The 230,686-nt window shown below is 64.3% G+C and carries 194 protein-coding genes and 3 pseudogenes (1 of these 197 running past the window's edge); 98 read left to right on the top strand and 99 right to left on the bottom strand.

Going from position 1 to position 230,686, the window contains the following annotated elements; all coding sequences use genetic code 11:
* Positions 1–96: 96 nt before the first annotated feature.
* The 5 genes and pseudogenes from AC05QJ_RS17120 (at position 97) to AC05QJ_RS17100 (ending at position 7,923) form a co-directional block, all read left to right on the top strand.
* Positions 97–1,359 (top strand): TolC family protein, encoded by a 1,263-nt coding sequence (locus AC05QJ_RS17120; protein WP_004374627.1) that lies wholly within the window; start codon positions 97–99, stop codon positions 1,357–1,359.
* A complete protein-coding gene (locus AC05QJ_RS17115; protein WP_004374629.1) occupies positions 1,356–2,816 on the top strand; it encodes an efflux RND transporter periplasmic adaptor subunit in 1,461 nt (486 codons plus the stop codon). The genes AC05QJ_RS17120 and AC05QJ_RS17115 overlap by 4 nt, the downstream gene beginning before the upstream one ends.
* Positions 2,813–5,962 (top strand): efflux RND transporter permease subunit, encoded by a 3,150-nt coding sequence (locus AC05QJ_RS17110; RefSeq protein WP_004374632.1) that lies wholly within the window; start codon positions 2,813–2,815, stop codon positions 5,960–5,962. Before AC05QJ_RS17115 ends, AC05QJ_RS17110 begins: the two co-directional genes overlap by 4 nt.
* A gap of 145 nt (positions 5,963–6,107) precedes the next feature.
* Positions 6,108–6,440 carry a DUF2790 domain-containing protein gene (locus AC05QJ_RS17105; protein WP_004574339.1) on the top strand — a complete coding sequence of 111 codons (333 nt, stop codon included), beginning with the start codon at positions 6,108–6,110 and terminating at the stop codon, positions 6,438–6,440.
* Positions 6,441–6,597: 157 nt separating this feature from the next.
* Positions 6,598–7,923, top strand: a pseudogene (locus AC05QJ_RS17100) (OprD family porin).
* Between the two features lie 177 nt (positions 7,924–8,100).
* Here the strand turns inward: AC05QJ_RS17100 and AC05QJ_RS17095 are convergent.
* The 6 genes from AC05QJ_RS17095 to AC05QJ_RS17070 all read right to left on the bottom strand — a co-directional run bounded on the left by AC05QJ_RS17095 (position 8,101) and on the right by AC05QJ_RS17070 (position 13,019).
* Complete coding sequence (locus AC05QJ_RS17095; RefSeq protein ID WP_004574337.1) at positions 8,101–8,544, bottom strand: DUF411 domain-containing protein; 444 nt, start codon at positions 8,542–8,544, stop codon at positions 8,101–8,103.
* Positions 8,534–9,376: a c-type cytochrome gene (locus tag AC05QJ_RS17090; RefSeq protein WP_330074752.1), complete on the bottom strand. Its 843-nt coding sequence runs from the start codon at positions 9,374–9,376 to the stop codon at positions 8,534–8,536. Before AC05QJ_RS17090 ends, AC05QJ_RS17095 begins: the two co-directional genes overlap by 11 nt.
* A gap of 9 nt (positions 9,377–9,385) precedes the next feature.
* Positions 9,386–10,477, bottom strand: coding sequence for a copper resistance protein B (locus AC05QJ_RS17085; RefSeq protein WP_004374649.1), 1,092 nt, complete (start codon positions 10,475–10,477; stop codon positions 9,386–9,388).
* Positions 10,467–10,778, bottom strand: a complete 312-nt coding sequence (locus AC05QJ_RS17080; RefSeq protein ID WP_004374653.1) for a hypothetical protein — start codon at positions 10,776–10,778, stop codon at positions 10,467–10,469. Before AC05QJ_RS17080 ends, AC05QJ_RS17085 begins: the two co-directional genes overlap by 11 nt.
* A 12-nt stretch (positions 10,779–10,790) precedes the next feature.
* Complete coding sequence (locus tag AC05QJ_RS17075; RefSeq protein ID WP_476742482.1) at positions 10,791–12,623, bottom strand: copper resistance system multicopper oxidase; 1,833 nt, start codon at positions 12,621–12,623, stop codon at positions 10,791–10,793.
* A 189-nt stretch (positions 12,624–12,812) separates the two neighbouring features.
* Positions 12,813–13,019, bottom strand: coding sequence for a co-regulatory protein PtrA N-terminal domain-containing protein (locus AC05QJ_RS17070; RefSeq protein ID WP_004374659.1), 207 nt, complete (start codon positions 13,017–13,019; stop codon positions 12,813–12,815).
* A 283-nt stretch (positions 13,020–13,302) separates the two neighbouring features.
* Here AC05QJ_RS17070 and bufA2 point away from each other — a divergent pair, with 283 nt between their 5' ends.
* The 4 genes from bufA2 to AC05QJ_RS17050 are packed head-to-tail and all read left to right on the top strand — an operon-like array spanning position 13,303 to position 15,586.
* On the top strand, positions 13,303–13,563 hold the full coding sequence (gene bufA2, locus AC05QJ_RS17065) for a BufA2 family periplasmic bufferin-type metallophore (protein ID WP_003460126.1): 261 nt from the start codon (positions 13,303–13,305) through the stop codon (positions 13,561–13,563).
* A 44-nt stretch (positions 13,564–13,607) separates the two neighbouring features.
* Entirely contained in the window at positions 13,608–14,444 is an 837-nt protein-coding gene (gene bufB / locus AC05QJ_RS17060) for an MNIO family bufferin maturase (RefSeq protein ID WP_004374664.1), read from the top strand.
* Positions 14,441–15,235, top strand: coding sequence for an HvfC/BufC N-terminal domain-containing protein (locus AC05QJ_RS17055; protein WP_004374666.1), 795 nt, complete (start codon positions 14,441–14,443; stop codon positions 15,233–15,235). Before bufB ends, AC05QJ_RS17055 begins: the two co-directional genes overlap by 4 nt.
* Before the next feature lie 36 nt (positions 15,236–15,271).
* Positions 15,272–15,586, top strand: coding sequence for a hypothetical protein (locus AC05QJ_RS17050; protein ID WP_004374672.1), 315 nt, complete (start codon positions 15,272–15,274; stop codon positions 15,584–15,586).
* Positions 15,587–15,605: 19 nt separating this feature from the next.
* Here AC05QJ_RS17050 and AC05QJ_RS17045 read toward each other — a convergent pair whose 3' ends face one another.
* From AC05QJ_RS17045 to AC05QJ_RS17010, 8 genes are all read right to left on the bottom strand, one after another.
* Entirely contained in the window at positions 15,606–15,806 is a 201-nt protein-coding gene (locus AC05QJ_RS17045; RefSeq protein ID WP_003246756.1) for a heavy-metal-associated domain-containing protein, read from the bottom strand.
* A 97-nt stretch (positions 15,807–15,903) separates the two neighbouring features.
* Positions 15,904–17,331, bottom strand: a complete 1,428-nt coding sequence (locus AC05QJ_RS17040; RefSeq protein ID WP_033725463.1) for a UvrD-helicase domain-containing protein — start codon at positions 17,329–17,331, stop codon at positions 15,904–15,906.
* Complete coding sequence (locus tag AC05QJ_RS17035; protein ID WP_004374677.1) at positions 17,321–19,048, bottom strand: ATP-dependent nuclease; 1,728 nt, start codon at positions 19,046–19,048, stop codon at positions 17,321–17,323. Before AC05QJ_RS17035 ends, AC05QJ_RS17040 begins: the two co-directional genes overlap by 11 nt.
* 173 nt (positions 19,049–19,221) lie before the next feature.
* The gene (locus tag AC05QJ_RS17030) at positions 19,222–21,585 is read right to left on the bottom strand and encodes a heavy metal translocating P-type ATPase (RefSeq protein ID WP_476742481.1); all 2,364 of its coding nucleotides are present in this window, start codon (positions 21,583–21,585) and stop codon (positions 19,222–19,224) included.
* 5 nt (positions 21,586–21,590) lie between these two features.
* Positions 21,591–21,839 (bottom strand): DUF2933 domain-containing protein, encoded by a 249-nt coding sequence (locus AC05QJ_RS17025; protein ID WP_003246761.1) that lies wholly within the window; start codon positions 21,837–21,839, stop codon positions 21,591–21,593.
* 79 nt (positions 21,840–21,918) lie between these two features.
* Positions 21,919–22,452 carry a cupredoxin domain-containing protein gene (locus AC05QJ_RS17020; RefSeq protein WP_003246762.1) on the bottom strand — a complete coding sequence of 178 codons (534 nt, stop codon included), beginning with the start codon at positions 22,450–22,452 and terminating at the stop codon, positions 21,919–21,921.
* A gap of 147 nt (positions 22,453–22,599) precedes the next feature.
* Positions 22,600–23,157, bottom strand: a complete 558-nt coding sequence (locus AC05QJ_RS17015; RefSeq protein WP_043242880.1) for a cupredoxin domain-containing protein — start codon at positions 23,155–23,157, stop codon at positions 22,600–22,602.
* 166 nt (positions 23,158–23,323) lie between these two features.
* Positions 23,324–23,683 (bottom strand): co-regulatory protein PtrA N-terminal domain-containing protein, encoded by a 360-nt coding sequence (locus tag AC05QJ_RS17010; RefSeq protein ID WP_004374686.1) that lies wholly within the window; start codon positions 23,681–23,683, stop codon positions 23,324–23,326.
* 206 nt (positions 23,684–23,889) lie between these two features.
* Here AC05QJ_RS17010 and AC05QJ_RS17005 point away from each other — a divergent pair, with 206 nt between their 5' ends.
* Together AC05QJ_RS17005 and AC05QJ_RS17000 are read left to right on the top strand one after the other, a co-directional pair.
* Positions 23,890–24,567, top strand: coding sequence for a heavy metal response regulator transcription factor (locus AC05QJ_RS17005; RefSeq protein ID WP_004374688.1), 678 nt, complete (start codon positions 23,890–23,892; stop codon positions 24,565–24,567).
* A gap of 2 nt (positions 24,568–24,569) precedes the next feature.
* Positions 24,570–25,946, top strand: coding sequence for a heavy metal sensor histidine kinase (locus AC05QJ_RS17000; RefSeq protein ID WP_004374690.1), 1,377 nt, complete (start codon positions 24,570–24,572; stop codon positions 25,944–25,946).
* A gap of 36 nt (positions 25,947–25,982) precedes the next feature.
* Here AC05QJ_RS17000 and AC05QJ_RS16995 read toward each other — a convergent pair whose 3' ends face one another.
* Positions 25,983–26,597: a DUF6088 family protein gene (locus tag AC05QJ_RS16995; RefSeq protein ID WP_004374692.1), complete on the bottom strand. Its 615-nt coding sequence runs from the start codon at positions 26,595–26,597 to the stop codon at positions 25,983–25,985.
* A 315-nt stretch (positions 26,598–26,912) separates the two neighbouring features.
* On the opposite strand from AC05QJ_RS16995, the gene AC05QJ_RS16990 reads away from it, so the two are divergent.
* The gene (locus tag AC05QJ_RS16990) at positions 26,913–27,200 is read left to right on the top strand and encodes a hypothetical protein (protein ID WP_016487034.1); all 288 of its coding nucleotides are present in this window, start codon (positions 26,913–26,915) and stop codon (positions 27,198–27,200) included.
* Positions 27,201–27,228: 28 nt separating this feature from the next.
* Here the strand turns inward: AC05QJ_RS16990 and AC05QJ_RS16985 are convergent, their stop codons facing one another.
* Positions 27,229–28,188 (bottom strand): site-specific integrase, encoded by a 960-nt coding sequence (locus tag AC05QJ_RS16985; protein ID WP_476742480.1) that lies wholly within the window; start codon positions 28,186–28,188, stop codon positions 27,229–27,231.
* A 182-nt stretch (positions 28,189–28,370) separates the two neighbouring features.
* Between AC05QJ_RS16985 and AC05QJ_RS16980 the strand changes: the two genes are divergently transcribed.
* The 6 genes and pseudogenes from AC05QJ_RS16980 (at position 28,371) to AC05QJ_RS16955 (ending at position 34,237) form a co-directional block, all read left to right on the top strand.
* Positions 28,371–29,369 (top strand): DNA-binding protein, encoded by a 999-nt coding sequence (locus AC05QJ_RS16980; RefSeq protein ID WP_004374698.1) that lies wholly within the window; start codon positions 28,371–28,373, stop codon positions 29,367–29,369.
* 38 nt (positions 29,370–29,407) lie between these two features.
* Positions 29,408–30,052: a DUF6036 family nucleotidyltransferase gene (locus AC05QJ_RS16975; RefSeq protein ID WP_003117289.1), complete on the top strand. Its 645-nt coding sequence runs from the start codon at positions 29,408–29,410 to the stop codon at positions 30,050–30,052.
* Positions 30,033–30,512: a hypothetical protein gene (locus AC05QJ_RS16970; RefSeq protein ID WP_330074754.1), complete on the top strand. Its 480-nt coding sequence runs from the start codon at positions 30,033–30,035 to the stop codon at positions 30,510–30,512. Before AC05QJ_RS16975 ends, AC05QJ_RS16970 begins: the two co-directional genes overlap by 20 nt.
* A gap of 523 nt (positions 30,513–31,035) precedes the next feature.
* Positions 31,036–31,500, top strand: a pseudogene (locus AC05QJ_RS16965) (IS3 family transposase); the annotation flags it as partial.
* Positions 31,501–31,886: 386 nt separating this feature from the next.
* Complete coding sequence (locus tag AC05QJ_RS16960; RefSeq protein ID WP_476742479.1) at positions 31,887–33,053, top strand: acyl-CoA dehydrogenase family protein; 1,167 nt, start codon at positions 31,887–31,889, stop codon at positions 33,051–33,053.
* On the top strand, positions 33,050–34,237 hold the full coding sequence (locus tag AC05QJ_RS16955) for an acyl-CoA dehydrogenase family protein (RefSeq protein ID WP_476742478.1): 1,188 nt from the start codon (positions 33,050–33,052) through the stop codon (positions 34,235–34,237). The genes AC05QJ_RS16960 and AC05QJ_RS16955 overlap by 4 nt, the downstream gene beginning before the upstream one ends.
* A 353-nt stretch (positions 34,238–34,590) precedes the next feature.
* Here the strand turns inward: AC05QJ_RS16955 and AC05QJ_RS16950 are convergent, their stop codons facing one another.
* The 3 genes from AC05QJ_RS16950 to AC05QJ_RS16940 are packed head-to-tail and all read right to left on the bottom strand — an operon-like array spanning position 34,591 to position 36,740.
* Positions 34,591–35,220, bottom strand: a complete 630-nt coding sequence (locus tag AC05QJ_RS16950; RefSeq protein WP_476742477.1) for a nuclear transport factor 2 family protein — start codon at positions 35,218–35,220, stop codon at positions 34,591–34,593.
* 2 nt (positions 35,221–35,222) lie between these two features.
* Complete coding sequence (locus AC05QJ_RS16945; RefSeq protein WP_476742476.1) at positions 35,223–35,996, bottom strand: SDR family NAD(P)-dependent oxidoreductase; 774 nt, start codon at positions 35,994–35,996, stop codon at positions 35,223–35,225.
* A gap of 9 nt (positions 35,997–36,005) precedes the next feature.
* On the bottom strand, positions 36,006–36,740 hold the full coding sequence (locus AC05QJ_RS16940; RefSeq protein WP_476742475.1) for an SDR family NAD(P)-dependent oxidoreductase: 735 nt from the start codon (positions 36,738–36,740) through the stop codon (positions 36,006–36,008).
* A 256-nt stretch (positions 36,741–36,996) separates the two neighbouring features.
* On the opposite strand from AC05QJ_RS16940, the gene AC05QJ_RS16935 reads away from it, so the two are divergent.
* Both AC05QJ_RS16935 and AC05QJ_RS16930 read left to right on the top strand, forming a co-directional pair.
* A complete protein-coding gene (locus AC05QJ_RS16935) occupies positions 36,997–37,830 on the top strand; it encodes an alpha/beta fold hydrolase (protein WP_476742474.1) in 834 nt (277 codons plus the stop codon).
* 100 nt (positions 37,831–37,930) lie between these two features.
* Positions 37,931–38,821 (top strand): glycoside hydrolase family 19 protein, encoded by an 891-nt coding sequence (locus tag AC05QJ_RS16930; protein ID WP_476742473.1) that lies wholly within the window; start codon positions 37,931–37,933, stop codon positions 38,819–38,821.
* Between the two features lie 27 nt (positions 38,822–38,848).
* Here AC05QJ_RS16930 and AC05QJ_RS16925 read toward each other — a convergent pair whose 3' ends face one another.
* The 10 genes from AC05QJ_RS16925 to AC05QJ_RS16880 all read right to left on the bottom strand — a co-directional run bounded on the left by AC05QJ_RS16925 (position 38,849) and on the right by AC05QJ_RS16880 (position 51,863).
* Positions 38,849–40,078, bottom strand: a complete 1,230-nt coding sequence (locus tag AC05QJ_RS16925) for an NADH:flavin oxidoreductase (RefSeq protein WP_476742472.1) — start codon at positions 40,076–40,078, stop codon at positions 38,849–38,851.
* A gap of 60 nt (positions 40,079–40,138) precedes the next feature.
* Positions 40,139–41,788 carry a DUF1302 domain-containing protein gene (locus AC05QJ_RS16920; protein WP_476742471.1) on the bottom strand — a complete coding sequence of 550 codons (1,650 nt, stop codon included), beginning with the start codon at positions 41,786–41,788 and terminating at the stop codon, positions 40,139–40,141.
* An 88-nt stretch (positions 41,789–41,876) separates the two neighbouring features.
* On the bottom strand, positions 41,877–43,487 hold the full coding sequence (locus AC05QJ_RS16915) for a FadD3 family acyl-CoA ligase (protein ID WP_476742470.1): 1,611 nt from the start codon (positions 43,485–43,487) through the stop codon (positions 41,877–41,879).
* Between the two features lie 11 nt (positions 43,488–43,498).
* Positions 43,499–44,521, bottom strand: a complete 1,023-nt coding sequence (locus AC05QJ_RS16910; protein ID WP_476742469.1) for a 2Fe-2S iron-sulfur cluster-binding protein — start codon at positions 44,519–44,521, stop codon at positions 43,499–43,501.
* 64 nt (positions 44,522–44,585) lie between these two features.
* The gene (locus AC05QJ_RS16905) at positions 44,586–45,773 is read right to left on the bottom strand and encodes an acyl-CoA dehydrogenase family protein (RefSeq protein ID WP_476742468.1); all 1,188 of its coding nucleotides are present in this window, start codon (positions 45,771–45,773) and stop codon (positions 44,586–44,588) included.
* A 137-nt stretch (positions 45,774–45,910) separates the two neighbouring features.
* Positions 45,911–46,672 (bottom strand): ABC transporter ATP-binding protein, encoded by a 762-nt coding sequence (locus AC05QJ_RS16900; RefSeq protein ID WP_476742467.1) that lies wholly within the window; start codon positions 46,670–46,672, stop codon positions 45,911–45,913.
* On the bottom strand, positions 46,669–47,721 hold the full coding sequence (locus tag AC05QJ_RS16895; RefSeq protein WP_476747955.1) for a FecCD family ABC transporter permease: 1,053 nt from the start codon (positions 47,719–47,721) through the stop codon (positions 46,669–46,671). Before AC05QJ_RS16895 ends, AC05QJ_RS16900 begins: the two co-directional genes overlap by 4 nt.
* 5 nt (positions 47,722–47,726) lie before the next feature.
* Positions 47,727–48,839, bottom strand: coding sequence for an ABC transporter substrate-binding protein (locus AC05QJ_RS16890; protein ID WP_476742466.1), 1,113 nt, complete (start codon positions 48,837–48,839; stop codon positions 47,727–47,729).
* Positions 48,840–48,855: 16 nt separating this feature from the next.
* Positions 48,856–49,536, bottom strand: a complete 681-nt coding sequence (locus AC05QJ_RS16885; protein WP_476742465.1) for a Fe2+-dependent dioxygenase — start codon at positions 49,534–49,536, stop codon at positions 48,856–48,858.
* The gene (locus AC05QJ_RS16880; protein ID WP_476742464.1) at positions 49,536–51,863 is read right to left on the bottom strand and encodes a TonB-dependent receptor; all 2,328 of its coding nucleotides are present in this window, start codon (positions 51,861–51,863) and stop codon (positions 49,536–49,538) included. Before AC05QJ_RS16880 ends, AC05QJ_RS16885 begins: the two co-directional genes overlap by 1 nt.
* A gap of 178 nt (positions 51,864–52,041) precedes the next feature.
* Between AC05QJ_RS16880 and AC05QJ_RS16875 the strand changes: the two genes are divergently transcribed.
* Positions 52,042–52,764: a response regulator gene (locus tag AC05QJ_RS16875; RefSeq protein ID WP_476742463.1), complete on the top strand. Its 723-nt coding sequence runs from the start codon at positions 52,042–52,044 to the stop codon at positions 52,762–52,764.
* The gene (locus tag AC05QJ_RS16870; protein WP_476742462.1) at positions 52,761–54,125 is read left to right on the top strand and encodes a sensor histidine kinase; all 1,365 of its coding nucleotides are present in this window, start codon (positions 52,761–52,763) and stop codon (positions 54,123–54,125) included. The genes AC05QJ_RS16875 and AC05QJ_RS16870 overlap by 4 nt, the downstream gene beginning before the upstream one ends.
* Positions 54,126–54,541: 416 nt before the next feature.
* Here the strand turns inward: AC05QJ_RS16870 and AC05QJ_RS16865 are convergent, their stop codons facing one another.
* The 7 genes from AC05QJ_RS16865 to AC05QJ_RS16835 form a co-directional block, all read right to left on the bottom strand.
* Complete coding sequence (locus tag AC05QJ_RS16865) at positions 54,542–55,492, bottom strand: IS110 family transposase (protein ID WP_476742461.1); 951 nt, start codon at positions 55,490–55,492, stop codon at positions 54,542–54,544.
* A gap of 383 nt (positions 55,493–55,875) precedes the next feature.
* The gene (locus AC05QJ_RS16860; RefSeq protein ID WP_476742460.1) at positions 55,876–56,715 is read right to left on the bottom strand and encodes an alpha/beta fold hydrolase; all 840 of its coding nucleotides are present in this window, start codon (positions 56,713–56,715) and stop codon (positions 55,876–55,878) included.
* Positions 56,708–57,931 (bottom strand): LLM class flavin-dependent oxidoreductase, encoded by a 1,224-nt coding sequence (locus AC05QJ_RS16855; protein ID WP_476742459.1) that lies wholly within the window; start codon positions 57,929–57,931, stop codon positions 56,708–56,710. The genes AC05QJ_RS16860 and AC05QJ_RS16855 overlap by 8 nt, the downstream gene beginning before the upstream one ends.
* Positions 57,928–59,556 carry a dipeptide ABC transporter ATP-binding protein gene (locus AC05QJ_RS16850; protein WP_476742458.1) on the bottom strand — a complete coding sequence of 543 codons (1,629 nt, stop codon included), beginning with the start codon at positions 59,554–59,556 and terminating at the stop codon, positions 57,928–57,930. Before AC05QJ_RS16850 ends, AC05QJ_RS16855 begins: the two co-directional genes overlap by 4 nt.
* A complete protein-coding gene (locus AC05QJ_RS16845) occupies positions 59,553–60,401 on the bottom strand; it encodes an ABC transporter permease (RefSeq protein ID WP_476742457.1) in 849 nt (282 codons plus the stop codon). Before AC05QJ_RS16845 ends, AC05QJ_RS16850 begins: the two co-directional genes overlap by 4 nt.
* On the bottom strand, positions 60,398–61,390 hold the full coding sequence (locus AC05QJ_RS16840) for an ABC transporter permease (RefSeq protein WP_476742456.1): 993 nt from the start codon (positions 61,388–61,390) through the stop codon (positions 60,398–60,400). The genes AC05QJ_RS16845 and AC05QJ_RS16840 overlap by 4 nt, the downstream gene beginning before the upstream one ends.
* Positions 61,387–63,006, bottom strand: a complete 1,620-nt coding sequence (locus AC05QJ_RS16835) for an ABC transporter substrate-binding protein (RefSeq protein WP_476742455.1) — start codon at positions 63,004–63,006, stop codon at positions 61,387–61,389. The genes AC05QJ_RS16840 and AC05QJ_RS16835 overlap by 4 nt, the downstream gene beginning before the upstream one ends.
* Before the next feature lie 265 nt (positions 63,007–63,271).
* Between AC05QJ_RS16835 and AC05QJ_RS16830 the strand changes: the two genes are divergently transcribed.
* A complete protein-coding gene (locus AC05QJ_RS16830; RefSeq protein ID WP_476742454.1) occupies positions 63,272–64,639 on the top strand; it encodes a tetratricopeptide repeat protein in 1,368 nt (455 codons plus the stop codon).
* On the opposite strand, the gene AC05QJ_RS16825 is transcribed toward AC05QJ_RS16830, so the two are convergent.
* Positions 64,626–65,630, bottom strand: a complete 1,005-nt coding sequence (locus AC05QJ_RS16825) for a P1 family peptidase (protein WP_476742453.1) — start codon at positions 65,628–65,630, stop codon at positions 64,626–64,628. The genes AC05QJ_RS16830 and AC05QJ_RS16825 overlap by 14 nt on opposite strands.
* 310 nt (positions 65,631–65,940) lie before the next feature.
* Between AC05QJ_RS16825 and AC05QJ_RS16820 the strand changes: the two genes are divergently transcribed.
* Genes AC05QJ_RS16820 through AC05QJ_RS16790 form a run of 7 tightly spaced genes read left to right on the top strand, consistent with a single transcriptional unit; the run spans position 65,941 to position 74,882 of the window.
* On the top strand, positions 65,941–68,361 hold the full coding sequence (locus tag AC05QJ_RS16820; protein WP_476742452.1) for a TonB-dependent receptor plug domain-containing protein: 2,421 nt from the start codon (positions 65,941–65,943) through the stop codon (positions 68,359–68,361).
* Between the two features lie 59 nt (positions 68,362–68,420).
* Positions 68,421–69,740: an LLM class flavin-dependent oxidoreductase gene (locus AC05QJ_RS16815; protein ID WP_476742451.1), complete on the top strand. Its 1,320-nt coding sequence runs from the start codon at positions 68,421–68,423 to the stop codon at positions 69,738–69,740.
* A complete protein-coding gene (locus tag AC05QJ_RS16810) occupies positions 69,737–70,675 on the top strand; it encodes a 5'/3'-nucleotidase SurE (RefSeq protein WP_476742450.1) in 939 nt (312 codons plus the stop codon). The genes AC05QJ_RS16815 and AC05QJ_RS16810 overlap by 4 nt, the downstream gene beginning before the upstream one ends.
* A complete protein-coding gene (locus tag AC05QJ_RS16805; protein WP_476742449.1) occupies positions 70,672–71,736 on the top strand; it encodes an LLM class flavin-dependent oxidoreductase in 1,065 nt (354 codons plus the stop codon). The genes AC05QJ_RS16810 and AC05QJ_RS16805 overlap by 4 nt, the downstream gene beginning before the upstream one ends.
* Positions 71,678–72,706 (top strand): LLM class flavin-dependent oxidoreductase, encoded by a 1,029-nt coding sequence (locus AC05QJ_RS16800; RefSeq protein WP_476742448.1) that lies wholly within the window; start codon positions 71,678–71,680, stop codon positions 72,704–72,706. Before AC05QJ_RS16805 ends, AC05QJ_RS16800 begins: the two co-directional genes overlap by 59 nt.
* Before the next feature lie 39 nt (positions 72,707–72,745).
* Complete coding sequence (locus tag AC05QJ_RS16795; RefSeq protein WP_476742447.1) at positions 72,746–73,759, top strand: LLM class flavin-dependent oxidoreductase; 1,014 nt, start codon at positions 72,746–72,748, stop codon at positions 73,757–73,759.
* Positions 73,749–74,882 (top strand): LLM class flavin-dependent oxidoreductase, encoded by a 1,134-nt coding sequence (locus tag AC05QJ_RS16790; RefSeq protein WP_476742446.1) that lies wholly within the window; start codon positions 73,749–73,751, stop codon positions 74,880–74,882. The genes AC05QJ_RS16795 and AC05QJ_RS16790 overlap by 11 nt, the downstream gene beginning before the upstream one ends.
* A gap of 6 nt (positions 74,883–74,888) precedes the next feature.
* Here the strand turns inward: AC05QJ_RS16790 and AC05QJ_RS16785 are convergent, their stop codons facing one another.
* Positions 74,889–75,962, bottom strand: a complete 1,074-nt coding sequence (locus tag AC05QJ_RS16785) for a sigma-54 interaction domain-containing protein (protein ID WP_476742445.1) — start codon at positions 75,960–75,962, stop codon at positions 74,889–74,891.
* 328 nt (positions 75,963–76,290) lie between these two features.
* Between AC05QJ_RS16785 and AC05QJ_RS16780 the strand changes: the two genes are divergently transcribed.
* The 3 genes from AC05QJ_RS16780 to AC05QJ_RS16770 all read left to right on the top strand — a co-directional run bounded on the left by AC05QJ_RS16780 (position 76,291) and on the right by AC05QJ_RS16770 (position 81,078).
* Entirely contained in the window at positions 76,291–78,573 is a 2,283-nt protein-coding gene (locus tag AC05QJ_RS16780) for a TonB-dependent receptor (protein ID WP_476742444.1), read from the top strand.
* A 9-nt stretch (positions 78,574–78,582) separates the two neighbouring features.
* The gene (locus tag AC05QJ_RS16775) at positions 78,583–80,157 is read left to right on the top strand and encodes an alkaline phosphatase D family protein (protein WP_476742443.1); all 1,575 of its coding nucleotides are present in this window, start codon (positions 78,583–78,585) and stop codon (positions 80,155–80,157) included.
* A gap of 159 nt (positions 80,158–80,316) precedes the next feature.
* Positions 80,317–81,078, top strand: coding sequence for a hypothetical protein (locus AC05QJ_RS16770; RefSeq protein ID WP_476742442.1), 762 nt, complete (start codon positions 80,317–80,319; stop codon positions 81,076–81,078).
* Between the two features lie 216 nt (positions 81,079–81,294).
* Here AC05QJ_RS16770 and AC05QJ_RS16765 read toward each other — a convergent pair whose 3' ends face one another.
* The 11 genes from AC05QJ_RS16765 to AC05QJ_RS16715 all read right to left on the bottom strand — a co-directional run bounded on the left by AC05QJ_RS16765 (position 81,295) and on the right by AC05QJ_RS16715 (position 91,036).
* Positions 81,295–82,182 carry a SphA family protein gene (locus AC05QJ_RS16765; RefSeq protein ID WP_476742441.1) on the bottom strand — a complete coding sequence of 296 codons (888 nt, stop codon included), beginning with the start codon at positions 82,180–82,182 and terminating at the stop codon, positions 81,295–81,297.
* Positions 82,183–82,275: 93 nt separating this feature from the next.
* Complete coding sequence (locus AC05QJ_RS16760; RefSeq protein ID WP_476742440.1) at positions 82,276–83,367, bottom strand: hypothetical protein; 1,092 nt, start codon at positions 83,365–83,367, stop codon at positions 82,276–82,278.
* Between the two features lie 20 nt (positions 83,368–83,387).
* Positions 83,388–84,404: a 4-hydroxy-2-oxovalerate aldolase gene (gene dmpG, locus AC05QJ_RS16755; protein WP_476742439.1), complete on the bottom strand. Its 1,017-nt coding sequence runs from the start codon at positions 84,402–84,404 to the stop codon at positions 83,388–83,390.
* A 7-nt stretch (positions 84,405–84,411) separates the two neighbouring features.
* Complete coding sequence (locus AC05QJ_RS16750) at positions 84,412–85,872, bottom strand: 2-hydroxymuconic semialdehyde dehydrogenase (RefSeq protein ID WP_476742438.1); 1,461 nt, start codon at positions 85,870–85,872, stop codon at positions 84,412–84,414.
* A 10-nt stretch (positions 85,873–85,882) separates the two neighbouring features.
* Complete coding sequence (locus AC05QJ_RS16745) at positions 85,883–86,806, bottom strand: catechol 2,3-dioxygenase (RefSeq protein WP_476742437.1); 924 nt, start codon at positions 86,804–86,806, stop codon at positions 85,883–85,885.
* Positions 86,807–86,835: 29 nt separating this feature from the next.
* The gene (locus AC05QJ_RS16740; protein WP_476742436.1) at positions 86,836–87,141 is read right to left on the bottom strand and encodes a 2Fe-2S iron-sulfur cluster-binding protein; all 306 of its coding nucleotides are present in this window, start codon (positions 87,139–87,141) and stop codon (positions 86,836–86,838) included.
* A 16-nt stretch (positions 87,142–87,157) separates the two neighbouring features.
* A complete protein-coding gene (locus AC05QJ_RS16735) occupies positions 87,158–88,081 on the bottom strand; it encodes a catechol 2,3-dioxygenase (protein WP_476742435.1) in 924 nt (307 codons plus the stop codon).
* A 186-nt stretch (positions 88,082–88,267) separates the two neighbouring features.
* Positions 88,268–89,194: an acetaldehyde dehydrogenase (acetylating) gene (locus AC05QJ_RS16730; protein WP_476742434.1), complete on the bottom strand. Its 927-nt coding sequence runs from the start codon at positions 89,192–89,194 to the stop codon at positions 88,268–88,270.
* Positions 89,195–89,234: 40 nt separating this feature from the next.
* Entirely contained in the window at positions 89,235–89,426 is a 192-nt protein-coding gene (locus tag AC05QJ_RS16725; RefSeq protein WP_476742433.1) for a tautomerase family protein, read from the bottom strand.
* Between the two features lie 20 nt (positions 89,427–89,446).
* A complete protein-coding gene (dmpH, locus tag AC05QJ_RS16720) occupies positions 89,447–90,235 on the bottom strand; it encodes a 2-oxo-3-hexenedioate decarboxylase (RefSeq protein WP_476742432.1) in 789 nt (262 codons plus the stop codon).
* A gap of 15 nt (positions 90,236–90,250) precedes the next feature.
* A complete protein-coding gene (locus AC05QJ_RS16715; RefSeq protein WP_476742431.1) occupies positions 90,251–91,036 on the bottom strand; it encodes a fumarylacetoacetate hydrolase family protein in 786 nt (261 codons plus the stop codon).
* Positions 91,037–91,347: 311 nt separating this feature from the next.
* Between AC05QJ_RS16715 and AC05QJ_RS16710 the strand changes: the two genes are divergently transcribed.
* Complete coding sequence (locus tag AC05QJ_RS16710; protein ID WP_476742430.1) at positions 91,348–92,241, top strand: LysR family transcriptional regulator; 894 nt, start codon at positions 91,348–91,350, stop codon at positions 92,239–92,241.
* Positions 92,238–93,191, top strand: coding sequence for a site-specific integrase (locus tag AC05QJ_RS16705; RefSeq protein WP_476742429.1), 954 nt, complete (start codon positions 92,238–92,240; stop codon positions 93,189–93,191). Before AC05QJ_RS16710 ends, AC05QJ_RS16705 begins: the two co-directional genes overlap by 4 nt.
* A gap of 1 nt (position 93,192) precedes the next feature.
* Here AC05QJ_RS16705 and AC05QJ_RS16700 read toward each other — a convergent pair whose 3' ends face one another.
* The gene (locus AC05QJ_RS16700; protein WP_476742428.1) at positions 93,193–94,329 is read right to left on the bottom strand and encodes a glycerate kinase; all 1,137 of its coding nucleotides are present in this window, start codon (positions 94,327–94,329) and stop codon (positions 93,193–93,195) included.
* 240 nt (positions 94,330–94,569) lie between these two features.
* Complete coding sequence (locus AC05QJ_RS16695; RefSeq protein ID WP_476742427.1) at positions 94,570–95,664, bottom strand: sugar diacid recognition domain-containing protein; 1,095 nt, start codon at positions 95,662–95,664, stop codon at positions 94,570–94,572.
* Between the two features lie 187 nt (positions 95,665–95,851).
* On the opposite strand from AC05QJ_RS16695, the gene AC05QJ_RS16690 reads away from it, so the two are divergent.
* From AC05QJ_RS16690 to AC05QJ_RS16680, 3 genes are all read left to right on the top strand, one after another.
* Complete coding sequence (locus AC05QJ_RS16690; protein WP_476742426.1) at positions 95,852–97,180, top strand: MFS transporter; 1,329 nt, start codon at positions 95,852–95,854, stop codon at positions 97,178–97,180.
* A 232-nt stretch (positions 97,181–97,412) separates the two neighbouring features.
* Entirely contained in the window at positions 97,413–98,360 is a 948-nt protein-coding gene (locus AC05QJ_RS16685) for an IS110 family transposase (RefSeq protein WP_476742354.1), read from the top strand.
* 146 nt (positions 98,361–98,506) lie between these two features.
* Positions 98,507–99,514, top strand: coding sequence for an aldo/keto reductase (locus tag AC05QJ_RS16680; RefSeq protein ID WP_476742425.1), 1,008 nt, complete (start codon positions 98,507–98,509; stop codon positions 99,512–99,514).
* Here AC05QJ_RS16680 and nahK read toward each other — a convergent pair.
* From nahK to AC05QJ_RS16665, 3 genes are all read right to left on the bottom strand, one after another.
* Positions 99,492–102,116, bottom strand: coding sequence for a hybrid sensor histidine kinase/response regulator NahK/ErcS' (nahK, locus tag AC05QJ_RS16675; RefSeq protein WP_476742424.1), 2,625 nt, complete (start codon positions 102,114–102,116; stop codon positions 99,492–99,494). The two genes, AC05QJ_RS16680 and nahK, sit on opposite strands and share 23 nt — an antisense overlap.
* Positions 102,046–103,209: a nitric oxide-sensing protein NosP gene (gene nosP / locus AC05QJ_RS16670; protein WP_476742423.1), complete on the bottom strand. Its 1,164-nt coding sequence runs from the start codon at positions 103,207–103,209 to the stop codon at positions 102,046–102,048. Before nosP ends, nahK begins: the two co-directional genes overlap by 71 nt.
* 104 nt (positions 103,210–103,313) lie before the next feature.
* Complete coding sequence (locus tag AC05QJ_RS16665; protein WP_476742422.1) at positions 103,314–104,276, bottom strand: bile acid:sodium symporter family protein; 963 nt, start codon at positions 104,274–104,276, stop codon at positions 103,314–103,316.
* An 82-nt stretch (positions 104,277–104,358) separates the two neighbouring features.
* On the opposite strand from AC05QJ_RS16665, the gene AC05QJ_RS16660 reads away from it, so the two are divergent.
* Both AC05QJ_RS16660 and AC05QJ_RS16655 read left to right on the top strand, forming a co-directional pair.
* Positions 104,359–105,150, top strand: a complete 792-nt coding sequence (locus AC05QJ_RS16660) for an AraC family transcriptional regulator (RefSeq protein WP_476742421.1) — start codon at positions 104,359–104,361, stop codon at positions 105,148–105,150.
* 90 nt (positions 105,151–105,240) lie between these two features.
* Complete coding sequence (locus tag AC05QJ_RS16655; protein ID WP_476742420.1) at positions 105,241–105,711, top strand: FAD/FMN-containing dehydrogenase; 471 nt, start codon at positions 105,241–105,243, stop codon at positions 105,709–105,711.
* A gap of 1 nt (position 105,712) precedes the next feature.
* On the opposite strand, the gene AC05QJ_RS16650 is transcribed toward AC05QJ_RS16655, so the two are convergent.
* The 4 genes from AC05QJ_RS16650 to AC05QJ_RS16635 all read right to left on the bottom strand — a co-directional run bounded on the left by AC05QJ_RS16650 (position 105,713) and on the right by AC05QJ_RS16635 (position 108,313).
* Positions 105,713–106,921, bottom strand: coding sequence for an MFS transporter (locus AC05QJ_RS16650; protein WP_476742419.1), 1,209 nt, complete (start codon positions 106,919–106,921; stop codon positions 105,713–105,715).
* 80 nt (positions 106,922–107,001) lie between these two features.
* Positions 107,002–107,448, bottom strand: a complete 447-nt coding sequence (locus AC05QJ_RS16645; protein WP_476742418.1) for an SRPBCC family protein — start codon at positions 107,446–107,448, stop codon at positions 107,002–107,004.
* 85 nt (positions 107,449–107,533) lie between these two features.
* Positions 107,534–107,851, bottom strand: a complete 318-nt coding sequence (locus AC05QJ_RS16640) for a DUF2388 domain-containing protein (RefSeq protein ID WP_476742417.1) — start codon at positions 107,849–107,851, stop codon at positions 107,534–107,536.
* A gap of 111 nt (positions 107,852–107,962) precedes the next feature.
* Positions 107,963–108,313, bottom strand: coding sequence for a hypothetical protein (locus tag AC05QJ_RS16635; protein WP_476748046.1), 351 nt, complete (start codon positions 108,311–108,313; stop codon positions 107,963–107,965).
* On the opposite strand from AC05QJ_RS16635, the pseudogene AC05QJ_RS16630 reads away from it, so the two are divergent.
* The 3 genes and pseudogenes from AC05QJ_RS16630 to ampC all read left to right on the top strand — a co-directional run.
* A pseudogene (locus tag AC05QJ_RS16630) lies at positions 108,272–109,201 on the top strand (cache domain-containing protein); the annotation flags it as partial. The gene AC05QJ_RS16635 and the pseudogene AC05QJ_RS16630 sit on opposite strands and share 42 nt — an antisense overlap.
* Positions 109,202–109,276: 75 nt before the next feature.
* Entirely contained in the window at positions 109,277–110,056 is a 780-nt protein-coding gene (locus tag AC05QJ_RS16625; RefSeq protein WP_476747954.1) for a methyl-accepting chemotaxis protein, read from the top strand.
* A gap of 80 nt (positions 110,057–110,136) precedes the next feature.
* Positions 110,137–111,285, top strand: coding sequence for a class C beta-lactamase (gene ampC, locus AC05QJ_RS16620; RefSeq protein ID WP_476742416.1), 1,149 nt, complete (start codon positions 110,137–110,139; stop codon positions 111,283–111,285).
* A 150-nt stretch (positions 111,286–111,435) separates the two neighbouring features.
* On the opposite strand, the gene AC05QJ_RS16615 is transcribed toward ampC, so the two are convergent.
* Both AC05QJ_RS16615 and AC05QJ_RS16610 read right to left on the bottom strand, forming a co-directional pair.
* Positions 111,436–112,023 carry a 2-hydroxychromene-2-carboxylate isomerase gene (locus AC05QJ_RS16615; protein ID WP_476742415.1) on the bottom strand — a complete coding sequence of 196 codons (588 nt, stop codon included), beginning with the start codon at positions 112,021–112,023 and terminating at the stop codon, positions 111,436–111,438.
* A 54-nt stretch (positions 112,024–112,077) separates the two neighbouring features.
* A complete protein-coding gene (locus AC05QJ_RS16610) occupies positions 112,078–112,809 on the bottom strand; it encodes an SDR family oxidoreductase (protein WP_476742414.1) in 732 nt (243 codons plus the stop codon).
* Between the two features lie 92 nt (positions 112,810–112,901).
* On the opposite strand from AC05QJ_RS16610, the gene AC05QJ_RS16605 reads away from it, so the two are divergent.
* Positions 112,902–113,468: a TetR/AcrR family transcriptional regulator gene (locus AC05QJ_RS16605; protein ID WP_476742413.1), complete on the top strand. Its 567-nt coding sequence runs from the start codon at positions 112,902–112,904 to the stop codon at positions 113,466–113,468.
* 4 nt (positions 113,469–113,472) lie between these two features.
* On the opposite strand, the gene AC05QJ_RS16600 is transcribed toward AC05QJ_RS16605, so the two are convergent.
* Complete coding sequence (locus AC05QJ_RS16600) at positions 113,473–114,102, bottom strand: LysE family translocator (protein WP_476742412.1); 630 nt, start codon at positions 114,100–114,102, stop codon at positions 113,473–113,475.
* Positions 114,103–114,256: 154 nt separating this feature from the next.
* On the opposite strand from AC05QJ_RS16600, the gene AC05QJ_RS16595 reads away from it, so the two are divergent.
* The 6 genes from AC05QJ_RS16595 to AC05QJ_RS16570 all read left to right on the top strand — a co-directional run bounded on the left by AC05QJ_RS16595 (position 114,257) and on the right by AC05QJ_RS16570 (position 121,908).
* Positions 114,257–114,850 carry an eCIS core domain-containing protein gene (locus AC05QJ_RS16595; protein WP_476742411.1) on the top strand — a complete coding sequence of 198 codons (594 nt, stop codon included), beginning with the start codon at positions 114,257–114,259 and terminating at the stop codon, positions 114,848–114,850.
* Positions 114,851–115,120: 270 nt separating this feature from the next.
* Complete coding sequence (locus AC05QJ_RS16590) at positions 115,121–115,735, top strand: response regulator (RefSeq protein ID WP_476742410.1); 615 nt, start codon at positions 115,121–115,123, stop codon at positions 115,733–115,735.
* Positions 115,736–115,741: 6 nt separating this feature from the next.
* Positions 115,742–119,035 carry a transporter substrate-binding domain-containing protein gene (locus AC05QJ_RS16585; RefSeq protein ID WP_476742409.1) on the top strand — a complete coding sequence of 1,098 codons (3,294 nt, stop codon included), beginning with the start codon at positions 115,742–115,744 and terminating at the stop codon, positions 119,033–119,035.
* Positions 119,036–119,079: 44 nt separating this feature from the next.
* The gene (locus tag AC05QJ_RS16580) at positions 119,080–119,295 is read left to right on the top strand and encodes a DUF2970 domain-containing protein (RefSeq protein ID WP_476742408.1); all 216 of its coding nucleotides are present in this window, start codon (positions 119,080–119,082) and stop codon (positions 119,293–119,295) included.
* A 476-nt stretch (positions 119,296–119,771) separates the two neighbouring features.
* Positions 119,772–121,430, top strand: coding sequence for a nitrite/sulfite reductase (locus AC05QJ_RS16575; RefSeq protein WP_476742407.1), 1,659 nt, complete (start codon positions 119,772–119,774; stop codon positions 121,428–121,430).
* Positions 121,414–121,908: a DUF934 domain-containing protein gene (locus tag AC05QJ_RS16570; RefSeq protein WP_476742406.1), complete on the top strand. Its 495-nt coding sequence runs from the start codon at positions 121,414–121,416 to the stop codon at positions 121,906–121,908. The genes AC05QJ_RS16575 and AC05QJ_RS16570 overlap by 17 nt, the downstream gene beginning before the upstream one ends.
* 157 nt (positions 121,909–122,065) lie before the next feature.
* Here the strand turns inward: AC05QJ_RS16570 and sohB are convergent, their stop codons facing one another.
* On the bottom strand, positions 122,066–123,085 hold the full coding sequence (sohB, locus tag AC05QJ_RS16565; protein WP_476742405.1) for a protease SohB: 1,020 nt from the start codon (positions 123,083–123,085) through the stop codon (positions 122,066–122,068).
* Positions 123,086–123,282: 197 nt separating this feature from the next.
* Between sohB and AC05QJ_RS16560 the strand changes: the two genes are divergently transcribed.
* The 5 genes from AC05QJ_RS16560 (at position 123,283) to AC05QJ_RS16540 (ending at position 127,406) form a co-directional block, all read left to right on the top strand.
* Entirely contained in the window at positions 123,283–123,993 is a 711-nt protein-coding gene (locus AC05QJ_RS16560) for a histidine phosphatase family protein (RefSeq protein WP_476742404.1), read from the top strand.
* 53 nt (positions 123,994–124,046) lie between these two features.
* On the top strand, positions 124,047–124,364 hold the full coding sequence (locus tag AC05QJ_RS16555; RefSeq protein ID WP_330077932.1) for an SCP2 sterol-binding domain-containing protein: 318 nt from the start codon (positions 124,047–124,049) through the stop codon (positions 124,362–124,364).
* Positions 124,365–124,556: 192 nt separating this feature from the next.
* On the top strand, positions 124,557–125,624 hold the full coding sequence (locus tag AC05QJ_RS16550) for a phosphotransferase family protein (RefSeq protein WP_476742403.1): 1,068 nt from the start codon (positions 124,557–124,559) through the stop codon (positions 125,622–125,624).
* A 22-nt stretch (positions 125,625–125,646) separates the two neighbouring features.
* Positions 125,647–126,414, top strand: a complete 768-nt coding sequence (locus AC05QJ_RS16545; RefSeq protein WP_476742402.1) for an SDR family oxidoreductase — start codon at positions 125,647–125,649, stop codon at positions 126,412–126,414.
* A 212-nt stretch (positions 126,415–126,626) separates the two neighbouring features.
* Complete coding sequence (locus AC05QJ_RS16540; RefSeq protein WP_476742401.1) at positions 126,627–127,406, top strand: TSUP family transporter; 780 nt, start codon at positions 126,627–126,629, stop codon at positions 127,404–127,406.
* Here the strand turns inward: AC05QJ_RS16540 and nudC are convergent.
* Positions 127,374–128,204 (bottom strand): NAD(+) diphosphatase, encoded by an 831-nt coding sequence (gene nudC / locus AC05QJ_RS16535; RefSeq protein WP_476742400.1) that lies wholly within the window; start codon positions 128,202–128,204, stop codon positions 127,374–127,376. The two genes, AC05QJ_RS16540 and nudC, sit on opposite strands and share 33 nt — an antisense overlap.
* Before the next feature lie 31 nt (positions 128,205–128,235).
* Positions 128,236–129,048, bottom strand: a complete 813-nt coding sequence (locus AC05QJ_RS16530; protein WP_476742399.1) for a crotonase/enoyl-CoA hydratase family protein — start codon at positions 129,046–129,048, stop codon at positions 128,236–128,238.
* Between the two features lie 152 nt (positions 129,049–129,200).
* On the opposite strand from AC05QJ_RS16530, the gene nhaB reads away from it, so the two are divergent.
* Positions 129,201–130,703, top strand: a complete 1,503-nt coding sequence (gene nhaB, locus AC05QJ_RS16525; protein WP_476742398.1) for a sodium/proton antiporter NhaB — start codon at positions 129,201–129,203, stop codon at positions 130,701–130,703.
* A 45-nt stretch (positions 130,704–130,748) separates the two neighbouring features.
* Here nhaB and AC05QJ_RS16520 read toward each other — a convergent pair whose 3' ends face one another.
* The 6 genes from AC05QJ_RS16520 to AC05QJ_RS16495 all read right to left on the bottom strand — a co-directional run bounded on the left by AC05QJ_RS16520 (position 130,749) and on the right by AC05QJ_RS16495 (position 142,073).
* The gene (locus tag AC05QJ_RS16520) at positions 130,749–133,217 is read right to left on the bottom strand and encodes a UvrD-helicase domain-containing protein (RefSeq protein WP_476742397.1); all 2,469 of its coding nucleotides are present in this window, start codon (positions 133,215–133,217) and stop codon (positions 130,749–130,751) included.
* Positions 133,218–133,409: 192 nt separating this feature from the next.
* The gene (gene pgm, locus AC05QJ_RS16515; protein WP_476742396.1) at positions 133,410–135,050 is read right to left on the bottom strand and encodes a phosphoglucomutase (alpha-D-glucose-1,6-bisphosphate-dependent); all 1,641 of its coding nucleotides are present in this window, start codon (positions 135,048–135,050) and stop codon (positions 133,410–133,412) included.
* Between the two features lie 94 nt (positions 135,051–135,144).
* Positions 135,145–137,406: an ATP-dependent DNA helicase gene (locus AC05QJ_RS16510; protein WP_476742395.1), complete on the bottom strand. Its 2,262-nt coding sequence runs from the start codon at positions 137,404–137,406 to the stop codon at positions 135,145–135,147.
* Positions 137,403–139,052, bottom strand: coding sequence for a VRR-NUC domain-containing protein (locus AC05QJ_RS16505; RefSeq protein WP_476742394.1), 1,650 nt, complete (start codon positions 139,050–139,052; stop codon positions 137,403–137,405). The genes AC05QJ_RS16510 and AC05QJ_RS16505 overlap by 4 nt, the downstream gene beginning before the upstream one ends.
* Positions 139,053–139,123: 71 nt before the next feature.
* On the bottom strand, positions 139,124–140,518 hold the full coding sequence (locus AC05QJ_RS16500; RefSeq protein WP_476742393.1) for a hypothetical protein: 1,395 nt from the start codon (positions 140,516–140,518) through the stop codon (positions 139,124–139,126).
* Between the two features lie 532 nt (positions 140,519–141,050).
* Positions 141,051–142,073: a zinc-dependent alcohol dehydrogenase family protein gene (locus tag AC05QJ_RS16495; RefSeq protein ID WP_476742392.1), complete on the bottom strand. Its 1,023-nt coding sequence runs from the start codon at positions 142,071–142,073 to the stop codon at positions 141,051–141,053.
* A gap of 220 nt (positions 142,074–142,293) precedes the next feature.
* Here AC05QJ_RS16495 and AC05QJ_RS16490 point away from each other — a divergent pair, with 220 nt between their 5' ends.
* A complete protein-coding gene (locus tag AC05QJ_RS16490) occupies positions 142,294–143,208 on the top strand; it encodes a LysR family transcriptional regulator (RefSeq protein ID WP_476742391.1) in 915 nt (304 codons plus the stop codon).
* Positions 143,209–143,224: 16 nt separating this feature from the next.
* Here the strand turns inward: AC05QJ_RS16490 and AC05QJ_RS16485 are convergent, their stop codons facing one another.
* Positions 143,225–143,749: a hypothetical protein gene (locus AC05QJ_RS16485; RefSeq protein ID WP_476742390.1), complete on the bottom strand. Its 525-nt coding sequence runs from the start codon at positions 143,747–143,749 to the stop codon at positions 143,225–143,227.
* A 199-nt stretch (positions 143,750–143,948) separates the two neighbouring features.
* Between AC05QJ_RS16485 and AC05QJ_RS16480 the strand changes: the two genes are divergently transcribed.
* The gene (locus tag AC05QJ_RS16480; RefSeq protein WP_476742389.1) at positions 143,949–144,806 is read left to right on the top strand and encodes a glucose 1-dehydrogenase; all 858 of its coding nucleotides are present in this window, start codon (positions 143,949–143,951) and stop codon (positions 144,804–144,806) included.
* A 39-nt stretch (positions 144,807–144,845) separates the two neighbouring features.
* Here AC05QJ_RS16480 and AC05QJ_RS16475 read toward each other — a convergent pair whose 3' ends face one another.
* The 5 genes from AC05QJ_RS16475 to AC05QJ_RS16455 form a co-directional block, all read right to left on the bottom strand.
* Positions 144,846–145,079, bottom strand: coding sequence for a PLDc N-terminal domain-containing protein (locus AC05QJ_RS16475; protein WP_476742388.1), 234 nt, complete (start codon positions 145,077–145,079; stop codon positions 144,846–144,848).
* A 198-nt stretch (positions 145,080–145,277) separates the two neighbouring features.
* Positions 145,278–145,511, bottom strand: coding sequence for a hypothetical protein (locus tag AC05QJ_RS16470; protein WP_476742387.1), 234 nt, complete (start codon positions 145,509–145,511; stop codon positions 145,278–145,280).
* Between the two features lie 170 nt (positions 145,512–145,681).
* Positions 145,682–146,803, bottom strand: a complete 1,122-nt coding sequence (locus AC05QJ_RS16465; RefSeq protein WP_476742386.1) for a sensor histidine kinase — start codon at positions 146,801–146,803, stop codon at positions 145,682–145,684.
* 143 nt (positions 146,804–146,946) lie between these two features.
* Entirely contained in the window at positions 146,947–148,179 is a 1,233-nt protein-coding gene (gene tyrS, locus AC05QJ_RS16460) for a tyrosine--tRNA ligase (protein WP_476742385.1), read from the bottom strand.
* Positions 148,180–148,330: 151 nt separating this feature from the next.
* Positions 148,331–149,542 (bottom strand): multidrug effflux MFS transporter, encoded by a 1,212-nt coding sequence (locus tag AC05QJ_RS16455; protein ID WP_476742384.1) that lies wholly within the window; start codon positions 149,540–149,542, stop codon positions 148,331–148,333.
* 206 nt (positions 149,543–149,748) lie between these two features.
* Here AC05QJ_RS16455 and AC05QJ_RS16450 point away from each other — a divergent pair, with 206 nt between their 5' ends.
* A complete protein-coding gene (locus AC05QJ_RS16450) occupies positions 149,749–150,447 on the top strand; it encodes a pentapeptide repeat-containing protein (RefSeq protein ID WP_476742383.1) in 699 nt (232 codons plus the stop codon).
* Positions 150,448–150,547: 100 nt separating this feature from the next.
* Entirely contained in the window at positions 150,548–152,470 is a 1,923-nt protein-coding gene (locus AC05QJ_RS16445; protein ID WP_476742382.1) for a sigma-54-dependent Fis family transcriptional regulator, read from the top strand.
* A gap of 60 nt (positions 152,471–152,530) precedes the next feature.
* Here the strand turns inward: AC05QJ_RS16445 and aldA are convergent, their stop codons facing one another.
* Both aldA and AC05QJ_RS16435 read right to left on the bottom strand, forming a co-directional pair.
* On the bottom strand, positions 152,531–153,964 hold the full coding sequence (gene aldA, locus AC05QJ_RS16440) for an aldehyde dehydrogenase (RefSeq protein WP_476742381.1): 1,434 nt from the start codon (positions 153,962–153,964) through the stop codon (positions 152,531–152,533).
* A gap of 63 nt (positions 153,965–154,027) precedes the next feature.
* Positions 154,028–156,208: a PQQ-dependent dehydrogenase, methanol/ethanol family gene (locus AC05QJ_RS16435; protein WP_476742380.1), complete on the bottom strand. Its 2,181-nt coding sequence runs from the start codon at positions 156,206–156,208 to the stop codon at positions 154,028–154,030.
* Between the two features lie 397 nt (positions 156,209–156,605).
* On the opposite strand from AC05QJ_RS16435, the gene mrdA reads away from it, so the two are divergent.
* Positions 156,606–158,498 (top strand): penicillin-binding protein 2, encoded by a 1,893-nt coding sequence (gene mrdA / locus AC05QJ_RS16430; protein WP_476742379.1) that lies wholly within the window; start codon positions 156,606–156,608, stop codon positions 158,496–158,498.
* Between the two features lie 74 nt (positions 158,499–158,572).
* Here mrdA and AC05QJ_RS16425 read toward each other — a convergent pair whose 3' ends face one another.
* From AC05QJ_RS16425 to AC05QJ_RS16390, 8 genes are all read right to left on the bottom strand, one after another.
* On the bottom strand, positions 158,573–160,216 hold the full coding sequence (locus tag AC05QJ_RS16425; RefSeq protein ID WP_476742378.1) for an acetolactate synthase large subunit: 1,644 nt from the start codon (positions 160,214–160,216) through the stop codon (positions 158,573–158,575).
* A 48-nt stretch (positions 160,217–160,264) separates the two neighbouring features.
* Positions 160,265–160,990 carry a transporter substrate-binding domain-containing protein gene (locus AC05QJ_RS16420; protein WP_476742377.1) on the bottom strand — a complete coding sequence of 242 codons (726 nt, stop codon included), beginning with the start codon at positions 160,988–160,990 and terminating at the stop codon, positions 160,265–160,267.
* Between the two features lie 126 nt (positions 160,991–161,116).
* A complete protein-coding gene (locus AC05QJ_RS16415; protein WP_476742376.1) occupies positions 161,117–162,370 on the bottom strand; it encodes an OprD family porin in 1,254 nt (417 codons plus the stop codon).
* Between the two features lie 159 nt (positions 162,371–162,529).
* Positions 162,530–163,846 carry an MFS transporter gene (locus AC05QJ_RS16410; protein ID WP_476742375.1) on the bottom strand — a complete coding sequence of 439 codons (1,317 nt, stop codon included), beginning with the start codon at positions 163,844–163,846 and terminating at the stop codon, positions 162,530–162,532.
* Positions 163,847–163,919: 73 nt separating this feature from the next.
* Positions 163,920–164,972: a lactonase family protein gene (locus AC05QJ_RS16405; RefSeq protein ID WP_476742374.1), complete on the bottom strand. Its 1,053-nt coding sequence runs from the start codon at positions 164,970–164,972 to the stop codon at positions 163,920–163,922.
* A 122-nt stretch (positions 164,973–165,094) separates the two neighbouring features.
* The gene (gene acnA / locus AC05QJ_RS16400; protein ID WP_476742373.1) at positions 165,095–167,767 is read right to left on the bottom strand and encodes an aconitate hydratase AcnA; all 2,673 of its coding nucleotides are present in this window, start codon (positions 167,765–167,767) and stop codon (positions 165,095–165,097) included.
* A gap of 147 nt (positions 167,768–167,914) precedes the next feature.
* Complete coding sequence (locus AC05QJ_RS16395) at positions 167,915–168,805, bottom strand: LysR family transcriptional regulator (RefSeq protein ID WP_476742372.1); 891 nt, start codon at positions 168,803–168,805, stop codon at positions 167,915–167,917.
* 152 nt (positions 168,806–168,957) lie between these two features.
* Positions 168,958–169,662: a FadR/GntR family transcriptional regulator gene (locus tag AC05QJ_RS16390; protein ID WP_476742371.1), complete on the bottom strand. Its 705-nt coding sequence runs from the start codon at positions 169,660–169,662 to the stop codon at positions 168,958–168,960.
* Between the two features lie 279 nt (positions 169,663–169,941).
* Between AC05QJ_RS16390 and AC05QJ_RS16385 the strand changes: the two genes are divergently transcribed.
* From AC05QJ_RS16385 to AC05QJ_RS16370, 4 genes are read left to right on the top strand one after another with little or no spacing between them, the layout of a single operon-like run.
* Entirely contained in the window at positions 169,942–170,721 is a 780-nt protein-coding gene (locus AC05QJ_RS16385; protein ID WP_476742370.1) for a transporter substrate-binding domain-containing protein, read from the top strand.
* Positions 170,722–170,731: 10 nt separating this feature from the next.
* Positions 170,732–171,397 carry an amino acid ABC transporter permease gene (locus tag AC05QJ_RS16380; RefSeq protein WP_476742369.1) on the top strand — a complete coding sequence of 222 codons (666 nt, stop codon included), beginning with the start codon at positions 170,732–170,734 and terminating at the stop codon, positions 171,395–171,397.
* Complete coding sequence (locus AC05QJ_RS16375; protein WP_476747953.1) at positions 171,394–172,044, top strand: amino acid ABC transporter permease; 651 nt, start codon at positions 171,394–171,396, stop codon at positions 172,042–172,044. The genes AC05QJ_RS16380 and AC05QJ_RS16375 overlap by 4 nt, the downstream gene beginning before the upstream one ends.
* Positions 172,031–172,759: an amino acid ABC transporter ATP-binding protein gene (locus tag AC05QJ_RS16370; RefSeq protein ID WP_476742368.1), complete on the top strand. Its 729-nt coding sequence runs from the start codon at positions 172,031–172,033 to the stop codon at positions 172,757–172,759. Before AC05QJ_RS16375 ends, AC05QJ_RS16370 begins: the two co-directional genes overlap by 14 nt.
* Positions 172,760–172,761: 2 nt before the next feature.
* On the opposite strand, the gene AC05QJ_RS16365 is transcribed toward AC05QJ_RS16370, so the two are convergent.
* Positions 172,762–173,676 (bottom strand): LysR substrate-binding domain-containing protein, encoded by a 915-nt coding sequence (locus AC05QJ_RS16365; protein WP_476742367.1) that lies wholly within the window; start codon positions 173,674–173,676, stop codon positions 172,762–172,764.
* A gap of 168 nt (positions 173,677–173,844) precedes the next feature.
* Here AC05QJ_RS16365 and AC05QJ_RS16360 point away from each other — a divergent pair, with 168 nt between their 5' ends.
* Entirely contained in the window at positions 173,845–175,125 is a 1,281-nt protein-coding gene (locus AC05QJ_RS16360) for a dicarboxylate/amino acid:cation symporter (protein ID WP_476742366.1), read from the top strand.
* 10 nt (positions 175,126–175,135) lie between these two features.
* A complete protein-coding gene (cuyB, locus tag AC05QJ_RS16355; RefSeq protein ID WP_476742365.1) occupies positions 175,136–176,605 on the top strand; it encodes a cysteate racemase in 1,470 nt (489 codons plus the stop codon).
* On the opposite strand, the gene map is transcribed toward cuyB, so the two are convergent.
* Both map and AC05QJ_RS16345 read right to left on the bottom strand, forming a co-directional pair.
* The gene (map, locus tag AC05QJ_RS16350; RefSeq protein WP_476742364.1) at positions 176,580–177,347 is read right to left on the bottom strand and encodes a type I methionyl aminopeptidase; all 768 of its coding nucleotides are present in this window, start codon (positions 177,345–177,347) and stop codon (positions 176,580–176,582) included. The genes cuyB and map overlap by 26 nt on opposite strands.
* A complete protein-coding gene (locus AC05QJ_RS16345; protein ID WP_476742363.1) occupies positions 177,344–177,598 on the bottom strand; it encodes a ParD-like family protein in 255 nt (84 codons plus the stop codon). The genes map and AC05QJ_RS16345 overlap by 4 nt, the downstream gene beginning before the upstream one ends.
* 186 nt (positions 177,599–177,784) lie before the next feature.
* Between AC05QJ_RS16345 and AC05QJ_RS16340 the strand changes: the two genes are divergently transcribed.
* From AC05QJ_RS16340 to AC05QJ_RS16305, 8 genes are all read left to right on the top strand, one after another.
* Positions 177,785–178,387: a CDP-alcohol phosphatidyltransferase family protein gene (locus AC05QJ_RS16340; RefSeq protein ID WP_476742362.1), complete on the top strand. Its 603-nt coding sequence runs from the start codon at positions 177,785–177,787 to the stop codon at positions 178,385–178,387.
* 27 nt (positions 178,388–178,414) lie between these two features.
* Positions 178,415–180,172, top strand: a complete 1,758-nt coding sequence (locus tag AC05QJ_RS16335) for a bifunctional alpha/beta hydrolase/class I SAM-dependent methyltransferase (RefSeq protein ID WP_476742361.1) — start codon at positions 178,415–178,417, stop codon at positions 180,170–180,172.
* A complete protein-coding gene (locus tag AC05QJ_RS16330) occupies positions 180,169–181,488 on the top strand; it encodes a phosphatase PAP2/dual specificity phosphatase family protein (RefSeq protein ID WP_476742360.1) in 1,320 nt (439 codons plus the stop codon). The genes AC05QJ_RS16335 and AC05QJ_RS16330 overlap by 4 nt, the downstream gene beginning before the upstream one ends.
* On the top strand, positions 181,485–181,940 hold the full coding sequence (locus tag AC05QJ_RS16325) for a hypothetical protein (RefSeq protein ID WP_476742359.1): 456 nt from the start codon (positions 181,485–181,487) through the stop codon (positions 181,938–181,940). The genes AC05QJ_RS16330 and AC05QJ_RS16325 overlap by 4 nt, the downstream gene beginning before the upstream one ends.
* 9 nt (positions 181,941–181,949) lie before the next feature.
* Positions 181,950–182,573 (top strand): lysophospholipid acyltransferase family protein, encoded by a 624-nt coding sequence (locus tag AC05QJ_RS16320; RefSeq protein WP_476742358.1) that lies wholly within the window; start codon positions 181,950–181,952, stop codon positions 182,571–182,573.
* Between the two features lies 1 nt (position 182,574).
* Complete coding sequence (locus tag AC05QJ_RS16315) at positions 182,575–183,507, top strand: phosphatidate cytidylyltransferase (RefSeq protein WP_476742357.1); 933 nt, start codon at positions 182,575–182,577, stop codon at positions 183,505–183,507.
* Between the two features lie 213 nt (positions 183,508–183,720).
* Positions 183,721–184,641 (top strand): 3,4-dihydroxyphenylacetate 2,3-dioxygenase, encoded by a 921-nt coding sequence (gene hpaD, locus AC05QJ_RS16310; protein WP_476742356.1) that lies wholly within the window; start codon positions 183,721–183,723, stop codon positions 184,639–184,641.
* A gap of 223 nt (positions 184,642–184,864) precedes the next feature.
* A complete protein-coding gene (locus tag AC05QJ_RS16305; RefSeq protein WP_476742355.1) occupies positions 184,865–186,163 on the top strand; it encodes an NAD(P)/FAD-dependent oxidoreductase in 1,299 nt (432 codons plus the stop codon).
* Positions 186,164–186,290: 127 nt separating this feature from the next.
* Here the strand turns inward: AC05QJ_RS16305 and AC05QJ_RS16300 are convergent, their stop codons facing one another.
* Positions 186,291–187,238, bottom strand: coding sequence for an IS110 family transposase (locus AC05QJ_RS16300; RefSeq protein WP_476742354.1), 948 nt, complete (start codon positions 187,236–187,238; stop codon positions 186,291–186,293).
* Between the two features lie 381 nt (positions 187,239–187,619).
* Here AC05QJ_RS16300 and mexE point away from each other — a divergent pair, with 381 nt between their 5' ends.
* The 4 genes from mexE to AC05QJ_RS16280 all read left to right on the top strand — a co-directional run bounded on the left by mexE (position 187,620) and on the right by AC05QJ_RS16280 (position 196,049).
* Complete coding sequence (mexE, locus tag AC05QJ_RS16295) at positions 187,620–188,864, top strand: multidrug efflux RND transporter periplasmic adaptor subunit MexE (RefSeq protein WP_476742353.1); 1,245 nt, start codon at positions 187,620–187,622, stop codon at positions 188,862–188,864.
* A 12-nt stretch (positions 188,865–188,876) separates the two neighbouring features.
* A complete protein-coding gene (locus tag AC05QJ_RS16290; protein ID WP_476742352.1) occupies positions 188,877–192,056 on the top strand; it encodes an efflux RND transporter permease subunit in 3,180 nt (1,059 codons plus the stop codon).
* Entirely contained in the window at positions 192,053–193,480 is a 1,428-nt protein-coding gene (locus tag AC05QJ_RS16285; RefSeq protein WP_476742351.1) for an efflux transporter outer membrane subunit, read from the top strand. Before AC05QJ_RS16290 ends, AC05QJ_RS16285 begins: the two co-directional genes overlap by 4 nt.
* Before the next feature lie 988 nt (positions 193,481–194,468).
* A complete protein-coding gene (locus tag AC05QJ_RS16280; protein WP_476742350.1) occupies positions 194,469–196,049 on the top strand; it encodes an ABC transporter substrate-binding protein in 1,581 nt (526 codons plus the stop codon).
* A gap of 88 nt (positions 196,050–196,137) precedes the next feature.
* On the opposite strand, the gene AC05QJ_RS16275 is transcribed toward AC05QJ_RS16280, so the two are convergent.
* The 3 genes from AC05QJ_RS16275 to AC05QJ_RS16265 form a co-directional block, all read right to left on the bottom strand.
* Positions 196,138–198,381 (bottom strand): TonB-dependent receptor, encoded by a 2,244-nt coding sequence (locus tag AC05QJ_RS16275; protein ID WP_476742349.1) that lies wholly within the window; start codon positions 198,379–198,381, stop codon positions 196,138–196,140.
* Positions 198,382–198,538: 157 nt separating this feature from the next.
* Entirely contained in the window at positions 198,539–199,435 is an 897-nt protein-coding gene (locus AC05QJ_RS16270) for a universal stress protein (protein ID WP_476742348.1), read from the bottom strand.
* Positions 199,436–199,547: 112 nt separating this feature from the next.
* Positions 199,548–199,895 (bottom strand): hypothetical protein, encoded by a 348-nt coding sequence (locus AC05QJ_RS16265; RefSeq protein ID WP_476742347.1) that lies wholly within the window; start codon positions 199,893–199,895, stop codon positions 199,548–199,550.
* 302 nt (positions 199,896–200,197) lie between these two features.
* Between AC05QJ_RS16265 and fdnG the strand changes: the two genes are divergently transcribed.
* The 9 genes from fdnG (at position 200,198) to AC05QJ_RS16220 (ending at position 213,582) form a co-directional block, all read left to right on the top strand.
* Positions 200,198–203,248, top strand: a complete 3,051-nt coding sequence (fdnG, locus tag AC05QJ_RS16260; protein WP_476742346.1) for a formate dehydrogenase-N subunit alpha — start codon at positions 200,198–200,200, stop codon at positions 203,246–203,248.
* A 10-nt stretch (positions 203,249–203,258) separates the two neighbouring features.
* Positions 203,259–204,152 carry a formate dehydrogenase subunit beta gene (gene fdxH, locus AC05QJ_RS16255; protein ID WP_476742345.1) on the top strand — a complete coding sequence of 298 codons (894 nt, stop codon included), beginning with the start codon at positions 203,259–203,261 and terminating at the stop codon, positions 204,150–204,152.
* Complete coding sequence (locus AC05QJ_RS16250; RefSeq protein ID WP_476742344.1) at positions 204,149–204,790, top strand: formate dehydrogenase subunit gamma; 642 nt, start codon at positions 204,149–204,151, stop codon at positions 204,788–204,790. Before fdxH ends, AC05QJ_RS16250 begins: the two co-directional genes overlap by 4 nt.
* Entirely contained in the window at positions 204,787–205,674 is an 888-nt protein-coding gene (fdhE, locus tag AC05QJ_RS16245; protein ID WP_476742343.1) for a formate dehydrogenase accessory protein FdhE, read from the top strand. The genes AC05QJ_RS16250 and fdhE overlap by 4 nt, the downstream gene beginning before the upstream one ends.
* 257 nt (positions 205,675–205,931) lie before the next feature.
* Positions 205,932–208,343: a TonB-dependent receptor plug domain-containing protein gene (locus AC05QJ_RS16240; RefSeq protein WP_476747840.1), complete on the top strand. Its 2,412-nt coding sequence runs from the start codon at positions 205,932–205,934 to the stop codon at positions 208,341–208,343.
* A gap of 170 nt (positions 208,344–208,513) precedes the next feature.
* Positions 208,514–210,142, top strand: coding sequence for an ABC transporter substrate-binding protein (locus AC05QJ_RS16235; protein ID WP_476747839.1), 1,629 nt, complete (start codon positions 208,514–208,516; stop codon positions 210,140–210,142).
* The gene (locus AC05QJ_RS16230; RefSeq protein WP_476747838.1) at positions 210,139–211,089 is read left to right on the top strand and encodes an ABC transporter permease; all 951 of its coding nucleotides are present in this window, start codon (positions 210,139–210,141) and stop codon (positions 211,087–211,089) included. Before AC05QJ_RS16235 ends, AC05QJ_RS16230 begins: the two co-directional genes overlap by 4 nt.
* Before the next feature lies 1 nt (position 211,090).
* On the top strand, positions 211,091–211,981 hold the full coding sequence (locus AC05QJ_RS16225) for an ABC transporter permease (protein WP_476747837.1): 891 nt from the start codon (positions 211,091–211,093) through the stop codon (positions 211,979–211,981).
* Positions 211,978–213,582 (top strand): dipeptide ABC transporter ATP-binding protein, encoded by a 1,605-nt coding sequence (locus AC05QJ_RS16220; RefSeq protein ID WP_476747836.1) that lies wholly within the window; start codon positions 211,978–211,980, stop codon positions 213,580–213,582. The genes AC05QJ_RS16225 and AC05QJ_RS16220 overlap by 4 nt, the downstream gene beginning before the upstream one ends.
* Positions 213,583–213,912: 330 nt before the next feature.
* On the opposite strand, the gene sodC is transcribed toward AC05QJ_RS16220, so the two are convergent.
* Positions 213,913–214,440, bottom strand: a complete 528-nt coding sequence (gene sodC, locus AC05QJ_RS16215; protein ID WP_476747835.1) for a superoxide dismutase [Cu-Zn] SodC — start codon at positions 214,438–214,440, stop codon at positions 213,913–213,915.
* 218 nt (positions 214,441–214,658) lie between these two features.
* Here sodC and AC05QJ_RS16210 point away from each other — a divergent pair, with 218 nt between their 5' ends.
* Positions 214,659–215,900 carry a hypothetical protein gene (locus AC05QJ_RS16210; protein WP_476747834.1) on the top strand — a complete coding sequence of 414 codons (1,242 nt, stop codon included), beginning with the start codon at positions 214,659–214,661 and terminating at the stop codon, positions 215,898–215,900.
* Positions 215,901–216,023: 123 nt separating this feature from the next.
* Positions 216,024–217,241 carry a DUF3422 domain-containing protein gene (locus tag AC05QJ_RS16205; protein ID WP_476747833.1) on the top strand — a complete coding sequence of 406 codons (1,218 nt, stop codon included), beginning with the start codon at positions 216,024–216,026 and terminating at the stop codon, positions 217,239–217,241.
* Positions 217,242–217,317: 76 nt separating this feature from the next.
* Here AC05QJ_RS16205 and AC05QJ_RS16200 read toward each other — a convergent pair whose 3' ends face one another.
* The 4 genes from AC05QJ_RS16200 to AC05QJ_RS16185 all read right to left on the bottom strand — a co-directional run bounded on the left by AC05QJ_RS16200 (position 217,318) and on the right by AC05QJ_RS16185 (position 221,498).
* Complete coding sequence (locus AC05QJ_RS16200; protein WP_476747832.1) at positions 217,318–218,292, bottom strand: Bug family tripartite tricarboxylate transporter substrate binding protein; 975 nt, start codon at positions 218,290–218,292, stop codon at positions 217,318–217,320.
* Positions 218,293–218,327: 35 nt separating this feature from the next.
* Positions 218,328–219,830, bottom strand: coding sequence for a tripartite tricarboxylate transporter permease (locus AC05QJ_RS16195; RefSeq protein ID WP_476747831.1), 1,503 nt, complete (start codon positions 219,828–219,830; stop codon positions 218,328–218,330).
* A gap of 9 nt (positions 219,831–219,839) precedes the next feature.
* Positions 219,840–220,328, bottom strand: coding sequence for a tripartite tricarboxylate transporter TctB family protein (locus tag AC05QJ_RS16190; RefSeq protein ID WP_476747830.1), 489 nt, complete (start codon positions 220,326–220,328; stop codon positions 219,840–219,842).
* A gap of 87 nt (positions 220,329–220,415) precedes the next feature.
* A complete protein-coding gene (locus AC05QJ_RS16185) occupies positions 220,416–221,498 on the bottom strand; it encodes an LLM class flavin-dependent oxidoreductase (RefSeq protein ID WP_476747829.1) in 1,083 nt (360 codons plus the stop codon).
* Positions 221,499–221,753: 255 nt separating this feature from the next.
* Here AC05QJ_RS16185 and AC05QJ_RS16180 point away from each other — a divergent pair, with 255 nt between their 5' ends.
* Together AC05QJ_RS16180 and AC05QJ_RS16175 are read left to right on the top strand one after the other, a co-directional pair.
* Entirely contained in the window at positions 221,754–222,362 is a 609-nt protein-coding gene (locus tag AC05QJ_RS16180; protein ID WP_476747828.1) for a cysteine dioxygenase family protein, read from the top strand.
* Positions 222,359–223,942 (top strand): rhodanese-related sulfurtransferase, encoded by a 1,584-nt coding sequence (locus AC05QJ_RS16175; protein WP_476747827.1) that lies wholly within the window; start codon positions 222,359–222,361, stop codon positions 223,940–223,942. Before AC05QJ_RS16180 ends, AC05QJ_RS16175 begins: the two co-directional genes overlap by 4 nt.
* Positions 223,943–224,136: 194 nt before the next feature.
* Here AC05QJ_RS16175 and AC05QJ_RS16170 read toward each other — a convergent pair whose 3' ends face one another.
* On the bottom strand, positions 224,137–225,537 hold the full coding sequence (locus AC05QJ_RS16170) for a purine-cytosine permease family protein (RefSeq protein WP_476747826.1): 1,401 nt from the start codon (positions 225,535–225,537) through the stop codon (positions 224,137–224,139).
* Between the two features lie 327 nt (positions 225,538–225,864).
* On the opposite strand from AC05QJ_RS16170, the gene AC05QJ_RS16165 reads away from it, so the two are divergent.
* The 6 genes from AC05QJ_RS16165 to AC05QJ_RS16140 form a co-directional block, all read left to right on the top strand.
* Positions 225,865–226,350, top strand: coding sequence for a flavin reductase family protein (locus tag AC05QJ_RS16165; RefSeq protein WP_476747825.1), 486 nt, complete (start codon positions 225,865–225,867; stop codon positions 226,348–226,350).
* Positions 226,351–226,425: 75 nt separating this feature from the next.
* The gene (locus tag AC05QJ_RS16160; protein ID WP_476747824.1) at positions 226,426–227,469 is read left to right on the top strand and encodes an LLM class flavin-dependent oxidoreductase; all 1,044 of its coding nucleotides are present in this window, start codon (positions 226,426–226,428) and stop codon (positions 227,467–227,469) included.
* 92 nt (positions 227,470–227,561) lie between these two features.
* A complete protein-coding gene (locus AC05QJ_RS16155; RefSeq protein WP_476747822.1) occupies positions 227,562–227,798 on the top strand; it encodes a hypothetical protein in 237 nt (78 codons plus the stop codon).
* Positions 227,799–228,043: 245 nt separating this feature from the next.
* Entirely contained in the window at positions 228,044–228,634 is a 591-nt protein-coding gene (locus AC05QJ_RS16150) for an amino acid synthesis family protein (protein WP_476747821.1), read from the top strand.
* Positions 228,635–228,693: 59 nt separating this feature from the next.
* Positions 228,694–229,527 carry an alpha/beta fold hydrolase gene (locus AC05QJ_RS16145; RefSeq protein ID WP_476747820.1) on the top strand — a complete coding sequence of 278 codons (834 nt, stop codon included), beginning with the start codon at positions 228,694–228,696 and terminating at the stop codon, positions 229,525–229,527.
* Positions 229,524–230,686: the 5' portion of an aldehyde dehydrogenase gene (locus tag AC05QJ_RS16140; protein WP_476747819.1), read on the top strand. It continues 319 nt past the right edge of the window; the window shows 1,163 of its 1,482 coding nt (coding positions 1–1,163); it begins with the start codon at positions 229,524–229,526; its stop codon lies off the right edge, out of view. Before AC05QJ_RS16145 ends, AC05QJ_RS16140 begins: the two co-directional genes overlap by 4 nt.

Genomic DNA, 230,686 nt, shown 5'->3' with positions numbered 1-230,686 from the left:
CTAATGCCGTGATCATCCCGCGCCTTACAGTCAGGCGCATCGTCGCGACCACGTTTCGTAGCTGCGACCTCGATCAATCGCATTGGAGGCGAAAGCATGTCCGCTTTCCTTTTTCCACGCCGTGGCTATCTCGGCGTGTTGGCTGCCGCATTCTGGGCAGCTCCCTGGCTTGCCGCGCAGGCACAGCCCCTAACCTTCGAACGAGCCCAAGCTCTGGCCGAACAGAGTGCCCCTGAGAACCTCGCGCGCCAGGCGCAGGTGGCATCGGCACAGCAGGCTGTAGGGCCCGCAGACGCCTTGCCCGATCCCAAGCTGATTATAGGCATCGACAACCTGCCGATCGAAGGCCCTGACCGTTACACACTTAATCGTGACTCCATGACCATGCGCCGCATTGGACTCATGCAGGAGGTACCAAACGGCGACAAGCGTCTGGCCCGTCGCCAACTGGCCGAAGCCTCCATGACGCGGGCCGAGGCCGAACAGCGTGCCATGCAGTTGGAAATCAAGCGCCAGACGGCAGTGAGCTGGCTGGATGTGTACTACGCCGAACGCAGTGTTGGCCTCTTCGATCAACTGGACCGTCAGATCGAGATGCTCCGCTCGACCGTGCAATCGCTGATTGCCGGCGGTAGTGCTCAGCCTGGCGAGCTGTTGCAGGCCGACCAGGAAGCTTTGGCGTTACAAGATCGGCGAGATGAACTGAATCGCGATGTGGCAGTAGCTCGTGCCAAGCTGCGCCGCTGGATAGGCAACGAGGCTGACCAGCCTTTGCAAGGAGGTGTTCCCAGTCTGAACCTGGTGGCACCGCACCTGCAGCAACGCATTGCCTCACACCCTGAGTTGCGCGCTGCCTCCGCCCGAGTCGGCGAGGCTAGCGCCGAGCTGAACGAGGCCATCGCCGAGAAGACCCCCGACTGGGGTGTTGAGTTTGCCTACAACAATCGCGACAACCAGTTCGGCGATATGGTGATGGTGCAATTTACCTTCGACCTGCCGTTGTTCGTAGGCACACGTCAGGGGCCCAAGATCAACGCCAGACAACAAAGCGTGTCGCAGATGGAAGCCGAGCAGGAAGCATTACTGCGCGCCCATCAGGCTGAGCTGGAAGGCGGTATTGCCGAGCTTGAGCAACTGCGCAGGACCTTGTCACGCACCGAAAAAACCTTGATCCCGCTTGCAAGCAAACGTGCCGATCTCGAACTTGCCGCTTACCAGGCCGGCAACAGCCAGCTGACATCCGTCCTCACCGCCCAGCGCGACCTGATCGAGGCTCAGCTACGGCAGATTGAACAGCAGCGCAAGCTGAGCCAGCTCTCCGCAAGCCTGTACTACGCCTATGTGGAGGGACTGAAATGAAGATATCGGCATTTGGTTTTGCGGTCGCCTTGCTGGCCGTGGGCATTGGCGCGGCGGGCGGTGGCTACTGGCTGGCCCAGCGGCAAGCCAAACACGAGATCCTGCCTAGCTCCGCACCGACGGACGAGCGCAAGGTGCTCTATTGGTACGACCCGATGCAGCCTGAGCAGCGCTTCGATAAGCCGGGCAAGTCACCTTTCATGGATATGGAACTTGTCCCTAAATACGCAGGATCCGAGCAGGATCCGTCTGTCCTGAGCATCCCCGCTCAAGCCGTGCAGAACCTCGGAATGCGAACCTCGATGGTGATCCGAGGTGTACTGCCCTCGGATATCGAGGCGGTGGGTTCCCTGGCCTATAACCAGCGAGAAGTGGCGAACCTCCAGGCCCGCGCCGGCGGATTCGTCGAGCGGGTTTACGGTCGCGCCCCGGGCGATGTGCTGCCTGCCGGAGCCCCCCTGGTCGACCTGCTGATTCCCGAATGGTCCGCCGCGCAGTTGGAGTTCCTGGCGGTACTGCGTACCGCTGACACTCGCTTGATAAGTGCGGCCCAAGAGCGCCTGCGCCTGCTTGGCATGCCTCAAACGTTGATCGAGCAGGTCCGCCGCAGCGGCAGACCACGGGCGGTGCAAACCCTCACCACACCTATCAGCGGCGAGCTCCAAGCCTTGCAGGTACGCGCCGGGATGACCGTCGAAGCCGGGCAGGATCTGGCGTTGATTAACGGGCTATCCAGTGTCTGGCTCGATGCGGCGATACCCGAGGCCATGGCCGGAAGTATCCAGGTCGGGGACGAGATCCGCGCCAACCTGACGGCCTTTCCTGATCGACCGCTGCTGGGCCGCGTCATAGCCTTGCTGCCGAGTGCCGATCCGCAAACACGCACGCTCACGGTACGCAGCGAGCTACCCAACCCTGCCGGTAAGTTGCGCCCCGGCATGTTCGCCGCCGTACGCCTGAACAGTGCCGTCGAACAATCCACGCTTCTTGTGCCGAGTGAAGCCGTGATTCGCACCGGGAAGCGTGCGTTGGTGATGCTGGTAGAAGGCGATGGGCGCTACCGCCCCCTGGAAATAACCTTGGGCCGCGAGGCTGATGGGCGTCTGGAGGTGTTGTCCGGTCTTGAGGAGGGTCAGGCGGTCGTTACCTCCGGCCAGTTCCTCATCGATTCGGAGGCCAGCCTACAGGGTGTCATGGCCAGCCATGCCGAGCAGGACAATAAGAAGGAACTACATGAGGCCCATGGTGTGATTCGTGCTCTGGACGCGGAGTCAGTCACCCTGGAGCACGGGCCCTTCGAGAGCCTGAATATGCCAGGTATGACCATGGCTTTTCCATTGGTCAGCTCAGAAGTAGCTGTGGGACTTAAGCCAGGAGATCACGTACGTATCGGCGCCCGCCAGAAAAACTCCGGCCTGATGATCGAGCAGCTCAGCAAGGAAGGAGACCAGCCATGATCGCACGCCTGATCCACTGGTCTATCGGCAATCGCTTTCTGGTGCTGCTGGCGACCCTGTTCATCACCGCCCTGGGCATCTGGTCGCTGCGCAACACGCCGTTGGATGCACTGCCGGATCTGTCCGACACCCAGGTCATCATCCGCACAAGCTTCCCCGGGCAGGCACCGCAGATTGTCGAGAACCAGGTGACCTACCCGCTGGCCACCACCATGCTCTCGGTGCCGGGGGCGAAGACAGTGCGCGGCTACTCGTTCTTCGGCGACTCCTTCGTTTATGTGCTGTTCGAGGACGATACCGACCTCTACTGGGCACGCTCGCGGGTGCTGGAGTACCTCAACCAGGCGCAGGAACGCCTGCCCGAGGGTGTTACCACCACCCTTGGGCCGGATGCCACCGGCGTGGGCTGGATCTACCAGTACGCCTTGGTCGACCGCAGCGGCCAGCATGATCTTGCCCAGCTGCGGGCACTGCAGGACTGGTTCCTTAAGTACGAACTCAAGGGCCTGCCCAACGTAGCCGAAGTGGCCACCCTCGGCGGCATGGTCAAGCAATACCAAGTGCTGCTCGATCCCCAGAAGCTGGTGGCTTATGGGGTAACTCAGCAGGAGGTCGAAGCGGCGCTGAAGAGCGCCAATCAGGAAACCGGCGGCGCCATCCTGGAGCTGGCAGAGCGCGAGTACATGGTCCGGGCTTCAGGCTATCTAGAGAGCCTGGCGGATTTCCGCAATGTGCCGCTGCGGGCTTCGGCCAGCGGAGTTCCGGTGCTGCTGGGTCAGGTGGCCACCATTCAGTTGGGGCCAGAGATGCGTCGTGGCATTGCCGAGCTGGATGGCCAGGGTGAAGTTGTAGGTGGCGTGGTCATCTTGCGCTCCGGAAAGAATGCCCGCGATACCATCGCCGCGGTGAAGACCAAGCTGGACAGCCTGAAGGGCAGCTTGCCGGCCGGCGTCGAGGTGGTCACCACCTATGACCGTTCGCAATTGATCGACCGCGCCATCGATAACCTCAGCTACAAGCTGCTGGAAGAGTTCGCGGTGGTTGCCCTGGTTTGCCTGATCTTCCTCTGGCACCTGCGCTCGTCGCTGGTCGCGATCATCACCCTGCCCCTGGGCATCCTGATGGCCTTCATCGTCATGCGCTACCAGGGCGTCAATGCCAACATCATGTCGCTCGGCGGGATCGCAATCGCCATCGGCGCCATGGTCGATGCCGCCGTGGTGATGATCGAGAACGCGCACAAGCACATCGAGGCCTGGAAGGCTCGACACCCCGGTGAACCGCTTCAGGGCGAGGCGCACTGGCGGGTGATCGGCGAAGCTGCGGCCGAGGTCGGGCCGGCGCTGTTCTTCAGCCTTTTGATCATCACCCTGTCTTTCCTCCCGGTCTTCACCCTGGAGGCCCAGGAGGGTCGCCTGTTTGGCCCGCTGGCATTCACCAAGACCTATGCCATGGCTGCCGCTGCTGGCCTCTCGATCACCTTGGTACCGGTGCTGATGGGCTATTGGATTCGTGGGCATATCCCCAGCGAACAACAGAACCCCTTGAATCGTTGGCTGATCGGTGCATACCGGCCGGTGCTGGAGTGGGTGCTGGCTTGGCCTAAGGTGACCCTAGCGCTGGCCTTGCTAGTGTTTTTGTCCAGTCTCTGGCCCCTCAGCAGACTCGGAGGAGAGTTTCTACCGCCGATGGACGAGGGCGACCTGTTGTACATGCCATCAGCCCTGCCCGGCTTGCCGGCCAGCAAGGCCACCCAGCTGCTGCAGCAAACCAACCGGATGATCCTCACGGTGCCCGAAGTGGCACGGGTATTCGGCAAGGCCGGGCGAGCAGAGACCGCCACCGATCCAGCACCGCTGGAAATGTTCGAGACCACGGTGCAGTTCAAACCACGCGATCAATGGCGCGCGGGGATGACACCCGAAAAGCTGATCGAGGAACTGGATCGCGCGGTAAAAGTTCCGGGGCTGTCCAATATCTGGGTGCCGCCCATCCGCAACCGCATCGACATGCTGGCGACGGGGATCAAGAGCCCCATTGGGGTGAAAGTGTCCGGAACCTCCTTGGTCGACATCGAGCGCATAACGCGCGATATCGAGGCCGTGGCCAAAGAGGTGCCTGGGGTGAGTTCGGCCTTGGCAGAACGCCTTACTGGCGGCCGTTACGTGGACATCCAGATCGATCGACTGGCCGCGGCGCGCTATGGCCTGAGCATCGCCGATGTGCAGGCGGTGGTATCGGGCGCCATCGGCGGCAGCAATATTGGTGAGACGGTTGAAGGACTGGCCCGCTTCCCGATCAACCTGCGCTATCCCAAGGAGTGGCGAGACAGTCCGCAGGCACTACGGCGTATGCCGATCCTCACGCAAGCCGGCCAGCAGATCACCTTGGGCACCGTCGCCCAGGTTAGTCTGACCGAAGGGCCGCCAATGCTGCGCAGCGAGAACGGGCGTCTGTCCGGTTGGGTCTATGTCGATGTCCGTGGGCGCGACCTGGCATCGACCGTGCGCGAGTTGCAGCAACGCGTAGCTGAGCAGGTACAACTCGATGCTGGCATGACCGTCTCCTACTCCGGTCAGTTCGAGTTCCTGGAGCGCGCCAATGCACGGCTGGCCTGGGTGGTACCGGCGACCTTGTTGATCATCTTCGTGCTGCTTTACCTGACCTTCAGCCGCTTCGGTGAGGCCCTACTGATCATGGCAACCCTGCCCTTCGCCCTATCGGGCGGCATCTGGCTGCTCTACTGGTTCGGCTTCAACCTGTCGGTTGCCACTGGGGTCGGCTTTATCGCCTTGGCCGGCGTCTCGGCGGAATTTGGGGTGATCATGCTGCTGTACCTGAAGAATGCCTGGCATGCACGTATGGATGCCGGGCGCAGCGGTGACCCGGCACTACTGGAGGCAATTCGTGAAGGCGCAGTGCTGCGCGTGCGGCCCAAGGTGATGACGGTGGCCGTGATCATCGCCGGCCTGTTGCCAATCCTCTGGGGCGGAGGTGCCGGATCTGAAGTGATGAAGCGCATCGCCGCGCCCATGGTCGGCGGCATGATTACCGCGCCGCTGATGTCCATGTTGGTTTTGCCGGCCGCGTACTGGCTGATGCGAAGGCAGCGTACACAGAAGGTTCGCGCACCGCAGGAGCTATAGCTTTACAAACCCGGGCAAGCCACGCGCCAAGCTGACTCGCCCGGGTAACGCGGCAGGAAGCATTACGGCGATGTAACTTTGACTTCATTTTTATGACAGGTTGAGCGGATATATTTTAATCACCACTTTGAAGGAGTGATTAAACATGAAAAGCCTCAAAGTTATTGCAGCCCTTGCCGCTATGGTTGTTTCCTCTGCCACTCTGGCAGAAGGCGGCGCTGATCGTGTTTATGGTCGGATGATTCAGGCCAATGAGCAGGCCATGCAAGAGTATGCTGCCGCTAACGGAAAGAATCCGCCTGAAGTTATTCATTACCGCTACGGCATGAAACTCGATATCGCCAGGGTCGTGGCCACTACCCCGACGGACTCTAGCTGCGGTGTGATGCCGGCCCAGATGACCTACGAGGACTCCAATGGCGATCTGAATATTCTTGAATACCGGGCAGCCGGGACAGGTTGCCGTAATCAAAACTAGATAAATGACATCGCGCTGACTGAAATGTAATTTCCAAGTCACCCTGACGTTATTTGGCATGTGGAAATATGACCAAGGCGTGCCTGGCTATGCCCGGCGCGCTTGGCACATATATGCGACCACACAATGACAACTGCCAATAACATCAGGAGCATTTATGAATAACAGAACCCTGTTAGGACTTTCTCTGCTCACTCTGAGCGTCAGTACCGGGCAAGCTGCGATGGCCGCCGGCGAGAAAGGCTAGGGATTTATCGAAGGCAGCAGCCTGACCATTCTCAATCGAAATCTCTACTTCAACCGCGATTTCCGTAAAGGCCAGTCCAGCAGCTCGGGTAATGGCTATTCGGAAGAGTGGGCGCATGGCGTGATAGGCAGATTCGAGTCTGGTTTCACCGAGGGCACCATAGGCTTTGGTGTCGATGCCTTTGCCATGCTAGGGCTCAAGCTTGACACCGGCGACGGCCGTTCTGGAGCAGGCGGCTCAGTCGACGTGATGCCTTACAACAGCCTCGGGCAGGCTGAGGACAACTACTCAAAACTGGGGGGCGCGGTGAAAACTCGGTTCATGGATACCGAGATCAAGGTAGGCGACGTCTTTCCTGTCAGCCCTGTCGTCCAATACGGTGATGCGCGGCTTTTACCGGAGAGTTTCCGAGGTATCACCGTGCTCAACAGCAGCGTGGAAGGACTGTCGCTTCAAGGCGGTCGCCTCCACTCGATGAGCCAACCCAATACCAGCAGCATGCGCGACGGCTTCGCTACCTTCTACGCAGGCGAAGTGGACTCGCCATGGATCGCCTATTTCGGTGGTGATTACACGCTTAATGACAACGTCGGCTTTAGTCTCTACACCAGCCGCCTCAAGGATGCCTGGAATCAATATTACGCGGGCACCACGCTGAGCTACCCGCTTGCGGACGATGTCGCCTTGATCGGCGGGCTGAACTACTACAAGGCGGTCGATGAAGGGAAGCAGCTCCTCGGGAGCTTCGATAACAACATCTGGAGCGGCAAGGTCGGCATCCAATTCGGCGCTCACACAGTACTGGTGGGTCTCCAGCGCAACAATGGCGATGATGACTTCGATTACTTGCGCCAATCGGACTCCATCTACCTCGACAACTCCATCCAGTACAGCGACTTCAACTCGCCGAAGGAGAAGTCATGGCAAGTGCGCTACGACCTGGATATGGAGTCTTTCGGTGTGCCTGGGTTGAGCTTCATGACTCGATATGCCCAGGGCTGGGATGCCGACTACAGCAAGGCCAACGAAGTCTATATGCGCCGTGATGACAACGGCGATCCGTTGACCAACCAGAAGCGCTGGGAGCGGGACATCGAGGCCAAGTACGTTGTGCAGACTGGATCACTGAAGGATATGTCTTTCCGTGTTCGCCAAATGACCACTCGCGCGACCGATTACGAGTCGGATCTGGATGAAGTCCGCCTGATTGTCGAGTACCCGCTGGAAGTTCTCTAACCCTGGCAAGCGGGCGGGTTGATTGCCCGCTCGCGCCTTGGTCCTGCTGTCCCCTCGTAGTGCTCCTTTGGTTTGGAGACAGCCCTTGGCGCCCTCGGGCGCCTTTTTTACTTAGGTTAAAGGGCGTATGAAAAAGAGTCGGCCACTACACACAAGCGGCCGTGCTGGCAGGCAGTACTACTGAGCGGGATATTCTGCAACGACCTGATCAGACCCCGCCTTGGTCAAGCCAATGACCTGGTAGGCATGCTGTACGCCATCGACTTCCATACCGGGGGAGCCCGCCGGCATCCCGGGAACAGCGATGCCCACGAGATCATCGCGCTTGGTGAGCTCGATGACCTGAGCCGCCGGCACATGACCTTCGACGAACTTGCCGTCAATCACCGCGGTGTGACAAGACGCCAACCGCGGCGCAACGCCCAGACTTTGCTTCACTGCCGACATGTTGCTTTCGACATGGTCGACGACTTTGAAGCCATTCGCTTCGAGGTGTGAGATCCACTTCTTGCAACATCCGCAATTAGCATCACGATGGACATCAATCGTCAGGGCATCAGCGGCTTGAACTCCAGTTGTGACGGAGAGAGCGGCCAGCAAGGCCAGATATTTAGCTTTCATGCACGTGCTCTTTGCCATCGGCGTGGGTGTGGGTCTTGGGCGAGGCATTCGGAGTTTGCTCGGAATGATGGTCTCCGCCGCTTGGGGCGGCCTCATCCCCGGCATGGTGATCATCGCCACTCATGTCCGAATGGTGACCTGCCTCAGGTGCGGAGCCACCCTCGCTATCAGTAGCCGCGGCATCGTGATGGCCAGGCTCTCCGGCATCACCTGTTCCATGATGGTCTTCGCCACCGCCGCTATTGCCATGATGGCCAGGCTTGTTGTCGCCGTGCTGACCTTCATGATTGTGCATTTGCGTTTCCCCACCACCATGCTGATGGCCGCCACTGGATGCGACGAGTGCTTGGTATTGCTTGGCATCCATCGTCGGCAATTGGTCAATGAAGGCAACCATGCCCCAGATGTACTCATCGCCCATGCTCTTGCCCCACGCAGGCATACCCGTTGCCTTGATGCCATGCTTGATCACCCAGAACGCTGCTGACGGATTGCCATCGACACCGATCTTGGCGAGGTTGGGAGGCGCAGGGTAAAGCGATTGGCTTAGCTCGGTCTCCGCCACACCTGGCGCCAAATGACAGCCGATACACATGGAGTTGTAGTTGCCCGCACCGGCGCGAATAAGAGCTTGATCATCCAGGTTGGGAACCTCGATGTCCCGCGAACGGACTTCGATAGAGCGGTCACGGGCCATCGTGAGAAACGCATGCACTGCAGGAAAATGGGGATCGTCGGCCCCCACGTTGACCACGCCAAAGTAGGCGCCGGCCAGGACAGCTGTGCTACCGACCACGCCGGCCGCCACCAAAGTTTTAATTGTTCTTTTCATGTCAGGTTCTCAAAACCACATCCGGATACCGGCGACAAAACGCGCCTCGTCTACATCACCGCCCTCGTCGCGCACCATGTCTGCCGTGTTGCCATAGGAGCGGCTCCAGGAAACCCCGATATAGGGGGCAAACTGCCTGACAATCTCGTAACGCAGACGCAAGCCGAGCTCGGTATTTGCCAACCCAGACCCCACACCTCGCTCAGGATCGTTCTTGCCGTAGAAGTTCATTTCGGCAGTTGGCTGGAGAATCAGCCGGTTGGTCAGCAGAATGTCGTACTCGCCCTCCAGTCGGGCAGCAGTTTGGCCATTCTCGCCGACGAAGGCCGTGGCTTCGGCCTCAAAGGCGTAAAGCGCCATGCCCTGGATACCGAAGGCGGCCCAAGTCTGCGGCGACTCCGGTTTGAAGTCCTGGCGAACGCCCGCGACGACATCCCACCAAGGGCCGATCGAGCGGCCGTACAGCAGCTGTAATTCAGCATCCTCGGTCACGCCGTTGGTACGCTCGCCTTCGGAGCGGAACCAGACCCGGTTGATATCACCGCCTACCCAGCCCGACGCATCCCAGGCCAGGGTGCTGCCCTCATCTGCGTCCTGGTATTCGAGCTGATCGAGCAGGAAAAAACTGTTGATGGCGCTGTCGTGAACCTTGTGGCCAGGTAATGGCGGGAAAGCCGCTTGGCGATCAGCATCCGTCAGAACGGGAATCGGCGTACGGCTGGTGGTTCTCGGGGCTTCAGCGGAGCCATGGTTCATCTTTGAATGATCCATGCCCTCCATCTGTCCTTGCATGGCGCCATGCCCCATCTTGCTGTGATCCATAGCCTGGGCCTTCTCTTGGCTCTGGCCGTGGCCCATCTGGCTATGATCCATGCTGCCCGAAGCACCCTGCATGGCACCATGGTCCATCTTGCTGTGATCCATGCCCTCCATCGGCGCTTTGGTAGCGCCGTGGCTCATCTGGCTATGGTCCATCGACATGGTGCCGTGCCCCATTGCCGAATGATCCATTTCTTCCGCAGCCAAAGTAACGCCGCCGCTGAACGCACTCAGCGACACAGCCAGCGCCAAGAGAGATGGACGTGAAAACCTAGTGGTCATGGTTCGAACCTGCTTCGGCTTCGGTGCCGCCATGCTTATCCATCATGTTTTCGTGATTCATGCCGTCATGCTTCATGTCTCCGTGATCCATGGCGCCATGATCCATCTGCTGGCCAGCGGCCTTGTCTTTCGATTGATCTGCAGGCTTGTCACTGGCGTCGGGCGCAGCCGACTCGGCAGCATGTTGTTCGTGCTCGCTGTGCCCCTCACCTGCCAATGACGTCGGCGCGTGCAGAACAGCCAAAAGACTGAACATCGCTGCGCTGCCAAACAGGGCATTACGCTTCATAAAAGTACTCATCAGAAATCTCCTTTACTCATCCACACGGACTTCACGGAACATGCCCATTTCCATGTGGAGCAACAGGTGGCAGTGATAGGCCCAACGTCCCAACGCATCGGCGGTCACCCGATAGCTGCGCTTGGAACCTGGCGGCATGTCGATGGTGTGTTTACGCACCAGGAAATTGCCGTTCGCATCCTCCAGATCACTCCACATGCCATGAAGATGGATCGGGTGAGTCATCATGGTGTCGTTGACCAGCGTGATGCGAACACGCTCGCCGTACTTGAGGCGCAGAGGCTCGGCGTCAGAGAACTTGATTCCATCGAAGGACCAGGAGAATTTCTCCATATGCCCGGTGAGGTGCAGCTCGATGGTGCGACTTGGCTCACGCCCGTCCGGATCAGGGAAGGTGCTGCGCAGGTCAGAGTAAGTCAGGACGCGCCGGCCGTTATCACGCAGGCCGATACCTGGGTCGTCCAGCTTGTGCGTCGGCGTCATGGTCTGCATGTCGACCAAAGGATTGTTGGTCTCTGAGGCCGGGTGTGCCTGCATGTTGCCAGCCATGCCAGCCATGCCAGCCATGCCAGCCATGCCAGCCATGCCCGAATGATCCATTCCAGCCATCTGGCTGTGATCCATGCCGGCCATGCCACCCTGCATGCTCCCATGATCCATGCCCGCCATACTGCCGTGGTCCATTCCGGCCATGTTCCCGTGATCCATACCGCCCATGCTGCCGTGATCCATACCCATGTCGCCCATGGCAATCAGCGGACGCGGGTCGGGGCTGGGTACTGGTGCACTCAACCCCTCCTGTACAGCAAGGGTGCCGCGCGCATAGCCAGTGCGGTCCATGGATTGGGCAAACACGGTATAGGCCTGTTCGCTGTCTGGTTCGATGATCACGTCGTAGGTCTCGGCCACGGCGATACGGAACTCTTCGACGCTGACCGGTTTGACGTGCAGACCATCGGCCGCAACCACAGTCATCTTCAGGCCTGGGATGCGCACATCGAAATAGGTCATAGCCGAGGCATTAATGAACCGCAGGCGGATCTTTTCGCCTGGTTTGAATATGCCGGTCCAGTTGCCATCAGGTGCCTGGCCATTCATCAGGTAGGTGTAGGTGTAGCCACTGACGTCAGCGAGATCCGTCGGGCTCATCTTCATCTCGGCCCACATCTTGCGATCGGCTACGGCGGCGGACCAACCCATCTCGCTTACGTCATCGATGAAGTCACCAACGGTGCGTTTGTGCTGGTTGTAGTAGTCCGACTGTTTCTTGAGCTTGGCCAGTACCCGCGTTGGATTTTCATCCGTCCAGTCGCTCAGCAACACGACGTAATCACGGTCGTAACTGAAGGGCTCGGGCTCCTTGGCATCGATGACCAGCGCGCCGTATACGCCGACCTGCTCCTGCAGCCCCGAGTGACTGTGATACCAGTAGGTACCGTTCTGGTTGACCTTGAACTTGTACTCATACATGCCGTCAGGGGCGATGCCATGGAAGCTCAGGCCAGGAACACCATCCATGTTCGCCGGCAGGATGATGCCGTGCCAATGGATGGAGGTGTCCTCCTTGAGGCGGTTGCGCACGCGCAATGTGACGGTATCGCCTTCGCGCCAACGAAGAATCGGCCCAGGGAGCGAGCCGTTGATGGTCATGGCCGTGCGCGCTGCGCCGGTGATGTTCACCGGGGTTTCACCGATGAATAGGTCGAATTCGTTACCAGTCAGTACGTTGGGCTGGCCGGGGCTGTTCACCGCCCAGACCGGCGTGCGCCACATGCCCATGCCGCCGAGAATACCGGCGGCGGCGAGGCCTTTGACGAAAGTACGTCTTGTGGTTTTGCTTTGCATGCCGTTATGTCCAATCCGTCAGATGAGCCGGTGATATGCATCCGGTCTCGGGTTCATTGACTGCTCCAGTGTCGGGAGATTTGATCTTCAAGCCTTGCGTGCTGCGCAAGTTCCCCCTGACACCAAGCAGTATGAAACTGCCATATCTCAACCATCCGGGTGATTACATTTCTGTAAGGTTGAGGGGGCTCAGCAGCTGGCGTGTTCCGCCTGTTTGGCTTGGCTGCCGGCGACAGGAGCTTCATCGTTCTGCTGCTTGGCCAACTGATAGGCTTCCAGCGAGACCTGGCGGGCTTGTTCCATGCGTGCAAACGTGCGATCAGCACCGCCTTCGGCCATCGCCAGGCTGGAAACACTCAGGGCAGCAACTACAAACAGGGTTTTGATCGATTTCATTTCGTTAATCCTCAGAAGTTTAGAAGCCCCTGTAACTAGTGGGGACGAGCGTTAAGCTCGCTGCTACGTTAACCACGACGCCCTGTCAGCAACCTGATCCGAACATTACAGTTCTGTCAGTTTGCTATTTCTTTCTTGTAGGCCCTCCTGAAGGCTCGGTACTGTCTTCCTGCCCGCGCAGCCTTGCGGATTCCATGGGCCTGATCGGTAGCAATGCCTGAGCTAACTCGTTCATTCGCACCGACGGATCGCGACCATCAAACAATCAAGAGAGATAGCCACTATGTCGAACAAATCCAACGTAGCTACCGGTGCCGCCTTGGCTCTGGTGGCCGCCAGCCTGTTCTCCACCCTGCCCGTCCAGGCTGCTCAGGAAACCAAAGCAGCAGAAGTGAAGTGCTTCGGGATCAATGGTTGCAAAGGGCAGAACGACTGCATGACCGCGAAAAACGACTGCAAAGGCCAAGGCGAATGCAAAGGCCAAGGGTTCAAGTTGATGACCCAGACCAAATGTGACGAAGCCGGTGGCAAAACCAGCGAATAAGGCGGTTCAGGGGAGTGCATGCCACTCCCCTGCTGGAGTCTCGAATGAGTAAGCGCAAAACTCTGGGTTTCGGTCTTGGCCTTCGTAACGAGTATTACCGGCAGATCCTGGAGGAACGGCCTGCGGTCGACTGGTTCGAGATCATTTCCGAGAATTACCTGGTGGAGGGCGGCAAGGCTCTCTACTTCCTTGATGCGATCGGCGAGCACTACCCCCTGGTGATGCACGGAGTATCTCTTTCGATTGGCGGCTCACATGCCTTGGACATAGACTACCTACGACAGCTCAAGCAGCTGGCGGATCGGGTGCAGCCTCAGTGGGTGTCTGATCACCTGTGCTGGAGTCGAGGCAACGCCCATCAACTTCACGATCTGCTACCGCTGCCGTTTACCCAGGAGAGCCTGCTGCATGTCGCGGCCCGGGTGCGCTTGGTGCAGGATGTTTTGGAACGTCCCATCGTGCTGGAGAACGTTTCCTCCTACGTGCAGTGGACAACATCCAGCATGAGCGAGTCTCAGTTCCTCTCGGAGCTCAGTTACCTGACCGGGTGCGAGCTGCTTCTCGACGTGAACAACGTCTACGTCAGTTCGCGCAACCAGGGTTTCGACCCTTGGCAGTTCATCATGGAATTGCCGCACGAGCGGATTCGGCAAATTCACCTGGCCGGGCACAGCGATTACGGGCAGTACCTCATCGACACCCATGACCAGCCCATCGCTGATCCGGTTTGGTCTCTCTACAGCAAGACTTTGAGCTACTTGGGCCCGACATCGACCTTGATCGAGCGGGATGACCAGTTTCCGCCGCTGGAAGAGCTGTTGTCCGAATTAGCACATGCCCGTGCTATCGCCAAATCTGTGATATCGGGGGCCACCCCTTGAGCCTGATCGCCCTACAGACTGCATTTGAAACTTACCTGACAGGTGACAGTGCCCTGCCCTCCAACGAGCTTTTGGAGCAGATCCGAGGTAGCACAGCGCTGAGTGCTCTCGAAGGCCTGCAGATCTACCACAACGCTTACCGTTCGCGCCTGCTTGCGGTCTTGCGAGAAGACTTCCCTGCCCTGCTTCACTGGATCGGCAACGAATCATTCGAGCAGCTCGCACTGGCCTACTTGGCCGCCTGGCCACCACGACATTTCAGCATTCGCTGGCTGGGCGAGAAGCTGCCCGAGTTCATTAGCAGCTACGTCGAAGAACCCCAACTATCGCCGATGCGCGAACTCGCGGAACTGGAATGGGCCTTTACACTGGCCTTCGACGCTCAGGATGTCGAAGCGCTTTCGCTGGAGACCATGAGTGATTTTTCGGCTGAAGACTGGATTTCACTCAGGGTTTCCCTGACTGCATCTGCCCGGTGGTTGCAGCTGCAGTACAACACGCTGGAGTTGTGGAAAGCCGCCAAGTCCGGCAGCTTGCTGCCTGATATTACCCGCCTGCCAACGAACCTAGCCTGTCTTGTTTGGCGTCATGAACTCGTCTGCCAGTACCGGAGCCTGGAGCCAGCGGAGGCTTCGGCATTGCAGTTTCTCATCGAGGGCGGATCGTTCGCTGAACTCTGCGAGTCGTTGAGCGCCACGCATGGCGAGCAAGCTCCCTTGCAAGCCGCGACCTGGTTGAAGTTGTGGGTCAACGACGGTTTGCTAAAGCGCGGCCAGCTATTGAACCTTTAGGCTAGCGCTCTCTCTTTGGCCACTCCGAGCGCTTCTATGACTCACCGCATCATTCATTTCAAACAGCAAGCCTTGCTTGACCCGGAGACCTATCAGGCAATGCTGGCCGACGGCGTTGGTCACTGGGAGCGGCTTGCAGGAGAAGTCGTCGGCATAGAAGACGAAAAAAGCCACGAGTTCGCTGCATTGAAAAGCCTGTTCAAGCGCAAGCGGTACTCCTATGACACGCTGGAAATGCGCGAGCCAGGCGATCACTCAAACTGGCTTCGCGGCCGAGATGGTTCAGAAGGTATGACCAACGAGGTCACCAGTATCCCAGGGCTAAAAGAGCTCTCAGAACTGGAGATTTAGTGGGATAGCAGGTCAGCGCTCAAGCGCTGACCTGGGCCGAATAGCCAAGCTCCTGGATGAGTTCGCGGATCGATTCGGCACTTTCTGTGCTCTCAACGGTGACCTTGCCGGCCGCTCGATCCACTTCTACTCGTGCATCCTGATCCAGAGCTTGAATGGCCTTCGTGATTTTGCTCACGCAACTGCCACAGCCCATCCCCGCAACACTCAGACTAAACATGTCTTTCACCTCATTTCGTCCGCGGCTCAAGTTACCGCACGGACAGCATCGACCTTGACACGATGGCAAGGTCAAGCCCGTAAGCGCTACAAAAGGATCAGCCGTTTACCACGGGCGTAAGGATGGGGGTTGGTGAACACACCACGACATGCCTTGCGCCCCTCGTCAGTGCGACGTATAGATTCTGGGGGGTCATAAGCTCAGGATGCAGGACAACCGAGACATCCGCCTCCAGCCCCTTGAGAAGTAATGTGCTGCCTACAGAGCGTCTTGCGATCGGTCGGGCAAGGTGTCTATTGCGCTCTCGCGCTTGAATGGCTGCACTCAGAAAGTCGGCAGCACCTCCCACCACCGCTTGCATTGCAGACCGGCAGCAGTACAGAACCTCCGGTCGGTATACACGTGCCCCGTGCTGCTCAGCGAGCGTATCGATCACACGGAGCGCTTGCCCCAATGTTGGCGCTGCTACGAAATCGATCGCCGCAGCCTCGGCCGCGGTCGGAGGCGTTCGGGCCCTTCCTGCACGCAGCGACTCCACGCGCGTTCGCAGGTTTGCTGCACCTACCCCCGTCATTACGCTGGAAGCAAACTCCACAAGTTGTGCCAGAGCATTGGCACCCTGCAAGTCAAAGTTCCTGGCGAAGTTGACGAGATCTCTCAGGTCGACGGCTTCTACGGCCATGGCACCGGGTGTCTGGCTCGTGAGCTGATGGCGACCTTGCACGTTGATGGAGTCCCCGATGATGAGGACGCTACCCTGAGCGTTGGGAGCTTCGGTTCTCGCGGCCACCAGTCGCTGCTGAACTTCGGTTCCGGCGTTTAGCTGCACCCAACGCACTTCTGCTGGAGCCGTGCGCAGATCCACCGGCTGACCAGCTTGAAGTTGTTGCCTTATGGCGAGCAGCCACTGCCCGAGGTTCTCAGCTCCAGCCAGCCGCCAGCGCCACGGTATCCTCAACTCTCCCGCTGCGGGAAACAGGGGTTGCACCTCATTCGCCCAATGCACCAGTCGATTGCCACGGAAGCTGAATATGGCTTGCATCGGGTCACCGAGCACGCAGGTCGGAAGCACCTGGGCCAAACCAGACACGATGGCGTGCTGGACGACGTTGCAGTCTTGGTACTCGTCGACAAGCAACCGTGCATAGGTGGCGCGAAGGGGCTGAGCGAGGTGACCGGCCTGCAACAACTGCATGGCGGCCTCCCGAATTGCCGGGTAGTCAGTATTGGGTTGATGCAGCTGTAGGATCTGCGGGTTATGGCCGCTTCGCGCTGGGAACTTAGCGATCAGGCGCATCGAGAATCCGTCAATGGTGGAGACTCGATATGCGGAGTTAGGAACACCGGCTCGTCTCAGGCGCGCCCGTAAGGCCGCAACGCCGGCGTTCGTATGTGTCAAGACGAGGATGGGTTTGCTCTGCGTATGCGCGATGAGCGTCTCGGCAATCAATTGCGTTTTTCCACAACCTGCGGGGGCCGTTATGGAGCCACGCTCGATAGCGAAAAGATCAATCTCAGGGGGCACTTGTAAACGTCCAGAGCTGATTCGTGACTGCCATGAAGCCCGGTTCGGCGTTCTGTAAAGACGGACCGACGATGTCCCTTGCAACCTCCTGATAGGTTGTCAGCGACTTGAACCAGCCGCTGTTGCGGATACGGGATGCGGTTCCCAGCAGCTCTCGTCTCTCAGGTGAGTACCCATCCACGAGTCGCTTGGCTCGGATATCGTTCAGCGTCACGCGGCCTTGGGACTTCGTCTGAATGTGTGCGTTCATCAGCTCTGCACCCACTATTGTTTCGGCTTTCGCCAGAAGTGCATCGAGTGCTTGCTCACTGAGATGGCGGAAGATCTCGTCCTCCAACGTGAGGCCTGGTCGCCATGTAAGAATTTGCCCGCCGGCGGCCAAGAATGCTTCAGCGAGCCCCGCGGTCGAAGGCTTGTCGGCATCTACAAAAACCATCACGCGGTAACCCAAGTTCAGAAGTGCTGTTCCCCGGATAAGACTGTTATCGGGGCTTCCCCCGCCGGCGTCCACATACGCGCCGCCATGGGCCAGGAATGAGGTAGCGCCAAGACTGACCCACCATTGGTCAAGGCCACGCGCGAAGCCAACCTCGCTGGCCCCCTCGCAAACGATGATGGATTTGGCGAGGAATGCTTCGGGGTCCTTCCGAAGGGTACTTTGTACCTCGTTGGCTTCCCCAGCTGGCATAACACTGTGGCGCTGAGGTGCTGACCGAACAACGAATAACTGGCTGCCGGACAGCTCGCGCAGCGCGACCGGCGAGTGCGTCGTCATGAACACTTGCAACGGAGCGGCAGCGTCCTTTGCACCCAGCGAGTCCAGGAATCGCATGAGCCGATGAGGTTCAAGCCCGTATTCCACCTCATCAACCAGGGCAATTGGCGCGGCGCTGGCCGCAGCCCTTTGAAGCCCTGCCACTAGCAAGCGTGACGAGCCCGTGCCAAGGGAGCGCAGCGGAATACCTGTTTCACTGTGCAGCGCGATCGCCCCCTCGCCAATCGACACAGAATGTGCGTCAAGGAGCGCCTGAGGCATAGCCCCGACCGAAACGCCAAGATGCTGTGCTGTGCGTTGCACGACCTCAAGCGTCTGGGTCAGATGTTCGGCTGCTTGATTGCCAAAGTTCGCTCTTGCTTGCCTAGCGGCGCGCGCCAGTTCAGCACCAAGCTCGGCGCGCTCATCGGTAAGTCGATTGAGCACTGAGCCACGACTCCACGACAGGTTCGAGCTCGCAAAGCTGCCGATACGGGCGGGCGCTAGTGCCGCTCGTTCTTTCCAGGGAAGAGTGCGTTCAAGTTGCTGCTGCTCCGCGCGCTCGGAGAAAAGTGTCCAAACAGGCTCCAAATCGGCACCAACTTGCAGACGCAAGGTGATGACGGTCTCCAGCCCCGCTCGCGGTTCGTCTTCGACTTCCCCCGTACCGGGATGGAATCCACGCAAGAACTCGCCGTAGACATCAATATCCATCAGCGATAACGGCAGATCGCCAAGCGCCACGCTGATGGTGATGGGTACATCGACGTTTAATGCGAAGAAGTCCATGTCGCCGAACGTGCCGCCTCGGCGGGCGCCGACGCAAAGGTCAATCGCATCTAGAATGCTGGACTTTCCACTATCGCCAGGACCTATGAGGCAGTTAATTCCTGGGGCCGGCACCCAGTCGAGCGCCTGGATAGATCGGAAGTTGCTGATAATCAGTCTGCGAATGCGGGCCACGGAGAGTCCTCATGGGTTAACGACGACCAGTCTCCTACCCGCAGCGGCAACAGTCCATCGAACGTCACCTCGTCACTATGTGTTGCGACAGATAGGTCGGACCGGAAACTACCGTACGGCATTTTCCGGTCAGATGCGCTTCTGAATAATCACCTGGTCGGTGGTATGGAAGCCTATCCGATGTCCGTTGATTTCAACCTCAGAGCATTGAAGACCACCGACGCCGAGCTGACACTCATCGCCAGCGCAGCAATCAAGGGCGACAGAAGATGCCCCGTCAGCGGGTACAGCAGCCCCGCTGCTAGCGGGATTCCCATCGCGTTGTAGAGGAACGCAAAGGCGAGGTTCTGCCTCATGTTTTTCACGGTTGCCACTGACAGGGTGCGCGCTCGCAGGATGCCCATCAGATCTCCCTTGACCAGCGTCACTTGGGCGCTGTTCATCGCCACATCGGTACCGGTGCCCATGGCGATACCTACGTCAGACCTGGCCAGGGCGGGCGCATCGTTGATGCCGTCACCCGCCATGGCGACACGACGGCCATAGCCCTGCAAATCGGCGACCAGTTTCTCCTTATCCTGCGGTTTGACCTCACCATGCACTTCCTCGATTCCGAGCTGCTTCGCCACGGCTCTTGCTGTGGTGAGGCCATCACCAGTGGCCATGATGACCTTTACGTCTTCGCTTTGAAGCTTGGAGACAGCCTGTTGAGAAGTAGGCTTGATCGGATCGGAAACGGCCAGGAGTCCCGCCAGGCGACCATCAACGGCCAAATAGATGATGCTGATGCCTTCCAGACGCAGTTGCTCGGCGCGATTGCGCAGCGGGGTAATATCGACGCCCGCCTCGTCCATCAGTGCGGTGTTGCCGAGCTGCAGCTGATGGTCATCGACCTGGCCGCGCACACCAATACCCGAGCCAGATTCGAAAGTGTCCGGTTTGTCCAGTGCAATGCACTGACCGCGCGCATGATCGACGATGGCATGAGCCAGCGGGTGCTCACTACCCTGGTCGAGACTAGCAGCCAGGCGCAGCACTTCATTGGAGTCGTAACCGCCTGTCCCTTCCGCACTATGAAATACGGGACGCCCCTCAGTCAGGGTTCCAGTCTTGTCGACGATGAGCGTGTCGATCTTGCATAGATTTTCGATGGCGCTGGCATCGCGGAACAACACACCGCTGCTAGCGGCCTTGCCAGTCGCAACCATGACGGACATCGGGGTTGCCAGACCCAGAGCGCAGGGACACGCAATGATTAGCACCGCCACCGCATTGATCAGGCCAAATACCCAGCCTGATTCCGGCCCTAATAGCCCCCAGCCGAAGAAGGTCAGAATCGCGATCAGGATCACCCCGACCACGAAATACCCTGCCACCGCATCAGCCATACGCTGCATGGGGGCCTTGGAACGTTGGGCTCTGGCCACCATCTGAACGATCTGCGACAGCATGGTCTCGGCACCGACCTTCTGCGCCTCCATCACCAGGCTGCCGTGGGTGTTCAGGGTGGCACCGATAAGGGCATCCCCTACCCGCTTGGTCACGGGTAACGGTTCTCCGGTAAGCATCGACTCGTCGACGGCGCTCTCCCCCTCTAGAACCGTACCGTCCACCGGGACTTTCTCTCCCGGCCGGACACGTAGGTGGTCGCCCTGATGGACATGTGTCAGCGGAATATCTTCTTCCTGGCCATCGGGCTTGATGCGACGCGCAGTCTTTGGTGCCAGCCTCAGCAGTGACTTGATGGCTGCCGAAGTCTGCGAGCGGGCCTTGAGTTCGAGCATTTGGCCCAACAGCGTGAGTGAGATAATCACCGCGGCTGCTTCAAAATAGACGCCGATACGTCCGTCCTGGGCAAAAGCCGCCGGAAACCACTGCGGAACCAAGGTAGCGGCCACGCTGTAGAGGTAGGCAGCGGCCGTTCCCAAACCGATCAGGGTCCACATGTTGGGGCTGCGGTGGCGGATGGAGTCAATGCCGCGGGTGAAGAATACCCAGCCACCCCATAGCGTCACGGGCGTCGCCAGAGCCAGCTCGACCCAGTTCTGGGTCGTGCCATGAAACAGTTGCAAGGAATGGCCGGCCATCGCCAATACGGTCACGATGACGGTCAACGGTAGGGTCCACCAGAACCGCAGCGAGAAGTCCTTCAGCTCTGGATTTTCCTCCTCTTCCAGCTCCGGGATGACAGGTTCCAGCGTCATCCCGCAGATCGGGCAGTTTCCGGGAGCCGGTTGACGGATTTCTGGATGCATCGGGCAGGTGTATTCAGCACCTACAGGTGTCGATGTGGGTGCTGGAGTCGCGTGCTGGTGATGCTCCCCATGAGACTGATGGCTCATGTACTGATGAGGATCTGCTTGGAATTTCTCTAGGCACTTCGCACTGCAGAAATGATAGGCCTTCCCTTCAAAGCTCTCGCGATAAGGGCCATCAGGTTTGACCTCCATGCCACACACCGGGTCGCGCTGGCTCTCGGAGTGGGCGTGCGAGTTATGTGAATGATCCTGGTCATGATGGCAGGAGGTCTTTTGCATGCGATCTATGTCCTTTCTTCGTCCTTGGAAACAGCGGTGCTGCTGGAGTGGGAGTGCCCGCCGTGATTGTGGCCAAACAGATGCATCAGCGGGCATAGCAGCAGGATGAGGTACGGCAGGGCCTGCGAAAGATGACCGTAATGCTCACGCGCTACATAGAAGATGCCGATTACGGCCAGCATGATCAGCGCAATGCCAATCTTGCTCTTCCAAAAAGGCGGCTCAGTGGTACTGGTGTGATGGGTATGGTCCACGACAATAGCCTCGTTTCAATGGCGGCCGGATCAGTATAGGTGTCTCAGACTGGACGGAGTTGGCGAGTATCAATAAACGTCAGCGTACGGTCACCTTACCGACCATTCCCGACTGATAATGTCCTGGAATATTGCAGGCGAACTCCAGTTCGGTGGCGGCGGAGAAGGTCCAGATCAACTCTTCGCGTGCTCCAGGTTCGACAAGAACACTGTTGGGGTCATCGTGTTCCATACCGACCATCTTCATGCCGCCCATGGCATGGCCCATATTGCTCATGTCATGTGCACCTGTAGGGGACAGCGTGCCGTTCTGAAACATCGCGGCCATCTCTTTCTGGTGCGCGGCATGGGATGCCGCTTTGCCAAGATTGAATTCGTGTAGCAGTGCACCGTCATTTTTCAGGACGAAGCGAACTGTCTCGCCTGCTTTGATCTCCATTGCTTTGGGTTCGAAGAAGATGTCCCCCATCCGGACTTCGATGGTGCGATCTACTGCCTGACCGTCTCCCGGTTGCCCAATACTGTCTTTCTTGTGGCCCGGGCTGGCCAGCGCATTGGCAGCACTGAGCAGCAAGCCAAGGGTGGTGATTATGAAAGCGGGTCTGAGTTTCATGGTGTGCCTCTGAGGTGTTGAGGAGGGATGAGTCCCGATGCTAATGAGGTGCAGCTGGCGGTACGCTGACGTGAAAACTACATCGCAGTAAGGTTCGTCAGATCGGTGCTACCCAGCTCGCGGCCAACGGGTAGCACCGATGCCGGACTAACGCAGAGCAAACTCACCGACCATCCCCGCCTGGTAATGCCCAGGCAATGTACAGGCGAAGCTCAAACTGCCCGCCTTAGGGAAGGTCCACACGAACTCTTTGGTTGTGCCGGGCTCGACGAGAACCGCGTTCGGGTCGTCATGCTTGGCTTTGATGACTTCCGGATAGCCTGGAGGGTTGGAGTCTCCCGTGCCATAACGCTCATGCCAGACAATGCGCTCGGCCATGCCGGTCGGGGTCAGTGTGCCGTCCTTGAACAAGGACGCCATCTTGCGCTGGTGCTCCAGCTGGGACGCTGCCTGCCCGATGTTGAACTCGTGCATCAACGCGCCCTCGTTCTTCAGAACGAAGCGCACGGTTTCACCTGGCTTCACATCGATCGTTTTCTGGCTGTAGTTGATGTCGTCCATCTTTACCAAGATGGTACGAGTCGCTGGCGTCGCCTGGGCCTGCTGCCCAATGCCATTGCTACTGCCGCCGACCTCGGCAAATGCCGGAAAGGTGGTGCTGATGAACAGAGTGCTGATCAGCAGTTTAAGGGGTAAGCGTTTCATGGTGAGACCTCGAGATGGGTGCTGGAAATCTCATGCTATTCCCCGCTTGCTGCCAGGCCGCTGACCCCAAAACTACAATTGCGTCAGCTGGGAAAAAGCACGGCGCCATAAAGGCGCCGCTAGGCCAAAGGAGCAATCACGGAAGGCCTGGAAGATGGGAAAATCCTTATCGATGGCACTCTTTGTCGGCCATCATTAGCTTGTGCTCGCGGATCATTTGAGCCAGCACGTCGTCTACCAGCTTGTCATGCTTTTCCATCCAGGCCAGATGCTCTTCGGCAGACATGTTTGGCGCGGGATGTTCGTTGTGCAGCTGGCTCATGATGTCTTCGAGCATGTTCATATGCTCCTTCATGTGCACATGCCGCTCGCCGACCGGGGCCTTCTCCGCCTGGATCAGCACGGCTTCTGCTTTGTCGCGCATCTGCTGGATGCGCTCGACTACACGGTCGCTGCCCCCTTCGGCCCAAGCCATGGAAGACAGCAGTAGCGAACCAACCAGAAGCAAAGGTTTCAGCGATTTCATGGGCAGTCTCCATCAGTGCAAACTATGGCCGGCACCTCTGCTTTTGGTCTGTCGAGGGCCGAGAGCACAACCTAGTACTCATGCTTGCACCCTAGACAAGCCACCCTGTCAGTGAGCTGAAGTCAGAATTACATTTTCGTAAGCTTCTGGTTGGGGCCGCGGTTTGCCTGCAAACTCAGGCCACCCGACTTTTGGAGTCTGCACACATGAAACTACTGGTAGCTGAAGACGAACCCAAAACCGGTACGTACCTCCAGCAAGGTCTCACCGAGGCTGGGTTCAATGTCGACCGGGTTATGACCGGTACAGATGCCCTTCAGCATGCACTTAGCGAAGCCTATGACCTGCTAATTCTGGATGTAATGATGCCTGGGCTGGACGGTTGGGAAGTGCTGCGCATGTTGCGCGCAGCAGGAAAAGACGTCCCCGTACTGTTCTTGACGGCACGCGATGGTGTGGAAGACCGCGTTAAAGGGTTGGAGCTGGGTGCGGACGACTACCTGATCAAGCCATTTGCTTTCTCAGAGCTTCTGGCCAGGGTCAGAACGCTGTTGCGCAGAGGTAATGGTTCGCCGACGCAGACCACCATGAAAATTGCCGATCTGGAAGTCGATCTGATGAAGCGGCGTGCGATCCGTGGCGGGAAAAGAATTGACCTGACCGCGAAGGAGTTTTCACTGCTGGAACTGCTACTGCGCCGGCGCGGCGAGGTGCTCCCGAAGTCGCTGATTGCCTCTCAGGTTTGGGACATGAATTTCGACAGCGACACCAATGTCATTGAGGTTGCGGTACGCCGGCTACGCGCAAAAATCGATGACGATTTCGATCTCAAGCTGATTCATACCGCCCGCGGCATGGGATACATGATGGATGCTCCGGAGTGAATATGAAGCACCTTTCGCTGACCGCACGCATGAGCCTGATGTTCATGTCCGCGGTAATTGCAGTCCTGACGGTAGCAGGGCTGAGTTTCAATATGCTCAGCCAGCACCACTTCAAGATGCTGGATCGGCAGGCCCTGGTGGAGAAACTCGAATCCGCCAAACATATCCTCAACAATGCTCGCGGTGAAGCGAGCCTTTCGGAAGAATTACCGCAGTTGCGAGCTTTGCTGGGAGCCCATCAGGATCTGGCCGCCACTATCCTGGCCAGTGACGGTTCTGTACTGTTTTCCGACCCCAGAGCAGTCGAAGTACCTGAGCGTTTCAGACGTGCAAATGAGCAGAGCATGTGGGAGTGGCAGAACGGCCAACACATGTACCGTGGCATGACGGAGCAAATCTCGGTAGCCGATCAGGCTGAGCCGCTCACTGCGTTGCTGATTCTTGACGTCACCAATCACACACACTTTTTCGACACGCTGCAACGATGGTTTTGGATTGGATTGGTCATCAGCGCCCTGTTCAGTGCCGCACTCGGCTGGGTGGTTGCTCGCAGCGGCCTTAGGCCTCTGCGGCAAGTCACTCATGTGGCCTCCGGGATGTCCGCTCGCTCGTTACAGGAGCGAATCCCTCTCGAACCAGTGCCGCGGGAACTTCAGCAACTGGTTCTCTCCTTCAATGCGATGTTGGCTCGGCTAGAGGATGCCTTCGTTAGGCTCTCCAATTTTTCGGCCGACATTGCCCACGAGCTACGCACGCCCGTTAGCAACCTGATGACCCACACCGAGGTGGTGCTGAGCAAGAAACGCGATATCAATGCCTATGAAGAGAATCTCTACTCCAACCTGGAGGACTTGAAGCGCATGTCTCGGATGATTGATGACATGCTTTTCTTGGCCAAGGCTGATAATGGCCTGATCATCCCCGAGCAGGCCAGGATCGAACTGGCTGACGTAGTCTTCAAGCTGTTTGACTACTACCACCTTCTGGCCGAAGAACATGGCATTGAACTATCGCTCACAGGCACAGGCCAAGTGCTGGGAGATCGGCTGATGCTTGATCGTGCACTTTCCAACTTGCTGTCCAATGCACTGCGCTACACGCCGGTGGGACATACAATTTCGGTTTTGATCCGCGAGACAGCGGACTCCACAACCTTCAGCATCGAGAACCCAGGGGACACAATTAGCTCAGAGCATTTAGAGAAGCTCTTCGACCGCTTTTACCGGGTCGACCCCGCTCGGCGGGAGGGAAGCCCGAGCAACGCCGGGCTCGGACTTGCCATCACCCGATCCATCATTGAGGCTCACAAAGGCCGCATCTGGTGCACCTCAGCCGCCGGCCTCACGGGCTTTCACATCGAATTGCCCCATTCCAGATGATGCCGATCTGGCGGTAAGTAGGCTACAGCTAAACCGCTAGCCCAACTTGACAGGGTGGGTGCAACTCGACTGAGCGCAGATTGCATTCGCCATCCAGATAGGTAACGAGCGGTGAGCTGACACCAGATCACCCCATTCGCTCTCGGGTAGTAGTTTATGAAGTTTGAAAACGGCATACCCCACGCTTGCCTCGCCAATCCAATCCAATGCTCGAATGGCTTCCCCCGCTCCAGTAGCGCCTAGAGCCATCAACCATCGAGGCGCATACCGAATCGACACGGTGGTCTTGCCTACCTGAAGCTCCCTAGAGCGTCCGTCGGTTAGAAAGACATAGCGAACTGGAACCTGTGTGCTCAGCCCTAATTTATTCGCGGCACGAGCCCCGTGGTCGACCAGCACTTCACCCAGCGCATTAGCCAGCGAGTGGACAACCTTCTCCGGTGCCGGCGGGCGCACGCCGAACCGAGTTTCGACTGCGGCAACATAAATGCCCCGAGCAACGCGAAACAGCTTTCCACCTTCGACCAGGCGAGAGAGTCCTCGCTGCACAGCATGGCGAGAACCATGATGCAGGAATCTGCTAGGTGTCAGAACCTCACCTTCTGGAAGCTGTTGAATGATGTCCAGGATTTTCTCGGGAAGAGCCTTCATTGTCCTGTCAAACCTCGTGAGTGGCCCTGCCAAGAACCACCAGAGGTGGCGACCATCTCATGCGGGACACATCATCGAACAATAGACCTGGTGCTTGGCTCCGTCCTGTGAGTACAGGCAATCTCTGTGCGAGTAGGTCTGGCCTGATGCCGTTTGGAAGTCGTAGCCCAAGACTCGTTCGTCCCGGTCATAGACCCTTATCAGCTCGGTCAGCTTCTCCATCGTCCAGTCATTGGATCCATTCAGCCTCGCAGGCAGTACAACCTGGACTGCCTCGACCAGCGTTCCCTCAGCGCGTCTTTGTAGCATGAACACTTGACCATTTCACTCAACGCGGGCGAATGGGAAGAGAAAAAACTAACGCCTTACCAGGTGGTCGTCCTTTGGAGCGAGTGGTCAGCAGCTGCCCGCGGGCGACTGAAAAATGAGCTGGAAATAGCCCGGCAAGAGAACATAAAAGCCAAAAAAGACAAGCAGGCATCCCGCAGTTACCTCTTCTTTGTGGGTGCCCAGGATGCCAAGAACCCTGCAATTTTCCATGTGCTGGATCATCGACTCATTTGCACCGCACATGACGAGCTGGTGTTCCCAGTGCGCAGCTAGGTGCAGATCGGGGCCGCGGAAGGCGGTCTTATGGCAGTCCCTCGGGCCAGTTTGAGATGTGTTGTAGCGCACTCAGTTGCCCAGGGAACACTCCTGTGCTCTCGACATAGCGCAATGCGGATTGCCCATCGCTCCAGCCTACGTACTGCATCAGCGCTTTGATATCCCAGCCGCTGCGGGTGGCCCAGGTGGCAAACCCGCGGCGCAGCGAGTGGCTACTGTACAGCTCCGAAGGCAGCCCTGCTGCCTGCAGTACGGCGCGCATGAGTGGGACAACGCTATTTGGGTGCAAGCCCTGCTCACCTAAGTGCCCCCAGCGATCAATTCCACGGAATACCGGCCCGCGTGCGATACCCGCAAGACTGATCCAGTCGACGTAGGCTTGTACTGGGCACAGCCTGGCCAGCGCCGGCGCGTTGAAGGTCTGGCCTTGGTTGTCCCGATCACCTTTGCTCCAGGGCAGGAACAGTTGCATGCCCTTCCCGGTCCGCACCTGGATGTGCTCGACCTGTAGGCGACATAGCTCATCACTGCGAAAGGCCCGCCAGAAGCCGATCAGTATCAGAGCGCGATCGCGGCAACAGCGCAGTAGCCGTGGCAAGTCGTCTTCCGCGCGGGCCTGCTCCAAAGCTTGTTCCAGCCACAACACGCACTGTTCGAGCTGGCGCAGCTGCAAAGGTTCGGCCTGCTTCTCTTGGCGTGGGTGCAAAGTACGAATGCCCTTGAGGATCTGGCGGACCAGCGGAGTCTTGGTCGGATCCGGGAAGCCTTGGCTGACATGCCACTGCGCCAACGCCGCGAGGCGCAACTTCAAGGTATTGCTGGACAGGGTGGCGGCGTGATCGACCAGATAGCGCACGACTGTATCGCTAGTCGCCGGCAGAAAGCCACCCCACGTCACCTCGAAGTGCTCAAGCGCCTGCTGATAGCTCCGCCGGGTGTAGGCACGAGTGCCGGCCTGCAGGTACCGCTCGATCTCCTGGCTCATCTGAGCGCATCCCCTTGGTGTACCGGTGAGCGACTGCCAAACGACAAAAACACCGCATCACCTTGGATAATTCATGATTACCCAATTCTAGATTATTGGTAGAAAATAAGGGAAATTCTTGATAAAGTGCTATGTATCTACATGGTATGTACCACAGAACGAAATCGTTAGGAGGCTCCGTCATGGCCCGTGGTGGAATCAACAAAGCTGTCGTGCAGAAAGCCAGGCATGCCCTCCTCGCCCGCGGCGCCCACCCCAGTATTGATGCGGTGCGCATCGAGCTGGGCAACACCGGTTCAAAGACCACCATTCACCGCTACCTGAAAGAGCTCGAAGACGCCGAGCGCGGCCGGGATGCGGCTTCGATCCCGCTCAGCGAACAGCTGGCCAATCTGGTCAGCCAACTGGCAGATCAGCTAGAGGAGGAGGCGCAGGCCGCGGTGGCCCTGGAGCGCGAACAACTGGCCCGCGAACGGCTCGATTACCAGCATCGGTTTCGACAGGCCGAAAGCCGCATCCAACAACTGGAAGGCCAGACCGCGCTCGACGCGGAACGGCTTCAGACCACTCATCACGAGTTGCAGCAGGCACGCGAGCAACGGCAACAGGCCGAGATCGAGAACGCCCGCCTACAGCAGGCTAATCGTGACCTCGAGGAGCGGCACAAGGATCGCGACGCACAGATCCACTCGCTGGAGGAAAAACACCGACATGCGCGCGACACCCTGGAGCACTACCGACAGGCCAGCAAGGAACAGCGTGAGCAGGAACAACGCCGACACGAGTCGCAGGTACAACAACTGCAACTAGAACTGCGGCAACTGCAGCAGACCTTGATAATCAAGCAGGACGAGCTGACGCAACTGAACCGCGACAATGCACGCTTGCTCACCGAGGCGCGGCAGTTGCAAAAAGAGCGACATGCACAGCAACAGCTAGTGGCGCAGAAAACTCAGGCCCTGGAGGCTCTGCAGAGCACGCTGGCCGGCTCCGAACGCACGAATGAAGCCCTTGATCAGCGTTGTCGCACATTGCAGGAGGAGGTGTCCCGGCTGAGCGAAGCCTCCGCGCTTCAGGCGCAGCAGACGCAGGGCCTGCAGAAGCGCTTGGTCGAAGCCACTACACAGCTGAAGCTACTCGGGGCACCGCTTGCGAACAGCGATGGCGCATGTAGCACATGAACCGGCACACTGAGCCTATGCGCTGAGCGGAGGTGAAGATGACACTACTTGAGACTACCAATGAGGGGGCTGCGGAACCTGTCCGTTTGACTACGCCACTGGGCCAGGCCATTGGTAATCTGTTCGCCCGGGCCTTGCCGCTACTGGATGGCAATCCGCCAGGCTCGCTCAAAGTCTTCGTCTTCGGCGGCTGCGCGGTGCACCTGCTCACCCATGCGCGTGGTAGCGCGGACATCGATGCGGAGATCGAGGCGGCCCGCGTGCTGCGTAAGGACGAGATCATGGCCGTCTACACACCGCCAGAGGGTTATGAGGACGGCGACGGCCGCGACTTGCAGGTGTACCTGGACCAGAACTACACCAATGCCCTCGGGCCACTGCACGAGGACTACCGCGAGCGCGCCATCCCGATGGAGGGTTTCGAGGGTGAGCAGCCGCTGCATATCTTCGTTGCCGCCGGCGTGGATCTGGCCATCTCCAAGCTCGGCCGCTTTACGGAAAACGATCAATATGATATCGAACAGCTCATCGAATGTGGCCGTGTCGATGTCGGCCAGTTTGTTACACTGGCAACAGAGGCAATCGATTATGCCGTGGGCAACCGAAGCGCAATGCTAGGCTGCCTGAAACTGGTCATAGCGAAGTACCTGGAGGATGGGCGAGATGCCACGTCTGGATCGTAAACAAAGCTTTGGCACGCTCCTGGAGACTGTCACCCAGCAGCGTCTTAGCCAAGTTGCGTCCGATGCTCTTGTGGAGCTTGCCAAGCAGTTGTGGTACGAAGAGCGCGACCTCGTGCCAGTACTGCAGCGTGAAGTGGCAGGCAAGCTGCGCGAGCCTGAACAGAAGCTGCGTGCCCTCTATCTCGTCGACCTGCTGCGTCGCTTTCCCTGTGTATCAACGGACAAAGCCGCGCACCTAAAAGGCTTTGTCAGCAGTTGGTCGAACCTGAAACCAGCAGAACGCTCACCTCGTGCGACCCAGCTTGTCTCTCGCTACCAACTCGACAAGCTGGCCTATGAATGGGGGCTTGAAGAGGACGTCAGCAAGCAGATGCAGGATGTCCTGGCTTTCCAAACCCGCCATTACGCCGCCACCCAGGGCGTGAAGACGGGCTATTCAGAGCCAACGCCCGTAAGCTAGCAGCAGGGCACGGCAAAATGGACGCGGAATGGCCAACTCAACAAATGACGACCAACGACTCGCTGATCTAACACGCGAGGCATTAGCCGACGTGAGCGAGGGTTTGGTGATCGATCACGCATTGGTCGAGACCTGGGCTCAGAGCCTTGATACCGACACCCCGGTGCCTTTGCCAACTCCAGATCGGCCTACTTAATTCGCAGCAGGCCGAACTGATCCTCAGCGGTATCAGGCTGAAGCCATTGCGCTAAGCGCGCCTTCGCTTGAGCAGGACTTCCATTCTGTTCGTTTAAATACAGCAAGTTACAGAACGAATGCACTAATTTTTGCCTCATCTCGGCATACCCCTGATTCCCCCCTTACCTCGGCATAACTTCAATCAGGCGTTCAGAGCCGATTCTATAATTGACTATAAAATCCTATAAAGCCCATCCTGAGTAACTTAGCGACGCTAGAAAGATATTTAAATACAATCAGTTGCAGCGCGTATGTCCTAATTTTCCTTTATCTCGGCATGACCCCGGTGACAGATGTTACGGAGTTCAAGGTCGCTGGCGAGAAGCTCTACCTTTCGCCGATTCTGGACTTGTACAACGGGGAAATCGTCGCCTACCAGACTGACACGCGACCGCGCTATGCCCTGGTGGGAACAATGCTTGAGCGTGCACTGAAGAAACTCCCGACTGACAGCAAACCGATGTTGCACTCGGACCAAGGTTGGCACTACCGATACCCTGACTACCGCCAGCGCTTGAAGGATACGGGCCTGGAGCAAAGCATGTCGCGCAAGGGCAATTGCCTGGACAACGCCGCGATGGAGAGCTTTTTTGGCACGTTGAAAGCGGAGTATTTCTACCGGGAACACGTCAAGACAATCGACCAGCTCCGTGCTGGGATTGATGAGTACATTCGTTATTACAACCATGAACGTATCAAAATGAAGCTTGGCGGCCTGAGTCCTGTGGCTTACAGAAACCAGGCCGCGTAGCTTTACGCACCTAATGTCCAACTTTTGGGGCGCAGCTCAGTTGCAACGTGCCATGGCCTGTGAGCGTTGCGTTGCCCGCCTTTGGTGCCTGGCGATCCATCGTGGGGAAGCTGTCGGGCTGGACTCGATATCGTGTCGTACCAACAAAGTGGTCAACCTTGCCCTTACAGACATAGGCACGTTGCAACAAATGTGGGAGCCGGCCTTGCCGGCGATGCGCCGCGCGGGCGGCGCTCGATCTCGAAAACACATCAATACTCTCGCCCTGCACCTCGCTCCCGTTACCCGTTGTCCCGACTAACAGGGACTAGTCCATTCCAATGATTCGCCCCCCAGACCGCCACTCCTAGACTGCGGCATCTTTCCGTCCCGCAGAGACTCGCCCTATGGAGTTCGCCTTTACCGAAGAACAATTGATGATCCGCGACAGCGCCGAGCGTTTCCTGGCTCAGGCCAGCGATTCGGCGGCAGTGCGTGTGGCGATGGAGCGGACCGGGGGCTACGACCCGGCGCTGTGGCGACAGATCGGCCAGAAGCTCTACTGGCCGGCGTTGATGGTGCCCGAGCACTACGGCGGCATGGGCCTGGGCTTCGTCGAGCTGGCGCTGCTGCAGGAGCAATGCGGGCGCTTTCTGCTCGGCTCGCCGCTGTTCGCCACCGCCTGCCTCGCCACCCCGGCCTTGATGCTGGCCGACAACCCGCCGCTGCAGGACACCTGGCTGACCTCCATCGCCGCCGGGCAAACCCGCGCCACCCTGGCCTGGGGCAGCGGCATGGAGGCCTCGGCCATCGAGGTGACCGCGCTGCCCGAAGGCGGTGGTTACCGGCTTGACGGCCGCTACGCCCAGGTACTCGACGGCGCCGAGGCCGATCTGTTGATCGTCGCCGCCCGTGACCTTGGCAGTCAGGGCGAAGAGCGCATCAGCCTGTTCGCCCTGCCCGCCGACACGCCTGGTGTCCAGCGCACCGCCCTGCCCACCCTCGACCAGACCCGGCGTCTGGCTCGCATCGAACTGCAAGCCGTGCACGTCGATAGCACGGCGTTGCTGTGGACCGCTGGCGAAGCCTGGCCGCTATTGCGTGATGTGCTGGACATCGCCGCCATCGCCCTGGCCGCCGAACAGACTGGCGGCGCCCAGCAGGTGCTGGACCTGACCCTGGCCTATATCGGCGAACGCAAGCAGTTCAACCGCCCCATCGCCAGCTTCCAGGCCATCAAGCACCGCTGCGCCGACATGATGCTCAAAGTGGAGTGTGCCCGCTCAGCCTTCTGGTACGCGGCATGCGTTGCCGATGGGCGGCTGGCTGCATCTGCGGAAGCCGCGCCGGCCGCGGAACTGGCCACGGCAGCGGCCACCGCCAAGATCCACGCCAGCGAAAGCTTTTTCCACTGCGCTGCGGAGTCGATCCAGTTGCACGGCGGCGTCGGCTTCACCTGGGAATACGACCCGCACCTGTATTTCAAACGCGCCCGCGCCGGCGAGCAGTGGCTCGGTACACCGGCCTGGCACAGCGAGCGCCTGGCCTCGCTGCTTCTGGGAGAACCTGCATGAAAATCGGATTCAACAGCGCGGACGAGACGTTCCGCGACGAAATCGCCGGCTGGATGGCTGAACACTTGCGTGGCGAGTTCGAGGCGCTGCGTTTTCGCGGTGGGCCCGGCGACGAGCACAGCTTTCCCGACGTACGCAAAGCCTGGGAGCGGGAACTGGCCGCTGGCGGCTGGACCGGTGTCGGTTGGAGCCGGGAACACGGCGGACGCGGCCTGAGCATCAGCCAGCAGGTGATCTTCCATGAGGAGTACGCCCGCGCCGGCGGCCCGGGACGCATGGGGCATATCGGCGAAGGCCTGGTGGGCCCGACCCTCGCGGCCTTCGGCAATGCCGACCAGAAGCGCCGCCTGCTGCCGGGCATCCTCAGCGGTCGCGAGTTCTGGTGCCAGGGTTATTCCGAGCCTGGCGCAGGTTCAGACCTGGCCAACGTGCAGACCCGCGCTCGCCTCGATGACAGCGGTGAGTACTGGCTGATCAGCGGCCAGAAAGTCTGGACCTCGCTGGCCCATGAAGCCGACTGGTGCTTCGTGCTGGCCCGCACCGAAGCCGGCAGCAGCGGCCACCGGGGGTTGTCGTTCCTGCTGGTGCCGATGCACCAGGAACAGATCCGCGTGCAGCCGATCCGGCAACTGACCGGCACCAGCGAGTTCAACGAAGTGTTTTTCGACCAGGCGCGCACCTCGGTGGCGAACATGATCGGCGAGCCCGGTGACGGCTGGAAGATTGCCATGGCCCTGCTCGGTTTCGAGCGCGGGGTCTCTACCCTGGGCCAGCAGATGCTGTTCCAGAACGAACTGGACGAGGTAATTCGCATCGCCCGCTGCAACGGCGCTGGCCGCGACCCCTTGCTGCGCCAGCGTATCGCCCGCACCTGGGCCGGGCTCAGGGTGCTGCGCTACAACTCCTTGCGCATGCTCTCCGGCCCGCAGGACGGCCGCCTGGCCCGCGAGGCGATGATCTACAAGCTGGCCTGGTCCAGCTGGCATGTCGAACTGGGCAAGCTGGCGATGGATGTACTGGGGCCGGACGCGGAGATCCTGGAGGGCGCGCCCTATGAACTGAGCCGGCTGCAGTCACTGTTCCTGTTTACGCGTTCGGACACGATCTATGGCGGCAGCAACGAGATCCAGCGCAACGTGATCGCGGAGCGGGCGCTGGGGATGCCGCGGGAGGTACGTCAGTAACATCCGGTTGGGTGTTGGCCGGGATTCATCGCTGCGGTTCGCCGCCCCGGCCAGGCCAGCTCCCACAGCGGGTGCGTCAGGCTGATCGGGGACTCAGGGTTTACGACGGTTCGGCGCCCCGACAAGCTCGCTCATACAGTTCGTTGCCTGTCACTCATCTCGTGGGAGCGGCTTTAGCCGCGATTGGGCGCGCAGCGGCCATAAAGCCTGTATCCCGGGTGTATCAGGCTGACCAGGGACTCAGGCTCTACGACGGCTGCGCCGCCGTTCGCGACGGTTCGGCGCCCCGACAAGCTCCCCACAGGGTACGCGCCGCGTTGACACCAAGCGCCGTACCTGTGGGGCCGAACCGGTCAACGTACCCTGATCTTCGGATCCCCCGCCCCACGCCTCAGGGTTTGCAGGAAGCCTTCCAGCGGCGCCGGTTCGGCGATCTGCGGCAGTTCATCCTTGCCCGGCCGGTTGGCCCAGAACGCATCCCATGACGGGAACAGCTCATGGAAGGTGCCGGCATAGGGCTCACGCCCCGGCCAGCGCATTTTCAGGCCGCCGATCGGCGGCTTGTTGAGGTCGGTGGCGTACCAGTAGCACGGCAGGCGCCGGCGGAAACACCAACGGCCGTCGATGCGCTCGTAGTCATCCCAGTACAGCATCTGCATGATCACCCACTCGGGCCCGGTCTCATGCTCGTTCTTCGAATAGACCACGCCGGTGGCGTGGTCCGGGTCGCTGAACTCGATGATGTGCTGGCCCAGATGGTGCGAGGTGCCGTGGAACTGCTTGCGCATGGTTTCATCCAGCCACGCCTTGAGGTGGGCGCGCCCGCTCTTGTCACGCCCGACCCGCACGTCGGCAGCAAAGCAGTTGGCCATGGCGTCCATGTCGCGCATGTCCAGGGCCAGGGCGTACTTGCCGGCGAGCTGGCGAATGGCATCCAGCGACTCCAGGCGGTCGATGCGTTGCAGCAGCGAAGCGTCGTTCATGCTCACTCCAGCACCGTGTACAGGTCGGAACTGCGACCGCCGTCCACGCTGAGACTCGCGCCGGTCACGTAGGAGGCTTCATCGCTGGCGAGGAACAGGATGGCATTGGCCAGTTCTACAGGCAGGCCGACCCGTTTCATCGGGATGACTTTCTCGGTATTGGCCCTGGCCCTGGCGTCGCTGAGCATGCCGGCAGTAGCCGGGGTATCCACCACGCCAGGGATCACCACGTTGCAGCGTACCTTGTGCGGGGCGCCTTCGCTGGCGGCGGCACGGCTGAAGTTGATCACCGCGGCCTTGGCCGCCGAATAGCCAGCCATCCAGGCCGTGCCGAACAGGCCGCAGATCGAGGCGATGTTGACGATGGCGCCGCCACCGTTGTCACGCATCAGGCGCATGGCGGTGCGGGTGCCCCAGAACGTCCCATCCACGGTGGTGCTGAAGTTGGCGTGCCAGTCGGCGGTGGTCATGCTGTCAATCCCGCCCCAGGTGTAGGCCATGGCGTTGTTGACCAGGATGTCGAGGCGGCCGTGACGGCTGGCCGTAGCTTCCAGCGCAGCGACATAAGCCTGCTCGTCGCTGACATCGGCGACGGCGATCTCCGCCTGGCCACCGGCGACCTGAATACGCTCGCGCACCTCCTCCAGCGGCTCCGGCCGGCGGCCGCAGAGCACCACGGTGGCGCCCTCTTCGGCGAAACGCAGGGCGGTGGCTTCACCAATGCCAGACCCGGCACCGGTGACGAAGGCGATTTTTCCTTGCAGACGCTTGCTCATGAAAGTTCCTCAGATAAAGGCCATGCCGCCGTTGACGGCGATGTTCTGTCCGGTCATGAAACTGGCGTCCTTGCTGGCGAGGAACACCGCCACCCGGGCGATCTCGTCGGTCTCGCACATGCGCCCCAGCGGTACATTCTTCAGCAGCGCCTGCATGTGTTCGTCGGGGATGCCGGCCATCATCGGCGTGTTGGTCGGACCGGGCACCAGGGTGTTGACGCGGATGCCGCTGGGCGCCAGCTCACGGGCGATGGCACGGGTCAGCCCCATCACCGCAGCCTTGGACGCGCAGTAATGGCTGGGGCCTTCGCCGGTGAGCGCGGCGGTGCTGGAGAGGTTGATGATGGTGCCCGCGCGCTGGCCCTTGACCATCAGCCGGGCGCCTTCGCGGGCACACAGGAAGGTACCGCCGAGGTTGACGCCGATCACTCGGGCCCAGCTTTCGTCGGGGGTGTCGAGAAAACTGTCGAGAGCACCGACACCGGCATTGTTGACCACGATATCCAGGCCGCCGAAACGCGCCTCTACTTGCCCCATGGCATCGGCCACCGACGCGCTGTCGGCCACGTTGCAGGACAGCGCCACGACGCTGTCGCCCAGATCGGCCAGGCTGCTGGCCAGGGCCTGTTGGTCGAGGTCCACGGCCACCACCTTCGCCCCTTCGGCGACGAACCGGCGCACGATGGCCTGGCCCATGCCCTGTGCGGCGCCGGTGACGAAGGCCACCTTGTTCTGCAGTTTCATGACGTTCTCCTTGGATTGTTCGACGCGGCCCGCAGACGGCGGGCTTCCCCGGCATGATTGGGCCGGCGCGGGGCGTGAACATCGTCCAACAGGACTAGCGGGCCGCAAGCACCATGTGGTCTGAATGGACGATGCCGTGCCCCCGCGCAACGCCGAGCATCCAGTAGCGCATGCCAGGCCGGACGGGGCTTACCCCTTCGCTCATCCACCTCGTCCGGCCTGGCCTGCGCATCCATCAGCTGACCTGGAGAGCCTCATGAACCAACCCGTCGACCTGCCCCTGCCCGTCGGGCACTACCAGACCCTGCCCAACGGCCTGCGCCTGCACTACCTGGACCAAGGGGAAGGCCCTGTGGTGCTGTGGCTGCACGGCAGCGGCCCGGGCGCCAGCGGGCACAGCAACTTCAAGGGCAATGCCCCGGACTTCGTCGCCGCCGGCTACCGCAACATCCTCCTCGACCTGCCGGGTTTCGGCCGCTCCGACAAGCCGGATGACGTGCAGTACAACCTGGCGTTCTTCGTCGAGTGCGTGGGCAGCTTCCTGGAGCAGATCGGCGTCGAGCGCTGCACCCTGCTCGGCAACTCCCTGGGCGGCGCCATCGCCCTGGGGCTGGCGCTGCGTCACCCGCAACTGGCGGAAAAACTGATCCTGCTGGCGCCAGGCGGCGTCGAAGAGCGCGAGACCTACTTCCAGATGCCGGGCATCCTGCGCATGGTCAGCCTGTTCAATGCCGGCCCCATCGGCCTGGAAGAAATGCGCAGCATGATGAGCCTGCAGTTGTTCGACCCGTCGATCCTGCCGGAAGACCTGCTGCTCGAGCGCGTCGCCGTGGCCGTGCTGCAACCGAAGAACCTGTTCAGCACGATGATGGTGCCGAACATGGAAAGCCGCCTTGGCGAAATCCAGTGCCCGATCCTCGGCTTCTGGGGCAGTAACGACAACTTCAATCCGGTCAGCGGCGCCCAGCGCATCATCGACGGCGCGGTGAAAGCGCGGTTTATCGTGCTCAACCAGTGCGGGCACTGGGTGCAGGTAGAGCATCGGGAGCTGTTCAACCGCAGTTGCCTGGAGTTTTTGCGTTACGGTTGACCGTTTTTCAGGGCCGCCCGGCGGCCCTTCGATCAAGGCACTTGCCACCGCCCGGCCAATGCGGCACCGTCTGCGAATTCCCGCATGGAGGCGAAGTGCCATGAGCCGGTTCTTTCCGTTGTTTTCCAGCAAGGCCAAAGGCAAGGACGCGAAACCCCAAGGCCTGGCACCCCTGGCACCGCCCAAGCCAGCCACTGCGCCCGCACCGCCAGTCGCCGCAGAGCCCGTGTCTGCGCCTGTCGCCGCACCTACTCCCGGCTTCCAGTTCAGCCTCTGCCTGATGAAGCAACTGTTCCCCGGCGTACCGCCGGCTCGCCATTGCGATCTGGAGGCAATCGCCGACGAGCTCAATGCCCATCTCGACTTCTACAAACTGGATACGTCCCTGCGCCGGGCACACTTCTTTGCCCAGATCCGCCAGGAAACGGGTGAAAAGCTGGTGGTCGAAGAAAACTTCATCTACAAGGCCAGCGTGCTGACCCAGTATTTCAGCTATTTCAAATGCCATCCGGACAAGGCCTGCGAGCACGGTTACGAGAACAGGACGGGCTGGTTGAAAGCCAACGGCAAACCCATGGCGCGCAGCGATTTCGAGGCCATCGCCAATTTCGCCTATGGCGGGCGCAAGGACCTGGGCAACGGCGAGCACACCAGCGGCGACGGCTGGAACTTCCGCGGTCGCGGGCTCAAGCAATTGACCGGGCGCTACAACTACAGCCGCTTCCAGGCCTGGCACGACCAGCACAGTGCCCACTGGCCGCAGGACCGACCGGACTTCCTCGCCGACCCCGACCTGCTGCTGTCGATGAAATACGCCACCCGTTCAGCCGTCAGCTTCTGGTTGAACAACCACCTGTACAACATTGCCGATCAGGGCAGCGATGCGCAGGTGGTCAACCGGATCACGGCGGTGGTGAACAAGGCGACTGCCAGCTACCCGCAGCGGCGGGAGCATTTCGAGCGGTTCTGGAAGGCGAAGCTGCTGGGTTAGAAACTCAGGCGAGAACGCCAGGCGCTCTCACCCCGCCGCCGGCACCCGATTCAACGCCGCATCCCCCGGCTTGCCCAGCACACACGAAGTCCCGCCCGGCGTGTACATCATCGCTACGCAACGGTTGCACGCCGTGCACCGGTTGTTACGGCCCTCGCCGTTGGCCAGTTTGTTCACGTAGCCTGGCTCGGCGATCAGCGCCCGGCCCATGGCGACCATGTCGAAGCCTTCGCTCATCACCTGCTCGATGCTGCTCAGGCTTTTGGCGCCGCCCAGGTACGCCAGGGGCATCTTCACCGCAGCGCGAACCTTGCGGGCATGCTCCAGCAGGTACAGTTCGTGAAACTCCACCACCGGATCGGTCATGCGCTGGATCGCCATGGCCAGGGCAATCACCGGGTTTTTCTGCTGCACGCGGTTTTCCTTGGGGAAGGACGAGCCGAACATGGTGGTGATGGATTCGGCGTTCATCCCGGCGCTGAGCACCAGCAGGTGAGCGCCCTCTTCTTCCAGCATGCGGGCGATCCGCGCGCCGTCGTCGGCGCTGTTGCCGGCGCGGGTGCCCTCGGTGACGCTGTACTTGCAGATCACGGCCATCTCCTGGCCCACGGCATCGAGCACCGCCCGCAGTACCCGGCGCGGGAAGCGCAGGCGGTTTTCCAGGCTGCCGCCGTACTGGTCACGGCGCTTGTTGTAGAGCGGCGAGATGAACTGGCTGAGCAAATAACCGTGGCCCATGTGGATTTCCACCGCATCGAAGCCGGCCTCGCGGGCCAGGCGCGCGCCCTGGGCGAAGTCCTTGACCACTTGCTGCATGTCGCTCTCGTTCATGGCCTGCTTGAGGAACATGCCGCTCATCATGCCGATCTTGTTGAAGCCGCCACTGGACGACAACGGCCGCTGGGTGGAGCGCTCGCGGATGAAGGTGAAGCAGCCGCCATGGGTGATCTGCGCGCTGGCCATGCCGCCCCGGGCATGCACGGCATCGGTCAGGGCCTTGAAGTGCGGCAGGCTGGCGGGTTCGAGGATCAACTGGTTGGGCAAGGTGCGGCCATCGCGGCTCACCGCGCAGTAGGCCACGGTGGTCAGCGCCACGCCACCGCCGGCGAGATCGCCGTGCAACAGGGCCAGTTGCCTGGACGGCACGCCACCGGCGCTCATGCCTTCGTTGGTGGCGGCTTTGAGGAAGCGGTTTTTCAGGGTCAGCGGGCCGATGGTGACCGGGCTGAAGGGGGACGCGGCGGTTTGGCTATTCATGGCGGCTCTCACGGAAGAACGGAAAGAAACCGGCCACGCCGCAGGGCGTGGCCGAGGGCCTCAGAAGGTGTATTTGGCGTTGAACGACAGGTAGTCACGGTCGGCCATCAGGCGGCCCTGGGCGACATCCGGCGAACTGAGGTAAGCCACGTAGGTCAGGCCCACCTGGAAGTTGCCCAGGTACTTGAAGTCGCCGCCGACGGTCAGGCGCTTCTCGTCGCGTCCCAGGCCCTGGTAGGCACTGCCGTCGACGTTCTGGGTCCACACCACTTTGGTGGTCAGGTCGACGCCGTTGGCGATGGACGGGTAATCCATGTAGGCACCGATGCCCAGCAGGGTCGAACCGCGGGTCTGGGTCTCGGACTCGAAGGTGTCGTAGACGCCATCGACGCCCGGCCCGCCGCCAGTGACGGTGAGCTTGTCGACGCCCTGGATGCGCTGGTGCACCACTTCGCCCATGAAGGTGGTCTGCTGGGCCAGGAAGCTCGGGCCGAGGATGTACGAGGCGTTGAGGTTGCCCTGCCAGATCTGCCCGGTGGTCGGAGCGCCGTTGTCCAGGTACACCGAGGCGCCATCGCGGTAGCTGAGGTCGCCGGCGTACTGCACCGAGTCGCCGATCTTCGAGCTGAAACTGATACCGGTCAGTTCCACATCCTCGAAGTAGCCCAGTCGGTAGGCCGGTGCCGAGCCGGTGCTGCTGTGCCGCGCCAGGCGCTTGAGCGACGAATACTCGGTGGTGCCGCTGAAGTCGAAGAACAGCGAGCCGACCCGTTCGTGGTAGCGGTAGTGGAACAGGCCGATCTCGGTGTTCTCGGTAATCCGGTAGCGCACCCCCAGGCCCCACTGGCCGCTGTCACGGGGCTTGAGCTCGCCGACGTAGTTGACGCCGGTGAAGGTGGTGTCCGGCAGGCTGTCGATCACCCCCGGTGCCAGGCGATAGAACTCGGCGCCGGGGCCGAAGGTATCGCTGCCGAAGTAGTCGCCCACCGGGTTGAGCTGGGTCTTTTCCCACTCGTACTGGTAGAAGCCCACCAGCGCCAGGTCCTCGTTAAGCGACCAGGACGCCGAGACCTGCCCCACCGGCAGGTACGAATCCTTGGCCTCGGTGCCTGGCACGTTGAATTTGGTGGCATCCACCGGCGCCTGCCCCTGGCTGATGTTGGCCCAGAACAGGCTCTCGCCCCAGGCCACCAGATGGCGACCGGCCTTGACCGACAGGTACTGGGTGTCGCCGATATCGAAGTTGCCGTAGATATAGGCGTCCAGCAGCCGCGCCTTGCTGCCGCTGAGGCGTCGGGTGTCGTCGCTGAAGCCATCGGCGCGACCGATCTTGTTCACCGTGTCCGGCGAGTCGTTGTCGTTGCGCTGGTGGTAGACGTCGTCGTAGAAGTGGCTGCCACGCAGCACCGCGCCGAGGTTGTCGTGCCTGAGCTGCATCTCGCCGAACAGACTGACACGGTTGTTGATCAGCGCGCCGCGCTTGAAGTTGCGTGTGCCGTCGTCGTTGTTGAGGTCGTTGAGATAAGCGTGGGCCGGCTTGGCGGTACGCATCGAGGCGGTGTAGTTGACCGTCACCGAGGTATCGAGGGTGGTGTTCTCCCCCAGCTCGAAGCTCGGCCCAGCGCTGGCGGCGCTGCTGGCGAGCCCCACGGCCAGGGCCAGCAGACTGCGGTGGCGCAGGTCATGGGTGGCGATCCGGTTCGAAGACATGCTCCATTTCTCCTTTCTTGTTGTTGTGCGGACTGCCAGCGCAGCCTGGAACACCCTCCGCGCCAGCACATCGTCCATTTGGTGAAACTCAGCCCGCCGCCACCAGCGCACGCAGTTCGTTCTTCGCCACCTTGGCCGAGGCGTTGAGCGGCAACGCCGGGAACAGCCGCACCTGGCGCGGCACCTTGTAATTGGCCATGCGCTCGCGGCTCCAGGCGATCAGTTCGTCTTCGCCCAGTTGCCGGCCGTCGCGCAGCACCACGCAGGCGCAACCGACTTCGCCCATGCGCGCATCGGGAATGCCGATCACCGCCACCTGGGCGATAGCCGGATGAGCGATCAGCGCCGCCTCGATTTCCGCCGGATAGCAGTTGAAGCCACCGACGATGTACATGTCCTTGAGCCGGTCGGTGATGACCAGGTTGCCCTGCCCGTCGAGCCGGCCAACGTCGCCGGTGTGCAGCCAGCCCTGCGCGTCGATGGCCTCGCGGGTGGCCTCGGGGTTGTGGAAATAGCCCTGCATCACATGGAAACCGCGCAGGCAGATTTCGCCGGTTTCGCCCTGGGCCAACGGCTGGTTGTGCGGGTCGCGGATGCTCACCTCGGTACCCGACAGCGGCCGCCCGCTGGTGCCAGCGATGGTCTCGGCGCTGTCAGTCGGGTCGCAAAGGGTCGCCAGGCCGCCGCATTCGGTCAGGCCGTAGGCGGTGGTCACCACGCTGAAGCCCAGTTCGTTGCGCATGCGCTCGATCAGGCTTGGCGGAATACTGGCCGAGCCGGTGACGGCGATGCGCAGGCTGGACAGGTCGGTCTCGCCCAGACGCGGATGTGCCAGCAACGACAGGTACAGGGTCGGCGCCCCCGGCAACACGCTGATGCGCTCGTTGGCGATACGCTGGAATACCGCATCGGCATCGAACACGGCGTGAGGCAGGATGGTCGCGCCGGCGATCAGGCAGGTCAGCCAGCCGGCCTTGTAGCCGAAGGCATGGAAAAACGGATTGACGATCAGGTAGCGGTCTCCCGGCCCCAGCCCCAGCACCCGTACGTACTCGCCGAAGGCCCGCAGGTTCTGGCCGTGGGCGCTCATCACGCCCTTGGGCTTGCCGGTGGTGCCGGAGGTGAACAGCAGGTCGCACATGGCCTCCGGCCCGATGGACAGCGCGCGGCGTTCGGCGGTGAGTTTTTCGATGGTCAGGGCGCCGGTGAGGAACTGCCGCCAGCCGAGGTCACGGCTATCCGCCGCACTGTCGGCATCCAGGACGATCTGGTGCTCCAGGCTGGCCGGGCGATGGGGCTGCAGCAGCGCGGTGTAGTCGACCTCGAGAAAGTGACGCTGGACGAACAGCGCCCGGCAGCCACTGCGTTCGAGAATGTCGGCGGCCTCGGCGCCCTTCATCCGCGTATTGACCGGCACCAGCACGGCGCCGGCGCAGTGAATGCCCAGCGCGGCGAGGATCCACTGGCGGCAGTTGGGCGCCCACAGGCCGACCCGGTCGCCGGCCTGGATGCCCAGCGCCATCAGGCCACGGCTGATGGTCAGGACCTGTTCCGGCAGATCGGCATAGTCCAGGCACTGGCCGTCTTCTTCGATGGCGGTGAGCCCGGCGAAGCGCTGCGCGCTGTCGAACAGCAGGCGGGCAATGCTGGTGGGTGCCGCTGGAACGGCGACGATGGGGTTCTGGCTGGAGTGGGTCATGGTCGGGCTCATCATTCGGGGAAGCGGATACGCAGTTGTGCGCTGGTGGGCACGGCCTGGCAGGCGAGAATCCAGCCCTCGGCCAGTTCGTCGGCGTCCAGCGCGTCGTTGATCAGCAACTCGACCTCGCCGCTTTCCAGGGTGCACATGCACGAGGCGCAGCCGCCGACGCGGCAGGCACTGGGCGGATTGAGGCCGGCGCGCTGCAGGGCATCGAGTACGGTTTCGCCGCTGTCGCAGGGCACCTGGTAGTCCTCGCCATCCAGACGCACCACCAGGTGGGCGGCCACCGCCGCGTCGCTGGCCAGCACCGTCGGCGCCTCGCCTTCGCCCGGCAGCGAGACGAAACGCTCCACATGCACCCGGCCATGGGGCATGCCGAGGCTTTTCAGGGCGGCGACGGTGGCGTCCATGAACGGTGCCGGGCCACAGATAAAGGCCTCGGCGTCGATAAAGGGCCGCGCCAGTTCCGCCAGTTGCTCGCTGGACGGCACGCCCTGCAGCGCATCCAGCCAGTGCACGATCTGCAGGCGCCGGGGGTGGGCGCTGGCCAGCTGGCGCAGTTCTTCGCGGAAAATCACCGAGCGTTCGTCGCGGTTGGCGTAGACCAGCAGGATCCGGCCCTGCCCGGCCAGCAACGCCGAGCGCAGGATCGACAGCACCGGCGTCACCCCGCTGCCGCCACCGAACAGCAGCAGGTCGGCATCCAGCGAACGCGGCACGAACACCCCGGCCGGCGGCAGCACGTCGAGGTGCTGGCCTTCCTGCAACTGGCCACACAACCAGTTGGAGGCACGGCCATCGCGCACGCGCTTGACCGTCACACGCAGCGGTTCATCCAGCAAGGGGGTGCTGGACAGCGAATAACAGCGCGGCAGCCAGCCGCCGTCGAACGGCACCCGCAGGGTGAGGAACTGTCCGGGTTGATAACGGAAGCGCTCGCGCAGCGCTTCGGGCACGTCGAACACCAGCGAGCAGGCGTCGGCGGTTTCCTCGATCACCCGCGCCACGCGCAGGCTCAGATAGTCATTCATGGTTCAGCTACTCCGGACCACCGGCCTGTACGACACAGGCCGGCGAACGTTCGAGGGGATGGCGTCAGACGAACGGGTCCGGGTTGGGCAGGCCCAGTTGCACCGCGCCGAAGCTGCGCCCGTAGGCCATGAAGTTGTTGGCGATATGGCCGCGGGCCTGGTGCAGGTCGCGGAACAGCCGCGCCACCGGGTTGCTGTTGTACAGCCCTGAGGCCGCCATGCTGCGCAGCAGGTCGTTGACCCGGTCGGCGCAGACGTTGGTCACGTAGGACGACTGGTAGCGGTACAGCAGACGGGTTTCGGTGTCCGGGTATTCGCCGGCCTCGGCCAGGCTCATCAGGTGCGCGTAGTTGCGCTCCAGCACCAGTTTCAGGGCATCGACGGTGATGGCCGCCTCGGCCACGGCAATCTGCGCCACCGGGTCGTCGGCAGTGCGGGCGCCGTGCTTGCCGATATGGGCGGCGGCGTTGGCGCGGAATTCGTTGATCGCCCCTTGCAGTGCACCAATGGCCGAGGTGGAGACGGCGCGGGAGAACACCTGGGCGAACGGAATGGCGTAGATCGGGTTGGTGTTGACCAGGCGGCCCGGGGTCGCCTCGATACGCCAGTTGTTGGTGCGTTGCACGCGATGGGCCGGGACGAAAACGTCCTCGACGACGATATCGTGGCTACCGGTGCCGCGCAGGCCGAGCACGTCCCAGTTGTGTTCGATGCGGTAGTCGGCGCGGGGCAACAGGAAAGTGCCGTGCTCGCTGGCGAAATCGCCGTCCGCCGGCAGAATGCCGCCGAGGAACACCCACTGGCAGTGCTCGCTGCCGCTGGAGAAGCCCCAGCGCCCGCTGATGCGGTAGCCGCCCTCCACCACCGTGACCTTGGCCGCTGGCATGTACGTGGACGCGATCAGGGCGCCATGGTCGCTGGCCCATACCTCGCGCTGCGCCTCCACCGGGTAGCGCGCCAGTTGCCAGGGGTGAACGCCCATCACGCCGTAGATCCAGGCGGTGGACATGCAGCCTTCGGCGAGGATCATCTGGATCTCGAAGAAGGTCCGCGGGTCCACTTCGTAGCCGCCGAAAGCGCGAGGTTGCAAGGCGCGCAGCAGGCCCGCGGCCTGCAACTCGATGATCGACTCGTCCGGCACCCGCTGCTCGCGCTCCGCCTGGGCGGCGCGCTCCTTGAGTTGCGGCACCAGGCGCCGCGCCCGCTCTACCAGCTCGATTTCTTCCTGGCTTTTTTCACGCATGCTGTACATCACTCGACTCTCCCGATCGGGTTGCGCCCTTGCGCAAGCTGAGGGGGATGATCGGATTCACGAGCAGGGCGTTCATCGTCAAAGCGGACTAGGGGACGCCTCCAGGGTCGGGCTCGAACAGCGCGTCGGGCGATCCCTCAGGCCAGCGCTCGGTCCACAAGAACCTGCAAGCGCCGCCGCGAGCACCGCTCGACCCGGGCCTCGACGCCATACACGGCGGCCAGCAGTTGTGGTGTCAGCACCTGTTCCGGCGCACCGCTGGCCACCACCCGGCCCTTGTGCAACACCACCAGCCAGTCGGCGTGGCTGGCCGCCAGGTTGATGTCGTGCAGCACCGCCACCGCCAGCAACCGATGCGCCGTGACCCGCTCACGCACGGCATCCATCACGCGCAACTGGTAATGCAGGTCCAGGGCGCTGGTCGGCTCGTCCAGCAGCAATACCTGCGGGTTGCGCGCCAGCAACTGGGCCAGCGCCACCAGTTGCCGCTGGCCGCCGGACAGGCTGTCCAGCCCCTGCTCCGCCAGATGCTCGATGCCCAGCCGGCGCAGGGCGTCGAAGGCATTGCCCAGTAAATCATCGCCACCGCCGACCCGCAGCGCCGCGACGATGCTTTCCAGTACGCCGAGGGCAATCCCCGGCGGCAGTTGCTGGGGCATGTAGGCCAGGCGTCGCGAGCGCTCGGCGAAGCTCAGGCGGGCGACGTCCTCGCCCCCCAGGCTGAGTTCGCCCTTCATCCGTTCCAGCCCGGCAATGGCCCGCAGCAAGGTGGATTTGCCCGCCCCATTGGGCCCGACCAGCGCCACCAGGCTGCCGGCCGGCAACGGCGGCAGGCTCAGGCGCTGAATGATGGTGCGCGCCCCGTAGGCCACCGAGAGGTTTTCGATCGACAGACTCATGGTTTTCTTCCCCGGCGAAACACCAGCAACACGAAGACCGGCACGCCCACCAACGCGGTGACGATGCCCACCGGCACGATCACCCCCGGCAAGATCAACTTGCTGGCGATGGACGACAACGACAGCAGCAACGCCCCGACCAGCGCACTGGCCGGCAGCAGGAAGCGCTGGTCTTCCCCCACCAGCAGCCGGGCGATATGCGGCCCCACCAGGCCGATAAAACCGATGGTGCCAACGAAGGCCACGGCCGTCGCCGACAGCAGGCTGATGCGCAGCAGCGAGGCGAAACGCAGCCGGCGGGTATCGACACCGAAGCTGCGGGCGCGATCCTCGCCCATGCGCAGCAAGGTCATGGCCGGTGCTGCGCGCAGGGAGAACGGCACGATCAGCGCCAGCACCAGGGCGAGGATGCCGAGCTTGTTCCAGTCGGCGCGGGCCAGACTGCCGAGGGTCCAGAACACCAGTTGCTGCAACACGTCCTCGGTGGCCAGCAACTGCAGCAGCGACACCAGCGCGTTGCAACTGAACACCAGGGCAATGCCGAACAACACCAGGCTTTCCACCCCGGCACCGCGCAGGCGGGACATGCTCTGCAGCAACAGCACGCTGAGGCAGGCGAAAGCAAAGGCCATCAGCGTCACCTGCACACTCGGTTCCAGCCAGACGATGCTCAGCGGATAGGCGATGGCCAGCGACGCCCCCAGTGCCGCCGCCGACGACACCCCCAGGGTGAAAGGACTGGCCAGCGGATTGTCGAGGATCGCCTGCATCTCGGCGCCGGCCAGGGCCAGCGCCGCGCCCACCAGCACCGCCATCAGCGAATACGGCAGGCGCACGTTCCAGATGATCACCCGCTCGGTGGCGCTCAGGGTCGTCGGGTCGAACACGCCCTGCAACAGATGCCCCAGGCCCATGCCCGAGGCGCCGCTGGCCAGGTCGGCGAGCACCGACAGCACCAGCAGCGCCGCCAGGCCGAGCACCAGGGCGGCCCGCCGCCACAGCAGCCGGCGGTAGCGTGCCGCCGCCACGGCGGCACCGGTTTCAAGCATCGCGGTCACTGGGCGTCGATCCAGTAGTGACCGTCCAGCCCGACCTTGAGCAGGCGGTTGATATCGGCCATGGTCGCGGCCGGATCGATGTCGGCGAAGCGCTCGGGATGAATCCAGCGGGCCATGGCTTCGATGGCCAGGATGTTGAACGGCGAGTTGTAGAAGTCATGCCACAGGCCGTGGGCCTGCCCGGCCTGGATAGGCCGCAGCGGCGCGAACTCCGGGCGTGCGGTGACCTTCAGCAGGCTCTGGCGCGCCGTATCGGCACTGACGCCGGCCCCCAGCAACACGCCAGGCGCGCGATTGCCGGTGGCGATATAGACGTCCGGGTCGGCCTGCAGCACATACTCGACGCTCACATCACCCAGCGCTCCCGGCAGCACGTCGGCACCGATATTGTGCCCGCCCACGGCCTCGACCACCCCGCCCAGGCCGCTCTTGCCGGTGGTATGTCCCGGCGCCTGCCAGACGCCCGGCAGCAGTTCGAGGAAGACCTTGGGCCGTTCGCTGTCCTTGAGCCCGGCGACCCGCTCGGTGATTCGCGACAGGTGCTGGTCATAGAAGCTCAGGTACTCCCGCGCCTCGTCCTGGCGGCCGAGCAACTGGCCGAGGGCTTCGAGGCTGACCCGGGTATTGCGGATCGGATGCACGCGAAAGTCGATGAACAACACCGGCACCCCGGCCTTGGCCAGCAGATCGGCCACCGGGCTGTGCTGGGTCGGGCCTTCACCGGCGATGCTGAACACCGCCAGGTCCGGTTTCAGCGCCAGGATCTGCTCGGCGCTGACGCTCTGCTCCGAGGCCTGGCCGATCAGCGGCAGTTTGCTGATGGCCGGGTATTTCTCGGCGTAGACCTCGTAGGTGTGCGGATCGAGCAGGCGCATATCGTTCTGCCAGCCGACCACCCGCTGGAACGGATTGTCGCGGTCCAGCAGCGCCAGGGCGAAGAACAGCCGACCCTCGCCCAGGACAATGCGCTGCGGTGCATGGTCGATGCTGACGGTGCGGCCCAGCACATCGGTGACCTGCACGGCGCTGGCCGGCTGGGCCAGGCCGAGCCAGGCGCCGAGCAGCATCAGGAGCGGCAGCAGGCGCCGCCAGGAAGTTGCGATGGTCATGGGTTGACCTCCCGTATCAGGTATCGCTCCAGCGACGGAGCAGGTTGTGGTAGACGCCGGTGAGTTCCAGCAATGAGCCCTGGTCGGCGCCCTGTGTGGTCAGGCGCTGGATTGCCACATCCATGTCCAGCAGCAGACTGCGCTGGCTGTCCTCGCGCACCAGGCTCTCGATCCAGAAGAACGCCGCCAGCCGCTCGCCACGGGTCACAGGCTCCACCCGGTGCAGGCTGCTGCCCGGATACAGCACCAGATGCCCGGCGGGCAGCTTGACGCTGCGCTCGCCGAAGGTGTCGCGGATCACCAGTTCACCGCCGTCGTAGCTGTCCGGATCGGCCAGGAACAAGGTGGCGGACAGGTCGGTACGGACCCGTTCGCGCACGCCCTTGATGCCGCGGATGGCGTTGTCGACGTGAAAGCCGAAGCCCTCGCCTGCGCCATAGCGATTGAACAGCGGCGGATAGATGCGCTTGGGCAAGGCCGCCGACATGAACAGCGGGTTGTCCGACAGCCTGCGCAGGATCAGCTCGCCCAGTTGCCGGGCCACCGGGTTGTCTTCGTCCAGTTGGCGGTTGCGCTTGGCCTGGGCCGACTGCACGCCGGCCGTGGCCTTGCCGTCGATCCAGGGTTGCGCCAGCAGTTGCCGGCGCAGGTCGTCCAGCTCAGGGGCGCTGAACAGCCGGTCGATTTCGATCAACATCAGAAGCTGTAGTCCACACTGGCGGTCAGGGTACGACCGGCACCGGGCACGCCGTACAACTGGAAGCCGTCGAGGGAGGCGCCGACGCGGCTGTAATAGAACTTGTTGAACAGGTTGCTGACGTTCAGGTTGACCGTGGTCTGGCTGTCGACCCTGTAGCGGGCGGCCAGGCTGTGCAGCCAGTAGGACGGCGCCTTCTCGTGGTCGCGGGTGTAGATCGTGTAGACCCCGGACGGGCCGTTGGCATAGCTGCTGTTGTTGTTCAGGCCACCGACGTACTTGTTGTCGCTGTAGCGGCGACGGCCCACATAGTCGGCGCCGTAGCTGAGGCTGAGGTCGTCGGTGAGCTCGTAGGTGGTCCACAGGTTGGCGGTCAGGTCGGGAACGTTCTTGGCTTCCTCGCCCTTGTTGGCACCCTTGGTCTGGCGGCTCTTCATCGCCGCGAAGCCGGCGTAGGCCGACCAGCGATCGCTGAGCTTGCCCTGCAGGCCCAGTTCGACGCCGTCGACGCGCTTGGCCGGCAGTGCCCGCACCGGCGCGCTCTCGCCTTCGCTGTACTCCCAGCTGTCGTCCAGCTCGGTGCGGAACAGCGCGGCGGTCAGGCCCAGGCGGTCGTCCAGCAGTTCCCACTTGGTGCCCAGCTCCCAGGTCCGCGATTCGGCCGGCTTGTAGTCTTCGGTGCTGGCGGCGCCATAGATCTGGTTGTTGGTGGTGGCACCGATGGCCGACGGCTGCGCCGCCTGGCTGTAGGACAGGTAGATACTGCCGTTGGGCAACGGCTTGTAGACAATACCGGCACGACCGCCGATGGCGTCGTCGCTGCTCTTGCTGTTGCCGGTGGAGCGCTCGCTCTCGGCTTCCCAGCGGTCATAACGCAGGGCCAGCAGCAGTTGCCATTGCGGGTCCAGGGTCAGGGTGTCGGAGGCATACAGGGCGGCGTTCTTCACCACGCTGCGCGGGTCACCGTAGCCCTTGGACACCGAGGTCGAGGCAAAGTGATGGGCCGGATCGGACAGGTCGAAGAACATCGCGCCGTCCGGTACGTCCATGGTCTTGTGCAGGCCGCCGTAGCTCTCGCGGTACAGCTCCACGCCGGTCACCGCTTCGTGGTGAATGCCGCCGGTGTCGAGGTTGAAGCGCAGGTCGGTCTGGTTGTCGATGATCTCGTAGCGCTTGGACAGGCCGAAGTCGCTGCCGCGCAGGTAGGCGTAGTCGCTGCTGCTGTTGGCGTACTGGGTGTAGGCATTGATGCCGTTGATCGAGGTCAGCGGACCGACGCCGACATACCCCAGGCTGGCACAGCGGGTGCCAGTGCAGGTGCGGCTGCCATCGGCATTGGCCGCGACGAAACGGGCCGGCGACAGCACCGCCCAGTTGTCGGTCTGTTGCCAGCGCAACAGGTTGCGCAGGGTCAGGTCGTCGTTGAAGTCATGCTCGAACAGGCCGGTCAGCGAGCGGGTTTCGCTGCGCTGGGTGTACAGGTCGGAGTCGCCGTACCAGGCATCCCGCGACACGCCCGGCATGCGCTTGCCGTCGGTGCCACGCTGGATCGGCACACCGCCATCGGGGGTGTTCCTGTCCTTCTGGTAGAAGGCATCCAGCCACAAACGGGTGTCGGTGCCCAGGCCAAAGCCGACGGAGGTGGCGATACCCCAACGGTCGTAATCCACTTCATCGCGCTCGGACACGGCGTTGTAGTGCTTCATCAGGTTGACCCGCACCGCCGTGGTCTCGTTGAGCTGGCGGTTGATGTCGGCGGTCAGGCGCTTGTAGTTGTCGGTGCCGATGCCGGCGGACAGCTTGCCATCATCGCCCAGGTGCGCGCGCTTGCTCACCAGGTTGACGCTGCCGCCCACCGCCGACACACCCGACTCCACGGAGCCGGTGCCCTTGAACACCTCGGCCTGCTCCAGGTTGAAGGCGTCGTTGCGGCTGGACATGCCAGCATCGCGCACGCCGTCCACAGTCAGGCTCTGCTCGGCGGCGAAACCGCGAATGGAGAACAGGTCGCCCCAGCCCAGGTTGCCCTCGCCGGACATGAAGGTAATGCCCGGTACATTGCGCAGCACCTCTTGCAGGCTCTGGGCGTTCTGTTCCTCCAGTACGGCCTTGGGGACCACGGTGATGCTTTGCGGTGCGTCCAGCAGCGGCGTGGTGATCTTGCTCGAGGTGACTTCGTCGACCTTGTAGGCCGACTGCTTGCCGGTCACCGAGGTGGACGGCAGGTCGACGGTGTCGGCGTTGGCGGGAGAAACGCAGGCGCCGAACACCAGGCCGAAGGCCGGTGCCAGCGTTGCCGGAAGGCGTTGTGGGGAAGCGAAAGACATGGGTTTTCCTTAAAGTGAATCAGTCGCATTTGTATCCCCGAATGATAACGAGCCGTCTGATGGGACTTTTCGCGCAAATGTAATGGTCGGGCCGTCCATCGCCCGCCAACACATTCCATTACATTTGCCCCGCCCGTGGCGGTGTAAAGTGCGCCGATTCCACTTGAGAAGCATTCCGATGTCGAAACCCGAGCACCTCCTGATCGTCGACGACGACCCCGAAATCCGCCAGTTGCTCTCAACGTATCTGGACGCCGCCGGGTTCCGTACTTCGGTGGCCGCCGACGGCCGGGAGATGCGCCGGCGCCTGGAAGACCAGGTGATCGACCTGGTGGTGCTCGACCTGATGCTGCCCGGCGAAGATGGCCTGAGCCTGTGCCGCGACCTGCGGGTGCGCAGCAACATCCCGGTGATCATGCTCACCGCCCGCGGCACCCTGGTGGACCGCATCGTCGGCCTGGAAATGGGTGCCGACGACTACCTCGGCAAGCCCTTCGACCCGCGCGAGCTGCTGGCCCGGATCAAGGTGGTGCTGCGCCGCACCAATGCCTTCCCCGAACGGGCGCGGATGGACGAAGCCCGCACCTTGCGCTTTGCCGGCTGGCAACTGGACACCGCCAGCCGCCAGTTGCGCGCTGCCGACGGCCTGGTGATCAGCCTCGGCAACTCCGACTACCGCCTGCTGCGCCTGCTGTTGCAGCACCCCAACCGCCCACTGAGCCGCGACTTCCTGCTCAACCATGTGTTCGACCGCGAGCGCACGCCCTACGACCGCAGCATCGACGTGTGCATCAGCCGTCTGCGCCAGCATCTCAACGACGCGCCCAAGGCCGCCGCGCTGATCCGCACCGTGCGCAACGAGGGCTACATGCTCACCGTCGATGAGGTGCGCAGCGAATGAAACGCTGGTGGCCACGGTCCCTGCAGGGACGCCTGCTGGTGATCCTGGTGGGCGGCATGCTCGCCGCGCAGCTGCTCACCAGCAGCATCTGGCACGAGGTGCGCCAGACCCAGGTGCTGGAAATTCCTCTGCGCCTGACCGCCGGGCGTATCGCCGACCTGCTGCATGTCGCGCACCGCCACCCGGAGCAGCTCGATGCCTTGCTCGATGGGCTCGAATCGCCACGCTGGCATCGCCTGCCGGTCGCCCCGGATGTCGCCGACAACGACCCGATGTACCAGATCCTGCTGCGCCAACTGGTCAGCGAGCGCATCGGCGAAGCCGCGCCGGTGCGCCTGCTCGGTCTCGAACTGCTGGCCGCCGACGCGCAGCCGGCCGGTCCCGGCGTGCTGTTCGGCGAAGGCCAGGCCAGTGTCCGCCTGCGGGTGGCGCTGGACCTGCCGGACGGCCGCACCCTGTACCTGCAAGCCACCGAAGACCAGGGCTGGAGCAGCGGCTCCACCAGCAGCCTGGTGCTGGACTACATCCTGCGCATCTACCTGTTGCGCATTCTGGCCGTGGTGCTGGTGGCGATGCTTGCGGTGCGCCTGGCGTTGCGCCCGCTGAAACAGATGGCCGCGGCGGCCGAAGCGCTGGGCCGCGATATCCATCGCCCACCGCTGAGCCTGGACGGCCCGCAGGAAGTGAGCCAGGCGGCACAGGCGTTCAACGCCATGCAGCGGCGACTGATCGACGGCATCGCCGAACGCACGCGCTTCTTTGCCGCGGTATCCCACGACCTGCGCACGCCCATTACCCGCATGCGCCTGCGCGCCGAGCTTCTGGCCGATGAACAGCAGCGCCAGCGCTTTCGCGACGACCTGGGGCATATGGAAGAGATGGTCTCGGCCAGCCTGGACTTCCTGCGCAGCGGAGAACTCGAACATGCCCGCGAGCCGGTGGCCATCGATGCCCTGCTGCAGGCTTTGCAGGCGGATTTCCAGGACCTCGGTGGCGAACTGCACATCCATGGCCGCGCCCTGCCCCTGCCCGCTCATCCGGGCGGCCTGCGCCGCTGCCTGCAGAACCTGCTGGACAACGCCCGCCGGCATGCGCCGGGGCCGGTGGACATTGAAGTCGAGGACAGCGCCACATGCCTGCGCATCAGTGTTGCCGACCGCGGGCCGGGGATTGCTCCGGAGGAACTGGAGCGGGTGTTCGAGCATTTCTATCAGGTGGACAGCTCGCGCAGTGGTGGCGGGCATGGCTTGGGATTGAGTATCGCGGCGAGCATTGCCGGGGCCCATGGTGGCAGCCTGACGCTGAAGGCGCGGGACGGTGGTGGCCTGGTGGCGGTGCTGGAACTGCCTCGCGAGCAATAGAGCAGGTGGTGATCGCTATCAAGGTGCTTGCCGACAGACCTCGTTGGAGCTGCCGGGCGCATGCCTTGGGATCTTCAGCGCTCTTGAGATCGAGCGCCGTCCGCACGGCGCATCGCCGGCAACGCCGGCTCCCACATCTGTTGCAACGCGCCATGGCCTGTGGGATTTGAGTTGCCTGCCTTTGGTGCTGGGCGATCCATTGCGGGGAGGCTGTTGGGCTTGACTCGATATCGCGTCGTACAAACAAGGCGATCAACCATGGCCTGACAGACATAGGTACGTTGCAACAAATGTGGGAGCAACTGTCTTTAAGGATTTTTTTCAAACGCCCCCTTCAGGCATGGCTTCGCCAGCGATACCGCATTGCGGTTTCGCTGGCGAAGCCCGCTTTTCAGTAAATCAGCCCTCGCTTGCTGTCAGGTTGCGGGTATCTGAGATTTCGGTTCTTTCCACTTCGTGCCGTCTCGCAGCATCGCGTTAAGACGTACCAGGATCTTGCGCATGCAGGCCACAATAACGACCTTGGCAAGTTTGCCTCGCGCTCGCAGAGCCTCATATTCGGCTTTGACTTCCGGATCGTGGCGAACCATTGACCAGGTCGACATATAGAGCACACGGCGCACTGCATAGCGCCCGCCTTCGATCGATCTGGGGCCGCTCTTCTTGCCGCTGTCGTTGTTGTAAGGGGCTAACCCTACCAGGGCCGCGATCTTGCGCCCTGTCACGGCTCCGAGCTCAGGCAGCGATGCCATGAGCGTGCCGCACGCAATGACTCCAATCCCTTTCACCGATCTCAACTGACTGGCTTTCTCCTGATTCAGGGCGTTCGAGGCCTTCTCAATCGCCTCATCCAGTGCTTTGATTTTCTGGTTCAGATAAGCGATGAGATCGGTGTAGGTGGATATAGCTATGGCCTGAGTGGTTTGTTGTATCCGGCGCTTGTTGCTGTCTCGATCCTTGACCAGATTGCCTCGCAGCTTGATCAACTCCCCCAGCTCATCCCGAGCCTGGTTAGGCTCAACCGGCGGCAAGTCCTCGATATCTCGGGCAAACTTCGCCAGCATCCGAGCGTCGATTTTGTCGGTCTTGGCAAGCTTGTTCATGGATCTGGCATAGTCACGAGCGCGCTTGGGATTGACGCGAACCACATTAAGACCGCTTAGCTGCAGGGCCTTGAGCAAAGCCCTCTCATAACCACCGGTGGCCTCAAGCAGTACTCGCTCGACTTCAAGCCCGTTCAGGCATGCAATCAGCTGAGCGAAGCCATCAGAGTCGTTACTGATCTGGAACTGCGGGTAATTCGCAGGAAGAAACCCCACATCCACAGTCGCTTTCGAAACATCGAGACCAACAAAGTAGGAAATCATCGCCAAGCCCTCTTACACTCAAGAAGTGAGAGCGCTCTGACCTATCCCTAGCTTGTGATTTCGAGTTTTGCCGCTCATCCAACTGTTCGGGCTTCTGGTCAGAGTGAGAGGTGGATGGCGACTTGGCTCCCACTCGTGCTTTAAGCACCGCTGGCATTCAGTCTGCCATCCACCGCTCTCACCCTTCTGAGTTTAAGAGGCCTTGAAGACACAAGCTGGCGTTGCCAGCGATGCGCCGCGCGGGCGGCGCTCGATTTCATGAACGCCGCAAGAATCAAGGCATGCACCTGTCAGCCTTTGCACCTGTCAGCCTTTGCACCTGTCAGCCTTGATGCGGTCTCCCGACGAGCATTCTGTGGCTATGGCCAATGCAGCGATGGGCCTCAAACCGTTGCCACCAACCCCCGAAACGCCGCCAACACCTCCTCAGGTTTCTCCAGCATCAACTGGTGCCCACACTGCTCCAGCACCTCGAAAGTCCCCTGCGGCAACTGCCGCGCCAGGGCCTCGCCGCCGCTGGCCGGGGTCAACCCGTCGCGGTCGCCGGACAACACCCGCACCGGCAGGTCCAGCCCGGCCAGTGCCTGCGCCGCTGGCCACCGGGCATTGGCCACCAGCGACTTGAATACGTACAGGCGATTGCGTCGGGTCAGGCCCTCTTCGTACTCCACCACCCGCTGATCCGCCTTGGGATGCCAGGCCTTGTCGCGAAACCCCTTGGACAACACCGGCCGGATCAGCTCCAGCACCCACGCCGGCAGGCTGAGCAAACCGCCACGGGCCAGCGGCCGGTGGAGTTGCGAGCCCAGCAGCAAGGCTCCGTCGATCCGGGTAGGCGCAGGCTCCAGCAGGGCGCTCAGGGTCACGCCCGTGCCGAAGGAATGGGCCACCGCCAGGTTGCGCGCGCCGCCGTAGCGCCGAACGATCTCCAGTTGGTCGGCCACCAGCTCCGACCAGGCATACGCCGTCGGATCCCGTGGCTTGTCGCTGTCGCCATGGCCGAGCATGTCCCAGGCCACCAGGCTGTAGCCCTGGTCGCCAAGGCTGCGCCAGAGGTCACGCCACTGGTCCTTGTGGCCGCCACCGCCATGGGCGAAGAACACCACGGTGTCGGCATGGTCGGCACCGGCCTGACGGGCCACGCTCAGGCGCCGGCCGGGACGGATCTCCAGCAGTTCACCCCGCACCAGGGGCAGTCGGGAAAATGCAGTTGCTTCAGCCATGGGCAGTCAGGGCCTCTCCGGATTCAAGGTAAGCGGGCCGTGACAGGCCCAGGTGATCGCGCAGGGTGCGGCCGCTGTAGGCGCGGCGGAACACGCCACGCCGCTGCAGTTCCGGCACCACGCCCTCAACGAAACGTTGCAGCCCGCCGGGCAGGTACGGCGGCATGATGTTGAAGCCATCGGCGGCGCCTTCGTCGAACCACTGCTGCATGCGATCGGCAATGGTCTGCGGTGTACCCACCAGCACCAGATGGCCACGGGCGGCCGCCATGCGCAGGTACAACTGGCGAATGCTCAGGTTTTCCCGGCGGGCCACGGCGATCAGCAGGTCGCGGCGGCTGACGCCCGACTGGGTGCTCGGCAATTCCGGCAGCGGCCCGTCCAGCGGGAACGCAGACAGGTCAGTGCCACCGGCGATATCCGCCAGCAGCGACAGCCCCACCTGCGGCTGCACCAGCGCCTGCAATTGCTGGTACAAGGCCTCGGCTTCGCGTTCGCTATCAGCGACGATGGGCAGCAGGCCCGGCATGATTTTCAGTTGCCCGGCGTGGCGCCCGTAGCGTGGCAGCAGCGCTTTCAGTTCGCGGTAGAAACGCCGCGCACCGTCCAGTTCCGGCTGGGCGGTGAAGACCATTTCGGCATGGGCCGCCGCCAGCTCGCAACCCGCCTTCGAGGCCCCCGCCAGCACCTGTACCGGCGCCACCTGGCGCGCGCGCCAGTGCCCCTGCACCTTGCCGAGGAACTCCCGCGCCAGGCCATAGCGCCGGGCATGTTCGAAATGAGCCTGGCGACCGAAGTTGAAGGCTTCCTCGGCATTGCTCGAGGTCACCAGGTTCCAGCCGCTGCGCCCGCCGCTCAGGGCCTCCAGCGAGGCGAAACTGTCGGCGACGGTGTCCACGCGGTTGTACGAGGTGGTCACCGTAGCCACCAGGCCGATGCGCTCGGTCACGGCGGCGAGCGAAGCCAGCAAGGTCAGCGGCTCGAAATGCTCGGTGCGCGACATGCGGCTCAAGGCGTCGAGGTCGCCGGGCAGCATGGCCAGGGTGTCGGACAGGAACAGCGCATCGAAGCAGCCCTGCTCGGCAGTCTGTGCCAGCTGCCGGTAATGCTGGAAGTCCAGCCCGCCATCGGCACTGGCCTCGGGGTGCCGCCAGCCGGCGACATGGTGCCCGGTGGCCATGAGAAAGGCATTCAGGCTCATCATCCCGCGGCTCATGGGCTCACCTGCGCGGTCACGGCGTGAGGCTGTGGCAGCGCTACAGCGCCGAGCAGCGCCCGGGTGTACGGATGTTTCGGCCGGGTCAGCACCTGGCTGGCCGCGCCCTGCTCCACCACCTGCCCGCCCTGCATCACCGCAATGCGGTCGCACAGCCGCGCCGCCACCCGCAGGTCGTGGGTGATGAAGACAATGCTCAGTTTCAGCCGCCGCTGCAGCGACTCCAGCAACTCGAGGATCTGCACCTGGATCAGCGCATCCAGCGCCGACACGCACTCGTCGGCGATCAGCACCTTCGGCTGCACCGCCAGCGCCCGGGCAATGCCGATGCGCTGGCGCTGGCCGCCGGAAAACTCGTGGGGAAAACGCTCCAGCGCGGTGGCCGGCAAGCCCACCAGTTCCAGCACTTCGCGGGCCCGGCGCGCCGCTTCGGCAGCGTCCACGCCCTGGGCCAGCGGGCCGGTCATGAGGATATCGGCGATGCGCTGGCGCGGGTTCAGCGACGCGAACGGGTCCTGGAAAATCATCTGCACCTCGCCACGCAGCGGCCGCAGGCGCCGCTGCGACAGCCCGGCCACCTCGTGGCCGAGCCACTGGATACTGCCGGACTCCACTGGCAACAGCCGCACCAGCGCCCGGCCCAGGGTAGATTTGCCAGAACCGGATTCGCCGACGATGCCCAGGGTCTCGCCTTCGGCCAGTTGCACATCGACGCCATCGAGGGCCCGGGTAATGCGCCGTTTCCACCAGCCGCCACGGCTGTTGAAGCGTTTCTCCAGTTGCTGCGCTCGCAGCACCGGCGACGCCGCGGCCAGTTGCGGACGGGGTTGCAGTGGCTGGGCCGTCACCGCCGCAATCAGTTGCCGGGTGTAGGCCTGGCGCGGCGCGTCCAGCACCTCGCGGGCACTGCCTTGTTCCACCAGATGGCCCTTCTCAAGCACCAACACGCGGTCGGCGATGGCCTGGACCACGGCGAAATCGTGGGTGATGAACAACATCGCCATGCCCTTGTCGCGCTGGATGCGCCGCAGCAGCGCGAGAATCTGCGCCTGGGTGGTGACATCCAGCGCCGAGGTGGGCTCGTCGGCAATCAACAGTGCCGGTTCGAAGGCCAGCGCCATGGCAATCACCACCCGCTGGCGCTGCCCGCCGGACAATTCGAAGGGATAGGCATGGCACAGTCGCTCGGGATCGGGCAGGCCGACATAACCGAGCAGCTCGACCACTCGCTGGCGTCGCACTCGAGCGCTCTTCACACCGTGGTCCTGCAAGGTCTCGTCGATCTGCCGGCCGACGCTGAGCAACGGGTTGAGGGCGCTCATCGGCTCCTGGAACACCATGCTCACCGTGCGCCCGCGCAACTGGCGCATCTGTTCTTCGTCGTGCTCCGCCAAATCGGCGCCACGCAGCAGGATCCGGCCGCCATCGACCTTCAGCGGCGCCGGCAACAGGCGCAGCAAGGCCTTGGCCAGCATGGACTTGCCCGAGCCCGACTCGCCCACCACACACAGGCATTCGCCGGCGCGCAATTGCAGTGACAGGTCGTACAGGGCGTGGCTACGGTCGGCGCCGGCGGGCAACGCGATGCGCAGGTGTTCGATGTTCAACAGGCTGGCCGAGGTCATTGGGCGGCTCCTGGTCGGCGGGCGGGCTCGAAGGCGATACGCAGGCCCTCGCCCACGCGGTTGACGGCCAGTACGCAGAAGACGATGGCCAGGCCCGGCAGCAGGCTCATCCACCAGGCTTCGCGCAGCAACCCGCGGGAGGCGTTGATCATGTAGCCCCAGCTCATGGCTTCCGGATCGCCGAGGCCGAGGAAGGCCAGCGCCGCTTCGGTGAGAATCGCTGTGGCCATGACGAAGGTCAGGGTCACCAGCAGCGGCGCCAGGGCGTTGGGCAGGATCTGCCGGAACACGATGGCCAGCGGCGACTGGCCCAGCACCCGGGCGGCCTGTACGAACTCGCGCTGGCGCAGGCTGAGGAATTCGGCGCGCACCAGGCGCGCCACCGCCGGCCAGGCCACCAGCGAGATGGCGAGGACGATGGAGCCCAGGGACGGTTCGAGAGTCGCCACCAGGATCACCGCCAGCACCAGTTGCGGAATGATCTGGAAGAACTCGGCAATGCGCATCAGCACGCCGTCCAGCCAGCCGCCGAAATAACCGGCCAGCGCCCCTACCAGCAGACCGGTGAGCAAGGTGGCGAGGCTTGCCAGCGCGCCCACTGCCAGGGACACCCGGGCGCCATACAGCAGGCCGCTGCCCAGGTCACGCCCGAGCAGGTCGCTGCCCAGCCAATGGCTCGCGTCCTGGAACGGGGGCAGCATCGGCTCGGCGTTCATTTCCCATGGCGAGCCCTGGGCCAGCCAGGGCGCAGCCAGCGCCAGCAGGGCCAACAGCAACAGCCAGGCGGCGCCGATCAGGGCCGAGGGCTGGGCGACGAAGCGCCGCCAGACAGTGGAATGGCTCATGCGCCCTGCCCTCCGGCGCCAATGCGCGGGTCGAGCAGGCGGCAGGCCAGATCGGTCAGCAGGTTGAAGCCGACCACCAGCAGTGAAATCACCAGGAAACCTCCCATCAGCACGCCGTAGTCGCGTTGCGACAGGGCGTCGTACATCAGCCGGCCGATGCCCGGCCAGGAATAGACCACCTCCACCAGCAGCGCGCCGCTGGCCAGTTGGCCCAGTTGCAGCCCGGCGAAGGTCACCACCGGCAGCAAGGCGTTGCGCAGCACGTGGCCAAGCAAGATCCGTCGCGGCCGCAGGCCCTTGGCCCGGGCGGTATAGACGTACTCCTGGCTCATCGCCTCCAGGGTCGCGGCACGGGTCAGGTGAACGTACAGCGCCAGGAACAGAAAACTCAGGGACAGGCACGGCAGCAGCAGATGACGCAGGCGGTCAGCCAGCCAGGCACCGCCGTGCAGCTCGCGGGCCACGGTCTCCAGGCCGAAGGCCGGCAGCCAGTCCAGACTCACCGAAAACAGCAGGATCAGCAGCATCGCCAGCCAGAACGTGGGGATCGAGTACAGCAGCAGCGCGCCATGGGAAATCACCCCGTCCAGCCAATGCCGGCGCTGCCGGGCATGGGCCGCCAGCACGCCAAGGCTCACCCCCAGCAGCGACGACAGCAGGAAGGCCGAGCCCATAAGGCTCAGGGTCGCCGGCAGGCGCTCGGCCAGCAGCGTCCAGACCGGCGTCTGATTGCGGTAGGAATAACCGAGGTCGAGGTGCGCGACCTGGCCCAGGTACACCAGCAATTGCTGGCCCAGGGGCAGGTCGAGGCCCATGTCCTGGCGCAGCTTGGCGATGAACGCCGCATCATCGACACCGGCCTCCCCCGCCATCAGCAGTGCCGGATCGCCCGGTGCCAGGCGAATCAGCAGGAACGCCAGCACCAGCACGCCCAGCACCATCAGCCCGGCACGACCGACCCGCGCGCCGAAGAACAGCAGCGCGCTCATGGCGCCGGGGCGTCGAGGTAGACGCTCTCGTAGTCTTCGTTGAGGCTGGTGGCGGTGCGCAGCAGGTTGTGCACCTGCTTGTGGTACAGGGTCGGGTAGCGCATCTCGAAGATCGGCGCGATGGGCAGCTCGGTGTTCAGCAGGTTTTCCAGTTGGCTGTAGAGCTTCTGCCTTTCGGGGCCTTCGGCCGTATCGGCCACCTGGTTCCACAGGCGGTCCACTTCGGGATTGCTATAGCCACCGACGTTGGCGAAAGGCGAGGTCTTGAGGATGTAGTCGGAGCGATACAGATAGGCGTTGGTCAGGTAGGGATCACCGATCTGGAAGATGAAGTTGTAGGTCAGGTCGAAGTCCCAGTCGCTGACCCGCTGGAACCAGGTGGCGGCGTCCGAGGTGACCACCTGGACCTTGAAGCCCAGCGGTTGCAGGGCCTGCTTGGTGTATTCGGCGAGCCGCTCCCAGGCGCCGCCTTTCTCGCCATTGAGCAGGCGGATGCGTACCGCGCCGACATCCACGCCGGACTCGGCGATCAGTGCCTTGGCCTTCTTCAGGTCGTAGTCGTACTGCGGCAGTTGCCCGTCGTGGTACGGCGAGTGTGCGGCGAAAGGCCCCTTCGCCACTTCACCGGCACCGAAGAAGATGTTCTTGACGATGAAATCGCGGTTCAGCGCGTGGAGGATCGCCTGGCGCACCTTGGGATTGTCCAGCGGCGGCTTGCGCGTGTTGATCTGCAGGAACGCCAGGCCGGCGTACAGCTCCCAGCCCTTGTCCGACGCCGTCACATCGGGCAACGCGCCCAGGCGCTTGAGGTCGGAATAGTCGGCGTCGCCGCCGCGCAGCACCTGCACGTCGTTGCGTTCGAACGCCGCGGCGCGGGACGAGCCATCGGGAATCACATGAAAGACCACGCCGTCCAGATGCGGCAGCCCCGGTTTCCAGTAATGGGCGTTCTTCGCCAGCTTGATCCAGGCGCCGCGCTTCCATTCCTGGAACACGAACGGCCCGGTGCCCACCGGCTTCAGGTTGTAGGGGTTGGCGCGAAAATCGGTGCCTTCGTAGAGGTGTTTAGGCACCACCGGGCGCAGGCCGCTGCCCAGCAGCGAAAGCAAGGGCGCGAAGGGCTTTTTCAGGTGGAAGGTGACTTGCAGCGGCTGGCTGGAATCGATGGAGGCCACGTACTGCTCGAAGATGCTCGCCATGCGCTTGTCCACCTCCGGGTAGAAGGTGTTGAAGCTGAACAGCACGTCCTGCTCGCTGAACGGCTTGCCGTCGTGCCAGGTCACGCCCGGTTGCAGCTCGAAGGTGTAGGTCAGGCCGTCCGCCGACTGGCTCCAGCTTTTCGCCAACACCGCTTGCGGTGTGAGCCCGGTATCGAAGGTCAGCAGGCCCTGCAGCACCTTGCCGCTGACGTACTGGGTGGACACATGGGTGACCACGCCATACATCAGCGACGGCGGCTCCGGCTGGGCCACCAGGTTGAGCACGCCGCCGTCGCGGGGTTCGGCCAGGGCGTTGCCGGCGATCAGCGTAGCGCAGGCCAGCAGCGCGGCGCCCAGCCCTTTCAACAGATGACGCGGCCCGATCCGGGGCGGATGACGATGGGAATGACGGGGCATGGTGACTCCTTGGCAAATGGTCCAGCGACTGTGCCAAGGGGTTTAGCAAGCGCTGTGCCACGCCCTTTGCGGCCTGCAAAGCCGCAGGATTCGCCGTGTTGCCCAGCACGCGCTGATGAAAAAACCACAGCGCCCGGCGCCAGGTGTGGAAAAAGCAACAGCGCCGCCGTGACGCTGGCCGGGACAGCCCGCGAAACACGGGCCTCGCTGCGCTGGCACAGGCTTTGCCCTGTTTCCCGCTTTCGAACCGAACGAAGTGAGCACCATGTCACTGGACTACCTGGGCAACCCCATCGACACCGACGACCAGGACGCGCGCCGCGCTCTGGATGATTTCATCGGTGGTTTCATCGGCTACCAGCCCCGCGCCGAAGCCATTCTGGCCAGCGCCGACCGTCATCCCGAGTCGGCCCTGAGCAATGCCCTGGCGGGCATCCTGCTGATGTTCGTCGAATCCCCCGAAGGCCCGGGCCTGGCCGAGGCCTATCGGCAGCGCGCTGCCGCCGTGGAGTCGGCGCATCCACGGGCAGCGCTGTACCTGCAGTTGCTCCAGGCCTGGATCAGCGATGACCTGGACCGCGTGCTGAGCCTGGCCGGCCGCCTGCAGGCGCAGTACCCTCGCGACCTGTTTGCCGCCAAGCTCAATCAGTACGTGGAGTTCAACCGGGGCAACTGGCCGGCGCTGCTGCGGGTTGGCCTGAAGGCGGTGGCAGCAGCGCCGGACATCGCCCAGAGCCACGGCATGCTGGCCTTCGCCTACGAGCAGTGCCACCTGCTGGAAGACGCCGAAGCCAGCGCCCGCCAGGCCCTGGCGCTACAGGCGGACGAACCCTGGGCCCAGCATGCCCTCGCCCACGTGATGCTGACCCAGGGCCGGATCGAGGAAGGCATCGTCTTTCTGGACAGCGTCAAGCAGCACTGGGAAGGGCTGAACTCGTTCATGTACACCCACAACTGGTGGCACCTGGCGCTGTTCCATCTGGCCCGGGGCGACGAGACGCGGGTGCTGGAGATCTACGACCGGCATGTCTGGGGCATCCTGCCGCAGTATTCCCAGGACCAGATCGGCGCGGTGTCGCTGCTGGCCCGGCTGGAGCTGGCGGGCGTCGATGTCGGCGAGCGCTGGCAGGCACTTGCGCCCTGGTTGCAGAAGCGCCAGGCCGACACCGTGCAGCCGTTCCTCAGCCTGCAATACCTGTACGGACTGGCCCGCGCCGACAAGCCCGAAGCCGACCTGCTGCTGCAATCCCTGCGCGTTCATGCCCACACGGCGCCGGCCTTCAGCCGGGCAGTATGGGCCGAAGTCACCCTGCCCCTGGCCGAGGGGCTGCTGGCCCATGCCCGTGGCGACTATCCCCGCGCCGCTCGACTGCTGGCCGGCAGCCTGCCACGGCTCAACGAAATCGGCGGCAGCCATGCCCAGCGCGACCTGTTCGCGCAGATCGAACTGGACGCCCGCCTGCAGGCTGGTGACTGGGAAGTGGCCCAGCAAACCCTGGAGCTGCGCCGTCGCTACGACAGCCTGGACGTGCCAACCAACCGCAGCCTGGCGCGGGTCTACCGCAAACTGGAACTGCCGGCCCTCGCCCGCCAGGCCGAGGACCGGGTCGTCCAGGTGCTCAGCGCAGGCTAGTGCGGCGAGCTTCGAACACGCCCCGGGCAATCGCCCGGGCCACGCAGTCGGCAGCGGCCGAACCGATGCTGCCGATACGCACCTGACGCTGGGCGCCGCCGCCCAGCTCCACCGCGCCGGAGGCCAGGGCGAACACCGTGTCGCCGTCGAACGGCAGGTGCGCCGGCCGCACCGCCCGCGCGATACCGTCCTGGGCCATGATCGCCACCCGCTTGCATTCGGCCGTGCTCATCTGCGCCGTACTGGCGACCACCACAAGCGTGGTGTTGGCCCCGGCCTGCAGGCGTCCCATGGAGTCCAGGCGCGACAGCTCGGGAATCGGGTCGCTGCAATCCTGATCGCCTTGTGGCCGGGCGCTGCCGAATTCACCGGCGATTTCCCAGGGCCAGGCCCAGAAGGTTTCGCCGTCGGGCATGTACACCGAGCCGATCGGGTTGGCCACCACCAGGGCCGCGACCATCAGGCCGTCGCCCAGGTCCAGCGAGGCCGAGCCCAGCCCGCCCTGCAGCACCCCGGCCATGGCCCCGCGCCCGGCACCGACGGCGCCGAGGGCAAATACCGTGTCGGCGTTGGCCAGCGCCTCGAAACCGAGGCGACGGTAAGGCGGCTCCAGGCCCCATTGCTTGTCGCCGCCATTGGCCAGGTCGTGGAGCACCGCGGCGGGCACGATGGGAATGGCCGGGGCGCCGGCCTTCAGGTGCAGGCCGACACCTTCGGCGGACAGCGCCGCGGCCACGCCATCGGCAGCGCCCAGGCCGAACACCGAGCCGCCGGCAAACACCAGGGCGTGCAACTGGCCGACCATGTTTTCCGGTTCCAGCGCCGCCGTTTCGCGTCCGCCGGGGCCACCGCCACGGATATCGACGCTGGCGGTCCAGACACTGTCGGTACGGATCACCGTGACCCCGGTGTCGACCCGTGGATCGGTGGCGTGGCCGACGCTGAGGCCGGGGATGTCGGTGAGCAGGTTGCGAGGTCCGGGGTATGGCATGAGCAGCGATCCATTGGAAATTGGTCAGGCTGTTCAGCAAGCGACGTGCCAGCCCGGCCGATGGCTGAGCCTTTACTGTGGACGCTGGCTTGCCAGCGATGAGGCCCGCAAGGCCTGCGAACCTTCGTTGTAGAAAAACCAACACCTTGTCCGCGCCACCGCTGAAAAATCACCAAGCCACCCAGCCTTCACCTGCCAAACCCCTGTTTCCTATGGGTTTTCCCGACTGGCACAGCCCTTGCTCCTTACCCATCACCAGAGCTTGCCCCAACAAGCCGCCCCCTACTGACCTCATCGGAGTAAGCCCTTCATGCGTTCCTCGAACTTCGGCGGATTGCGCCCGCCGCATAAAGTCTTCGCCTTCAGTCTGCTGTTCCTCGCCCTGAGCGAGGCGGCCACGCCGGTGCTGGCCGCCGACAGCGACAACCCGCTGGACACCGTGGTGGTGATCGGCAACCGCGGCCAGGCCCGCACCCTGGCGCAAAGCCCGGCGCCGGTGGACGTGATCTCCTCCAAGCAACTGCTCGCCACCGGCCAGGGCGACCTGACCCGCGCCCTCAGCCGCGTGCTGCCGTCGCTCAACCAGCCGGCCTCGTCCGGCTTCGGCTCCACCTCGGTGGTGCGCCCCATCAGCCTGCGCGGTCTCAACGGCGATCAGGTACTGGTGCTGGTCAACGGCAAGCGCCGGCACAACAGCGCTCTGCTCAACAACGGCACCTACCTCAACTCCGGCTCGCAGCCGGTGGACCTGGACATGATCCCCACCGCCCTGGTGGACCATGTCGAAGTCCTGCGTGACGGCGCCTCGGCCCAGTACGGCTCCGACGCCATCGGCGGCGTGGTCAACATCGTGCTGAAGCAGACCGACCACGGCGGCAGCGTCTCCACCACCTACGGCCAGAACTACGAGAACGGCGACGGCGAAACCTCGCGGCAGACCGGCAACGTCGGCCTCGCGCTGCCCAACGACGGCTTCATCAACCTCGCCCTGGACGTGAAGCAACAGAAGATCTCCGACCGCTCCGACAAGGCGCCGTACACCGACAGGGCCGGCAACACCAGCCTGCAGCACACCTACTACGGCACCGGCCTGCCGGAGGCGCGCAACTTCAGCCTGGGCTACAACGCCGAGCTGCCGGTGAACGATGCCCTGAGCCTGTACTCGTTCTCCACCTACACCCGGCGCAATTCCGAGAAGCCCCTGGCGTTCCACCAGCCGGCCAGCTTCGACGGCATCGCCACGCCCTTCCCCGACGGCGTGGAAGACACCCTGCGCTTCATCGAAAACGACTTCCAGGCGGCCTTCGGCGGCAAGGGCAACGTCGCCGGCTGGGACTACGACCTGTCCACCACCTACGGCCAGGACCACGCCGAAGCCACCCTGCGCCATACCTACAACCTCAGCTATGGCGCCGCCTCGCCCACCTCGGTGGACACCGGAGTAAAAACCTTCAGCCAGTGGACCAACAACCTCGACCTGACCCGCGCCTTCGACCTCGGCCTGGCCAGGCCGACCCAGATCTCCTGGGGCCTGGAGCACCGCTACGAGAACTACAAGATCGGCAAGGGCGACTACGCCTCCTACGCCAGCGGCCCGTTCAGCACCGGCGCCAGTGGCAACCCGATCGCCCCCGGGACCATCTCCGGCGCCGGCACCACCCCGGCCGACGCTGCCGAAAAAGGCCGCACCAGCCTCGGTGCCTACGCCGAGATCGGCCAGGACCTGACCGACCACTGGCATGTGGACCTGGCCAGCCGCTACGAGGACTACAACGACGGCTCCGGCACCACCCGCAACGGCAAGGTCTCCACCCGCTACCAGCTGACGCCGATCCTCGCCGTGCGCGGGACCTTCAGCACCGGCTTCCGCGCGCCGTCCCTGGCCCAGCAGATCTACAGCTCGACCTCCCAGAGCAACGTCAACGGCAACCTGATCGACTACCGCAACGTCGCCGTCGACTCCGCCGTGGCCAAGGCCTTGGGCGCCACCACCCTGAAACCGGAAAAATCCACCAACGTCAGCGTCGGCCTGACCCTGCAACCCAACGACGTCACCAGCATCACCCTCGACGCCTACCAGATCAGGATCAAGGACCGCATCGCCCAGACCGGCTACCTCGGCGGCACCGCGCAGATCAACGCCATCCTGGCCGCCGCCGGGCTTGCCACCAATCAGTCGGTGACCTACTTCACCAACGCCCTCGACACCACCACCCGCGGCATCGACCTGGTCGGCGACTACCGCCAGGACCTCGGCGCCTGGGGCGGCCTGCGCTACACCCTCGGCTTCAACTGGAATACCACCGAGATCGATGACATCCACGCCTCGTCCGTGGCCCGCCAGGCCCTCGGCCCGACCGGTGGCTACGACCGTCAGCGCCAGGGCAACCTCAAGCACGGCCTGCCGGAATCCAAGCTGCTGCTGGGCGCCACCTGGACCTTCGACAAGCTCGACCTGAGCCTGAACCTGACCCGCTACGGCGAGTACACCCAGTACGGCACGCTCGAGGCCTACGACCGCACCTTCTCGCCGGCATGGATCACCGACCTCAACCTCGACTACCACCTGACCCCGGCCCTGACCCTCACCGCCGGCGCCAACAACCTGTTCAACCAGTACCCGGAGCGCACCAACCTGCCGAGCAGCTCGGGCGCCTTCCCCTACGGCAACTTCTCGCCATACGGCACCACGGGTGGCTACTGGTACACCGGCCTGAGCTACAACTTCTGACCCGCCGCCCTGCCGGGGCGCCGGCAGGGCTTTTCGTCGCAACACGGGAGCCCGATTCCATGACCCGCCGCACCGATCAACTCAAGCTGGGAGCCTTTCTGGCCAACAGCGGTCATCACGTCGCCGCCTGGCGCCACCCCCTCGCCCAGGCCGATGCCAGCCTGGATTTCGACCACTTCAAGGCCGTCGCCCGCAGCGCCGAGCGGGGCAAGTTCGACGCGCTGTTCGTCGCCGATGTAGTCGCCCTCTGGGGCCATCACCTCGATGCCCTGAGCCGCACCGCCCGTGGCGAACACTTCGAGCCGCTGACCCTGATGGCCGCCCTGGCCGCCGTCACCGAGCGCATCGGCCTGATTGCCACCGCCACCACCAGCTACAACGAGCCGTACCATATCGCCCGCAAGTTCGCCTCCCTCGACCACCTGTCCAAGGGCCGCGCGGCCTGGAACCTGGTGACCTCGGTGGTCTCGGACGAAGCCTGGAACTTCGGCCGGGAAACCCATATCCAGCACGCCGACCGCTACCAGCGCGCCGAAGAATTCCACGACGTGGTCAAGGGCCTGTGGGACAGCTGGGACGACGACGCCTTCCCCCGCGACAAAGCCAGCGGCCAGTACTTCGACCCGGCCAAGCTGCACACCCTCAACCACCGTGGCGAGCATTTCACCGTACGCGGACCGCTCAACGTGGCACGGCCGCCCCAGGGGCATCCGGTGCTGGTCCAGGCCCTGGCGGCGCGGGTCGCCGAGGTGATCTTCGCCTCGCACCATGAGCTGCCGGCGGCCCAGGCGTTCTACCAGGACATCAAGCAACGGGCTGCCGCCCTTGGCCGCGACCCCGACCACATCAAGATCCTGCCCGGCGTCACGCCGTTCATCGGCGATACCCGTGAACAGGCCCAGGCGTTGTTCGACGAGTTCCAGGCGCTGATCGACCCGGTGCTGGGCCTGCGCCTGCTGGCCGATACCCTCGGCGAAGACATCGACCTGTCCGGCTACGACCTCGACGGCCCCCTGCCGGACACCCCGCCCGGCGAACGTGGCAGTCGTCGCGACCAGGTGCTGGAAGTCGCCCGCCGCGACAACCTGAGCATCCGCCAGCTTTACCTGCGTTTGGCCGGCGGCAACCCGGTGATAGGCACCCCCGAGGACATCGCCGATACCTTCGAAGCCTGGTTCCAGGGCCGCGCCTGCGACGGCTTCAACGTGTTCTTCCCGTACTTCCCCGGCTCCATCGACACCTTCGTCGACCAGGTGATTCCGCTGTTGCAGGCACGCGGGCTGTTCCGCCATGACTACGAGGGCCGCACCCTGCGCGACCACCTCGGCCTGCCACGCCCGGCCAACCGCTTCAGCGTGAACGCGGAGGTGCCTGCGTGAAGACGCTGCCCTGCCTGTTGCTGGCCCTGTGCGGCCTGAGCGCAACCCCGGCCTTCGCCCTGAACATCCTGCTGAGCAACGACGACGGCTATCGCCATCCGAACATTCGCGCCCTGTACAGCGCCCTCAAGGACGCCGGGCACCAGGTGAAGATCGCCGCGCCGCAAAGCGAACAGAGCGCCCGTGGCGGCGCCTTCATCTATGGCCGTGAGGTCAGCATCGGCCGCGACGACGACCCGGCCTACCCCGACAGCTACTACATCAGCACCCACGAAACCGGCCTGTGCAGCAGCCCGGACTGCGCCGGCAAGGAGGTGCAGATCGAAATCAGCGGCACGCCGGTAATGGCGTTGCTCATGGGCCTGAAGAAAGTGCAGCCGGAACCGGACCTGGTGATCGTCGGCCCCAACCCCGGCAACAACGTCGGTGCCATCAATACCGCCTCGGGCACCTTCAACGCCGCCAGCTTCGCCGTGCGCGCCGGCTACCCGGCACTGGCGGTAAGCACCGACCTGAAGGACAAGGACCCGCAACGTGTCGCCGCCCAGGTGGTGAAACTGGTGGCCGCCCTCGACCGCCACCGCCAGCCCGACGGCAGACTGCTGCCGAGCGGGCTCGGCCTGAACATCAACTTCCCCGCCGACAGCACCCTCAAGGGCGTGCGCCTGACCCGCATCGGCAGCTACGTCGGCTTCGACACCCAGTACACCGATGACCTCGGCAACCTGTTCCCGAAACTGGCCGGCAAGCCCGGCATCAGCTTCCAGTACGCTGCGCCGGCGACCCCGGCCCAGCAGGACGACGAAGCCGTGTGGCTGGCCAAGGGTTACCTGACCATCAGCCCGTTCAACGGCCAGCTCGAATCCACTGACCAGGCCGGCGCGGCCAGGGCATTGGCCGCCCTGCCGCTGATCCCGCAGGAGCAACGACCATGAGCGGCGGATTCTCCCTGGGTTTTCTCAACCGGGTCTATCACCCGCAGTTCGACGCCCGGGTCTACCGTGACACCGTCGAACTGTTCCAGGTCGCCGAGGAGCTGGGCTTCGACACCGGCTGGGTGGCCCAGCACCATTTCGCCAGCGAGCAGGGCCGCCTGCCCTCGCCGCTGGTGCTGCTCGCGGCGGTCGCCCAGCGCACCCGGCGCATCGGCCTCGGTACGGGGATCATCGTCCTGCCGCAGGAGCAGCCGCTGCGCCTGGCCGAAGATGCCGCGGTACTCGACCTGCTCAGCAGCGGCCGGCTGGAGCTCGGCGTGGGCGCCGGTTTCGACCCGGACAGCTTCCGCGCCTTCGGCCTGCCCCACGAGCAACGTCACCGCGATTACGAACTGCACCTGCAACGACTGCAGAGCGCCCTGGGCAACGGTCCGCTGAACGCCGACGGTCTGCGCTTGCAGCCGCTCGCTACTGGCCTCGGCGGCCGTCTCTGGGAAGCCACCTCACGGGTGGAACTGGTGGCGGCGCGGGGCAACGGCCTGATCATGGCGCCCAATCCGCATCTGCCGCCCGAGGCCGGGATCGAACTGGTGGAGCGCTATCGCGCCGCCTGGACCGGCGACAACGGCACGCCACCGCGGGTCGCCAGGGTCCAGGGCGTGTTCCCCCACACCGGCGGCGACAACCAGGCCTTGCGCACGGACATCCGCGCCTACCTCGAACGCCAGCACAGCATCGGCGTCTATCAAGGCCCGCTGGACGGCGACTTCGATGCCACCCTCAAGCACCTCGGCGTGCTGCACGGCTCGGCCGAGGCCATCATCGAAGGCCTGCGCGGCGGCCCGCGACTGGGCCGGCACGACCACCTGATCGTCCAGGTGCAAAGCGCCAGCACCCGCTGCGCGACGCCATCCGCGCCCTGCAGTTCATCAGCGAACAGGTCGCACCGGCCCTCGGCTGGCGCCGCGCCGCCGCGACCTCCACCCAGGAGCCTGTCCTGTCATGAGCAACGTCACTCCCCGCCCGTTCAAACTGGGCTTTCTCAGCCATGCCTTCGGTGAAGACCCGAAACAGGTCTACGACGACCTGCTGGAGCAGTTCGAAGTGGCCGAAGCCCTGGGCTTCGACGGCGGCTGGATCGCCCAGCACCACCTGAGCAACGGCTTCGGCAGCCTGCCGTCGCCGCTGCTGTTCCTCGCCGCCGTGGCCGAGCGCACCCGCCATATCGAACTGGGCACCGGGGTCATCGTGCTGCCCTTCGAAGACCCGGTGCGCCTGGCCGAAGACGCCAGCGTGCTCGATCAGCTCAGCGGCGGCCGGGTGCAATTGGGCCTCGGCAGCGGCGGCGCCAACCTCGACAGCTTCAGCGCCTTCGGCCGCGACGCCGGGCAACGGCAACAGCGTTTCAGTGCCGACCAGCAGCACCTGCAGCGTCTGCTCGAAGGCCATCCCGCCAGCGCCGACAGCGACCTGACCCTGCAACCGCCGGCCCCCGGCCTGAGCCAGCGCCTGTGGCATTCCCATGGCAGCAGCGAAGGCGCGGCCTACACCGCCGCGCAAGGCAACGGCCTGCTGCTCGGCACTGCCACCCATGATCCGCTGACCGTACAGAAACCCTTGGCCGACGCCTACCTGCAGGCCTGGCAACACCGCGACAGGGCGCCGAGGATCGGCGTGGTCCGCGCGGTGTTCCCGGCCAACGACCGGGCCACGGCCCAGGCCGAACTGGCGCCGGATATCGAGCGGCATATCCCGCGCCTGCAACGGGAAGGCCTGATCGACCAGGCCGTGGACCTGCAGGAGCATCTGCGCCTGATGAACGTGCACCACGGCCACCCCGACGAAGTAATCGCCAGCCTGCGCCAGGACCCGTCGCTGCTGCCCTACGCCGACTACCTGATCGTCGTGGTGCAGGCCGAAAGCTCGACCCAGGCCCAGGTGCTGAAGCGCCTGGAAATCATTGCCCGGGAAATCGCCCCGGCGCTGGGCTGGCAACCCCGCGCTACCCAGCGTGAAGCGGCAGTGGGATGATGGCGAACCTTCCTGTTTCCCCCGTTGCGGAGCCCGTGCATGGCCCTTGAGTTCAGTTGGCAATTGCCGCTCTGCGGGCCCGACGGTGCCAGTGACTGGGGCGCCCGCCCCGGTCAGTGGATCCAGCTCGCCCAGGCGGTGGAGTACGCCGGCATCGATGGCCTGTGGATTCCCGGCGGCGCCCCCTGCGCCGACAGCCTGGGTGTAGCCGCCGCGCTCTGCGCCCATACCCAACGCCTGCACCTGACCGTCAGCGTACCGCCGGAAGTGGTCCTGCCGGCAGCCCTGGCCGCGACGCTGCAAAGTCTGCAATCCATCAGCGCCAACCGTGTGCGCCTGCACCTGCCCGACAGCGATCGCGGCAGCCTGCGCCAGGCCTTCGGCGAATGGCTCAACCGGGACCAGCGCAGCGAGCGCATCGGCGAATACCTGGACATCCTCCAGCGGCTGCTGGATGGCAACGAGACCGGCTTCAACTACAACGGACGCTACTTCCAGCTGGAGAACGCCGGCTTCGCCCGCCGCGACCTGCCGGCACCACCGCTGCTGCTGGACGACAGCCAGAACACCGCGCTGATCGCCAGCCACGCGCACACCTGTCTGCTGCGCCCGGCGGCGCCCGCCTGGCTGGAGCAGGAAATCCGGCGCCTGCGCGATTCCCGGCCCGACCTTGAATTTGCCTGTGCCTTCGGCCTGATCCTGGGCGACAACGAAGAACAGGCCTGGGACGCCGCCGCCCGGCAACTGGCCGTGGACCTCCAGGCATTGGCGCAGACCGACACCGTGCCGAGACTGTCCCGCGACCGCCATCCCCTGCGTCGTTTCGAATGTCACCCCAACCTGCTGCAACTGCGGCCGGGGCAGCCGCTGTATCTGGTCGGCACACCCCAGCAGATCGCCACCCGTCTGGGCGAACTGCACGGGCTCGGCATCCGCCAGATCGTGATCCAGCACCAGCCGGCAGTGAGCGAAGTGCTGCGTTTCGGCGAGCGGATCCTGCCGCTGCTCCAGCAACAGGGCCTGAGCAAGGAGCGCCACGGCCATGGCCAGTGAACGCCGTACCCCCATCGAACTCGACTGGTTCCTGCCCACCAACGGTGATGGCCGGCACCTCACCAGCAGCGGCCTGCCCAAGGTCGGCCTGTTCCAGCAGGGCGAGCGCACGCCGACCCTTGATTACCTGCGGCAGATCGTCCGGGCGGCCGAGCTGTCCGGTTTCGACGGCATCATGGTGCCGACGGCCAGCGGCTTCGAAGACCCGTGGCTGATCACCGCCGTGCTGGCCCAGGAAGTGCGGCGCCTGCGCTTTCTGCTGACCCTGCGACCGGGCCTGGAACTGCCGGCCTGGAGCGCGCACCGTGCAGCGACCCTGCAACTGCTCAGCGACAACCGCCTCGACCTGCATGTGGTCAGCGGTTCCAGCCGTTTCGAGCAACGTTCGCTGGGCGACTTCCTCGAACATGACGAACGCTACGCGCGCACCGCCGAGTTTCTCGACGCCTTCCAGGCGGTCTGGGCCGGGCGTCGCCAGCCTCATCACGGGCGCTACTACCGCTGCGCCGGCGACACTCCCATCGACCCGCGGGCCCAGGCGCCGGCGATCTACTTCGGCGGCGCGTCCAGCGCGGCGGAACAGGTGGGCGCGGCCCATGCCCAGACCTGCCTGATGTGGTGCGAGCCACCGGCGATGATCGCCGAGCGCATCCAGCGCATGCGCGAGCTGGCCGCAGGGCATGGGCGCAAGCTGCGTTTCGGTTTGCGCGTGCACGTCTTCGCCGCCGCCACCGACGAGGCAGCCTGGAGCCATGTGGAACGCCTGCTGGAGGAGATCCCCAAGGACGCCATCGACCGCGCCCAGTTGCAGATGGCGGCGTACGAGTCGGTGGGACAGTCGCGGCAGACGGACCTGGTCAAGGGCCGTGGCAGACGGGCGCGGGAACTGGAAGTCTCGGCCAACCTCTGGGCCGGAGTCGGCCTGGTCCGCGGTGGTGCCGGCACGGCGCTGGTGGGCAGCTACCAGCAGGTGGCCGAGCGGATCGAGGAATACCATCAGTTGGGCGTGGACTGCTTCATCCTTTCGGGGTTTCCCCACCTGGAAGAAGCGATTCACCTGGGAGCGGAGTTGTTGCCGCAGTTGCGCCATCTGGGCGCAACCCGATCACGGCGCCGGAGCTGACACCGCTTACGGGTTGCGGCCCTTCAACATCCCGTGGTTCACCAGCAAGGTGCGCATGGCATTGCGGGTGATGCCCAGCAACTGCGCCGTGCGCAACTGGTTGAAGCTGCAATGGGCAAAGGCCTCGCGCACGATCAGATCCTCGATATCGTGCAGCAGCGAGTCGCCCGGGGTCTCGAACAGCCGTAGCAACTGTTCGCGGATCTCTTCCTGGGGCAGCTTCGGCGCACCGGACGGCCCGGCCTGCAGGGCACTCAATCCCGCCGAGAACTTCAGGTGCTCGGGCCGGATCGGTTTGTCTCCGGCCACCAGCAGTGCCAGGTGCACGACGTTTTCCAGCTCGCGGATGTTCCCCGGCCAGGGATAATCCAGCAGCGCCTGGGCCGCCGATTCCGAGAGCATCGGTTCGCTGATCTTCAGCCGCGCGCTGTACAGCTTGCGAAAATGCTCCACCAGCGGCAGCACATCCAGCGGCCGTTCGCGCAGCGGCAGCACCGCCACCTGGGCGACGTTGATGCGATAGAACAGGTCGAGGCGGAAGTTGCCCGCTTCCACTGCCTGCTCGAGGTTGACGTTGGTCGCGGTGACCAGGCGGATATCGATCTTCACCGGCTTGCGCGAACCCACCCGCACCACTTCCTGCTCCTGCAGCACCCGCAGCAGTTTCACCTGCAGCGGCAACGGCAGGTCGCCGATCTCGTCGAGGAACAGGGTGCCGCCATCGGCCTCTTCGAACCAGCCGGCTCGCCGGCCAACCGCACCGGAAAAGGAGCCGGCCTCATGGCCGAAGAATTCGCTCTCGGCGAGGTTCTCGCTGATGGCGCCGCAGTTGACCGCGACAAAAGCCCCCTTGCGGCCACTGGCGGCGTGGATGTAGCGGGCGACCAGCTCCTTGCCTGTACCGGTCTCGCCGTTGATCAGTACCGGCGCATCGCTCGGCCCGACCCGTTGCAGGTACTCCAGCAACTGGCGTGAGCGGGGATCGGCGAAAACCAGCGCCTTGGCGCGGATCGACAACGGGTCCTTCTCACCCTGGGGCAAGGTCAGGATGGGGTTCGGCTGTCCGTGAGAACCGCTCATGGCAAATACGTCCCGGTGTAAGCATCTGGTGGGTAAGGCTGTACTCTACTGGCGCTGGCTTATAGCCAGAAATATTAAAAAAGCATTAGAAAATAACCGCTTGAACAGTCTGTTGATTCCGCAACAACCTGCGCCGGGCACTGTTGCGAATCAAGCGCCGACACCCTGGCCACCCCCGCCAACGCCGGAAAATTCTTTCAAAATCATGACAGAACGATGATGGCATAGCGCTTGCTATCGCCTCGTCTGCTTACTCTTCACAGAGCGGCCCTTACGCGAAACGGCACCGTCGCCGGCTTCGCATCGCCTTGTTCAAGGGATACCCGCCATGCCAACACGTCGCACCCCTCACCCTGTTCGTCCGCTCGCCCGCCGACCGCTGCTGCTGGCCAGCGCGCCGCTGCTGTCGCTGCTGGCCACGGACGCCTTCGGCCAGCAGGCCGAGAACGAAACCACCACCGCCTTGCCCCAGGTCACCGTCACCGCCCAGCGCCAGGAAGAATCGGCCCAGGACATCGGCATCGCCCTGACCGCCCTGAGCGGCCAGGACCTGCAGGACAAGGGCGTCACCGGCGTCAACCAGTTGCAGAACTACGTGCCCAACCTCGACATCGCCCCGCAGTACGGCAGTGGCAACCCGCTGTTCCGCATTCGCGGCGTCGGCCTCAAGGACTACGGCAGCAACAACACCTCCACCGTCGGCGTATACCTCGACCAGGTGGCACTGCCCTACCCGATCCAGACCCAGGGCCAGCTCTTCGACCTGGAGCGGGTGGAGATCCTGCGCGGCCCGCAGGGCACCCTGTACGGGCGCAACAGCACCGCCGGCGCGATCAACTTCGTCACCAACAAGCCAACCCGCGAGCTGCATGGCGGGCTCACCGCCAACTACGGTTCCTACGACGCAGGCAGCGTCGAAGGCTTCATCTCCGGGCCGTTCAGCGACACGCTGCGCGGGCGTCTGTCGTTCCTCACCGAACAGGGTGGCGCCTGGCAGGAGAACCGCGTCACCGGGCAGAGCCTGGGCGACAAGGACAACACCTCGCTGCGCGGGCAACTGGACTGGGATGCCAGCGACAGCGTCAACTTCAACCTCACCGTGCATGGTGGCCAGGACAAGTCCGACAGCCGCGGCTCATACCTGTACCAGGGGCTCAAGCCCAATGCCACCTACGGTTCACGGTACGCCGCCATCGCCCCGGAAAACGACGGCAAGCACACCGGCTGGGGCCTGACCGAAGGCTTCGCCGGCCTGACCGGGCTGTCGGCGAACGACAAGCCGCACCGCGACAACGACAACACCGGCTTCGCCCTGACCGGCACCTTCGACCTGAACGATCACCTTACCGTCACCAGCATCACCTCGTCGGACCAGTTCCGCCGCCGCGAGTACATCGACTGGGACGCCTCGGTGATTCCGCAATCCGACGAGTTCTTCGACTCGCAGATCGAGGTGTTCTCCCAGGAGCTGCGCCTGGCGTCCCATGACAACGAACGCTTCAACTGGCAGACCGGGCTGTACTTCGCCAAGGACCGCCTGGACGAGGAGTTCTACTCCGACTTCAGCGCCAACCTCGGCTACGGCACCTTCACCTCCTACCAGCAACGGTCACGCACCTACGGCGTGTTCGCCCAGGGCGACTACCGCCTGACCGATGACCTCAAGCTGATCGTCGGCCTGCGCCAGGAGAAGGAAAACCGCGAGCTCAACGACTTCAGCACCCGGCGCATCCTGGTCAGCAACGGCGCCTACAGCTTCGGCGCGAGCACCTTCCCCGCCGCCGACAGCGAACTGGAGAGCAACTCCACCTCGTGGAAACTCGGCCTGGAATACCAGCTCACGCCTTCGACCCTGCTGTACTCGACGGTCAGCCGCGGCATCAAGTCCGGCGGCTTCACCGCGTACAACTCCAGCTACGTCGACCAGATCGCCCCGGTCAAGCCGGAGAAGCTGCTGGCCTACGAGGTGGGCTTCAAGAGCGACCTGAGCAACACCCTGCGCCTCAACGCCGCGGCCTTCTATTACGACTACCGTGACCAGCAGTACCAGTCGCAGGTGTGGATCAGCCAGCAGGTGGGCAACGTCGGCCGCCTGGTCAACATCCCCAAGTCGAAGATCTATGGCTACGAGCTGGAACTGCAATGGGAACCGCTGGCGGGCCTGACCGTGGGCCAGTACTTCGGCACCAAGAAGGGCAAATACCTCGACTATGAAGGGCTCAACAGCACCGCGACCCGTGCGGTCAACTTCGCCTATCCGGTGTACACCGACTTCTCCGGGTCGAGCCTGAGCAACTTTCCGGAAACCAGCTACGGCGGCCAGGTGGAGTATGTCTGGGAGATTCCCGGCTTCATCCTCAGCGCGCAGAGCGACTACTCCTACCACGACAGCATCGCCGGCAGTAACGGCACTACCACCGACGCCTACTGGCTGGCCAACGCCCGCCTTGGCCTGAAGCCGGTGAACGGCAACTGGTCGGTGGCACTGTGGGCGCGCAATCTGTTCGACAAGCAATACGACCTGTACCACGGCTCGTTCCTTTCCAACGCGCAGATGGCCACCCCTGGCGATCCACGTACCGTCGGCCTCCAGGCCGGCTACAGCTTCTGAGGAGCGTTCATGAGCCGAGATCTGCACCGCCGGCAGGCCCTGCGCCTGCTGGCCGGCGTCGCCGCAGCACCGTTGCTGCTGCGCTACGGTCGTGCCCTGGCTGGCGTGGCCTCGCCTTTCGGTCTGGGGGTCGCCAGCGGCGATCCCTGGCCGGACGGCTTCGTCATCTGGACCCGCCTGAGCGCCGGGTTGCCGTATCCGGGCGACGAGCAGGCGCTGCCTTCGAGCATTCCGGTGGACTGGGAAGTGGCCCTCGACCCGGGCTTTCGCCGTATCGCCCAACGCGGCCGGACCCAGGCCCTGACCCTCAACGGCCACGCCGTGCATGTGGAATTGCGCGGCCTGGCGCCCGGTCGCGAGTACTGGTACCGCTTCATCGCCCTGGGCGAGCGCGGCCCGGCGGGCCGGGCACTGACCCTGCCGGCCCTCGGCGCCCCGACCAATCGCCTGCGCCTGGCCGTGGCCTCCTGCGCCCATTACGAGCGCGGCCTGTTCAGCGCTTACCGGCACATGGCCGAGGAACGACCGGACCTGGTGCTGTTTCTCGGCGACTACATCTACGAATACAGCAATGCCCCGGATACGCCGGGGCTGGCCCGTTCGTACAACGCCCCGGAAGCCACCGACCTGGCCGGCTATCGCTATCGCTACGCCCTGCACCGCACCGACCCGGACCTGCGGCAATTGCACGCCGCCGCGCCGTGGATCGCCACTTGGGACGACCATGAAGTGCAGGACGATTATTCCGACGTTTATTCGAAAGACCCGGCCATCACCACAGCGCGCTTCCAGCAGCGCCGTGCGGCGGCCTACCAGGCGTTCCTCGAGAACATGCCGCTGCGCCGCCCGCGGCTGGGCAGCAACGGCAGCCCGCTGATCTACCGCCGCTTTGCCTGGGGCGACCTGGCCAGCCTGCCCGTGCTGGACGGTCGCCAATACCGCTCGAAACAACCGTGCTACCAGGCGCCGAACTTCGGCAAGGGCCATATGGAAGTGGAAAGCTGCAGCGACCTCGCCGATCCCGGGCGCACCCTGCTCGGCTTCGAACAGGAGCGTTGGCTGTATGACGGCCTGAAACGCAGCGAGGCGCGCTGGAACCTGCTGGCCCAGAACCTGCTGATGGCGCCGCTGCGCGCACAGCGACCGGACAGCGGCGAAGCCCGCTACTGGACCGACAACTGGGACGGCTACCAGGCCGCCCGCGGGCGCCTGATCGACAACCTGCAGGGCAGCCGCGTGGCCAACCCGGTGGTGCTCAGCGGCGACTACCACTCGTTCTGGGCCAACCACCTGCACGAACGCCCGGAAGATCCCGGGTCGCGGCTGGTGGCCGCGGAATTCGTCGGTACCTCGATCACCTCCAACGGCCCGAGCTACGAGGCGATCCAGTCGATACTGCCGGCCAACCCACAGATCCGTTTCTATGACAGCCGGCCCCGGGGCTACCTGTCGCTGGACCTGGACCGGGAGCGGCTGGAAGTGAAGATGCAGGCGATTTCCGACCGGCTGGACCCGCAGGCGAGCGTGTCGACCTTGAAACGGTTCGTTGTGGAGAGTGGCAGTCCGAGGGTGCACGAAGCCTGACAACCTCATTCCGGACACTGTCCCACATCAGAAGCTCGCTCCTACAGAGCCAAGCCAAAGCCTCGTAGGAGCGGGCCTGTTCGTCTTCCAGCACCCCGAAAGCCAGAGGAAAACATCTACCCTGCCAGTCGCTCCGAATGACTGCTCAAGGATGTTTTCGTGTTGCTCACCAGGTCTCTTCGCCCTCTCCTCACCTGCTGCTTCGCTTTGCTGTACGGATGCACTTCATCGGCACCCCATGCAGACGAAGCCGTCAGTCCCGCGGAAAACGAGCTTTTTCAGATCGCCTTCGTGATGGCCCTCAAGGAGTCCATTACGCCTTATATCCAGGGACCGGCAAACCTCGTGATCAGGCTCAAGATCGTTATCAATCGCGAGGGGCGCCCGCTGTCATGCGAAGCCAGGCTACCCACCCCATCAGTGCCGGTGCAGCAAACTGAACCAGCACCGGATGCGGACATGAATGAGTTGATCGAGGTTGCCGAGCGGGTGTGCCTGCAAGCCGTTTATCCAAGAGCACCGGCTGCGCTCTACGACAAGCGTGGCCGGCTGGAGATCAATGCGCCGATCCGTGTCAATGTCCAGTCCGGAACCATTGCCGACTCGGTGCGCGACAGTCTCCGCCAGCAATTCTTCCGGCGGCACTTGTTCGCTCACGAGCGGGTGGACAGTATCGGGACAGCCCTGGTTCGCTATAAAAGCGACCAGACCGGGCGTATCCAGAGCTGTCTGGTGGAGTTGATACCGACGGCTGTACGCCCCAACAACTTCAGGATGGACAGGGCCCTGGAGAAGCGGCTGAGCCAATCCTGCATGAAGCTCAACCTGAGCCGGATGCCTGGGTTTGCGCTGAATCAACAGCAGCAGGCCGAGGGCATGATCAGCCTGCAATATGCGCCGTGGATGGTGGGGAGGCCATAGGGCGTCCGCCGGTAGATAGTCAGTGTCCTTGAGATCGAGCGCCGCCTACGCGGCGCATCGCCGGCAAGGCCGGCTCCCACAGTTTGAAGTCGATCTCAAATCCAGGCACGACGCGAAACCTGGGGTGGCTTGTCGGGACGCCGAACCGCAGCGATGCGCCGCGCGGGCGGCGCTCGATTTCAAGACCCCTGAAGATACAAAGCGAGGCATCCCCCCCTACAACGGCACCGTCAACTTCACCCAGTACGCATCCCCCTCCGGCCGGTTCCGCACGTCGGTCTCATGCTGCCATTTGGCAGTAATGAACCACCCCGACGCATCGCTGTACTTGATCGACGGGCCGATGGCGAAGGCCTTGCCCTTGTTGTCCTCGACCCGCTCACCGTACTGCCGGTCGTCGGTGGTCTGCTGGTAGATATATCCGCCCACACCCACCACCCAGCCATTGCCTAGCCCCCACCCCAACGCATAGTCGGCATGGGCTTCCTGCCCGGAGCGGTAGTCGGTACTGCGGTTGCGGGCATTGAAGTCGTACATCAGCTTGAGGTCGAGGTTCGGCCCGTCGGGGTCGACGTAGCTGAACGCCGCTACCGGCTCGGCGACCCAGTAGTTGCGGCCCAGGTTGGTCTGGCGGTCACGGTCGTAGCTGCCGGTGGGGGCGATGATGTCCAGGGCGTAGACGGCGTGGAACTTGTCGCTGTAGTGATAGCCCAGCGCCGGGCCGAAGATCATGTCGCCCAGGCCACGGCGATGGTCGCGGTTGCCGTTGACCGTCACGCTAAGGTCCACCAGCGGTGCAATGGCCTGGAACGCCAGGCTGCCGCCCAGTACGGTCTGTGAGGTCACCCATACCAATCGCGGCGCAACCACGTTGGCCCGCAGGCGAAAATCCAGCGGCAGCGAGCGGCCATCGTTGCCCATCAGGTCGTCAGCCGCATAGTGCTGGGCATAGACCTGGGCATACCAGCCCGGCGGCGGCAAGGCGCCGGACATATAGTTCTCGGCGCCCATGGGATAGGACGAACCACCGCCTTCGGTGGCCCAGCCGGGCGTGGCCACGGCCAGCAGCGAGGAAGAAACAGCGAGCAGGATCTTGTTGTTCATGGTGTCGGTCCTTTGTTCAGGGCGAACGCCGCCCACGCGCCAGCCGCGCGGCTGAGCACCACGGCGTTCAGGAAAGATCGGGAAGAAAGCGGATCAGCGTCGGCGCAGCGGCCAGAAGTCGAGGAACTGGCTCAGCAGCACCATCAGCGGGAAGGTCATCGCCAGCAGCGCCGAGGCCAGCCAGAACTCGCGGGTGTAACCCGGCGCGCCGCTGTCCATGGGCCCGCTGATCCACGGGGCCAGCGCCCAGTACAACGACGACAGCAGGCCTCCGGCAACGATCGCCAGCAGCAGTTGCAGCGGGCCGCGCCCTGCGCGTCCGGCAAACAGTTGCCCTTCGAACATCAGCAACGGCACCAATACGCCGAACAACAGGGCGATGGCACCACGGACCATGAACGGCACCGGCTCAAGACCCAGCCCGCGGGTGCCCAGCCCGTACAGCCCGGCGCTCACCAGCAACACCCAGAGCCCGCGGGCGATTCCGGCCCAGGGTTGGCCGCTGATTCGCGACACCGGCCAGAAATCCAGCAGCAGACAGGCGAAGATCACCGCCACGGTGGTCACGGAAAACGCCAGGATCTCCAGCGCCGGCAACGCGCCGTGAGGGTCGAGACGCGCCTGGTAGAACGGCGCACCGGCCAGGGCCGAGAAGTCGAACAACAGGCTGAACAGCCCGTAGCCCAGCAGGTACGCCACCGCGAGAATACCCAGCCCCAACCCCAGCGGATGACGCCACAGCGCCGCCAGCGGCCAGCATTCCCAGACCAGTACCAGCCAGAAGGTCACCAGCACGCAGAAGATCACGTACATCAGGGTGAACGGCGTCGGCGGCCCGACCTGCTGCGCCTGGGTGACGAACACCAGCCCGGCGATCACTGCGGCCGCCAGCAGGGTCAGCACCAGTTGCGCCAGCCCCCGCCCCGGCTGCCCCAGTCCACCAAGCCAGTGCGGGTACTGGTTGCGCCAGACCATCGACAGCACGATCTGCGGCGGTACGCAGCACACCAGGCAGAAGGTCGCCCAGGTGGCGAAAAACCCGCCGCTCATGCAACTGATCGCCAGCCACGACACCAGCATCACCAGCGCCAGCCCGAGCAGACCGGTGACTGGCTGACGGGACGCCAGCAAGGCCGCCCCGGGGACTTCCATCACGCTCACATCGCTATTGTTCTTGTTGTCCATGTGCGGTTTTCCCGTTGGCCTCAACCGGCCTTTTTCAAGAGATCCAGCGCCACGTCGACGATCATGTCTTCCTGACCGCCCACCATGCGCCGCCTGCCCAGTTCCACCAGGATGTCCAGGGTCTTCAGGCCGTGTCGCTCGGCGGCGATCTCGGCATGCCGCAGGAAGCTGGAATAGACCCCGGCGTAACCCAGCCCGAGGGTTTCCCGGTCGACCCGCACGGGCCGGTCCTGCAAGGGGCGAACGATGTCGTCCGCCGCGTCCATCAGGGTGTAGAGGTCGGTGCCGTGGTTCCAGCCCAGGCGCTCGGCAGCGGCGATGAACACTTCCAGGGGTGCGTTGCCCGCCCCCGCGCCCATGCCGGCGAGGCTGGCGTCGATGCGGTCGCAACCCTCCTCCACCGCCACGATCGAGTTGGCCACGCCCAGGCTGAGGTTGTGGTGGGCGTGCATGCCGGTCTGGGTTTCAGGGTTCAGCACCGCCTTGAAGGCGCGCATGCGGTCGCGGATGTCCTGCATGTTCATGGCGCCACCGGAGTCGGCCATGTAGATGCACTGGGCGCCGTAGCTTTCCATCAGCTTGCCCTGGGCCGCCAACTGTTCGGCGGGGATCATGTGGCTCATCATCAGGAAGCCCACCGCGTCCATGCCCAGTTCCCGGGCATAGGCGATGTGCTGGCGGGCTACGTCGGCCTCGGTGCAGTGGGTGGCGACGCGGACCACCCGTGCGCCGGCATCGTAGGCCGCCTTGAGGTCGTGGACCGTGCCGATGCCCGGCAGCAGCAGCGTGGCAATCTTCGCGTGGCTGACCACGTCCGCCACCGCCTCGATGTACTCAAGGTCCGAATGACGGCCAAAGCCGTAGTTGAAGCTCGAGCCCTGCAGGCCGTCGCCGTGGGCGACTTCGATGGAATCGACCCTGGCCTTGTCCAGCGCCCGGGCGATTTCACGGGCGTTGTCCAGGGTGTACTGGTGGCGGATGGCATGGCTGCCATCGCGCAGGGTGACGTCGGAGATATAGAGTTTCTTGCCGTTCATGGGCGCCTCAGAGTTTCACGCAGATGTTCTTGAGTTCGGTGTAGAACTCCAGGGAATGCACGCCGCCCTCGCGGCCGATACCCGACTGCTTGCTGCCACCGAAGGCGGTGCGCAGGTCGCGCAGGAACCAGCTGTTGACCCAGATGATTCCCGCCTCCAGTTGCCCGGACACGCGATGGGCGCGGCCCAGGTTTTCGGTCCACAGAGTGGCCGACAGGCCGTAGCGGGTGTCGTTGGCCAGGGCGATGGCTTCTTCTTCGGTGTCGAACGGCCGCACATGGCAGCACGGGCCGAAGATCTCCTCGGTAACCACCGGCGAGTCGTCCGGCAGACCGGTCCAGATGGTCGGCTGCACCCAGGCGCCACCGGCCAGCTCTGCCGGCATGTGCGGGACATCGCCACCCGTGACGACGGTGGCACCGGCGTCCCTGGCCTGCTGGTAATAGGACAGGACCTTCTCCCGGTGGGTCAGGCTGACCAGCGGGCCCAGGGTTGCCTTGGGATCATCCGGCGCGCCGATCACCAGCGCCTCGGCCCCGGCTTTCAGGCGTGCGACGAAGGCGTCGAAGACCGGCCGCTGCACATACAGCCGCTCGGTGCCCAGGCAGACCTGGCCGCTGTTGGCGAACGCCGAGCGCAGGGTGCCTTCCACCGCCTTGTCCAGATCGCAGTCGGCGAAGACGATGCCGGCGTTCTTGCCACCCAGCTCCAGCGACACCGGACGCACGCCGCGAGAAGCAGCACGCATGATGGTTTCGCCGGTGCCGGTCTCACCGGTGAAGGTGAAGGCATCCACATCCGGGTGCGCCGTGAGGAATTCACCCGCCGAGTTGCCGCCCAGGCCCTGGACCACGTTGTACACGCCCTTGGGCACGCCAGCGGCGTTCATCACCTCGCCCAGCAGCGCGGCGGTACTCGGGGTTTCTTCCGAGGGCTTGACCACCACGGTGTTGCCGCAGGCCAGTGCCGGACCGACCTTCCAGGTCATCAGCAGCAACGGCAGGTTCCACGGGCTGATCACACCGATCACCCCGCGTGGCCGGCGTACCGCGTAGTTCAGCGCGCCGCTGCCGTCCGGGGTGTCCATCTCGAAGGTCTCGGCGGCGACGTTCTTCACCGAGTCGGCAAACACCTTGAAGTTGGCCGCGCCCCGGGGGATGTCGATATGGCTGGCCAGGGAACGGGGTTTGCCGGTGTCACGGCACTCGGCGGCGAGGAATTCCTCGAAGCGGGCCAGGATACCGTCGGCCACCTTGTGCAGGATGGCACCGCGCTCGGCCACACTCATCCGTGCCCAGGGGCCCTTGAGTGCGGCGCGGGCGGCGCGCACGGCGGCGTCCACTTCGGCTTCGCCGGCCTCGAAGACCCTGGCGAACACCTGGCCGTTGCTCGGGTCGAGCTTGTCGAAGGTGCGGCCGCTGGCCGAGGCGACGTACTCGCCGTCGATGAAATGCTTGATCTCTTGCATGGGGCAGACCTCAGGTCAGTACGGTGAGGAAACGTTCGTTCAGGGCACGGTTGTGGTAGAAGATCGCCTTGCCCAGCTCGTCCGCCGACCAGGTCTGCGGCTTGTGGTCGGGGTAGTTGTAGTCACCCCCGGCGAAGACTTCGTTGCGGTTGCCGGACGGGTCGAAGAAGTACACCGTCTTGCCGTGGGTCAGGCCGTGACGGGTCGGGCCGATGTCCAGCGAGGAATTGGTCATGGAAATCAGGTCGGCGGCGCGCAGCACGTCGTCCCAGGTTTCCAGGTAGAACGACACGTGGTGCAGGCGGCCCGGCTCGGCGTGCTGGATGAAGGCGACATCGTGGGCCTTGGTGGCCAGGCTCATGAACTGGGCGACGCGGTTGCCCTGGTCGTCCACCACCTGCTCGGCCAGGTAGAAGCCGAGCACGTTGACCAGCAGGTCGTAGGTGGCCTGCAACTCGCCGCCGTACAGCAGGCAATGGTCGAAGCGCACCGCGCGCATGCCCTTGAGGCCACGGGGCCAGGCTTCCGGGTTGAAGTCCGAGACGCCCCACTTGCCGGTGTATTCCTTTTCCGCGTACAGCTCGAAGACGTGCCCCGACGGCAGGTCGAACTGTACCCGGCGACCGCAGCCCTGCAGTTCGCCGGCGGGGATGTTGCGCACCGTGCACCCCCAGGCCCGCAGTTCGCCCTCGAGGGTTTCCAGGGTCGGCTCGTCGATGACCTTGTAGCCCATGAAGTCCATGCCGGCCTCCTCGGCCTGCACCAGCACCACCGAGAATTTCTCCACCTCGGTCCAGGCCTTGAGGTAGACCCGGCCCTGCGCGTCGCGGCCGGTCTCGATCAGCCCCAGCAGATTGATGTAGTGCTCCAGTGCCTGGGCCATGTCCAGCACCCGCAGCTGGATATGGCCAGGACGCAATACGCCTTTCTTCATGATGAATACCTGTTGTGATTGTTATGAATTCACCCGGCGACCCGACGTACCGGATCGACCGTCCTTTCGATCAGCAGGTCACTGCGCGGATAAGTCCGGCAGGCCAGCGCATAGCCCTGCTCGCGCTCCTCGGGGGTGACCCGTGCCACGCTGGTGGGGCCGCGATGGACCTCGCCTGCGAGCACACGGATCTTGCACACGCCGCAGCCCCCGCCACGGCAACCCACTTCGATGCAACGTCCGCCCTGGCGCTCCATTGCCGCCAGCAGCGACTCGCCTGGCTGGCCGTGAAAGCTTTCGCCGCTGGCCAGGCAAATCCGGTATCCCTCGTCCATGGGCGTGGCTCCCGGTTCAGGTCATTACCGTGAGGAAGCGTTCGTTGAGCATGCGGCTGTGGTAGAAGATCGCCTTGCCCAGGTCCTGCTCGCGCCAGATCACCGGCTTCTGGTCCGGGTAGTGCACGTCGCCACCGGCGAACACCTCGTTGCGGTTGCCGGAGGGGTCGAAGAAGTACATCGACTGACCATGGGTGATGCCGTGGCGGGTCGGGCCGACGTCCAGAGAGGTGTCGGTCATCGACAGCAGGTCGCCGGCGCGCAGCAGGCCTTCCCAGCTTTCCAGCAGGAACGCAGCATGGTGGAAGGCACCGGTGTTGCCGTCGCCGACGAAGGCGATGTCGTGGGCCTTGATCGACAGCGACATCCAGTCGGCCACGCTCTCGCCATCGGCGCCCACCACCTGCTCGGTGACGTGGAAGCCCAGCACCTCGCAGAACAGCTCGCGGTTTTCCCGCAGGTTGCCGCCGTGCAACTGGCAGTGATCGAAGGCAGTCACGCGCATGCCGCGCAGGCCACGGGGCCAGGCTTCCGGGTTGATCTCCCGCAGGCCCCATTTGCCGGTGTATTCCTTGTCGGCGTAGAGCTCGATCCAGTGCCCGGTGGGGCACAGGAAACGCACCCGGCGACCGCAGAAATCCAGTTCGCCGGCGGGAATCTGCTCGACCTGGCAGCCGTAGGCTTTGAGGTCTTCGGTGAGGGACAGCAGGACCTGCTCGTCGCGGACCTTGAAGCCCATGAAGTCCATGCCCGGCGCGGCGGCCTGGACCAGGACCACGGAGAAGCGGTCGGTTTCGGTCCAGCCCTTGAGGTAGACGCGGCCCTGGGCGTCCTGGTGGGTGACGATCAGGCCCAGCAGCTCGACGTAGTGCTTGAGTGCCTGGGCCATGTCCATGACGCGGATCTGGACGTGACCGGGGCGGAGGATGCCTTTTCTCATTGCTTCACCTGTTGTTGTTATGGGTGCGGATCACTTGCAATCATTGTGGGAGCGGCTTTAGCCGCGATCGGCGGCGCAGCCGTCGTAAAACCTGAATCCGCGATTTGTCCGGTATACCGGGAATACAGGTTGCGTGGCCGCTGCGCGGCCAATCGCGGCTAAAGCCGCTCCTACCGGAATCCCGGATCAGCGGCCGGCGGCAATCCGCTCGGCACAGGCCAACGCCGCCGAGGTCATGATGTCGAGGTTCCCGGCATAGGCCGGCAGGTAATGCGCAGCGCCTTCCACTTCGAGGAACACCGAGACCTTGAGCCCCTGCCGCCAGCCCAGCCCCGGCACATTCACCGGGGCCTCCAGGTCTTCGAACTGCACCGCCTGCTTGAGCCGGTAGCCCGGTACATAGGCCTGCACCCGCTCGACCATGGCCTGGACGCTGGCCTCGATCGCGTCGCGGTCCGCCGGCTCGCACAGCACGAACACGCTGTCGCGCATGATCGGCGGTGGCTCGGCCGGGTTGAGGACGATGATCGCCTTGCCCCGCTCGGCCCCGCCCAGTTGCTCGATGGCGCGGCTGGTGGTTTCGGTGAACTCGTCGATATTGGCGCGGGTACCGGGGCCGGCGGAGCGGCTGGCGATGGAGGCGACGATCTCGGCGTAGTGCACCGGCGTCACCTGCGACACCGCCCTGACCATGGGAATGGTCGCCTGGCCGCCGCAGGTGACCATGTTGAGGTTTCCGGCATCGAGCTGGTCGTCGAGGTTGATCGCCGGAATCACATAGGGGCCGATGGCCGCCGGGGTCAGGTCGATGACCCGTACCCCGCGGGCCTGCAGCGCTTCGTTGTGGCGGGCATGGGCCTGGGCCGAGGTGGCGTCGAAGACGATGGCGATGTCGTCGAAGCCCGGCAGTTGCAGCAGGCCGTCAAGGCCGCCGTCGGTGGTCGCCACGCCCAGGCGGCGGGCCCGGGCCAGGCCATCGGAGGCCGGATCGATGCCGACCATCGCGGCCATTTCGAGGTGCTGGCCGTGGCGCAGCACCTTGATCATCAGGTCGGTGCCGATATTGCCCGAGCCGATGATCGCCACTTTGCTGCGTGTGGAGGTTGCGTTCATGGGATTCCCTGTCGTTGTCATTGTTCAGGAACCCGGACGTTCAGCGTCCGCGTTGCTTGGCGGTCTGGCCGGCGATACCGAAGTCGCTGGCGGGAATCTCGTTGATGATGACCCGCACCGACTCCAGCGGCGCGTCCAGCGCCTCGACCGCTGCCGCCGACAGCGCCTGGATCAGGCGCGCCTTCTGTTCCTCGCTGCGACCGGCAATGAGGTGGACCTGCATGATGGGCATGTGACTGTTCTCCGCGAACTTCAGACAAAACGCATGGATACGCTGCCCAGATGCTGGAAGCGCACGTTGATGTTGTCGCCGGCTTCCACCGCCACCGCTTCGGTGACGCCACCGGTGAGGATCAGGGTGCCGGCGGGAATGTCCCGACCGCGCTCGCCGAGCAGGTTGGCCAGCATCGCCACGCTCTGTGCCGGATGGCCGAGTACCGCGGCGGCCGAGGCGGTGGCGACGATGCGACCGTTGCGCTCCATGACCACGCCAAGGTTGCGCAGGTCGAGGCCCTGCACCGGCAGCGGCTGGCCGCCGAGCACATAGCGCGCCGAGGAGGTGTTGTCGGCGATCACGCTTTTCAGGTCGAAGCGGAAATTTTCGTAGCGCGAGTCGATCACCTCCACTGCCGGCAGGACGAAGGCGGTGGCCGCTAGTACGGCGCCGACATGGCAGCCCGGCCCGGACAGCGGTCTGGAGGTTACAAAGGCGATTTCCGCCTCGACCTTGGGATGGATCAGCCCGGCGGTCTCGATGCTGCCGCCATCAGGCACCGAGCCGTAGTCGGTGATAAACCCGTGGATAGGATCGACCACGCCCATCTGGCGCATCTTGGCATGGGAGGTCAGGCCCATTTTCAGGCCGGCGATGCGCACGCCACGCTGCTCCTTGATCGCGCGGATGGCGTCCTGGATGGCGTAGGCGTCCTGCCAGTCCATGTCCGGATAGTCGTCGGTGATCTTGTGCACCGCGGTCACCGAGCGCTCGGCGTTTTCCAGGTGGCGGGCCAGGTGTTCGATGGTCTGGGTATTCAGTGGCATGTGAGGCTCCCTAACTCAGATGAAACGCACGCTGGCCGAGCCGATACCGCCCAGGCTCATGCGCAGGTTGTCGCCGGCCTTGACCGGCACCATGGCGGACAGCGCCCCCGAGAGGATCACTTCGCCGGCCTTGAGGCCCCTGTCGAAGCGGCCCAGGGTGTTGGCCAGCCAGGCCACGGCGTTGGCCGGATGGCCCAGGGCTGCGGCGCCGGCGCCGGTGTGGGCGATCTCGCCGTTGAGTTCGAGGGTCATGCCGGTGAGGCACAGGTCGATGGCGTGGGGCGATACCGCCGCGTCGCCGAGCACGAACAGCCCGGACGACGCGTTGTCGGCGATGGTGTCCTGGATAGTGATCTTCCAGTCGCGGATCCGCGAATCGACGATCTCGAAGCACGGCATCACGCATTCGGTGGCCCGCAGCACATCAGCCAGGGTCACGCCGGGGCCGGACAGGTCGCGCTTGAGCAGGAAGGCGATCTCGCCCTCGGCCTTGGGCGCGATCAGGCTGGTGGCAGCGATGGCGGCGCCGTCTTCGCGAAGCATGGCGCTGGTGAGGTGGCCGAAGTCCGGCTGGTCCACCTTGAGTTGCTTCATCACCGCGTCGCTGGTGACGCCGATCTTCTTGCCGATGATGGTCTCGCCGTCGTCTTCCTGGCGCCGGGCCAGCACCCGCAGTTGCAGGGCGTAGGCCTGTTCCAGGGTCAGTTGCGGGTAGTGCGCGGTAAGCGGCTCGATCGGGCGGTTGTCCTTGAGTGCGCGGTACAACTGCTCACTCAGCGCTTCGAATTGTGTTGACTGCATGGTTACCTGCCATGGATGCCGTTGAGTGGCCCGCCACTAGGGCCTGTACGAAAAGCCTTGATACTCGGTGATGCTACGTTGAAAACAGCCTCGGAATGCTCATTGACAACCAGTCAACGTCGAGCGCGACCCCGGCCGTTCCTCGGCTGTTTTCGCCTTGCCTGACCTTCGTCTCAAGGCTTTTCATACAGACCCTAGAGCGGCGGTGCTGGGATCCAAAGTAAGGCGGCGCAACAATGCAGTCCAATACTGTATAGTCACCGATCAATGCATCTGGCGCATCGTTGAATATCACGGGGATCGGGCGGCACATGGAAATCAGGCAATTGCGTTACTTCATCGCCGTCGCCGAGGCGCTGAACTTCAACCGCGCGGCGGAGCGGGTACACATTTCCCAGTCGGCGCTCAGCCGGCAGATCCAGCAACTGGAAGACGACCTCAATGCGGTCCTGCTGGAACGCACCTCCAAGCGCGTAGCGCTGACCGAGGCCGGCGAAGCCTTCTATCACCATGCCCAGCGCATCCTCGGCGAATTGCAGTTCGCTGCCGAGGAATCGCGGCTGCTGTCGTCCGGCCAGCGCGGCACCCTGGCCATCGGCATCTTCGGCTCGTCGATCCTCGACCTGATCCCGCAGGTGCTCAAGCGCTTCACCAGCGCCTACCCCAACGTCCACGTATCGCTGCACCCGATGGACAAGGACGCGCAGATCCAGGCCTTGCGCGAGCGCCGCCTGACCATCGGTTTCAACCGCCTGGTGCCGCTGGAGCCGGACCTGGAGCAGGAGGAAGTGCGCCAGGAGCCGCTGATGCTGGCCCTGGGCGAAGGCCATCCGCTGGCAGGCGTTGACTGCATCGACCTGGAGCAGATCCTCGACCAGCCGATGATTCTCTACCCCCGTGGCGTGCGCAGCAGCCTGGCGCTGCAGATCCGCGAGATGTTCGGCGAATACGGCGCCCAGCCGCGCATCGCCCATGAAGTCACCGACGTCACCACCGCCATCGCCCTGGTGGGCGGCGGCATGGGCCTGAGCATCGTGCCGCGGGCAGCGACCAACCTGCGGCTGCCGGGGGTGATCTATCGTCAACTGGCCTGCCGCCGGCCGTCGCAGATCGAGTTGGTGTGCCTGTACCGGCGTGGCGACCAGTCGCCGGTACTCCAGGGCTTTTTGCAGATCCTGCGGGCCTTTCGCGAGAACCAGCCATGAACAAGATCGACCAGTACCTCCAGGCCGCCGTCCGCGACAACACCCGCCGCAGCTACCGCTCGGCCATCGAGCACTTCGAGGTGACCTGGGGCGGCTTCCTGCCGGCCACCGCCGACAGCATCGCCCGCTACCTGGCGGATTTTGCCGGCGAGCACTCCATCAATACCCTGCGCCAGCGCCTTGCCGCGCTGGGGCAGTGGCACGTCAGCCAGGGCTTTCCCGACCCGACCAAGGCGCCCATGGTGCGGCAGATGCTCAAGGGCATCCGCGCCCTGCACCCGGCCCAGGAACGCCAGGCCGCGCCGCTGACACTGGAGCACCTGCAACGCACCATCGGCCACCTCGAACAGCGCGCCGAACAGGCCCGGCTCGCACAGGCGTTGCCCGACCTGCTGCGTGCCCGGCGCGATGCCGCACTGCTGCTGATTGGCTTCTGGCGCGGTTTTCGCGGCGACGAACTGGCGCGGCTGCGGGTCGAGCATATCCAGGCCCAGGCCGGCGGCGGCATGCAGTTGTACCTGGCACAGAGCAAGGGCGACCGCCAGGGACGCGGGGTCACCCATCGCATGCCGGCGTTGAAGAGCCTGTGCCCGGTACAGGCGTATCTGGAGTGGATCAAGGTGGCGGGCATCGCCCATGGCCCGGTGTTCCGCAAGCTGGACCGCTGGGGCAACCTGGGTGAGGAGGCGTTGAACAGCGGCAGCCTGATCGCCCTGCTGCGACGGATCTTCGCCGGGGCCGGGCTGCCAGCCGAAGCCTACAGCGCCCACTCGCTGCGCCGCGGCTTCGCCACCTGGGCCAGCAGCAACGGCTGGGACACCAAGGCACTGATGAGCCATGTGGGCTGGCGGGATGTGAAATCGGCGCTGCGTTACGTGGACGCCAGCGCCTCCTTCGGTGAACTGGAACTGACCGCGCCGCTGATCGTGGCGCTACCGCCTGCCGAGTGAATCAGCGGCGACTGCTGTTCCACAGGCGGATGACATCGCCGGCGCGCTCCGCCAGCAGCGTCGCGGCGTTGGCGCAGGCCTGTTGCAGGGTCATCGGGCCGCTGGTGGCGGCGAAGGCGGCAGCAATGCCGTGGGCGTACAAGGCCTGATAGCCCTCGCCCAGGGTGCCAGCGATCACCACCACCGGCACACCATGGCGCCTGGCGACACGGGCCACACCGAAAGGCGTCTTGCCGCGCAGGGTCTGGGCGTCGAAGCGGCCTTCACCCGTAATCACCAGATCGGCGCCTTGCACGGCGGCTTCCAGCCCGGCCAGCTCGGCCACCACCTCGATCCCCGGGCGGAACTGCGCATCGAGGAACGCCCTGGCAGCGAAGCCCATGCCGCCCGCAGCGCCGCAGCCGGGGAAATCACGCACGTCGCGACCCAGTACCTGCGCGCAGTGGTCGGCAAAGTGACCCAGGGCGTGGTCGAGCAGCTCCACTTGCTCGGGGCTCGCGCCCTTCTGCGGGCCGAAGATTGCCGAGGCACCGTTACTGCCACACAGCGGGTTGTCGACGTCGGCTGCCACTTCCAGGCGAACGCCGCTCAGGCGTGGGTCGAGGCCACTGGCGTCGATACGGGCAACCTGTGACAAGGCCAGGCCGCCCTCTTCCACTGCCGCGCCCTGGGCATCGAAGGTGCGCAGGCCGAGCGCCCGGAGCATGCCGCTGCCGGCGTCGTTGGTGGCGCTGCCGCCGATGGCGAGGATGATCCGCTGGGCCCCGGCATCCAGCGCCGCACCGATCAACTGGCCGGTGCCGAAGGTACTGGTGCGGCAGGCGTCGCGCTGCTCCAGGGTGAGCAGTTGCAGGCCGCTGGCCTGGGCCATTTCGATGATTGCGGTGCGGCTGTCGCCGAGCCAGCCCCACTGGGCGGTGACCGCTTCGCCCAGCGGGCCGCGCACGCTCAGGCTGCGCTGTTCGCCGTGGCAGGCGGCGACGATCGCCTCCATGGTGCCTTCGCCACCGTCGGCCATGGGGCAGCAGACCAGTTCAGCGCCCGGCAGCACAGCGGCGATGCCGCTGGCGATGGCGGCAGCGACCCCTTCGGCGCTGAGGCTGTCCTTGAACGAGTCGGGGGCGATGACGATTTTCATGGGGGGCTCCTGTTCCAGATGCCTGCATGCTGCCAGTTGCGGCCAGGGCGGGCCTCGGTCGAGTGCACAAGTTCGGTGGCGGGTTGTTTGTTCACTTGGACAAAATGGAGCTGCAAGCTACAAGCTGCAAGCTACAAGTAGAAGCAGTGCGCGGTGTGGCTTGGAGCTTGCGGCTTGCGGCTTGCGGCTTGCGGCTTGCGGCTTGCGGCTTGCAGCTTGCAGCTTGCAGCTTGCAGCTGATCATGCCGGCAAGAGCTGCAAGCCGAGGTAGAGGCTGAGCATGCCCTCCAGTCGCAGCGGATCCACGCCGCTCAACTCGCCGATCCGCTCCAGCCGGTAACGCAGGCTGTTGCGGTGGATGCCCAAGGCCTCGGCACAGGTCTGGCTCTGGCCGTCGTGAGCGCACCAGGCGCGCAGGGTGGAGAGCAACTGGCCGCTGACATCCTTGGCCCGAATCCGTTGCAGGGGCTCCAGCAGTTCGTCCAGCGCATCGTCCTGGCGATGCCGCCACAGCAAAGCCGGCAGACGATAACGGGCCAGGGTCAGCAGGCGCTCGCCGGGCAGTACCTCGCGACCGTAGGCCAGCAGGTCGCGCACGCGGCGATAGCCCCGGCGCAGTTTTTCAACACCATCGGCTGTGCCACCCACCGCCACCCGCTGAACCTGCCAACCCTGGCCGTGGAGTTTGTCCAGCAGGCGCTGTTCGTCCAGCACCAGGCTCGCCGGACGGCACCACAACAGCGACTGCCGGGCCGGGCTGACGCACCAGCTGTCCGGATAACGCTGCATCAGCCACACCGACAAGGCCTCCGCTCCAGCCCCCTCGCCCAGTTCGAACAGGCAGGGAATCCGCGCCAGTTGCGGCTTGAGCCCCAGTTGCCGGGCCTCGTCCACCAGGCGCGGGGCATCGCCGGTGCCGCCCAGCAGCAGGGCCAGCAGGTCGTCGCAGCGCTGCCGCCGCCATTGCTGTTCCACTTGCAGGTGACGCTGGGCCAGGAGCATTTCGGCGGTCATCCGCACCAGTTCGGCATAGGTCCGCAGTTGCTGCGGCTCACCGGTGATGCCGAGCACGCCGATCAGCCGGCCATCAAGCATCAGCGGCAGGTTGACGCCGGGCTGAACGCCCTTGAGGCATTTCGCGGCTTCGCTGTCGATTTCGACGATGCGCTCGTTGGCCAGTACCAGTTGCGCGCCTTCGTGACGGGTGTTGATGCGCGGGGATTCGCCGCTGCCAAGAATCAGGCCCTGGCTGTCCATGACGTTGACGTTGTACGGCAGGATGGCCATCGCCCGATCGACGATATCCTGCGCCAGGTCATGGTCGAGTTCGAACATGCGGAATTCCTTGAGGGTCTACGGTTGGGTCTGCGGCGCCGGGCAGGGTCTTGGTCCATGGCACAGTGACATACCGCAAATGCTGTGCAAAAGCACAAAGACAGGGCTTTGCGGCTGGTCGAGACTCATCGGCAGCGCCCGCCTCGACGCGGAAACGCCGCACAACCATAACAACAGAGAGAGAACCATGTCATCCAGCCCTGCCCTTGACCAAGGCCACGACGTCAACCGCGACGCGCTGTACCGGCGCATCACCCTGCGGCTGATTCCCTTCATCTTCATCTGCTACCTGTTCAACTACCTGGACCGGGTCAACGTCGGCTTCGCCAAGTTGCAGATGCTCGATGCGCTGAACTTCAGCGAAACCATCTACGGCCTCGGCGCCGGGATCTTCTTCATCGGCTACGTGCTCTGCGGCCTGCCCAGCAACCTGGCGCTGAACCGCTTCGGTCCACGGCGCTGGATCGCCCTGATGATGATTACCTGGGGCACGCTGTCGACCTGCCTGCTGTTCGTCACCACGCCGACCCAGTTCTACGTGCTGCGGCTGTTTACCGGTGCCGCCGAGGCCGGCTTCTTCCCCGGCATCGTCCTGTACCTCTCGCAGTGGTTCCCGGCCCAGCGTCGCGGGCGCATCATGGCCCTGTTCATGTCGGCGATCCCGGTTTCCGGCCTGCTCGGCGGGCCGTTCTCCGGCTGGATCCTCAACCACTTCGCCACAGGCCAGGGCGGCCTCGCCGGCTGGCAGTGGATGTTCCTGATCCAGGGCCTGCCCACCGTGGTGCTGGGCTGCATGGCGGTGTTTCTGCTCAGTGACGGCTTCGCCAAGGCCGGCTGGCTGAGCGCCGCCGAACACAAGGCGGTGGCCGATGACCTCGCTGCCGACGCGGCAGGCAAGCCGAAGGCCGTCAGCGACAGCCTGATGTCGGTGCTGACCAACCCGCTGATCTGGACCTTCGGCTTCGTCTACTTCTGCATCCAGAGCGGCGTGTACGCCATCAATTTCTGGCTGCCGTCGATCATCAAGAACCTGGGCTTCAGCGATGCCCTGCTGATTGGCTGGCTGAGCGCCATTCCGTACCTGCTGGCCGGGGTGTTCATGCTGCTGGTGGGCCGTTCGGCCGACCTGCGCAACGAGCGCCGCTGGCATTTGGTCGTGCCGATGCTGATGGGTGCCGTTGGCCTGCTGATCGCAGTCAACTTCGCCCACAGCCCGGTAATCGCCATCCTCGGCCTGAGCATCGCCACCATGGGCGCCCTCACCGGCCTGCCGATGTTCTGGCCGATGCCCACCGCCCTGCTCACCGCCGGCACCGCCGTGGCGGGTCTGGCGATCATCAACTCGGTCGAGCAGATGGCCGGTTTCCTCAGCCCGTACCTGGTGGGCTTCATCAAGGACCAGACCGGCTCCACCGACGCGGCGCTGTACTCGCTGGCGGGGTTGATCGTGTTGGGTAGCCTGGTGGCGTTGCAGGTTTCCCGGCAGCGCGGAGCCCGCCATGTAGTCGGGGCCTGACAGGGCCTCATCGCCGGCAAGGCCGGCTTGTATGGTAGGACTTGAAGGGAGGAGAAGGGACAAAGCCAGCTTCTGACTGTTCGCGCAGTACAGACCGTGGGAGATCTCGCCCCTCCTCCTTTCACCCAAGCGCCGATAAAGAATCCTTCTGGCTCACAACCGACGAAAGATACAAGCCTGCGCCTCTGGGTGGCCCTTCAAGCCCTCAAACCATATCCGGGAAGAAAGCCCAATGGCAATGCCAGTTACTGTTTTACAGCCGATTGTGGGTGTGGACGTCGCCAAAGATGAGTTGGTGATTTACCACGCCGAGTCCGATGAGCTGGAGACCATTCCCAATAACAAGACATCCATCAAGAATTGGCTCAAAGCGTTGCCGGGAAAAGTAGCTGTCGCCATCGAAGCGACCAATATCTATCACTTGATGTTCGCTGATCTCGCTCATGAGTTCGGCTGCACGATTTACATGGTGGGTGGCTATGAACTGAGCCACTACCGCAAAGGCGTGAATATCCGCGCCAAGACCGACGCGCTGGATGCCCGGCTGCTTGCTCGGTATCTCAAGAACGAGGGCCAGGAGCTACGTCCGTGGAGCCCGCCCTGCACGCTCTATCGTCGCATTATCAGCCTTTTCCGCCGTCGTGCTGCAGTGGTCCAGGCGCGCGTCAGCCTCAAACAGAGCTGGGCCAATGAACCCCTGCTCAAGAGGGCAATAGGGGGCCAGCTTAAAGCCATGGCGCGATTAGAAGCGCTCATTGAAAAAACCATCAATAACCAGTTGAAAGAGGCCGGATTGGCGGAGCAATTGGAGCGTTGCATGAAAGTTGAAGGTATCGGTTTGTTGACTGGCGCTCGTTTGCTCACCGCCTTTCAGCGAGGAGACTTTCGAAACTCGGATGCCTTTATCGCATTTCTGGGACTGGACCTCCGGGTCTCCAAGTCGGGCCAGAAAGATGGACGTCGCAGTTTGTCCAAGCGCGGTGATCCTGAAGCTCGTCGCCTGTTGCACAACGCTGCAATGTCGGCCCGTCGCACTGCTGCTTGGAAAGAGGTTTATGAGGGATACATAAGCAAAGGATTCCGCACTACCCAAGCCTTGGTGATGCTCGCTCGCAAGCTTGCTCGCGTGGTATTCGCCCTGTTGAAAGGACAGGGCGAATACCGACCAAAAGTCAGCTAATGGGCTTCCCGAAAACCATAGAATCTCCCACAGGCTGTGCATGGACCATGACCCTGTGTGAGCTGGCCGCACGGCGCTCCGCTTGCCAGCGATGCGTTTCCCCCGTACAAAAGTCCATTCACCTATCGCGAAGGGGCTTTCGAATCATGATCTACCGATCTCTGGGCCGCAGTGGCCTGCAAGTCTCCCCTCTGACCCTGGGCAGCATGATGTTCGGCGAGCAGACCGGTACCGAGGAGGCGCTGCGCATCATCGACAAGGCCTGGGACCAGGGCATCAACTTCATCGACACGGCAGATGTCTACAACGCCGGACGCTCGGAAGAGATCGTCGGCGAAGGCATCGCCCGCAACCGCCATGACTGGGTACTCGCCACCAAGGTCGGCTACGGCCCTGGCGACGGTGTGCCGAACCGCAGCGGCCTGGGCCGCAAGCACCTGTTCAATGCCGTGGAGGCCAGCCTGACCCGGCTCGGCACCGACTACATCGATATCTATTACCTGCACCGCGAAGACCACACCACCCCGCTGGACGTCACCGTCGCCGCCATCGGCGATCTGCTGCGCCAGGGCAAGATCCGCCACTGGGGCGTGTCCAACTTCCGTGGCTGGCGCATCGCCGAGATCTGCAACCTGGCCGACCGCCTTGGCGTGCCCAAGCCCGTGGTCAGCCAGCCGCTGTACAACATTGTCAACCGTCAGGCCGAGACCGAGCAGTTCGGCGCCGCCAGCTTCCACGGCCTGGGTATCGTGCCCTTCAGCCCCCTGGCCCGCGGCGTGCTCAGCGGCAAGTACGCCCCCAACGCCGAGCCCGAGGCCGGCAGCCGCGCGGCGCGCCAGGACAAGCGCATCCTCGAGGTGGAGTGGCGCCAGGAGTCGCTGGGCATCGCCCAGCGCATCCAGGCCTACTGCGCCGAAAAAGGCATCGGCACCGTGGAGTTCGCCATCGCCTGGGTACTCAACAATCAGTTGATCAGCTCGGCCATCGTCGGGCCGCGTACCGAAGCCCAGTGGGACACCTACGGCGGCGCCCTGGACGTCAGGATCACCGCCGAGGACGAGGCCTTCATCGATTCGCTGGTCACCCCCGGCCACGCGTCGACCCATGGTTTCAACGATGTCGCCCACTTCGTCAGTGGACGTCTGCCGCGCTGACCTCGCTCTTGAGCAAGTGGCTGATGGCAGCCTTGAGCTTCATCGGCCGCACGGGCTTGTGCATCAGGGTGTGGCCCAGCTCGCGCACCTGTTGCTTGAGTTCGTTGCTGTAATTGGCGGTGATCATCAGCGCCGGCAGGGGCGATACCCGCTGCGCATTGATCGCCGCCACCGCTTCGAGGCCATTGCGGTCGTTGTCCAGGTGGTAGTCGACGATCAGCAGGCCGGCGTCGCTGCGGTCGGCGGGCAGTTGCCCGGCCAGATCCTCCTCGTTCACCGCGGTCACCACCTGGCAACCCCATTGCTCCAGTAGCGTACGCATGCCCGCGCAAATCGCCGCGTCATTGTCCAGGACCCAGATCCGCGCCCCTTCCAGACGCTCCAGCAACGGCAGCACCAGCGGCTGCGGCGCCCTGGCCCTTGGCGCCTGCCGGCTCAGCGGCACTTCTATGGAAAACACCGAGCCCTTGCCGGGTGTCGAACGCACCTGAATGCGATGGCCGAGCATACCGGCGATCTTTTCCACGATCGCCAAACCCAGGCCCAGTCCACGGTCCTGATCAGGGCGCTGGGAGTCGCCCCGCTTGAACTCCTGGAAGATTTCTTCACGCTTGTCGGCCGGGATGCCGATACCGGTGTCCCAGACCTCGATGGACAGGCGCCGTCCACGTCGCCGACAGCCCAGCAGCAAGCGCCCCTGGGGCGTGTAGCGGATGGCATTGCTCAGCAGATTGCGCAGGATCCTTGCCAGCAACTGGATATCGCTGCGCACCCGCAGCCGGGTGGGCACGTAGTGCAGGCGCAAGCCCTCGCTGACGGCGGTGGCGGCATATTCGGCGGCCAGGTTGTCGAGCAGGTCGCTGACGGCGAAGGTGGCGACATCGGCCTTGATCACTCCGGCATCCAGCTTGGAAATGTCCACTAGCGTGCCCAGCAGCGATTCCACGTCATCCAGGGCGTTGCTGACGTTGCGCACCAGCGCCGGGCTGCTGCTCTGCTCCTGCAGCGCACTGGTGAACAAGCGGGCGGCGTTGAGCGGTTGCAGCAGGTCGTGGCTGACCGCAGCGAGGAATTTGGTTTTCGACAGGTTGGCCTGCTCGGCCTTCTGCTCGGCGCGGCGACGTTCTTCGATTTCCCGCAGCAACTGGTGGTTGAGCTGGGTCAGTTCGGTGGTGCGTTCGCGCACCCGCACTTCCAGGTGCTGATAGGCCTGGTGCAGCGCTTCGGCGGTACGCCGGCGCTCGGTGATGTCGCGGATCATCACGAAGATGCCCACCACCTCGCCACTGGGCAGCCGGTTGGGCACGTAGGAGCGCAGCATGTAGCGTTCCTGGCCGTGGGCGTTGGTTTCGGCGAACTCGAAGGTGACGCTCTCCCCGGCCAGTGCCTGGGCGATATAGGTTTCCAGGCGCTTGTAGTGCTCGGCGCTGTGCACATCGCGCAGGCGCTGGCCGAGCATTGCCGAATGCGGCCAGCAGTACCATTGCTCGTAGACCTTGTTGGTGAACTCGTAGACCAGGTCGGCGTTGAGGTAGGCGATCAGTGCCGGCACCTGGTCGGTGATCAGGCGAATCCAGCGTTCGCTCTCGCTCAGGGCTTCGGCATGCTGATAGCGCTCGGTGATATCGGTGAAGGTGTTGACGAAGCCGCCGGTGGGCAACGGATGGGTACGCACCTCCAGCATGCGCCCGTCGTACAGGCGCTGTTCCAGTTCACGCACCGGCCGGCCATTGGCATCGCGGGTCGCCGGGGTCAGCAGCGACAGCTCGCTGTCGCCGATCACGTCGGCGAACTGGCGGTGGGCGGCGATCGGGGCCAGGCCGCTGAGTTCGAGGAAACGGCGGTTCCACAGTTCCAGCACGCCATCGGCGTTGACCATCGCCACGCCCTGGGACAGGTTGTCCACCGCCCGCTGCAGCAGATGCGATTTCTGCGCCACCGCTTGCTCGCGTCGCTGGGTCTCGCTCTGCTTGACCTCGGTGATGTCGGTCAACAGCACCACCCGCCCGCCCCCCTGGGTCGGGCGTTCGCTGGCCTGCAGCCAGCGCCCGTCCTTGAGGCGGTAGAGCAGGTTTTCGTCGTTGATATTGCGTGGTTCCTCGGTGAACAGGCCGGTGCGCAGCATCAAGCGACGCACCTCCGACAGGTGCATGCCGCTGATGATGCGAATCCGGCTGTTGGCCCAGAGTGCCTTGAAACGCTGGTTGAACAGCACGATGCGCAGGTCCGGGTCGAACAGCACGAAGGCATCGGAAATGCTCTCGATGGCATCCACCAGGTACTGGTGGGCGGTTTCCGCCCGCAACCGGGCATCGCTGAGCAGGTGGTTGCTGGCCTTGAGTTCGGCCATGGCCTGGTTGAGGGCGTCGGTGCGCTCGCGCACCTGCTCGGCCAGGGTCACCGAGTGCTGGAACGCCGCGTAAGGGTCGTCCGGGCGCGCCGCCCCCGATTCCAGTCGCTCGATCAGCGCCGCATTGATGCGGCCGAGCTTGTGGTTTTCATGGCGCAGTTGCTCGATCAGGCGCCGCGCTTCAGTCAAATCGCCGGGCACGGGACCGTCCGATGGCAACGCCGGTGAAGGTCTGGTTGATGTGCATGCCATTGAACTGTTCTCCATAGGAGTTGAAACCCACCACCGCATGCCGGCGCAGGATCGCTTCGACCTGCTCCGACTCCGGCTGGCCGTCCAGCTCCAGGCGTCGCAGGAAGCAGTCGCAGCCGATGGTCAGCAGCAATGAACCGAGGCGTTCGCACAGCCCGTCGAACAGCGCGTCGAGGTTCGGCACCAGCGGCCCCGGGCTCATGGCGGTCAGGACGATGCCGTTTTCCACGGCGCAGTAGAAGCTCAGGCTCAGGTCATCGTGGACGCGCTGGATGGCGCGCACGTAGTAACGCTCGTTGATGCGCACCGCCAGCGGGTGGGCGGCGAACGTGAGCAGGCTGAGCTGGTCCACCGGTACGCCGATCAGATGCGCGTATTCCAGGGCGGCGGGCTCGGCGTTCAGCTCGTAGACCCGGCGCAAGGTGGGGTCGGCGCGGGTCACCACCAGCTTTTCCGCGCGGGGCTGGATGTGATGGGTGGTGAAGACCTCGAAGTCGAGCCAGGTATTGACCAGCAGCACCACGGCGGCGCTGCTGTGGAAGGCACCATCGTAGTAGACGTGGGTGTGGTTCAGGTAGTTGTCGTCGCCGGCCGAGCCACCGAAATGGGGAATGTCGCCCAGGGCGGCATTGAGGGCGGCCAGCAGCATCTCCTCGCGACTGGACAGGCCGTCGAGCAGGGTCAGGGCAAAGCTGTGGCCCTTGATCGGCGCCAGGGTATTGCCGCGGCATTCGTTGACCAGCCGTTCGACGCAGCGCTGGGCATCGATCAGGCTGAAGTCGTGCATCGGCGCGATCAGTTCGGCGGCAATCGAGAACTGCCGGTAATCGAAACCCAGCGCGGTGATGCAACCCCGGCCGTAGCCTTGCGGGGTTATTTCGCCGGCGCTGGTGCAACCGGCCAGGTGGATGCCGCCAAAACTCTCCTGCAGTGCCCGGGCCAGGGCCGGGAGGTCGTATTCGGCGGAACAGAAAAACAGCACGAAGCCCAGGTGCGGGTGCATCAATTGCCGGGCGAGGTCCTGGGCGGCCTCTTCGGCGATGACGGCGCGGGATACGGCACTGAGGACGCCTTCGGCGTTGGACTGCGGCATAAGCAGCCTCCAGCGTAGGGGGAATGGATGCCGGCAGTGTACGAAGGGCGGGGATGAGGCCGAATGCTACTTGGGTAGTGGGTCGTGGTGGCTTTGGTTGTAGATCACGGCCGCTGGGCGTAGCGCTGCGCCAGCACCGCGCACACCATCAACTGGATCTGGTGGAACAGCATCAACGGCAGGATCAGCGCACCCACCGCCCCGCCGGCAAACAGCAACTGGGCCATGGGCACGCCGGTGGCCATGCTTTTCTTCGAGCCCGCAAAGAGGATGGTGATGCGATCTTCGACCGTGAAGCCCAGCCAGCGCCCCAGTGTCTGGGTGCAATACAGCACCAGCGCCAGCAAGCCGCAGCAGACCAGCGTCAGCCCCAGCAGATGACTCAGCGGCACCGACTGCCACAGCCCACTGACCACCGCGCCGCTGAACGCGGTGTAGACCACCAGCAGGATCGAGCCCTGGTCCACCGATTTCAGCCAGCCGGCGTTGCGCGCCACCCAGGCGCCGATCCAGCGTCGGGCCAGTTGTCCTGCCACGAACGGCACCAGCAGTTGCAGGACGATGGCGTACACCGCCTCCAGGCTCGAACCGGTATCGCCTTCGACACCCATCAGCAGCATCACCAGCAACGGCGTCAGGACGATCCCCAGCAGGCTCGACGCCGCTGCGCTGCAGATCGCCGCGGGCACATTGCCCCGGGCCAGCGAGGTGAAGGCAATGGCCGATTGCACCGTCGCCGGCAACGCACACAGGTACAGCACGCCAAGGTACAGGGCATCGCCCACCAGCGGCAGGATCAGTGGTTTGAGCAGCAGCCCCAGCAGCGGAAACATCACGAAGGTGCAGGCGAACACCAGCAGGTGCAGGCGCCAGTGCCCCGCCCCGGCGATCACCGCCTCGCGGGACAGCTTGGCGCCATGCAGGAAGAACAGCAGGCCGATGGCCAGATGGGTCAGCACCTCGAAGAACGTCGCCGTGGCGCCCGACGCGGGTAGCCAGGTGGCGATGGCCACCACTGCGAGCAAGGCCAGGGTGAAATTGTCGAACAGCAACCTCAGGTGTTTCATCGCACATTCCGGCTTGTTGTAGTGAAGGTGGGCCAGACGATAAGGTGTCTGGCAATTTCCGACTAACGCCAGAACACCACAAATGTCTTCCAATGGACAAAACCCGACCCGCCTCGAGCACCTGAGCACCCTGCCACGGCCGCTCTACGGCCAGCACGCCAGCCTGCCCAATGTTGCCCTGGACTACCGCCATCGACATCCGTGGAACCAGTTGTCCCATGCACTGCACGGCGTGTTGCAGGTGCACACCGACCATGCCCGCCTGGTTGTGCCACCCCACCGTGCGGTCTGGGTGCCGGCCCATCTGGCTCACCGGGTCACCTGCAGCGCAGACGCCTGCATTCGCAGCCTCTACCTCGACCCGGCGCTGGCGTTGTGGCCGGGCGAGCAGTGCCGGGTGATTGCGATCGATCCACTGCTGCGCGAACTGATCCGTGCCTTTGGCGAACTGCCGGTCGACTATGACCTGGAAGGCGCCGACGGCCGCCTGGCCGCGGTGCTGGTGGACCGTCTGCGCCTGGCCGAAGAACTCGACCTGGTGTTGCCGCAGCCCCGTGATCCGCGCCTGCGGGCCTTGTGCCGCAAGGCCCAGGCGCGCCCCCACGCAAGCATCGGCCTGGGCGATGCCAGTGAAAAAGCCGGCGTCAGCGAAAAGACCCTCAGCCGCCTGTTTCTCAAGGAAACCGGCATGACCTTCCGCACCTGGCGCCAGCGCATGCGTCTGGTCAGCGCCCTGCCCGCCCTGGAGCGCGGCGAACGGGTGACCGACGTGGCCCTGGCCTGCGGCTACGAATCGCTGTCGGCGTTCAGTGCCGCGTTCGGCAAGCTGTTCGGGCTGACGCCGGCGGAACTGGGGCGCGAACGCCGGCCTTGAGCGGCAGCTTGCCGCAGGTGCCCTGGCCGGATGCTTGCTATGCTGCGCCCCGATCGACATTTCCGACTGACCAGCTCAAGGATTCGACCTGTGAAAGCTGCCCGCGTACTACTGCTGAGCCTGCTGCCCTTCATGACCAACGCCGCCGAAGTCGGCGACACCCTCGCGCCCTTCACCCTGAACGACCAGCACGACACCGCCTTCACCCTCGAAGCCAGCACCCGGGTGCTGTTGGCCGCCGGCGATATGGACGGTGCCAAGCTGGTCAAGGCCGCGCTGGCCGAGCAGCCCAAGGGCTATCTGGAAGCGCGCCACGCCGTGTTCGTCGCCGATATCCAGCGTATGCCGGCGCTCATCAGCAAGCTGTTCGCCGTACCGGCGATGCGTGACTACAGCTACCGTGTGGTGCTGGACCGCGAAGGCCAGGTCGTGCCGCAGTATGCGGTGGCCGAAAACCAGGTGCTGTTGCTGCAACTGGACAACGGCAAGCTGGTGCAGAAGCAGTCCTTCAGCGACGCCGACGCACTGCGCAAGGCCATCGACGCCCTGCCGCAAGGCTGACTCAGGCACGCAGGCCGCGATCGACATACCAGGTCAGCGGCAACGTCAGCAGCAGGATCGCCGCCAGCACCATCAGGGCAAACGGCACCCCGCTGGCGTCCCCCAGCCGCCCGAAGACGATGGGCGCCAGCGCCCCGCCACCGATGGTGCCGGTGTAGAACAGGGCGAACGCCTGTTCACGCCGCCCTGGCGCCGCCAGCTCGGGCACCACGCCGTACAGCACCGAGGAGGTGCCATTGAGCACCAGCCCCAGCAACGGCAGCATTACCATCAATGGCTGCAACGGCAGGAACACCGCCGCGACCACCAGCGCCGCCGTCAGCGACTCGGTAAACCACACGGTCTTGAGCAGGCCGATGCGCGCGCCGAGGTAACCGCACAGCAGCTTGCCGAACGCGCCGCCGATGAACAGCAGGGTCAGCGCCAGGCCGATGCCGGCCGTACCGGCGCCCTTGTCGGTGAGCAGGAACGGCAGGAAGGTAAGAAAGCCCATGCGCACCGCGCTGTCGAGAAAACCGGTCGCCAGCAACGCCCGCAGGCCGCCCACCGAACCCGTACCTTCATGTTGCCAGGCCTTGCCGGACGCCGCCGCATGGGCGGCCGCCCCACGGGGGATCAGCAGGTACATCGCCAGGGCAGCCAGCAGACCGAGCACACCCGCGAGGGTCACGCTCAAGCGCCAGCTCATTACCGTCAGCGACACCCCGACCAACGCCGGGATCAGGGTCTTGCCGATATCGCCGGCAAAGTTGTACTGCGACAGCGCCTGCTTGACCGGCGCACCGGGCTCGTGGGTGTCGCTGACCAGCGAAGACGCCAGCGGGTGCTGGGTACTCGCGCCCAGTCCTCCCAACACCAGCGCCGCCAGCAGCGCAATCAGACCGCCCGCCTGCCCTGCCAGCAAATACGCCACGCCAATCAGCACGGTGCCACCGATCAGCAGTCGCTCGCGGCCGAAACGCCGGGCAGCGCGGCTGGCCAGCAACTGGAAAGCGGCCATGGTCGCCGACCAGGCACCGCGCAATACGCCGATCTGCGCGTAGCTCAGGCCGAACTGCACCTGCCATATCGGCAGCAGCACGTAGATCAGATCGGTAAGGCCGTCGTGCACCGCATGAGCGCCGCAGGCCGCCAGCAAGGCACGGCGGCGCGGGGCAGGTTCAGCGACGGGGGACGTCGCTGGCATTACGGCATCGTTGGGGTTGGGCATGGTCACGGCAGTCCTTGCAGCAGAACCACCATTAAAACAGTAACAAGATGTTAACGCGACCGGCGCGAACGCCTGCCCTGCTAGCCCGGAATCTCCGGCTCAACCAGTGCCGCCAACTGGTTCAGCGAGTCCTGCCAGCCCAGGTAGCAGCCCTCAAGGGGAATCACTTCAGGCAGGCCTTCCTGGACGATATGCACCTCAGTGCCACAGGACACCGACTTGAAGGTGATGGTCGCGATGATCTCGCCGGGCAGGTTGGGGTCGTCGAAACGGTCGGTGTAGCGAATGCGTTCGTTAGCCAGCACCTGCTGGTACTCGCCGCCGAAGCCGTGGGACTGGCCCGTGGAGAAGTTTTCGAACGACATCCGGTAAGTGCCGCCTGCCTGGGCATCGAGGTGACCGACATGGCAGGTGAAACCGTGGGGCGGGAGCCACTTGGCCAGGGCGTCGGCGTTGACGAAGGCGCGGTAGACCCGCTCGACGGGGGCCTTGAACACACGGTACAGGCGGACGGTGTTGCCACTCATGGTCGATCTCCTGTTCGGGTTACGGGGTGTAACCAGTCAAGTCGAAGACCGCGAGAGCGTCCAGCCGTCCGCGCTGCGTCTTCGCTCAGCGTTCGTCGTCGAAGTGGTCGCTGACCAGGATCGCCCGTGCCAGCTCTTCATCGCTGGCCTGCAGGCCGGGGTTGTCCTGGCGGACCTTCTGCATCACCGACTCCAGGTAGGCACCACGGATCTGGCCACCGCTGGCCACGAAGCTGGAGGCTTCATCCCGTGCCGGCACCACTAGCTTGTGGTCCTTGAAGGTTGAATAGAGCGAAGCGGAAACACCCGCCGAGGTGGCGACATCACCAGCATCGACCCGGGCCAGCGCCGTGCCGAAAGGCAGGCAGAGCAACAACGAAGAAACGAGCAATGTACGCCGCATGACGGAATCCTCCGGAAATGACAGGTATTACTCAGTCTAGGATGCGCAGGGTCAGTCAGGAGTTCCGTCGGACGAGCAGAAAGCCATTAATGACAGCAGCCAATAACTTGATCAGGCGATCAAGAACAATTGTTCTGCAACTTTGTATACCAAATACTTTTCTAAAGATTTATACAGAGGTCGCCGATAGAGGGTCGATAGCAAGTTGCCACTAATTAGTCCGACTGTGTTATCTGCCTTTCGCCTGCATGGATGTACCTCACGATGAAAATAAAGAACAAACTCATACTGGCCTTCGTGCTCGTGGCTTTTATCCCGGTCAGCTTGGTCGGCGCGCTTTCTGTGCTGAACATTCGCAGCGATGCCGTAGACCAGTTCGTGGAAAGCAGCACCCGTGAAATTCGTCAGATCGATGGAAACATGCGGCAGTTCTTCGATGGTACGTCGCAGAACGTCGAACAAATGGCAAAAGATCCCGTATACAACTCTGTCACAAACCTGAAACATTACCTCGGTACCGATGCCCCCAGCCAACCGCTGCCTCCCTCGGCAAAAGAAGTGATCGAACAGTTTTCCCGGTATGGCGCCACTCACCCGGCGGCGGCGATCCTGTCCATCGGCCTGGAAGACGGCAGCTATGCCAAGTGGCCGGATGACCCGCAACTGGCCAACTACGACCCGCGCACCCGCCCGTGGTACAAGGCGGCCATGGCCAGCCCGCAGAAGACCGTGCGCACCGCCGCCTATTACTACGACAAGGACGCCGTGGCCCTGGTGGGCACGGCGCGGGCGATGCTCGACGATGCCGGCAAGGCCCGGGGCGTGTTCGTCGTCAGTGTGTCGCTGAAGAACCTTGCCGAGCTGATCCAGAGCATCCGGCTGGGCGACAGCGGCTACGTCATGCTGGTGGAAGACGGCACCGTGCTGGTCGATCCTCGCGATGCCAGCCACAACTTCAAGAAACTCGCCGACCTCGGCGCGCCCTACGCGCACCTGGCCAACACCGCCCAGGGCTTCACCGAAGTGGAAATCGACGGCAAGCGCTACATGGCCAACGTCTGGACCTCGCCCGGCCTGGGCTGGCATTTCATCGGCCTGATCGAGCACCAGGAGGTGATGAGCACCGCGACCCGCATGACCTGGCTGACCGCCGCCATCGTCATCCTTCTGGCGCTGGTGTTCGCCGGCGTAGCCGCCGCGTTTTCCCGGGTTATCGTCAAGCCGATCGGCCAGGTCAGCACCGGCCTGCAGTCCATCGCCGAGGGCGAAGGCGACCTGCGCCGCGACCTGCAGGTGCAAGGCAAGGACGAAACCGCCGAACTGGCGGGCTGGTTCAACAAATTCCTTGCCGCGATCCGCCAGCTGATCCAGCACATCGGTGCCGCCTCCGGCAACCTGCGCGATGCCTCCCAGGCCAACCGCGAGATGGCCGGCAACATGAATGATGCCGCCGGACGCCAGCGCGAGGCTGTCGAGCTGGTGTCCACCGCCTTCAATGAAATGGTCGCCACCGCCAACGAAGTCGCCCGCTCCTGCAGCAGCGCCGCCGATGCGGCGGAAAACGGCCATCGACGGGTCGCCGAAGGCAAGCAGCAGATCGAGCAGACCACCGACAACGTCAACCGCCTCAGCCACCGCCTGAGCGAATCGTCCAGGGCCATGGTCGAGCTTGAACAGGGCAGCCGCGATATCAACCAGATCCTCGGCACCATTCGCGCCATCGCCGAGCAGACCAACCTGCTGGCGCTGAACGCCGCCATCGAGGCCGCCCGCGCCGGCGACCAGGGCCGCGGTTTCGCCGTGGTTGCGGATGAAGTACGGGCGCTGGCCAAGCGCACCGCCGATTCCACCGGCGAGATCGATCAGTTGCTCGGCACCCTCGGCAGCAAGACCCAGGAAGTGTCGCAGAAGATGGAAAGCTGCCTGGACCTGTCCCAGGCCAGCGTGTCGTCCATCGCCAGTGCACGGGACAGCTTCGAAGGCATCCAGTTGTCGGTGAACGAAATCCGCGACCAGAACCTGCAGATCTCGGCGGCGGCCGAGGAGCAACACAGCGTCGCCGAAGAGATCAACCGGCATATCCAGCAGATCTACGACGAAGCCCGCCGTGTCGAGGAGTTGGCGAGCGCAGCGCAGCAGGATTCCGGACGCCTGTCGGAGCTGTCGCAGGAGTTGAATGGCCTGGTCGGCCGCTTCAAATCCTGATAGCCGTGGCGCAGGTATCAGCCTTGATACTTGCGCCGTTCTCAAGCAGGGTGCGTGTTCGTTCGACACGGAAGCTTTTCATGCGCCCTCTTCCTCTTGCCTTTGCCGCGCTGTGCACCTTCCCTCTGGCGGTACAGGCCGACACCGGTTTCGACCAGCAGATTCGCGACGCCGCCCAGGCGCTGATGCGCGACAACGGCATTCCCGGCCTGGCCATCGCCATCACCGACAACGGCCGGCAGCATTTTTACGAATTCGGCGTCGCCGACACGGCCAGTCACCAGGCGGTGACCGGCGACACCCTGTTCGAGCTGGGCTCCATCAGCAAGACCTTCGCCGCCACCCTGGCCGGCTATGCCCAGGCCCAGGGAAAACTCTCGATGACCGCCCGCGTCGACGACTACCTGCCGGAACTGGCCGGTACAGCGTTCGGCAAGCTCAGCCTGATCAACCTCGCCACCCACACCACCGGCGGCATGCCGTTGCAGTTTCCCGATTCGGTCAGCGACAACGACACCTTGCTGGTCTGGCTCAAGGACTGGAAACCGGAACATCCGGCCGGCACCTGGCGCACCTATGCCAACCCGAGCATCGGCATGCTTGGCATGATCGCCGCCCGGCAATTGCAGATGCCCTATCGCACCGCCCTGCAGGACCACCTGCTGCCCGGCCTCGGGCTCAGGCACACTTTTATCGAGGTACCCAAGGACCAGCAGGCGCTGTACGCCTGGGGCTACGACAAGAATGGGCAGGCGGTGCGGGTCAACCCCGGCGTACTGGCGGACGAAGCCTACGGCGTGAAAAGCACCAGCCATGACCTGCTGCGCTTCGTCGAGGCCAACCTGGGCCGCGTCGAACTGGCGCCGCCGCTCAAGGAGGCGCTGGCGCAGACCCATCGCGGTTATTTCCGCCGCGGTGCCATGACCCAGGACCTGATCTGGGAGCAGTACGACGCGCCGCTGGCGTTGCAGACCCTGTTGGACGGCAACGACAACCGCACCGCACTGCTCGGCGCACCGGTCGAGACGATCACCCCGCCGCTGGCGCCAAAACCGCAGGTGTGGCTGAACAAGACCGGCTCGACCAACGGCTTTGGCGCCTATGTGGCACTGGTTCCGGAAAAGCAGTGGGGCATCGTGATTCTGGCCAACCGCAATTACCCCAATACCGAGCGGGTAAAGCTGGCGTGGCGGGTGTACGGTTTGCTGGAGGGTCAGGCCGGGCGATGACCATCGGTGCTGCTGAAGGCGTCATCGCCGGCAACGCCGGCTCCCACTGTGACACTCTCCTGGGGCACTCCAGGGTGCGGAGGTCATTCCCGGGATGATGGTGCGCCGCAAGCCTCGTGGGAGCCGGCGTTGCCGGCGATGAGCCATGCGCTACAGCGCGTCTTCAACGAAGGGCAGCCGGTCCTGGCCGAAGAACATCTCGTCGCCGACGAAGAAGGTCGGTGCGCCAAACACCCCACGGCGCACCGCCTCTTCCGTGACGCTTTTCAGTGCCTCCTTCACTTGCGCATCGCCCACCCAGGCGGCGAAGGCGTCCGGCTCGAAGCCCGCCTCCACCAGCACCTGCGCCACGACCGCCGGATCGCCGAGGTTGCGTGCGCCCACCCACAGCGCCGTGAACATCGCTGCCAGGTAATCCTCGAAGCGCTCGGGCTGGTGCCGTTGCACAGCGACGGCACCGCGCATCAGTGTCAGGGTGTTGATCGGAAAGTGCTGGCTGAAACGCAGCGTCACCCCGTAGCGGGCGGCATAACGCTGGAAATCGATGCAGGTATAGCGGGCCTTGGCCGGTACGGTGACCGGCGAGCTGTTGCCGGTGGCCTGGAACACACCGCCCAGCAGCATGGGACGCAACACCACACTGGCGCCATGCGCGGCGCGCAGGCGCGCAAGCTGGGTCCAGGCCAGGTAGCTGGCGGGGCTGCCGAGATCGAAGAAGAATTCGACGGTCTTGCTCATGAAATACAGGTCCTTGTGTGAAGGTGAGCCATTTCAGTGGAAACGGGCGGCGGCTTACCAGCGCTCCATCCACGGGCGCAGGTCCAGTTCGAAGGTCCAGGCATCGCGCGGCTGGGCGTGCAGGTGCCAGTAGTTGTCGGCGATATGGCCAGGATCGAGGATGCCGTCTTGTTCCCTGAGCGCGTAGCGCTCCGGGAAACTGTCACGGATGAACGCCGTATCGATGGCGCCGTCCACCACCACATGGGCGACATGGATGTTTCGCGGCCCCAGCTCCCGCGCCATGCTCTGGGCCAGGGCGCGGATGCCGTGCTTGGCCCCGGCGAAGGCGGCAAACCCCGCAGCCCCGCGCAAGCCGGCAGTGGCGCCGGTAAACAGAATGGTGCCACGCTCGCGGGTGACCATGCGCCGAGCCACCGCCTGCGCGGTGAGAAAGCCGGCGAAACAAGCCATTTCCCAGATCTTGAAATACTTGCGCGGGGTCTCCTCGAGGATGCTGCACGGCACGTTGGCGCCGATGTTGAAGACGAATGCCTCGATCGGGCCGATGCTGCTCTCGATCTGTTCAATCAGCGCTGCCACCTCCTCTTCCTTGCGTGCATCGGAAGCAAAACCGTGGGCCTGGCCACCTTCGGCACGGATCTCGTCGAGCAGTGGCTGGAGTTTGTCGGCACTGCGCCGCGTCACGCAGGCAACATAGCCCTCCCGGGCAAACCGCTTGGCGATGGCCCCGCCAGTGGCGTCGCCCGCACCGATCACCAGTACGACTTTGTTGTTTTCGTTCATGGGTGTCGCCCTTTTGATGAATGATCGTTTAGTAAATGAACGCTATGCTATGATTCCGACACCCGTCAAGCGTGTCACAGAGGATTTCGAGCGTGCGCTACTCCAACGAGCACAAGGAGCAGACCCGGCAGAAGCTGGTGCAGAGCAGCGGCGCCCTGGCCAAGCAGGGCGGCTTCTCCGCTACCGGCGTAGCCGGCCTGATGAAGGCCATTGGCCTCACCGGCGGCGCCTTCTACAACCACTTTCCGTCCAAGGACGACCTGTTCAGCGAGATCGTCCGACAGGAGTTGTCCCACAGTTTCATCAACCTGAAGACACAGACCGGCGACCTGACCTGCGACAAACTGCGGCGCTGCCTCGATCAGTACCTGAGCATGGCCCATCTGGAAAACCCGGAAAACGGCTGCGCCCTGCCGACCCTGGGCGCGGAGATCGCCAGGGCCGATATCAAGGTGCGGGAGGAAGCCGAGCATTGGCTCAGCGCCTTGCATGAGGCGTGGGCAGGGATTCTGGAAGATGACGCCCTGGCCTGGGTATTGCTCAGCCAATGCGTGGGCGCCCTGCTGGTGGCGCGGATGCTGGCCAGCGATGACAGCCGCCAGGCCGTGCTGGCCGCCAGTCGCGGATTCGTGCACAAGGCGCTGGAGCCAGCGCCCTGAACCCTCAGTGCAGGTCGTTGCGCCGGTAGAGGCTCAGGCCCACCGCCAGTACCGCGAGCATGCCGGCGCAGCCACGGTTGATCCCGCACATCACCCGTGCGGAAAACGAGCGCACCGCGTGCCGTCCGCCCAGGGCGTAGACGATCATCATCAGGCAGTCGAGGGAGGCGGTGATCACCGCAAGGATGAGGTATTGCTGCAGCACCGGCTGGTCCGGGCGAATGAATTGCGGCAGAAACGCCGAGAAGAACAGCAATCCCTTGGGGTTGGACAGGCCGACGAACAACGCCCGCAGAAAACTGGAGCGCCCAGAGACCGCCGCCGCGGCGCCATCAGCATTCAGCGCCCGCACCGGCGCCCGCCAGAGCACCACCGCCAGGTACAACAGGTAGGCGGCGCCGACCCACTTCACCAGGCTGAACAACTGCTCGGATGCCTGCAGCAAGGCACCGAGGCCGCACCCCACGGCGCCGATCAGAATCAGGTCGGAGAGCATCGCCCCGGCCATGCCGAAGCCGGCCACACGCATGCCATGGGTAGCGCCATTGTTCAGGGCCAGCAGCATGGCCGGGCCGGGCGTGATCATCACCGCACTGGCGGCGATGACGTAGAGCAGAAGAGTCGAGGCGTCCATGACGGCTCCAGGCAGATCGAAGCGCGCAAGGATGCCTGCGCCGCCGACGCCACTCAAGCCCCTGTACACTTTGTCGGCAGCCGGTAACAAAATGCCATGCATCCGGTCCAACGGATGTCCCAGACTTTCACCACGCCCATCCGGCAGGAGCTTCATGTCCATCCGTTCGACGTTCAGGCATTGTCCTGCCCTGCTGCTTTGCCTGACCCTGGGCTTCACCCCGACGGCACCCGCCGCCACGCCGGCCAACGGTCAGACCGACGACCTGTTCACACTGATCGACAACGTCTCTCGCATGGCCTCGTCGGGGCTGGCCAGTTGGCTGAAACTGTCCCGGGACACCGCGGTCGCCTCGGGCGTCGAGCCGATCCCCCTGCACATTCGCGCGCAACTGGAGCCCTGGTATGACTTCCAGGTACTCGATGCCGCCCGCTTTCAAGTGGGCAACCCGCAGCAACTGGACGCCGCCAGCGCGTTCCTGCAGAACCCCGATGTCAATGCCGTGACCCTGGTGGACGTCATCGTCTTTCGCAATGCCAGCGACGCGCAGGACAACGTCGCCCTCTGGGCCCACGAACTCAAGCACGTCCAGCAGTACCAGCAATGGGGCGTGGACGACTTCGCCACCCGTTACACCCGGGATTTCGATGCCGTGGAGGCACCTGCCTATGCCATCCAGGCCGAGGTGGCCAAAGCCCTGAAACCGGTCCCTGGCGCGATCCTGGCAGCCCGTCCGGCAACGCGTTGAGGCTGGCATCGCACTGCGACGTTGTCGTTCATATTCCCCGGCGCCGTCAGCCAGGTTCCGGAAGCCCGGCCACCCGGATACGGCGTCGGGCCGACGGTGCTTTCGTCAGGCGTGTAGGAATTTTCATCAGAAAATACCGAATTGTTCCACAGCTCTATACTCCACGTACTCATCGAACCTGATTCGACGTATCGTGAGCGGCCCGCCTGGACTGGCGGGTTCCACTCCTGAGTGACTCGGGAACAATCCATTCCTGATGCAGGAGTTGTGATGCACAAGATTCTGATCGTCGACGATCACCCAATGATCCGTTTTGCCACTCGTCTGCTGCTGGAGCGCGAAGGTTACGAGATCGTCGGCGAAGCCGGCGATGGCGTCGAAGCCGTTAGCCTGTGCCAGCAGTACGCACCTGAGGTGGTGGTTCTGGATCTCGGCCTTCCGCGCCTCGACGGCCTGACCGTTCTGGAAAGGCTGCGCGCCGTTGATCCGACGCCCCGAATCATCGCGTTCACCGGCCTGCCACCCCGTCTGTTCGCCAAGCGCTGCATCGAGGCCGGGGCATCGGCTTTCGTTCGCAAGGACGAAGACACACAGATTCTCACCGGCGCCCTCAAGGCGGTACTCAGCGGTTACTCCTATCTGCCCGACCTGGTGCGCATGGCGCCCCACACCCAGTCCGAAGCCAAGCGCCTGGAGCGTCTGTCGAACCGTGAGTTCGAGGTCATGCGGCAACTGGCCAAGGGCGCGACCAACAACGAAATCGCCGAGGCGATGATCCTGAGTTCCAAGACCATCAGCACCTACAAGACCCGCATCATGGACAAACTCCACGTCCGATCCCTGGCGGAACTGCTGGACGTGGCCAATCGCCACGAAATGAACTGAACGCAAATGAAAACTCGCCTGCTTGGCGCCTGGGGAGTCGGCGGCCTGATCCTCCTGCTGCCGGCCCCGCTACCGGCGGTGGAGCAGGCAGCATCGCGCGAACTGCTCGCCCGCTCGATCGCCAGCAGCGCGCCACCGGCCCTGAGCGTCGAGGACCGACGCTGGCTGGAGCGCAAGAAAGTCCTGCGCCTGGGCACCTCGGCTCCTGACTATCCGCCCTTCGACATCACGGTCAGCCAGCGCGACTACGAGGGCCTTACCGCCGATTACGCCGGCCTGCTGGCCGAGCAACTGAAGATCGACCTGCAGGTCCTGCACTACCCCAGCCGCGGCGCCGCTATCCAGGCGCTGCACCGGGGCGATATCGACCTGCTGGGCAGTGCCAACGGCTACGAAGGCGCCGACCGCGAACTCCTGCTGAGCCTGCCCTATGCCGACGACCAGGCGATCATCGCCACGCCGCTGGGCAAGCCGCGCGCCCCCGACGACGACCTGGCAGGCGCGCGCCTGGCGATGGTCGATCACTACTTGCCGGTCGAGCGTATCCGCCAGGTCTATCCCCGCGCCACGCTGCAGCTCTATGCGTCGAACCTGGCGGCGCTGGCGGCGCTGACCCAGGGCAAGGCCGACGCCTTCATCGGCGATGCCATCAGCGCCGATTACCTGATCGGCAATCATTATCGCGACAGCGTGCAGATTGCCTGGTATGTCAAACCATTGCGCGCGTCGTTCAGCTTTGCTCTCGAACACGACAACGACGTCCTGCTGCGCCTGCTCGACAAAGCCTTGGGCAACCTCTCGGAAAGCGACCGGGTCAACGTTGCCCGGCGCTGGAGCAGCGGCCTGAACAGTGCACTGCTCAACCGCGGCGCCCTGGCCCTGACGCCGCAGGAGCAGGCGTGGATCAGCCAGCATCCGAGCGTGCGGGTAGCGATCAACAAATACTTCGCCCCGCTGACGTTCCTCGATGACAAGCAGCAGTTTCGCGGCATCACCGCCGACCTGCTGGAGCAGATAGGCTTGCGCACTGGCCTGTCATTCCAGATCGTCGAAGCCGACTCGGTGCCTGCCATGATCGCACTGGTGGAAAACGGCCAGGCAGACCTGGTCGGCACCTTGCCTTACGGCGCCGAGCGCGCCCGCACGCTCGACTTCACCCGCCCTTACCTGACCACCCCCAGGGTGCTGGTGACCGCCGTTCGCGCCGATGCGCCGGACAGCCCCGAGGCGCTGCGTGGCAAGCGCCTGGCACTGATTCGTGGCGCCCCGTTCACCGAGCGCTTGCGCAGGGAGTATCCGGGCATCGAACTGGTCGAGGTGGACGACCCGCTGGCGCTGATGGAGTACGTCGCCCAGGGGCGTGCGGATGCCGCGATCAGTTCGCAGATCAACGCCGCCTATTTCATCAGTCGCCTGTTCAAGGACCGCCTGCGCATCGCCGCCCTGCTGGACGACAACCCGGCCACGGCGGCGTTCGCCACCGCCCGTGGCGACACCGAACTGCATTCGATCCTGGAAAAGACGCTGCTGAGCATCGAGCCGGACGAAATGACCTTGCTGGCCAACCGCTGGCGCACCAATGCCCTGATCAGCGACAACCCGTGGCGCAACTACCGCGGCCTGGTGCTGCAGATTCTCATCGTCGCGGGCCTGGCGATCGCTGCGGTGGTGCTGTGGAACCGCTACCTGCGTCGTCTGATCGATCAGCGCAGCCAGGCCGAAGAGGCCCTGCAGCGTCAGCTGAAGATCAGCGAAGGTCTGCTGCAGGAACTGCGGCTGGCCAAAGAAGCGGCCGACAGCGCCAGCCTGGCCAAGAGCTCCTTCCTCGCCACCATGAGCCACGAAATCCGCACCCCCATGAACGCGGTGATCGGCCTTCTGGAACTGGCCCTCAAGGACGCCGCGCAGGGCCGTGTCGACCAACCGTCGCTGCAGGTGGCGTTCGATTCCGCCAGCAGCCTGCTGGAGTTGATCGGCGATGTGCTGGATATCGCCAGGATCGAAGCCGGGCATATGGCCCTGGCGCCGCAGCCCACCGACTTGCCGGCGTTGATCCGCGCGACCGCGCAGGTGTTCGCCAGTAGCGCCCACCTGAAGGGGCTGGCGCTCGAGCTCGACCTGAGTGGCGCGGACCGAGCCGTGCTGGTCGATCCGCTGCGGTTGCGCCAGGTGCTGTCGAATCTGTTGAGCAATGCGGTCAAATTCACCGAGCGCGGCGGGGTCCGGGTGTTGCTTTGCGGGGCCGAGGAGCCTGATACGTCGGGCGTACGCCTGACCCTGAGCGTGGAAGACAGCGGCATCGGCATCAGCGCAGAGGACCAGACCCGACTGTTCAGTCCCTTCGCCCAGGCCGGCTCGCAGCCGGCGCGTCAGGGCACCGGGCTCGGCCTGATGATCAGCCGCACCCTGTGCGAGCTGATGGGCGGCACGCTGCACCTGACCAGCGAACCAGGGCGCGGGACCCGGATCGACGTCAGCCTGACCCTGCCCTGGGCCACCGAACCTGAAACCGGCGAGACCGGCACGAGCGAAACCCCGAGCCAGAGCCCGTCGCTGAATATCCTGGTGGTGGACGACTACCCTGCCAATCTGATGCTGCTGGAAAAACAACTGGGCGTGCTTGGCCACCGCGTCAGCCAGGCGAGCGACGGCACCGCCGGCCTCGAGGCCTGGCGCGCAGGCCAGTTCGACGTGCTGATCACCGACTGCAACATGCCGGGCATGGACGGGCACGGGCTGGCCAGGGCAGTGCGTGCCGAGGAAGCCGCGAACGGGCGCCAGCGTTGCCTGATCCTCGGCCTCACCGCCAATGCCCAGGCACAAGAACGGGAGCGCTGCCTGGCCTCAGGGATGGACGACTGCCTCTTCAAACCCATCGGACTGGGCGCCCTGCGCCAGCACCTCGGCGGCCCGGGCCGAACGGCACTGGCGGCAAGGACCGAGGAAGACGACAGCGGTTTCGATCTTGAAGCATTGCGTCACCTGACCCTGAACGACCCGCAGTTGATCCGCAGACTGGTGCAAGAGCTGGCCCACAGCACCCGCCAGGACCTTGCCGCCCTGCGCGCCCTTGCCCCCGACGCACCTGCCGCCGCGCTGAAAGCCCTGGCGCACCGCATTCGCGGCGGGATGAAAATGCTCAAGGCACGGGGATTGGTCGCCCATTGCGACGCACTCGAGCAGGGCTGCACCCTGGGCGCGGGGGAAACAGAGCGGGATCGACTCAAGCGGCAACTGGAACACAGCCTCGAAGGCTTGCTGCGCAAGCTGAATGTCGAGGCAGACCCCGGGCAGCGGTGACATCAGGGGCTAGACTTTCCGACACCCCTTCAGGAGAGTCGACCATGGACGAGCCACAGGGCAAGCCCCCCACCTTCTGGCAATTGCTGCACAGCATCCTCGCCGCCGCCTTCGGCGTGCAAAGTGGCAAGAACCGCGCCCGCGACTTCACCCACGGCAAACCCTCGCACTTCATCGCCATGGGTACCGCCTTCACCCTGGTGTTCATTCTGGTGCTGTACGGGTTGGTGCAGCTGGCCCTTCATCTCACCAGCCGCTGAAACGAAAACCGCCCGCGGGGTCCATGCCGCAGGCGGTTTCTGTCGCTGGATCACGGTTGAATGTTTTCGAATCAGCCTCAGCGTTCCGTCACTGATGGCTGACCCAGTACACGGCGGTTACGACGACCAGGACGATCAGGCAGAGAATTGCCCACGCATCGACACTGCTGTCCGTCTTGCCGGTTTTGGTCGGATTTCCCATTGCATCGCCTCTTTTGTAGTGGTTATGGGAATGCACACCTTCAGCAGTTAAGTTCAGCAATCTCCTTTGCTCAAGAAGGGATATTTACCACTCGGCGGACGAACGGAGACGGCGCCAAACGCTAGCCAGTCTCACTTAGACCAAAACGTTATTTTCATATGCAAAAACTTCACTTTTTCACATAAATACAACCTGCTATCTTTCCACGGCTCCGCATCCGGAGTGCGCGGCCGTGCGCGCGATTAGCTGCAAGCAGCTTGAGAACAGGACCCCTATGTACGTATACGACGAGTACGATCAGCGGATCATCGAGGACCGCGTCAAGCAGTTCCGGGATCAGACGCGCCGCTATCTGGCCGGCGAGCTGAGCGAAGAAGAATTCCGCCCCCTGCGCCTGCAGAATGGCCTCTACATCCAACGTTTTGCCCCGATGCTGCGGGTCGCCGTGCCTTACGGCCAGCTGACTTCCCGCCAGACCCGCATGCTGGCGAAGATCGCACGCGACTACGACAAGGGCTACGCGCACATCAGCACCCGGCAGAACGTGCAGTACAACTGGCCTGCACTGGAAGACATCCCCGAGATTCTTGCCGAACTGGCTACCGTGCAGATGCATGCGATCCAGACCAGCGGCAACTGCCTGCGCAACGTGACCACCGACCAGTTCGCCGGCGTGGCCGCCGACGAGCTGATCGACCCGCGTCCATGGTGTGAAATCGTCCGCCAGTGGACCACCTTCCACCCTGAATTCGCCTACCTGCCGCGCAAGTTCAAGATCGCCATCAACGGTTCCACCAGCGACCGCGCGGCCATCGAAGTGCACGACATTGGCCTTGAGCCGGTGCACAACGCTGCCGGCGAGCTGGGCTTCCGTGTTCTGGTGGGTGGCGGCCTGGGCCGTACCCCGGTGGTCGGCGCCTTCATCAACGAGTTCCTGCCGTGGCAGGACCTGCTGAGCTACCTCGACGCCATCCTGCGCGTGTACAACCGTTACGGCCGTCGTGACAACAAGTACAAGGCGCGGATCAAGATCCTGGTCAAGGCCCTCACCCCTGAAGTGTTCGCCGAGAAGGTCGAGGCCGAGATGGCCCACCTGCGGGGCGGCAGCACCACCCTGACCGAAGCCGAAGTGCATCGCGTCGCCAAGCACTTCGTCGATCCGGCCTACAAGGCCCTGGACAACCTCGACGCCCAGCTTGCCGAGCTCGATCAGCAGCATCCGGGCTTCGCCCGCTGGCGCGTGCGCAACACCCTGGCGCACAAGAAGCCGGGCTACGTGGCCGTTACCCTGTCGCTCAAGCCTACGGGCGTCGCTCCCGGCGACCTGACCGACAAGCAGCTCGACAAGGTCGCCGACCTGGCCGATCGCTACAGCTTCGGCCAGCTGCGCACCTCCCACGAGCAGAACATCATCCTCGCCGACGTCGAGCAGAGCGAACTGCACGCCCTCTGGCTGGAACTGCGCGAGCACGGCTTCGCCACGCCGAACATCGGCCTGCTGACCGACATCATCTGCTGCCCAGGTGGTGATTTCTGCTCCCTGGCCAACGCCAAGTCGATCCCTATCGCCGAATCCATCCAGCGCCGCTTCGACGACCTGGACTACCTGTTCGACATCGGTGAACTGGACCTGAACATCTCCGGCTGCATGAACGCCTGCGGCCACCACCACGTCGGCCACATCGGCATTCTCGGCGTGGACAAGAAAGGCGAGGAGTTCTACCAGGTTTCCCTCGGTGGCAGCGCCAGCCGCGACGCCAGCCTGGGCAAGATCCTCGGCCCCTCCTTCGCCCAGGACGACATGCCGGATGTGATCGAAAAGCTGATCGCCGTGTACGTCGAGAAACGTACCGAAGACGAGCGCTTCATCGACACCTACCAGCGTATCGGCATCGACCCTTTCAAGGAACGCGTCTATGCAGCGAATCATTAAGAACAACCAGATCGTCGACGAAACCTGGCACCTGCTGCCCAAGGACGTGACCCTGGACCAACTGACCAACTGCGACGACTACATCGTGCCGCTGCAGCTCTGGCGTGAACACGCCCACGCCCTCAAGGCCCGCGACGGCGGCCTGGGCGTGTGGCTGGACAGCGATGAAGAAGCCGAGGAAATCGGTGAAGACGTGGGTCATTTCCAGGTCATCGCCCTGAACTTCCCGGCCTTCACCGACGGCCGCAACTACTCCAACGCCCGCCTGCTGCGCGACCGCTACAAGTTCACCGGTGAACTGCGCGCCATTGGCGACGTGCTGCGCGACCAGCTGTTCTACATGGCCCGTTGCGGTTTCGATGCCTTCGCCATCCGTGCCGACAAAAACCCGGAAGAGGCGCTGGAAAGTCTCAAGGACTTCTCGGTGACCTACCAGGCCGCCACCGACGAACCGCTGCCGCTGTTCCGTCGTCGCTGATCGCTGCTTGAAATGAAAAGCCCCGCCAGTGATGGCGGGGCTTTTTCGTTTTCGATGTGCGGGTACTGGCCTCATCGCTGGCAAGCCAGCGCCCACAGATTGTCTAAGGCGCAGGACCCAGTGGGAGCTGGCCTTGCCAGCGATGAGGCCCTGAAGATCAGCGCCAGCGGCTGATCCGGCTCCACAACCCCAGGACGGTGTTCTCGATCGAACCGCTGGCCGCCAGCCCTACCCTTTCCTGCAGGCTTTTACGCTCGGCGAAATGCAGGTGGTACAAGTTCGCGCTGCGGGAACGCTCGCTGAGGTATTCGTCGCTGGTCTTGAGCTCGTCCACCAGTTGCTTGTTCAGCGCCGCAACGCCCAGCCAGACCTCACCGGTAGCCACATCGTCGATGTGCAGTTGCGGGCGATAACGGGACACGAAGTCCTTGAACAATTGATGGGTCACGTCCAGGTCTTCCTGGAATTTCTCCCGGCCCTTCTCGGTGTTCTCGCCGAACACGGTGAGGGTGCGCTTGTACTCCCCGGCGGTGAGCACTTCGAAGTCGATATCGTGCTTCTTCAGCAGACGATTGACGTTGGGCAACTGCGCCACCACGCCGATGGAGCCGAGGATGGCGAACGGCGCACTGACGATGCGCTCGCCAATGCAGGCCATCATGTAGCCGCCACTGGCGGCGACCTTGTCGATGCACACGGTCAGCGGAACGCCTGCCTGACGAATCCGCGCCAGTTGCGAGGCGGCCAGGCCATAGCTGTGCACCATGCCGCCACCGCTCTCCAGGCGCAGCACCACTTCGTCCCGTGACGTGGCCAGGCTCAGCAAGGCGGTGATCTCATGGCGCAGGCTGTCGGTGGCGGACGCCTTGATGTCGCCGTCGAAATCCAGCACGAACACCCGCGGCTTGTCGTCGGCCACGGCTTTCTTCTGCTTCTTCTGCTCCTTGGCCTGCTGCTTGCGCAGGGCCTTGAGCTGATGCTTTTCCAGCAGCCCCGACTCCAGGCGCTCGCGCAAATCCTTGTAGAACTCGTTGAGGCGGGTGACCTGCAAGTTCCCGCCGGCCTTGCGCCGGCCCTTGCCACGCATGCCGGCGATCGCCGACAGCACGACCAGCAGTGCAATCACCAGGGTGGCGGTTTTGGCGAGAAAGCTTGCGTACTCTGCAAGAAACTCCACGATTACTCCTTACTGACCTGCGCCCTCACGGCGCGAAAACGATAGTGAAGCATACCGGCGGCAGGAAGCGGTCGCCAGCGTAGGAAATGTCTCGCAAGCAGTTCAAACGCTCTTTTCAAACGCTTGTATGTTTTTTCGTTGACAGCCCGCTGGTGGCAACCTAACCTCGCCAGATCCAAACCGACCAGGCGCACCCCGTGGGCAGCATCTATCTGATTCGACATGGCCAGGCCTCTTTCGGCGCAGACGACTATGACGTCCTGTCTCCGGTGGGCATGCGCCAGAGCGAAGCCCTCGGTGACCACCTGAGCCAGCTTGGCCTGAATCTCGACCGTTGCCTGGCCGGCGACCTGCGCCGCCAGCAGGACACCGCCCGCCTCGCCCTGGCCCGCATGCAGGCTGCCGGCAGCGCAGTGCCGGAACTGGAAACCGACGCCGCCTTCAACGAGTTCGATGCCGACGCGGTGATCCGCGCCCTGCTCCCCGGCCTGTTGCCTGAAGAACCCGAAGCCCTGCATGTCTTGCGCAACGCGCGCCAGCACCGCGCCGAGTTCCAGCGCCTGTTCGCGTTGATCGTGCAGCGCTGGCACGGCGGCCAGCACGACAGCGAAGGCCTGGAAAGCTGGGCCGCGTTCGTCCGGCGCACCGGCGACGGCCTGCAACGCGTGCTCGCCCAGGCCGCCAGCGGTGACAATATCGCAATCTTCACCTCCGGCGGCACCATCGCCGCCCTGCTGCACCGTATCACCGGAATCAGCGCCAGCCAGGCTTTCGAGCTGAACTGGCAGATCATCAACACTTCGCTCAGCCAGCTGAAATTCCGCGGCAGCGAAGTGACCCTGGCCTCCTTCAACAGCCAAGCCCATGTGCGGCTGCTGAGGATTCCGGAACTCGTCACCTGGCGATGAGGTCCGGCCTGTATGACCCTGCGTAATTGCAACCACTCAATAAGGAAAACACCATGAGCGATGTCGCCAAAGCCGTTGAAGCCATGAAAGCCAAGTTCAACCCGAGCGCCGCCGCCGGCCTGGACCTGGTCTTCGGCTTCAACATCACCGACGAAGACAAGCACTACGCCCTGATCGTCAAGGATGGCACCTGCGAGATCCAGGAAGGCGAAAACGCCGACGCCAACTGCACCCTGGTGCTGGACAGCGAAACCCTCAAAGGCATCGTCAGCGGCGAAACCGACGGCATGCAGGCCTTCATGGGCGGCAAGCTGCGCGTCGAAGGCGACATGATGCTGTCGATGAAGCTCAGCGAGCTGTTCCCGGCCTAAGCGTCACGCCCATGGCAGAAAAAGACCGAAGCCTTCACCCGCTTCGGTTTTTTTTCGCCCGTCGATCCGGGGCATCAGGAGCGGTGATCGACCGGCAACACCCGCGCCAATAAGGCGTTGCGGCGCTTGGCAGTGATCCACGCGAGAATTAGATTAGCCAATGTTCCATGGCTACCAAAATAAGGGAAAAGCATGACGCTCACCGACCAGTCCACCCAGGTCCGCCCCGGCGAAGAACTCGATCCTGCCCTGATCGATCCGTACCTGAAGGCGAACATTGCCGGCCTCAGCGGTGTTCCGACCATCAGCCAGTTCCCCGGCGGCGCCTCGAACCTGACCTACCTGGTGACCTACCCGGAGCGCGAATTCGTACTGCGCCGGCCACCCTTCGGCCACAAGGCCAAGTCGGCCCACGACATGGGCCGCGAGTTCCGCATCCTCAACCAGCTCAACGACGGTTTCCCGTACTGCCCCAAGGCCTACGTGCACTGCACCGACGAGTCGCTGATCGGCGGCGAGTTCTACGTGATGGACCGGGTCAAGGGCATCATCCTGCGCTCCGACCTGCCGCCCGAACTGGGCTTCGACGCCAAAGACACCGAAGCACTGTGCAAGAGCTTCATCGACCGCCTGGTGGAGCTGCACCAGGTGGACTACCACGCCTGCGGCCTGGCTGACCTGGGCAAGCCGGAAGGCTACGTGCAGCGCCAGATCGAAGGTTGGAACAGCCGCTACGAGAAGGCCCTGACCCCGGATGCGCCACGCTGGGAAGCGGTGATTGCCTGGCTGCGGGAAAAACAGCCGGCGGACCACCCTCGCCCTGGCATCATCCACAACGACTACCGCTTCGATAACGTGATCCTCGACGCCGCCAACCCGATGCGCATCATTGGCGTACTGGATTGGGAGATGACCACCATCGGCGACCCCCTGATGGACCTGGGCAATACCCTGGCCTACTGGATCGAAGCCAGCGACCCGGCGCCAGTGCAACTGATGCGTCGCCAGCCGAGCAACGCCCCGGGCATGCTCACCCGCCGCCAGTTCGTCGACTACTACGCCGAACGCGCCGGCATCGAGATCAGCAACTTCGACTTCTACTACACCTACGGCCTGTTCCGCCTGGCCGGGATCGTCCAGCAGATCTACTACCGCTTCTACCACGGCCAGACCCAGGACAAGCGCTTCGCCCAGTTCATCCATATGAACAAGCTGCTGGAGCACATGAGCCTGCAGGTCATCGACGCCTCCAGCCTCTGACAACGACAAGAAGGAACCTCCCATGTCCAAGACCCAACTGTTCGACCTCGACGGCAAGATCGCCTTCGTCTCCGGCGCCAGCCGCGGCATCGGCGAAGCCATCGCCCACCTGCTGGCGCAACAGGGCGCCCATGTGATTGTCTCCAGCCGCAAGCTGGACGGCTGCCAGCAGGTCGCCGACGCCATCAATGCCGCCGGCGGCAAGGCCACCGCCGTCGCCTGCCACATCGGTGAGATGGAGCAGATCGGCGCGGTGTTTGCGGGCATCCGCGAGCAGTTCGGTCGCCTGGACATCCTGGTCAACAACGCCGCCACCAACCCGCAGTTCTGCAACGTGCTGGACACCGACCTGGGCGCCTTCCAGAAGACCGTGGACGTCAACATCCGCGGCTATTTCTTCATGTCGGTGGAAGCCGGCAAGCTGATGCGCGAAAACGGTGGTGGCAGCATCATCAACGTCGCCTCGATCAACGGCGTGTCACCGGGGGTGTTCCAGGGCATCTACTCGGTGACCAAGGCCGCCGTGATCAACATGACCAAGGTCTTCGCCAAGGAATGCGCCCAGTTCGGCATTCGCTGCAACGCCCTGCTGCCGGGCCTGACCGACACCAAGTTCGCCTCGGCGCTGGTGAAGAACGACGCCATCCTCAACACCGCGCTGCAGCAGATTCCGCTCAAGCGGGTGGCCGATCCGAAGGAGATGGCCGGTGCGGTGCTGTACCTGGCCAGCGATGCGTCCAGCTACACCACCGGTGTGGCGCTGAACGTGGATGGTGGGTTCCTGTCCTGATTCATCGGTGATTTTGCGGGCCAATCGCTGGCAAACCAGCTCCCACAGAGTTTTGAGCCGCGCCGCAATTGCGCGAAAAAACCCAAGACCCTGTGGGAGCTGGCCTACCAGCGATAAGGCCCTGAAGAAGCACACAAAAGCCCATGACAGGCGTACCATACCCACCTTCCGGCGAGCCCTTCTCGCCTGCCCCTGTCGCTCAAGAAATCCCCATGCCTTTCGAACTCAGTGTTGACCTCACCACCCTCGCCATTCTCGCCGCAGTCGCCTTCGTCGCCGGTTTCATCGATGCCATCGCCGGCGGCGGCGGCCTGCTGACCACACCCGCCCTGCTCACCGCCGGCATGCCACCGCACCTGGTGCTGGGCACCAACAAGCTCAGCTCCACCTTCGGCTCGGCCACCGCCGGCTTCACCTACTACCGCCGCAAACTGTTCCATCCGGCGCAATGGAAGCACGCGCTGGTCGGCACCCTGGTCGGTGCGCTGCTGGGTGCGGTGATCGCCCATTACCTGCCGGCCGAATGGCTGAACAAGATGCTGCCGGTGATCGTCTTTGCCTGTGGCGTCTACCTGCTGTTCGGCGGCACGCCCAAGGCGCCGCTGGATGCCGATGTGCCGGTGAAGAAGAAGTGGCAGTTCCCCCAGGGCTTCACCCTCGGTTTCTACGACGGCGTCGCCGGCCCCGGTACCGGCGCGTTCTGGACCGTCAGTACCCTGCTGCTGTACCCCATCGACCTGGTCAAGGCCAGCGGCGTGGCGCGCAGCATGAACTTCGTCAGCAATGCCGCGGCGCTGTCGGTGTTCATCTTCTCGGGCCAGGTGGACTGGCTGGTGGGCTTGTCGATGGGCTCGGCACTGATGGTCGGCGCTTTCTTCGGCGCCCGAACCGCCATCAGTGGCGGTTCGAAGTTCATTCGCCCGGTGTTCATCACCGTGGTGCTGGCGCTGACCGTGCGCCTAGCGTGGCAGCACTGGTTCGGCCAGGCCTAGGCGACGGGCCACGTAGAGGTCGATCAGGTAGCGGGCGATGGAACGCCCTGCCGGCAGCGGCGGCAGCGCATCGACCCGGAACCACTGGGCATCCTCGATCTCGTCCGGCTGCATGACGATCTCGCCGCCGGCGTACTCGGCATGGAAACCCAGCATCATCGAGTGCGGGAACGGCCAGCACTGGCTGGCGACGTACTGGATGTTCTTCACCTCGATCGCCACTTCCTCGCGCACTTCCCGCACCAGGCAGTCCTCTGCCGACTCGCCGGGCTCGGCGAAACCGGCCAGCGTACTGTAGACCCCGGTGACGAAGCGCGGCGAGCGCGCCAGGAGGATTTCGTCGCCACGGGTGATGAGCACGATCATGCTCGGCGAGATCCGCGGATAGCTGCGCAGATCGCAAGGCTGGCAGTACATCGCCCGCTCCCCCGGCACCTGGACCATGGCCTGGCCGCAACTGCCGCAGAAACGATGCTCGCGGGCCCAGGTGGAGATCTGCGCCGCGTAACCGAGGATCTTGTAGGTATCGAAGTCGCCTTCGAGCATGAACTGACGCAGGCCGCGCCAACTGCAGCCCGGCAGCGCCTGGCTGCCGTGCAGTTCGATCAGGTAGACCGGCTGGCCATCGTAATGACCAATGCCGTGCTCGAAGCGGATATCCAGCTCCTGGCGCTTGAGCCAGTCACGGGGGAACAGCGCGCCATTGGCGTCCTGCATGAAGCCTTCGGCGCTGCGCACGACCGCCAGGCCGCCGTTGAGAGTCGTATCCAGTACCGCAGTGGTCCAACGCGCTGACATGTTCCCGTTCCTTAGCGGCTCGCCCCCCTGGTCAGTCGGCGAACTCCGGCTTCTGTTTGCTCATGTGGGCGGCGACGGCCACCCGCAGGTCGGTGGATTGCAGCATGGCGGCGTTCCAGGTGGCGATGTACTCCAGCCCATCGTCGATCCGGTGATCGCGCATGTAGCTGAGCATCTCCTTGGTGCCGGCCACGGCAATCGGGGATTTTCCCGCAATTTCCGCAGCAATGGCAAAGACTCCGTCGAGCAGGCTGCCGTGGTCGTCCCAGGTGCGGTTGACCAGACCGATGCGCCGGGCCTCTTCGGCATCGACAGTGCGCCCGGTATAGGCCAGTTCGCGCAGCAGTCCGTCACCGATGATGCGCGGCAAGCGTTGCAGGGTGCCGACATCGGCGGCCATGCCCATATCGATTTCCTTGATGGAGAACTGCGCATCGCTGGCCGCGTAGCGCATGTCGCAAGCCGCGATCAGGTCGATGGCGCCACCGATGCAGTAGCCCTGGATCGCCGCCAGCACCGGCTTGCGGCAATTATCGACGGCATTGAACGACGCTTGCATCTGCAGGATCTTGCGCCGCAGCAGGCGGGCGTTGCGGCCCACGTCCTTGCCCAGCTCGTTGGCGATCGAGGCCAGCATCATCAGGTCGATCCCTGAGGAAAAGTGCTTGCCGGCACCGCTGATCACCACGACCCGCGCCTCATCGGTGTCGTCGATCCACTGGAAAATCTCGACGATCTCGCTCCAGAACGCCGCATTCATGGCGTTGATCTTTTCCGGACGGTTGATCTGGACGTGGGCGATATGGTTCGACAGCTCGACCTTGAATGCGGTGTAGTCGGTCACGGCGACACTCCTTGAGCAGCAGATGTAGGAAGCTTCGGACTATATCGCACCCCGGACCCCGCACTTGTGCCAAAACCGGGACTGCACGTCTTGATCTTGCGTGACGCTTGCGGCACCGTGCGCAGGTCTTTGAATTATCAGGAAACATCTTCATGTCCACTTCCCTGGCCGGCGCTCTGGCCCACAACTTCCTCGGGCAGGCGCCGCGCTGGTACAAGGCGACCTTGTGCCTGTTCCTGCTGCTCAACCCTTTGCTGTTCTTCACGCTCGGTCCGGTGGTGACCGGCTGGGTGCTGGTGGTGCAATTCATCTTCACCCTGGGCATGGCACTCAAGTGTTACCCGCTGATGCCCGGCGGCCTGCTGATGGTCGAAGCCCTGTTGCTGGGCATGACCACGCCCCAGGCGCTGTACGAAGAGCTGCAGCACAACTTCCCGGTGATCCTGCTGCTGATGTTCATGGTGGCGGGGATCTACTTCATGAAGGATCTGCTGCTGTTTACCTTCTCGCGTATCTTGTTAGGTGTTCACTCCAAGACCTTGTTGTCACTGATTTTTTGCTTCCTGTGTGCTTTCCTCTCGGCATTTCTCGATGCGCTGACGGTGACGGCAGTGATCATCAGTGCGGCAGTCGGATTCTATGGTGTCTACCACCGGGTTGTCTCCGGCGGCAATCCGCGCGGCGAGGCCGGCATCGACAGCGACCAGCACATCCCCGAACTGGCCCGGGATGACCTGCAGCAATTCCGCGCGTTTCTGCGCAGCCTGCTGATGCACGGCGCCGTCGGCACGGCATTGGGCGGCGTCTGCACCCTGGTGGGCGAACCGCAGAACCTGTTGATCGGCCATGAAATGGGCTGGCGTTTCCAGGCCTTCTTCCTGAACGTCGCGCCGGTGTCATTGCCGGTGCTGGTGGCGGGCCTGGTGACCTGCGTTTTGCTGGAGAAACTGCGCTGGTTCGGCTACGGCACCCTGCTGCCCGACCGCGTACGTCAGGTCCTGGCCGCCCATGCCGCCGAGGACGACGCCCAACGCACCGCCCAGCAACGCGCCACCCTGCTGGTGCAGGGCATCGCCGCGCTGATCCTGATCGTCTGCCTGGGACTGCACCTCGCCGAAGTGGGCCTGATCGGCCTGCTGGTGATCGTGCTCATCACTGCCTTCACCGGCATCACCGACGAACACCGCCTGGGCCGTGCTTTCCAGGACGCCATGCCGTTCACCTCGCTGCTGGTGGTGTTCTTCGCGGTGGTGGCGGTGATTCACCAGCAGCAACTGTTCAGCCCATTGATCCATGCGGTGCTGGCACTGCCGGCCGACCAGCAGCCGGGCATGCTGTTCATCGCCAACGGCCTGCTCTCGGCCATCAGCGACAACGTGTTCGTGGCGACCATCTATATCACCGAGGTCAAGCAGGCCTTCCTCGACGGTGCCATGAGCCGTGAACACTTCGAGACCCTGGCGGTGGCGATCAACACCGGCACCAACCTGCCAAGTGTGGCGACGCCCAACGGGCAGGCGGCGTTCCTGTTCCTGCTGACCTCGGCGATTGCACCGCTGATCCGCTTGTCCTATGGGCGGATGGTGTGGATGGCACTGCCATACACCGTCGTGATGGGCGGTCTGGGCTGGTGGGCCGTCACCTACTGGCTGTGAAGCGATCGCTGGCAAGCGGCCCTCCGCTTGCCAGCGATAAGGCCCTCAAGTCCTGCGCAGATCCTCGAAGAACGCCTTCTTCCCGTCCACCAGCAGCGATGCCCGCGGCTGGCTGGCCTGCTCGCCGTTCGTCACGTCCACATGCCAGTAGCAATGACGCACCGCCCGAGTGATGGCGACATAGGCCAGGCGCAGCACTTCTTCCTTCTGCGCGGTATCGAAGCCTTCCGGATCGCCCGCCCGCGACAGACCGGCCAACCGGTAGACCTGGTTCTTGTACGGCGAGCGGGTCACGTACTGGCAGTCTCCCAGCATGAACACCGCGTCAGCCTGCAGCCCCTTGGCGCTGTGATAGGTCAGTTGACGGAGCCGACGCTGCCCGGCCGGCAAGCTAGAATCAGCATTAACTATCGACTTAATATGCTCTGAAATCAGAGACTTATCAGATGTTTTTCGAAACAGGATCATCACCGAGTCGCCTCGGCGGTAATGCTCGGTCACCTGCTGTGCCAGTGCCGACTCGTCGCGTTCGCACACCTGCACTGGCCAGCGTTCGTCCGCTGCCGGTCCGACCGCCCTGGCCTTCTTGCCACTGATGGACGGCGCCGATTTCACGATATGTTCGGCAGCGTCGATGATGTGCTGGTGGCTGCGATAGTTGTCGGTGAGCATCACCCGGGTGCTGGACGGAGCGACGAAGGTCTTGGCGAACTCCATGAAGTACTTGGGCGAACTGCCCCGCCAGCCATAGATCGATTGCCAGTCATCGCCCACGCACAGCAGTGACGAATGCCGCGCCTGTCGCCCTACCTGCATGGCCGGCCCGCGGCGACGGATCTCCCGCAGGCTGGCGCGCAGCCAGGAGACGATCTGCGGCGACACATCCTGGAATTCGTCGATCATCAGGTGCGCCAAAGGCCGCAACAGCGGGTCGGGCAGTAGTTGCAGGTTCTCCGGGTTGTTCTCGCCGAACAGGGCGAACATGCGGTTGTAGCTCATCACCGGGGGCGACAGCCCCAACAGATGGCTTTCCAGCGCCTTCCAGTACAGGCTCAGCGCTTCGAAGAACTGCGCATCGGTGTCGCCCTGGGGGAAGCTCATGCCGCTGACTGCAACGCTGACATCCAGCCCGAGGTTCTCGATAAACCCTGCCGAGGCGACGAATGCGTCCAGCAATGGCACCGCTGCCAGCTCGCCCTTGACCTTGTAATCGAACCCGGGCCCGGCTACCGCATCACCAGCCAGGGACGAAGTCAAACGTTTGGCCGCGGCGTAATTTTCCAGCCAGATCACAGGCTTATCGCAGAAAGCTTGAAACAGGGTGCGCTTGACCAGCCACTCCGCCCACACCGGCAGCTTGGCGCCAGGACGCTTGTACTGCTGGTTCTCGCCCGGGTCGAAGCCCAGCACAACCCAGGCGTCCAGCTCGGCGATGCGGCCATGGAAATGGAAACGGCTGCCATTGATCTCCACCGTCTCGCGACTCGGCTCGATGCCCTTGACGGGCCAGGCGCCTGCGCGAAACCACAGGTCCTCGACGGTGTCGCACAGCTCTTCGTCGCGACTGGCGGAGAGCTGGGTCACCGCCATCCGCTTCTGCACGTCGGGATGGTCCTTGTCCAGCGACTTGAGCTGTACTGCCTCGCGGCGCAGGCCGGCGACCAGTTCGGCGAAACGCGGACTGGCTCGCAGCAGGTCGCGATAACACAGGTTGAGCTGTTGGCGCTGGGCGTCGTTGAGGCGCAGGTCGAAGGGATTGCTTTCGGCATCGGCCTCGGCACCGGCCGGCAGCTCACTGCCCAGGGTCTCGAACGCCCGCACCTGGCTGAAACCCGGAAGGCTGCGCACCAGCGGCAGGATCCGCGAATGGAAAGTGCGCACCAGTTCCCGCGCCTGCAGCGGGCTCAGTGCCACCTGCCAGAGGCCGAACACCTGCAGCAGCCGGGCGATGAAGTCCTTGCGCGACTCGCGGGTGAAGGTCACGACCGTCATCGCGTCCAGCTCGTAGCCCAGGTAGTGGCGCAGCAGCAGGATGCGCAGCACCAGCGAGGTGGACTTGCCCGCGCCCGCCCCGGCGATCACACAGGTGGACGGGGTATCGCTGAAGATCATCTTCCATTGCGCAGCGCTGGGCTGGGCATGCTCTGGCAGAAGGCGGGCGACATCGGCCTTGAACCGCTTCTTCAGATCGGCGCTCAGTGGCAGGCGCCAGTCATCGAACAGGGCATCGTCCACCCCCGGTACCGCGGGCTCGTCGGCGCGGGTATCGCGGATCACCAGTACCTGCCGACCAGCCTCGTAGCCATCGGCGCGGCCTTCGTCGTAGCCCTCGCGCAAACCGTCGGCATGACCGCTGCGCAGACCGCTGGCATGCCCCTGGAACCACGAGTCGCGGTGCTGCGCCCGCAGGCGGTTGAGGCCGCGACCGAGCAGGCGGGCGGCCAGGCGCCGAATCCAGGGCAATTGGGCGGGAGGGGTCAGTTCAGGGGATTGCGGGGGAAGCTTGTCAGACACACCGGCTCCGGCTGGAAAATTCACACAAGCCGGAAGTTTTACCCCATTCGGCAGGAATGGGACAGTGGCGATTGTCCGGAAAATCAGCGGATTAGCGTAACAACAGGAGAATGTTCCTGAGCAGATGCCGGCAGCGCCAACTCCCGTGGGAGCCGGCGTTGCCGGCGACGGGCCGCCAGGCGGCCCTGCCTGTCAGGAAATCGCCTTGTCCACCAGTTCCTGCGCCTCGCCCACCAGACGCTGCAGGTGCGCATCGTCGATGAAGCTCTCGGCGTAGATCTTGTAGATGTCCTCGGTACCCGACGGCCGTGCGGCGAACCAGCCATTGGCGGTCATCACCTTCAGGCCGCCAATGGCCTGGCCGTTGCCCGGTGCATGGCTGAGGATCTGCTGGATCGGCTCGCCGGCCAGTTCAGTGGACTTGACCTGCTCCGGCGCCAGCTTGCCCAGCAAAGCCTTCTGCTGCGGATTGGCCTTGGCCTCGACGCGGGTGGCGAACGGCTCGCCCAACTCGGCGGTGAGTTCGGCGTAAGCCTGGCTCGGATCACGACCGGTGCGCGCGGTGATCTCGGCGGCCAGCAGTGCCGGAATCAGGCCGTCCTTATCGGTGGCCCAGACACCGCCGTCCTTGCGCAGGAACGAGGCGCCGGCGCTCTCCTCGCCACCGAAGCCCAGGGAGCCGTCGAACAGGCCATCGGCGAAGAACTTGAAGCCGACCGGTACTTCGTACAGGCGACGGCCCAGACGTGCCGTGACCCGATCGATCAGCCCGCTGCTGACCACGGTCTTGCCCACGGCGGCGTCAGCACGCCATTGCGGACGGTTCTGGAACAGGTAGTCGATGGCCACCGCCAGGTAGTTGTTCGGCGCCAGCAGGCCACCGGTCGGGGTGACGATACCGTGGCGATCGTGGTCCGGGTCGCAGGCGAAGGCTACGTCGAAGCGGTCGCGCAGTCCGATCAGGCCCTGCATGGCGTACGGCGACGACGGGTCCATGCGGATCTGGCCGTCCCAGTCCACCGACATGAAGCGGAAGGTAGGATCGACCTCGGTATTGACCACCTCGAGATTGAGCTTGTAGTGCTCGGCGATCGCCGACCAGTAACGCACACCGGCACCGCCCAGCGGATCGACACCCAGGCGCAGGCTGGCGCCGCGGATGGCGTCGAAGTCGATGACATTGACCAGGTCGGCCACGTAGGTACCGACATAGTCATGACGATGGGTGGTAGAGGCCTTCAGCGCCTGCTCGTAGGGCATGCGCTTGACGCCCTTGAGGCTATCGGCCAGCAGCTCGTTGGCCTTGGCTTCGATCCACTTGGTGACATGGCTGTCGGCCGGGCCGCCATTGGGCGGGTTGTATTTGAAACCGCCGCTCTGAGGCGGGTTGTGCGACGGCGTGATGACGATGCCATCGGCCAGGCCGGCGGTGCGGCCACGGTTGTAGCAGAGGATGGCATGGGACACCGCCGGGGTCGGGGTGTACTCGTCGTCCTTCGACAGCATCACCTCGACGCCGTTGGCCGCCAGCACCTCCAGGGCGCTGGCCGCAGCCGGCGTCGACAGGGCGTGGGTATCGGCGCCGATGAACAGCGGGCCGTCGATTCCCTGCGCCTGGCGGTACAGGCAGATCGCCTGGCTGATGGCCAGGACGTGGTCTTCGTTGAAACTCAGGTCAAAGGAACTGCCGCGGTGGCCGGAGGTACCGAAGGCGACCCGCTGGGTGGCGATGCCGGCGTCCGGCCGGCCAGTGTAGTAAGCGGTCAACAAGCGTGGGATATCGACCAGAACGGAAGCGGGAGCCAACTTGCCAGCCAGAGGACTGAGCTTCATGCAAAACCTCAAGAAAGGAGTTTCAGGGTGATGAAATCGCAGAGTTTACTGGCACTTCGACTACAAGGCGACGGCGAAAATTCCCACCCTGCAACTATTTGCCCTGCGCTGCCCACCAGGACGGGAACATGTGCCGCACGCGGGTCTCATCGAAACGGTCGTCGATCAGCATGACCATGCCGCGATCCTCCGTGCCACGGATCACCCGCCCGGCCGCCTGGATCACCTTGCGCACGCCGGGGTACAGGTAGGTGTAGTCGAAGCCGGCGCCGAACAGCGCGGTCATGCGCTGCTTGAGCTGCTCGTTGACCGGGTTGACCTGAGGCAGCCCGAGGGTGGCGATGAACGCGCCGATCAGCCGCGTTCCCGGCAGGTCTACGCCCTCGGCAAACGCACCGCCCAGTACGGCAAAACCGATGCCGCGGCCGCCCTCGACGAAACGCTCGAGAAACCCCTGACGCTGCGCCTCGTCCATCCCGGAGGACTGCGACCATTGCTCGATGGCCGGATAGCGCTGCGCCAGCAGCGCCGAAACCTGTTGCAGATAGTCGAAGCTGCTGAAGAACGCCAGGTAGTTGCCCGGTTCCTCGCGGTACTGTCCCTCGATCAGGTCGACGATGGGTGCCAGGGACGCCTGGCGGTGCTGGTAGCGGGTCGAAACCTCGCTGACGATACGCACCCGCAACTGCTCGGCCACAAAAGGCGACGCCACGTCCAGCCAGGCCGTATCGGCGGGCATGCCCAGCAGGTCGGCGTAGAAATGCCGCGGGCTGAGGGTCGCGGAAAACAGCACGGCGCTGCGGGCGGCAGCGAAACGCGGACCGATCAGCGGTGCCGGCACCACATTGCGCAGGCACAGGGTGGAAAGGTCGCGGCGCCCTGCCCCTTTGCGCTTGCTGATATCGAACAGGAAGTGCCGGTCGAAGACGTCGCTGAGGCGGGCGAATTGCAGGGCCTGGAAGAAGAACTGCAGCAGCGCCGGGTCCACCGCTTGTGGCGTACGGTTCATCAGGTCCTGGATCAGGCCGATGCAGCGCAGCAGCGTCTTGAGAAAGGCCGCCGGCAACTCGTTGCTGGCCTGGTACGGCGCCACCTGCGCCTTGTGCAGGCGGTTCCACTCGCGGTTGAGGCTCTGCAACGCACTCGCCATGCCCGCTGGCGGCTCGCGGCGCAGGGCCTGCAACTGGCCCTGGTCGAGACTGGCGCTGTACATCTGCCGCGCCCGGTCCACCAGGTTGTGGGCCTCGTCCACCGCCAGCGCCAGGCGCCACTGGTCGGTCTGGGCCAGGCCATGGAGCAAGGCGCTCTGATCGAAGTAGTAATTGTAATCCGCCACCAGTACATCGACCCAGCGCGCCAGTTCCTGGCTCAGGTAGTACGCGCAGACCTGATGCTCCAGCGCCAGCGCGCGGACCTGCGCCTTGTCCAGCAGTGGCACGGCCATCGCTGCTTCGCGGGCGGCCGGCAGGCGGTCGTAGAAACCTTTCGCCAATGGGCAGGCGTCACCATGGCAGGCCGTGCCGGGGTATTCGCAGGCCTTGTCACGGGCCACCAGTTCCAGGCTGCGCAGTGCCAGTTCAGGGCTGACCGCCATCACCTGGCGCACGGCATTCAGCGCCAGGGCGCGACCTGGGGTCTTGGCGGTGAGGAACAGGATCTTGTCCAGCGGCTGGCGGGCCATGGCCTTGAGCAGCGGAAACAGGGTACCCAGGGTCTTGCCGATGCCGGTGGTGGCCTGGGCCATCAGGCAGCGGCCTGTACTCACGGCCTTGTACACCGTCTCGGCCAGATCGCGCTGGCCCTTGCGAAACGACGGCCAGGGAAAGCCCAGGGCATTGAGTCCGGCATCACGCTCGGCCAGGCGCCGCTGCTGCAGGGCGGCCCAATGCACGAAACGCTGGCACAGTTGCTGAAAGTGCTGTTCCAGCTCGGCGGCGCTGGCGCTGCACTCGAAACGGGTTTCGCGATCGTTGTCGACGTCGAGATAGACCAGCGCCAGGTTGATCGAGGGCAAATCGCGCTGCTGACACATCAGCCAGCCATAGACCCTCGCCTGGGCCCAGTGCAGTTGCCGGTGGTTGTCCGGCTGGGTGGCGAGGTCGCCGCGGTGGGTCTTGATTTCCTCCAGGCAATTGCGGTCTGGCGCGTAGCCATCAGCGCGGCCCCGGACTTCCAGCGCCTCGAAAACCCCGGCCAGGGCCACCTCCGCTTGGTAGTCCGGACCGCGCCCCTTGACCACGCGGCGATGCCCGGCAATACCTTCCTGGGCGGTCGGCGACGGCGTAAAACGCAGGTCCAGATCGCCGCGCTTGGCAGTGAACTCGCACAGGGTGCGTACCGCCACCCGATAGCTCATGCTTCAGCCCACTGCACATGGCAGACATCCACCGGCAAACCGTGCAAGGCGCAGAAGTCGATCCAGCGCAACTGGTTGTCCTGCAGGCGATCGCCGGGGCCTTTCACCTCGATCATCCGGTAGCGTTTCTCGCCGGGCCAGAACTGGATCAGGTCGGGCATGCCGGCGCGGTTGGCCTGGATGTCTTCCAGCAACCGCAGGAAACACTGCTTCAGGTGTTGCGGGGGCAGGCAGTCGAGGGCCTGCTCCAGCAATTCCTCGCTGAGCAGTTCCCAGTACACGAAGGGCGATTGCAGCCCCTGCTTGGCCGCATGGTTGCCGAGGATGGTCTGGCGATAGCGACCATCGTCCAGTTGGTCGAGGCAATCGGCGAACAGATCGATACGGCGGCTGTGGAAGCCGGCGTCCAGCAAGTCCTGTGGGCCGCTCTGGAACGGATGGAAGAAGGCCCCCGGCAGCGGTGCGAAGATCGCCTTCCAGCACAGCAGGCCGAACAGGCTGTTGAACAGGGTGTTTTCCACATAGTGCACGGGTGCTGCGTCGGCCTCCTGCAGATGACGCTGCACCGCCTGTTCGACGCCCAGCACTGCCAGCTCCGGCGGCAGGGTCAGGTCCAGACGGCTGACGACTCCGCCCTTGCGCCGTGGCTGCGGCGGGCCGCCGAGCTTGCGCCGCAGTCGCGGCACAATCCGTGTCAGCGCCTGCGCCTCGGCAGCGTTGCCCGGCTGCTCGGCCGCTTCCAGCGCCAGCATCAGCGCCGCCGGGTAATCACCGCTGCGCTCGAGCACACGGATATGCCGCTCCCGCGCCTGCGGATGGGTGCAACAGGGATAGATCTGCAAGGCTCGGGACCAGTCGCCAAGCCGTTCGCAGTGGTACGCCAGCTGATACTGCACACGGGCGCGGCGACGCTCCAGCCACGGGTTCGCGGTACTCAGGGCATCCAGCCGGGCCAGCAGCCCGTCGATGTCCGCGCCGTTTTCCAGTTGCTCGGCACAGGCATGCAGGGCCATGCACAACTCGATGTCTTCGCGCACGCGCAGGGCGCGTGAGTCGGCGCTGAAAGTGACGTGCTCGTAACGCAACAGGCCGAGGTCGGCGAGCACGAATTCGGACCAGTCCTGATACAGGTTGCCGAAGAACATCAGTCGCAAGCGGTCGCAAACCGCCTGCTGGCTCAGCCTGTAGATCGCGTCCGGACAGTCCGGCCACCACTGTTGCAAGGTGCGTGGCTCGTCGAACGACTCCCGCACCTGCTCGTACAGCTCATGCTTGGCAGCCCGCGGGCGCGTGAGGCTCGCGGCGAAGCAGGTACTGATTTCATCCTTGAGCAACAGCGCGAACAACTCGTCCAGCGTCAACAGCGTCTGACCATCGACCCAGCCAAGCGCCAGCAATGGCGCCAACGCCTGTCGGGTCGGGCCGATCTCGGCATAGGACAGACGTCGCTCGCGAAACAGCACGCCCTTGCGCATCACCATCCGCACCAGCAACGCCTGGCTCGCCTGCGGCAGCAGGTCGAAACCCTCCACGAACGCCCGCTCTTCGGCATCCAACAGATCGGCGTAGCGCAGGCGCAGCCAGTCGAGCACCTGGCGGAAGTTATGCAGGTAATAGAGCGGGTCGTTGACGGAATGAGCGATCACGGAGGGTATAACCAGCGAAAACCAGGCACTGGTTATACATACAGACACGCGTTATTGGCAACCGCGCAAGATCAATGGTCACCGACTGGATCTTCGACCTCGATCAGCGGACTGCGACGGTACAGCGCCTGCAGCGTGGCCAATGGCAGGCCGCTGGTTCCCGTCAGCCATTGCAGTACCGGGTCCGATGAAGGCTGCCCCTGCAAAGCCTTGTGCAGGTAAGGCAAGGCCACCAGCATTCCCGGATGACAGCGCCGCAGAAAACGCTCAAGCCTGCGGCCCTCACTGACGAAGGGCGAGCACAGCAGGCAGATCAGCTGCGCTTCGTTGATGCCCCAGGCCTGGGAGGCGAAATCCCCGGCCAGGCGGCGCACTTCCCCAAGGTCGTCACCCTGGCGCCACGGCTCGATCAAGGGCTCGCGCATCGCTGCCGGCATGTGCTGACGTTTCATCTCTTCCTCGATGCGGCCCAGGCATTCGTCCATGCCATCCTGATAGCAGCGCTCCTCGACGAATTCGCTGTGCAGCGCACGCATGTGCGCGCGCATCAGTGGATTGCCGGGCTGGGTCGGCGCAAAGCCGAAGGACCATTCGTCATGCTTGAAACGCAGCAGTTCGGTGAGCAGGCGGCCCTGGCCGCAGAACGGGTCGTGAACCAGGTCGTCGATCGCAATGAAACGCGGTACCCGCCCGCGTGGCTCCACCGGTTTCGCTGCCCTCTCGTCTGCAGGCTCGGGGGCCCGGAACTCCTGACGCACGGCACCGACCGTCTCGAACAGTGCCCGGGGGAACGCCTCCACGGGCCGTACCCGTGGCAGCCCGGCCTCCCTCAGCAACCGCAGGCCCTGGGCGAGAAAGCGCTTGCGGCGCGCTTCGGGTTCGCCGCTGACCAGCACATCCACGCCACCATCCCAGGCAGCGCCCAGTCGATGGAGGTCGGCAAGGTCCAGGTATTGGCGATGAATGACGGCCCGGTCAGGATTGCCCGGGGTGAGGTGCCCCGCCATGAGCAGCGCATGGCGGTCGGCCTGCTGCTGGGGCCGGGAGATACCGTGGCGGGCATCGAAGGGTCGTATCTGCCCGTCATCCACTGCCAGCAGTTCGACCCGCGGGTCGTCATGTACCACCAGTGCCGCGAACGCCCGCTCGATATTGCCCAGGGTCACCGTCGGCATGTCGCTGTGGCGCGCCGTGGCGACGCGCAGGTTGAAGGTCACGGGCGAGCGCGCTGCCAGGCTCAGTTGTGCCGCGCGCAGGAATGCCAGGGTATGGGTGCTGTCCTGGCTGCCGGTGTGCACCAGCATCACTTTCAGCCCATGGATGCACTCGAGGCCGCCGGCCACCACCAGCAGCCTCTGGATCAGCAACTGCAAAGAGGCACGCTGGGCCTGGGTCAGGCGCTCCAGCAAGCGCTGCAGAACCTGCTGGTAGACGTATTGCATGGCTTGGTCGTGAATCGCACCCATGGTAATTCCCCGATAATTATCGCAACGACTGAAAACTTGATACGCAGCCGAAAACATGCAGCAGAGTCAGTGTGCGCTCTATCGATGTTTCAAATGCGTCGTTCAAATGTGAAAGCCCGATTTACGGCGCAGGATATTTCTTACATTCCTACAGAAATACACGGACCACCAAACAGTTCCATCTCCATGATCCGTGACAGCGAGCCGGCGCGCGGGCGGGTTTCTCGAGGGCCAGGCAATCCGGCTGCCGGCGTAATTCCATGGGCATATCTCGCTCCTTGAGACGACAGCGGGAAGAGCCGTTCGATGACACACGGATATCTTCCGCGCCATATAGGCGATAGTTGTTTTTGCACAGCATCACGTAACTCTACAGACGCTGAAATGGGTTTATTCCCACAGCAACAACATAGCCGAAGCAAAGTCCTTAGTCCGCTTAAGACTAATAGGAAATTTCTGAAATTTAAGATCCAAAATCTCACAAAAAAGCCCGAGCACTGGCTCGGGCTTGGTGAGAGGGGGATCAGGGCGATCAGGCGTCAGGCAGTTCGAGCACCACGCGGCCACCGCAAGGACACTCGTCCATGTGCCGGTGGGCATCCACCACCCGCTCGAACGGATAGACCTGGATGATCTGCGGCAGCAACTGGCGGTCGGCGGTGAACTGATTGATATCGCGCAGGGCGCGGTGCAGGGCGACCTGATCCTGAGTGATGCCCAGCTCCGGCTTGCCGGTGAAGTTGCTGATGCAGTGAACGAAGAACTGGATGTTCTTCTGGAACGCCGCACAAGCCGGGAATGGCGTCTGGTTGCCGCCTTGCAGGCCGTAGAGCACCAGGCTGCCGCGGGGTGCCAGCACATCGCCGAGCAACGACATCTGCGGGCCGCCGAGGCCATCGAGCACCATATCGACGCCGCGGCCATCGGTGTACTTGTTGATCTGCATGAGCAGATCCTGCTCCTCGGTGACGATCACCTTGTCGGCACCGAGCTTGAGCAGGGGTTCGCGCTCCTCGGCATCGCGGGTCGCGGCGATCACCTTCAGGCCCAGCGCCTTGCCCAGTTGCACGAACGACGGCCCGGCGCAGTGGCTGGCATCGGTGACCAGCGCGGTCTGCCCGGCCTTGGCCCTCGCCAGGTCGACGTAGGCAAAATAGGCCATCAGAAACGGCGTGTAATGCACGCTGGCTTCGATCGGTGTGAGGATATCGGGGTAACGGGTCAGTGCCAGGCGCGGCAGAACGATGATCTCGCCATACACCGGATGCTCATTGGGGCTGCCGGCCGGGAAGCTGGCCACCTTGTCGCCCACCGCCAGGTCATCGACGCCCTCGCCCACTGCCGTCACTACCCCCGCCATCTCGTGGCCGATGCCGGACGGCAGGCGCGCCTGGGACGGTGCCAGGTTCTGCCGCCAGAGCACGTCGTACCAACTGACGCCGATTGCCTGGACGCGAATCTGCACTTCCCCGGCTGCCGGTGCGGGCGTTGGCAGCTCTTCGATCTTGAGCACCTCGGCCTGACCGAACTTGTGGAAACGGATCATGCGGGACATCGCAAACCTCGCCTAGTGAACCTCTAATGCCCTGAACTCTATCGGGGCTTTCATGGTTAGACCATCAGTGGTCATTAATAGTCGACATGCTTGTCATTGATTGGGCTCATGCCCCGGCACTTGCCGTACACTGGCACACAGCCACGATTTCCGGTGCAGGGTAACAGCCTTTGCCCTTAAGATTCACCCCTTGCCCCACACCGCCAGCGAAGCGAAGCCGATGAACCGTAACGACCTGCGCCGCGTCGATCTCAATCTGCTGATCGTCTTCGAAACCCTGATGCACGAACGCAGCGTCACCCGGGCTGCGGAAAAGCTGTTCCTCGGCCAGCCGGCGATCAGCGCCGCCCTGTCGCGTCTGCGCACCCTGTTCGACGACCCCTTGTTCGTCCGCACCGGGCGCAGCATGGAGCCATCGGCGCGGGCGCTGGAAATCTTTGCCCTGCTCTCCCCGGCCCTGGACTCCATCTCCACGGCCGTCAGCCGCGCCGCCGACTTCGACCCGGCGACCAGTACCAACGTGTTCCGCATCGGCCTGTCGGATGACGCCGAGTTTGCCCTGCTGCCGTCGCTGCTCAAGCGGGTTCGCGCCGAAGCGCCGGGCGTCGTGCTGGTGGTGCGTCGGGTCAACTACCTGCTGATGCCGACCCTGCTCGCCTCCGGTGAGATTTCCGTCGGCGTCAGCTACACCGCCGACCTGCCGGCCAATGCCAAGCGCAAGGTTTTGCGGCGCAGCAAACCCAAGCTGCTGCGGGCCGACAGCGTGCCGGGCTCGCTGAGCCTGGACGACTTCTGCAAACGTCCGCATGCGCTGGTCTCGTTCGCCGGCGACCTCAGCGGTTTCATCGACGAAGAGCTGCTCAAGCTTGGCCGCGAACGTCATGTGGTGCTGGCCGTCCCGCAGTTCAACGGCCTCGGCAGCCTGCTCACCGGCACCGACATCGTCGCCACCGTCCCGGACTACACCGCCGACATCCTCACCGCCGCCGGCGGCCTGCGCGCCGAAGAACTGCCGCTGGAGGCGCGGACGTTCGAGCTGCATATGGCGTGGCGAGGGGCGCAGGATAACGACCCGGGGGAGAAGTGGTTGCGGTCGAGGATTCAGATGTTCTTCGGGGATCCGGACAGTCTATAAAAGACGCCCGCCCCCCTCACACCAATTGAATACCAATCGAATAACTCCCCAACAGCATCCAGAACACCAGGAAAATCCACGGCGTGCGCAGCGAGAACAACAGCGATTTGCGGTGTCCGGCACGGGAAGTCTCGGCCTCGCAGAACAGCGGCGAATCGTCGTAGGCCAGTCCCATCAAGGGCTCGCTGCGTAGCAAGTGGCTCTGCTTGAGCTGCCAGTGATCGATGATGTTGTACGCGGCCCGGATGCCGGGCCAGGCGTTGAGCGAACTCAATACCCCAAGCAAGGCGAGGAATGCCGGGACGATCAGGGTGAACAGCGGTCCCCAGCCCTGATTCAGGTTGCCCATGGAAGACACGAACGCGATGACCAGAAACGACTGGGCCGCCAGATAGGCATCGGTACGATTGGCCAGGATGCTGGTTTCGTACTGGATCTCGCGCCGATAGAAGTCGAGGCGCTCTTTGGGCGAGCCGAACATCCTGGCGTTGTGCTCGCTGATTTCGTGTTCCGGGGTGGCCGGGGTGATGATTCGAGGCACTCGCTGCTCCTGATAAGTGGAATTCCCGGCCATGCGCTGAGCCTGGAACCGAGTTCGGTAGAGCCGATGAAGCCCCCCGAAATTCATTTGGTTTTTCCACTCGGGACCGCTCGTCGTACCGATTGCCCATCGGAATCAACACACAGGCACTGGATCTCTCGAACCGGTATGAACTTTCTCAACTGCAGGAGCTTCGACCATGCGAGACTTCCCCACGCCGCCCTTCCCTTCGCAACCGCAAGAAGTCCCGGGCTCACAGCGCAAGATGGAGCCTTATCCCGACTGCGGTGAGCAGTCCTATACCGGCCACAACCGCTTGCAGGGCAAGATTGCGCTGATCACCGGCGCCGACAGCGGCATCGGCCGAGCGGTGGCGATCGCCTACGCCCGCGAAGGCGCCGATGTGGCCATTGCGTATCTGGATGAACATGAAGATGCCCGCGAAACCGCGCGCTGGGTCGAGGCTGCCGGCCGGCAATGCCTGTTGCTGCCGGGCGATCTGGCCGGCAAACAACATTGCTATGACATCGTGGCAAAGACCGTCGAGCAGTTCGGTCGCATCGACATCCTGGTCAATAACGCAGCCTTCCAGATGGCCCACGAAACCCTCGAGGAAATCGACGATGATGAATGGGTGAAAACCTTCGACACCAACATCACTGCGATCTTCCGGATCTGCCAGGCTGCGCTGCCTTCCATGCCGAAAGGCGGCTCGATCATCAATACCAGCTCGGTCAACTCCGACGACCCGTCACCGAGCCTGCTGGCCTACGCGACGACCAAGGGTGCCATCGCCAACTTCACCGCCGGGCTGGCGCAATTGCTCGGGAAAAAGGGGATTCGGGTCAACAGTGTGGCTCCCGGCCCCATATGGACCCCGCTGATCCCGGCGACGATGCCCGACGACGCGGTGAAGAACTTCGGCGCCAGCTACCCGATGGGACGCCCGGGGCAACCCGTCGAGGTCGCGCCGATCTATGTGCTGCTGGGCTCCGATGAGGCCAGCTACATCAGCGGTTCCCGTTACGCGGTCACCGGTGGCAAACCCATCCTGTGAGCGCAAAGAGGCTCGCCGTTCAGGCGAGCCTCATCCTCTTTACCCTTTGCTGTGTTCGCGGGAGGTCGGCCCGGTGCCGCGCTTGATGCCCCGCGGCCCGGCAACGCCCCAGATGGCGAGCCCGACTACCGGCAGGACCACCAGCACCAGCAACCACATCACCTTGGTCGCGTCTGTCTTGTCGCTACGGAAAACACTCACGATTGCCCACAGATCGAGCAACAGGATGATCGCCGCAACGGCGATCCAGAAGTACGTGACAGGTTCATTCATGACCGCCTCTCCCTTGTTCCAGTTGAACTGGCGGCATCGCTGAACGCCACGATTGCTGCCCCGTTGAACAAGGGAAGCCGGAACGCCGGGTAAAGTTCAGGCCAGGTTACCTGCGCTGGACCGGCGGGAAAGAGATACGTTGAACCCACCCGCGCAGAAAGGCGCAAGCCGGGCGCAAACGCGCCAGCACCTGCCGGCTCAAGGCATCAGGATGGCCTGGCCATGGTCGATGGTCGGAACGGCTACGCCCGCGCGACGGTCTGTCAGCCATGCGCGCATTCGCGCGGTATCGAAGATCTGGCCTTCTTCCATCATCACCAGGATCAATGCCTGGGACATTCGGTAACAACCGCATTGAGCGCAGCGCCGCTCTTCCCAGCCGCTCGTGCATTCGACGGATTCAGCCTGCCCGGCGCAAATCAGACAACTCATGTGAGCCCCCTTTTGTTTTTGTTCAGTGGAGGTTGGATGCGAAGGCTCGAGGTTCGCATGCCTCTCGCTTCCCATGAGATTTCCGTGCCAACTATAAATTCCCTGTATCTGCGACCAGGCCTCCATTGCGCAAACGCCGGGAGGCGGGAGTTGATGCGCCTGTGCCGCGACTACCCCGTTGGCAAGGAGATCCGGAACAGGGTGCCGCATGCCTGGTCGGACTCGACGTCGATGGCGCCGCCGTGGCGGGCGACGATTTCACTGACGATGAACAGGCCCAGGCCGAGTCCTCCGGAGGCCTCATGCCCCGAGGTAAGCCGCGAATACCGGCCCTGGGGATCGAACAGGTAAGGCAACACATCGGGCGGAATGGGCTTGCCCCAGTTATGCACGCTGAATTCGACCGCCGCAGGACGCTGGCTCAAGGTCACGGTGATGGGTCTGGCGTGATCGCCATGATGAAACGCATTGGCGATGAGGTTGGAAAACACCTGCGCCATTCGGGAGGCATCGAATTGCCCCAGGGCTTGATCATCGCCTTGCAGGTCGATGGTGATTTCAGGCCGGGAAACACGCAGTTCTTCGACCAGGGCCCGACACAGCGGAGAGAGGTCAATGCTCTCCCGCAAGAGGGGAATACCGCTGCCCAGGTTGGCCTTGGCCATATCCAGGAGGTCGGTCACGATCTGTCGGGCCCGCTGCACACTCGTCGCGACCTGGCTGGCCACTCGACGGTCGTGCGCGGAAAGCTGATCTTTGCGGCTCAAGACCTCCGCGCCCAACAGGGCGGCGGTCAAGGGGGTCCGAAGGTCATGCCCGAGCACGCCAAGTACCAGTTTGCGGGTCGTTTCCACTGCCACGCCATAGGACGAGATCGACTCGCCCAAGGCCTGATCGATGGCTTCGTTGAAGCGCACGAGGTCATCGACATCGTGCGTCTCGGTGGCGACCTGAAGCGGCAGCCAGAGGCGCAGCACGCTTGCGCGCAGCGCCCGATACTCGGCAACGACCTGATCCAGGGTAAATCCGGCGTCCAGCCGCGTGATGGCGTGTTTCTGGGCCGCGGTTTCAACCACACTGGCCGGCTGCAGGCCACGGGATTTCTCGAACTGCTGGAGGGGCGTCTGGGGCTGTGTCATGTCCAGGGCAATCGTCCGCAAAATGCTCGCGGCATGATTTCTGAGCCCCACGTCGTCCAGCGCGGGCAGAGGCGTATCCACCGTGCGGGCAAAATCCTCCCACGCCTGCAGGATGGGTTCCATATTCTGGAGGATGAACTCGGACAACCTCATGTCGCATCGGGCCCCGTCTCTCGATCAGATTTCCAGCATAGTCGAGACTGCAGCGAGGCGGCGGCCCGAACAGCGACTGGCACCGACCGACGGGCATTCATCCCGCCGCGTCGGCAAACGCGCATGGCGTTCGCTGAACCCGGTCACTCCACCATCAACCGGTAGTGGCGCTTCTTGCCCAGGCTCAAGCGCCACTCCCCCACCCCTTCGGGAAGCACCTGTTCCGCAGACGCCACCACCACACCATCCAGGCGCAACCCTCCGCCCTCGGCCAGCCGCCGGGCCGCTGCGCGCGACGGCTGCAAACCGGCCTGCAGCAAGGCCTCGGCCAGCGTCAAGGGTACCGGCAAGGTACTTCTGGCCAACCGCACGGTGGTCAGGCCGGTATCATCGCCCTGGCCAAACACCCCCAGCGCCGCCTCACGGGCTTGCCGGGCGGCGGCTTCACCATGGGCCAGCGCGGTGACCCGATCCGCCAGGACGACCTTGGCCTGGTTCAACGCCACGCCACCCTCGCGGGTAAGCTCGTCGATCCGGGCCAGCGACAGCTCGGTAAACAGCGCCAGGAATCGGGCCACATCGCGATCATCGCAATTGCGCCAGAACTGCCAGAAGTCGAAGCTGGACAAGCGCCGCTCATCCAGCCACACCGCGCCATTGAGCGATTTCCCCATCTTCTTGCCGTCGCTGCTGGTCAACAGCGGCATGGTCAGGCCAAACAGCTGGCGCTGGTCGCGACGCCGGCCCAGTTCGACACCGTTGATGATGTTGGCCCACTGGTCGGCGCCACCCAGTTGCAGCGTGCAGTCGTGCTGGCGGGCCAGTTCGGTGAAGTCATGGGCCTGCAGCAGGGTGTAGCCGAACTCCAGGAACGACAGCGAATGCTCCCGGTCCAGGCGCTGGCGTACCGCGTCGAACGTCAGCAGGCGGTTGATCGAGAAGTAGCGCCCCACCTGGTCGAGAAATGTCAGGTAGCCGATGCCGTCCAGCCACTGCGCGTTGTCGACCACCAGACCGCCACCTTCGCCGATGTGCAGGTAGCGATCGAAGGTGCGCGTGATGCCGGCGATGTTGGCCTGGATCCGCGCTTCGTCGAGGATCGGCCGGCTTTCGTCGCGAAAGCTCGGATCACCGATGCGGGTGGTCGCCCCGCCGATCAGCAGAATCGGCCGGTGCCCGGCCTTCTGCAGCCAGCGCATGAGCATCAGCCCCTGCAGGTGGCCGACATGCAGGCTGTCGGCGGTGGCGTCGAAGCCCAGGTAGAAAGTGCGCGGTCCCTCGGCGAGGTGGGCGCGCAAGCCTTCAAGGTCGGTGCTCTGGTGGATGAAGCCCCTGGCGTGCAGGTGGTCGATCAGATCGTTGTATTCGCAACTCATGGAAAACTCCCTGGGTATCGAGGCACTGCAGGTCAATGGGCAGACCTGCACGCACCGGTTTGTCTTCGGCTTAGCGCCGGGGCCAATGGATGACAATTCCTGCCAGCAGAATCAGCGAACAGATACACAGCCCGATCCACTCATTCATCGGTCAGTGTCCGGCCAGGCTGATGGCATCGGCGGGAGCGCGACGGGCGCTGGCCCGGGCCAGCAACAACACCAGCAGGCTGAACCCCGCGAGGAACATGCACCAGGCACTGGCGCCCTGCTCGGCCAGGCTGCCGGCCAGGGGCGTGGCCAGCGCGCTCACCGACAACGGCAGGCCACCCAGCAACGCGGCGGTCGAGCCCAGGGCTTCGCGTTGCGAAGCCATTGCCAGGGACATCAAGGTCGATTCGGCGATGCCCAGGCCAAACAACGCGATGAACATGCCGGTCGCCACCAGTGCCAGGCCGACGCCGAGGACCGCCGCCAACGCCGACACTGCCGCACCGATCACCATCGCCACGACCCCGGCCACGGCCAGTGGCGCAACCCCGACCCGCTCGACCAGGCGGCTGCAGGTCATCGCCCCCAGCAGCACCGCGATGCCGGTCACGCCAAACACCAGGCCGAAGGTATCCGGCGCCAGACCGTACTGTTTCTGGTAAACCAGCGCAGCGCCGCCGATGTAGGCGAACAGGAAGAAGAACACCGCCGTCAGCGCCAGGGCCGGAATAAGGAAATTGCGGTCAGCAAGGATGCGCCGGTAGCCACGCAGCACCCGTCCCGGCGTGAGCGGCAAGCGTTTTTCCACGGGCAGGGTTTCCGGAAGGTTCACCAGGCTATTGAGCAGCGCCAGCAGCCCCAGCCCGGCCAGCAACAGCATCACGCCGCGCCAGCCGTAATGGGCATCCACCTGCCCGCCCAGCGCAGGCGCCAGCACCGGCGCCAGACCTTCGATGGTCATCAGCAAGGCGAACAACTGAGCGGCGCGAGGCCCCTCGGCCACGTCGCGCACCGTGCTCATGGCGACCACCAGCGTCAGCGCCGCCGCCAGCCCTTGCAACAGGCGGGCAGCCAGCAACATGCCGATGCTCGAAACCGAAGCGGCCCACAACGCGGCGACGATAAACGCCAGCACACCCGCCAGCAGCGGCCTGCGCCGGCCATAAGCATCCACCACGGGGCCGAACAGCAACTGACCGGCACCCACCGCCAGCAGGAACACGGTCAGGGTCAACTGTACCTGGGCGTAGGAGGTACTCAACTCCTGGGCCATATGCGGCAGCGACGCCAGGTACATATCGATGGCCGAAGGACCGAGGATCGCAATCAAGGCAAGGGAGGCGGCCAGCCGCATCCCGGTTGCAGAGGGTGTCATGGAAGCACCTTGTCAAATTCGAGTGAGGAAAAAATCGCCTACCGATCGGTAGGTAGCTTTCCGGCGCGACGATAAACGCTCTGCGCGCATTTGGCTAGGGGTGATAGCTCACAAAAGCGCTGGCCCGGTCAATATTGACTAACAGGCACTCGCTCCCCACGATGGCGCGGCCTCTATGAACCGCGCCACACACCTGGGAAGCACCCATGCAGCATGAGCATGACTATCTGAGCGTCGGACCTGCGGAGCTGGAAGGCACCACGCTCGCAGCGCTGATCGCCCGCCAGAAAAAACCGCTGCGGGTCTGCGATGTCGACTTCAGCGAGCACGACTTTTCACGAATGAACCTGAGCGGCGTGCGTTTCGAGCGCTGCCTGTTTCACGGCGCGGATTTCACCGCAGCCGATCTGTCCAACAGCCAATGGCATAGCTGCCGGGCTGCCCATGCGGTGTTTCGCTCGGCTGTCCTGGAAGAGGCCCGCTTCGTCAACTCGGACCTGAACAACACGGCCTGGCAGCGCAGCAAGCTGGCGCATGCCGCGTTCGACGGCTGCAAACTGACCGGTGCCAGCTTCGCCGACAGCGCGACGCTGGGGCTTGCCTTCAGGGACTGCGTGCTGCGCAGCGCCTGCCTTTCGGGCATTTCCTTCTACAAGAGCGAGCTGTACAACCTCGACTTCGCCGATGCCGACCTGAGCTACTGCGATTTCCGCCACGCGGTGTTCACCGAAGGCGGCAGCCTCACCGCCGCACGGGTCAACAACGCCCGCTTCGACGGTGCCGACCTGCGCGAAGCGAGCCTGCACGGGTTGCGCCTGGTCGATGCCAAGTTGTTCAAGGGTGCGACCATCTCCCGTGCGCAGGCCAGCATGTTGCTCGCCGGGCTCGGGTTGCAGGTGCTGTAGCCTCGACCCGGCGGTCACCAGCGGCTATCGTGTGGCACGTTGCAGCCATAACAAGATCGCCGTGCCCCCCCCTGGAGCGGCACGCCAAAGGGAGCCGTACATGACCCGGACCAGCGCGCACACCCGCCCGAGCGAACTCGCGGCCTTCGTCAACGAGCACTTTCCCGGGCGCCGAATCAGTCCGGACGGCGTGATTGTCCAGTCCTGGTATCGCAGCGTCATGGAGCACCGGCTCGATCCCGCCACCGCCACCCGCCTCGATATCCTGTGCGCCGACGATATCCGTCGCCATCAGCAGCAGCACCAGCAGTACCTCGATATCGCCAGCCAGGGCGTCAGTGGCCTGGCCCGGCGCGTGGTACCGGCAGGCTTCGCCGTGCTGCTCAGCGACGAGCACGGCATTACCCTCGATGCCCGCCTGCCACGGGAGCACGAGCCTTACGTCCGCTCGGGGCTGGTGGTGGGCGCGCGCTGGGACGAGTCGATCGCCGGTACCAACGGCATCGGTACCACCCTGGCAGCAGCCGAACCCCTGATCATCCACCGCGACGAACATTTCCTTACCGCCAATGCGCGGCTGAGTTGTTCGGTGGCGCCCATTTTCAATGCCCAGGGCCTGTTGCAGGGTTGCCTGAACGCCACCTGCCTGAACAGCGACGGCCCCAAGGAAAGCCAGTACCTCACGCTGCAACTGGTGATCCTGTACGCCCGTCTGATCGAGAACGCGCACTTTCGCCAGAGCTTCCGGGACTGCCTCACCCTCTCGCTCAAGCCGATCGACGAGATCGCCGACCTCGCCAATGAGCAACTGCTGGCGGTGGACGACAGCGGCCGGGTGATCGGCGCCAATCGCGCCGCCTTCGTCACCCATGACCTGGTGGGGGGCCGCAACCTGCTGGGTTCGCTGATCGACCAGTTACTGCCCATGAACGTCGACGAGTTGCTGCGCCTCACCAACGGCGGTGCCCGTGGCCTGCGCCTGCGTGCCCGGCACGACGAAACCCTGCTGGACCTGAGCCTGCGCATTCCCTCCGGGCAGCACCGCGCGATGCCGGCGCCGGCCAGGACGCCACGTTCCCGTCATCCCGACCTGGAACAACTGGCCGGTGCCGACCCGGCGTTGCAACAGTCGGTGCGGCGCCTGCGCAAGGTCATCGACAAGGACATCGCCATCCTGATTACCGGCGAAACCGGCACCGGCAAGGAAGCCTTCGCCCGAGCCATTCACCACGCCAGCGCCCGCCGGGCCGGCCCCTTCATTGCCCTCAATTGTGCAGCGATCCCCGAAAGCCTGATCGAGAGCGAACTGTTCGGCTACCGCGGCGGCAGCTTCACCGGTGCCGAGAAAAAGGGCATGAAGGGCAAGCTGGAACTGGCCAACGGCGGCACGCTGTTTCTCGACGAGATCGGCGACATGCCGTCTCATCTGCAAACGCGACTGTTGCGGGTGCTGGCCGAACGCGAGATTTCCCCGATCGGCGCCCAGGCTCCGGTAGCCCTCGATGTCCAGGTGATCTGCGCCACCCACCAGGACCTGCAGGGCATGCTGCGCGACAAGGGCTTTCGCGAGGACCTGTTCTATCGTCTCAACGGCATGAACCTGCGCCTGCCGCCCCTGCGCGAGCGCAGCGACCGTGCCCAACTGATCCAGTCCCTGCTCGACAGCCAGGCCGATGCCCATGGCCTCCAGCTCACCGAGCAGGCCCGGCAGTGTCTGCTCGATGCGCCCTGGCCCGGTAATATCCGCCAGTTGCTCAATGTCCTGCGCTACGCGGTGGCACTGGCCGAGGACGGCTGTATCGATCTGGACTGCTTGCCCGGCGAGCTGTTGCACAGCCACAGGCCGGCACTTGCGGTCCGCTCGCCCGCAAGCAATGAACCACAGGCGTCAGGCCTGCTGGAGCTGCTACGCCGGCATCGCTGGAATATCAGTGCCGCGGCGAGCGAACTGGGGGTTGCCCGCTCGACCCTCTACCGGCAGATGAAAAAGCACCATCTGGTGCAACCCAACGACCGTTTCTGAACCCCCATGAAAAACGCACGGACCGCATAAGCGATCCGGGCGTTTTCAATCAACCGTCAGTCAGGCCTGGATGTACACCACATGGCTGTGGGTGTACTCGTACAACCCGTGCTTGCCGTCGGCGCCGCCGATACCGGACTTGCGTGTCCCGGCGTGGAAACCCTGCATGGCCTCGAAGTTCTCGCGGTTGATGTAGGTCTCGCCGAAGTCCAGCGACCGGGTGGCCTGCAGCGCCGCACTGAGGCTGCCGGTGTAGATCGACGAGGTCAGGCCGTATTCGCTGTCGTTGGACAACGCGATGGCCTCGTCGAGGTCATCGACGATCTGGATCGGTAGCACCGGGCCGAAGATCTCCTTGCGCATGATCTCCATATCCGCCGAGCAGCCCGCCAGCACCGTTGGCTGATAGTGGAAGCCCTGGCCCAGGTCGGCCACCGCGCCGCCGGTGATGACCTGCGCGCCCTGCTCGCTGGCGGTGCGCACCATCTGCGCCACCTTGTCCAGCGCCGCACGGTTGATCAGCGGTCCCATGTCCAGGCCGCTTTCGGCCAGCGGATCGCCGTAACGGGTCGCCGCCATGGACGCGGCGATGCGCTCGATAAAGGCATCGGCCACCTTGCGCTCGACATACACCCGCTCGGCGCAGTTGCACACCTGCCCGGTGTTGATCACCCGCGAGGCGGTGATGGCCTTGACCGCCAGATCCAGGTCGGCGTCAGCCAGGACGATGGCCGGCGCCTTGCCGCCCAGTTCCAGGTTGAGCTTGGTGATGTTCGGTGCCGCTGCGGCCATGATTCGCGAGCCAGTACCGACGCTGCCGGTGAAGCTGATCAGGTCAATGCCCGGATGGCTGCTCAGCGCATGGCCGACCGTTGCCCCCGTGCCGCAGACCACGTTGAACACGCCGGCGGGCAGATCGGTCTCGGCCACCAGGCGGGCGAACTCGAAGCAGTTGATCGGTGTTTCTTCGCTCGGCTTGATCACGATGGTGTTGCCGGTCAGCAGCGCCGGCGCCATCTTGCGGGCGATCAGGAAGAACGGGAAGTTCCACGGCAGGATACCGGCGACCACGCCCAGCGGCTTGCGCAGCAGGAAGATGCTTTCGCCGGGACGGTCGCTGCTCAGCACTTCACCTTCCAGGCGTCGCGCCCACTCGGCCATGTAGTCGAGGTAGTCGGCGGTGAAGTTCACCTCGACCCGGGCCAGTTCCAGCACTTTGCCCTGCTCGGCCGTGATGACCCGTGCCAGGCGCTCGGCCTGCTCGCGCACCTTGCCGGCGATAGTACGCAGATAGCCTGCGCGCTCGATGGCCGGGCGTGCGGCCCAGGCCTTCTGCGCCTGACGTGCCGCGGCAATGGCCTGCTCGACCTCGGCGTCGCTGCCCTGGGGCACGCGTCCGAGCAATTGGCCGTTGGCCGGGTTGTGCACCTCGATATGCTCGCGGCTTTCGACGAACGCGTTGGCGATGTAGTTCTGGTAGATGGCGTCACTCATGTCCACGTCTCTCTTGTCGGGAATGGCACGACCGGCCGGCAACGCTGCCGACCGGCCGGTGGCTTAGTGCTTGCTGCTGAACTGCTTCCACGCCTCGCCTTCGTGCTGCAGGTCGTGGGAGCGCTTGATCAGGTACTGGTGGATCTGGTCGACCTGTTCCGGGGTGAAGGCGTCGGCGAAGGACGGCATGCCATCGGGCACGCGGCCGCCAAACAGGATGCCGAGGAACATCTGGTGTTTCTCTGGCGTCAGCTTGCGCAGGTCCGGCAGCACGCCACCGCTGACCGCGTGGATGCCATGGCACTGCGAGCAATAGCCGTCATACAGCTTGCCGCCGGCGTCGATGGCCGCCGTGTCGGTGCTCAGGGGCGGCGGCTTCGGGGTGTCGGGACGCGGTGCCGGCTCCTGCAGTTTCGCCGTGCCGCCGATCTTGTAGGTCAGCACCTGGGAGAACGGCTGCACCCCGGCCCGCAGCGACAACGCCCCGGCGAAGGTCGAGAACGCGCCGCCCCAGCCGGCCATGAAGGTCACGTACTGTTCGCCATCGACGCTGTAGGTGATGGGCGCCGCCATCACCCCGCTGGCGGCCGGTTGCTCCCAGAGCTTCTGGCCGGTGTCGGCGGCATAGGCGATGACGCGGCCATCGGCGCTGCCTTCGAACACCAGGTTGCCGGCGGTGCTCAGGGTGCCGCCGTTGAAGATGGTCACGTAGGGCACTTCCCAGGCCGGCTGCTGCTTGACCGGGTCCCAGGCGATCAGCTTGCCCGACCAGCCCTTGGCCATTTCCAGCAGGCCGTCGACGTTCTCCGGCATCATCCCGGTGCGCAGGCCCAACTGATACATGCTCTTGAACGGATTACGCTTCGGCGCTTCCGGAATGTGCTCGTAGTAGGCCGACATGATGTGGGCCGGGATGTACACCAGCCCGGTGTTCGGGTTGAAGGACATCGGCTGCCAGTCGTGGGCGCCCCAGAAGGCCGGCGTCACCAGCTTGCGCTTGCCGTCCTTCCAGTAGGCGGCGTTTTCGTCATCGACGATGGGCCGGCCGGTCTTCATGTCCATGCCTTTGGTCCAGCTCTGCGGCACGATGCCCTTGGCCGAGAGCAGCTCGCCGGTGGCCCGGTCGATGACATAGAAGAAACCGTTCTTCGGCGCCTGCATCAGCACTTTGCGCGCTTTGCCGTCGATCGGCAGCTCGGCCAGGATCATGTGCTGGGTCGCGGTGTAGTCCCAGGCATCGCCCGGCGTGGTCTGGTAGTGCCACACATACTCGCCGGTGTCGGCATTGACCGCGACGATGGACGACAGGAACAGGTTGTCGCCCTTGGCCTGGCTGCGCCATTTCGGGTCCCACAGCGAGCCGTTGCCGACGCCGATATACAGCAGGTTCAGCTCCGGGTCGAAGGCGAACGAGTCCCAGGCCGTGCCGCCACCGCCCTGCTCGACGAAGGCATCGCCGTGCCAGGTCTTGGCGGCGATCTCCATGCCCTTGCCTTCCGGCGGCAGCTTGGGATCGCCCGGCACGGTGTAGAAGCGCCAGGCCTGCTTGCCGGTTTCGGCATCGTAGGCAGTGACGTAGCCACGCACGCCGAACTCGGCGCCGCCGTTGCCGATCACCACCTTGCCATTGACCACCCGAGGTGCGCCGGTGATGGTGTAGCTGCGTTTGTGGTCAGCGCGGGTATCGACCGACCAGGCCAGCTTGCCGGTCCTGGCGTCGATCGCCTCCAGACGTCCGTCGAGCACGCCGACGTAAACCTTGCCCTTCCACACCGCGACCCCTCGGTTGACTGCATCGCAGCAGGCTTCGCCAGCGCGGTTGCGGTCCGATTGCGGGTCGTATTTCCAGATCAGCTTGCCGTCACGGGCGTCCAGCGCATACACCACCGAGAACGGCCCGGTGGTGTACATCACGCCGTCGACCACGATGGGCGTGGCCTCGACGCCGCGATCGAGGTCGAGCTTGTAGCTCCACGCCAGGCCAAGCTGGCCGACGTTCCGATCGTTGATGTCCTTGAGCGGGCTGTAGCGCTGTTCGTCGTAGGTGCGCCCGGTGCTCATCCAGTTGCCGGGTTCCTGGTCAGCGGCAATCAGGCGCTTGCTGTCGACGTTGGCCGGCACCTCGGCGGCCAGGGCGGGGGTGGCGGCCAGGCTCAACAACAACGCGGCAGCCAGGGATTTCAGGGGAATGCCGGCACCGCTGGAACGCGTACCGGAAAGCGAGGCATGGCCAATCTGTCTCATGGGGTTAGTCCTGTTCTTATTAGTGGCGCGACCGTTTCGTTGCGCCCAAGGGACAGAGCAACCGCTGTGCCAGCCGCCTTCGACAGGCCTGGATCCCCCTATCCATGAGGGTTTGAGCGAATGACCACTGCGTGGAAGAAGCACAGGCGAGCGCTACAGGTGTAGCGGGCGGCGCTACAGTCGCAGGTCAGCTGTAGTGCGGTGCCGGGCAGAAGCGCCGGGCACGACATGAACAAATCTTCATATTCCGCGCCAGTTCCCGGCCAGCGGGAGCGGCAGCCGATCGCGACACTGATCCGGGCGCCGGCCAGGTTGAGCCCAGGGAACAGGTTGCGTAGCATCCCCGCCCCCGGCCGCTGCGCGGTCCACCTGCGGACCGACCCGAGCCCGACGCCCCATGCCCAACCCTATTCCCCTCAAGGACCACGAAAAGGAACACCGCCTGGTCAACCGCCGGCTGCTGGCCTGCGCCGCGCTGGTGTGCAGCCTCTGCGCCGTGCTGGTGGGCCGGCTCTATGTGCTGCAGGTGATCCAGCACGACCAGCAGACCGCCGTGTCGGAAAACAACCGCGTGCATGTGCTGCCGATCGCCCCGCCCCGCGGCCTGATCTACGACCGCAACGGCGTGGTACTGGCCGACAACAAGCCCAGCTTCGACCTGACCATGACCCGTGAGCGCGCCGGCGACTCGGCGAAAGTGCTCGATACCCTCACCGAAGTGCTGGGCCTGGGCGAGGAAGATCGACGGCAGTTCGACAAGGACCTGCGCCGCAGCCGCAAGCCGTTCGAGCCGGCGACGCTGATGGTCGGCCTGACCGAAGAGCAGATCGCCCTGATCGCGGTCAACCAGTTCCGCCTGCCCGGCCTGGAGGTGGAGCCGCAGTTCATCCGCGAGTACCCGCTGGCGGCGCACTTCGCCCATTCGGTGGGCTATGTCGGACGGATCAACGAGAAAGAAACCAAGACCCTCGACAACACCGAGTACCGCGGTACCCAGTCGATCGGCAAGACCGGCGTCGAGCGCTTCTACGAAAGCCAGTTGCATGGCCATGTCGGCTACGAGGAAGTCGAGACCAACGCTCAGGGCCGGGTGATGCGCGTCCTCAGGCATCAGGACCCGGTGCCGGGCCAGGATATCGTGCTCAGCCTCGACGCCCACCTGCAGGTGGCGGCGGAAAAGGCCCTGGGCGACCGCCGTGGCTCGGTGGTAGTGCTCGACCCCGCCAACGGCGACGTGCTGGCGATGGTCAGCAACCCCAGCTTCGACCCCAATCCCTTCGTCAAGGGCATCAGCTTCAAGGAATACGCCGCCCTGCGCGACTCGGTCGACCGCCCGCTGTTCAACCGCGTGCTGCGCGGCCTGTATGCGCCCGGCTCGACGGTCAAGCCGGAAGTGGCCATCGCCGGCCTCGACAGCGGTGTGATCACCCCCGGTAGCCGGGTGTTCGACCCCGGCTACTACGAGTTGCCCAACTACGACCACAAGTACCGCAACTGGAACCGCAGCGGCGACGGCTGGGTCGACCTGTACACCGCCATCATGCGCTCCAACGACACCTACTTCTACGACCTGGCGCACAAGCTCGGCATCGACCGCCTGCACGACTACATGGCCGAGTTCGGCCTGGGCCAGAAGGTTTCGCTGGACATGTTCGAAGAAGCACCCGGGCTGATGCCCTCGCAGCAATGGAAGCGCGCCACGCGGCGCCAGGCCTGGTTCCCGGGAGAAACGCTGATCCTCGGGATCGGCCAGGGTTACATGCAGGTCACCCCGCTGCAACTGGCCCAGGCCACCAGCCTGCTGGCGAGCAAAGGCGTGTGGCACCGTCCGCACCTGGCACTGAGCGTCGGCGGCGAAGCCCCGGTCGATCCCAACCCGATGCCCAATATCGTGCTGCGCGACCGCCACGCCTGGGACCAGGTCAGCCAGGGCATGCAGATGGTCATGCACGACCCGCGCGGCATTGCCCGCGCCGCTGCCGCCGGTGCCCAGTACCGGATTGCCGGCAAGAGCGGCACGGCGCAAGTCGTGGCGATCCGCCAGGGCGAGCGCTACAACCGCAACAAGACCCTCGAACGGCACCGCGACAACGCCCTGTTCGTCGGCTTTGCCCCCGCCGAGCACCCCAGCGTGGTGGTGGCGGTGATGATCGAGAACGGCGAGGCCGGCGGCCGGGTGGCCGGGCCGGTGGTGCGCGAGGTCATGGATGCCTACCTGCTGGACGACCAGGGCCACCTGAAGGCGCAGTTCGCCGGTGAGGCGGCGCCCCGACAGACGCCACACACCTAGAAAACAAAACGCCGCGCCGCGCAGCCACGTCAGATGACGTGACCACGCGGCGCGGCGTTGTCAGGCGTTAACGGTCAGACCGCCAGCGCGCGCTCACGCAGCTCGATATTGAGGATGCGATCGTTCTCGCTGTAGTCGACCGGAACGTCGATCACGTGCACGCCCGGGGTCTTGATGCAGTGCTCCAGCAGCGGCAGCAGACCTTCGGCGCTTTCCACACGATGGCCGTTGGCACCATAGGCTTCGGCGTACTTGACGAAGTCCGGGTTGCCGTAGTCCAGGCCGAAATCGGTGAAGCCCATGTTCGCCTGTTTCCAGCGGATCATGCCGTAGCCGTCGTCACGCAGGATTACCACGGTGACGTGCATGTTCAGGCGCACGGCGGTTTCCAGTTCCTGGCTGTTCATCATGAAGCCGCCGTCGCCGCACACGGCGATCACCGGACGGTTCGGGTAGACCAGGTGCGAGGCCATGGCCGATGGCAGGCCGGCACCCATGGTCGCCAGGGCGTTGTCCAGCAGCACGGTGTTGGGCTTGTGCGCCTTGTAGTTACGGGCGAACCAGATCTTGTAGATGCCGTTGTCCAAAGCGACGATGCCTTCGGACGGCAGGGCGCGACGGATATCGGCGACCAGACGCTGCGGGTAGACCGGGAAGCGGTTGTCGTCCTTGCCTTCGGCGATCTGCGCTTCGTTGGCTTCGCGGATCGCCATCAGGCGGGTGAAGTCCCAGTGCGACACGTCGCCCAGGCCTTCGCCGATCTGCCAGACGGCGTTGGCGATGTCGCCGATCACTTCGATCTGCGGGAAGTACACGGCATCGACTTCAGCGGAGCGGAAGTTGATGTGGATGACTTCGGTGCCGCCACGGACCATGAAGAACGGCGGCTTCTCGATCACGTCGTGACCGATGTTGATGATCAGGTCGGCGGCCTCGACGGCACGGTGGACGAAGTCACCGGAGGACAGCGCCGCGTTGCCGAGGAAGCGCGGGTTGCGCTCGTCGACCACACCCTTGCCGAGCTGGGTGGTGACGAACGGGATGCCGGTCTTCTCGATCAGTTGCTCGAGGACCTTGGCGGTCATCTTGCGGTTGGCGCCAGCGCCGATCACCAGGATCGGGCTGCGCGCGGTGCGCAGCTTGTCGATGGCCGCGTCGATGGCCACGTGCTCGGCCAGCGGACGGCGGTGCAGGCTTGGCGGGATCGGCAGGACGTCGGTCTGCTCGGCGGCGATGTCTTCCGGCAGTTCCAGGTGCACCGCGCCCGGCTTCTCTTCCTCGGCCAGACGGAAGGCTTCACGCATGCGCGACGGGATGTTGTCGGCGGAGGCGAACTGGTGGGTGTACTTGGTGATGGGGTCCATCATTGCGCACACGTCGATGATCTGGAAGCGGCCCTGCTTGGACTTCTTGATCGGCTTCTGGCCGGTAATCATCAGCATCGGCATGCCGCCCAGGTAGGCGTAGGCACCGGCGGTCACCAGGTTGGTCGCGCCAGGGCCCAGGGTCGACAGGCTGACGCCGGTCTTGCCGGTCAGGCGGCCATAGGTAGCGGCCATGAAGCCCGCGGACTGCTCGTGGCGGGTCAGTACCAGCTTGATCTTCGACTTGCGCAGGGATTCCAGCAGGTCGAGGTTTTCCTCACCGGGAATGCCGAACACATACTCGACACCTTCGTTTTCCAGGCATTGCACAACGACATCGGCGGCCTTGGCCATCTTGCTTGCTACCTCAAATGGGATTGCACGGGTTTGAGTGTCGACCGGTCAGCGCGGAGCACTGACGTCAGTCTGTCCGGTCGCCAGCAAAGCGGCACGGACGAAGTCTTGACGTAAGCAACGCTCGATAAAGTCACTTACAAAGACGGCGGCATTGTCGCACCTTTTCGGCACCGCCATGGCTTGACGAATGGCAGTAAATGCACCGTTCAGCACCCGATAGCGGGAATCGGCCGCCGCAACCTTCTCCAGCGGCTGGCGTACACCCGCCGCGGCGTCGAGGTTTTGCTCGATGAACAGGTCCACGGCGCCGGCAGAAGTGCCTGCCCGCGCAAGCTCAGCGTGCTGCAGGGTGCGGCTGAGAAACAGGTCGTAGGCCGCGCCCTCGCCCACCGCCAGGCGCAGTCCGGGCTGGTCGAGTTGTCCCACCTGTTGGAACGGCGCGTCTTTTTTCACCAGGTAGGTGCCTTCGATCAGCACGTAGGGGGCGCTGAAATGGATCTGTGCCTCGCGCACCGGCTCGATGGCGAGGAAGGCGACGGTCCAGGCGTTGTCTTCCAGCGCGGCGAAGACTTTGCCCGCGGCATCGAAGGTGCGCATTTCCAGGGTCACGCCCAGTTCTTCGGCCAGGGCCTTGGCCAGCGCTACCGAGACACCCTGGGGTTCGCCGTCCGGACCGCGCTGGGCCAGGACCGGGTTACCGAAGTTGATGGCGGCGCGGAGGATGCCGTCGGGGGCGAGTTCAGTGAGGATGGCGGGGGTTACTGGGGGCATCTGCATGACTCCGACATTGATGTTGGACTTTCTGACCTCATCGCTGGCACCGCCAGCTCCCACAGATCCGGCGGTGCACACGATCCTTGTGGGAGCCGGCGTTGCCGGCGATAGGGCCCTGAGGGCTTACCAGATCGGCAAGGTATAGGAAACGATCAGACGGTTCTCGTCCGCGCCACGGGCAAAACTGGAACGATAAGCCGCATTGCGCCACTTGACCCCGACATTTTTCAGCACACCGGACTGGAACACATAACCCAGGTCGGTGTTGCGCTCCCATTCGTGGCCCGCAGCGCTGGCTGTGGCAGCTTCGGCGTGGTCGCCCTTGACGTAGCGGCTCATGAAAGTCAGGCCCGGAATGCCGATGGCGCTGAAATCATAGTCATAGCGCGCCTGCCAGGACCGCTCCCCCGGTTCGGCGAAATCGTTGATCTGGATGTAGTTGGCCAGGTACGGGTCGGTGCCGTTGATAAAGGGCATCGAGGTGGAACCGTTCATTTTCTGCAGCCCCAGTCCCAGGGAATGCCCGGCCAGGCTGTAGGTGACCAGCCCGCTCAAGGCGCCGCTGTCGATCCGCCCACCACGGGCCGCGCCGCTGTCGTCACTGCGCATGTAGCGCAGGTCGCTCTTGAGCTTGCCCGGTCCGAGGTTGACGGTGTGCACTAGGCCGAGGAAGTGCTGGCGGTAGACCTCTTCCAGCTCGGCATACTGGTAGCTCAGCACCACCTGCTTGCCGAGGGCGTAGTCGGCACCGCCGATCAACAGCGCATCGCCATCGGCGGCGCTGCTGAAACGGCGGTTCTTGTTGTTCAGGGTCAGGCCCACGGCGTTGGTGGAGTCACGGTCGGTCATGCGCTCGAAACGTGCGCCGGTGAGCGTCAGCCCCTCCACTTCCTTGACTGTCAGCAGGCCGCCGTCGAAGGTCTGCGGCAGGATGCGCCCGGTGTTGGCCTGCAGGGTCGGCAACTTGGGGATCAGGGTGCCGTACTTGAGCTCGCTGTTGGACACCCGCACCTTGGCGGTCAGCCCGACCCGGCCGAATTCATCGGCCGCACGGCCGTCGTCATGGGTCGGCAGCAGGCCGGAGCCGGTGCGGTCGGGGCTGGAGTCGAGCTTCAGGCCGAGCATGCCCAGGGCGTCGAGGCCAAACCCGACGGTGCCGGCGGTGTAGCCCGAGCGCAGGTCGAGGATAAAGCCCTGAGCCCACTCCTCGCGCTTGTTCTGCCCGGTGCCGTCGCGGAAATCGCGGTTGAAGTAGTAGTTGGACAGTTGCAGGCTGGCCTTGCTGTCTTCGATGAAACCGGCGGCGCTGGCGGTGCCGGCGGCCAGGCAGGGAGACAGGGTGAGCAGGGTCTTGATGATGTTCTTGTTGTTGTGCATCGACAGGTCTCTTTTTATGGGCATAGGGCAGCCAAGGCCCTTGGGATGGGGCCTGGCGCAGAGAAACATGTGGGATTCGAGGGCCTCATCGCCGGCAACGCCGGCTCCCACGCTGTGGGAGCTGGCTTGTCGGGGTCCAAACCGCATCGATGGCGCTGGTCAGTGCGCCGAGGCCGCTACAGGCTCACCAGGCTCTTTGTTGCTGACCCGCATCAGCGCGGTCATCAGGAAGGCGATCGCCAGCAGCGCACTGAGAAACAGCAGGCCGGTGGCCGCGCTCTGGCTGTTGCCCTTGACCACGCCGATCATCGACGGCCCGACGAAACCGCCGAGGTTGCCGATGGAATTGATCACGGCGATGGACACCGCCGCCGTGGTGCGGTCGAGGAACAGGGTCGGCAACGCCCAGAACGGTGACTTGAAGCTGTACAGGCCGGACAGCGCGATACAGATCATCGCCATCGACAACACCGGGCTGCCCAGCATGCCCGCCCCCACCAGCCCGAGGGCCGCCACCAGCAGCGGGATGGCCGAATGCAGCTTGCGCTCGTTGCGGCGGTCGGAACTGCGCGACCAGACCACCATGGCCACCGTGGCGACGATGTACGGCAGCATCGCGATCAGGCCAATCTCGGTGTGGGTCAGGCTGTCGGAGAAGCCCTTGATGATCTGTGGCATCCAGTAGCCGACACCCAGGCTGCCGCACTGGTAGACGAAGTAGATGAACGCCAGGTACAGCACCTTAGGGTTGGTCATGGTCTTCATCACGCCAAGGCTCTTGACGTTCTTGCGGCTCTGGCGGTCGCGCTCGAGCTCGGCCAGCAGCCATTCCTTCTCCTCCGGCTTCAGCCATTTGGCCTGCTCCGGCCGGTCGGTGAGGAAGAAGTAGCAGGCAATGCCCAGCAGCACGGCGGGGATGCCTTCGAGGAACAGCATCCAGCGCCAGCCGCTCCAGTCGAACCACTTGACGTTATCCATGATCCAGGTGGAAAGCGGCGCGCCGATGATGTAGCTGACCGGGATCGCTGCGGTGAACAGGGCGACGGTGGTCGCCAGTTCCCTGGAGCGGAACCAGTAGGTCAGGTAGACGATGATCCCCGGGAAGAACCCGGCCTCGGCCACGCCCAGCAAGAAGCGCAGGACGTAAAGCTGGTTGGCGCTCTGGGCGAAGGCCGTCGCGGCGGCAATGGCGCCCCAGGTGACCAGGATCCGGGCGATCCACACCCGCGCCCCGTATTTGTTGAGCATCACGTTGCTCGGCACTTCGAAAAGGAAGTAGCCGATGAAGAAGATCCCGGAAATGAAGCCGAAGGCCTCGCTGGTCAGGGCCAGTTCCTTGTTCATCTCCAGCGCGGCGTAGCCGATGTTGGCCCGGTCCAGGTAGGAGACGATGTATAGCAGGAACACGAAGGGGATGATCCGCCAGGTGATCTTGCGGACTATCGCGTGTTCATCAAGTGTCTTGTTGTTGTTCATGGCGACCTCTGGGAGAGCAAGCTTGCGCCTGTCTCGTGCGTTTTTATAGTAACCGGGCCGAAACCCGGGTAGATCAGGCAGAAAAAACCATGCACACCGGGCTGCCGGTGGCGATCGAGAAGCCGTTGGGGGTAAGGCGCCCGCTGTCGCCGTCGATGGACAGGGCGACGATGGTGTCGCTGTCTTCGTTGAGCACGAACAGGAAGCGCTGGTTGGGCGTCAGGGCGAAGAACCGCGGCGTGCGGCCCAGGCTTGGCGCGAACTGCAGCGGGCTCAGCAAGCCGCTGCTGGTGTCGATGGCGAACACCGCGACGCTGTCGTAGCCGCGGTTGGAGGCGTAGAGGAAACGTCCGTCGCGGCTCACTTCGATCTCCGAGGCGCGGCTGTTGCCGGTGAAGGTCGAAGGCAGCGACGGCAGCACCTGCAACGGCGTCAGGGCACCGCTGATCGTGTCGAAGCGGTAGCTGGTGACACTGGAGTCCAGCTCGTTGATGGCAAAGGCCAGCGCGGCCTGCGGGTGCAGCGCCACATGACGGGGACCCGCGCCCTCGCGGCTGGCGACAAAGGCCTGGTCGGTAGGCAGCAGACGGCCGTTGTCGAAGCGGAAGGTGAACAGCCGGTCCAGGCCCTTGTCCGGTACCAGGACGAACCTGCCGCTTGGGTCGAACGGATTGAAATGGGGCTTGGCGAAGGGTTGTTCGTCGCGGTGCGGACCCACCGGGCCGTGCAGCGCCAGCAGTTGCTGCAGACCTCCCAGCGCGCCGTCTTCCTCGATTGCCAGCACCGCCAGGGTGCCGCTGAGGTGGTTGGACACCACCAGGAAGCGCTCGCTCGGGTCCAGTGCCAGGTGCACCGGGTTCTTGCCCTCGCAACTCTGCCGGTTGAGAAAGGTCAGCCGGCCGCTGGCTTTGTCGACACAGAAGGCGCTGACTTCGCTGCGGTCACCGTGCACCGTGTACAGGCGGTCACCGGCGCGGTTGAGGGCGAGGAAGGACGGGTTGACCAGATCCTCGACGAGCTGGATGAGCTCGAGGCGGCCCTGTTCCTGATCGAGGGCGAAGACACTGATGCCATCGCCCCGGGCGTTGCGTTCGCGGGTGGTGCGGGAGCCGACGTAGGCAAACATGGAATTACTCCGGAATCGTTGTTGTTCTTCAGGGCCTCATCGCCGGCAATGCCGGCTCCCACCAGGGTCAGGCTCTGCGCGAAACCTGTGGGAGCCGGCGTTGCCGGCGATTGCAGGCGACACTAGGCCTTGGTCCTGGCCACAACCTTGCGCACCACATAGGGCAGCACTCCGCCATGGCGCAGGTAGCTGATCTCCTGCTGCGAATCGATGCGCACGCCGAGCTCCACCTCTTCGCACCGGCCATCCGCCCGGCGAATCACCAGCAACACCGGGTTGTCGCCGACCCGCAGGTCATCCAGGCCGACGAAATCCAGCGCCTCGCTGCCATCGAGCTGCAGGTCTTCCACCCCCTGTCCGTCACGGAACTGCAGCGGCACCACGCCCATACTAATCAGGTTGCTACGGTGAATACGCTCGACGCTGCGCGCCACCACCGCCCTGACGCCCAGCAGGGCCTGGGCCTTGGCCGCCCAGTCACGGCTGGAGCCGGCGCCGTAGTTGATCCCGGCGAAAACCACCAGCGGCGTGCCGGCGTAGGTCTTGGCTGCTTCGTACAGCGGCAGCACCTGCTCATGGTCGGCGCTGCGCGCCCAGGCGCCCTGCCCCGGCTGCACGTCACCGAGCAGCAGGTTCTTCACCGATTTGTTGGTAAAGGCGCCACGCAACATGACTTCGTGGTTGCTGCGCCGGGTCGAGTACTGGTTGAGGTCCTGCGGGTCTTCGCCGCGCTCCAGCAGCCACTGGCCGGCCAGGCTGTTGGCCGGGATCGCACCGGCTGGCGAGATATGGTCGGTGGTGACGTTGTCGCCCAGGACCATCAAGGCGCGGGCGCCGCTGATCGCCAGGCTGCTTTTCGGCTCGGCCTGGATATCTGCCAGGTACTGCGGGCGACGCAGGTAGGTGGATTGCGGGCTCCACGGAAACTGCACGCTGCCCTCGGCCGACAGTGCCTGCCAGTGATGGGTGCCGTCCCAGACCGTGGCCAGGCGCTGCCGGAAGAATTCCGGCTTGAGCACCCGTGCCACTTCCGCGGCCACCTCAACATCGCTCGGCATCAGGTCATGCAGGAAGACCGGGCGACCCGCGCGGTCCTGCCCCAGGGCATCGCGACCGAGGTCGATGGCAATGCTGCCGGCAATGGCGTAGGCCACGCACAGCGCCGGGGACGCCAGGTAACCGGCGGGGATTTTCGGGTTGACCCGACCTTCGAAGTTACGGTTGCCCGAAAGCACCACCACGCCCTTGAGGCCCTGATCGGCGAAGGCTTCGACACGCTCCTCGAGCTTGCCGGAGTTGCCGATGCAGGTCATGCAGCCGAAGCCGGCAAGGTCGAAGCCGAGGGCGGAGAAGTCTTCCAGCAACCCGGCTTCGCCCAGGTAATCGGCCACCACCTGCGAACCGGGCGACAGCGAGGTCTTCACCCAGGGCTTGCGCTGCAGACCGAGGGCACGGGCACGCCGGGCCAGCAGGCCGGCCTGGATCATCAGCGAGGGGTTGGCGGTATTGGTGCAACTGGTGATCGCCGACATGACTACGGCGCCATGGCTGATCGCCTGGCCAAAGGACGGCTCGAAAAACTCGGCCGCGGCAGGCCCGGCGATCAACCCTTCGCCACCCAGCACTTCCTTGCGGAACGACGCCCCGGCGGCCGACAGCGACTGGCGCTGGTGCGGCTGGTGCGGCCCGGCGACGCTTGGCTCGATGCTCGCCAGGTCCAGCTCGATCAGTTCGTCGAACTGCGGCTGCGGCAGGTCGTCCCGGCGCCACAGAGGCTGGGCCGTCATATAGGCGACGACCTGGCGGCACAGTTCGGGCGAACGCCCGCTGAGCGTGAGGTAATCCAGGGTCTGATCGTCGAACGGGAAGAACACCACGGTGGCGCCATACTCCGGCGCCATGTTCGACACCGTGCCACGGGCGCCCCAGTCGATGCCAGACAGGCCCGGGCCGGTGAATTCGACGAACTTGCCCACCACCGAGCGCCGGCGCAGGACCTCGGCCACCCGCAGGGCCAGGTCGGTTGCCGTCACACCGGGGCGCAAGGCATTGGTCAGGCGGATGCCGATCACCTCGGGAAAACTGATCGGTACCGGCTCGCCAACCATCGCCGCCTGCCCTTCCAGCCCGCCGACACCCCAGCCGAGCACGCCGATGGCGTTGATCATCGGCGTGTGGCTGTCGGTGGCGACCATGTCGTCCGGGTGCAGCAGACGCCGGCCGTCGGCCGTGCGGCTTTCCCAGACCACCTTGGCCAGGGCTTCCATGTTCATCTGGTGGATGATCCCGGTGCCGGGCGGGATCACCCCGAAGTTGTCCAGGCTCTTCTGCGCCCACTTGATAAAGCGGTAGCGCTCGCTGTTGCGGCGGAAGTCGATATCCAGGTTGGCCTCGACCGCATCGGCCTCGGCATAGCGCTCGACGATCACCGAGTGATCGATGGTCAGCACTGCCGGGATCAGCGGGTTCATGGCCTGCGGATCACCGCCCAGCTCGGCCACCACGTCACGCATGCCGGCGAAATCGGCCAGGGCAGGCAGGCAGGTGGTGTCATGGAACATCAGGCGGTTGGGCTGGAACGGCACCTCGCAGGCCGGGCCCTCGCCGATGGCGCGCAACAGCACCGACGGCAGCGCCTGCGGCGAGCAGCGCGCGACGTTCTCCAGGAGGATGCGGATCGAATACGGCAAGCGCGCCAGAGCCTCCGCGCCCAGCAGCTTGTGCAGGTCGACGTAGGCAAAGCTCTGCTGGTCGATCACCAGGGTGGAAAGAAGGTCGCGGGCTGTCTCGGTCATGCTGCTCATCGCTCGGCTTTTTATGATGTTCACGGGCCGGGCAAGGCCGTAAACCCGTTTATGGGGCCGATACTAGGAGCAGCAGGACGGGATGAAAATTGATCAATTACCACGGCAGCGTTCTCCGATGGAGAACGCTCGCAACGGTCAGGCGCCAGACAGTTTCAGGTGATCGATGAAGGTGCGCAGGGTCGGTGACGCCGCGTCGTACTTGCGAAACACCAACAGCAATGAGCGCTTGGCCCAAGGTTCGGCCAGGGCCACCGCCTTGAGCCCGTGGCTGCGCTGGTATTGACTCACCACACTGCGCGGCAGCACCGCCACGCCCAGGCCGCTGGACACCAGGCGGCACATGCAGTCGAAGCTGCTGATGCGGATACGCAGACGCAGCGGCAAACCGAGCTGCTCGGCCTCGTGGGTGAGCAGACTGTGCACCGAACTTTCCAGGTGCGGCCCGACGAACTCATGCTCCAGCGCCTCGCGAAACGGCACCGACTTGCGCCCCGCCAGCACATGCCCGGCGGGCACCACCAGCACCAGTTCGTCGTCGCGGTACGGCAGGGTTTCCAGGCCCTGGGCGGCGGTCTGCACGGCAATGATGCCGAGGTCGGCACGACCGTCGGCCACCGCCCGCACCACCGCCGAGCCGACCCGTTCCTCGATGTCGAAGCGGATCTGCGGGTACAGCTCGGCGAAGCCGGCGACATCCTGGGGCAGGAACTGCGACAGCGCCGAGGTGATGGCATGGATGCGGATATGGCCCTTCACGCCGCTGGCGTAGTCGCTCAGTTCGGTGTCGAGTTGAGCCAAGGTCTGCTTCAACTGCCGGGCGTAGAACAGCAGCGATTGCCCGGCCGGGGTCAGCTCGACGCCGCGGGCATTGCGGATCAGCAGCGGCGAACCGATCTGCGCCTCCAGCTCGCTGATGCGCTTGCTGATGGCCGACACCGCCAGGTGCTTGATGCGGGCAGCGCGGGTGAGGTTGCGCTCCTGGGCGACGGTGATGAACAGGTCGAGGCTGGTGAGGTCGTAGCGCATGGTCGGGGCTCGGCCGGGTCGGGGGCGGTGAGTCTAGGGCATTTTTGCAGGCTGCGGGGTGTCAGTGGCGGCCTCATCGCTGGCGACGCCAGCTCCCACAAGGTCAACTGTTCTAACCAACCCGTGGGAGCCGGCGTTGCCGGCGATGAAGCTCACCCGCCAAACACAATCCCCGTGCGCGCCGCCGCATTGCGGATATGGTCCTGCATCGCCTTCTGCGCCGCGCTCGCCGAGTGTCTGCTCAGCGCACGGAGGATCTTGCGGTGTTCCTGCCAGGTCTCCATCGCCCGCTCCGGACGAATGAACGGCAGTTTCTGGCTTTCGGCGAAGATCGCTTCGCTGGAGGTGACGATATGCAGCATCGCCCGGTTGCCGCTGGCTTCCAAGAGGCGCCGGTGAAACGCGAAGTCCAGCTTCGCCGCCGCCTCGAAACGGCCGGCACGCAGTTGCTCGCGCATGGCCTCGACATTGGCCGCCAGTTCGTCCAGGTCGTCAGCGGTCAGGGCATTGGCCGCCTGTCCCGCCGCGAAGCCTTCCAGCACGTAGCGCAGCTGGAAGGTGTCCGCCGCGCCGATCTGCTGGGCAAACGGCCAGGAAAACCAGGACGACTCCGATGCGGCGTCCACCTTCGCGCCCTGGACGAACACGCCCTTGCCTGCCTGCACGCTGACCACCCCCAGCGCACTGAGCGACGACAGCGCCTCGCGCAAGGACGCGCGGCTGACCCCCAGTCGTTCGGCCAGGTCGCGCTGGGATGGCAAGGCATCGCCGGCCTGGTAACCGCCTTCGCGAATCAGTTGCTGGATGGCCTGCACGGCCTGCTCAGGAACAGCGCTGCGGGTGGGTGTTTCGAGCATGTGGTCAGACCCGTCGGAACGAAAGATTCGCTGTTTTACGTCCTTTCCCGCACCTGACGCAAGTTTGGCCCCAAACTGGCGCAGCCCCGTAAACATTGCCTTTTCTCGGGGCAATTACGATTCAAGCGGACCGGCGACAACGCCCAACTGTTCAGACCAGTAATACCGCGAAAACCCGCGTCCCCCGGTTATTTCGTAGGACTTTTCCGCGCATGGCACGCCGGCTGCAATGGCCCGGACACTCGATTCAGCCCATTGATCCGCCATGAGGTAATGACCATGTCCAAACTCCGCTCCCTTCTGCTGGCCACCCTCCTCTGCGGCGGCGCCCTGAGCGCCCAGGCCGATGTGCTCGGCGATATCAGCCAGCGCGGCGTGCTGAAAGTCGCCGTGCCCCAGGACTTCCCGCCGTTCGGCTCGGTCGGCCCCGACCTCAAGCCCCGCGGCCTGGATATCGACACCGCGCAACTGCTGGCCGACAAGCTCGGCGTCAAGCTGGCCCTGACCCCGGTCAACAGCACCAACCGTATTCCCTTCCTGACCACCGGCAAGGTCGACCTGGTGATTTCCAGCCTCGGCAAGAACCCCGAGCGCGAAAAAGTCGTGGACTTCTCCAAGCCTTACGCACCCTTCTACCTCGCCGTGTTCGGCCCGCAGGACAGTGCCGTCGACAGCGTCGAGGCGCTGGCCGGCAAGACCATCAGCGTCACCCGCGGAGCCATCGAAGACATGGAGCTGAGCGCCGTGGCCCCGCAAGGCACCACCATCAAGCGCTTCGAAGACAACAACTCGACCATCGCCGCCTACCTGTCCGGCCAGGTCGACCTGATCGCCAGCGGCAGCGTGGTGATGGCCGCCATCGCCGAGAAGAACCCGAAGAAAGTCCCGGTGCTCAAGGTCAAGCTCAAGGACTCACCGGTCTACGTCGGTATGGCCAAGGAGCAGCCGGCGCTGCTGGACAAGGTCAACGGCATCCTCGCCGAGGCCAAGGCCGACGGCAGCCTCAACCGCAACGCCGAGAAATGGCTGAAGCAACCGCTGCCCGCCGACTTCCAGTGAGCCCGCGCCCATGGCTTATCAATTCGATTTCGCCGCGGTCCTGGCCCAGGGTGACCTGCTGCTCAAGGGCGCGCTGTTCACCCTGGAGCTGACCCTGATCGGCACCGTGGCCGGCGTTGCCCTGGGCATCGTCGGCGCGGTGGTCCGGGCCTGGAGCCTGCGGCCGTTCAACTGGCTGTTCGCGGTGTACGTGGAACTGATCCGCAACACCCCGTTCATCGTCCAGTTGTTCTTCATCTTCTTCGGCCTGCCGGCGCTGGGCGTGCGCATGACCGAGTGGCAGGCCGCGGTGCTGGCGATGGTGATCAACCTCGGTGCCTATTCCACCGAGATCATCCGTGCCGGCATCCAGGCCATCCCAAGGGGTCAACTGGAAGCCGCCGCGGCCCTGGCCATGAGCCGCGCCGAGACCTTCCGCCATGTGATCCTGCGTCCGGCCCTGGCCAAGGTCTGGCCGGCGCTGTCGAGCCAGATCGTGATCGTCATGCTCGGTTCGGCGGTGTGCTCGCAGATCGCCACCGAGGAGCTGTCGTTCGCCGCCAACTTCATCCAGTCGCGCAATTTCCGTGCGTTCGAGACTTACCTGCTGACCACCCTGATGTACCTGCTGATGGCCATCGGCGTCAGGCAGTTGCTCAACCTGCTGGGCCGGCGCTTCATCCTGAGGAGGGGCTGATGGATTTCACCTTGTGGGACATCGTCCGCAACCTGCTCACCGGCCTGCAGTGGACCCTGCTGCTGTCGCTGGTGGCCTTTGCCTGCGGCGGTCTGGTCGGGCTGCTGATGCTGGTGGCGCGGATCTCGGAAAACGGCACGCTGCGGGTTCTCAGCCGCGGCTATATCGAGCTGTTCCAGGGCACCCCGCTGCTGATGCAACTGTTCATGGTGTTCTTCGGCATCGCCCTGTTCGGCATCGATGTCTCGGCCTGGGTTGCCGCGGCGGTCGCCCTGACCCTGTTCACCAGCGCCTTCCTCGCCGAGATCTGGCGCGGCTGCGTGGAGTCGATTCCCCGCGGCCAGTGGGAAGCCAGTTCGAGCCTTGCGCTGAGCCGCTACGAACAACTGCGTTACGTGATCCTGCCGCAAGCGCTGCGCATCGCCGTGGCGCCGACCGTGGGCTTCTCGGTGCAGGTGGTCAAGGGCACTGCGGTGACCTCGATCATCGGCTTCACCGAGCTGACCAAGACCGGCGGCATGCTCGCCAATGCCACCTTCGAACCTTTCCTGATCTACGGCCTGGTCTCGCTGGGCTACTTCATTCTGTGTTTTCCATTGTCCCTGGGTGCCCGCTACCTGGAGAGGAGGCTGCATGCCGCTGGTTAGAGTGTCCGCGTTGCACAAGTACTACGGGAACAACCACGTGCTCAAGGGCGTCGACCTGAGCATCGAACAAGGCGAGGTGGTGGCGATCATCGGCCGCAGCGGCTCGGGCAAGAGCACCTTGCTGCGCACCCTCAACGGCCTGGAGTCGATCAACGACGGCGTCATCGAAGTGGACGGCGAATACCTCGATGCCGAGCGCGCCGACCTGCGCTCGCTGCGGCAGAAAGTCGGGATGATCTTCCAGCAGTTCAACCTGTTTCCGCACCTGAGCGTCGGCGAGAACGTCATGCTCGCCCCGCAACTGGTGAAGAAGACGCCCAAGGCCGAGGCGCGCCGACTGGCGCAGACGATGCTCGACCGGGTCGGCCTGGGCAACCGCTTCGACGCGTTCCCCGACCAGTTGTCCGGCGGCCAGCAGCAACGGGTGGCGATCGCCCGCGCCCTGGCGATGTCGCCGAAGGTGCTGCTGTGCGACGAAATCACCTCGGCGCTGGACCCGGAACTGGTCAGCGAAGTGCTGAGCGTGGTGCGTGAACTGGCCCGTGAAGGCATGACCCTGGTGATGGTCACCCACGAAATGCGCTTCGCCCGTGAAGTGGGCGACAAGCTGGTGTTCATGCACCAGGGCAAGGTGCATGAGATGGGCGATCCGAAGGTGTTGTTCGATGCGCCGCAGACGGCGGAGCTGGCGAATTTCATTGGCAGTGTGGCCTAGCCTCAAACCGCTCCCCGGGCGCCCTCTTCCAGCGTCTTCCACAACCGCCGCATGGTCGGGTTCTGGTTGGCGTGGGCGCACCAGGAGCGGATCTCCAGACGCGTGCTCCACTCCTCGCCGCCGGCCCTGACCAGCTTGCCCCGCTCCAGCTCATCGACCACCGCACTCTGCGGCAACCAGGCCACGCCGTGACCGTCCATGGCCATGCGCATCAGCAGCATGGCCATGTCGGCTTCATAGCAGCGCTCCAGTGAACAGGCGGTCGGGCCGTTCTTGATGACGATGTCGGCCACCCGCCCCAGGAAGGTGGTGGCGGTGTAGGCCAGGTGCGGCACCGGTCGTGCCGAACTGCCCGGCAGGCGGAAGCGCGGCTGGCCATGGGCATCCGGGGCGCACAGCGGCAAAAACACATCATGGCCGAGGGTCAGGCTGCCGAAGCGCGCCGAGTCCATCAGGATCGGTGCCAGCGGATGGTGATAGACGATCATCAGGTCGCAACTGCCTTCTTCCAGGGCGATCACCGCGTCATGGATGTTGGCTGCCACCACCCGCGCACTGAACTGGCCGTTGCGCGGCTGGAACTGGTTGAGCCATTTCGGCAGGAACGTCATGGACAGGCTGTGGCCGGCCGTCACCTGGATCGAGCGACCCGGCATGCGCTCCACCTCGCGCAGCGCCGAACGTAGCTTGAGCAGCCCGTCGAGGGCTTCGCGGCCTTCGTCGCAGAAAATCCGTCCGGCGGCGGTGAGCTGCACCGGGTAGGTGCCACGGTCCACCAGCTCGACGCCGACCCACTCCTCCAGCGAGCGAATACGCCGCGACAGCGCCGACTGAGTGACACAGCGCACCTCGGCAGCCCGGGAAAAATTCTTCCACTCGGCAATCGCCAAGAGATCGTCCAGCCATTTGATCTGCATACCGTCACCTCGCTGCGTGGCGGCAGTGTACTGCGCGCGTGCCCCGCGTCAGCAGCGATTTCAGCGAACTATTCCAAAAGCGCATGGGCTGATCGGGATTACTCATCAAGCCGCCCGGCATCCCTCCCTAGAATCCGGCCAATCGCACAACAACAAGAGGACCGCTCCGTGAAGAACAACCGACTTCCGCGCCGCATCGCCTTCGGTATCGCCCTCGGCGTGCTGACCGGCTGGGCCTGCCATCATTTCGCAGGGAGCGAACAACAGGCGAAGGACATCGCTGCCTACTTCTCCATGGTCACCGATATTTTCCTGCGCCTGATCAAGATGATCATCGCACCGCTGGTGTTCGCCACCTTGGTCGGCGGCATCGCCAGCCTGGGCAACTCCCGCTCGGTAGGCCGCATCGGCCTGCGCGCCATGGCCTGGTTCATCACCGCCTCGGTGGTGTCCCTGAGTATCGGCATGGGCCTGGTCAACCTGTTCCAGCCCGGCGCCGGACTGAACATGGACATCAGCCAGCACGCCACCACGCCGCTGGCGGTCAACACCGGCGATTTCAGCCTCAAGGTGTTCATCAGCCACGTGTTTCCGCGCAGCTTCGCCGAGGCCATGGCCAACAACGAGATCCTGCAGATCGTGGTCTTCTCGCTGTTCTTCGGCTTCGCCCTGGCGGCGGTGAAACGCGCCGGCTACACACGGATCAGCGACAGCATCGACGAACTGGCAAAAGTGATGTTCCGCATCACCGACTATGTCATGGCCCTGGCGCCCATCGGCGTGTTCGCCGCCATTGCCTCGGCGATCACGGTCCAGGGCCTGGGTCTGCTGCTGGACTTCGGCAAGCTGATCGCCCAGTTCTATCTCGGCATCGGTCTGCTCTGGGTCGTGCTGTTCGGCGCGGGCTACCTGTTCCTCGGGCGCAGCGTGTTCACCCTCGGCAAACTGATTCGCGAACCGATCCTGCTGGCCTTCTCCACCGCCAGCAGCGAGTCGGCCTACCCCAAGACCATGGAAGCCCTGGAAAAATTCGGCGCGCCGAAGCGGGTATCGAGCTTCGTCCTGCCGCTCGGGTACTCCTTCAACCTCGACGGTTCGATGATGTACCAGGCGTTCGCGATCCTGTTCATTGCCCAGGCGTACAACATCGACCTGAGCTTTACCCAGCAGGTGCTGATCCTGCTGACCCTGATGATCACCAGCAAAGGCATGGCCGGCGTGGCCCGGGCGTCGGTGGTCGTGGTCGCGGCGACCCTGTCGATGTTCAACCTGCCGGAAGCCGGCCTGCTGCTGATCCTCGGTATCGACCAGTTCCTCGACATGGCTCGCACCGCCACCAACGTGGTGGGCAACAGCATCGCCACGGCGGTGGTAGCCAAGGCCGAGCCTCATGAAGAACCGGCAGACGAGCCTGCCCCCGCTCCCCAACCCGCGCCCGCCGTGGCCTGAGGGCACAACCATGAACAAGCCAAACCCGACCGCTGTGCGCAAACTCGGTATCGTCGGCGGCCTCGGTTCCCTGGCCGGCGGCGACCTGTTCAGCAAGCTGATGCGCTCGCGAGCGGTGCTCAACGACCAGGACCGATACCACTTCCTGTTCGAGCAGCATCCGTTCCGCGACCTCAAGCTGCCTCTGGACCGCCAGGCGAGCATGACCGCGCGCAAGTTCTATGTGTTCCAGGTCTGCCAGTCGTTCGAAGCCAGCGGGGTCGATGCGGTATTGCTGCCCTGCTTCGCCAGCCACACCTTCCGCGAGGAGCTGCAGGATGAACTCGGCGTGCAGTTGCTGGACATGATGGACGCCCTGCGCCAGCACCTCGCGCATGTTGCCGAACCGGGTACTGTCCTCGGGGTCATCGCCTCGGACTTTGTCCGTCACTCGGGGCTGTTCGAACGCTACTTCGGCGAGCGATACGTCATCATCTACCCCGACGAGCACGAGCAGGCCACCCTGATGGCCGCGATGTATGCCGAGCACGGCATCCGCGACGGTCATCTGCAAGGCGTGCCGCTGGAAGCGGTGCACCAGGCCTGTCTGTCGTTGCAGGCCCGGGGGGCGCAATGGGTAGTTCCGGGGATGACCGAGCTGTCACTGGTCTGCGCCGACCTGCAACGGCGCGGCGTGGCGGTGCTGGACATCAACGAGATCTACGCCGGCTTCGCCACCCGCGAGCATGGCGACCTCGAGCGGCCGGCGTTCAAGCTGGGCATCGTCGGTGGCGTCGGTCCGGCGGCCACGGTGGACTTCATGGCCAAGGTGGTCGCCAGCACACCCGCGGGCAAGGATCAGGACCATATCAAGCTGGTGGTGGAGCAGAATCCGCAGATCCCCGATCGCACCGCCAACCTGCTGCACGACGAAACCGACCCGACCCTGGCGCTCTACGCCACCTGCAAGCGCCTGGAAAGCGCCGGGGCCAACGCCATCGCCATTCCCTGCAACACCGCCCATGCTTTCGTCGAGCGAATCCAGGCGCATCTGCGGGTACCCATCGTCAACATGCTCAGCGAAACCGTGGCACATATCCGCGACCGCTATGGCGAGGGCGTGACCATCGGCCTGCTGGCAACGTCCGGCACCCTTGCCAGCCAGGTCTACCACCAGGCGGCCGGTCGCCTGGGCCTGCAACTGATCGCACCGGGGCACGATTACCAGACCCTGGTCATGCAAGCCATCTACGGCGAGCGCGGCATCAAGGCCGGGTTCACCGAGGGCATCTGTCGTGAACAGCTTCTGGTGGCGGCGGAACACCTTTGCGACCTCGGTGCCGAGGTGCTGATCCTCGGCTGTACCGAACTGCCGCTGGTGCTGCAGCACTGCGAGGCGTTTACGCTCAACGGCCACAGGGTGGCGCTGGTGGACCCCACCACCCTGTTGGCGCGCCGCTGCGTGGCGCTGGCCCTCAGCGCTCCTCTGGCCAGGTCGTGAGCACCTCGTACCCGTCCTCGGTCACCAGCACCATGTGCTCCCACTGCGCCGACAGCGAGTTGTCGCGGGTCACCACGGTCCAGCGGTCAGGCAGGGTCTGGGTCTGGCGCTTGCCGGCGTTGAGCATCGGTTCGATGGTGAAGATCATGCCCGGCTTGAGCCTCATGCCCAGCCCACGCTGACCGAAGTGAAGGATCTGCGGGTCACCGTGGTAGACCTGGCCGATGCCGTGCCCGCAGTACTCGCGCACTACACTGAAGCCGGCCCCCTCGCCCACGGACTGGATGGCGTGGCCGATATCGCCCAGGGTCGCGCCCGGCCGCACCGCACGGATGCCGGCCCACATGGCGTCGAAGGTCACGTCCACCAGCTTTTTCGCCGCCTCGCTGACGTTGCCGACGCAGTACATGCGACTGGTATCACCGTACCAGCCATCCTTGATCACGGCGGTATCGATATTGATGATGTCACCGTCGCGCAAGGTGCGGCTGGACGGAATGCCATGGCAGATCACCTCGTTGACCGAGGCGCAGATGGTCTTGGGGAAGCCGTGGTAGCCGACGTTGGCCGGAATGGCCTTCTGCACGTTGACGATATAGTCGTGGCAGATGCGATCCAGCTCGTCGGTCGTCACGCCGGGACGGACATGGGGCGTGATCATCGCCAGCACATCGGCGGCAAGTTCCGCAGCCACACGGGCCTGGGCGATCTGTTCAGGGGTATGCAGGGTGATCTGTCTCAATGCTGGGCCTCCATGGCGCGCGGCAAGGGTGTGCCGTCCAGCGCGCAGACCCGCTTCAGGTCCAGGCCGCCCTGTTGTTCAGCCTGGATCAGCAGGCGGCAGATTTCGTTGTGGTTCAGGTCAGGATGCAGTTCGGCAAGCATGCCGATGCGCATCCAGTGTTCAGCCTGCGCGTTGATGGAGCGGCTGAGCGCAGTGCTCGCTACGCGAAGGCTCTCATGCATGGATTCTGAGATCTTTACAATACCCACAGAAAATTCCTATACGAAACGTCGATGTTTCGTATATTAGCCGAAAACTTGCACCAGGTAACATTTCCCGCTTGATCCGCTGTACGGCGATTCGCTGGCAAAGCACAGTTTCCCGCTTACGCTTTACTTGCAGGGCCGGCCGGCCCGCCGAATCCCGTGTTCCGCCAGACCAAGGAAATCTGCCGCGTGCCCTCCATCTACCAGCTCAAGCCCCGCTTCCAGGCGCTGCTGCGCCCCGGCGTCAGCCGTCTCCATCAACACGGCGTCACCGCCAACCAGGTCACTCTCGCCGCCGCGCTCGTCTCGGTCCTGCTGGGCCTGTTGCTGGCCTGGGGCAGCCAGCACGCCTGGCTGTTCGCCCTGCTGCCGTTGTGGATGCTGCTGCGCATGGCGCTGAACGCGGTGGACGGCATGCTCGCCCGCGAATTCGGCCAGCAATCGCGCCTGGGTGCCTACCTCAACGAACTCTGCGACCTGGTCGCCGATGCCGCGCTCTACCTGCCCTTCGCCCTGTTGCCCGGGGTCTCGCCGCTGCTGGTGGTGCTGGTGGTACTGGCCGCGCTGCTCAGCGAATACGCCGGCGTCATGGGTCCGCTGGCCGGCGCCTCGCGCCGCTACGACGGCCCCATGGGCAAGAGCGACCGCGCCTTCGTCTTCGGTGCCCTCGGCCTGGCCGTGGCTTTTGCCGTGCCTGCCCCCTGGATCGATGGCGTGTTGCTGGTGGTCCTGCTGCTTTCTTTCTATACGCTCTATAACCGGGTACGCCACGGTCTCGACGAAACCCGCTGACTTCCCCGCTGGATAAGGATGTGTCCCATGCGCCAGGCGCAATCGCTGCATTTCACCACTCATGACGGCGTCGAGCTGCACTACCGCCACTGGCCTGCCCAGCGCGAGCCCGGCCAGGACAAGCGCGCCGTGGTGATGTTCCACCGTGGCCACGAGCACGGCGGGCGCATGGCCCACCTGGTGGAAGAGCTGAACCTGCCGGACCACGACTTCTTCGCCTGGGACGCCCGCGGCCATGGCCAGTCTCCCGGCGCCCGTGGCGACAGTCCGGGCTTTGCCACCAGCGTGCGCGACGTGCAGACCTTCATCGAGCACATCGGCCACCAGCACGACATCGCCGAAGAAGACGTGGCGGTGCTGGCCCAGAGCGTCGGCGCGGTGCTGGTAGCCACCTGGGCCCACGACTACGCCCCGAAAGTCCGCTGCCTGGTGCTGGCTTCGCCGGCCTTCAGCATCAAGCTCTACGTGCCCTTCGCCCGCACCGGCCTGAAGCTGATGCGCGCCTGGCGCGGCAATTTCTTCGTCAACAGCTACGTCAAGCCGCAACTGCTGACCCACGACCCGGAGCGGGTGCTGTCCTATGTCAGCGACCCGCTGATCACCCGCCCGATCTCGGTGAACATGCTGCTTGGCCTGTACGAAGCGGCCGACCGCGTGGTGGCTGACGCCCAGGCGATCCAGGTACCGACCCAGGTGCTGATCTCGGGTGCCGACGTGGTGGTCCGGCGCAAGCCGCAGGAACAGTTCTTCGACCGTCTCGGCACCCTGCACAAGGAAAAGCATGTGCTTCCCGGTTTCTTCCACGACACCCTCGGCGAACGTGACCGCGCCCATGCCGTGGCACGCATCCGGCGCTTCGTCGTGCAGTGCTTCCAGCAGCCGGTGCAGCGCCCGTCCCTGCTCGACGCCGACCGCCAGGGCGCGAGTTGCGCCGAGGCCGAAAGCCTCGCCGCGCCGCTGCCGACGTATTCGCCGCGCAATCTCTACTGGCGGGCCACCCGTGCCTCGCTGCGCCTGGGCAAGACATTGTCCGAAGGCGTGCGATTGGGTTTCGACACTGGCTTCGATTCCGGCAGCACCCTGGACTACGTCTACCGCAACCAGGCTACCGGCAAAGGCAAGCTCGGCGAGCTGGTGGATCGCAATTACCTCGACGCCATCGGCTGGCGCGGCATCCGCCAGCGCAAGGTGCACGCCGAGGAGCTGCTGCGCAGGGCCATCGAACAGTTGCGCCAGCAGGGCAAGCCGGTGCATATCGTCGATATCGCCGCCGGCCATGGCCGCTACATCCTCGAAGCCCTGCAGGGCCTGGAGCAGCGCCCGGACTCGATCCTGCTGCGCGACTACAGCGACCTCAACGTCACCCAGGGCACAGCGCTGATCGCCGAAAAGGGCCTGGAAGACATCGCCCGCTTCGTCCAGGGCGACGCCTTCGACCGTGCCTCTCTCGCCGCCCTCGACCCGCGCCCCACCCTCGCGGTGGTCTCCGGACTGTATGAACTGTTCCCCAGCAACGACCTGATCCGCGCCTCACTGGCGGGTCTGGCCGACGCCGTCGAGGACGGCGGCTACCTGGTCTACACCGGCCAGCCGTGGCACCCGCAACTGGAGATGATCGCCCGTGCCCTCACCAGCCACCGTGGCGGTGAAGCCTGGGTGATGCGTCGGCGCAGCCAGGCGGAAATGGACCAGCTGGTGGCAGCCGCCGGCTTCCGCAAGCTGGAACAGCGCATCGACGAATGGGGCATCTTCAGCGTCAGCCTCGCCCGGCGGGTGCGCGAATGAGTATCCCGCGTGAGCCGGGCCTGATCCGGCGCGGGGTGTTCTGGCTGCTTCTGCTGGGGCCGCTGTTCTTCCTCACCTATGGCCTTGCCAACAGTTTCACCGCCCAGCGCGACGATGTCGGCAGCCTGGTGTTCGCCTGGGAGCGACAGATTCCGCTGTGGCCCTGGACCATCGTGCCCTACTGGTCCATCGACCTGCTTTACGGGCTGTCTTTCCTGGTGCCGCGCACCCGTGGCGAAATGGACCGCCACGGTCTGCGCCTGCTCAGCGCCCAGCTCATCTGTGTCGCCGGCTTCCTGCTCTGGCCCTTGCGCTTCACTTTCGAGCGCCCGGAACTGAGCGGGCTGTTCGGCTGGCTGTTCGACGTGCTGATGGGCTTCGACAAGCCGTACAACCAGGCGCCATCACTGCATATCACGCTGCTGGTGGTGATCTGGGCGATGTTCGCCCGGCACACCCAGGGGCGCCTGCTGCGTGGTCTGCTGCATGTGTGGATGGTGCTGATCGGGCTGTCGGTACTGACCACCTGGCAACACCACTTCATCGACCTGCCCACCGGCGCCATGGCAGGGTTTTTCTGTGTCTGGCTGTGGCCGCGGGAAGGCCGACCGCCGTTGTTCGCAGCCAGTCTGCCGCAGGGGCCGCAGCGTTACCGCCTGGCCTGGCGCTATGCCTTGGGCGCGGCGCTTTTCGCTGGCATGGCCTTCGGCTTCAAGGGAGGCTGGCTGTGGCTGCTCTGGCCGGCGCTGGCCCTGCTGCTGGTGGCGCTGAACTATCTGCTGTTCGGTGCCGACGGTTTCCAGAAGCGTGCGGACGGCAGCCAGTCCTGCGCGGTGCGCTGGTTACTGGCGCCTTATCTCGCCGCAGCCCGGATCAATTCACGGTTGTGGACCCGCCGTCATCCCCAGCCCGATGAAATCTGTGACGGTGTCTGGCTCGGGCGCGTGCCTGCCAAGGGCGAGGCGGACAGGTTCGCGGCTATTGTCGACCTTTGTGCCGAACTCCCGGTGAAGGTTGCTCCCGGCCAGCACTACCGCAGCCTGCCGTGCCTGGACCTGGTGCCACCGGATCCGGCCCTGTGCCGCGAAGCGGCTACCGCCATCGAAACGCTGCGAAACAACGGCCCCGTGCTGGTCTGCTGCGCCCTCGGCTATTCACGCAGTGCCAGCGCGGTGGCCGCCTGGCTGGTCACCAGCGGCCGTTGCGCCGATGTCGACGCCGCCGAAAGCCTGATCCGCAGTGCCCGCCCCGGGATCGTCCTGCACCCGGCACACCGCCAGGTGCTGCAACAACTGCACGCCGGAGCCTGCCCATGATCGAAGACGCTCGCCTGGCACTGACGGCCCGGCTGCTGGACCGGGGCCGGCAACTCGAACGGCTGTCCGACGGCATCAGCCTGCTCGCTCTGGCTTTTGGCCTAACACCGCTGCTGCTCAGCGTCAGCCATCCACAGCTGACCTGTGTGCTCTGCGCGTTGCTGCTGGTGCTGGGCGCTACCCAGAAGTACTTTGCCGTGCGCGTTACCCTGGATGCCGGCCTGATCGCCAGCCTGGCAGAAGACAGCGGCCGCCTCAGCAGCCGCACCCGTACCCTGGACCAGGCACTGCACGAACTTGGCCTGAAACCCGACGCCCATGACCGTGACTGGCCTTCGCGCTGCCGCGCAGCCTTGCGCCTGCTGCGCGCCCAGGCGCTGTGCCTGGGGCTGCAACTGCTGTTATCCGTACTCACCGTACTCACCCTGCCATGGCTTCCGGCCCTCCCCTAGGACCCGCTCATGCTCGCCGACCTCACCGCCTTTCTCATTACCTCCTTCGCCCGCCTGGTCACCGGCGCTCGCGCCCTGTGGCTGGGCTGCACGCCCCAGGCACAACAGCGGCTGTATTTCGCCAACCACAGCAGCCACGGTGATTTCGTGCTGATCTGGGCCTCCTTGCCCGAATCGCTGCGCCGCAATACCCGCCCCGTCGCCGGCGCCGACTATTGGCTCAAGCCGGGCCTGCGCAGCTTCCTGATCAACAAGGTATTCAACGGCGTCCTGCTGGACCGCCAGCGCAGCGAGCCCCAGGCCGACCTGCTGCAACCGGTGAAAGACGCATTGGCCCAGGGCGACTCGCTGATCTTCTTCCCCGAGGGCACCCGCAACCTCGGCGACGAGCCGTTGCTGCCCTTCAAGAGCGGCCTGTTCCATCTCGCCAGCGCCCAGCCCGGGCTGGAACTGGTACCCGTCTGGATCGCCAACCTCAACCGGGTCATGCCCAAGGGCCGCACTTTGCCGCTGCCGCTGCTGTGCACCCTGAGCTTTGGCGAGCCGCTGCACCTGCGCGACGACGAAAGCAAGCAGGCCTTTCTCGAACGCGCCAGCAGTGCCCTGCTGGCCCTGGCCCCAAAGGAGGTCTGACATGCACGACGCAACCTGGCCCCTGTTCGCCGGCATCGGCGCCCTGCTGCTGCTCGCCAGCCTGATCGGCCGCCTGCTGAAATGGCGCGCCGGCCCTGCTCCACACGCGGTCATCGACAACCTCAACGCCCGCATCGACGCCTGGTGGGTGATGGTGCTGGTGATCGGCCTGGCATTCATCTTCGGCAAGACCGGGGTGATCGTGCTGTTCTACCTGGTGTCGTTCTACGCCCTGCGGGAATTCATCACCCTCACCCCGACCCGCCGCGACGACTACCCCGCGCTGGTGCTGGCCTTCTACATCGCCCTGCCGGGCCAATACCTGCTGATCGGCTTCGACTGGTACGGGCTGTTCAGCATCTTCATTCCGGTCTACCTGTTCCTGCTGCTGCCGATTCTGGCCAGCCTCGGTGGCGACACCACGCGCTTCCTCGAGCGGGCCTCGAAAGTGCAGTGGGGCCTGATGATCGCGGTCTACTGCCTGTCGTCGGTGCCGGCGCTGATGACCCTCGACATCCCCGGCTACGAGGGCCGCAACCTGCTGTTGATCGCCTGGCTGATCCTGGTGGTGCAGATCAGCGACGTGCTGCAGTACGTCTGCGGTAAGCTGTTCGGCAAGCACAAGGTGGCGCCGCGGCTGTCACCGTCGAAAACCGTCGAGGGCCTGGTAGGCGGCGTCGCCCTGGCGACCCTGGTGGGCGCAGCGCTGTACTGGATCACCCCGTTCAGCTTCTGGCAGGCGGCACTGATGGCGCTGGTGGTGAACGTGATGGGCTTCTTCGGTGGCCTGGTGATGTCGGCGATCAAGCGCGACCGCGGGGTCAAGGACTGGGGCCACATGATCGAGGGTCACGGCGGCATGCTCGACCGCATGGATTCGGTGTGTTTCGCCGCACCGATCTTCTTTCACTTCGTCCGTTACTGGTGGGCGTGACGGCACCACGCTGGCAAGCTGGATCAAGTGTCTGGCAGAACAGGGCAAGCGGCGCGGGCGCCAACCGTGTTCAATGGGCCGCCAGCATTTCCCCCGCGGGAGGTGCCAGGCCGACAAGAGCCGCGATCCCAGCGGCCGGTATCGCCTGCGTGCCACTATCCCAGATAATCGATGCGCCCCGTCTGAAGGGCGTCCGCCACCAGGAGTACCGTCATGGGCAAACTTGCTCTGGCTGCCAAGATCACCCACGTTCCGTCCATGTACCTGTCCGAACTGCCCGGCCCGCGCCAGGGCTATCGCCAGGCAGCCATCGACGGCCATAAAGAGATTTCCCGCCGCTGCCGCGAACTGGGCGTCGATACCCTGGTGGTGTTCGACACCCACTGGCTGGTCAACGCCAACTATCACATCAACTGTGCGCCGCACTTCAAGGGCACCTACACCAGCAACGAGTTGCCGCACTTCATCGCCAACATGGAATACGAAGTACCGGGCAACGACGTGCTCGGCCGCCTGCTGGCCGCGGAAGGCAACCGCTACGGCGTCGAGACCATGGCCCACGACGCCACCAGCCTGGGCCCGGAATACGGCACCCTGGTGCCGATGCGCTACATGAACGCCGACCAGCATTTCAAGGTGGTTTCGGTCTCGGCGCTGTGCACTTCCCACTACCTGAACGACAGCGCCCGCCTGGGCTGGGCCATGCGCAAGGCCGTGGAAGACCACTACGACGGCACCGTGGCGTTCCTCGCCAGCGGTTCGCTGTCCCACCGCTTCGCCCAGAACGGCCAGGCCCCGGACTTTGCCGACAAGGTCTGGAGCCCGTTCCTGGAAACCCTCGACCACCGCGTGGTGCAAATGTGGGAAAACGCCGAATGGGATGACTTCTGCACCATGCTTCCCGAGTACGCGGTGAAGGGGCACGGCGAAGGTTTCATGCACGACACCGCGATGCTGCTGGGTGCCTTGGGCTGGTCGAAATACGACGGCAAGGCCGAGGTGGTCACCCCGTACTTCGGCTCATCGGCCACCGGCCAGATCAACGCCATCTTCCCGGTAACACCGCAGGACGGCTCGGCGATTCCAGAAGCCCAGGCCTCGGCCGAGCGGGTCATGGCGGTCGGTCGCCTGTAACGCCTCTCTCCTTCCAGCAGGAGCGGGCTGACTCGCTCCTGCACGCTATCCCCTCATCGTTTCCCCCATCGCAAAGCCCCCTCTCTCTGGCAGCCTCGATCAATTCCGACAGCAGGCTCAAACAAGAACCTATCGTTCGTTAGGCATTTAATGCAAAGTGTAACAGGCGCTTGCATGTGCCCCCTGCTGCCTCAGCCAACTCCAATTATTCAGGCCGCCTCCCATGATCAACATCGAAACGCCCACCTATTACAGCGCTACCAAGAAGTACAACCTGGCCTTCCCGACCCTGGAAGACGACATCGAAGCCGATGTCGTGGTGATCGGTGGCGGTTTCTCCGGGATCAATACCTCACTGGAACTGGCCGAGAAAGGCATCACCAACATCGTGGTGCTGGAGGCGCGCTACCTGGGGTTCGGCGGCACCGGGCGCAACGGCGGGCAGATCATGGCCGGCATCGGCCACGACCTGGAAAAGATCAGGAGCAGCGTCGGCGACAAAGGCCTGCAGGAAATCTTCGAGATCAGCGAACTGGGCGCCGGCATCATCAAGGACCGCATCGCCAGGTACGACATCGACGCCGATTTCTGCCACGGCTACGGCTACATGGGCTTCAACGCCCGCCAGGAAAAGACCCTGCGCACCTGGGAAAAAGAGTTCCGCAAGGTCAACACCAAGGATGAAATCCGCTTCCTCGGCGGCGCCGAGGTCAAGCAGATCATCGGTTCCGACGCCTACAGCAGTGCCCTGCTGCACATGGGCGGCGGTCATGTGCATTCGCTCAACCTGCTGCTGGGCGAGGCCAAGGCGCTGGTGGGCCATGGCGCGCGGATCTACGAACACAGCGCGGCGCTGGAAGTCACCTACGGCGAGAAAATCACCGTGCGCACCGGCCGGGGATCGGTCAAGGCCAGCAAACTGCTGTGGGCTTGCGACAGCTTCCTCAACAAGCTGGAGCCGGAACTGCACTGCCGCACCATCAACACCTACGCCTTCCAGATGATGACCGAGCCACTGCCGGAGGAACTGATCCAGCGCATCAGCCCGATCCGCGGCGCCTACAGCGATATCCGGCCGGTCATCGACTACTACCGCGTGACCAACGAAAACCGCCTGCTGTTCGGTGCCGCCACCCCCTTCGTCGAGCACATTCCCAACGACCTCAAGGCGTGGAACCGTGCACTGATGCTGAAAATCTTCCCGTACCTCAAGGACGTGAAGATCGACCTGGCCTGGGGCGGGCCGATGGCCACCAGCGCCAACCTGTTCCCGCAGATCGGCACCCTCAGCGGCCGGCCCAATGCGTTCTACGTGCAGGGCTACTCGGGCTTCGGCGTAACGCCGAGCCACATCATCTGCAAGATCCTCGCCGAGGGCATGGCCGAGGGCTCGGGGCGCTACGACCTGATCAGCTCGGTGAAACATGCGCGGATTCTCGGCAAGGACAACTTCCGGCCGCTGATCCTGACGGCGGGCAAGACGCTGCACCAGGTGTCGGGGTTCTTCAACGGGCGGCGTTGAGTTGCCCGATTTACTGTCAGTCGGGCCTCATCGCTGGCAAGGCCAGCTCCCACAAGGTCCCAGGTCAGCCGCAGCATTCAGGCCTGACTCGATATTGTGGGAGATTCTATGGTTTTCGGGAAGCCCATTAGCTGACTTTTGGTCGGTATTCGCCCTGTCCTTTCAACAGGGCGAATACCACGCGAGCAAGCTTGCGAGCGAGCATCACCAAGGCTTGGGTAGTGCGGAATCCTTTGCTTATGTATCCCTCATAAACCTCTTTCCAAGCAGCAGTGCGACGGGCCGACATTGCAGCGTTGTGCAACAGGCGACGAGCTTCAGGATCACCGCGCTTGGACAAACTGCGACGTCCATCTTTCTGGCCCGACTTGGAGACCCGGAGGTCCAGTCCCAGAAATGCGATAAAGGCATCCGAGTTTCGAAAGTCTCCTCGCTGAAAGGCGGTGAGCAAACGAGCGCCAGTCAACAAACCGATACCTTCAACTTTCATGCAACGCTCCAATTGCTCCGCCAATCCGGCCTCTTTCAACTGGTTATTGATGGTTTTTTCAATGAGCGCTTCTAATCGCGCCATGGCTTTAAGCTGGCCCCCTATTGCCCTCTTGAGCAGGGGTTCATTGGCCCAGCTCTGTTTGAGGCTGACGCGCGCCTGGACCACTGCAGCACGACGGCGGAAAAGGCTGATAATGCGACGATAGAGCGTGCAGGGCGGGCTCCACGGACGTAGCTCCTGGCCCTCGTTCTTGAGATACCGAGCAAGCAGCCGGGCATCCAGCGCGTCGGTCTTGGCGCGGATATTCACGCCTTTGCGGTAGTGGCTCAGTTCATAGCCACCCACCATGTAAATCGTGCAGCCGAACTCATGAGCGAGATCAGCGAACATCAAGTGATAGATATTGGTCGCTTCGATGGCGACAGCTACTTTTCCCGGCAACGCTTTGAGCCAATTCTTGATGGATGTCTTGTTATTGGGAATGGTCTCCAGCTCATCGGACTCGGCGTGGTAAATCACCAACTCATCTTTGGCGACGTCCACACCCACAATCGGCTGTAAAACAGTAACTGGCATTGCCATTGGGCTTTCTTCCCGGATATGGTTTGAGGGCTTGAAGGGCCACCCAGAGGCGCAGGCTTGTATCTTTCGTCGGTTGTGAGCCAGAAGGATTCTTTATCGGCGCTTGGGTGAAAGGAGGAGGGGCGAGATCTCCCACGGTCTGTACTGCGCGAACAGTCAGAAGCTGGCTTTGTCCCTTCTCCTCCCTTCAAGTCCTACCATACAAGCTGGCCTTGCCAGCGATGAGGCCGCCAGGACCACACACCACCAACTATCAACGCCACACGAGAACACCCGACTTCTATCATTGCGCGTGATAGTCACCTTCGCTTCGTTCGATTCGTCCCCGCCTGCGCCTGAACGCAGAATCCGCCCACTATCAATACATTGGCGGAGTTCTCCATGGAGCAGTCACTCAAACCCTTGCGCTACCCCCTTACCGCGTTGGCCCTTCTGGTGATGAGTGCTTGCGGCCGCACCCCGGAAGCGGTGCAGGCTCCGTCCGCACCCAAGGTCAGCGTGGCCCAGGTGATCGAACAGCCGATCAATGAATGGGACGAGTTCACCGGCCGCCTGGAAGCACCGGAAACCGTCGAGGTCCGCCCCCGCGTGTCCGGGCAGATCGATCAGGTGGCCTTCACCGAAGGCGCCCAGGTCAACAAGGGCGACCTGCTGTTCCAGATCGACCCGCGTCCGTTCCAGGCCGAGGTCCGCCGCCTCGAAGCCCAGCTGCAACAAGCCCGCGCCACCGCCATTCGCAGCGAAAACGAAGCCCAGCGTGGCGAGCGCCTGCGCAACAGCAACGCGATTTCCGCAGAACTCGCCGAATCGCGTACCAGCGCCGCCGCCGAAGCCCGTGCCGGTGTCGCTGCCATCCAGGCACAGCTGGACCTGGCCAAACTCAACCTCAGTTTCACCCGCGTCACCGCGCCGATCAGCGGTCGGGTCAGCCGCGCCCAGTTCACCGCCGGCAACATCGTCACCGCCGATGTCACCCCGCTGACCAGCGTCGTTTCCACCGACCGGGTCTACGCCTACTTCGATGCCGACGAACGCGTCTACCTCAAGTACAGCCAACTGGCCCGCGACGGCCAGCGCGGCCAGACCACCCCGGTGTACCTGGGCCTGTCCAACGAGACCGGCAACCCGCACCTGGGCCAGATGAACTTCGTCGACAACCAGGTCAACCCCAAGACCGGCACCATCCGCGGTCGCGCCGTGTTCGACAACCGTGACGGCCAGTTCACCCCGGGCCTGTATGCGCGCCTGAAGCTGGTGGGCAGTGCCACCTATTCGGCGGTGCTGATCAACGACGAAGCCGTGGGCACCGATCTGGGCAAGAAGTTCGTACTGGTGATGGACAAGGACAACAAGGCCGCCTACCGCCCTGTCGAACTGGGTCCGAAACTGGAAGGGCTGCGCATCGTTCGCGCCGGCCTGAACAAGGAAGACCGCATCGTGGTCAAGGGCCTGCAGCGGGTACGTCCCGGCTCGCAGGTAGCCCCTGAAGAAACGCCGATGGCGAGCGAAGCCACCCTCGCCGCCCTCGCCCAACAGCGCCAGGCCCTGGAAGCCGCCAACCGTCAGCCTGCTCCAGCCGGCAACGCGACGGTCAAGCTCGCCAGCGCCACGGCACCACGCGGTTAAGGGACGACTCCAATGAATTTTTCCCGGTTTTTCATTACCCGGCCGATCTTCGCCGCAGTGCTGTCGCTGCTGATCCTGATCGCCGGCGCCATTTCGCTGTTCCAGTTGCCGATCAGCGAATACCCCGAAGTGGTCCCGCCCACCGTGGTGGTGCGCGCCAACTTCCCCGGCGCCAACCCCAAGGTGATCGGCGAGACCGTCGCCGCGCCGCTGGAACAGGCCATCACCGGTGTCGAGAACATGCTGTACATGTCCTCGCAGTCCACCGCCGACGGCAAGATCACCCTGACCATCACCTTCGCCCTGGGCACTGACCTGGACAACGCCCAGGTGCAGGTGCAGAACCGCGTGACCCGTACCCAGCCCAAGCTGCCGGAAGAAGTGACGCGCATCGGTATCACCGTCGACAAGGCTTCGCCCGACCTGACCATGGTCGTGCACCTGACCTCGCCGGACAACCGCTACGACATGCTCTACCTGTCCAACTACGCCATCCTCAACATCAAGGACGAACTGGCACGCCTCGGCGGCGTCGGTGACGTGCAACTGTTCGGCATGGGCGACTACTCGCTGCGGGTCTGGCTCGATCCGAACAAGACCGCATCGCGCAACCTGACCGCCAGCGACGTGGTCGCCGCCATCCGCGAACAGAACCGCCAGGTCGCCGCCGGGCAGCTCGGCGCACCGCCCGCACCGGGAGCCACCAGCTTCCAGCTGTCGGTCAACACCCAGGGCCGTCTGGTGAGCGAGGAAGAGTTCGAGAACATCATCATCCGCTCCGGGGAGAACGGTGAAATCACCCGCCTGAAAGACATCGCCCGGGTCGAGCTCGGCTCCAGCCAGTACGCCCTGCGCTCGCTGCTGAACAACCAGCCGGCGGTGGCAATCCCGATCTTCCAGCGTCCGGGCTCCAACGCCATCGAGATCTCCGACGAAGTGCGGGCGAAGATGGTCGAGCTGAAGAAAGACTTCCCTGAAGGCATGGACTACAGCATCGTCTACGACCCGACCGTATTCGTTCGCGGCTCCATCGAGGCAGTGGTGCACACCCTGTTCGAAGCGCTGATTCTCGTGGTGCTGGTGGTGATCCTGTTCCTGCAGACCTGGCGCGCCTCGATCATCCCGCTGGTAGCCGTGCCGGTCTCGCTGATCGGTACCTTCGCGGTGATGCACCTGTTCGGCTTCTCCCTCAACGCCCTGTCGCTGTTCGGCCTGGTGCTGGCCATCGGTATCGTGGTGGACGACGCCATCGTCGTAGTGGAGAACGTCGAGCGCAACATCGAGCTGGGCCTCGAACCACTGGAAGCCACGAAAAAGGCCATGGGCGAAGTGACCGGGCCGATCGTCGCCACGGCGCTGGTGCTGTGCGCCGTGTTCATACCAGCGGCGTTCATCTCGGGTCTTACCGGGCAGTTCTACAAACAGTTCGCCCTGACCATCGCCATCTCCACAGTGATCTCGGCTTTCAACTCGCTGACCCTGTCGCCAGCGCTGGCCGCCGTATTGCTCAAAGGGCACCACGCACCGAAGGACCGCTTCTCGCTGCTGCTCGACAAGCTGCTGGGCGGCTGGCTGTTCCGTCCGTTCAACCGCTTCTTCGAGCGTGCCAGCCATAGCTATGTCGGCACCGTGGGCCGGGTCATCCGCCGCAGCGGCGTGGCGCTGTTCGTCTACGCCGGCCTCATGGGCCTGACCTGGCTGGGCTTCTCGTCCACCCCGACCGGCTTCGTCCCGGCGCAGGACAAGCAGTACCTGGTGGCCTTCGCCCAGTTGCCGGACGCGGCCAGCCTCGACCGCACCGAGGCGGTGATCAAGAAGATGAGCGAGATCGCCCTGAAACAGCCGGGCGTGGCCGACTCCGTGGCCTTCCCGGGCCTGTCGATCAACGGTTTCACCAACAGCCCCAACAGCGGCATCGTGTTCACCCCGCTCAAGCCGTTCGACGAGCGCAAGGACCCGAGCCAGTCGGCCGCCGCCATCGCGGCTGCGCTGAATGCGCAGTTCGCCGACATCCAGGACGCCTACATCGCGATCTTCCCGCCGCCGCCGGTACAGGGGCTGGGCACCATCGGCGGCTTCCGCCTGCAGATCGAAGACCGCGGCAACCTGGGCTACGAAGCGCTGTACAAGGAAACCCAGAACATCATCGCCAAGAGCCATAACGTGCCGGAGCTGGCCGGGCTGTTCACCAGCTACCAGGTCAACGTGCCGCAGGTCGATGCCGCCATCGACCGGGAAAAGGCCAAGACCCACGGCGTGGCCATCACCGATATCTTCGACACCCTGCAGATCTACCTGGGTTCGCTGTATGCCAACGACTTCAACCGTTTTGGCCGCACCTACCAGGTCAACGTCCAGGCTGAACAGCAGTTCCGCCTCGACGCCGAACAGATCGGCCAGTTGAAGGTGCGCAACAACCAGGGCGAGATGATCCCGCTGGCGACCTTCATCAAGGTCAGCGACACCTCCGGTCCCGACCGCGTGATGCACTACAACGGCTTCATCACCGCCGAGATCAACGGTGGCGCGGCGCCGGGCTACAGCTCCGGCCAGGCGGAAAAAGCCATGGAGAAACTGCTGAAAGAGGAACTGCCCAACGGCATGACCTTCGAGTGGACCGAGTTGACCTACCAGCAGATCCTCGCCGGCAATACCGCGCTGTTCGTGTTCCCGCTCTGTGTGCTGCTGGCCTTCCTGGTGCTGGCCGCCCAGTACGAAAGCTGGAGCCTGCCACTGGCAGTGATCCTGATCGTGCCGATGACCCTGCTGTCGGCGATCACCGGGGTGATCCTGTCCGGTAGCGACAACAACATCTTCACCCAGATCGGCTTGATCGTACTGGTGGGGCTGGCGTGCAAGAACGCGATCCTCATCGTCGAGTTCGCCAAGGACAAGCAGGCCGAAGGCCTCGACCCGCTGGCCGCGGTACTGGAAGCCTGCCGCCTGCGTCTGCGGCCGATCCTGATGACCTCGTTCGCCTTCATCATGGGTGTGGTGCCGCTGGTGTTCTCCTCCGGTGCCGGTGCCGAAATGCGTCACGCCATGGGTGTGGCGGTGTTCTCCGGGATGATCGGGGTGACCATTTTCGGCCTGTTGCTGACGCCGGTGTTCTTTGTCCTGATCCGTCGTTACGTCGAACGCAGCCAGGCGCGCAAGGCCGCGCGGCTGCCAGCCGTGGAGAACCACGCATGAACCCGCTGAACCTGAATGCCGCCAAACTGTGGATGCCGAGCCTGCTGGTACTGGCCCTGAGCGCCTGCGCCGTGGGCCCGGACTACAAGGCCCCGGACACCGCCGCCGCCCACCTGGCCGCCGCCGACGGCCAGTCCGGCCTGGACCGCAACCGCTTCGAAAGCGCCTGGTGGCACCAGTTCGAAGACCCGGTGCTGGACCAGTTGGTCAGCCAGTCGCTGAACGGCAACCGTGACCTGCGGGTGGCCTTCGCCCGCCTCAAGGCGGCCCGTTCGATCCGCGAAGACGTCGACAACGACGCCTTCCCGACCGTGACCAGCCGTGCCAGCAGCAACCTCGGCAAGGGCCAGATCCCTGGCCAGACCGAGGACCGGGTCAACAGCGAACGCTACGACCTGGGCCTGGACATGGCCTGGGAGCTGGATCTGTTCGGCCGTATCCAGCGCCAGCTGGAAGCGAGCCAGGCCCAGGAAGCCGCGGCCCAGGCCGACCTGCAACAGTTGCAGGTCAGCCTGATCGCCGAGCTGGTGGACGCCTACGGTCAACTGCGCGGGGCGCAACTGCGCGAGAAGATCGCCGTGGCCAACCTCAAGACCCAGCAGGACTCTCGCGGCATCACCGAAACCCTGCGCGATGCTGGTGTCGGCAACGAGCTGGACGTGGTCCGTGCCGATGCCCGCCTTGCGGCGGTGGAAGCCAGCGTGCCGCAACTGCAGGCCGAACAGGTGCGGGCACGCAACCGCATCGCCACCCTGCTCGGCCAGCGGCCTGACGCCCTGAGCGTGGACCTGTCGCCGAGACAGTTGCCGGCCATCGCCAAGGCGTTGCCGGTGGGTGATCCGGGCGAACTGCTGCAACGCCGTCCCGACATCCGCCGCGCCGAACGCCAACTGGCGGCGGCCACCGCCAACGTCGGCGTGGCCACGGCCGATCTGTTCCCACGGGTCAGTCTGAGCGGTTTCCTTGGCTTCACTGCCGGACGTGGTTCGCAGATCGGTTCCTCGGCGGCGTCTGCCTGGGCGCTGGGCCCGAGCATCACCTGGGCCGCGTTCGACCTGGGCAGTGTCCGCGCCCGTCTGCGCGGCGCCAACGCCGAGGCCGAAGGCGCGCTGGCGACCTATGAGCAGCAGGTGCTGCTGGCCCTGGAAGAGTCGGAAAACGCCTTCAGCGACTACGGCAAACGCCAGCAACGCCTGCTCTCGCTGCTCAAGCAGAGCGAAGCCAGCCGCAAGGCGGCGGAGCTGGCGTCGATTCGTTACCGCGAAGGGACCGTGGATTACCTGGTGCTGCTCGACGCCGAGCGCGAGCGCCTGGCAGCGGAAGACGCCCAGGCCCAGGGCGAGGTCGAGCTGTACCGCGGCATCGTCGCCATCTACAAGGCACTGGGTGGCGGCTGGCAGGCCGAGACGGTCGCTGCCAACTGATTTCAGAGCTCCTTTGGTTGGTTCACACCGACCTTTTTGCCCCGCCAGCGTAAGCTCGCGGGGCTTTTTTTGATTCTTCGCTCGGGGTTTTGGTGCTTATTTAGCGTGATTATCCGGTATTTTTGGCGACGTTGCCGGCCCGTTCCGCCCTTACGGCGGCTTACTTTTGTCTTGTCAAAAGTAAGCAAAACCGCCCGCTCCCAACATCCGGCCCTACGCTGCGCTTCGGGTCCCCCTCCTTCCGGCACCTTTCGGGGCCAGCGCGGCCTACGATTTGCTTCGCAAATCTACATCTCGTGTCTTCGGCTAACGCCGAAGGGTGCTTACGCACCCGGCCCCTACAGGCACCTCCACTCGGCCGGCTGAAGTCGCAATTGGCGGCGTCTGAACTGCCGCGCATGAAGAGCAAAAGCAAGATCAAAAGCTCCGGCTCTTTGGGGCGCCTATCAAAATCAGATCTGAATTTCGAAGATCTGTACGAGAGAACGCCGCCCGTAACCTGCGACTTCAGGAGGCCGAGTGGAGGTGTTCGGAAGGGGCTGGGGCGCAGCCCCCTTCGGCGAAGCCGAAGAGCGCGAGTCGTAGACTTGGCGAAGCAAGTCGTAGGCCGCGCGGCCCCTGGAGGACACCGGAGCGAGGGGACCCGGAGCGCAGCGTAGGGCCGTATGTGGGAGCCAGCGGTTTTGCTTACTTTTGACAAGACAAAAGTAAGCCGCCGTAAGGACGGAACGGGCCGGCAACGTCGCCGAAAATAACGGATATGCTAGAAAAAATCGAAACCATCGCCCCCAACCCCAATCCAAGAATGAAAACCTGCGCGAAGACCCTTTTTTCCAGCGAAACTGCTGACCAACTGCTGCCCCAGCAACAGCCCAGTGCCCGCCAGCCACCACCACCGCCCCGCTCCCTCAATGAATCCGAGGCCTCCAGCCATCTGGCGCGAAACCTGCTCTGCCCTGCCAAAACACCGACAGCACAGGTTCACACCATGACATCCCATCCCCCTTTCTCCCGCCGCCGCTTCCTCGGCAACAGCCTGGCCCTTGGCGGCCTGGCGCTGGGCGGCAGCCTGCTGAGCGGCTGCGGCGACGACAGCCAGCCCGGCGCCGAGCACCTGAGCGACAGCGGCCCACGCCAGGGCGGCCGGCTACGCCTGGGCATTCTCGACGGTAACAAGAGCGGCAACCTCGACGCCCACAAACCGGTGGGCAGCGGCATCATTCGCGGCTTTGCGCTGTACAGCAAGCTGTGGGAGTGGGACGAAAACATGCTGCCGCGCCTGGCCCTGGCCGAGGAAGCGGAGGTCAGCCCGGACGGCAAAGTCTGGACCCTGCGCCTGAAACAGGGCCTGGAATTCCACCACGGCAAGACCATCGACGCCAACGACCTGCTGTTTTCCATCCGCCGCCTGACCGACCCGCAACTGGCCTCGCCCTATGCCGCACTGCTGCACTGGATCGACCGCGACAACCTGGAAACCCTCGACAACCGCACGATCCGCGTACGCTTCAAGGACGGTGCCGGTTTCGTGCCGTTGCCGGAAACCTGGGTCAATTTCGGCGGCATCGTGCCGGTGGACTACCACCCGATCAGCAACCCGGTGGGCGCCGGCCCCTACAAGCTCAAGAGCTTCAGCCCGGGCCAGCGCTCGCTGTTCACGCGCTTCGAGAACTATTACAAGGCCGGACGGCCCTACGCCGACGAGTTGGAGATCATCGATTTCAAAGACCAGACCACCCGCCTTGCCGCGCTCCAGGCCGGACAGATCGACATGGCCAACGCCCTGGCCGCCGAACACCTGAACCTGATCGAGAAAGACCCGCGCATCCAGGCCGTGACCTCGGTCACCGGCAACTGGCTGAGCCTGGACATGAACACGCAGAAAGCGCCGTTCGACGACCCGCGGGTGCGCCGGGCATTCCGCCTGCTGGCCGACCGCGAGGAGCTGGTCAAGCGCGTGCTCAACGGCCAGGGGCGGGTTGCCAACGACCTGTACGCACCCAACGATCCGACCTTCGACCAGAGCATCCCGCCGCGCCGCCACGACCTGGAACAGGCCAGGGCCCTGCTGCGCGAGGCCGGCCAGGACAACCTCAAGGTGGAACTGATCGCCGAACAGAACGGCGTGGCCCTGGCCTCCGCCCTGGTGTTTGCCGAGCAGGCCCGCCGTGCCGGGGTCGAGGTCAATGTGCGCCAGGTGGATTCGGCTACGTTCAATGGCCCGCAGCACACCGAATGGACCTTCAGCACCGGCGGCAGCATCGGTGCGCCGTTCCTGACCTGCGCCCTGCATGCCGACGCACCGGTGTCGGTGGCGAACAAGACCCACTTCGACGACCCGCGTTTCTCCGAACTGTTCCTCAAGGCCCTGGCCGAGCCAAATCTGGAAAAACGCAAGCCGCTGGTGCATGAAGCCCAGCGCATCCAGTACGAGCGGGGTGGTTTGCTGGTGTGGGGTTACGCCAATCTGGTGGATGGCTTTGCCCGCCGGGTGGGTGGCGCGGCGGCGGAGAAAACCTTGTTCCCGACCTGGCGCTTCGATCAATTGTGGCTGAAGGACAGCGCCTGATCCTTGAGGGCCTCATCACCGGCAAGCCGGCTCCCACAGGGCTCTTGTGTGGGCTGGCTTGCCAGCGATGAGGCCCTCCGGTCACACCTCAGAAATGCGTCGTCACCGACACCCCATAGGTCCGCCGATCGCCCCGCGCATCCCAGGCGATATCGAACGGCAGCGGCACGCTGTCGGTCTTGTAGCGCTTGTCGGTGAGGTTGTTGACGTAGGCGCTCAGGTCCAGGTCCTGCTTGCCGCCGAAGTGATAGGTCAGGCTGGCGTTGCCCAGGGTGTAGCCGCCTTGCGACACACTGTGGTCTTCCTGCGCGGTCGGCAGGAAGAAGATCCGGCTCTGGTAGCGCCAGGTGTTGTCGAGGGTCACGGCATCGCCGCCTTGCAGCGGGATGCGGTAGCTCGCGCCCACCGAGAGGGTGCGCGACGGCGAGCGGGCAATGCGGTTGCCGGAATAGTCGGGCCCGCCCGGCGACGAAAAGTCTTTCAGTTCGGTATGCAACAGCCCCAGCGAACCACGCACCTGCAGGTTGTCCACGGGCAGCGCCTGCACCTCGAATTCGGCCCCGCGAATCACCCCGCTGCCACTGTTGGTCAGCAACGACACCACCTCACCGTTGCTCACCGTGACGTTGTTCACCTGGATATCGGCATAGTCGTAGTAGAAGACGTTGGCGTTGGCGATCAGGCGCTCGTCGAACCACTCGCTCTTGATCCCCAGCTCATAGGCATCGACGTTCTCCGGCGCCACCACCGAAGTTTCCGCCTGCACCGTCGCACCACCGTTGAAGCCACCGGAACGGAAGCCCTTGGCGTAGCGGAAGTACACCCGGGCGTTGTCGTTCAACTGGTATTCGGGGGTGAAGTCGTAGGTCAGCTTGCTCCAGGTACGTTTCTCGTCCTGCACCGCAACCGTGGCCAGGCTGCCGCTGTAGTCCTTCCACCAGTGCTCGCTGCTGCCGAAGGCGACAGCGCCGGCTCCCGGCGCGGCCACACGGTGCAGGTCGATGTCCTTGGTTTCGCGGGTCCAGCGCAGGCCGAGGGTCAGGCTCAGGTCGTCGGTCGCCTGCCAGGTGCTGCTGCCGAACAGCGCATAGCTGCTGGTGGTCTGGTCGAGGTCGGTACGGGCGTAGCTGGCCACGCCGAACGGCGCATTGTAGGCGGTGGGCAGGATGGCGCTGCTGCTGGCGCTGTCGAGGTTTTCGTGGAACAGGTGGGTGCCGACGATCCAGCTCACCGGCTGGTTTTTCGGCGACGACAGGCGCAGCTCCTGAGAGACCTGGCGCCAGTGGTCATCACCGTAGGAACGGCCGAATTCGTAGATGCCCATGTTCGGGCCCTGGGCCTTCTCGCGGACATCGTCCAGGGCGGTGATGGAATCGAGGGTCAGTTCGCCCAGTTCCCACTGCAGGTTGAGCTGCACGCCATTGTGCTCGATACGGTCGTCGGCCTTGCCGGTGTAGGCCGCCTCATCGTCCTTCAGGGCCGGCGCCGGTCCGAACAGCGTGGTGCCGCCGGGGCCGGAACCCCAGGCACGGGTGGCGATGCCCTGGCCCTGGTAGTCGCGGGCACGCAGTTGCAGGGTGGCCTGCAGGGTATCGCTGAGCTGCGCCAGGATCTGCGCCCGCACCGCCTGGTCGTGGACGTCGCCGTAGGTGTGGCCGTCCACCAGGTTCTTCAACTGACCGTCCTTGCTCTGGTCGACGAAGGCCACCCGCGCCGCCAGGCGGTCGTCCACCAGGGTGCCGCCGTAGGCGCCCTCGTAAAGCCGTGAATCGTAGTTGCCGGCATCTACCTTGAAATAGCCATTGCCCTCTTCGAAGGCCGGCTTGCGCGAGACGAAGTTGATCGCCCCGCCGGTGGTGTTCTTGCCCCACAGCGTGCCTTGCGGGCCGCGCAGGATTTCTACCCGCTCAAGATCGTACAGCGGGCCGCCGGTGGCGATGTGCGGGCTGATGTAGGTGTCGTCGAGGTAGATGCCCACCGGGTACACGGTGGTGGACGCCATGTCGCCCGAGCCCATGCCACGGATGTACCAGCGCGGACGCTGGTTGCCGGCGAATTCCGGGGCGATGGCGTTGGGCACGTCCTGCAGCGCCTTGCCGGCGGTGAAGCCGCCGCCGGTGGACTGGATGGCCTTGCCGGAAACGGCGGACACCGCGGCGGCGACGTCCTGCAGCGACTCCTCGCGCTTCTGCGCGGTCACGGTGACCGTAGGCAAGGCTTTCTGGCTGTCGGGGGTGCTGTCATCGGCCTCGGCGGCCAGCAGGTTCTGGCCTGGCAGGAAGGCAGCGGCGATCAATAGCGCCAGGGTGTGGCGACGGTAGGGAACATTCATGCGGGCAGTTCTCGTTTTTCGGTGTGCTGGCGCTATGGCAATGCTCGTGCCAGAGCCTGCAGGCCAGGAACCACAAGGGCTCCGGGCCAGCCGAAGAAACTGACTGCTGCATCAGGAGCAGCGGGTCAGCAACCCGCTGCTGATGGAGACGCAAGCCCTACTCCTGCGCCCTTACCGCCAGCACATTGCACGGCAGGTGCTGCAGCACATGCTCGGTGGTGCTGCCCAGCAAACCCTGGGCGCCCCGCCGCTGGCTGCTGCCCATGACGATCACGTCCGCGCGGTGATGGCTGGCGTACTCGCCGATCGCATGGCTGGCCGGGCCGCTGACGAAATGCCGGTTCGCCTCCGGCACGCCAAAGGTATCGGCCAGGTGCTCGAAGGCCAGTTGCGCCGAGTGCCGCACTTCACGGTTGAAACCCGGCATGGTCACCGCCCCGGCGCCGAAGTCGGCGATGTGGGTCTGCGCCACATCCCAGGCATGCAGCAGATGCAGTTCGGCATCGCACTGCACGGCCATGGCGTTGGCGGCGCGGATCACCCGCTCGTTGAGGCGGGTGTGCTGGCTGTCGGGATGCAGGGTATCGACGGCGGCGATGATCACCCGCGGCAACGGGCAGCGTACATCGCTGACCAGGTGCAACGGCGCCGGGCAATCGCGCAGCAGGTGCCAGTCCGGTGGGGTCAGGAACACCCGGCGCAGGGCCGATTCGTGGTGCACGTCCTTGATCACCAGGTCCGGCTGCATGTCCTCGACGTGCTCGACGATATCCTTCATCACCTGGCGGCTGACCTGCACTTCGCAGGTGACTTCCAGGCCGTCGTGACGCAACTGGCCGGCCTCGTCCCGCAGCCAGGTCCAGGCCTCCTGCTCCATCGACTGGCGCAGCGCGCTGCCGCTGGCCATGCGCCCGAGCAGGTCGCCTTCCTCGATGAACACGGCAATGTGCAGCGCGGCGTCGGTGGCCTTGGCGATGGCCACGGCGCGCTCCATGGCCGGGGTATGCCGCAGGGTCGGCGCGGCGATCATGAAAAGTCGTTGATACTGGCTCATGAGACACCTCCGGATGGAATCTCCGATGATGATCAACGCGCCCGGCCAGGACGGCCTGCGGGCGGCACCGCCGACAGAACGCCGGCGGCGTGAACTCAGTATATGCCCGCTCTCAGAGACAGGTAGCCAGCGCCGCCATACGGCGCTGGGCCAGGGCGTCGTCTTTCTGCGCGTAGAACTTCACCAGGCTGCCGGCGCCGGCGGCAGTGATGTCGGCGAAGTACTCGGCGCCACGGGTCGAGACCGTGACCACGCCGCCCGCCTGCTCCAGGTAGCCGCTGGCATCGACGCCGAAGGACGCTTCGTCCTGCCAGGTGAATTGCACGCACTCGGCGACCTTGGCTACATCTTTGGTCGAATTGAAAATCCTGTCCGGTTGGCCAGATCGACCCTCGTTCATGGCCGACGAAGCACAGCCCGCCAGCAGTGTCGCGGCGACGAGCGCCAGTGCAGTCCGCATGTTTCACCTCGGTACGCGCAAAAAAGGAGCGACTGTAGCACTGCCGGGCCACACGCCGAAAACCCTGTTTTCAGTGCGCCAATAGAGCGGGCTGATGAAGCGATCAACAAGGTCGATTAGTCACACAAAAAGCAGGGGCATAAACTTCCCGCGAATGCGACAAAAGGTCCTCCCCAGAATGGACCCACGCGCATCCCCTGCATGCTTTGGCCTGAAGACCACTGACCGAATCCGACGCTGTACCCGGCGGGCACTCTCGTGCGCGGCGGTAGCGCCTGCTCGGCCGTAGAAAGGAGATAACCATGGGACTGGGTAGACGACAGTTCTTCAAACTGTGCACCGTGGGCGCCGCCACCGCGACCTGCGCCAGCCTAGGCTTCGCACCGGGCATGGCCCACGCGACCCAGTCGCGCCAGTACAAGCTGCTGCGGTCCAAAGAGACCCGCAACAACTGCACCTACTGCTCGGTGGGCTGTGGCCTGCTGATGTACAGCCTCGGCGATGGCGCAAAGAACGCCAAGGCACGGATCTTCCACATCGAAGGCGACCCGGACCATCCGGTCAGCCGTGGCTCGCTGTGCCCCAAGGGCGCGGGTCTGGTGGACTACATCCACAGCGAGCAGCGCCTGCTCTTCCCCGAATACCGTGCACCGGGTTCGGACAAATGGCAGCGGGTCAGCTGGGAGTACGCCATCGAGCGCATCGCCCGGCTGATGAAGGATGACCGCGACGCCAACTTCATCGAGAAGAATGCCAAGGGCGTGACCGTCAACCGCTGGCTCAGCACCGGCATGCTCTGCTCCTCGGCGGCCAGTAGCGAGACCGGCTCGCTGGACCAGCGCTTCACCCGCGCCCTGGGCATTCTCGGCACCGACAGCCAGGCCCGGGTCTGTCACGCCCCGACCGTCTCGGCCCTGGCGCCGACCTTCGGCCGTGGCGCCATGACCAACAACTGGGTCGATATCAAGAACGCCAACGTCATCCTGATCATGGGCGGCAACCCCGCCGAAGCGCACCCAGTGGGCTTCAAATGGGTGATCGAGGCGAAGATCCGCAACGGTGCCAAGGTCATCGTCGTCGATCCGCGCTTCAACCGCAGCGCCGCAGTGGCGGACATCTACGCCCCGGTGCGCGCCGGCTCCGACGTGACCTTCCTGATGGGCATGGTCAACTGGCTGATCACCCACGACAAGATCCAGCACGAGTACGTGCGCGCCTACACCAACGCCAGCCTGATCGTGCGCGAGGACTATCACTTCGACGAAGGCCTGTTCAGCGGCTACGACGCCGGCAAGCGCAGCTACGACCGCGCCTCGTGGAACTACGAACTGGACGAGAACGGCTTCGCCCGGCGCGACCTGAGCCTGAGTCATCCGCGCTGCGTGTGGAACCTGCTCAAGGCCCACGTCGCCCGCTACACCCCGGAAATGGTCAGCAAGGTCTGCGGCACCGCCCAGGACGACTTCCTGAAGATCTGCGAAACCCTCGGCGAGACCAGCGCCCCGGACAAGACCGCCACTTTCCTCTACGCCCTCGGCTGGACCCACCACACCAATGGCGCGCAGATGATCCGCGGCTCGGGGATGATCCAGCTGCTGCTGGGCAACATCGGCATGGCCGGCGGTGGCGTCAACGCCCTGCGCGGTCACTCCAACATCCAGGGCTACACCGACCTCGGCCTGCTGTCGCTGCGCCTGCCGGGCTACATGAACCTGCCGTCCGACGCGCAGACGGACCTTGCCACCTACCTCAAGCAGACCACGCCGAGCGCCGTGCTGCCGGACCAGGTCAACTACTACAAGAACACGCCGAAGTTCTTCGTCAGCCTGATGAAAAGCTTCTGGGGCGACAAAGCCACCAAGGACAACGACTGGGGCTTCGACTGGCTGCCGAAGTGGGATGACAGCTACGACGTCATCAACTTCACCAACCGTATGTACGAAGGCAAGGTCAACGGCTACATCGCCCAGGGCTTCAACCCGGTGGCGGCGTTCCCCGACAAGAACAAGGCGCAGGAAGCCCTGGCCAAGCTCAAGTTCCTGGTGATCATCGACCCGCTGGCCACCGAGACCTCCAGCTTCTGGAAGAACCACGGCGAACAGCACAACGTCGACACCGCGTCGATCCAGACCGAAGTGTTCCGCCTGCCGTCGTCGTGCTTCGCCGAGGAAGATGGCTCCATCGTCAACTCCTCGCGCTGGCTGCAATGGCACTGGGCCGGCGCCGCGCCGCCCGGCGAGGCCTGGCACGACGGCAAGATCCTCGGCCACCTGTTCATGAAGCTCCGCGAGCTGTACGAGAAGGAAGGCGGTGCCAACCCGGCGCCGGTGCTGAACATGGCGTGGGACTACGCCGACCCGCTGGACCCCAAGCCGGAGGAAGTGGCCAAGGAATCCAACGGCTGGGCGCTGGCCGATCTGTACGACGACAAGGGCAACCTGGTGCTGCGCAAGGGCCAGTTGCTCAACGACTTCGGCCAGTTGCGCGATGACGGCAGCACCCTCAGCTTCAACTGGATCTTCGCCGGTTCCTGGACCGAACAGGGCAACCAGATGGCCCGCCGCGACAACACCGACGTGGGCCTGGGCAACACGCCGGGCTGGGCCTGGGCCTGGCCGCAGAACCGCCGCGTGCTGTACAACCGCGCCTCGGCGGATCCGGCAGGCAATCCGTGGGACCCGAAGCGCAAGCTGATCGGCTGGGACGGCACGCGCTGGAGCGGCGTCGATGTACCGGACTTCGCGCCGACCATCGCGCCGGGCAGCGCCACCTGCCCGTTCATCATGCTGCCCGAAGGCGTGGGCCGGCTGTTCTCGGTGGGCGCGCTCAACGACGGGCCCTTCCCCGAGCACTACGAGCCAACCGAGAGCCCGCTGGCGAGCAACCCGCTGCACCCGGCCGTGACCTACAGCCCGACCGCACGGGTCTACGACCACGACCGTTCACGGATGGGCAAGCGCGAGGAGTTCCCCTACGTCGCCACCACCTACTCGATCACCGAGCTGTTCCGCCACTGGACCAAACACTCCCGGCTCAACGCCATCATCCAGCCGGAGCAGTTCGTCGAGATCGGCGAAAAACTCGCGGCCGAAAAAGGCATCCAGCAGGGCGATCAGGTCCGCGTCAGCACCAAGCGCGGCTACATCAAGGCCAAGGCCGTGGTGACCAAGCGCATCCAGCGCCTGACCATCGACGGCCAGCCGGTGGACACCATCGGTATCCCCTGCCACTGGGGCTACGAAGGCACCACGCGCAAGGGCTTCCTGGCCAACACCCTGACCCCGGGGGTCGGTGACTCCAATACCCACACGCCGGAATACAAGGCGTTTCTCGTGAACGTGGAAAAGGTCTGAGGGAGCACTCATGTCATACCAATCCCAGGACATCATCAAACGCTCCGCCACCAGCGCCCTGACCCCGCCGCCCCAGGCGCGCAATCACCAGGCCGAAGTGGCCAAGCTGATCGACGTGAGCATCTGCATCGGCTGCAAGGCCTGCCAGGTGGCGTGCAACGAATGGAACGACCTGCGTGACGAGGTCGGCCACAACGTCGGCGTCTACGACAACCCCGCCGACCTGACCGCGGAAACCTGGACGCTGATGCGCTTCGACGAAGTGGAGAACGAAGCCGGCAAGCTGGAGTGGCTGATCCGCAAGGACGGCTGCATGCACTGCGCCGATCCGGGCTGCCTCAAGGCCTGCCCGCAACCGGGGGCGATCATCCAGTACGCCAACGGCATCGTCGACTTCCAGTCCGAGCACTGCATCGGCTGCGGCTACTGCATCGCCGGCTGCCCGTTCGACGTGCCGCGGATCAGCCAGAAGGACAACAAGGCCTACAAATGCACCCTGTGCGTGGACCGCGTGTCGGTCGGCCAGGAGCCGGCCTGCGTCAAGACCTGCCCCACCGGCGCGATCAACTTCGGCGGCAAGGACGACATGAAGCACCTGGCCGGCGAGCGCGTGCGCGAGCTGCAGGGCCGCGGCTTCGCCGGCGCCGGCCTGTATGACCCGCAGGGCGTCGGCGGCACCCATGTGATGTACGTGCTGCAACATGCCGACAAGCCGCACCTGTACCACAAGCTGCCCACCGACCCGCGCATCAGCAGTGCGGTGCAGGGCTGGAAAGGCTGGCTCAAGCCGGCGGCGGCGGTGGCCTTCTTCGCCACCCTGGCCGGGACCGTGTTCCATTACGTCGGCGTCGGTCCGAATGAAGTGGACGAGGAAGAGAAACACGACGAGGAAACCCACGCATGAACAAGGACACGATGATCCTGCGTACCCGCTTCATCGAGCGCGCCAGCCACTGGCTCATGGTGATCTGCTTCTTCACCGTGGCGCTGTCGGGGCTGTCGTGGTTCTTCCCGTCGCTCAACGGCCTCAACGCCGTGTTCGGCACGCCGCAGATGGCGCGCATCCTCCACCCGTTCTTCGGCGTGGTGGTGTTCCTGCTGCTGGTGTTCCTGTTCATCCGCTTCGTGCGCTACAACCTGCCGGAGCGCGAAGACCGCCTGTGGTTCCGGAACGTGCCGCAGGTACTGGCCGGCAAGCACGAGCCGCAGCTGCAGATCGGCAAGTACAACGCCGGCCAGAAGGTGCTGTTCTGGGGAATCATGGGCCTGATCAGCCTGCTGCTGGTGAGCGGCGTGGTGATCTGGCGGCCGTACTTTGCGCCGCTGTTCTCCATTCCGACCATCCGCATCGGCCTGCTGGTGCATGCCCTGGCCGGCATCGGCCTGATCCTGCTGGTGATCGGCCATGCCTACCTGGCGTTCTGGGTGAAAGGCTCGATCCGCGGCATGGTCACCGGCTACGTGTCCCATCGCTGGGCGAAAACCCATCACGACCGCTGGTATCGCCAGATCAGCGCCAAGCAGGACGGAAAAGGCCAATGAGCAGCATCCGCATGACCCCGATCGACGGCGGCCGCCCCGCCGTCGGCGACATCCCGCCGGTGCTGCTACCGGCGGCCCACGGTCGCTACAGCGTGCGTGCCGCACGCCTGCGCCAGTTGGCCGTGGGCCATCCGATGGCCGACTACCTGAGCTTCGTTGCCGGGCTGGTGGACGCCCAGCAACGGGTACTGGAGCGCTCACCCCTGCCGCAGGCACTGATCGACGCCCTGCCCGCCCTGCTCGACCAGGACCAGCCGCCGCTGGAATGCCGCACCTTCCCGCGGGACGGCTACTGGCTGACGGCGCTGCGTCACCTGGCAGAGCATCTGGAACACCCGGTGCTGCGAGGATTGGCCCAGCGCAACGACGCCAGCCTCGAAGCCGACGCCGAGGCCCTGATGGCTGGCGCCTACGATCAGGTCGATAGCGGCGAGGCGCTGTTTCTCTGGGCCGCGCTCTCGCTGTACTTCAGCCAACTGGCCGCGCACCTGCCGGCGGCCGGCAAGGCCCTGGGCGAGCAGCGCCAGCACTGCCCGGTGTGCGCCAGCGTGCCGGTGGCCAGTAGCATCCTCGGCGGGGCCCAGACCGGCTTGCGTTACCTGCACTGCAGTCTGTGCGAAAGCCGCTGGCACATGGTCCGGCTCAAGTGCAGCAACTGCGAAGCGACCGGAGCGCTGGACTACTGGTCGCTGGACAGCGAGCACGCGCCGGTCAAGGCCGAAAGCTGCGGTGACTGCGAGAGCTACCTGAAAGTGTTCTACCCCGAGCACGACAAAGACCTGGAGGTGCTGGCCGACGACCTCGCCTCGCTGGGGCTGGATGCCGAAGTGGAACGCCAGGGGTTCGGGCGCAGTGGCGTGGGGCCTTATCTGTTTCCAGGCTGAACCTGTTGTAGCCCTGTGGGAGCTTGCTCCCACAACCCAATCCAGAGCCCCACTAAAAATCAAACATACGCATATTGATTAAAATCAATAATTCCAAAAAAGAATAATATCCATATTCCAAAAAAGAACTTCCGAAAGGATTTTTATAAAAATAAGATCAATCCCAGACGACCTCGTTACCCCCTACAAGATCAACGCCAGGCGACACACCTGCACCCTACACCGGGCCAGTGCCAGCAGTAATGGACCACGCCCGCATGCCAACGCCCCGACACCTCCACCTCAGTGCCCTGACCACCGCGCTGCTCCTGGCCGGCTTCGCGCCTGTCAGCCAGGCCGCCAGCAACGATGCCCGCCTCGATACCGTGACGGTGATCTCCACCGGTGTGCGCGGCCAGGAACGCACCGTCGCCGACAGCCCGGCGCCCATCGACGTGATCAACAGCGAGCAACTGCTCAAGACCGGCCGTGCCGAGCTGTCCGAGGCCATTTCGCGGCTGCTGCCGTCGTTCAACTTCGGCACCAACATCGCCGGCTACAACTCGGTCACCCGGCCGCTGAGCAACCGCAGCCTGGGCCCGGCCTACACCCTGGTGCTGGTCAACGGCAAACGTCGGCACAACGGTGCGGTCGGCCAGCGCGGCAATATCGATAACAGCGGCGCCAACGCGGTGGACATCGACCTGATCCCGGTCAGCGCCGTGGACCATATCGAAGTGCTCAAGGACAGCGCCGCGGCCCAGTACGGCTCCGACGCGGTGGCCGGGGTGATCAACATCATCCTCAAGTCCAGCGCCTCCGGCGGGCATCTCGAGAGCAGTTACGGCAAGCTCTATTCCGGCCAGGGCGAAACCATCAAGGTGGCCGGTGACCAGGGCTTCAAGCTCGGCGAGAACGGCTTTTTCCACCTGTCCGCCGATGCCCGCAAACGCGGCGACGCGGCCTGGAACGGCAAGGCCGACAGCAGCGTGCGCGCCTTCCGCGACCCGCTGAAGGAAGCCGCCTGGGACCGCGTGGCGATCAAGAACGGCGACCCGCAGATCAAGGCGTTCAACGTCGCCTACAACGCCGAACTGCCACTGGACGCGCTGACCCTCTACTCCTATGCCACCTACGGCGAACGCGATGCCGAGGCCTACAACTATTTCCGCCTGCCCACCGGCACCGCGGCGGTTCCCGAGTTGTTCCCCGACGGCTACTACCCGCTGAACAACATCAAGGACCGCGACTACCAGTTCCTCTTCGGTGGCAAGGGCGAGCGCGCCGACTGGCACTGGGACCTGAGCACCACCTACGGACGCAACAACATCCACCACTCCAGCGACTTCAACATCAACCCGTCGCTGGGCACCGCCACGCCCACCCGCTTCGACAACCTGGCGACCTTCCGCTTCGAGCAATGGGTCAACAACTTCGACCTGACCCGCCGCTACGACAGCCTGTTCGGCCTGACCTCGCCGGTGCAGGTGTCGGCCGGCCTGGAACATCGCTGGGAACGTTTCAGCACCTTCGCCGGCGACCCCGAGGCCTACATCACCGGCAGCTACCCGGCCGCCTCCGGCGCCCAGGCCGCCGTGACCCTGCGCCCGGAAGACGAAGTCAGCCTGATCCGCAACAATTACGCTGCCTACCTGGACCTCGGCTTCGATCTCACCGACCGCTGGTTCCTCGACCTCGCCGGCCGCGTCGAGCACTACGACGACGATTCGGGCAACACCTTCGGCCTCAAGCTCAACTCGCGCTATGAACTGACCGACAGCGTCGCCGTGCGCGGCACCGTCGGCACCGGTTTCCGCGCGCCGTCGCTGACCCAGATCGGCTACACCGTGGCCGACAACCGCGTCGCCACCGACGTCAACGGCAACGTGGTGCCCGCCGTCACCCGCCTGACCCCGTCCGACAGCGGCCTGGCCGCAGCCCTCGGCGGCGACAAGCTCAAGCCGGAGAAATCCCGGAACCTGGGCCTCGGCCTGACCTGGCAGCCGGCGCCCCGCACCAGCATCACCGCCGACGCCTACCTGATCGACATCGACGACCGCATCACCCTGACCAGCATCTACGACCAGGGCAACGGCGTCATCACCCGCATCCTGCAAAGCCAGGGCGTGGCGCCCGGCACCTGGGTCAACTACTACACCAACGCCTACGACACCCGCACCAAGGGCCTGGACATCGTCGCCGACCACAGCACCGACTTTGGCGCCTGGGGCGATGTGCGCTGGAGCCTGGCGTTCAACTGGAACAAGACCAGCATCGAGGACGTGCGCGACACCCCGGCCTCGCTGGCCGGCTCCGGCATCACCCTGGTAGGCCGCGACCGCGAAGGCGACCTGACCGTGGCCAGCCCGCGAACCAAGTGGATCCTGGGGGCCAACTGGAAAGTCGACAACCTCGCGGTGAACCTGCAGACCACCCGCTACGGCAGCGTCAAGACCCTCGCGGTCAACCCCAGCGGCGACCGCAGCTTCAACGCCCGCTGGATCACCGACCTGGACGTCGCCTACACCTTCTTCGACCAACTGACCGTCAGCATCGGCGCCACCAACCTGTTCGACGTGCGCCCCTCGAAGAACGCGGTGTACAGCTCGCTGGGCCTGGCGCCCTACGGCAACCCGCCGTTCCATCCGGGTGGCGGCTACTGGTACAGCAAGATCGCCTACGACTTCTGATCCAAGAGACAACAAAGGTTGAGAGAGCAACGCGAATCCTGTGGGAGCGGCTTTAGCCGCGATGACGGTGGTGCAGCCACCCTCGCAATCGCGGCTAAAGCCGCTCCCACAGGGTCCGCGTTGCCTTTGACCGAGATGCGGAGATACCCATGCTTCGAGGAGGAACGCCCATGAGACTGCAACGAACCCTGGCCAGCGCGGCCATCCTGCTTGCCCTGGGCCTGACCCTGCCGGGCTGCTCGCCCTCGCAACCGGACGCCCAGGCGGCCAGCACCCTGAAAATCGCCTTCTTCAGCGACAACACGCAACTGGTGAGCATCGACCCGTTCCAGGTCTACTGGCTGGAACACCGGGTGATCCTGCGCAACGTGGTCGAGGCCCTGACCGACCAGGACCCGCAGACCGGTCAGATCATTCCCTGGCTGGCCGAACGCTGGGAGATCAGCCCCGACGCCCGGGAATACACCTTCTACCTGCGCAAGGACGTGACCTTCAGCAACGGCGAAGCCTTCGACGCGCAAGCGGTGAAGACCGCCTTCGACAGCAACAAGGCGTTCGCCGCCGAACTGCCGAGCACCTTCGGCGCCACCTACCTCGCCGGCTACGACCACGCCGAGATCCTCGCCCCGCACACCGTCAGGCTGGTGCTGGCCACGCCCAACGCCGGCTTCCTCCAGGCCACCTCCACCACCAACCTGTCGATCCTCGCCCCCGAGTCCTACCGCAAGAGCGCCAAGGAACGCTCCCTGGGTGCGGTGATCGGCAGCGGCCCGTTCAGGATCGAGCACTACACCCCGGAAACCGGCCTCAAGCTGGTGCGCCGCGAGGGCTACGCATGGGCCTCGGCCAATGTGCAGAACAAGGGCGATGCGCACCTGTCGGCGATCGAAGTCAGCTACGTACCGGAAGAAAGCGTGCGCAATGGCCTGTTCCTGCAGGGCAAGGTCGACATCCTCTGGCCACGGGTGCCGTTCTCCGAGGTCGACCTGCAATTGCTGCAGCGCAACGACGCCACCATCCAGAGCCGTTCACTGCCGGGCCCGGCCTGGAACCTGTACCCCAACACCCGCGACAACCGCATCCTCGCCGACCAGAACGTGCGCCTGGCCCTGCAGAAGGGCATCGACCGCAAGACCTACGCCAGTACCGTCTACAACGAAGCCTTCCCGGTGGTGGACGGCGTCTACGACGTGACCACGCCGTTTTTCCGCAGCCAGGGCGACAAGCTGGCCTTCGACCCACAGGGCGCCGCGAAGCTGCTGGACCAGGCCGGCTGGTCCCTCGGCCAGGACAACTACCGCTACAAGGACGGCAAGCGCCTGAGCCTGGTCTACAACCTGCCCGGCAAGGAAACTGCCGGTGACGTGCTGATCCAGGACCAGTTGCGCCAGCTCGGCATCGAACTCAAGCTCAAGGTGCAGACCACCGCCGAATGGGCCGCTGCCAACGCCGCCGGTAGCTACGACCTGACGTTCAGCTACATGACCCGCGCCGACCCGATCATCCTGCAATCCATCCTCGATCCGCGCACCGCCAACAGCTCGACCCTGGCCACCAACACCTACGCACCGGCCGTGCTGCCGCTGGCGCAAAACCTGTTCGACGCCGGTCTCACCGCCACGGCGCCCGAGCAACGCGCCGACGCCTACGGCCAGTTGCAGGACCTGCTAATCGACCAGGGCTCGGCGATTCCGGTGTACGAGCGGGTCTGGCAGGCCGCGACCTCCAAGCGGGTGCAGAACTTCCGCTGGAGCGCCGAAGGCTTTGCCTTCCTCAATGACATCGAGGTCAAGCCATGAGCCGTTACCTGCTCGGCCGCATCGCCCAGGCCGCGCTGGTGCTCTGGGGCGCCTACAGCATCACTTACTTCATCCTCTACCTGCTGCCGGGCGATCCGCTGAGCATCATGCTCAGCGCCTCGGGCATGGAGATCGACGCGCTGTCGCCCGAGCAACTGGCCAAGGCCCGGGCCTACTACGGCCTCGACCAGGGTCTGCTGGAGCGCTACGTCAAACTGCTGCTGGGCGTATTGCAGGGCGACCTGGGCCAGTCGCTGACCCTCAACCGCCCGGTCACCGAGATCCTTGCCGAGCGCCTGCCGCAGACGCTGGCCCTGGCCGGGCTGGCGATCCTGCTGTCGCTGGTCGGCGGCGTGGGCCTTGCGTACCTGGCGGCGTATGTGCGCTGGCAGCCGCTGAAAACCGCCCTGTCGCGCCTGCCGGCGCTGGGCTTCTCGGTACCGGTGTTCTGGATGGGCCTGCTGCTGATCCAGATCTTCGCCTTCGGCCTGGGCTGGTTCCCGGCCACCGGCAGCATCGGCTTCGAGAGCCTGGTGCTGCCGGCAGTGACCCTGGCGATCCCCAGCGCCGCCGTGTATGCCCAGGTGCTGCAACGCGGCTTCATCGATGTCTGGCGCGAGCCCTACATCACCACCGCCTTCGCCAAGGGCCTGAGCCGTGGCCAGGTCCAGGCCCGCCACGGTTTTCGCAATGCCGCCCTGCCGCTGCTGACGCTGGTCGGCCTGCAGGTGGGCAATACGGTGTCCGGCGCAGTGCTGGTGGAAACCATCTTCGCCCGCAACGGCGTCGGCCGGCTGGTGCAGGAAGCGGTCCTGCGCCAGGACATTCCGCTGGTGCTGGCCGTGGTCGCGGTATCCGCCGCCGCCTTCGTGCTGGTCAACCTGCTGGTGGACCTGCTCTACCCGATCCTCGACCCGCGCATCACCCATGCGCCCAAGGTGACCTGAGATGACCGTCCTGCAACGCCTCTTCCCGACCGCCGTGGACACCCCGCACTGGCGCCCGCGCCGCCGCCTGCAACGGCTGATCGACCAGGCCGCGCCGCTGCTGCGTAGGCCGGGCTTTATCGTCGCCCTGCTGCTGGTGCTGTTCACCCTGCTGGCGGCACTGCTGCCGACCCTGTTCACCAGTGTCGATCCCTACGCCACCCAGCCCTCCGCCAAGCTGCTGCCACCCAGCGCCGCCCACTGGTTCGGCACCGACGAACTGGGCCGCGACCTCTACACCCGGGTGCTGTATGGCGCGCGGCTGTCAGTGGAGGCGGCCTTGATCGCGGTGGGACTGGCGCTGGTGGTCGGCCTCGGCCTGGGCATCGTCTCGGGCTTCGTCGGCGGGCGCCTGGATGCCGTCATCATGCGCGTGATCGACGTGCTGCTGGCACTGCCCGGCCTGCTGCTGGCGCTGGCCATCGTCACGGCCATCGGCTTCGGCACGATCCCGGTGGCCATCGCCGTGGGCGTCGGCATCATCCCGGGCTTTGCCCGCACCACCCGCGCCGAAGTGCTGCGGATCAAGACCCTGCCCTACGTCGAAGCCGCGCGCCTGGGCGGCGCCAGTTGGACCAGTACCCTGCTGCGCCACGTGCTGCCCAATGCCTGGGGCCCGGTGGCCGTGCTCGCCACCCTCGACATCGGCGCGGCGATCCTCGCCACCGCCGGCCTCAGCTTCCTTGGCTTCGGCGCCGAACCACCAGCGGCGGAATGGGGCACGCTGATCGCCAACGGCCGTCATTTCCTGATCACTGCGCCCTGGGTGTCACTGCTGCCGGGCCTGTTCCTGGTGCTGGTGGTGTTCAGCCTCAATCACCTGGCCCGGACCTTCGAGGAGATCCAGCGATGAGCCGCCTGATCGACGTCAACGACCTGCGGGTCAGCTACCACAGTGCCGGCCGCGTCACCGAGGCGGTACGCGGGGTGAGTTTTCACCTGGAGCCGGGCGAGACCCTGGCCATCGTAGGCGAATCCGGCTCGGGCAAGACCACCGTCGCCAGCGCCCTGCTCGGCCTGCTGCCGCTGACGGCGCGAATCGACGGCGGCCGCCTGGCGGTTGACGGCCAGGACATCAGCCACGCCAGCGACAAAGTCCGGCAGCAACTGCGCGGCCGGGTGGTCGGACTGGTGCCCCAGGACCCGATGGTCAGCCTCAACCCGACCCTGAGCATCGGCAAGCAGATCGGCGAAAGCCTGATCCTGCGCCATGGCCGCCGCTATCCGGGGCTGGACGCCGACGTGCTGGAACTGCTGGAACAGGTGGGCCTGGACAAGCCGGCGCTGCGGGCGGCGCAGTATCCCCATGAACTGTCCGGCGGCATGCGCCAGCGGGTGCTGATCGCCATCGCCCTGGCCGGCGAGCCGAAGCTGATCATCGCCGACGAGCCCACCAGCGCCCTCGACGTGACGGTGCAGAAGCGCATCCTCGACCACCTGGAACGCCTGGTGAAAGCCCGTGGCATTGCCCTGGTCATCATCACCCACGACCTTGGCGTCGCCGCCGACCGTGCCGACCGGGTGCTGGTGATGAAAGGCGGCGAAGTGGTGGAAACCGGGCCGGCGCGACAAGTGCTGTCCGCACCGGACCACGCCTACACCCGCGCCCTGCTCGCCGCCGCGCCGGCCTTCGGCGAAACACGCCGGCCGCTGCCGGTGAAGACCCGCGGTGCCCGGCCACTGCTCAGTTTCGAGAACGTCGGCAAGGCGTTTCGGCTGCCCAACGGCGAGCGCTTCCAGGCCTTGCAAGGGCTGAGCCTGGACGTGTATCCGGGACAGACCCTGGCCATCGTCGGCGAGTCCGGCTCTGGCAAAAGCACCAGCCTGCGCATTGCCCTGGGCCTGGAACAACCGGGGACAGGCCGTGTGCGCTTCGACGGCCAGGACATCGGCGGCCTGAGCTGGAAGCAGTTCAGGCCGCTGCGCCAGCGCATGCAACTGGTGCAGCAGAACCCGTTCGCCGCGCTCGATCCGCGCTTCAGCATCTACCAGAGCGTGGTCGAGCCGCTGGTGTCCTTCGGCGTGCTCAAGGGCCGAGAACTGGAACAAGCGGCGCGGCGACTGATGGATCAGGTGCAACTGCCGGCCAGCTACCTTGATCGCCTGCCACGGGAACTGTCCGGCGGCCAGCGCCAGCGCGTCGCCATCGCCCGCGCCCTGGCGCTCAAGCCCGACCTGTTGCTGCTGGATGAACCGGTGTCGGCGCTGGATGTGTCGGTGCAGGCGCAGATCCTCGACCTGCTGCGGGAACTGCAGGCGGAACTGGGCGTGGCTTATGTGCTGGTGTCCCACGACCTGGCAGTGGTGGCGAGCCTGGCTCATGAAGTGGTGGTGTTGCGCCAGGGGCAGGTGGTGGAACAGGGCGCGGCGGATGAGGTGCTGGAGCGCCCGCGGGAGGGGTATACCCGGGAGTTGCTGGAGGCGGTGCCGGGCAGGCGGCTGGCGGTGGCCTGAGCAGTGCGTGCCTTGGGTTCGTCAGCGCTCTCAAGACCGAGCGCCGCCCGCGCGGCGCATCGCTGGCAACGCCAGCTCCCACATTTGCTGCAACGCGCCATTGCCTGTGAATGCTCTGTTGTCAGCCTTTGAATGCAAGACGACCTATCGCGGGGAAGCTGTTGGGGGCGACTCGACATCGCGTCGTACAAACAAGGCGGTCAGCCATGGCCTGACAGACATAGGTACGTTGCAAAAAATGTGGGAGCTGGCGTTGCCAGCGATGCGCCGCGCGGGCGGCGCTCGGTCTCAAGGTCGCAAATAAATTCCCGGCGAGCACCGGGACTTCCTTTACTTGATCACACCGCACGCAAAGCGCGCCGCCCCACCACCCAGCGGCGCCGGATGGTCGGAGTGGTTGTCGCCACCGGCATGGACCATCAGCGCGTGGCCTTTCAACTCATCCAGCTTCTTGATCTTCGGCGCCAGCAGCGGCTGCCCGGCCTTGCCGTCGGCGGTGACGATCAGCGCAGGCAGGTCGCCCATATGGCCGCCATCATCCCACGGGAAGCTGTGCTTGCCGGTGTTCTTCGGGTCCCAGTGACCACCCGCACCACCTGCCGGCACCGGCTTGCCATCGGCCTCGGTCGGCGCACAGCTCGGGTTGGCGTGGACGTGGAAGCCATGCACGCCCGGGGTCAGGCCGCTCAGTTCAGGGGTGAACACCGCGCCATACGGGCTCTCGGTGATGGTCACGAAGCCGACGCTCTTGCCTTCGCCCTGGGCGGTGGCTTCCTTGAGCTCGACCTTGAGCGAATCGGCGGCGTTCACCGCGGCGCTGGCACACAGGGCTACAGTCAGAGCAATCCACTTTTTCATGAGGCACTTTCCTTATTTCGCAGAGAAAAATCGCTTGAGAGCTTAGTCAAAAGCCGCCGCGGGTTCGAATGAAAATCAACCTCAGCAACAACCTGATAACTATGGCCCCATCAGCCTCGGTTCAGTTCCCGTCGATCGACGAGGACGTCCATAAAGTCCTTCGCATTCCGCCCAAGGCAATGGCACACTGACATCAACTCCATCAGCCAGGGACAGGCATGAGCTTCTTCGACCGCCTATTCACCTTCCGTCAACGGGAAACCCGAGCGCCTCTCGAAGACTTTCTGACCGAATTGCTGGCCGAATGGCTACGCGAAGCCACGGCGGCGGGTCGCATCAACGACGTCCTGAAGGGTCTGTTCCAACTGCCCGAAACCCGCCTTCCCGCCCCCGACGCCCTGCCCGGCCTGGTCTGGGAAACCCAGCATGTGATCGGCCCTGGCCATCGCGGCGAAGGCAAGCGGCCGGACCTGGTGGGTCGTGGCAAGGACTTTTTCTTCATCATCGAAAACAAGATCGCTGCCGGTTTCACCTGGCACCAGGATGATCACGGCGAAATCGATCAGCTCAACCTCTACGACGAATACCGCCGGGACCGCAGCGAACCGGGCGGCGGCATCGCCCTGCTGACCCAGTCCACCCTGCCGCCCGCAGGCTGGGCACCCCGCACCCTTTACTGGAGCACGGTCGAGCAGTACCTGCGCTCCTTTGCCAGCGACAGCACCCCGGTGCTGAATTACCTCACCCAGCAACTGATAGCGTTTCTAGGAGAACACGGCATGAACGGTACCCGGATCGCACTTGCGGATATCACCGCCTACCCCGCTTACCAACGATTGATGGAAGGTTTGTCGAGCCTCGGGCGAATCGCCGGTAATCGCCTGAGCATCGGCCTGCAGAACGTCGACCTGCAGAAACTGAAGGCCCCGCGTGGTGGCGCCAACGGCGAGTTCGCCTGGCCCAAGTACCACGGCCTGGTGCTGAGCGAAGGGGGTATCCGTTGCAACGAAGCCTGTTTCGTAGCCTGGGGCGGAGTGGTCACCGACGCCATCTACGAGGTCATCCAGCCCGCCAGTGCAGGCATTCCGGACATTTGCGTCGGCTTCGGCCTGTGGTGCGCAGAAGAGGCGCCGGAGGCGGAACTGCTGATGAACAGCCTGCTCGCCAGCCTGATCGAATTTACCCAGACGCCATGGACCCTCAGCACCCATTACCGCGACGGCGGCTATGGCCCGATCCTGCTGCTGTCGGCCCGCCGCTCGCTGATCGACCTGCACGTCCAGGCCGACGGCGGCGACCTGGACGACATCGCCGGCGAGTTCTTCGAAATGCATGGCCAGGCTGTGCTCCAGGCGCTGGCGCAGCGCATCGCTGACGACGAAAGCGTGGACAGCCGCCTGCTGGCCCTGGCCTACGGCAGCAACCCCGTCCCGACCCTGGATTCGATTTCCAAGGCCTGACCCCCCTGCGACATTTCGCCCGCCCCGGCGGGCGTGACCCATGGGTCAGCTCGTGTGTCTCCCGAATACGCGCCCTTCGCCGGGCGTGTCATCCGCGGACAATCACAACAACACGGCTGACCCATGCACCCTCAACGCACCGCCTTGCACAACGAGCTGCACGCCCGCCCGTCGCTGTATTTCGACGCGCCGGCCCATGTCTTTCACCTGGCCTTCATCGGCGGCCAGAAACAGTGCGACGCCCTGTTGCGGCGCTGCTGCCCGGATATCGGCGAGACCGGCGCGGTCCAGGGCATCACCCGCTTCGACGGTTGCCCGTTCAAGTGGGAACGCCATTCCGAGTTCTTCACCCTGACCCTGGTGCAACCCTCCGCCAGCCGCGAGCCGGACTGGAGCGCCCTGCCCGCCAGCCTGGCGAGCGCCATCGAGCCCTGGCGCGAGCACCTGATCAACGCGGTGCAGGTGCTGGTGCGCGAGGAAGACGGCCTGGAACCCGGCCGCTACGGCTTCAAGGATCCGTGCGGTTCCAGCGTCGGCGGCGGTGATGCCGTGGTGTGGAGCGACTTTCGCCTCGATGACGAGGGTAACAATCGCCTGCTGTTCATCAACCGTCGGCTCAACGACTACCGCCTGGGCCGGATGATTCGCCGCCTGCTGGAGATCGAGACCTACCGGATGATGGCCTCACTGGCCCTGAGCACCGCCAAGGAACTCGGCCCGCAACTGGATGGCTTCGACCGCAGCCTGGTCAGCCTGTCGCAGCGCAACGCCGGCGCCAGTGGTGTGCAGGCCAAGGTGCTGCTGGAAGACATCGCGGAGCTGTCGCGCCAGGTGGTGGCAGCGACGGTCAGGAGCCGACACCGTTTCAGCGCCACCCAGGCCTATGCGCAACTGGTGTTCGAGCGCCTGGCGGAACTGCGCGAGGGGCATGTGGGGGATTGTCAGCGACTGGGGGTGTTCATCGAACGGCGCTTCCGGCCCACCGTGCGCTACTGCGCGGCCACCGAGCAGCGCCTGGAACATCTGGCCAAGGGCGTGGCCAACCTCGGCGACCTGCTGCAGGCGCGGGTACAGGTGGAGATGGAGGAGCAGAATGCCGAGATCCTGCGCAGCCTCAATGCCCGCGCCGAGTCCCAGGTAAAGATCCAGCGAGCAGTGGAAGGCTTGTCGATCATCGCCATCACTTATTACCTGCTGAGCCTGTTCAAGCTGCTGTACAGCGGCCTGGAAACCCTCGGCGCGCACATCCCGCCACGGGATGCGCTGCTGGGGCTCGCACCGCCGGTGCTGTTGATCCTGCTGGTGATCCTGTTGCGGATTCGCAAGGCCAAGCAGCATTGAGGGGTGGCTGGCTTGAGCTGGGTTTTGTTGTCGAGATCGAGCGCCACTTCTGCGGCGCTCGATCTACAGGACCACCTCACTCCAGGGTGATCTTCCCCGCCTTGATCACCTGTCCCCAACGGGCATTGTCCTGGGCGATCAACTCGGCAAACTGTTGCGGCGTGCCGTGTTCGACGCTGATGCCGTTCTGGCCGAAACGCTCGGCAGTCTGTGGCGACTTGGCGATGCTGTCGATCGCACCGCTGAGTTTCTGCACCAGTTCCGGCGCCGCGCCCTTGGGCAGGACGATGCCGAACCAGCCCGAGGCGACGAAGCCCGGCAACCCGGCCTCGGTGGCGCTGGGCACATTGGGCAGCAGCGGTGAACGCTCGGCGCTGCTCAGCACCAGGCCCTTGAGCTTGCCGGCCTGGATCTGCGGCGCCAGCACGGTCAGGGTGTCCACCGCCACGTCGATTTCACCGCCCAGCAGGCCGGTCACCGCCGGCGCGCTGCCCTTGTAGGGCACATGCAACAGGTCGGCACCGGACAGGTTTTTCAGCAGTTCACCAGACAGATGGCACAGGGTGCCGTTGCCGCAGGAGGAATAGCTCAGCGCTCCCGGCCGGGCCTTGGCCTCGGCGATCAAGGTATTCAGGGAGTCGATCTTGCTGCTGGCCTGCACCGCCACTACGTTGGGCACCGAGGCCACCACGGCCACCGGCACGAAGTCGCTCTTCCAGTTGTAGCGCAGGTCGTTCTGCAGGTTGGGCAGGATCGCCAGTTGCCCGGCAGTGGCCAGCGACAGGGTGTAGCCGTCCGGCTTGGCCTTGGCTACCGCCTCGGCGGCGATGGCGGTGCCGGCGCCCGGCTTGTTGTCCACCACCACCGGCTGACCGAGCGACGCCGAGAGCTGCTCGGCGTAGTAGCGACCGATGGTGTCGGCCGCGCCACCGGGCGGGAACGGCACCACCAGGGTCACCGGCCGGCTCGGGTAATTGTCGGCCTGGGCCAGGCCGGTGATGCCGAGGGCCAAGGCGGCCAGGGCGAATTTCAGGGATCGGGTGAAGGTCATGTTCAGCTTCCTGGAAACGGAGGGTCGGGAAAAAATCAGTCTTCGCTGAAGGCCACCTGGCGGGTGGCACGCACCCGTGGCGAGAGCATCAGCACCACCACCAGCACGCAGAGAATCAGCAGGGTCAGGCTCAACGGCCGGGTGACGAACACGCTCGGATCGCCCCGCGACAGCAGCATTGCCCGACGCAGGTTTTCTTCCATCAGCGGGCCGAGCAGGTAGCCCAGCAGCAGCGGCGCCGGCTCGCAGCGCAGCTTGATGAACAGGTAGCCGAGCAGGCCGAAGGCAACGGTCAGCAGCACGTCGAACAGGCTGTTGTTGACGCTGTACACGCCAATGCAGCAGAACAGCAGGATCGACGGGTACAGCAGGCGGTACGGCACCGCCAGCAGGCGCACCCAGATCCCCACCAGCGGCAGGTTGAGCACCAGCAGCAACAGGTTGCCGATCCACATGCTGACGATCAGCCCCCAGAACAGCTCGGGACGGTCGTCGATCACCTGCGGGCCGGGAACGATGCCGTGGATCATCATGGCCCCGGCCATCAGCGCCATCACCGCATTGGACGGCAAGCCCAGCACCAGCATCGGAATGAACGAGGTCTGCGCGCCGGCATTGTTCGCCGACTCGGGGCCGGCGACGCCTTCGATGGCGCCCTGGCCGAAGCGCTCGGGTTGCTTGGCCAGGCGCTTTTCCACCATGTACGAGGCGAACGAGCCGAGCATCGCGCCACCGCCGGGCAACACGCCCAACAGCGAACCGAGACCGGTGCCGCGCAGGATCGGCTTCCAGCTGCGGCGGTAATCATCCCGGGACGGCAACAGGCTGCCGACCCGCGCCACCTTGGCCACGCCGCCGTGGTCGCGTTCAAGGTTGGCGATGATCTCGGCGATGCCGAAGATACCCATGGAAATGACGACAAAGCTGATGCCGTCGCTCAGGGCGGGAATGCCGAAGGTGAAGCGCTCCACCCCGGAGTTGACGTCGGTGCCCACCAGCCCCAGCAGCAGCCCCAGCAGGGTCATGGCCACGGCCTTGAGCACGTCGCCCTGGGCCAGGACGATCGCCGCCACCAGCCCCAACAGCATCAGCGAGAAATACTCCGCCGGGCCGAATTTCAGGGCCATTTCCGCCAGCGGCGTGGCGGCAGCGGCCAGCAGCAGGATCGCCAGGCTGCCGGCGATGAACGAGCCAATGGCGGCGATCGCCAGCGCCGCACCCGCTCTGCCCTTGCGGGCCATGGCATGACCGTCGAGGCAAGTGACCACCGAAGACGACTCACCCGGCAGGTTGACCAGGATCGCCGTGGTCGAACCGCCGTACTGGGCGCCGTAGTAGATGCCCGAGAGCATGATCAGCGCCGCCGAGGGCGTCAGGCCATAGGTGATCGGCAGCAGCATGGCGATGGTCGCCACCGGCCCCAGACCCGGCAGCACGCCGACCAGGGTGCCGAGGGTGACGCCGAGCAGGCAGTACAACAGGTTATTGAGGGTGAAGGCGGCCTCGAACCCAATGCCCAAATGATCCAGCAGTTCCATGATGCGCCCTCAGACCGGCCAGGCCGGCAGGTTCAGGCCCAGCCCCCAAGCGAATACCAGCACGCTGAACAGCCCCAGCACGCAGCCCAGCAGCGTCAGTTCGCCGAGGTGGGCACGTCGCCGGGCCAGGCCGCTGAGCAGGGTCATCAGCAGGGTCGAGAGCGCCAGGCCGAGGCTGGGCAGGAGCAGCGCGAAAGCCACCACGCTGCCGCCGATGGACAGCCCCACCCGCGCCTGGAACAGCTCGCCCAGCGCCACCCGCTCGCGGGCCAGGGCCACGCCGCGCACCAGCAAAGCGATACCGAGCCCGCACAGGGCCAGGCTCACCAGCCAGGGGAAGTAACCAGCGCCCATGCGCATGGCGGTGCCGCTGGCGTAGTCGGCGCCGATCACCAGCCCGGCGCTGCCGAAGCCGAGGAACAACAGGCCGGCGAGCACCTCGCGGGCATCGAGGATCAGGATGCGGGCACGGACGGCACGCTGGGACAGATCGGACACGGAACGCTCCATGAAGGCGTCCAGGCGCCTTGGCAGGGTACGGTGGTGAACGATCCGCGCGTGCGGTCTCGTGGGTACGGAGGAGAATCAGGCGCCGCGTTGCGCCTCGCGGGCAGCGACCTTGGCGCGGGTCAGCGGCAGCAGTTCGCGGCCGTAGTCCTCGGCGTCGTTGACCGGATCGAAGCCGCGGATCAGGAAGGTGGTCACACCCAGGTCGTAATAGGCCAGCAGGGCATCGGCTACTTGCTCAGGTGTGCCCACCAGCGCGGTGGAGTTGTGGCCGCCGCCGACCAGAGCGGCAATACCGGTCCACAGGCGCTCGTCGACCCGCTCGCCCTGGGCCACGGTATCCAGCAGGCGCTGGGCGCCGACGCTTTGCGGCTTGTTGGCGATCACCGGCCCGGAGCGTTCGATGCGCTGGCGGGCAGTGGTGAGGATGGCGTCGGCCTTGGCCCAGGCGGCTTCTTCGGTGTCGGCGATGATCGGCCGGAACGACACGCTGAACTGGATCTCGCGGCCATGACGGGCCGCCTCGGCGCGCACCCTGGCGATGGTTTCGCGGGTCTGCTCCAGCGACTCGCCCCACAGGGCGAAGACATCGGCGTGCTTGCCCGCCACTTCCAGCGCCGCCTGAGACGAGCCGCCGAAGTACACCGGCAGGTGTGGCTGCTGCAGCGGCTTGATCGCCGAGAAGGCGTTCTGCGCCTGGTAGAAGGTGCCCTGGTGGTCGAATGGCTGCTCTTCGGTCCAGACCTTGCGCACCACCTCGAGGAATTCGTCTGTGCGGGCGTAGCGCTGGTCGTGGTCGAGGTAATCGCCATCCTTGCGCTGCTCGCCATCGTTGCCGCCGCTGATCACATGCACAGCCAGGCGGCCATCGAGCAAGTGTTCGAGGGTCGCCAGCTTGCGCGCGGCCAGGGTCGGCGCGACAAAGCCCGGACGGTGCGCCAGCAGGAAGTTGATGCGCGAGGTGGACAGCCCGGCCAGGGCGGTCACCAGGAAACCGTCCGGCTGATCCGACCAGTAGCCCACCAGCAGGCGGTCGAAACCGGCGTCCTCGTGGACCTGGGCAAAGCGGGTGATGTACGCCTTGTCGAAGATCGGACCGCTGGCGTCGAGGGTTTCCGAAGACAGCCGGTGGCCGATCATGCCGATGAATTGAACGCTCATGCTGGGGCTCCTTGATGGGCGGGAAGAGCGCCTGATGGTTATAGAAGGCGCTTTCTTCAAAACGAACGCTTATAAGCTAACGATCACCTCCTCCGTTGTGAAATTCTTTTCCGGCATAAGCTAATACTAAGATTAAAGAATAATAATTGATCTTTAAAATTCTCTTTGCGCATATTAGCTTATGCAGAATTTGAATTTTGAGAATCATCTGGCGGTTGCTAGGGTTCTTCAAAACCGCAGCCTGAGCCCGAAATCATGACCGAACCGCTACGCCTGGACCGCCTTCGCACCTTCATCGGCAACCTTGCCGAACTGCTTGACCAGGAAACTGACGAGGCCGCCATCCTCGACCGCGGGCAGAACCTGTTGCAGCAACTGGTCGCCCACGACGACTGGCTGCCGGACGATCTGGCCCAGCCCAGCCCCGAGCGCTACCAGCAATTCCTGCTGCATGCCGATTCCCGCCAGCGCTTCTCCGTGGTCAGCTTCGTCTGGGGGCCGGGCCAGAGCACGCCGATTCACGATCACCGGGTCTGGGGACTGATCGGCATGCTGCGCGGCGCCGAGTATTCCCAGGGCTTCGCCCGCACCGACAGCGGTGCGCTGATCCCCGCCGGCGAGGCCGTGCGCCTGTCGCCGGGCCAGGTCGAAGCGGTGTCGCCGCGTATCGGCGACATCCACCAGGTGAGCAATGCCCATACCGACCAGGTGTCGATCAGCATCCACGTTTATGGCGCCAACATCGGCGCGGTAAAACGGGCCGTCTACCTCGCCGACGGTAGCGAAAAGCCCTTCATTTCCGGCTACTCCAACACCCGCTTGCCCAATATCTGGGACCTGTCCAAAGAGAACCCCGCCCCATGAGCACCGCGACCACCCGCTCCTATGCCGAGCTGCGCCAGCACCTGCTGGCCAAGCAAGAACTCGCCCTGATCGACCTGCGCGAAGAAGCGCCGTTCGCCCTGGAGCACCCGCTTTTCGCGGCCAACATTCCCTTGTCGAAACTGGAAATCGAGATCTACGCCCGGGTGCCCCGGCGCGACACGCCGGTAACGGTGTATGACGATGGCGAAGGCCTTGCCGCCCTCGCCGTCGAACGCCTGCGGGCCCTGGGCTACACCGACGTGGCCGAACTCGAAGGCGGCCTCGCCGGCTGGCGCGATGCCGGTGGCGAGCTGTTCCGTGACGTCAACGTGCCGAGCAAGGCCTTTGGCGAACTGGTAGAAAGCCAGCGCCACACGCCGTCGCTGGCGGCCGAAGACGTCCAGCAACTGCTCGATGAAAAAGCCGATGTGGTGGTGCTGGATGCCCGCCGCTTCGACGAATACCAGACCATGAGCATTCCCGGCGGCATCAGCGTGCCTGGCGCCGAGCTGGTCTTGCGGGTAGCGGAACTGGCCCCGGACCCGGCCACCCGGGTGATCGTCAACTGCGCCGGCCGGACCCGCAGCATCATCGGCACCCAGTCGCTGGTCAATGCCGGCATTCCCAACCCGGTATCGGCCCTGCGCAACGGCACCATCGGCTGGACCCTGGCCGGGCAGAAACTGGCCCACGGCCAGTCGCAGCGCTTTGCCGAGGTGAGCGCCGAAACCCGCGCCAGCGCCGCCCGCCGCGCCCGCGCCGTGGCCGACAAGGCCGGCGTGGCACGCCTGTCCAAAGGTGGTTTGCAGGCCTGGCAGGCGGAAACTCATCGCACCACCTACCTGTTCGACGTGCGCACGCCCGAGGAATATGCCAAGGCCCACCTGCCGGGCAGCCGCTCGGTGCCAGGCGGGCAACTGGTGCAGGAGACCGACCACAGCGCCAGCGTGCGCGGCGCGCGGATCGTGCTGGTGGACGACGACGGCGTGCGCGCCAACATGAGCGCCTCCTGGCTGGCCCAGATGGGCTGGCAAGTGGCGGTGCTGGACGGGCTGGAAGCGGCCGATTTCAGCGAAACCGGCGAATGGCAGGTGCCGCTACCGGCACTGCCGCAGCCGCCGTCGATCCAGTCCGCGCAACTGCAGGCCTGGCTGGACGAAGGCACCACCGTGCTGCTGGACTTCACCACCAGCGCCAACTACGTGCTGCGGCACATCCCTGGCGCCCACTGGGCGATCCGCGCGCAACTGGCCCAGGCCCTGGAAAACCTGCCGGTGGCGGAGCGTTACGTAGTGACCTGCGGCAGCAGCCTGCTGGCGCGCTTCGCCGCGGTGGACCTGCAAGCGCTGACCCGTAAACCGGTGTTCCTGCTAGAAGGCGGCACCGGACGCTGGATTGCCGAGGAGCGACCACTGGAACAGGGCGAGACGCACCTGGCAGTGCCGCGCAGCGACCGCTACCGCCGGCCGTACGAAGGCACGGACAACCCGCGCGAAGCGATGCAGGGCTATCTGGACTGGGAGTTTGGTCTCGTGGAGCAACTGGGCCGGGATGGCACCCACGGGTTCCATGTGATCTGACTTGAGCTGCAAGCTGTAAGCTTCAAGCTTCAAGAGAAAACAGCGACACCGCGCACCGCTCTTACTTGCAGCTTATGGCTTTCTGAAGGCCTCTCTAGCTGCAAGCTTCAAGCTGCAAGAAAAAGCGGCGACACCGCGCACTGCTCTTACTTGCAGCTTGTGGCTTGCAGCTTGCAGCTTGCAGCTCAACCCTCTCAGTGCGCCCGCCAGGCTGCCACCACCGCTTCATCCCGCCCGCGAGTCGCCAGGCAGTAGTAGAGCGGAACGGTCACCACCAGCCCAACCAGCCACGACAGGTCAGCACCCTCCACCAGGTTGGCGTAAGGCCCGACATACAGCGACGTGTTGGCGAACGGCAGCTGCACCAGGATCCCGCAGGCATAGGCGATGATCGCGTGCAGGTTGTAGCGCCCGTAGATCCCGCCATCGGCGGCGAAGATCGAGGCGATGTCGTAGTGGCCGCGCTTGATCACGTAGAAGTCGATCAGGTTGATCGAGGCCCACGGCACCAGCACCAGCAACAGCGCCAGGATCAGCCCGATGAAGTGCGAGATGAAGTCCGCCGAGGCGCCCAGCGCAGTCATGCAGCAACCGAACAGGATCACCGCCGCCAACACCACGCGCACCTTGATGCTCGGCGTCCACTGGCTGAAGAAGGTCTGGATCGCGGTGACGATCGACAGCACCGCACCGTACAGGTTGAGGGCGTTGTGGCTGATGATGTTGAGCAGGAACAGCACCATCAGGATCGGTCCGAGCCAGCCGGTGGCCTGTTTCACCGCGTCCATCGCCTCGGTACCTTCCGGTACCAGCAGCACCGCGATGGCGCCGAAGCTGAAGCACAGGATGGTGCCCAGGGTCGCGCCGAAATAGGTGGCCCAGAATGGCCGGGCAATCCCGACTTCACGAGGCAGGTAGCGCGAATAGTCCGAGGTGTAGGGCGAGAAGCTGATCTGCCAGATCACCCCCAGCGACACGGTAGCGATCCAGCCCGAGAGGTTGAACGCGCCACGGGTCAGGAAGTCGTCCGGCAGCGTCTGGCTGAACATCATCGCGAACCCGGCCAGCAGCGCCGCGCCCATGACCCAGGTGCCGATGCGGTTGAGGGTATGGATGAAGTTGTAGCCGATCACGCCAATGGCGGTGGCGCTGAGGGCGCCGATCAGGATCGACGCCGGCATCGGCACACTCGGCGCAATGCCGTGGATCGACTTGCCCGCCAGGACGATGTTGGAGATGAAGAAGCCAACGTAGATCAGTGCGGTGAAGAACACGATAAGCAGCGCGCCGTAGCGGCCGAACTGACCACGGCTCTGGACCATCTGCGGAATGCCCATCTGCGGACCTTGCGCCGAGGCCAGGGCGATCACGATCCCGCCCAGCAAGTGCCCGAGGGCGATGGCGATCAGGCCCCACAGCAGGTTGAGGTGGAACACCTGGACCACCATGGCCCCGGTGACGATTGGCAGCGGTGCGATATTGGTACTGAACCACAGCGTGAACAGATCCCGCGCCTTCCCGTGGCGCTCTGCTGGCGGAACGTAATCGACCGTATGGTTCTCGACGAACTGGTGTTGCGAAGACGGCTGGGACATGGGCAAAAAGCTCGAAAGGTTCTGTTTTTATCTTTGTAGGAAACCACTTGCGGCACGCAGCAAGCGGCGTCGAAGCTGAAGACCATATTATGGTATTCCAAGCTTTTGACAACACTGATTCGCCTTTTTGCCGACCAACTGTGCTGCCTTTTGCCCCCCCCTTCCCTTCTCTATTACCGCAAAGCCCCGTATTCATTGGGCTTTGATCTGGATCAAGACGTTCGTCAGGGCTGGAAAATTCCCCTTGCAAATTAGGTATTACGGTATACCATCAGACACATCAACGATAAAAACGCGGTCGAAACCGCTGCATCCGAGGACCACGCCATGATCGACGCAACCGTCTACAAGAACGTTCTGGGCTCCTTCCCGTCCGGCGTTACCGTGATCACCACCCTGGACGACGACGGCCAGGTCGTCGGTCTCACCGCCAGTGCCTTCAGCTCCCTGTCCATGGACCCGCCGCTGGTGCTGTTCTGCCCCAACTACAGCTCCGACTCCTACCCGGTACTGATCCAGAAAAAACGCTTCGCCATCCACCTGCTCTCCGGTCAGCAACAGGCCGAGGCCTATGCCTTCGCCAAGAAAGGCAAGGACAAGGCCCAGGGCATCGAGTGGACCCTGAGCGAGCTGGGCAACCCGCTGCTGGCCAACGCCACGGCGATCATCGAATGCGAACTGTGGCGCGAATACGAAGGTGGCGACCACGCCATCATGGTCGGCGCCGTAAAGAACCTGATCGTCCCCGCCGAAGCGCCGAGCCCGCTGGTCTACTGCCGCGGCAAGATGGCCAGCCTGCCCGCCTTCGCCTGAGCCCCTATTCTTACTTAAGTCATGCGTCTGCCTGATCCGACAGGCGACCGATAACACAGCCTGAGGAAACGCCTCATGAAATTTTCGTTGTTCGTACACATGGAACGCTGGGATGAACAGGTCAGCCACCGGCAACTGTTCGAAGACCTGACCGAGCTGACCCTGATGGCCGAGAAAGGCGGGTTCAGCACCGTGTGGATCGGCGAACACCACGCGATGGAATACACCATCTCGCCAAGCCCGATGCCGCTGCTGGCCTACCTCGCCGCCCGCACCGAAACCATCCACCTGGGCGCCGGCACCATCATCGCGCCGTTCTGGCACCCGATCCGCGTCGCCGGCGAATGCGCCCTGCTCGACGTGATCAGTAACGGTCGCATGGAAGTGGGCCTGGCCCGCGGCGCCTACCAGTTCGAATTCGACCGCATGGCCAACGGCATGCCGGCCTCCGAAGGCGGCGCCGCACTGCGTGAAATGGTTCCGGCGGTACGTGCCCTGTGGCAGGGCGACTACGCCCACGACGGCGCCATCTGGAAATTCCCCACCTCCACCTCCGTGCCCAAGCCGATCCAGAAGCCGATGCCGCCGATGTGGATCGCTGCCCGCGACCCCGACTCGCACAACTTCGCCGTGGCCAACGGCTGCAACGTGATGGTCACGCCGCTGATGAAGGGCGACGAGGAAGTGGTCGACCTGAAGAACAAGTTCGAGACCGCACTGGCCAACAACCCCGGCGTACCGCGCCCGCAACTGATGGTGCTGCGCCACACTCACGTCCACGCCGAGAACGATCCGGAAGGCTGGAAGATCGGCGCCCAGGCGATCAACCGCTTCTACCGTACCTTCGATGCCTGGTTCGGCAACAAGCAGACCCCGGAAAACGGCTTCCTGCCGCCAAGCCCGGAGGCCAAGTTCGCCGAACGTCCGGAGTTCGAACTGGAAAGCCTGCACAAGACCGCGATGATCGGTACGCCGAAGGACGTCATCGAACGCATCCGCTACTACCAGGAACTGGGTGTGGACGAGTTCAGCTTCTGGTGCGACAACAGCCTGCCGCACGAAGAGAAGCGCAAGTCGCTGGAGCTGTTCATCAACGAAGTGGTGCCGGCGTTCCGCTGATCCGCAACGCTCGTCGGGCCGGGAACCTGCGGCCCGACGCTGTGGTATATCGGTAGGAGACTTCCGATTTTTACCGCAGCGAGGTCAGGACGATGAAAACCCTTGAATGCGTGCACCGCAACCACACCATCACCGCCAGCGTCGAAGTCCACCCCGACATTCCCACGCCCTACGCCGGCGGCTGTCGGATCACCGATCCCCAAGGCCACATCAGCCGGCGCCTGCCGTTGCCGGTGTCGATGATGTACCTGGCCGACCTGGACAAGGCCCAGCATGCCTCGCTGGCCCACGGTCGATGGCTGGTGGATCAGCAACTCGACAAGCACTGACATTTCCTTTGCCCTTTCGGGCCTGATCGCCGGCCAGCTCACACAGGTTCGAGGTGCACCTCAAATCCTGGTGGGAGCTGGCTTGCCAGCGATTGCAGCAGTCAAGACACCCTGGCAGCAAAGCCTTCCACACCACCACTTATCCCCTCCCCCACAGAAATTTTCTCTCCCCTCTTGCACATCAAATATTATGGTATACCATCAGACAACAAGACCCTGAACACACTCCACAGGAGCCCCGCCCCATGAGTTTCGAAATCCGCAAGATCGTCACCTACTCCGAAGAAACCCGCATCGAAGGCGGCAAGGCCACCGACAAGCCGGTGACCATGGTCGGTCTGGCTGTCGTGATCAAAAACCCGTGGGCCGGCCGTGGCTTCGTCGAAGACCTCAAGCCTGAAATCCGCGCCAACTGCTCCGAGCTGGGTGCGCTGATGGTCGAGCGCCTGACCGCCGCCATCGGTGGCGCCGACAAGATCGAAGCCTACGGCAAGGCCGCTGTGGTCGGCGCCGACGGCGAGATCGAGCACGCTTCCGCCGTGATCCACACCCTGCGCTTCGGCAACCACTACCGCGAAGCGGTCAAGGCCAAGAGCTACCTGAGCTTCACCAACAAGCGCGGCGGCCCTGGCACCTCGATCCAGATCCCGATGATGCAGAAGGACGACGAAGGCCTGCGCTCGCACTACATCACCCTGGAAATGCAGATCGAAGACGCCCCGCGTGCCGACGAGATCGTCGTGGTCCTGGGCGCTGCCGACGGCGGCCGCCTGCACCCGCGCATCGGCAACCGCTACATCGACCTGGAAGAGCTGGCTGCGGAAAAAAACCAATAACAACATCCAACGGGCCGGGGCGTGGGTTCCCACGCCCGACTCTCAAGGAGCGCCCCACCATGATTCAGCCTGTCGCTGAACGTACACCCGCCGGCACCAGCTACCTGGCCACCGGCCAGGGCCATCCCGTGGTACTGATCCACGGCGTCGGCTTGAACAAAGAAATGTGGGGCGGACAGTTCGTCGGCCTCGCCAGCGATTACCGGGTCATCGCCTACGACATGCTCGGCCACGGCCAGAGCCCGCGTCCCGAATCCGGCACCGACCTGCAAGGCTATGCCGCGCAACTGGCCGAACTGCTGGACCATCTGCAGATTCCCCAGGCGACGGTGATCGGCTTTTCCATGGGCGGCCTGGTCGCCCGCGCCTTCGCCCTGCACTACCCGCAACGCCTGGCGGCGCTGGTGGTGCTCAACAGCGTGTTCAACCGCAGCCCCGAGCAGAGCGCCGGCGTCATCGCCCGTGCCGCCCAGGCCGCCGAGCACGGCCCCGATGCCAATGCCGAAGCGGCCCTGGCACGCTGGTTCAGCCGCGAATACCAGGCGGCCAACCCGGCGCAGGTCGCGGCCATCCGCCAGACCCTGGCCGGCAACGACCCGCAGGGCTACCTGACCACCTACGAACTGTTCGCCACCCAGGACATGTACCGCGAAGGCGACCTGGGCAGCATCCAGGTGCCGACGCTGATCGCCACCGGCGAGTTCGACCTCGGCTCGACCCCGACCATGACCCGCGAACTGGCGGCGCGCATTCCCGGCGCACAAAGCGTGGTGCTCGCCGAGCAGCGGCATATGATGCCGGTAGAGTCGCCGCGCCTGGTCAACCAGATGCTGCTGGACTTCCTCGGGCACGCCCGAACCCTCTCCGATTCAGCCAAGGGGATCGTTGCATGACGCTCACTCGTTTCCAGATGTGCATCGACGGCCAGTGGCTCGATGCGCACAACGGCAAGACCTTCGACAGCCTCGACCCGGCCACCGCGCAAGCCTGGGCACAACTGCCCGATGCCGATGAAACCGACGTCGAACGGGCCGTCCAGGCCGCCCAGACAGCCTTCGACAGCAAAGCCTGGCGCGGCCTCACCGCCACCGCACGGGGCAAGCTGCTGCGCCGCCTCGGCGACCTGATCGCCGAGAACAAGGAACACCTGGCGCAACTGGAAAGCCGCGACAATGGCAAGCTGATCCGCGAAACCCGCGGCCAGGTCGGCTACCTGCCGGAGTTCTTCCACTACACCGCGGGCCTGGCCGACAAGCTCGAAGGCGGCACCCTGCCCCTCGACAAGCCCGATCTGTTCGCCTACACCGTGCACGAGCCGATCGGCGTGGTCGCCGCGATCATCCCGTGGAACAGCCCGCTGTACCTGACCGCGATCAAGCTGGCACCCGCACTGGCCGCCGGCAACACCATCGTCATCAAGCCGTCCGAGCACGCCTCGGCGACCATCCTGGAACTGGCCCGCCTGGCCCTCGAAGCCGGCTTCCCGGCCGGCGTGGTCAACGTGGTCACCGGCTACGGCCCGAGCACCGGCGCGGCGCTGACCCGCCATCCGCTGGTACGCAAGATCGCCTTCACCGGCGGCGCCGCCACCGCCCGCCATGTGGTGCGCAGCAGCGCCGAGAACTTCGCCAAGCTGTCGCTGGAGCTGGGCGGCAAGTCGCCGAACATCATCTTCGCCGACGCCGACCTGGACAGCGCCATCAACGGCGCCGTGGCCGGCATCTACGCCGCCTCCGGCCAGAGCTGCGTGGCCGGCTCACGGCTGCTGGTGCAGGACGAGATCTTCGACGAGTTCGTCGAGCGCCTGATCGAACGCGCCAAACGCATCCGCATCGGCAACCCGCAGGACGAAACCAGCGAGATGGGCCCCATGGCCACCGCCCAGCAACTGGCGGTGGTCGAAGGCCTGGTCGCCGCCGCCAACGCCGAAGGCGCACGCCTGCGCATGGGCGGCAAGCGTGCCGAGGTCGAGGGTGAAGGCTGGTTCTACGAGCCGACCCTGTTCGAGTGCGACAGCAACTCGATGAAGATCATGCAGGAAGAAGTGTTCGG

The sequence above is a fragment of the Pseudomonas sp. TUM25319 genome, from assembly GCF_056388475.1.
Note: the sequence above shows the minus strand (reverse complement) of the source record. Positions and strands in the feature narration are given on the sequence as shown.

Bases quoted from the DNA above. Each gene is read 5' to 3' on its own strand.
- AC05QJ_RS16210 (WP_476747834.1), top strand. From the start codon at position 214,659: ATGAGCTTCTTCGACCGCCTATTCACCTTCCGTCAACGGGAAACCCGA.
- AC05QJ_RS16695 (WP_476742427.1), bottom strand. From the start codon at position 95,664: ATGTTCGAACTCGACCATGACCTGGCGCAGGATATCGTCGATCGGGCG.
- AC05QJ_RS16570 (WP_476742406.1), top strand. From the start codon at position 121,414: ATGCAGCGAATCATTAAGAACAACCAGATCGTCGACGAAACCTGGCAC.
- AC05QJ_RS16180 (WP_476747828.1), top strand. From the start codon at position 221,754: ATGACCGAACCGCTACGCCTGGACCGCCTTCGCACCTTCATCGGCAAC.
- AC05QJ_RS16825 (WP_476742453.1), bottom strand. From the start codon at position 65,630: ATGCCATACCCCGGACCTCGCAACCTGCTCACCGACATCCCCGGCCTC.
- AC05QJ_RS16575 (WP_476742407.1), top strand. From the start codon at position 119,772: ATGTACGTATACGACGAGTACGATCAGCGGATCATCGAGGACCGCGTC.
- AC05QJ_RS16995 (WP_004374692.1), bottom strand. From the start codon at position 26,597: ATGAAGGCTCTTCCCGAGAAAATCCTGGACATCATTCAACAGCTTCCA.
- AC05QJ_RS16680 (WP_476742425.1), top strand. From the start codon at position 98,507: ATGATCTACCGATCTCTGGGCCGCAGTGGCCTGCAAGTCTCCCCTCTG.
- AC05QJ_RS16165 (WP_476747825.1), top strand. From the start codon at position 225,865: ATGATCGACGCAACCGTCTACAAGAACGTTCTGGGCTCCTTCCCGTCC.
- AC05QJ_RS16495 (WP_476742392.1), bottom strand. From the start codon at position 142,073: ATGTCCCGCATGATCCGTTTCCACAAGTTCGGTCAGGCCGAGGTGCTC.
- bufA2 (WP_003460126.1), top strand. From the start codon at position 13,303: ATGTCGAACAAATCCAACGTAGCTACCGGTGCCGCCTTGGCTCTGGTG.
- AC05QJ_RS16415 (WP_476742376.1), bottom strand. From the start codon at position 162,370: ATGCACAACAACAAGAACATCATCAAGACCCTGCTCACCCTGTCTCCC.
- AC05QJ_RS17105 (WP_004574339.1), top strand. From the start codon at position 6,108: ATGAAAAGCCTCAAAGTTATTGCAGCCCTTGCCGCTATGGTTGTTTCC.
- AC05QJ_RS16315 (WP_476742357.1), top strand. From the start codon at position 182,575: ATGCACGACGCAACCTGGCCCCTGTTCGCCGGCATCGGCGCCCTGCTG.
- AC05QJ_RS17020 (WP_003246762.1), bottom strand. From the start codon at position 22,452: ATGAAACTCAGACCCGCTTTCATAATCACCACCCTTGGCTTGCTGCTC.
- AC05QJ_RS17070 (WP_004374659.1), bottom strand. From the start codon at position 13,019: ATGAAATCGATCAAAACCCTGTTTGTAGTTGCTGCCCTGAGTGTTTCC.
- AC05QJ_RS16205 (WP_476747833.1), top strand. From the start codon at position 216,024: ATGCACCCTCAACGCACCGCCTTGCACAACGAGCTGCACGCCCGCCCG.
- AC05QJ_RS16955 (WP_476742478.1), top strand. From the start codon at position 33,050: ATGAAAATCGGATTCAACAGCGCGGACGAGACGTTCCGCGACGAAATC.
- AC05QJ_RS16240 (WP_476747840.1), top strand. From the start codon at position 205,932: ATGCCAACGCCCCGACACCTCCACCTCAGTGCCCTGACCACCGCGCTG.
- AC05QJ_RS17110 (WP_004374632.1), top strand. From the start codon at position 2,813: ATGATCGCACGCCTGATCCACTGGTCTATCGGCAATCGCTTTCTGGTG.
- AC05QJ_RS16615 (WP_476742415.1), bottom strand. From the start codon at position 112,023: ATGAGCAAGACCGTCGAATTCTTCTTCGATCTCGGCAGCCCCGCCAGC.
- AC05QJ_RS16300 (WP_476742354.1), bottom strand. From the start codon at position 187,238: ATGGCAATGCCAGTTACTGTTTTACAGCCGATTGTGGGTGTGGACGTC.
- AC05QJ_RS16855 (WP_476742459.1), bottom strand. From the start codon at position 57,931: ATGAGCCGCGGGATGATGAGCCTGAATGCCTTTCTCATGGCCACCGGG.
- fdhE (WP_476742343.1), top strand. From the start codon at position 204,787: ATGAGCAGCATCCGCATGACCCCGATCGACGGCGGCCGCCCCGCCGTC.
- AC05QJ_RS16985 (WP_476742480.1), bottom strand. From the start codon at position 28,188: ATGAGCCAGGAGATCGAGCGGTACCTGCAGGCCGGCACTCGTGCCTAC.
- AC05QJ_RS16580 (WP_476742408.1), top strand. From the start codon at position 119,080: ATGGACGAGCCACAGGGCAAGCCCCCCACCTTCTGGCAATTGCTGCAC.
- AC05QJ_RS16150 (WP_476747821.1), top strand. From the start codon at position 228,044: ATGAGTTTCGAAATCCGCAAGATCGTCACCTACTCCGAAGAAACCCGC.
- AC05QJ_RS16545 (WP_476742402.1), top strand. From the start codon at position 125,647: ATGTCCAAGACCCAACTGTTCGACCTCGACGGCAAGATCGCCTTCGTC.
- bufB (WP_004374664.1), top strand. From the start codon at position 13,608: ATGAGTAAGCGCAAAACTCTGGGTTTCGGTCTTGGCCTTCGTAACGAG.
- AC05QJ_RS16775 (WP_476742443.1), top strand. From the start codon at position 78,583: ATGAGCCGAGATCTGCACCGCCGGCAGGCCCTGCGCCTGCTGGCCGGC.
- AC05QJ_RS16225 (WP_476747837.1), top strand. From the start codon at position 211,091: ATGACCGTCCTGCAACGCCTCTTCCCGACCGCCGTGGACACCCCGCAC.
- AC05QJ_RS16905 (WP_476742468.1), bottom strand. From the start codon at position 45,773: ATGTACAGCATGCGTGAAAAAAGCCAGGAAGAAATCGAGCTGGTAGAG.
- AC05QJ_RS16325 (WP_476742359.1), top strand. From the start codon at position 181,485: ATGATCGAAGACGCTCGCCTGGCACTGACGGCCCGGCTGCTGGACCGG.
- AC05QJ_RS16425 (WP_476742378.1), bottom strand. From the start codon at position 160,216: ATGGCCAAGGCCGCCGATGTCGTTGTGCAATGCCTGGAAAACGAAGGT.
- AC05QJ_RS16320 (WP_476742358.1), top strand. From the start codon at position 181,950: ATGCTCGCCGACCTCACCGCCTTTCTCATTACCTCCTTCGCCCGCCTG.
- AC05QJ_RS16860 (WP_476742460.1), bottom strand. From the start codon at position 56,715: ATGGCTGAAGCAACTGCATTTTCCCGACTGCCCCTGGTGCGGGGTGAA.
- AC05QJ_RS16650 (WP_476742419.1), bottom strand. From the start codon at position 106,921: ATGCCCAACCCCAACGATGCCGTAATGCCAGCGACGTCCCCCGTCGCT.
- AC05QJ_RS16960 (WP_476742479.1), top strand. From the start codon at position 31,887: ATGGAGTTCGCCTTTACCGAAGAACAATTGATGATCCGCGACAGCGCC.
- AC05QJ_RS17090 (WP_330074752.1), bottom strand. From the start codon at position 9,376: ATGAAAAGAACAATTAAAACTTTGGTGGCGGCCGGCGTGGTCGGTAGC.
- AC05QJ_RS16880 (WP_476742464.1), bottom strand. From the start codon at position 51,863: ATGTCTTTCGCTTCCCCACAACGCCTTCCGGCAACGCTGGCACCGGCC.
- AC05QJ_RS16470 (WP_476742387.1), bottom strand. From the start codon at position 145,511: ATGAGTTGTCTGATTTGCGCCGGGCAGGCTGAATCCGTCGAATGCACG.
- AC05QJ_RS16665 (WP_476742422.1), bottom strand. From the start codon at position 104,276: ATGAAACACCTGAGGTTGCTGTTCGACAATTTCACCCTGGCCTTGCTC.
- AC05QJ_RS16765 (WP_476742441.1), bottom strand. From the start codon at position 82,182: ATGAACAACAAGATCCTGCTCGCTGTTTCTTCCTCGCTGCTGGCCGTG.
- AC05QJ_RS16235 (WP_476747839.1), top strand. From the start codon at position 208,514: ATGAGACTGCAACGAACCCTGGCCAGCGCGGCCATCCTGCTTGCCCTG.
- AC05QJ_RS16365 (WP_476742367.1), bottom strand. From the start codon at position 173,676: ATGCAGATCAAATGGCTGGACGATCTCTTGGCGATTGCCGAGTGGAAG.
- AC05QJ_RS16800 (WP_476742448.1), top strand. From the start codon at position 71,678: ATGAGCAACGTCACTCCCCGCCCGTTCAAACTGGGCTTTCTCAGCCAT.
- AC05QJ_RS17120 (WP_004374627.1), top strand. From the start codon at position 97: ATGTCCGCTTTCCTTTTTCCACGCCGTGGCTATCTCGGCGTGTTGGCT.
- AC05QJ_RS16540 (WP_476742401.1), top strand. From the start codon at position 126,627: ATGCCTTTCGAACTCAGTGTTGACCTCACCACCCTCGCCATTCTCGCC.
- AC05QJ_RS16785 (WP_476742445.1), bottom strand. From the start codon at position 75,962: ATGAGCGGTTCTCACGGACAGCCGAACCCCATCCTGACCTTGCCCCAG.
- pgm (WP_476742396.1), bottom strand. From the start codon at position 135,050: ATGAAGCTCAGTCCTCTGGCTGGCAAGTTGGCTCCCGCTTCCGTTCTG.
- AC05QJ_RS16935 (WP_476742474.1), top strand. From the start codon at position 36,997: ATGAACCAACCCGTCGACCTGCCCCTGCCCGTCGGGCACTACCAGACC.
- AC05QJ_RS16390 (WP_476742371.1), bottom strand. From the start codon at position 169,662: ATGCTCGAAACACCCACCCGCAGCGCTGTTCCTGAGCAGGCCGTGCAG.
- ampC (WP_476742416.1), top strand. From the start codon at position 110,137: ATGCGCCCTCTTCCTCTTGCCTTTGCCGCGCTGTGCACCTTCCCTCTG.
- AC05QJ_RS16250 (WP_476742344.1), top strand. From the start codon at position 204,149: ATGAACAAGGACACGATGATCCTGCGTACCCGCTTCATCGAGCGCGCC.
- AC05QJ_RS16450 (WP_476742383.1), top strand. From the start codon at position 149,749: ATGCAGCATGAGCATGACTATCTGAGCGTCGGACCTGCGGAGCTGGAA.
- AC05QJ_RS16480 (WP_476742389.1), top strand. From the start codon at position 143,949: ATGCGAGACTTCCCCACGCCGCCCTTCCCTTCGCAACCGCAAGAAGTC.
- nahK (WP_476742424.1), bottom strand. From the start codon at position 102,116: ATGGCATGCACATCAACCAGACCTTCACCGGCGTTGCCATCGGACGGT.
- AC05QJ_RS16290 (WP_476742352.1), top strand. From the start codon at position 188,877: ATGAATTTTTCCCGGTTTTTCATTACCCGGCCGATCTTCGCCGCAGTG.
- AC05QJ_RS16910 (WP_476742469.1), bottom strand. From the start codon at position 44,521: ATGAATGACTATCTGAGCCTGCGCGTGGCGCGGGTGATCGAGGAAACC.
- AC05QJ_RS16700 (WP_476742428.1), bottom strand. From the start codon at position 94,329: ATGAAAATCGTCATCGCCCCCGACTCGTTCAAGGACAGCCTCAGCGCC.
- AC05QJ_RS16805 (WP_476742449.1), top strand. From the start codon at position 70,672: ATGAGCGGCGGATTCTCCCTGGGTTTTCTCAACCGGGTCTATCACCCG.
- AC05QJ_RS16280 (WP_476742350.1), top strand. From the start codon at position 194,469: ATGACATCCCATCCCCCTTTCTCCCGCCGCCGCTTCCTCGGCAACAGC.
- AC05QJ_RS16685 (WP_476742354.1), top strand. From the start codon at position 97,413: ATGGCAATGCCAGTTACTGTTTTACAGCCGATTGTGGGTGTGGACGTC.
- AC05QJ_RS16455 (WP_476742384.1), bottom strand. From the start codon at position 149,542: ATGACACCCTCTGCAACCGGGATGCGGCTGGCCGCCTCCCTTGCCTTG.
- AC05QJ_RS16170 (WP_476747826.1), bottom strand. From the start codon at position 225,537: ATGTCCCAGCCGTCTTCGCAACACCAGTTCGTCGAGAACCATACGGTC.
- AC05QJ_RS16145 (WP_476747820.1), top strand. From the start codon at position 228,694: ATGATTCAGCCTGTCGCTGAACGTACACCCGCCGGCACCAGCTACCTG.
- AC05QJ_RS16950 (WP_476742477.1), bottom strand. From the start codon at position 35,220: ATGAACGACGCTTCGCTGCTGCAACGCATCGACCGCCTGGAGTCGCTG.
- AC05QJ_RS16380 (WP_476742369.1), top strand. From the start codon at position 170,732: ATGGCTTATCAATTCGATTTCGCCGCGGTCCTGGCCCAGGGTGACCTG.
- AC05QJ_RS16465 (WP_476742386.1), bottom strand. From the start codon at position 146,803: ATGAGGTTGTCCGAGTTCATCCTCCAGAATATGGAACCCATCCTGCAG.
- AC05QJ_RS16555 (WP_330077932.1), top strand. From the start codon at position 124,047: ATGAGCGATGTCGCCAAAGCCGTTGAAGCCATGAAAGCCAAGTTCAAC.
- tyrS (WP_476742385.1), bottom strand. From the start codon at position 148,179: ATGAGTTGCGAATACAACGATCTGATCGACCACCTGCACGCCAGGGGC.
- AC05QJ_RS16590 (WP_476742410.1), top strand. From the start codon at position 115,121: ATGCACAAGATTCTGATCGTCGACGATCACCCAATGATCCGTTTTGCC.
- AC05QJ_RS16585 (WP_476742409.1), top strand. From the start codon at position 115,742: ATGAAAACTCGCCTGCTTGGCGCCTGGGGAGTCGGCGGCCTGATCCTC.
- AC05QJ_RS16780 (WP_476742444.1), top strand. From the start codon at position 76,291: ATGCCAACACGTCGCACCCCTCACCCTGTTCGTCCGCTCGCCCGCCGA.
- AC05QJ_RS17030 (WP_476742481.1), bottom strand. From the start codon at position 21,585: ATGCAAAAGACCTCCTGCCATCATGACCAGGATCATTCACATAACTCG.
- AC05QJ_RS16645 (WP_476742418.1), bottom strand. From the start codon at position 107,448: ATGAGTGGCAACACCGTCCGCCTGTACCGTGTGTTCAAGGCCCCCGTC.
- AC05QJ_RS16475 (WP_476742388.1), bottom strand. From the start codon at position 145,079: ATGAATGAACCTGTCACGTACTTCTGGATCGCCGTTGCGGCGATCATC.
- AC05QJ_RS16490 (WP_476742391.1), top strand. From the start codon at position 142,294: ATGAACCGTAACGACCTGCGCCGCGTCGATCTCAATCTGCTGATCGTC.
- AC05QJ_RS16305 (WP_476742355.1), top strand. From the start codon at position 184,865: ATGATCAACATCGAAACGCCCACCTATTACAGCGCTACCAAGAAGTAC.
- AC05QJ_RS16865 (WP_476742461.1), bottom strand. From the start codon at position 55,492: ATGATTTCCTACTTTGTTGGTCTCGATGTTTCGAAAGCGACTGTGGAT.
- acnA (WP_476742373.1), bottom strand. From the start codon at position 167,767: ATGACCGAGACAGCCCGCGACCTTCTTTCCACCCTGGTGATCGACCAG.
- AC05QJ_RS16285 (WP_476742351.1), top strand. From the start codon at position 192,053: ATGAACCCGCTGAACCTGAATGCCGCCAAACTGTGGATGCCGAGCCTG.
- AC05QJ_RS16895 (WP_476747955.1), bottom strand. From the start codon at position 47,721: ATGCTTGAAACCGGTGCCGCCGTGGCGGCGGCACGCTACCGCCGGCTG.
- AC05QJ_RS16625 (WP_476747954.1), top strand. From the start codon at position 109,277: ATGGCCGGCAACATGAATGATGCCGCCGGACGCCAGCGCGAGGCTGTC.
- AC05QJ_RS16690 (WP_476742426.1), top strand. From the start codon at position 95,852: ATGTCATCCAGCCCTGCCCTTGACCAAGGCCACGACGTCAACCGCGAC.
- AC05QJ_RS16435 (WP_476742380.1), bottom strand. From the start codon at position 156,208: ATGAGACAGATTGGCCATGCCTCGCTTTCCGGTACGCGTTCCAGCGGT.
- AC05QJ_RS17005 (WP_004374688.1), top strand. From the start codon at position 23,890: ATGAAACTACTGGTAGCTGAAGACGAACCCAAAACCGGTACGTACCTC.
- AC05QJ_RS16890 (WP_476742466.1), bottom strand. From the start codon at position 48,839: ATGACCATCGCAACTTCCTGGCGGCGCCTGCTGCCGCTCCTGATGCTG.
- AC05QJ_RS16870 (WP_476742462.1), top strand. From the start codon at position 52,761: ATGAAACGCTGGTGGCCACGGTCCCTGCAGGGACGCCTGCTGGTGATC.
- nhaB (WP_476742398.1), top strand. From the start codon at position 129,201: ATGTCCACTTCCCTGGCCGGCGCTCTGGCCCACAACTTCCTCGGGCAG.
- AC05QJ_RS16265 (WP_476742347.1), bottom strand. From the start codon at position 199,895: ATGCGGACTGCACTGGCGCTCGTCGCCGCGACACTGCTGGCGGGCTGT.
- AC05QJ_RS16970 (WP_330074754.1), top strand. From the start codon at position 30,033: ATGCCACGTCTGGATCGTAAACAAAGCTTTGGCACGCTCCTGGAGACT.
- AC05QJ_RS16975 (WP_003117289.1), top strand. From the start codon at position 29,408: ATGACACTACTTGAGACTACCAATGAGGGGGCTGCGGAACCTGTCCGT.
- AC05QJ_RS16735 (WP_476742435.1), bottom strand. From the start codon at position 88,081: ATGAGAAAAGGCATCCTCCGCCCCGGTCACGTCCAGATCCGCGTCATG.
- AC05QJ_RS16915 (WP_476742470.1), bottom strand. From the start codon at position 43,487: ATGACCCACTCCAGCCAGAACCCCATCGTCGCCGTTCCAGCGGCACCC.
- AC05QJ_RS16660 (WP_476742421.1), top strand. From the start codon at position 104,359: ATGTCTTCCAATGGACAAAACCCGACCCGCCTCGAGCACCTGAGCACC.
- AC05QJ_RS17075 (WP_476742482.1), bottom strand. From the start codon at position 12,623: ATGCAAAGCAAAACCACAAGACGTACTTTCGTCAAAGGCCTCGCCGCC.
- AC05QJ_RS16980 (WP_004374698.1), top strand. From the start codon at position 28,371: ATGGCCCGTGGTGGAATCAACAAAGCTGTCGTGCAGAAAGCCAGGCAT.
- AC05QJ_RS16745 (WP_476742437.1), bottom strand. From the start codon at position 86,806: ATGAAGAAAGGCGTATTGCGTCCTGGCCATATCCAGCTGCGGGTGCTG.
- AC05QJ_RS16200 (WP_476747832.1), bottom strand. From the start codon at position 218,292: ATGACCTTCACCCGATCCCTGAAATTCGCCCTGGCCGCCTTGGCCCTC.
- AC05QJ_RS16595 (WP_476742411.1), top strand. From the start codon at position 114,257: ATGTCCATCCGTTCGACGTTCAGGCATTGTCCTGCCCTGCTGCTTTGC.
- AC05QJ_RS17080 (WP_004374653.1), bottom strand. From the start codon at position 10,778: ATGAGTACTTTTATGAAGCGTAATGCCCTGTTTGGCAGCGCAGCGATG.
- AC05QJ_RS16385 (WP_476742370.1), top strand. From the start codon at position 169,942: ATGTCCAAACTCCGCTCCCTTCTGCTGGCCACCCTCCTCTGCGGCGGC.
- AC05QJ_RS16275 (WP_476742349.1), bottom strand. From the start codon at position 198,381: ATGAATGTTCCCTACCGTCGCCACACCCTGGCGCTATTGATCGCCGCT.
- fdxH (WP_476742345.1), top strand. From the start codon at position 203,259: ATGTCATACCAATCCCAGGACATCATCAAACGCTCCGCCACCAGCGCC.
- AC05QJ_RS16500 (WP_476742393.1), bottom strand. From the start codon at position 140,518: ATGGGTGCGATTCACGACCAAGCCATGCAATACGTCTACCAGCAGGTT.
- dmpH (WP_476742432.1), bottom strand. From the start codon at position 90,235: ATGCCACTGAATACCCAGACCATCGAACACCTGGCCCGCCACCTGGAA.
- AC05QJ_RS16510 (WP_476742395.1), bottom strand. From the start codon at position 137,406: ATGAGCTATCGGGTGGCGGTACGCACCCTGTGCGAGTTCACTGCCAAG.
- sodC (WP_476747835.1), bottom strand. From the start codon at position 214,440: ATGAAAAAGTGGATTGCTCTGACTGTAGCCCTGTGTGCCAGCGCCGCG.
- AC05QJ_RS16610 (WP_476742414.1), bottom strand. From the start codon at position 112,809: ATGAACGAAAACAACAAAGTCGTACTGGTGATCGGTGCGGGCGACGCC.
- AC05QJ_RS16845 (WP_476742457.1), bottom strand. From the start codon at position 60,401: ATGAGCCATTCCACTGTCTGGCGGCGCTTCGTCGCCCAGCCCTCGGCC.
- AC05QJ_RS16175 (WP_476747827.1), top strand. From the start codon at position 222,359: ATGAGCACCGCGACCACCCGCTCCTATGCCGAGCTGCGCCAGCACCTG.
- AC05QJ_RS16925 (WP_476742472.1), bottom strand. From the start codon at position 40,078: ATGAATAGCCAAACCGCCGCGTCCCCCTTCAGCCCGGTCACCATCGGC.
- hpaD (WP_476742356.1), top strand. From the start codon at position 183,721: ATGGGCAAACTTGCTCTGGCTGCCAAGATCACCCACGTTCCGTCCATG.
- aldA (WP_476742381.1), bottom strand. From the start codon at position 153,964: ATGAGTGACGCCATCTACCAGAACTACATCGCCAACGCGTTCGTCGAA.
- AC05QJ_RS16945 (WP_476742476.1), bottom strand. From the start codon at position 35,996: ATGAGCAAGCGTCTGCAAGGAAAAATCGCCTTCGTCACCGGTGCCGGG.
- cuyB (WP_476742365.1), top strand. From the start codon at position 175,136: ATGAACAAGCCAAACCCGACCGCTGTGCGCAAACTCGGTATCGTCGGC.
- AC05QJ_RS16840 (WP_476742456.1), bottom strand. From the start codon at position 61,390: ATGAGCGCGCTGCTGTTCTTCGGCGCGCGGGTCGGTCGTGCCGGGCTG.
- AC05QJ_RS16160 (WP_476747824.1), top strand. From the start codon at position 226,426: ATGAAATTTTCGTTGTTCGTACACATGGAACGCTGGGATGAACAGGTC.
- AC05QJ_RS16850 (WP_476742458.1), bottom strand. From the start codon at position 59,556: ATGACCTCGGCCAGCCTGTTGAACATCGAACACCTGCGCATCGCGTTG.
- AC05QJ_RS16405 (WP_476742374.1), bottom strand. From the start codon at position 164,972: ATGTTTGCCTACGTCGGCTCCCGCACCACCCGCGAACGCAACGCCCGG.
- mrdA (WP_476742379.1), top strand. From the start codon at position 156,606: ATGCCCAACCCTATTCCCCTCAAGGACCACGAAAAGGAACACCGCCTG.
- AC05QJ_RS16195 (WP_476747831.1), bottom strand. From the start codon at position 219,830: ATGGAACTGCTGGATCATTTGGGCATTGGGTTCGAGGCCGCCTTCACC.
- nudC (WP_476742400.1), bottom strand. From the start codon at position 128,204: ATGTCAGCGCGTTGGACCACTGCGGTACTGGATACGACTCTCAACGGC.
- AC05QJ_RS16830 (WP_476742454.1), top strand. From the start codon at position 63,272: ATGTCACTGGACTACCTGGGCAACCCCATCGACACCGACGACCAGGAC.
- AC05QJ_RS16885 (WP_476742465.1), bottom strand. From the start codon at position 49,536: ATGTTGATCGAAATCGACCGGCTGTTCAGCGCCCCTGAGCTGGACGAC.
- AC05QJ_RS16930 (WP_476742473.1), top strand. From the start codon at position 37,931: ATGAGCCGGTTCTTTCCGTTGTTTTCCAGCAAGGCCAAAGGCAAGGAC.
- AC05QJ_RS16185 (WP_476747829.1), bottom strand. From the start codon at position 221,498: ATGAGCGTTCAATTCATCGGCATGATCGGCCACCGGCTGTCTTCGGAA.
- AC05QJ_RS16410 (WP_476742375.1), bottom strand. From the start codon at position 163,846: ATGAACAACAACAAGACACTTGATGAACACGCGATAGTCCGCAAGATC.
- AC05QJ_RS16270 (WP_476742348.1), bottom strand. From the start codon at position 199,435: ATGAGCCAGTATCAACGACTTTTCATGATCGCCGCGCCGACCCTGCGG.
- AC05QJ_RS16920 (WP_476742471.1), bottom strand. From the start codon at position 41,788: ATGTCTTCGAACCGGATCGCCACCCATGACCTGCGCCACCGCAGTCTG.
- AC05QJ_RS16230 (WP_476747838.1), top strand. From the start codon at position 210,139: ATGAGCCGTTACCTGCTCGGCCGCATCGCCCAGGCCGCGCTGGTGCTC.
- AC05QJ_RS16820 (WP_476742452.1), top strand. From the start codon at position 65,941: ATGCGTTCCTCGAACTTCGGCGGATTGCGCCCGCCGCATAAAGTCTTC.
- AC05QJ_RS16740 (WP_476742436.1), bottom strand. From the start codon at position 87,141: ATGGACGAGGGATACCGGATTTGCCTGGCCAGCGGCGAAAGCTTTCAC.
- dmpG (WP_476742439.1), bottom strand. From the start codon at position 84,404: ATGAACGGCAAGAAACTCTATATCTCCGACGTCACCCTGCGCGATGGC.
- AC05QJ_RS16640 (WP_476742417.1), bottom strand. From the start codon at position 107,851: ATGCGGCGTACATTGCTCGTTTCTTCGTTGTTGCTCTGCCTGCCTTTC.
- AC05QJ_RS16715 (WP_476742431.1), bottom strand. From the start codon at position 91,036: ATGCAGTCAACACAATTCGAAGCGCTGAGTGAGCAGTTGTACCGCGCA.
- AC05QJ_RS16420 (WP_476742377.1), bottom strand. From the start codon at position 160,990: ATGCCCCCAGTAACCCCCGCCATCCTCACTGAACTCGCCCCCGACGGC.
- AC05QJ_RS16725 (WP_476742433.1), bottom strand. From the start codon at position 89,426: ATGCCCATCATGCAGGTCCACCTCATTGCCGGTCGCAGCGAGGAACAG.
- AC05QJ_RS16220 (WP_476747836.1), top strand. From the start codon at position 211,978: ATGAGCCGCCTGATCGACGTCAACGACCTGCGGGTCAGCTACCACAGT.
- AC05QJ_RS16875 (WP_476742463.1), top strand. From the start codon at position 52,042: ATGTCGAAACCCGAGCACCTCCTGATCGTCGACGACGACCCCGAAATC.
- AC05QJ_RS16370 (WP_476742368.1), top strand. From the start codon at position 172,031: ATGCCGCTGGTTAGAGTGTCCGCGTTGCACAAGTACTACGGGAACAAC.
- AC05QJ_RS16705 (WP_476742429.1), top strand. From the start codon at position 92,238: ATGAACAAGATCGACCAGTACCTCCAGGCCGCCGTCCGCGACAACACC.
- AC05QJ_RS16445 (WP_476742382.1), top strand. From the start codon at position 150,548: ATGACCCGGACCAGCGCGCACACCCGCCCGAGCGAACTCGCGGCCTTC.
- AC05QJ_RS17000 (WP_004374690.1), top strand. From the start codon at position 24,570: ATGAAGCACCTTTCGCTGACCGCACGCATGAGCCTGATGTTCATGTCC.
- AC05QJ_RS17085 (WP_004374649.1), bottom strand. From the start codon at position 10,477: ATGACCACTAGGTTTTCACGTCCATCTCTCTTGGCGCTGGCTGTGTCG.
- AC05QJ_RS17015 (WP_043242880.1), bottom strand. From the start codon at position 23,157: ATGAAACGCTTACCCCTTAAACTGCTGATCAGCACTCTGTTCATCAGC.
- AC05QJ_RS16600 (WP_476742412.1), bottom strand. From the start codon at position 114,102: ATGGACGCCTCGACTCTTCTGCTCTACGTCATCGCCGCCAGTGCGGTG.
- nosP (WP_476742423.1), bottom strand. From the start codon at position 103,209: ATGCCGCAGTCCAACGCCGAAGGCGTCCTCAGTGCCGTATCCCGCGCC.
- AC05QJ_RS16335 (WP_476742361.1), top strand. From the start codon at position 178,415: ATGCGCCAGGCGCAATCGCTGCATTTCACCACTCATGACGGCGTCGAG.
- AC05QJ_RS17045 (WP_003246756.1), bottom strand. From the start codon at position 15,806: ATGTTTAGTCTGAGTGTTGCGGGGATGGGCTGTGGCAGTTGCGTGAGC.
- AC05QJ_RS16815 (WP_476742451.1), top strand. From the start codon at position 68,421: ATGACCCGCCGCACCGATCAACTCAAGCTGGGAGCCTTTCTGGCCAAC.
- AC05QJ_RS16760 (WP_476742440.1), bottom strand. From the start codon at position 83,367: ATGGACAACAAGAACAATAGCGATGTGAGCGTGATGGAAGTCCCCGGG.
- AC05QJ_RS16750 (WP_476742438.1), bottom strand. From the start codon at position 85,872: ATGCAAGAGATCAAGCATTTCATCGACGGCGAGTACGTCGCCTCGGCC.
- AC05QJ_RS16900 (WP_476742467.1), bottom strand. From the start codon at position 46,672: ATGAGTCTGTCGATCGAAAACCTCTCGGTGGCCTACGGGGCGCGCACC.
- AC05QJ_RS17050 (WP_004374672.1), top strand. From the start codon at position 15,272: ATGACTCACCGCATCATTCATTTCAAACAGCAAGCCTTGCTTGACCCG.
- mexE (WP_476742353.1), top strand. From the start codon at position 187,620: ATGGAGCAGTCACTCAAACCCTTGCGCTACCCCCTTACCGCGTTGGCC.
- AC05QJ_RS16395 (WP_476742372.1), bottom strand. From the start codon at position 168,805: ATGCGCTACGACCTCACCAGCCTCGACCTGTTCATCACCGTCGCCCAG.
- AC05QJ_RS16155 (WP_476747822.1), top strand. From the start codon at position 227,562: ATGAAAACCCTTGAATGCGTGCACCGCAACCACACCATCACCGCCAGC.
- AC05QJ_RS16730 (WP_476742434.1), bottom strand. From the start codon at position 89,194: ATGAACGCAACCTCCACACGCAGCAAAGTGGCGATCATCGGCTCGGGC.
- AC05QJ_RS16940 (WP_476742475.1), bottom strand. From the start codon at position 36,740: ATGAAACTGCAGAACAAGGTGGCCTTCGTCACCGGCGCCGCACAGGGC.
- AC05QJ_RS17010 (WP_004374686.1), bottom strand. From the start codon at position 23,683: ATGAAATCGCTGAAACCTTTGCTTCTGGTTGGTTCGCTACTGCTGTCT.
- AC05QJ_RS16790 (WP_476742446.1), top strand. From the start codon at position 73,749: ATGGCCAGTGAACGCCGTACCCCCATCGAACTCGACTGGTTCCTGCCC.
- AC05QJ_RS16710 (WP_476742430.1), top strand. From the start codon at position 91,348: ATGGAAATCAGGCAATTGCGTTACTTCATCGCCGTCGCCGAGGCGCTG.
- AC05QJ_RS17115 (WP_004374629.1), top strand. From the start codon at position 1,356: ATGAAGATATCGGCATTTGGTTTTGCGGTCGCCTTGCTGGCCGTGGGC.
- AC05QJ_RS16550 (WP_476742403.1), top strand. From the start codon at position 124,557: ATGACGCTCACCGACCAGTCCACCCAGGTCCGCCCCGGCGAAGAACTC.
- AC05QJ_RS16795 (WP_476742447.1), top strand. From the start codon at position 72,746: ATGGCCCTTGAGTTCAGTTGGCAATTGCCGCTCTGCGGGCCCGACGGT.
- AC05QJ_RS17095 (WP_004574337.1), bottom strand. From the start codon at position 8,544: ATGAAAGCTAAATATCTGGCCTTGCTGGCCGCTCTCTCCGTCACAACT.
- AC05QJ_RS16330 (WP_476742360.1), top strand. From the start codon at position 180,169: ATGAGTATCCCGCGTGAGCCGGGCCTGATCCGGCGCGGGGTGTTCTGG.
- AC05QJ_RS16835 (WP_476742455.1), bottom strand. From the start codon at position 63,006: ATGCCCCGTCATTCCCATCGTCATCCGCCCCGGATCGGGCCGCGTCAT.
- fdnG (WP_476742346.1), top strand. From the start codon at position 200,198: ATGGGACTGGGTAGACGACAGTTCTTCAAACTGTGCACCGTGGGCGCC.